Here is a 230,686-nt window from a genome sequence, read left to right as displayed (position 1 = left end):
AATCCTACTGAGCGGTCACTGGATCGATGTTCACTGGAAGCGCGTAGCCCTCGCTGACGGCAATCTCTCGCAAGGACTCCAATTGCTCGCAATAGTGGCCGACATCGCGTGCGTGAATGCTGGCACCCGCGACGGTCGCTCCGGTTTTCGCAACCTTGTCCAGGGCGCGCGCGGTTCCGGTTCGGTCGGCGATCGGATCGATCCGCGATTCGAGTGTCAGCGCGATTGCGAAGTCGCGGGGCAACACTACGGTTTCCAACATCGCGGCGACTTCCTGATGTGTGAGACCGAACGGCACCCAGCCGTCGCCGTGTTCGATTGCGCGTCTCAACGATCGACGTGTCCGCCCGCCGATCCACAGCGGTACTCGGTTCTGTAATGCATGTGGGCGTACTACCAACTCCGAGAACTCGTAGTGCGTACCCCGATATGTCGGGTGCGGGCCGGACAGCGATGCCCGCAGCGCGCCGAGGGCATCGTCGGCTCGGATGCCTCGGTCCTCGAACGGAACCCCCAGCAACTCGAACTCCTCGCGCAGAGAACCGACACCCAGCCCCAGAACCAACCGGCCTCGGCTGACCATGTCGAGAGTGCCGTACCGTTTCGCAATCTCGAGTGGATGGTGGTAACCGAGCACCAGAACCTGAGTGAGCAGTTTGACCCGGGTGGTGAGTGCGGCGAGATATCCGAACGTTGCCAGCGGGTCCCAGTACGTGCCCCCGCGTGACGCGGCGATCTCGGTAGGCACCGCGATGTGCTCGCTGCAGGTAAGGTGGTTGTAGCCCAAGCGATCTGCGACTACCGCAATCTGCGCGATATCGTCGATCCCGGCAGTTTCTTCCCACGCTGAGAACGCACCGGGAAACAGGGTGAGTGCGGGCGTATTGATTCCCAAGTGCATCCTGAAGTTGTAGCCCGTTTCGTCACCGGCCTACTTCGCCGGTCCCGTTCTGCGGGATTCGCGACGACCACATTTGCTGTACACCGGGGTCATATGACTGAATTCGGGTGCTTTTCACTCGATCTCACTCTGTCGTCAGGCACCTCGACGCGGCGTTCTTCCCGGCACGTCGACCGAAGAAGCTGCCGTCCCCCAGGCTCGCACCGCTGGCATATCCGCCGGCACACACACCGGACGTGCAGCGTCCCGCTGCGAACAATCCGGGGATCGGTTCTCCCGAGACGTGCAGAACCTCGGAGTCCACCGTCGTCTTGAGGCCTCCGAGCGTGAATCCGCCCGTCATCCCTCGCAGATCGTAAGCTGAGATAGGTGTCCCTAACGGGCGTACCCATTCGGGCTTCTTTCCAAGGAACGGGTCCGTCCCGGATGCTGCGTGACGGTTGTAGACCTCGACGGTCGATGTCAGTCCACCGGCAGGGATTCCCATTTCGGACTCCAGCTCGGTGACGCTCTCGCACACCCATTTCGGTGCCGTACGCATGATCGAACTGGTGGACACAGTTGTCGATGCCTCTTCGTAGGATGCTTCGTCGATGACGAGGAATGCATCGCCGCCCTGACGTAAAAGCACTTCTTGTCCGATGCGCCCGGGATACGTGTCCTCCGCGACGAAGCGTTGACCTCGACTGTTCACGAGGATTCCGCGTGCCATCACCTGTGGATCGCTGAAAATTGCGATTTCTGTTGCGTCCATGTGGGCGGTCGCTGCACCCAGTGCCTGCGCCATCCGAATCGAGCGCCCGTCATGACTTTCGATCGACGCAGCCGGCCGTCCCAGGATGTGGGGCGCGCTGTCGTTGAGCATGTCGTTGTCGTACGCAAAACTCCCGGTGGCCAGCACGACCCCGCGTTCGGCGTGAACGGCGAAGTCGGATCCGTATCGGCGAACCATTACCCCGGTGACCAGTCCGTCGTCATCGACGATCAGTGACTTCGCGCGGCAATCGTAGAGAATTTCTACTCCGAGCGACGTGGCCGTCTCGATTAGCGGTTGCATGAGCATGTGACCACCGGGCAGTTGTTGTCCCTCCGCCGCTTCCGACTTTCTGGGCAGGTGCCCACGTGGGGCCGGCGGAATCGTTGCATTGAACGGGGCGGCATTTTCGCCCCCCGAGTACATGAGACCTTCGCCGTGTGGAGGTTCCCAACCCGGCTCGCCCCAGAAGGATTCCTCGAACTCGACGCCGGCATCGACGAGCCAGTCGAAGTGGTCCACGCTGCCTTCGCAGTACTCGTCGATCTTGGCGTCATCGACGCCAGGCCCGAGCGCGGCCTTCATGAAAGCCTTCATGTTCTCGACAGAGTCTTCGAAACCGAGGGACTTCTGCATCGCAGTGCCCCCGCCCAGATATATGAAACCCCCGGACATCGCGGCAGCGCCGCCACCCCCACCGAGCATCTCGAGAACCAGTACGCGTGCGCCCGCGCGGGCCGCCTCGATTGCCGCTGTGACACCGGCGATGCCGAAGCCTGCGATGACCACGTCGGACCGATAGGACCAATCAGCGACGGTCGTGTCGCGGACAGGCTTGATGGTCGGGTCGCTCATGGGTTGCCCTCCGTAGTGTTCTGGAACCTTCGGCCGTTGTCCTCTGCGGGCGGTACAGCGCATTCCCGGGTCGCTGGTCGACAGCACCACTCCGTGTCGGATGGCCCAACGATCACAGTGGGCGTTGAGACAATCAAGGAAATATCCCGGCACATGGACATGCGAAATTTCGTCGTAGCGAGACGAACCGGACGATGCCCCGTGCGAAATGAACTGCTACGTAACGCTGATTTCAGGTGTCCGTCAGCTGTCGCGGCACGTCAGGCGGTGGGCACCGTCGAGGACGGTGTCACCGGCACGGTCGACTCCCGAACGACCAATTCAGGCGAGTGCATGGGGACCGGTTCCGCTATGTCGATGGTGGCGTCCCCGATCTCGCGCAGTGCGAGTGCCGCCATGTAGCGGCCGACCCCGCCGGTATCGACCCGAATCGTCGACAACGCCGGTACCGTGAGCCGCGCCACCGGAGCGTCGTCGTGGCCGATCACGGCGAGCCGCTCGGGCACCTTAAGCCCTTGTCTGACTGCGGCACTGATGATGAGTGCCGCGACGTCGTCGTTGTATGCGGCGACTGCGGTGACCCCCTCGTTGCGCCACGTGCGTAGAACGGTCCCGACGTTGTGGTGGTCGACCTTGTCAGTGTCGAAATCCGTGCCGAACATGGTCGATGCTTCACGTGCCGTTCGCTCTCGGTCGGCGGTGAGGTCAGCCAACCGCGCATCCGTGGTAGATGCGAATCGAATTGTGGTATGACCCAATTCGATGAGATGAGCGACCTGCAGAGCGGGACCTTGCGTGAATTCTGCGAGCATGCCCAGGGTTGCCTCGTCGGCCGACTCCGGATTCAACAGGCGCGCTCCGGCGCGGCGGATCTGGGCCTCGAGTTCTGCCGAGAGTGGGGCGAGGCTCATCACCAGGTCTGGCTGCAGTGTGTCCCACAGCGGTCTCGCATGGTCGTTCGGATGGGGTGTTGTCGTAACCAACGAGTATCCCGCTTCGTCCAGGACTTGAGTTGCTTCGTCGAGGTTGGTGCGCACATTGTGTTCTATCGGCCAGTCCGGCAGGACCATCAACACGATGTTCGTTCGTCCGCTCGCGAGCGCGCGGGCAGCACGGTGCGGGCGATACCCCAATCTGGCTGCCTCGGCTTGAACTCGCTCCCTGGTGGCGGTCGATATTGTCTGACCTGGGGTGTTGTTGAGAACAAATCCGACGGTGGCCCGCGAAATTCCCAACGAGTGCGCTATGTCCGTCGCTGTCACCCGTCGGGCTATCGGCCGAGTCGTCATGATCCTCCTCGCTGTTCTTCCGAAGATTCTCCTTGACTTGCGCGCGCTAGTGGCCAACAATACCAGTTATCTTGATCACTAGCACGCGCTAGCTTCTCCCGCCCGTGGGCGGCCGCTCAGATATATGGAGTCGACATGACTGTTCCAGGAAGCGTCCCGGACTCGCTGTCCGTGGATGCAACCCTTGCGTCCTCACCCCTCGAGGGGGAGCGCGCGCTGCCCGAGGTCGATTCGCGATATATCTGGTTACAGGTATTGGGACAGTTCGGCGTCTTTCTCGCGTTCATCACCCCTCTGGCGATCTCGTTGTCCATTCGCGTACAAGAGTTGGCACCGGGTCGAGAGGAATATTTGGGCTACATCACCGGTAGCGGAGCCCTGACGGTCATGCTCGCGGCGCCTCTGCTGGGAACACTGAGCGATCGCACTCGTACTCGGATCGGCAAACGGCGACCGTTCATGATCGGCGGGGTGATTGTCGGGATCGTGGCCCTGTTTCTCATGGCGCTCGCGCCATCCGTGTTGGCACTCGCGGCGGGTTGGATTCTGGCTCAACTGGGTTGGGGAACCACTCTGGCCAACTTGCAAATTTCGACGGCAGACCGTCTCCCGGAATCTCAGCGCGGGAAGGTGGCAGGGCTGACGGGATTTGCCACCCAGGTGGCGCCTGTTGTCGGCGTGATCCTCTCCGGAGGTCTGGTCGGCAACTCACTGCTGCTCTTCCTGGTGCCCGGTGCCGTCGGTGTCGTGCTCGTCGCTGCTTTCATAGTGTTCGTGCACGAGGATGACACCCGTGGCGCTGTGTTCCCAGAAAAACTGACCGTGCGCAATACGTTTGCGCGGTATATCTACAACCCGTTCCAATACCCGGATTATTCGCTGAATTGGCTGGCGCGATTCTTGTTCTACCTCGGTATCGCTTTCAACACCACGTTCACGGCCTTCTTTTATGCCGACCGGCTCGATATGTCGCTCGGGCAGGTTGCAGGTGTGATGGGAACGCTGGGTGTGGGCAGCATCATCGCGGTCACAGCGGGCGCGCTCTCGGGTGGCTTCATGTCGGACAAGTTCGGTCGACGTAGGATCTTCATCCTGATCGGAGCGTCGCTCTTCGCAGTCGGTGTTCTGACACAGGCGTTCTCGGACGGGTTACCTCCACTCGTCGTAGGTTCCTTGATCGCGTCCCTCGGCATCGGGATGTTCTCGGCCGTCGATCAGGCGTTGCTGCTCGACGTGCTTCCGGAACGAGAGTTGGAGGCCGGTCGTTTCATGGGTATCACCGGATTTGCCACATCGATCCCGCAGGCCGTCGGGCCCTTCGTCGCTCCGATGCTACTGGCCATCAGCAGCAGTGGCGATGCAAAAAATTACCCACTGCTGTTCGTCGTTGCTGCCGCCGTGACATTGCTCGGAGGGTTCGCAGTGATGCGGATACGTTCGGTTCGATGACCGCAGAGCCCGAACTGACGACACACGCACGGTCGTCGAACCCCCAGGAGATCGACATGATCGACCGCGCTGCGGTGTTCATCACCCCGACCGAGTCGACCGGTGAACCTGACGAACCTGCAAGCTACTTCCGCCGCGAATTCGATGTGCAGGTCGGATTGGTTCGAGGAACGTTGCGAGTCACTGCAATCGGCGTTGTGGAGCCACGGCTGAACGGCCGAGTGGTCGGCGACGAGGTGCTGGCACCTGGGTGGACGTCATACCGTCACCGACTGGCTGTCAGCAGTCACGAGGTGACACGACAGTTGACCGTAGGACGCAACGTCGTAGGTGCGATCGTGGGGGAGGGTTGGGCGCTCGGCCGGCTGGGTTGGGAGAATGCGCGCAATCACTATGCCGATCGACCGGCGCTGTATCTCGAGATGATCCTCGAATACGAGGACCGCACAGTTGTCGTCGTGAGTGATGACACCTTTCGTGCAGGCACGGGCGGGTTGCGCGCCAACAGCATCTACGACGGAGAGGTTTTCGACGCACGACTCGAACCCCAGGATTGGGACGTTGCAGGCTTCGACGATTCGTCGTGGGGCTCGGTCGACATCTTCGACTGGCCCATGGAATCGCTGATGGATTCCAGTGCGGAACCGATCCGTCGTACCGACGAGCTTGCTCCGGTATCGATCACCTCGCACAAGGGTGGTCGGTCCATCGTGGATTTCGGTCAGAACATTTCGGGTCGGGTGCGTTTCACCGTAGAAGCCCCTCACGGCACCACCATCACTCTGCGACACGCAGAAGTCTTGACCGCAGGCGAACTCGATGTCGAGACGGTCCGGACCGCCAAAGCCACCGATGTCTTCATTGCCCGAGGGACAGGCCGGGAGACATTCGAGCCCCGCTTCACGTTCCATGGGTTCCGCTACCTCGAAGTCGACGGTTGGTTCGGAAACATCTGCGCCGATGATCTCCGAGCAATCGTCGTCCACAGCGACATGATTCGGACAGGGTGGTTCGAGACATCGAACCCGCTGGTGAATCGGTTGCACGACAACGCCGTGTGGTCGATGCGTGACAACTTCGTCGGGGTACCGACCGACTGCCCGCAACGGGACGAACGACTCGGTTGGACCGGCGACATCAATGCTTTTGCTCCGACTGCGGCATACCTGTTCGACGTTCGCGGAGTTCTGGGCTCGTGGCTCGAGGATCTTGCTGCCGAACAGCGGGAGAAGGGATTCGTGCCATGGGTGGTGCCGGATGTGTTGTCCACGCCGTCGTCACCTACCGCACTATGGTCGGACGTCGCTGTCAGCCTGCCGTGGGTTCTCTACCAGGAGTATGGCGATATCAATATTCTTCGACGGGCATATCCGTCGATGACCGCATTCGTCGATAGCGTCGAAACGCTCTTGGATATGCACGGATTGTGGTCCAGCGGTTTCCAATTCGGTGATTGGCTGGACCCCGATGCTCCCATCGGCAATCCCGCAGGGGGCAAGACGGACCGTCATCTGGTGGCCAGTGCGTACCTGTGTAAGACCACACGCGAGTTGGCGCACACTGCCGAGCTGCTGGAGTACCACGAGGATGCAGTCCGGTACTCAGCACTCGCCGATCGGGTCCGTGCTGCATTTCGCCGCGAGTACGTAACCGAGGCCGGACGCATCGTCAACGAATCGGCGACCGGCTATGCCCTGGCTATTGCTTTCGGCATTCTCGAGCCGGACCAACAAAGCCATGCAGGCAATCGACTGGCATCGCTCGTAGCGGAAAACGGCTTCAAGATCTCGACCGGGTTTGCGGGTACGCCTCTGGTAGCCGATGCGTTGTCGAGCACCGGACACACAGTGGAGGCCTACGCGATGCTGATGGAGACAGGTTGTCCGTCGTTCCTCTATCCCGTGACAATGGGAGCGACGACGATCTGGGAGCGGTGGGATTCGATTCGTCCCGACGGAACCATCAATCCGTCCGGCATGACTTCTTTGAACCACTATGCGCTGGGCGCAATCGCATCGTGGTTGCACCGTGTCGTCGGTGGCATCCAACTCATCGAACCCGGATACCGTCGCGTACGAATCGCACCGCAACCCGGAGGGGGCTTGACGTCGGCGTCTACGAGACATCGGACGGGATACGGAGATATCGCCGTCAGTTGGACGATCGACGCATCGACCGTGTGCGTCGACGTCAGCGTGCCGATCGGCGTCGACGCCGAGGTCACGCTTCCGCTGCACCCCGGTGGAACGAGAATTGTGGTCGGATCGGGCGACCACTCTTGGCAATATGAAAGACCCGTCGAGGCTCCGGCCCACACCATGAGTACGAGCTTGAACGAACTTGCCGCTGATCCCATCGTCTGGCAGCGGATCACCGAAGTGTTCGGCAAGCATCTGCCAGGGATCCCCATCGACGGAAGCGACCCTCGAGCCGCATCGATGAGCCTGAACGTCCTGCTCGATCACATCCCCGGCGCGTCCGAGGAACTCCGGGCCGACCTCGAAAATGCGTGCAAGCAAACCGATTGGAAGAAGGAACAGAATGAGTGATCGCATGAGTCGAGAACCGGACGCGACTACCACCATGCAGGTTCGCGAACACGCCACCCTGCTGTCGGGCCGAGACTTCTGGTCGTCCCGTGAGGGGGCCGGAATACGTTCGATCGTCCTGGCCGACGGTCCGCACGGCGTCCGTATGCAAGGCGGCGAGGCTGACCACCTGGGGTTCAACGAAAGTCAGCCGGCGACCTGCTTCCCCCCTGGGGCCGGTTTGGCATCGAGTTGGGATCCGAGTTTGATGTGCGAGGTGGGCGAGGCGCTCGGGCGTGAGGCGCGCTCCCTCGGCGTCGATGTACTGCTCGGACCGGCGATCAACATCAAACGCTCGCCGCTCGGCGGACGAACGTTCGAATATTATTCCGAGGACCCTCGTCTCACCGGTGAGCTTGCGGTCGGATTTGTACGTGGCGTGCAAAGCACTGGCGTCGGAACCTCGGTGAAGCACTTCGCCGTCAACAGCCAAGAGACCGACCGAATGCGTGTAAATGCAGTAGTGGACGACCGCGCCCTGCGAGAGATCTACCTCTCTGCGTTCGAGCACGTCGTCAAGAACGCGTCGCCGACTTCGGTGATGAGCGCATACAACGCGATCAACGGCGAGTTCTGCTCGGAAAACCGGTGGCTACTGACCGAAATCCTCCGTGACGAATGGGGTTTCGACGGTCTCGTTGTTTCGGACTGGGGTGCGATCAAAGATCGCGTCGCGGCGCTCGTGGCGGGGCTGGATCTCGAGATGCCAGGTTCCGGTGACGAGGGAACAGATGCTCTGGTGGCAGCAGTCGTATCGGGTAGCTTGGACGAGGAGGCCATAACGACGAGTGTCGGACGGCTTCGCCGCCTTGCTGACCGAACTGCGCCCACGACAGACAACGATCGGCCATTGGATGTCGATGCACACCACCTGCTCGCCCGAAGGGCGGCCGGTGAGTCGATTGTTCTTCTTCGCAACGAGGCCGACACCTTGCCTCTACGTTGCGATCAAAGTATTGCAGTTATAGGCGAATTGGCAGTGGATCCCCAATTTCAAGGGGGCGGGAGCTCGCACGTCAATCCGACCAGAGTCGACATTCCACTCGACGAACTGCGAGACGCGTTGGGCACCGATCGCGTCGTCTACAGCGCCGGATATACGAGGTCCGGCGATGAAGCCACAGCGCAGAAACTGATCGAATCCGCCTGCAACGCTGCATCTTCAACGGATGTATCCGTGATATTCGTAGGCTTGTACGAGGAAGATCAATCCGAGGGATTCGATCGCGAGCATATGGACCTGCCCGCATCTCACCTCGCGTTGATCGACGCCGTTGCGAAAGTCGCAACCCGTACCGTCGTCGTACTGTCGAATGGTGGCGTCGTCTCGCTCGAACCCTGGCACGACCAAGTCGACGCGATCGTCGAGGGCTGGGCTCTGGGGCAGGCTGTCGGAAGCGCGCTTGCCGACGTACTCACCGGCAGGGTGAACCCTTCGGGACGGCTTGCCGAGACAATCCCGCTTGCACTGTCCGATACGCCGTCATTCCTCAATTTCCCGGGGGAGCAGGAAGTCGTGCGGTACGGCGAAAGTGTGTTCGTCGGCTACCGTTTCTACACAAGCACCGATCGGAAAGTGCGATATTCGTTCGGCCACGGATTGAGCTACACGAGCTTCGGCTACAGCGATCTCGACATCGTGGTGACTGCGAGCGACGCTGCCACAGTGAGCGTCACGGTGCGAAACGACGGAGAATTGCCTGGCTCCGACGTCGTCCAGTTGTACGTTGCGCCCGCATCATCCGACGTTCGGAGGCCGATACGCGAACTCGCTGCTTTCGGGAAGGTTGCGCTTCACCCGGGCGAGTCGCGGACGCTGTCGTTCGACCTCGACCGTCGGGTATTTGCACATTGGGATACGTCGGGCTCACGATGGTGGGTGGACCCCGGCACCTACGAACTGCAGCTTGCCCGTTCGGCATCCGACATAGCGCAGACAGTGCAGTTCGGGCTCGACGGCGACGTCGAAGGTCCGTCGGCCTTGACCCTCGACTCGACTGTCAAGCAGTGGTTCGAGCACCCGGTAGTAGGGCCGCTGCTCGTGGACGCGATGACGGCGAAGACGCCCGACGAGCAGCGAGGTGATTCGGGTGAGAACGCCAACATGCTCAAGATGGTCGAGTCGATGTCGATGGGTCAGTTCGCCCGCTTTCCCGGCGTCGACTTGCCGCACGGTGCACTCCTCGACCTCATCGACAGAAGCTAGTCGATTATTCGTGCCGCTGGGGTGCGGTCATCTCGCAGGTATGTGCCTGCGAGATGACCACCGAGTTCCGGACGTGCCGTCAGCCCGCGCGGTGAACCGTGACTTCGGGGGGGCGTATCACTACGAGTGATACGCCCCCCGAGAATGTCGCACGTTGCTGGTCACAGTCACCCCCTGATGGAGTGATTTCCTCCCTCCATCAGGGGTGCAGGTCCTTGCTGCCTCGACTACATCGACAACGGACGGCAGGGGTACGAGTTCGGTACACGCGAGTGCCGTCAGCGAATCTCGCGAACCGACAATCGCATAATTCCTGTCCTTACCGTACCGGTGTGTCGCCACCTCCCCGGCAAAGGACCGTTGCGGCAACCTAGTCAGGTCCACAGCGGAACCATGCGCCGGAATTGCGTTGTGTGGAGGGGTTTCGCGGGATCGTCAAACGTTGCGTGTTCGACGGTGGGGTGCAGGGGCGTGCCGCACTAGTGGAAATGCTTCGGACACTGCACGGCGCAATCTGTCCAGGTCTCCATTGATCAGTTCGTGACTTCGCGCCTGTACGAGCACATTCCCCACTGCGGTGGCTTCGATCGGTCCGGCCATAACCGGTAGCCCGAGTCGATCGGCAAGAGTGGTGCACAGCAGAGTGTTCTGTGCACCACCGCCGACGATGTGTACCTGCCGAAGCGTGATGCCGGCAATCGAGGCCGCAACGAGTGCAGCCCGCACGAACGCTGACGCGAGCGATTCGACGATCGCGCGAACCATCTCCGCGCGGGAGTTCGGTGCGAGCATGCCTCGCTCCTGATACCAGCGGCGAATTCGTTCCGGCATGTTGCCTGGGGGGAGGAAAACCGGGTCGTCGGCATCGAAGAGGTGCGGTGGAGCAGGGCAGTCCGCAGCGGCGGCCAACATCGCCGGCAGGTCGACCTGCGCGGCGTCCGCTCGGCTCCATTCCCGGACGGTCTCGGACAGCAACCACAACCCTATAACGTTGTGTATCAAACGGTTTCGTCCATCGACGCCTGCCTCGTTGGTGAATCCTGCGTCCCGCACCCGTGTGTTCGTCACAGGTGACCGTGTTTCCACGCCGACCAGTCCCCAGGTTCCGCACGAGATGTACACCGCCGAGTCGGGGTCCATCGGTACGGCGGCTACCGCCGACGCGGTGTCGTGCGAACCGACTGCGGTCACCGCGGCGCTCGTACCGAGATCGAGAACACCTGGAAGGACCCCACCCAGAATCGAACCCGGTCCGACGACCGGCGCGAACAGTGATGTGTCGATGCCGAGTCGGTCGAGCAGATCGGTATCGAGCATTCCGTCCGTACCGAAGACACCTGTCGTCGAAGCATTCGTGCGTTCGGTGCTCTCGCGACCGGTCAGCCAGTACGAGATCAGGTCCGGAATCAGCAATATCCGGTCGGCAGCGTCGAGAAGGCCGTCGGTTCGGTCGACCGCCAGCTGGTACACGGTGGTGAACGGAAGGAATTGCAGACCGTTCCGGTCGAAGAGTTCGTTACGGTCGACCACCGCCTCTACCAGTTCGACCCCACGATCGGATCGCTCGTCTCGGTAGTGGTGTGGAAGTCCGGTGAGGCGGCCGTGTCCGAGCAGGCCGTAATCGACTGCCCAGGAGTCGATGCCGATGCTGACGACATCGTCGAAATCTCGAACGGCGTCGGCCAGTCCACGCCTGACGTGTGCGAACAGTGCGGGTACATCGGTGTGCAATGCAGTACGAGTACCGTTCCACAGCCGCAGCGGTTCGTTACGAAAGCGAGCGACGACGTCCAATTCGAGAACGTCGCGCCCCGCGGTAGTGGTTCCGACCGTGCCGGCAACGACGCGACCGCTGCTCGCACCGAGGTCCACAGCCAGAACCCGGCCGGTACTCATCCGCGAGCACTCGTCGTCGACGTGACGCCGATCATCGCAGGAACGCCGCAGCGACCCCGGCATCGACCGGGACGTGGAGGCCGGTCGTATGGGAGAAGTCCGAAGTGCACAGCGCGAAGGCGGCATTGGCGATGTTCTCCGGCAACACCTCTCGCTTGAGGAGAGTTCTCTGCGCATAGAATCTGCCGAGATCCGCTTCGTCGACGCCGTAGACAGCAGCGCGTGACGCGCCCCAACCGGCAGCAAAGATGCCGGAGCCTCGAACGACTCCGTCGGGATTGATGCCGTTCACCTTGACCCCGTGCTCGCCGAGCTCGGCGGCGAGGAGACGCACCTGATGCGCCTGATCGGCCTTGCTAGCGGAGTATGCGATGTTGTTGGGCCCGGCGAACACCGAATTCTTGGACGAAATATACAAAATGTCGCCGCCCATTTTCTGCGCGATCAGCGCAGCGGCCGCCGCACGCGAGACGAGGAACGAACCGCGGGCCATGACGTCGTGTTGCAGATCCCAGTCGGCGACCGTGGTTTCGAGAAGTGGCTTGGACAGTGACAGGCCGGCGTTGTTCACGACGAGGTCGATCCCGCCGAAGGCCAGGACGGTGGCATCGACAGCGGCCTGCACCGCCGCCTCGTCGGTGACGTCGGCGCGGACACCGACAGCGACGTCCGTGCTGCCGATCTCGGCGGCCACGTCGGCCGCTTTCTGCGCGTCGAGGTCGGCTATGACGACACACGCGCCCTCCGCAGCGAGACGGTGAGCGATCGCCTTCCCGATACCCGAGGCTGCACCCGTCACCAGAGCGATGCGGGTGGCGAGAGGTTTCGGTTTCGGCATGCGAGCGAGCTTGGCTTCTTCGAGTGCCCAGTACTCGATTCGGAACTTCTCGGACTCGTCGATCGGGCTGTACGTCGACACCGATTCGGCACCGCGCATGACGTTGATCGCGTTCACGTAGAACTCGCCCGCGACGCGTGCGGTCTGTTTGTTGGCCCCGAAGCTGAACATGCCCACGCCGGGAACGAGCACGATGGCCGGATCCGCGCCGCGCATCGCAGGGGAGTCCTCGGTCGCGTACCGCTCGTAGTACTCCTGATAGTCCTTGCGGTAAAGCTCGTGAAGCGTCTGCAGCCGTTCGACACTCTCGTCGATCGACGCATCGGAGGGCAGATCGAGAACCAGTGGCTTGACCTTGGTCCGCAGGAAGTGATCCGGGCAGCTGGTGCCCAGCGCTGCCAGACGCGGATGCTCCGTGGCGGCCAGGAAGTCCAGCACCACATCCGAATCGGTGAAGTGACCGACCTTCGGCTCGTCCGTCGATGCCAGCCCGCGGATGTAGGGGGCGAGGGCGGCTGCTTTCGCGCGCCGCTCGCATTCCGGGAGTGCGGTGTATCCGTCCAGCACCGGACCGAACGGATCTGCCTTGCCGTGTTCGACGAGATACGTTTGTGCGGCCCGAATGATCTCCAGCGAGTTCGCCTCGGACTCGTCGGAGGTGTTTCCCCAGGCAGTGATACCGTGGCCGCCGAGAATGCAGCCGATGGCCTGTGGATTGACTGCCTTGATGGCCGAGATGTCCAGTCCGAGTTGAAATCCGGGGCGACGCCAGGGAATCCATACTACGGTGTCGCCGTAGATCGTTCGCGTCAGCTCGGGGCCGTCGGCCGCGGTTGCGATTGCGATGCCCGAATCCGGGTGCAGGTGGTCCACGTGTGGAGCGTCGACCAGTGCGTGCATGGCGGTGTCGATGGACGGAGCGGCACCGCCCCTGCCGTGCAACGTGTAGTCGAACGCTGCGACCATCTCGTCCTCACGGTCGATCCCAGGGTAGACATCTACCAGAGACCGCAGACGGTCGAGGCGCAGCACCGCCAGGCCGTTCTCGGTCAAGGTGCCGAGATCTCCGCCGGATCCCTTGACCCACATCAGTTCGACATCGGAGCCGGTCACCGGGTCGGTATCGGTGCCTTTGGCAGAGGTGTTTCCACCTGCGTAGTTGGTGTTGCTGGGGTCCGAGCCCAGGCGATTCGATCGAGTCAGCAATGCTTCGACGCTTGGGTTCATGGTATTGGGTTCCTGATTGTCGGTCATCGGTCATGCCCCCCAGGAGGTTTGAGTTCCGCCGACGCGGTCGGTCTCGATCTTCTGTTGATAGCCCGAGTCGGCGAACGCGCGCATCGGCTCTGCGGGTAGACCGCGACTTTCGCGCCACTCGGCCAGGACGGGCCGAACGTCGGTGTAGAAGGCATCCATGAAAATTTCGTTGGCACCGAGCACGTCTCCGGACTCCTGCGCCGCGGTCAGAGCTTCGGTGTCCACGAGAGCGGCACGTACCGTCATCTCCTGGACGTTGAGAACCGACCGGATCTGGCCGGGTATTTTTGCCTCCACGTTGTGGCATTGGTCGAGCATCAGGGCCAGCTCGGAGGACGGTGCGAGTCCCCCGCCGCGAATGACCTCGAACATGATGCGGAACAGTTGGAACGGATCAGCGGCCCCGACGATGAGATCGTCGTCGGCGTAGAAACGCGAGTTGAAGTCGAACGATCCGAGCTTTCCGAGGCGTAGCAGCTGGGCGACGATGAATTCGATATTGGTTCCGGGAGCGTGGTGGCCGGTGTCGAGGCAGACTGCAGCACGCTCGCCGAGAGCGACCGTGTGCGCGTACGACGTTCCCCAATCGGGGACGTCGGTGACGTAGAAGGCGGGCTCGAAGAACTTGTATTCCAGCACCAGTCGTTGTTCGGTACCCACGTGCTGGTAGATCTCCGAAAGTGACTCGGCAAGCCGGTCCTGTCGACCGCGGATATCGCCCTGCCCTGGGTAATTGGTGCCGTCGGCGAGCCAGACCTTCAAGTCCCGCGATCCGATTTCCGACATGATCTCGAGGCAGCGAACGTGGTGGTCGATCGCTTTGCGTCGTACAGTTCGATCGGTGTGGGTGAGGCTGCCGAACTTGTACTCGTCGTCCTGGAAGGTGTTGGAGTTGACCGTCCCCAACTGCACGCCGAGCGCGGCTGCATGCGTCTTCAGTGCACCGAAATCATCGACCAAGTCCCACGGAATATGAAGTGCCACAGACGGAGCCAGTCCGGTCATTCGGTGAACGGTAGCCGCGTCGGCGATCTTCTCTTCGATCGTGCGCGGCGTTCCGGGGGTGCCGAATACCTTGAACCGGGTCCCGGAATTACCGAATGCCCACGACGGCAGTTCGATCGCAAGCGCATCGAGAACGGCCGATGCGCCATCGGTCAGAGGTTGTGTCACGAAGTTTCGCTCCTCGGGGTGTGCCGGCCACTGCAACTGTGGCCGGATCTGATTGCGCTCCGAGCTCACCGCGAAGGAATGCCAGGATTGAATCGTTTCATTTTATGAGGTCGACTGTAAATGCAACGGTTCGTTCACGTCAATCCCTCCACGTTGCGCTGGGGTGCCGATGGGGTACCTTCAGCTATTGAACGGTTCAAAAGGGGGATGGGAAACATGACCATCGAGCGGCGCAGCGTCGAGAACCGTTCCGTGGGCGTCCGAGACGTCGCCGAGGTCGCCGGAGTGTCGATGGGGACAGTCTCCAATGTCCTCAACCGGCCGGATTCGGTCAGTCCCAAGACACGGGCGCGAGTCCACGTTGCCATCGAGCAGCTGGGGTTCGTCCGGAACGAATCTGCACGCCAACTGCGCGCCGGCCGGTCGCGGACCGTCGGGTACATCATGCTCGACGGCACGAATCCGTTCTTCGCGGACGTCGCACAGGGCATCGAGCACGAGGCCGAGCTGAACGGTCTGGCGTTGTTTCTCTGCAACAGTGACAGTCGTCCCGATCGAGAGCAGACGTATCTGGCCCACCTCGAACAGCAACGAGTGCAGGGCATCCTGATTACTCCGTCCGATCCCGAGGCCGAAATCCTCGACGAGTTGCCGCGCAGGGGAACTCCGGTGGTCATCGTCGACCGGACTCGACGTGCCGACACCCATTGCTCGGTGGCCGTGGACGACGTTCTGGGGGGCGACCTTGCAGTGGAACACCTTCTCGAGATGGGACACAGAAGAATTGCATTTCTCGGCGGTCCGTTGACCCTGGGCCAGGTCAACGACCGTTGGGTCGGGGCTCAGCGTGCCTTCGCCCGGTCCGGTCTACCCGAAGAAGGCATGACGGCGGTGGATACCGGGACACTCACCGTGGCAGGAGGCAAGTCGGCCGCCGAACGGTTGATCGGCCTCCCTTCGCAGACTCGTCCTTCAGCGGTGTTCTGCGCCAATGATCTTGTGGCGCTGGGACTTCTGCAGGAGTGTGTGAGTGCGGGAGTTCGTGTGCCGGACGACATGGCGATCGTCGGCTACGACGACATCGAGTTCGCCGCAGCTGCAGCCGTTCCGCTGAGCTCGGTTCGACAGCCGCGCAGGAAGATCGGCCGGACGGCTGCAATGCTGCTGTTGCGGGAAGAGCGGGAATCCGACCACGTGCACGAGCAGATTCTGTTCGCGCCCGAGTTGGTCGTTCGCCGTTCCTCGCGTGCCTCGATATGAACCGCTGATCGATAGTCGAATCAGGCGTTCATCCTCGGCTACTGAGCCCGACATGACGTAATTCGCTCCCATAGGTCCTCGGCTGGCCTGCCTTTACGAGTCGTCGCCCACCTCAGGCGTGGCATCGGAGTATCCGCCGAGGACAATTGCCATCACGTGGTTGATGTGATGGTGTGTGCGCCGGGCTGCCGTCTCACCGTCTCTCTCGTTCAGTGCGGCGCTGATCGCCAGATGCTCCTGTGCACACAGGATCGAATCACCGGTTGTTCGTACGTCGCGTGCTCTCAGGGCCCGTGTCAGGTTAGCGGCGTCCGAAACAGCTGACAGCAGCAATGGATTTTTGGTAGACCGCGCTATCAGGGTGTGAAATTGCAAATCGCACGACCGAAATCCGTCCGCATCGTGAGCTTCGGCGTGGGCCACCGAGCTCTTGGCCGCCGATTCGATCTCTTCGAGGTCATTCTCCGAAGCACGTTCACCGGACATCAATGCCAGAGGTACATGGTGGGCCTGTGCACATCGGATCCCCGGAAGCACTCGGAATCGCTGATCTCGACAAGCCGGATTGGGGGCAACGAGTGAAAATGGAGCCCAACGATGTGCCGGTCTTCTGGGCGTGCGGGGTCACACCCCAGCAAGTTGCGATGGAAGCGAAGACCGAGTTGATGATCACCCATGCCACGGGCCATATGTTCGTGACGAAACTGCGCGTCGAGTGATCGACGCGTAGAAGTATCGTGACCGATCACGAACTCCCGGGACGATGACGGACGACCTGGTGTCACAGGAAAGCGGTAAGGGCGTCAAGCGGTTCCACCCTCGGATTCGCCAGTTGGTCGTCCTGCTTCTGACACCGACTCCGCCGCTTTGGTGGCCGGACCACTTCGATACGGAGGAGTGCGACCACCCCGGCCCGGGAGCGTGTGAATTCTGCCGCTTCGCCGCCTCGGGTCGAGGCCCTTACTTCAGTGGGTGACAGCGGCCATGGGGTAGGGATGGTCGGTGTCGGATTCGTAGCAGATTGCGAACGGTTTGTTGGTCACGAACAAGAAGGTCACATCATTGTCGGCTGTCGCACCGTGTTCCATCCACCCGCCTTCTGGAAACCACACCCAGGTGCCAGGTCCGTACTCGCCGTCGTGGGTCTTCAGGATGCCGTCCAGAACGTACATTCCGTGGGCGCACGGATGCGTGTGCCAGGTATTTGTGAAACCTGCGGCGTAGCGCAGGAGCATTACTTGCATGCCCGTGTCGGGATCCGCGAACAGTGACTTGAAGGGAATCTGCGCGTCTATCTGTGCGACAGTCAGAACTTCCCAGGGCATCCGATTGGCATCGGCGATTTCGAGGGTGACCTTGTTGGTCGGTTGGGTCATGGCGAACGTCTCCCTGGGTTGGTGGTTGGGTCCGAGCTGTTCTGGCTGGGCGCTACGAAAAGTGCTCGACTGCAACAGGAGTCGACCAGTCAGCTCCCGAAAATTTAGACGAGGATTGTTGCTGAATGGTTTCGATCGGAATATGTCAAATCGCGCGATGTAACGTTTCTGTCAATCCCGGAGGGCGCTTACCGCTCCCTGTCGACCTGCCGGGTGGAGACAGCGCGCTCGGTCGTCTCGGTCGTGGAAGACCCTCCCCTGACTACACCGAGAGTTGTCCGCCGTTCTGCCAGAGAGTTGCGCGCCCTTGACCATTGACGCAGTTGCCGCTAGTGTCCTCGGTCACAGGCATTACAGGATTGTTACTCGGTCACGAGGCAAGACCTGAGCTACACGCTTCTGCAGCGTGCGGCTCAGGTCTTTTTTTGTGCCCTGGTACGGAAACAAGAACAGGAACAGCATGGCAATCGTCGACCACAGGTCGCTTGCGTCCGACATTCTCGAGGGGGTGGGTGGGCAGGGCAACATCGACTCGGTCGTGCATTGCGCCACGAGACTTCGCTTCAAACTGCGCGACAGCGCGAGAGCGAATACCGACGCGGTCAAGGCGCTGCCGGGGGTGCTGGCGGTGATGAAAGCCGGTGGCCAATACCAAGTGGTTATCGGTGATGACGTACCGAAGGTGCACGCCGAGATCATGAAGCTGACCGGTAGCGGCTCGATCACGGACCGGACCGAAGCCGCGGTCGACGGTCCCGCCTGGTCTCCCAGGCGCCTGCTCAATGGGTTCATCGAGGTGGTGTCCTCGATATTTCAGCCGATCGTGTGGCCGCTTGCCGGTGCGGGCCTGTTCAAAGCGTTGTTGAGCCTCGTTCTGCAGTTCGGTTGGCTCGACGCCACCAGTCAGACGTATGTGATCCTGGCGGCCGCGGCCGATTCGATCTTCTATTTCCTTCCCATCTTCTTGGGCTATACAGCGGCCAATCGTTTCGGTGCCAACAAGTTCACCTCGATGGTGATCGCCGGCGCGCTGGTTTATCCGTCGATCGTGGAGTTGAATGCGTCCGGTGAGCCGGTGCAGTTCCTCTCCATCCCGGTCACGATGTTCAACTACACGAGCTCGGTCATCCCCATCATCGTGGCAGTGTTGATTCAATCTTGGCTCGAAAAGCTGTGCATGCGTGTCGTTCCCAGGATGATGAGAAACTTCGTCACACCGATGGTGTCCATCATCGTGATGCTCCCCCTCATTTTGTTGACAGTGGGACCGATCACCTCCTTCCTGGCCAACGCTCTTTCCACGGGCATCGGCAACATCTTCGAGTTCGCGCCGTGGTTGGCAGGCGCTGTCATGGGTGGACTGTGGCAGGTCTTCGTACTGTTCGGGCTGCACTGGGGATTGGTCCCGACAATGCTCAACGATATTGCTGTGAACGGAAGTTCGGCTCTGCTCGCAACCTTGCTGAGTGCTGTCCTCGCGCAGGCCGCCGCCACTGCGGCTGTGTTCTTCCGTACCCGCAGTACAGTGCGCCGTGGCGTTGCCGGGCCCGCCGCGGTGTCCGGATTCATCGCAGGCGTCACCGAGCCGGCGATCTACGGTGTCAATCTGCCGTTGAAGAAGCCCTTCTTCTTCGGCATCATCGGAGGGGCCGTCGGCGGCGCGATCGCTGCATCCGGTGGCAGCGCCGCAACATCTTTCGTGTTTCCTTCACTTCTCGCCCTGTCTGCTCTGACCACTGTGGGTAGTTTCGTTCTGCAGATAGTGGGAATCGTGTTCGCCGTCAGCATTTCTTTCGCACTGACCTTCGTGTTCGTGGATCGAGAGAGTGCCGACGAGCCCGTAGAGTCCGCAGAACCGGCCACGACAACAGGAACTGTCGAGATACTGGCACCGGTCGACGGCACCATCGTCGCGCTCGCCGATGTTCCCGATCGAGTCTTCTCGTCCGGGGTTCTCGGGCAAGGATTCGGCGTGACCCCGACGGACGGTGTCGTGCGCGCACCGATTACGGGGACGGTAGTGACCGTGATGAAGACCGGACACGCATACGGGATCAGATCCGCCGAGGGGGTCGAGGTGCTGGTTCATATCGGTATCGACACCGTCCGAATGAACGGTGAGGGCTTTACCCCTGCCGTCGCCCAGGGAGACCGAGTGACGTTCGGCGACATCATCGCTGAATTCGACGTCGACGCAGTGCAGAAAGCCGGCTTCGATCCGATGACGGTGGTGGTGGTCACCAATTCCAAGCAGCTCGCCTCTATCGAACCCATGTCCTCGGGTGCCGTCTCGCACGGCACACCTTCCATCGCCATCACAGTCTGACAAGGAACGCAATGAACAACAACAACTTTCCCGAGGGATTCCTCTGGGGCGGTGCCACAGCAGCAAACCAGATCGAGGGCGCGTACGACGAGGCAGGAAAGGGCCTGTCGATCCAGGACGTGATGCCTCGTGGCATCACCGCGCCGCCATCGGACGCACCGACCCCGGACAATCTGAAGCTGCACGCCATCGACTTCTACAACCGATACGCCCAGGACATCGCGCTCTTCGCCGAGATGGGCTTCACGGTCTTCCGATTCTCCATCGCATGGAGTCGCATCTTCCCCATGGGCGACGAGGACAAGCCCAACGAGGAAGGCCTCGCGTTCTACGATCGGCTGCTCGACGAGCTGGAACGGTACGGGATCGAACCGCTCGTGACCATCAGCCACTACGAGACCCCACTCCACCTCGCCCGGACTTACGACGGGTGGAGCAGTCGTAAAATGATCGGGTTCTACGAGCAGTACTGCCAGACCCTGTTCACTCGATACGGCTCTCGCGTCAAATATTGGCTCACCTTCAACGAAATCAACTCCGTCCTGCACGAGCCGTTCTTGTCCGGCGGGATCGAGACGCCGAAAGGCGAACTGACGCAGCAGGATCTGTATCAGGCGATTCACCACGAGCTGGTGGCATCGGCGCGCGCGACGCGGCTGGCCCGCGAAATCATGCCCGACGCTCTGGTCGGCTGCATGATCTTGGCGCTACCGGCATACCCGTTGACGCCGGCTCCGGCGGACGTGGTCGCCGCGATGAAGACACAGCACGACAGCTATGCGTTCGGTGACATCCATTGCCGTGGTGAATATCCGGGCTATCTGCTTCGTTACTTCCGAGACAACGGCATCGAGCTCGACATCACCGAGCAGGACCGTCACGACCTTCGCAACACCGTCGACTTCGTCTCGTTCAGCTACTACATGAGCATGTGCGAAACAGCTGATACCTCGGCACGAGTGACCGGTGCAGGCAACATCTTCGGAGGCGTCGCCAATCCGACACTCGAAGCATCGGAATGGGGATGGCAGATCGATCCCCAGGGGCTACGCGTGGTCATGAACGACTACTGGGAGCGATGGCAGAAGCCGCTTTTCGTCGTCGAGAACGGGCTCGGAGCCAAGGACGAACTCGTCGAGGTCGACGGTGTACCCACTGTGCAGGACGACTACCGCATCGACTACCTGAACCAGCACCTTCTTCAAGTCGGTGAAGCGTTGGCCGACGGCGTCGACGTTCTCGGATATACCTCCTGGGGCTGCATCGACTTGGTCAGCGCGTCGACAGCTCAGATGAGCAAACGGTACGGATTCGTCTACGTCGACCGTCGAGACGATGGGACCGGATCGCTCGATCGGTATCGGAAGAAGTCCTTCCTCTGGTATCGAGATGTGATCAGTAGCAACGGCGCGTCACTCGGCTGAAGGGAAGCCTCATGGAGATCCTGCGGATCTTCAACAACAACGTCGTCTTGGCGCGAGCCGATCACGGCGGAGAGGTGATCGTGACCGGGCGGGGTTTGGGATTCCAGGCCAAGCCCGGTCATCGGGTCGATCAGGAGCGGGTGGCCAAAGTATTCGTTCCCGAAGACGGCCGCGACCCCGACAACTTCGGTGCCCTGGTCGCCGCTGTCCCGCCGGAACATCTCGTGTTGGCCGACCGCGCGCTCGACGAAGCGCGCGCAGAGTTGGGCATCACGCTGGGGTCGACGACCGTGATCGCCCTCGCCGACCACCTCAGTTTCGCAGTCGTCCGCCACCAGAAGAACATGCCCACGAGCTACCCGCTGCGAGGCGAGGTCGTTCATATGTATCCACGCGAGTACGCCGCGGCCGCAAAGGTTCTCGAGTTCGTCAACACGCAGCTCGAGCAGCCTCTGGTAGTCGATGAAGCCGTGGCCATTGCGCTGCATCTGGTGAACGCCGGGTTCACCACCGGCGACTTGTCCTTCACCTACCGGATGACGGGAGTGTTCACTCAGCTCTTCGACATCATGGGTGTCGAATACGGCCGAGTGTTCGACCGAGATTCGGTCAACGCAGCGCGGTTCATCACCCATCTGCGCTACTTTTTCGTCCGAGCCACGACGGGTCGGCAGCTCGAGGAGCGGTCGGGAAAACTACGGGTCGCTATCCGGGACGCGTATCCGCATGCGCATGCGACTGCGATGAAACTTCAGGCGGTGCTCGAACTACGTCTCGGTGTTCCGCTGACGGACGACGAGGTCACTTACCTCACCCTGCACGTTGCTCGTATGGTCGACGAGGTTCGTCCCCCCGACATCTCCGCGGGTTGACCAAGCCGACGGTTGCTCGTTACTGCGTAAATGTAGCTTCACATTCGTGATTGCATCGCCCGGCCGCGCCCACTGCTCAGCACCGTGTCGATGGTTACCTGCAGGAGTGGGTGTCGGCAAGCCGTGGAGCGAACGTGGCCAAGTTCATCTAGCCAACGCCGGAAGTACGAGCTCATCGACGATCCTTTCGATGTCGTTCTCGGATATTTCGTGTTGTCGGACGATCTGCCATTGCAGGATCAGGGCGATGGCGGCCTCGATGGGCATGGGGGGACTACCGTCTCGTGGCAACGACGCTCCGAGGTCGCCACGTTCTTGCGCACGGCGAAGGACAGTCATTGCAGAGTCGAAAAGATTCGACAGGTATCGCTGTTGGATTGCCGCAGTAACTTCGGGGTGTAGGCGTGTCGTTTCCAGCATGGTGGCAACGAGTCCATGACGAGGACGGGGCGAACTACAAGTAGCGGTGGCAACGAGGGTTCCGATCAACTCGTCGCGAAGTCTGCCGGGGCCGATTGTGACTATTGCTTGTTCGTTGATGATACCGGAGTGCTCGAACGCTTCGGCTGCCAGTTCCGCGGGTGACGCCCAGCGTCTGTATACGGTGGCTTTTCCTACTCCCGCTCGCAGTGCGGCGCGATCCATCGTCAAATGTGCGAAGCCGCCCTCGGCGAGCAACTCGACCGCTGCGTCGAGCAGGCGGGTGTCACGCTGGGGGTCCTGCCGGGGGCCGGAGCGACCGGGCGGCCGTCGCCGAGTGGAACCGGGCTTCGCAGGGGTTGCAGGTGTCACTTCGACAGATTAACCAGGACCGTGCCGTCTCTGGTAGCAACTCACGATGCCCGCCTCTGCGTCTACTAGGACTAAATGGTATCGTGTTGCAAACCGGGACCAAGATGCGTCGAGCGGTCCGCAGGGTGGGTCGACATGATCGAGAGGCAGATCAAGTGAGCAACATCGGGATTCTCGGAGCCGGCTACGTCGGAGAGACGTTAGCTCGGAGGTTGGGTGCCTTGGGGCACACGGTCCGAGTGGCGAACTCGCGGGGGCCGGAAACGCTGAGTCGTCTGACCTCCGTGGAGGGCGTCGCACCGGTGTGGGCTTCGGAGGTAGTGCAGTGTGCTGACATCGTCGTTTTGGCAGTGAACGAGACGTCGGTAGCCAGGATGGACTCGAAATTTACAGGTGCACTGGCTCGGGTGCCGATTGTCATCGACGCCGGGAACTACAACAGCGGTCGTGACGGAGACGAACCTGAAATTCTTGCGGGAAAGCCTGTAGGAGTGTGGCTTTCGGAACAGATCGGGCGGCCTGTGTTCAGGGCGTTCAACAACATCCAAGCTCATGTACTCGCAGCAGGTGGGCGAGCTGCAAGCGATCCCGATCGCATTGCGTTACCCGTCTCGGGTCCCAACGGCGCTGATCTTGCACGGGTGCAGACCCTGGTGGAGGAGCTGGGGTTCGACCCGATCTACAACGGTGAGCTGTCCGAGTCATGGCGTCATCAGCTGGGAACCAGAAGTTACTGCACCGATCTGCCGGCGCAGCGTTTACGAATCGAGCTTGCCGAGGCACGGCTGGAGCAGACGCTCGAAGCGAACCAGATCGCGTATTTCATCGGCGACGACGTCCGTACCACCCAATCGATCGGGATCGACATAATGCGCAATCAGACACTGCGGCTGAAGGAATACTTCGGACCGGATTTCGGGGATCCGCGGGTCAATGCCGAAAGGCTCGGTACCGACTGACCGAACCGGGATGTACCCGACGTGTCGAGCTCTACGCCGCGATGCGTCCATGGACGAAGCTCCGGCGTCGACATGATGCGAACGCTCACTCCTGACCTGTCGGGGGAGTGGTCACGGACGCACAGCGAGATGCAGCCTCTCCGCAGGGCGTTCAGCTGATCGAGATCCTCGTCGGTCAAGGTTGTTGTCAGATATTCCGTGGCACGCAGGACCGTGGGCAACACAGCATTCACTCGTTCGATGCCTGCTGGGGTCAGCGCGACCAGTACTCAGCGTCGGCTGGAGGCAGTAACGTCGGCCGTCAAGGAACTTTACAAAACCGGTGGCTTGCCCGTTTTTCGTTAGCCGGAGACGATCTGGTGCCGGCCGACCTGTCGTCCGCTCTCCGTGCTGCAGCCCCCTGGAGCGAAGCTACTCATCGGCGCTACCAGGGACGACGCCCTTCCCTTCGTCGTGGACCTGCGAGGTGCCCGACTCCGCGGGTGGGGCCGCTGGGACGACTGTTGTTCTCGTGCATCGTCTCACGGGTCACAAAAAGTCTTTGGGCATCGAAGCGGTCGTCGAGATCTTGCGTGACGCCGGCGGCAGGTGTCGATGTGCCGATTCGATTGCACTTCAACGTAATTCAGACCCGCTGCCAGCCACTGTTCGACTTCCTTCTGTTCGGCGGGGATTAATCGGACGCGCTGATGCTGAACGGCAGGACGCCACCCGCCCGGTCGGCCCTTGAGATGCAACACACGTGGCCGGCGTTCGCCACCCACGGTGTCGCGGAGTGGCCGAGGAGCACAATTAACTTCGGTTGATTCTGTCGCCGCTGTTGTGGTCACTGAAGACTGCAAACCGAGACCTGGTAGGAAGGTCATTGATCAATGACGTCATTTCTGGACGGGCGTCACTGAACGGCTAGGCACCGGCTATTGGGCGGGTCCGGTTCCAGTACGACGTCGACGCCATAGCCAGCCTGATCAAACCACCCTCCCAGCTCCACGTGGTGCCTCAGGGCTTGCTGGACGGAGGCTGAGTCCGACGGATCAGTGGGCTTACCTAGAGGGACTGTGAACGGGTCGACGACACGAAGACTGTTATGAAATGCAAGTGCTGTAACGCAATTGCGCGAAAACGGCTGGTTGGGTGTCGTCTGAGCTAGTGAGGGCGCTGCTCAATGATTGACATTTCGGAGCACCCGGGCAGGGTTTCCGGCGGCCACGACGTTAGATGCCACATCGCGAGTGACCACGGAACCAGCACCGATGACTGAATTGTCGCCGATGCTTACTCCCGGACATACAATGACGCCGCCACCCAGCCATACGTTGTCACCGATTGCAATAGGCAACGCAGACTCGAACTTGTTCCGTCGCGGTTCTGGATCGATTGGGTGCGTAGGCGTCAAGAGTTGGACGTTGGGACCGATCTGACAGTCCTGGCCAATCGTAATTCGGGCAACATCGAGTGCCGTCAAGTTGTAGTTGATGAACGTTCTGGCACCGATGTGAATATTCTCGCCGTAATCGACATAGATTGGAGGCTTGACCATCGCGCCTTCCCCTAGGCTGCCCACGAGCTCGTCAAGAATCTTCCTCGCTGCTACTCGATCGTGCCCCTCAACGCGGTGATAGGCAACGGCAAGGCGTGCGGCATGCTGTGCTAGAGCAGCGTTCTCGGCGTCATCGGCGATGTAGAAGTCGCCGGCGACCATGCGCTCGCGATTGCTTCGTCCATCTTCGGCGTAGGGGTCCTTTGCCATGTGTATGACCGTACACAGTGGCGTGTATCGGGACGTAGGCTGAGGGTCGAACCCGCCACCCGGCCAAACCGCAAACGGTAGGGCTTCATACCCGAAGCTTTGGCTTCCGTGCCAGAACTTTCCGAAAGGACTTCATGCCTCACACGATTCCCTGGACCGAAGGGACATGGACGAACCAACCAGTGCGGGTCGCGGTCGACAATGATGGGATGCGTGTCACTGCCAGCGAGGGCAGCGACGCATGGCGCACAACTTCCTACGACTTCATTCACGCCTCAGAACACGCCCTGTTGGTCCCCTTGCCGCTCGAAACCTCACTGGAAGTGCAGTTTCGACTCGACTTCGTCGAACAATTCGACCAGGCGGGTATCTTCGTCAAGATCGACGACAGATCGTGGATCAAAGCAGGCATCGAGGTCAGCGATGGCCAGAGCAGTCTCGGCGCTGTCGTGACCCAGGGCACGTCAGACTGGTCGTTACGGCCAGTAGATGACTGGGCTGGGCACCTTGTGACGGTCCGTGGCAGCCGGTCCGGCAACGCGCTCACGATACGCGCCCGTGTCGAGGACGACCCCTGGCAGCTGGTTCGAGTAGCACCACTGAATCCGGATGCTCGAGTGATGGCGGGTCCCTACTGCTGTGCCCCCACACACGGGGACCTCACCGTGCACTTCACGGCGTGGCGCAGCGGACCGGCCGACGTAAGTTTGCATCCAGTCCCTTAATCCGGAGAGCGGTCCGGACAGATGGCAACGCCCCCTCCTCGACGAGCACGTCAACCCAACCCAGTGGCCCTGAGATGGCACTGCATCCGCTTAAGCGGATGCAGACAGTCGAGTTTGGAGAGTATGCCGCTGTGAGGAGGCTCAACGAAGTTCCGCAACCGCGCTCATCGGATCTCCCTCCGCTCGGGGATTTCACCGCAGTGTTTGGCGGGTTCCGGTGGTGGCTTTTCGGAGCTTCTCATGCTGGTGTTGTGGTCTCGCAGTCGGTAGTAATCGATGTCGAGATGGATTGCAAAGCCGCCGGACGGAACGAGCATTGGCCGCGCCCGTTGCTGATTGCAACGTTCAAGGATCTAACACAGTCGTGGTGAAATCGCGGCAACACAACACATTTGAACGTCTACTGGTAAACCTGGATTTTAGATCTCGTCGCATTGCTGGCGGCTCGTAGCTACCCATGCTGCACCTGGCACATCGCCTCGCACACTCAAAGATTTTATTGCGGTTCATGGCCGCTGACCGCGTGTCAGTCGAGCGCGCTGTCGCGTCCGCGGGGAGAGGCGGGCCTACTCCGGCTCCCTCCTTACGACGGTCACGTGCTTTTTCGTCGTGACGGCCGACATGATGGGCGCGGCCTCGGCCGGACTGGCTCGGCTGTATGGGTCTCGAACGAAGCCAGGAAGGTACTTGGGGACGGCCTTTCGCTCACCCCCCACAGAGTCGTGAGGTCGGCTCGCTTTTTCGCGTTCGGGTAGCGCCTCCGCTGGCCTGCGCAGCAGTAGTCTGGGTTGGAGTTTAGGAGGTGTCGATTGTCGATAGGACGACCGTCAGTGGATCGTGTGCGGGCTATCGATGCTGCTCGTATCAACAGTGCTCTCGGGGGTGCTCGCAGTACCGAGGCGACCCGCGCGGACCAGGATGCGTTTGTTCGCGGCGAGATTGATATCGCCGCGCTCGGGCGTCGGGTGCGTAGCCGGTACGGCGTCTCCTGATTCGGGTCGCGTTCTAGCACGAGGGAGCTCATCACTTTGACACAAGGTGGGGTCGTATGTCCACGGCGGTCCGTTTAGACGTTGACGGACCATACGGGACCCCGGTGGACCGGGAGTAGGTCGACGGAGGTCATCTCTTACTCATCACTTTGCGGCGGATTCGGATGGATTCACGCGGACGCCGATGGCCACTCGATTCGCCGAACACCCAGCTCAACGGGCCGATGATGGACGCGAGTGCATCCATTTGAATTGTTATCTCTCGTACAGCGGGTCCGGGGTTCGAATCCCTGGTGGCGCACAACGAAATGCCCGTTCACCAGAAGTTGGTGAACGGGCATTTTTGTTCGGTAGCCCGCGTCGTCAACCCACTCGACTGTCTCCGCCGCTGAGTGCTCGGTTCCAGTCGAGCGGCAGGGAGAAACCGTCAGCAACTCGGCCGGCCACCACACCCCTTCGGGTCGCGCTCAGCCCTCGACATCTGGCAACAGCCGGCTGTACTCGGCTGAGCCTTCCGCTATTCGAGGGAGTCGCCGACCTGAAACTGTCCGCTGCGCAACAGCTCTTGCGTCAGATCGATTCCAGTGTGGTTGACGATCATTGCTATGTAGACCTCCAGCGTGTGAAACAGGCCGTCGGGCATCGGACCCTCGCCGTCGGGGTCATCGCCAACTTCACGCATGCGATCTCGCCAGGGGCTGTCAGGTTCGTCGAAACCCGGCCCGTCCTTCAGGAGCGCATCGAACATTGCGGTTCGAGCACCGTCGACCCAATGGGCGAAATTACTGTGGCCGACCTGAGTGGCGAACGTGAGGGCCTCGCCACCGATCGACAGCGGTGCCATCAGCTCATCGGCCAACCCTGCCACCGACCTGCAAAGCTGTGCCCGTGGCGTTCACCATCAGGCTCACGACTTCGATCGCGGCGAACCCCGCTGACGTGTTCGATCTGGAGTCGGATGCAATCGTTCACGCCGAGTCTCAGGGAGCGTACGGAGAGAGTGTGCGAGTCGGTTCGAAGCGGAGTGCTCTTCGTTTGGGCGATGAAATCCATATTCGCTCCAGGCATCTCGGTGTGTGGTTCACCTTGACCAGCCGCATCACCGAGTACGAGCCCGCGAGATATTTCGTGGACGAGCAGGTCACCGGACCCTTTGCCTCGATGCGCCACGAGCATTTCTTTCTCGCACGCCGGGGTCAGACGCAGATGGTCGACATCATGTCGGTCGAATTCGGTGGCGGACGACTCGGCGCTGCGATCCTGGATATTCCAGGCAAGCTGTATCTCCGGCGCGTCCTGTGCGTTCGGAACGCATACATCAAGAAGCGCGCCGAAGCGAAGCGTTGAGCGACGGCCGGTAGGGATCTGCAAAATTACACGGACACAACGGTTCTCGACCCTGTTTCTCGCCCCGTTCGGCTGCATTCGGTTCGAAAGATGCTGATCGGTATTTTTTGATGCAGACTGGCAACTCGGACATAGTTCACGCGAGCCAGGAGGATTGCCATGCGATCGACCAGTCGGATTCTGATCGGAGCGCTACTTTGTGCGCCAGCACTAGCGGCGTTTCCAGCGACGGCATCAGCGGCGCAATCGACAGACGTGACGTATGCGTTCGAGGTCGACGGATCGACGGTGACCAACACGATCACCAACAACTCCGGTAGCGACTTGGCCTGCGGCACATCGTTGGCTCCCGCACCGGGCGGAGTGCTGCCGCCGGTGTGGGAGGTCGTCGGTAACGGCCAGTCGCTGTATTCGACCGACGACGGGGGCCAGATCGGAATCAGCACCCAACACGTCACCGATATCCCGGCCGGCACCTATGTCGCGCTCGCATCGTGCGTAACCGAAGGCGTCGACCCGACCACAGCGTGGGTCTCCGACTATCCCGGGCTGTCCGACGTCCTCGCGACTTTGCCGTGGAACTCGTTCACCGTGCAGCAGGCTTCTCCGATTGTGACGATCGAAGACTGAGCGTCTGCACTGGATTTGGGCCTCGGTAGCCGCAACTTGCCGAGGTATCGCTGCCGCCGGTTTCTGTGGGCGGTCAGCGGCCCTTGGATCGGAGGAAGTCCGCCACCGTGGTGACGGCGGCGGGGTTGCGTGGTCCTTCGACGAGCGCTGCGTAGGGGAGGGCAATGATGTTGTTCTCACGTACGGCGGTGGTGCCGGACATCAGTGGCTGTGCAGGTAGTTGCGCGATCTTGGCGTCCACCGAATTCGACGGTCCGGCACCGTAATCGACGATGACGATGAACTCGGGGTTCCGTTGGGCTGCGGCTTCCCAGGACGCGGTGGTCCAGGAATCGTCGAGGTCGTCGAAGATGTTGCTGCCACCGGCTTCTCGGATGATCTGCGACGGAGCTGCGGTGCGGCCGGAGGTGAAGGGCTCGGGATCGGCGCTGTCGAACAGGAACACCCGCGCCGGGTCTCGGCCGTCCGGAGCCCCGGCGTTCGCGGCACCGATCTGGTTCTCGTAGTCGGTGACGAGTCGGTCGGCCCGGTCACGAACTCCGAAGAGGTCGCCGAGGTTTCGTAGGTCGGTGTAGAGCGCGTCGAGGGGCTCCATGACTCCGCGTGCAGTACTGCCGGGTTGCCGGCATGCTTCGGTGAGTTGGTAGGGAACTGCGCCTATGCTGCGAATCCAATCGGGAGTCACACCGGTCGACTCCTTGTAGCCATAATTCCAGCCGGCGAAAACGAAGTCCGGGTTCGCCGACTGAATCACCTCACGGGTGAAGGCGTCGGCCAGTTCCGGTGCCGCGTCGAAGTCGCTCTTCCACGGCGAGGAGTCGATGTCTCGCTCCTTGCCCGGGTAGCTGGTGTATCCGACGAGGCGGTCGGCGAGGCCGAGGGCGAACATCATCTCGGTGATGCCGGTGTCGTTGGTCAGTACCCGCTGTGGGGTACCGGTCACGGTCAGCGGCTCGCCGCAGTTGGTGACCGTCACCTGATCGCCACCCTGCTCGGTGGCTGTGTCGACCTGGGCTCCGCACGAACTGACCAGTGCCGCAACGGCGGTCGCGGCAATGGCGATCGTGCGAGGCCGGCGAAAGAGGTGGGTCATCGAGTGTCCTTGTCGTCGAAGAGAACCTGGGGAATTCCCAGGCGTGGGTGGGTGACGATGTGTCCGCCGATCCCGAACCAGGTCGAGAGCACATTCTCGGTCACGACTTCGTCGGGTGAACCCGCACAGACGATGCGGCCGGCGTGAAGTACGACCAAGCGGTCGCAGAATTGGGCGGCGATGTTCAGATCGTGAAGCGCGGCGATCACGGTGATCTGCAGGCTCGCAGCGCCGCTCAGCACTGCGTATTGGTGTCGTATATCGAGGTGATTGGTGGGTTCGTCGAGCACGAGTACGTTCGGTTGCTGGGCGAAAGCCCGTGCGATCAGAACGCGTTGGCGTTCGCCTCCGGACAGGGACAGGAACGATCGGTCCAACAGATGTTCCACGTCGGCGACGGTCGAGGCACGAGCGCACGCGTCGTCGTCGCGGGTGCGGTTGCGTCCGAAAGCGCCGTTGTGTGGAAGACGTCCGGTGGCGACGACCTCGCGTGCGGTGAAGTCGAAAAGCATCGAGGAGTCCTGGGTGAGTGCTGCGACCTGACGTGCGTTCTCTCGCATGGTGATTGCGGTGATGTCACGGCCACCTACCTCGATGCGTCCGGTCGAGGGCTCGGTCGCTCGATACAGACACCGCAGCAGTGTCGACTTGCCGCTCCCGTTCGCGCCGACGATGCCGACGATGCTGCCGGCGTCCAGGCTCATGGTGATGTCGTCGATGATGCGGGTGCCGCCGATATCGACTGCGACGTCGTCGTAGTCGACGCGCATCAACGGTCGCCGATCATCGCGCCGCGGCGACGCATCAGCAGCACGAACGCCGGAACTCCGACTGCCGCGGTGATCGCCCCCAAAGGCAGCTCTTGCGGCGGTAGAACCGTTCGGGACACCAGATCTGCGGTGACGAGGAAAGCCGCACCCAGGACCGGGGTGATCACGACAAGCCTGCTGTGGTCGGCACCGACCAGTAAGCGTGCCACGTGAGGGACGACCAGACCCACGAATCCCACGGCGCCACAGATCGACACGTAGCACCCCGTCATCGCCGCTGATGTCACGAAGAGAGTCAGCCTTAGCCGTGCCGCCTTCAAGCCCAGTGCCGCGCTGACTTCGTCTCCCATCGACAGCGCGTTGAGTCTGCGTGCCGTCAGAGCGGTCGCGGCGACTCCGGCCACGGTGACTGCGGCGGCCAGCGGGACGCTGGCCCAGGTGGCACCGGCGAGGCTGCCGAGCAACCAGAACATCACACTCCGAGCGCCGTCGCCCTGAGGTGCCAGGAAGATCAGCACGGTGGTCATTGCAGAGAATCCGTAACCCAACGCGGTACCCGTCAGGACCAGGCGCAGTGGCACCAGCCCTACCGGGGAGCGTGCCATCAGATACACGAGGGCGGTAGCGGCGAGTGCGCCGAGGAACGCTGCGCTCGAGAGCGCGTAGATGCCCAGGGCACCGAAGGTGCCGAACAGGACCACCGACGTCGCGCCTACCGATGCACCCGACGAGATTCCGAGAACGTAGGGATCTGCGAGTGCGTTGCGCACCATCGCCTGCACCACCAGTCCGACCACAGCCAGACCTGCTCCGATGACCGTCGCCAGCAACACCCGAGGCAGCCGAGAATCGACGACGATGCGGTAGTCGGGGACATCGCTGACGGCGATCGTGCCGCCCGACAGCTGTGCCCACAGGTAGCCCATCGCGTCGGTTGCCGGGATGTGCGCGGCCCCGAACATCAGTGCCGAGAGTGCAGACACCGCCCAGATCGCGGCGGCGAGCACAGTGAGGGGCAGGACCGATCTGGACTGCATGCGCAACTTTCTCCGCTGATCCCTGACCTGGCGACCTGCGAAAAGCACGGCTTCCGAGGCGAATCCGCGCAGCGCGAACGACGACCTCGTCGACCGTGTCCCTCGGGATCGACAGGCGACCACGCCGGCGGCGCAGCCGCGGTGGCAGGTCTTCGGACTCGCGGACACGCCATCCGACCACCTTCTCGGACGACTCCTACTGGCGGTCGCTTCCCGGGACGAATCCCAGTGCTCGATGACCGCGGTCGTTTCCACTCACCGCTGCGGGGCAGTTCCGGGTTTTCACCGGATTCCCTCTTACGATCCGATGACCAGCACGGCCATCGAAAACCAACGCCCACGCACGATAACAGCTCATGCGTGACGCGTTGTGTCGGTCGGCTTCGGTGCAAGTCAGCGGATGTACTTCGCGGCGGATGAGGCGAAGCGTCGGGGAGAGTAGTAGTTTTCTGCCCACCGTCCACTGGAATAATTGAACCTTCATCGACGCTGATGGGTTCGTCCATCCCGAATCGAGAGGTACCCAATGCACCTGGGCGTAGACAGCTTCGTCTCTTCCGTGACCGATCCGACCGACGGCCGCGTCATCGCGCCGGAGGAGAGGATGGGGCACCTACTCGAGGAGATCGCCCTCGCGGATCAGGTCGGTCTCTACTCGTTCGGCATCGGTGAGCACCATCGCAGCGAGTACTACGACTCCGCTCCGTCGATCATTCTGGCCGCAGCAGCCGCGCGCACCGAGAACATCCGGCTCGGCAGCGCGGTCAAGGTACTCAGTGCCGACGATCCGGTGCGAGTGTTCCAGGAGTTCGCCACTCTCGACCTGATCTCGAAGGGCCGGATCGATTTGGTGGTCGGCCGAGGCTCGTTCACCGAGTCTTTCCCACTGTTCGGACTCGACTTGGCCGATTACGACTCCTTGTTCGCCGAGAAGCTGGATCTCCTGCTGCAGATTCGCGACAACGAGGAGATCACGTGGTCCGGCAAGCACCGGCCGGCGCTGAACCGTCAGGGGATCTATCCTCGTCCGCTGCAGGATCCGCTACCCATCTGGGTCGGTGTCGGCGGAACCCCCGAATCGTTCGCTCGTGCAGGGCTTCTGGGCCTACCCCTGATGATCGCCATCATCGGTGGAGAACCGCGCCAGTTCGCGCCGCTCGTCGACCTGTATCGACGCGCGGGCGCGCAAGCGGGTCACCCGCCGGAGAAGCTGAAAGTCGGATTGCACGTGTTCGGATTCGTCGCCGACACCACCGAGGCGGCAGCCGACACCATCTACCCGGGCTGGAACGAGATGTTCACCAAGATCTCTCGCGAGCGCGGGTTCGCTCGGCCGAGTCGACAGCAGTTCGACGCCACGTCGGGACCCAACGGTGCGTTCTTCATGGGAGACCCGAAAACCGTCGCCGACAAGATCGTTCGGGTAAGCGAGCAACTCGGCGGTGTGGATCGACTGTCGCTGCAGATGACCAATCCGCGTCTCGCCCACGGTGATCTGTTGCGCGGCATCGAGCTACTCGGTACCGAGGTCGCTCCGCTGGTCGCCGACGCGTAAGCGGCAGCGAGCGAGAATCAGGTCGCGGCCCATTCCATTTCGTCCACACCGGCGACCGGGGTGGACAGCGAACGTATCTCGCTCGCGTACATCGTGCGCTTGATTTCGCCGAGTACGGGGCCGCGGGTTCCGATCAAATCCGTTGCCCGCGAGAGTGCGTCGTCACGCAGCCGATCCTCGGTGGACACTGCGTCCACCAAGCCGAGGGCGGCTGCGTCCACTCCGCCGTAGCGTCGGCCCGAGGTCAGTGCTTCGTGGAACGTGTGCGGTGCGAGCTTGGCTCGGACCATGTCGACTGTTCCCGGGCTGTAGGTGGCACCGATGTTGACGCCAGGAAAGCACAGGAAGCCGCGATCGGAGCGCATGACGCGGTAGTCGTGTGCCATGACGAAAAATGCGGCACCCCCGTAGGTGTGCCCCTGCATAGCCGCCACCGTCTGCATCGGGAGGGTCAAGAACCGCACCAGCAGTTCCTGCACCGTTCCGATGAACCGGTTGATCTGGTCCAGGTTCTCGGCACCCCAGGACAAGTCGACTCCGGTGGAGAAGTACTTGCCGGTGGCCGTCGTGACCAGTGCAGTCGGGCCACTACTGGCTTCTACCTCGTCGAGCAGAGCGTTGACCTCGGCCACCCAATCCGGCCCCATCCGGTTCTCGGTGTCCTCGACGTCGCGAGTGCCGAGATTCAATACGAACACGTCCGCGACACGATCCAGGTATGGCATGTCCCGAAGGTACCCAGCTTTCGTTGTTCTACCCCACAGCGACAGAAGGCACGTGTGTTTGCCGGCGGGAGCACCGGGTAGTTGTATCAGTACAAACGATCGAACGGAGGACCAGCATGCCCACCAACGATGACCAGCCCCAGCTCAAGGATCAGGATCTGTACGAGAAGCTCCGTGACGAAGGAAACTCGAAGGAGAAGTCGGCGCGCATCTCGAATGCCGCGGCCAACGAGGGCAGGAAGAACGTAGGCAAGAAGGGCGGCGAGTCCGGATCGTACGAGGACTGGACCGTCGACGAACTGACCGATCGAGCGAAGGAGATCGGCCTGGAGGGCTACTCCAAGCTGAACAAGAAAGAGCTGATCGAGGCGCTACGCAATCACTGACGTCATTCCGGCCGCAGAGACGAGTAGTACTCCTGCTGTGCGGGGTAGTAGTCGTCGAAGCTCGGCAGCGGTGCGGCGTCCCTGGATGCGATCAGCATGTCCAGGTAGTACTCCCAGCCCGGACCTATGTCGCCGATGCCGTCCGTGCTGTCGAGGCCGTGGGTCAACACGACGAGTGTGTCGCGGCCCTTCTCGGTGAGCCTGACCTCGAGCGGCCAGCCGCCCTCGTCTGACATACGGACGGCCAGTCGTTGGGGCGGCTCGCAGGCGTCGATTGCCATGTCGGCGACGGGTTCGCCGTCCTCGAAGATCATGGTGACGCGGATGCTGTCGTCCGTCACTCGTTCCCAGGGCCCGAACCACAACGCGGTCCGAGAGGATTCGGTGAGGCTGGCCCACACGTCCTCTCGTGACGCGGCGACGGTTCTGCTCAGCTCGAGGGCGTAGCCGGTCTCGGTCTCGCGCAGCGTGCCCGTGGGTATCGGTGCCATCAGGTCATTATGCGTCGTGCGACGATCCACCGTCGAGCACTCATCCTGTCAATCGGTGAAATCGATCCGCACAGATATCGGGTCGGTCTGGAGGGCGCGAAAACCTGCGCCGATGAGCCGCCTGAACAGTGGGTTCGCGGAAAAGGTACGCGCTCGCGCACTGACGTCATCCTCGGGTACGAACGTAGCTGTGCCCGCTCGCCACCGATCGCCGACGCGAATCCTGATACGCGGCTCGTCGCCGATGTTGGCTCCCCAACCGGACCTGGTTCCGTGCTGGGAGATCACCCACGCTCCTGCCCGGTCGAACGACGCAGAGACCGGTACCTGTCGGCGCAGACCGGACCGACGGCCCACGGTCTCGATGTCGGTGACCAACGATGTTCTGAATCCGACCGACGTCAGCCCGTTCACGAGCGGGTTGGCGACGTGCTTTCCGATCCACCGCTCCCGGCGGAACTTCGCGGCTGCGGCGGACGCTGTCGTGGTGCCCCCGGCGCGCCGACTGCGAAACGCGTCCCAGCCGTTGCGCTGCACCATTGCTATCGCTGTTCGCCAGGCGGGGCGTCCCGAATCGGGTTGCTTTCCATCGCCGATGAGCTGCAGTTGGTCGGTGTGCCACTGCAAGTCCAGAGCGCCGTTGATCTGTTTGAAAGCACCAGCTTTCGACGGAACTCGCAACGCGACGAGCGGAGTCTCGACCCGATCCAGTGAGCCGTCGACCAGTGAACGGGCTACTGCCGGGGCGAGAGCAGTCGGGCGACCGAGACCGACGACGTCGCACTCTCCCGATCGTACGGCCGCACTCATCACCGAGCGGGTGCGGAAACCACCGGTCACTGCAAGTGGAACGCTCCCGGCTGCCTCGCGCACCGTGTGGGCGTATTCCAGGAAGTAGGCTTCGCGATCGCGAGTGCTGGAGGTGCCCATCATCGCGGGTGATTCGTAACTGCCGCCACTGATTTCGATCAGATCGATCGCTTCCTCGACGAGATGCTCGACGGTGATGCGAGATTCCTCTTCGCTGAATCCGCCGCGCTGGAAGTCTGCGGAGTTCAGTTTGATTCCCACTGCAAAGCCGGGGGACACGGCCGCTCTGATGGCGCGCACGACGTGAAGAACGAATCGCATCCTGCCGTCGAGGTCTCCGCCCCACGCGTCCTCGCGTCGGTTCGACAGTGGTGAGAGAAACTGGGACACCAGGTATCCGTGGGCACCGTGGAGCTGCACACCATCGAAGCCGGCCGCCTCCGCTACCGACGCGGCCAGGGCGAACCTGTCGATGATGTCTCGAATCTCGTTCTCGCTCAACGCACGCGGTGTCGGTAGGCCGGGTACGCCGGACGCGATGGCAGACGGGGCGACGGGCGTGGCACGGGTGACGATCGGATTGGCCTGTCTTCCAGGGTGATTGAGCTGCACCCAGATGGGGACGCCACCGTCGGAGGTCGATTTCGCCCAGCGCGCCAGCGCATCGTGGTCGCGGTCGTCTTCGATGACGACGTTGCCGGGTTCGCCCAGGTGAGATCGGTCGACCATCACGTTGCCGGTCACCACCAATCCGTAGCCACCCGCGCCCCAACGGCGGTACAGCGTTTCGAGCCGGGTATCGGGCGCGTGCTCGGCAGTCCCAAGGCCCTCGCTCAAGGCCGCTTTCATCACGCGGTTCGGAAGGGTCTGCCCGCAGGGAAGTGGGAGCGGGGTGCTCAGTTCGACGACGTCGGTCTCGGTGGGCATGGCGTGACTCCGGTTCAGCGATAGCGTGACGGGATATGATTGCCGTCATAGTCACACGCGACTGTAGATGTAACTCGGTGTCACGTCAATGATCGTGTTCGGAAAGGTGATGGATGGCGAATCGAAGCAGTGCTCGTGAGGACATGCTGCGCAGTGCGGCGCAGTTGTTTCGGCAGCGCGGAGTCGAAGCGACTTCGTTGGCCGACGTCATCGAGCACGCAGGTGCGCCGAGAGGCTCGATCTATCACCACTTTCCACGGGGCAAGCCTCAACTGGTCGAGGAGGCCACGCGAACGGCCGGCGCGGCGATGGGGGCAATGATCTCCGAGGGGTTGGCCCAGGTCGGGCCGGCGGCGACGGTGCGCGCGATCATCGAGGGCTTTCGCAGTGAACTGTCGAGCACCGATTTCGTGTCCGGTTGCCCCATTGCTCCTGCCGCACTCGAGGGGGCGAACGCCCCCGGTGCCGTCACCGCGGCCGGGGAGTCGTTCTCGTCGTGGGAAGACACGATCGCCGCATCGCTCTGGCAGCACGGGTTGACGAGAGAGCGGGCCCAGGCGCTCGCGACGTTCTCCATATCGGCGATCGAGGGTGCGCTGATCGTGGCGAAAGCGCAGCGATCGACCACCGCGCTGGATCGGACCGAGGGGGAGTTGTTGGCTCTGCTCGACGCGGTCCTGGACGCAGCGGGCGGGCAGAGTTACCGATAGCGACTATTGCTATAACGCCGAGTTACAGTTACTTTCCCTTCAGGAACTATGTCATCCGTCATAGCCGGAGGGAATCTCATGCCGTCACTCACCACTTCTCGACACCGCGTAGAGGGTACGAAGCTTCGCGGCCGATATCTGGCTCTACTCGTGATCTGCGCAGCGGAGCTGCTCGTCGTACTGGACAACACCGTCGTCAACGTCGCCCTGCCGTCGATGGGGCTAAAGCTACGCGCCGACATCAGCGGCTTGCAGTGGGTGGTCGACGCCTACACGCTGACGTTCGCGGGATTGCTTCTCGCTTTCGGCCACCTCGGAGACCGATACGGGCGCAAGAAGGTGATGATCATCGGCCTGGCGGGCATTGCGCTGATGTCGGTGGGCGGCGCGGTCGCCGCCGACCTCGGGCAGGTCGTCGCCGCCCGCGCCGCGATGGGAGTCTGTGCGGCGGCAGTCTTTCCGGCCACGTTGGCTCTCATCATCAATATCTTCACCGACGCCAAAGAGCGAGCGCTGGCCATCGCAGCGTGGACGGCGATGGCAGGTTTCGCCATCGCCATCGGTCCGACAGCGGGCGGCTTTCTGCTCGAGCACTTCTCGTGGCATTCGGTGTTCTGGATCAATGTTCCGGTTGCCCTGCTCGTTCTGGTGGCCGCACTGGCCTGCGTTCCGGAGTCGAGGGCCGAACATGTGGGCAAGTACGACCCTGTCGGAATCGTGCTGTCCTTGACGGGCATCACGGTCGTGGTGTGGGCGATCATCGAAGCGCCGCACAACGGTTGGTTGTCACCGGCGAGCATCGGAGCCTACACCGCGGGATGCGTCGCGCTTGCCGCGTTCGTGTGGTGGGAGTTGCGAACACCGTCTCCGGTACTGGACCTGAATCTGTTCCGAATCAGACGATTCTCGCTGCCCGCCTTGGCCATTGCTGTGGGGTACTTCAGTATGTTCGGCTTCCTGTTCATGATCACCCAGTATTTTCAGGGTGTCATGGAGTTGACGCCGTTGCAGTTCGGCGTTCATTCACTGCCGTTCGCGGTATCCATCGCGGTCGGGGCACCACTCGCCACACTGATCGCGCAGCGAATAGGAACGACAGCCGTCATCGTCTTCGGACTCGTCGTGATGAGCATCGGCATGTTCATTGCCGGCCAGGTCGAGGTCGAAACCCCGTACCTGGGACCGGTCGTCGTCTCGATGATCTTGATGGGCCTCGGGTTGGCGATCGTGCAAGGCCCGGCCACCGAATCCATCATGTCGTCGGTGACGCTCGACGAAGCAGGTGCGGGCTCGGCGGTGAACGACACCACCCGTGAGGTGGGTGGAACTCTCGGCGTCGCGGTGCTGGGCTCGATCGTCGCGTCGATCTACACCACGAAAGTGGGCCCCCGAATCGACGCCATTCCCGACTCAATCATGGAGCCCTACCAGAAGGCCTTTGCCCGTGAGACCGTCGTCAGCGTCATCGAAATCGTCAAAGCGCCGACCAACCCGATCTTCGCGACGCAGAAGGCGGAGCTCGTGTATGCGATGAAAGCCGCGTCTCTGGAGGGATTTCAGCTGGCGTCGTTCGTCACCGTCGGGGCCGCCATGGCATGCGCGATCGCTGTGGCGCTCTTCCTGCCATGGCGGCGACCCGAAGGAGACGGGGTGCTGTTGGCGTGGCGGGTGTCGAAGTCCGAAGACCCCGAGATCAGTTGAACGGGGTGCCCCCGGTGACCGCAATGGTCTCGCCTGTGATGTAGCTGGACTCGTTCGAGGCCAGGAAGACGTAGGCCGGAGCCAACTCCGCGGGCTGGCCCGGGCGGCCCAACGGAACCGTCTCGCCGAACTCGCCGTACTTCTCGGCAGGCATGGTCGCAGGAATAAGGGGAGTCCAAATAGGTCCGGGCGCAACGGCATTGACTCGAATGCCACGGCCGGCGAGGTCGCCGGCCAGGCCCTTGGTAAAAGCGACGATGCCTGCCTTGGTGGTGGCGTAGTCCAGCAACTCCGGCGACGGATTCGATGCCTGAATCGAGGTGGTGTTGATGATGGTGGAGCCCGCACCCATGACGGCGGCGGCGTGCTTCGAAATCCAGAACAAGGCGTACAAGTTGGTCTTGAGCACACGGTCGAACTGGTCGGTGGTGATATCGGCGATGCCGCCCATCTGGGCCATCTGGAACGCGGCGTTGTTGACGACGATGTCGAGGCCTCCGAGAACCTCGACGGCAGTGTCGACCAACTTGGTGCACTGCGTTTCGTCGGTGAGGTCGCAGGCGATCGCTCGGCCCGACCGTCCAGCGGCTTCGATCAGGTCGACGGTCGCTTGGGCATCGGGGCCCTCGGATTCGAGATGAGCAATGACGACATCGGCACCTTCTCGCGCGAATGCCAGCGCCACCGCTCGTCCGATCCCGGAATCACCACCGGTGATCAACGCTTTTCCGCCGTGCAACCGATCCGAACCCCGGTACGACTTCTCGCCGTGATCCGGTGCGGTGACCATGTCGCGAGTCAATCCCGGATGCTCGAGCTCGGGCTGGTCGTCCCGATCGGGCATGGAGAAAGCAGTGGTGGGGTCGCTCTTGGTGAACTGGTCGGACATTGTCGATCCTTGCCTCGTGTGAAGAGGACCCATTGCGGCAAAACCAAAGCCGCCCCAGTTCTCGAGACGATTCACGGTCGTTACCGACTGGAGTCGCTGTCCACACGAGGTTTGCCGGTTGTACCGGCACGCAAACCTTGCGAATCAGCGCGCGGAGGGATCTTCCCCGATGAAGCTCGCACCCACCGCATCGAGCACCCGGCGGGCCGGCCGGGTAGGAGCGAAGACCTCGACGCGTCCGTCGGAACGTTCGACAGCATCGACGATCACGCTCGCGGCACCCGAGTACATGAAGTCCACCGCCGACAAGTCCAGCAGCACAACTGCATTGCCCCGTAGGGCACCGTCGAGGGCGTTCACCAAATCTGCTCGTGCACTCATGTCCAGCTCGCCGACGGCGCGAACAACGGTCAGATCGGGGGAGTAGGACTCGATACCGATCGAGTGGCGTCGGGCGGGGGCGGTGGAGCGAACATCGGTGAAATCGGAAACAGTCACGGTGCGAACCTCTCAGTTCGGGTGGCCTATCGAACCGGCGTGCTCGGTGTGGAACCCGAGGGCTGCAGGTTCCGGTGCACGCTGTCCCGTAATCCTGACAGCGCAACATCACCGAACCGAGCCTGCAACATCACGGATTCATCGCTACTTGGTAACGGCAAGGTAACGCAGTTCGATGCCCGGCATCAGGGGAGTGTGTGACCCGCTGCGCGGAACAGGCCGTACCATTCCGCCCTGGTCAGGCGGATGTCCGACCCCGTAGCGGCCTCTACTATCCGATCCGGCGTGGTGGTCCCCAGGACCACCTGAATGTCGGCCGGGTGGCGTGTTATCCACGCGACCGCTATCGCAGCCGGTGTCGTGTCGTATCGGGTGGCAATGTCGTCGAGCGCATCGTTGAGGGCCGGGTAGTTTTCGCGATCTCCGACGAACACACCCGACGAGGCCCCGCTCTGGAGTGGCGACCACGCTTGCACGGTGATGCCCCGTGCCCTCGCGTAGTCGAGCAACCCGTTGTCACGATCCACCGACTGGTCCAGCGCGCCGATGTTGGCGGTCAGGCCCGCAGCGATCAGCGGTGAATGGACGACGCTCAACTGCACTTGGTCGAACAGAAGTGGTTGTGTGACTGCTGTTTCGAGCAATTCGATCTGACCGGGAGTGTGATTGGAGACGCCGAAACCGAGCACTTTGCCCGACGTGTGCAGTGTGTCGAATGCCGCCGCGACCTCGTCGGGCTCGACCAGGCTGTCCGGTCGATGCAGCAGCAGGGTGTCGAGATGATCGACGCCGAGAGCCGAGAGCGAACCCTCGACGGTCGACACGATGTGGTCTTCCGAGAAGTCGAAATAGCCGTCGCGAATGCCGACCTTGCTCTGAATGCTGACGCGCTCACGCTGCGACGGAGTGAGTGTCACCGCTTGTCCGAAGCGCTCCTCGCACCCGTGGGGTCTGCCGCCGTAGATGTCGGCGTGATCGAAGACGGTCACTCCCACGTCCAGGGCGGTGTCGACCAACCTGCGAATCCTGTCGTCGTCCAGGTCGAGGATGCGCATGAACCCGAGGACGATGCTCGACACGGTTGTGCCGGTCTGGGGGTGCGTAAAGGTGCGCAAGGTGAGTCTCCCTCTGTGCGGACGTGGTCGCAGTCGAGTGTGTCAAACCGCGGACCCGGTACGCCCGGGCCTCTATTGGCAAACCGTTGACAATATTGCGCAACTTCTGTCATCGTTGTGCTCGGCATCACAAAGAACTCAGGAGGTGAACCGTGGCACCCACGCTCACGCAGGTCGCACAACGAGCAGGTGTGTCGCTGTCGACGGCATCGCGCGCCTTCAGCAACCCGGATCGAATCGGGGCGGACACGTTGGCTCGGATCATCGCCGTCGCCGACCAGATCGGCTATGTCGCGGCCTCGGGGCGCTCCTCCGACACCCGCGTCTCGGCGACGACGGTCGCAGTCGTGGTACCCGACATCGGCCACACCGTCTTCGCCAGCTTCGTCAAGTCCGCGCAAGCACAGGGCTGGCATCGCAGACAGACCATCGTCCTCACCGACACCGACGGAAGCGCAGACCGTGAGCGTGAAGTGATCGGTGACCTGCAGGGCCGAGTCGACGCTCTGATCGTCTGTGCTCCACGACTACCGGCCGAGGACATCGTGCAGCTGGCGGGCGACACACCGCTGGTGCTGGTCAACCGATCCTCCAGCGAATGCGATTGTGTCGTGGCCGATTCCGAGGACGGTATCCGGCAGGCCGTCGATTACCTGGCAGCTCTCGGTCACACGCATCTCGCGTACGTCCAGGGATCACCGCAATCGTGGTCCAACGAGCGACGCGTCGACGCCGTCGAACAGTTCTGCGCAGCACGAGGAATCGTGCTCGATGTACTGGGGTGGCAGCAGGAGACCTTGGCCGGCGGCCATGCTGCGGCTGCCAGCGTCGTCGCCACGGGTGCGACCGCGGTCATGACCCACAACGACCCCATGGCCATCGGCGTCATGAACGGGGTCCGGTCGATGGGCCTGGCAGTACCGGAAGACCTCAGCGTCATCGGCATCGACGATTCGCCCCTGGCCGAACTCGCGCATCCCGCTCTGACGAGTATCAACGTTCCGATGGGCCGTGCAGGTCTGGTGTCCTCCGATCTGGTGTTCCAGCGGGCAGCCGAACCGGAGTCGTCGCCCAGAACCATCCACCTCCCTACCCAACTCGTGGTCCGCGGCTCATCGGGGCCCGCTCGGATTCGCACTCTCGCACCAGGAAAGGACGACTCGAAATGAAGGTCGTCATCGCAGATTCCAACCTCCTACCGCATCGTGGCCGCTTCGAGAGCCGAGTCGCCTCCGATATCGAGCTGTCGTGGCACGAGAAGTTCGACGTCGATGCACTCGTCGCGGACATCGCCGATGCGACCGTGTATGTCGGCGGAAAGTTCCCGGCCGTTCTGGCGGAGGCGGCACCCGATCTGCAGCTGGTGCACGTTGCGGGGGCAGGCACGGACGGCGTTTCCTTCGACGACCTGAGCGCTCGGACATTGGTGGCCAACACTTTTCACCACGAACGCTCGATTGCCGAATACGTCGTAGCCACCGCCGTCGTGCTTCGGCGCGGGTTTCTCGGCCAGGACCGCCTCATGCGTGAGGATCGGTGGGCGTCGCCGGTGTACGACCGGACGCTTCGGCAGTCGACTTCGCTGGGTTCGGCAACGGTGGGATTCGTGGGCTTCGGTCATATCGGCGCGCAGTCGTGGCAGTTGCTGCGGGCCTTCGGTTGCCGGGGCATCGCGGTCACAGGAAGCGGATCGGTGAACGCTGCCGAGAACGGATTGGCCTGGGCCGCAGCGACCGATCGTCTGTCCGACCTGATGACCGAAGCAGATGTCGTCGTGGTGTCCGCACCACTGAACGAGCGCACGACCGGCATGATCGGCGACACCGAACTTGCAGCTCTCGGACCGGACGGCGTGCTGATCAACGTCGGCCGCGGCCCCCTCGTGCAGCAGGATGCACTGTTCGACGCCCTGTCCGCCGGATCGCTCGGCAGCGCCGCCATCGACGTCTGGTACGACTACCCGTCGGCCGACGGCATCGGTGCTCCCTCGCGGCATCCGTTCCACACGCTGCCCAACATCCTGATGACACCTCATTCTTCCGGGATCACACGCGAAACCTTCGAGGGTCGGGTCGACGACATCACCGCCAACATCGGTCGACTCGCCGCGCGTGAACCGTTGACCGATGTCGTTGCCGGAGAGAACTTCACGGAGAAGGCAGAGCACTCGTGACCGACACGATCGTTGCTGCCGACGTCATCGTCTGCAGCCCTACTCGCAATTACGTCACGCTGAAAGTGACCACCGCAGACGGCGTCGTCGGCTACGGCGACGCGACCTTGAACGGCAGAGAACTCGCGGTGGCGTCGTACCTGCGAGATCATGTCGCGCCGCTTCTCATCGGCCGAGATCCCGCACGCATCGAGGACACCTGGCAGTACCTCTATCGCGGTGTCTACTGGCGCCGTGGGCCGGTGACGATGGCCGCGATCGGCGCCGTCGATCTCGCCTTGTGGGACATCAAGGGCAAATCCCTCGGGCAACCGGTCTACCAGCTGCTCGGTGGAGCCGTCCGCGACCGCATTCTCTCGTACACCCACGCCACCGGCTGGGGCACGTCGGAATTGATCGATTCCGTCGATCGTCGTCGAGCACAGGGTTTTCGCGCCGTGCGGGCCCAATCGGGTGTTCCCGGCCTGGAGTCCGTGTACGGAGTGCACCGAGGCGCGCAGGGATACGAACCCGCAGGCCGTGGTGCCTTTCCGGTCGAAGAGGTCTGGGATACCGATGCGTATCTCAATCACGTTCCCGGGGTGCTCGCAGCGGTGCGTGACCACGTGGGATCCGAGCTCAAGCTGTTGCACGATGCGCACCACCGACTGACACCGCAACAGGCAGCGCGACTGGGCAAGTCGCTCGAGGACGTCGATCTGTTCTGGCTCGAGGACGTCACCACCGCCGAGGATCAGACCGCCCTGCGGCTGGTGCGTCACCACACCACGACCCCGCTCGCGATCGGTGAAGTGTTCAACACCATCTGGGACTGCCAGCAATTGATCTCCGAGAAGCTGATCGATTTCATTCGGGTGGCCATCGCGCATGCCGGCGGTATCAGTCATGTCCGAAAGATCTTCTCGCTGGCCGAGGTACACCAGGTTCGTTGCGGACCGCACGGGCCCTCCGACGTCTCGCCGATCACCCTCGCCGCGAGCGTGCACCTCGGAATGGCCACTCCGAACTTCGGCATTCAGGAATTCATGGGCTACGACCCACTGGTGGACGAGGTGTTCCCACACGCATGGTCGTTCGCCGACGGCTACCTGACCCCCGGTGACGCCCCCGGCCTGGGCGTCGACATGGACGAGTCGTTGGCGGCGCGGTACCCGTACGAGCCCGCGTATCTCCCGGTCGCTCGCCGCCTCGACGGCTCGATGACGGACTGGTGACGAGATGAGCGAATCCAGACTGACTCGTTCGGCACTCGCTCGCTCGGGCGTCGTCCCGGCACGACCGGACGGCACCGGGATCGTCCATCTGGGGCTGGGCAACTTCCATCGCGCGCATCAGGCCGTTTACACCGCTGCGGCACTGGCGCAGGACGGCGGTTCGTGGGGGATTCTGGGCGTAGCGAACAGATCTCGCACGATTGTCGACGCCATGCTCGCTCAGGAACTGCTCTACGGCGTCGTCGAGATATCGCCGTCGGGTTCGAGGGTGAGCGTGCCCGGAGCGCACACGGGAGCCATGGTCGCCGCCGACGACCCCGCCGCCGTCGTACGGGCCATTGCGGACGAGGACGTCCGAATCGTGACGATCACCGTCACCGAGTTGGGCTACACGCTGTCGTCCCGGACGGGCTCCCTCGACCTCGAATCGACTGCAGTGCAACAGGACCTGCAGCGGCCGGAAACGCCGACGACCACGGTGGGGCAGCTCGCGAGGGCTCTGGCGATGCGGGCACGAACGCACGGGGCTCCCATCACCGTGGCCAGCTGTGACAACCTGTTGGGGAACGGTGATCGCACCGCTGCACTCGTGCGTCGGTTCTTGGACCGTTGCGGTGCGGACGACGTGCTCGAGTGGCTGGCGGCGGCGGTGACGTTCCCCAACTCCATGGTCGATCGCATCGTTCCGTCCAGCAGTGCGTTGTACGACGCCGAGTCCACCGCCGAGCTGGGCGCTGTGGACACCATTGCCGTGCCGGCGGAGCCGTTCACGATGTGGGTGATGGAGGACGAGTTCGCCGCAGGACGTCCCCGCTGGGAAGCCGGTGGTGCCGTGTTCACCGAGGATGTCGAACCGTACGAACTGATGAAGGTTCGACTGCTCAACGGAACCCACTCTCTCATTGCCTATCTCGGCGCACTCGACGGTCGCGCGACAATTCCGGACTCGATCGGTCGCCCGTTCGTGGAGGCCGCAGCTCGAGCGGTGTTGGTCGACGAATACCTCCCGACCGTGCCCGTTCCGGACGGGGTGGATATCGACGACTACATCGCCCAGCTGTTCGTGCGGTGGTCCAACTCCGCTCTGGGGCACAAGACCGCGCAGGTCGGTTCGGACGGCTCGGCGAAGCTCGCGCAGAGGATCCCGGACCCAGCGCTCCACCACCTACGAAACGGTGTTGTACCGCAACACCTTTCCTTGACCATCGCCGCCTATCTCTGCTGCGTGTGCCCGCCCGACGGTTTCGACCCGGGCCCGCATGCGCATGCGATGGCCGACCCTGCACGTGCGCGTTTGGCAGGACTTGCCGCTTCGGCAGCGTCCAGTGAGGATTTCGTCCGCTCGGTTCTCGAACGCGGCGACATACTCCCCATCGAGTTGGCGCAGTTTCCCGAATTCATCACACGCACAGCAGAATTGATGGATACTGTTGTTCGTCACGGTCCGATGGCCGCAGCCGTCGAAGCGGCGAGTTCTTCGCACCGCCCCGTCGTCACGGCATCCCGGACCACACTCGACTGACTCATTCTCCTTCCTTCGTTCGGCCGAGGCCGAAACTCACCCGAGGACAACCATGGACACGACCACAGAACCGTCAGATTCTCCCAGAATCGCTCCGGCCCAACATGATCCTTCCGCCGTACGACGCGCAGCGTGGGCCGGCCTCATCGGAACCACACTCGAACAGTACGACTTCGTCATCTACGGCACGGCGTCCGCGCTGATCTTCAACAAGTTGTTCTTTCCCAACATCTCTCCGGCGGCCGGCATCATCGCCAGCTTCAGCGCGTACGCCGTCGGATTCCTCGCCCGGCCACTGGGTGGACTGTTCTTCTCACGCTACGGTGACCGGCTCGGTCGCAAGTGGGTTCTGGTCGCCACGCTGATGCTGATGGGCGGCGCGACCATGGCCATCGGTCTGCTGCCGACGTTCGAGCAGGTGGGACTACTGGCCCCGGTGTTGCTGGTCCTGTGCCGATTCTTCCAGGGCTTTGGCGCTGGTGCCGAACAATCAGGTGGCGCAACGCTTCTGACGGAAACGGCCGCGATCGGAAAGCGTGGCAGATTGGCCGCTCTTGTCATGACCGGCGCGGCGCTCGGCACCGCTCTCGGAGCAATCGCCTGGATCCTCGCCCAGTTGCTTCCCGACGACCAGCTCATGTCCTGGGGCTGGCGGATGGTGTTTCTGAGCAGCATCCTGGTCACCGTGGCCGCGTTCATCATCAGACGCAAGCTCAACGAGTCACCGGTGTTCCAGGAACTGAAGGCGGCACAGGAGCGACCCAAGGCGCCGGTGAAAGAGGTGTTCACCAACGGCAAGCGACCGCTGTTCATCGTCATGTTCATGACCGTCGGCATCAGCGCTCAGTCCTACACGTACCAGGTGTTCATGGCCTCCTACATGAAGAACGACATCGGCGTCGATCCCACGTTCATACCCAAGGTTCTGCTCATCGGCGCAATCTGCGGCGGCATCGCGGCCTGGGGCTTCGGATGGTTGTCGGACAAGGTGGGTCGTAAGCCCGTGTACATCGGTATCGTCGGCCTGCTCGTCGTTCTTCCGGTTCCCACGTTCATGGCTCTCAGCACCGGTTCGCACGTACTGATCACCCTGGTGATGATCATCGGATTCATCCTGGCGTGCCAGGGGGCCGTGGGTGTCACGATGAGCTACTTCCCCGAGATCTTCGGGGCTCGATACCGGTACGCCGGAGTCACTCTCGGCCGGGAGTTCGCGTCCGTCTTCGGCGGCGGAATCGCTCCTCTGCTGTGCGCCGCACTGATCACCGCGTTCTCCGGATCCTGGGTCCCGGTCGCGGTCTACATGATGATCATGGCCGTCTCGGTGCTCGTCGCCGCAACCTTCGCACCGGAAACTCGGGATCGCGATCTGACCGATCCGGCCAACGCAACCGATCCGGTGCTCGACCGGGTCTGACCTGCCCACCTCGACCGGAACGGACGACACGATGACCACCGAACCGAATCCGGTGCCCGACAGAACGATTGCCTTGATCGCTTACGGCACCGATGACATCCGCGTCGAAACAGTGGCGGTGGCCGACCCCTCGCCGGACGAGGCGATCGTCGCAATTGCCTACGGCGGAATCTGCGGATCCGATCTGCACTACTGGAAGCACGGGGCGGCAGGACAATCGGTACTGAAGGCACCTATGCGGTTGGGACACGAGGCGTCGGGCACCGTGGTTCGGCGCGCAGGAGACGGAAGTGGCCCCGGTGAAGGCACCCCGGTCACCGTCCATCCGGCGACTCCCGCCGCCACCGGAGCGAAGTATCCGGTCGATCGTCCGAACCTGTCTCCCGGATGCCGCTACATGGGAAGCGCCGCGCAGGTACCGCACGACGACGGTCTGTTCATCGGTCACATCGCCGTCCCGACACGAATGCTCAGAGTGTTGCCGGACGGTCTGGATCTGAGAATTGCTGCGTTGGCCGAGCCGGCGAGTGTCGCGTGGCATGCCGTCGAGCGTGCCGGGGCGGTGTCCGGCAAGACGGTTCTCGTCGTCGGGACCGGTCCGATCGGTGCCCTGATCGTGGCGGTCGCTCGCCGAGCCGGAGCAGCTCGAATCGTCGCGGTCGACCTCGAGGACTTTGCGCTCGACGTGACGCGTCGACTCGGAGCGCATCGAACAGTCGACGCCCGAGACGGGACGGCAGTCGCCGCGGTCGAGGCCGATGTGACGTTCGAGTGCTCGGGCAATCACCGCGGTCTGGCGTCGGCAATCGACGGCACGGCTCGCGGCGGTCGTGTCGTCATGGTGGGGTTGCCTGCGGCCGGGCCTCAGCCGGTGCCGCTGTCATTGGCCATCACCCGGGAGATCGACCTGATCGGCTCGTTCCGGTTCAACACCGAGATGGACGACGTGATCCAAGCTCTGGCCGACGGTTCACTCGATGTGGCACCCGTCGTCACCGCGGAGTACCCGGTGGCAGACGCCCTCGACGCGTTCGCGCTCGCCGCCGATGCATCCCGATCGAGCAAAGTCCTGTTGACGTTCTGACGGCTACTACTCGAATTCGGTTCGTATCGACTGTGTCGTGAGCTGCAGCATCAGCACGAAGCCGGTCAGCGTCACCACGATCGGGGCCCACAGCACCACCGCCACGAAGGTGTCCACATCGCGTTCCAGCACTATGTACACCGCGACGATCGATGTTCCCAACAGGCACAGGGCGATGTGCGCAGCGAGGCGCCATTTGTCGAAGAAGAACCCGGCCAACATTCCCATCGGGATGAGGAAGGTGCATTTGCCGAGGGTGACTTCCGGCGCGAAATTCGCGGTGATGGTGGCTCCGAAGATCGACAGATCGGCTATGACGACGAAGGCGAAGGCTTGCCCGAGCGTCGGCCACGGACCGAACCACCAGAACGCGCCCATGATGTACGCGGCGATCATGCACGTCCATTGCACGATCGAGGGGATGGGGGTGGTCGCGCCGTACCCGAACGCCAGCTCGAGGGTGACCACGACGGCCATGGCCAGGGCGGCGGCGGACACGATCCGCTTGACGAGGGTCGTGACAGCGAGCGACGTCATCACGCCCATGCCCCATTGGTAGTGCTCGTTGGACCTCGTCAGTGCGCGAGTCACAGTGCCCCCTCGTTCCAATCAAGAGTCGATTGAAACACAGTCCCACCGCTCGACGTTCGGCTTTCACCGAGTTCCGGCCGACGGTGCGGCACGATCAGCTGGTCAATTGGTGTAACAGCTCCGGCAGTGTCTCGCTGATGTCGTGCCGGCTGGCCACCCGATAGCGGGCGGCCTCACCGAGCAGCCGCCGTCGATCGGCGTCGTCGACCACCGCCGAGACGGCGGCAGCGAGAGCATCGGAGTTGCCGGGCTCGACCAGAATTCCAGCACCGTCGGCGAGGAATTCGTGCGTGCCACCGTGATCGGTTCCGATCACCGGCAATCCGTGCGACATCGCTTCCAAGACCGACAACGGACCTGCCTCGGGAGAAGTGCTGGCCGACACGACGACATCCCACCTGCGAAGAGCGGACTCGGCATCGGTGTGCCCGAGGAACTCGACACGTCCGGCAAGATCCGGTTCCGCGGCGCGCGCGCGGAGTTCGTCGACGTATTCGCGATCACCGGGGAAGCTTCCCCCGGCCAATTCGACTCGGACGTCAGGGAGCATGGCGACGGCGTCGAGCAGCACGCGGTGCCCCTTCCATGGCGTCAACAACGCCAGCATCCCGACGACCGGCGGAGAGTGCAGCGCACCGCCGAACCGCGGAACCGGCCACGGCACGCCGTTGTGTGACACCACCACGGGGAGGCCGGCCTTTCGGAGCGGTTCTGCGGTGGCCTCGGACACCGATACCGCAACGCGAACGGCCGGCCGGGCGAACCGGACCACCACACGCTGCTTGAGAGAGGTCATCGTGTCGTGGACGAGCCACGACGCCCCGCGAGCGGGCCGCGCAAACCGCGCCACCGGAAGCGCGAACAGCGAGTTGACGACCGTGGCGGTGCCCGGTGCGCGGGCGATCGTGCGCACGGCGCGCGCCGCCCCGACCCATCGTGCGACCATCCTGATCGCCGCGATACCGCGCGCGGCACCACGTTGCCCACCCAGTCCGAGCTCGTCGATGCGGACGTGTCGCGTCGTGTCGGGCAGGCGATCTGCCAATGGGCCTGCGGGGCAGGCGATCACGGTGGCATGGCCGCGACGCGTGGCCTCGTCGATCAAATCCAGCAGCACCTTCTCGGCACCGGACACCTGGCCGGTGTGCGCGAGGAAGAGAACTGTCGATTCGTCGGTCATGTATCGGCCCGTCTGTGCGGCAAAGGTGGTTCTGGCGGATCAGTACGCATCGCGGAGCAGTGCCACTGGGTCTTCACACATTCTGCGTAGCGCTGCATCCATGACGGCCACATCGACCATCTTGCTGCAGAACGAGGCCGTATAGGTTCGCCCACCGGCGATTTCGGCGATGAGCATCGTGCAGCCGTCCGGACCGTCCGGTTCGAGCGACGCGGCCATCTGCGGGGGCCTGCCGTCGTCGGCCCAGTCGAGGTGGTCTAACACCCGCACTTTCCCGAGGTCGCTCACGGCCAGCCGCAAGGTCTCGGGTACCTCGACGACCGAATTCTTGTCCTGCGACGGTGCAGACGGCCGAATGCGTGACGCCACATCGCGAAGATGTGACATGCCCAGTACCGCGATGGGCCAGCCGGATTCGATCACCTCACGCATCGATGCGGTGATTCGGACGGGTGTCGTGTCGGCAGGAAGATGCAGTGGGATGCCGACGGCAAAGTTCCCGTGCGCGCCCTGCTGGGCCGGATCGAGATAGCGGCGGCTGTTGAACAACACCATGATGTGCTCGTCGATGTCGACGGATTCCGCTCGTAGCGCCGCGCTCCACAGGGCAATCGAGATCGACGCAGCGGTCGCTCCGGGCAGGTTCTCCGCAGTCCAGTTCTTCAGCTCGTCCACGTCGGCTTTGCTCATGTACCCGGCCCGGCTGACCTTTCCGGCTTCCCAGTTCTCGATCCGACGACGGGGACCGGACCCGCCGTCCGCTGCGCGCCGGTGTCGAGCACGCAGGGACCAGAAGTCCGCCAGCGTCTTCGGATGCCGAGAGTAGTGCCGCCACAGAGCTTTCCAGGTCGTGCTCGGTGGCAAGCCTGCGGCGAGGCCGGGAACCAGTGATCCGTCGGCATCGTCGCAGAATGCCGCCAACATCAGGACGCCGATCTGGCCGTCCCCGATTCCGTGCGAATAGTCGATGGCGAGGTGATCGTCGAACACGACCACCTCGAGTGGACCGCGAGCACCTTGTCGCGACCGAATGTCGGTGAGCATCTGCCCCAGGTCTTCGGTGCCGCCACTGCTCGTGGTGACATTGTCGCCGGCGATGTTGCTGCGGTATCGCCACCGTCGAGCATCGGAGCGTGGTTCCAGCGCGATGTGCGGCTCCGCGTCGACGTGTTCGGCGGCGGTGAGCGTTCGACGCGTCCGCTCGATGTCGAGACCGCGGACGGGCCCGACCGCGGTGACTATCCGGGTGTCGGCGAAGACGCGATCCAGTGCAGTCGAGCGATAACTACGCTCAGCGGACGGCATCGACGACCTCCTGCATTCGACTGCGGAAGTTGGCCCGTGAGAAGCCTTCCGCCCATCTACGAATGGCGGCGCGATCATAGTCGGCTGGGTCGAACGAGCGCATGGCCTCGGCGAACCCGGCGATGACGGCCTCGTCGGAGCCCGGCTGTACATGCAAGCCGGTCTCACCGGGAATCACCGAGTCCACGGCACCGCCGTCTCCCAGTGCGATGACCGGTGTTCCGGTGGCCATGGACTCGACCGGGACTATGCCGAAATCCTCCACTCCGGGCATCAGCAGGGCGCGCGTCGTGCGGTGCAGTTCGAGAAGCTTCTCGTGCGAAACCCGTCCCAGGAAGGTCGTTTTGGGTCCGGCCAGTTCCCGGCAGGCGTTCATTGCACGGCCGTCTCCTGCCACCACGAGGGGAACGTCGGCCTCGGCGGCGGCGCGCACCGCGATGTCGGGACGCTTGTAGGGGACCAGTCGGCCGGCAAGCAGGAAGAAGTCCTCACGCTCGATCGACGGATCCGGCGTGAAACCCTCGGTGTCGACCGGAGGATGGACCACCACGGCGTCGTCTCGGCCCCACCAGTCATCGATGCGCCGAGCGACCGCTGTCGAATTGGCCACCACGGTCGTCAGTTTCGGTGCGGCGGCGATCTCGCATCGACGGGCAACGGCCGACAGTGCCGTCAGTATCGCAGCTCCGGCTCTGCCGCCGCCTTCACCTGCGCGAAGTTCGGGATCCCAGGCCCATCGTGCGGGACTGTGCACGTAGGCGATCACGGGGGAGTCGGTGGCGAACACGGCCTGAGTCGCGAAGGCATGATGGCTCACCACGACGGCGTCGTAACCGCGCAATGGCATCCGACGAAAGGCCAACGGCATCATCGGAAGAACGGGTGCGTACGACCGTTGGCCCAATGCGTTGTACACCCGATTGAGGGCGGACGTGTGCGGCGCGCGGCTGATTCCGGACGGAACCCCGGACGGGCGGGAGATCGGTGCGAACACTTCGGCAGCGGGCCAGTGCAAGGCCAGCTGTTCGATGACGTGCTCGGATCCTGCGATCTCCGTGAATCTTTCGTGTACGACGGCAATTCTGTCAGCTGGCATGGCGTTGGCCTTCCGGCGCGATCGTCTGCGCGGTCTGTTCTGCTCGTCGGGTCGAGTTCTTGTTCTGCAATACCAGGTGTACGGGAATGTCGAAGTCGTCGAGCCGTCGCAGCGCCGCAGTTGCTGCCTTCTTGTCCCGTCCACGCTTCGACACCAGCACGACGACGGTCTCGACATCACCCACGTCGGTGTACTGCCACCACTGCTCCGACAGGCCGAATTCGGCGGTGGCTCGATGGTGGCCGGTGGTCGGTCCGTCGCCGTGCGTCGACTCGAAGACTGCACCTTCGCCGACCAGGACGAGAATCACGCTGTCGCCCTTCGGAGCTGCGTGTCGCGCACTTCTCGATGCCGGCCGGTCGCCACGCTCGAGAGCAGCGATCCGGGAAGCCACGACGGGCGGTACCGTGTCGCCGGTTGCCGGGTCGAAGTGTGCACCGTATTTTCGGGACACCCGACGAGCCCAGGAGCGAGAGGGCTTGCGGCCGAGTCTTCCTCGAAGCAACACGATCAGTTCGGCCGCGACGATGAGTGCAGCCAGAGCTGCGACGAGTGCCTCCGAGACCGGTTTCGGTGAGACCGGAGTTGTGCTCTGCTCTGGTTTCGACAACACGACCAGTCGATCTCCGCTGGCAGCTGCTTCGAGTTCGCTCTGCTGGGTGCGTAGTTGGGCCAGTTCGGACAGTGCCGCAGGTCGACTCGGATCGTCGGCAGGCAGGGCGTCCACCCGAGCCTGTTGCGCGTCGACGGTGGACTGTCCCTCGGCCGTTCGTTCCTGCGAGTCGCGGATCGCGTTGGCCGAGGACGTACTTGCCATCGTCGACACCATCGCCTCGGCCAGTTCCGCGGCGAGTTCGGGAGATCGGGTCGTCACGGTCACTGTCAGCAGCGCGGGTGAGGTGCCAGGAGACAGTTCGACGCTCGAGGCCAGTTGCGATGCGTCCATATCGGCGTCGACCTGTTCCAGGACCTGATCGAGAACGCCGCGGTCGGTGGCCAATTCGATGAACGGTGCGCGCATCTGCTCGATGAACGCGTCACCGGGAACGAGCGTTTGGGCAGGTTCGATCTCCGCGACGATCGACGCGGCGTACTGCTTGTCGGTGAGTTCGCTCCTGAGGTAGAACATGCCTGCGCCGACCAACACTGCAATGATCACGGCGGGCAGCAATGCCCGGCCTAGCTCACGCATGTGTCCTGCGAGGTCGATCGGTGGGGGCACGTCGCCCCGGTGTACGGCATCGTGGACGGACATCAACCGCGTACCCTTCCGTCGTCGATGCGAGCGGATGGACCGCTTCGGTGGTTCGTGGAGCCGACAGACTCGATGATAGCTGGGTGTGGACACAGTCCGCGTAGCCGTGCCGACTGCGAATGAAACTGCATCTCAACAACATTGGAATAGCGGGGGTGGTGGTCGGAAAAGATTGCGAAACCGAACTTCGACTCCGGATGCTGCCGCCGGAATCGGGAGATTCGTCTGTTGTGTGTCCGCTTCTCACTGCACGTGCGCACGGTGTCGTCCTTTCTCGGCTGATCCCGGCATCGGTGACTCGACGAGTCCGATGGCAACGAACGCTGCGAGCGAGGTCGCGACCAGTAATGCCGCGCCGACGGACACGAGCAGCCACAGGCCGGGGTAGTGCTGTACCAGGAACCAGCCGCCGACGGTGGCGGCCGCGGTGATCACGACGACAACTGAAAGGGACTGCACCGGAAGTAGTCTGGAGATGGGCATGCTTCGCGCTATCACGATCCACAGCAGGACGAGGGTGGTTCCGATCGTCGCGACCGTGGAGATGGCAGCTCCGTCGTACGACATCCGTGGGATCAGCACGACGTTCAATCCGATGTTCAGGGCCAGGCCGACCAACGCAACCACGGGGTAGTGACGCTGCATCCCGGCCGAGGCCAGCAGAAAGATGCCCAGCATCACCAACGACATCAGTGCCGCGCCGATGACGAGCAGCCGGGCCGCGTGCGCTCCGTCCACGAATCTGTCGCCGTACAGGAGGCCGATCAACGGCTCGGCCGACGGTACGAATGCCGCCACGGCCATTGCACCGAAGACTGCGAACAGCAGTGCGGCCGAACGGGTGCGCGCTCGAAATGCAGTGGTGTCGTGAGGCCACGACGCCACGAGCAGGGTGCTGATCGGTGCCACTGCCGCCAACACGAAGGTGTCGATCATGTCGGAGAATTTGTAGCCGATCGAGTACAGACCGACGGCCTCGAACGTGTCGAGGAGGCTGAGCATCAGCATGTCGATCTTGAGCATGGCAATGGTGAGGGCGAAGCCGATGGCGAGGGGCACGGCCTCCCTCAGGTACGGACCCCAGCGGCGCACCTCGATGTGCCTCGACGGTCGCAACCCCATGGAACGGTTGCCGATGCCGAACCCCTTGGTGATCAGTTTGAACACTTCGTTGACCACAGCCGGCAGCACGAAGATCAGCAGGGTGGGAGCGAGCACGGCCGCCAACACGGTCAAAGCCAACTGGATTGCCTGACCGGCACTTTCGGCCACCGCCACCAGGATCAGCCGGTGACGACTCTGGAAGAGGACGCTCAAGGCGTGGCCCGGTGTGGCGAACACGACCACCAGTCCACCCAGCACCGTCGCGAGGACCACCTCGCTCGGATACTGCAGCAGGAGAACGTATGCCACGGCCAGTACGTAACCCACCAGTCCGAGGGCAGTACGCAGGGCCAGAAACGACGACGCGGTTCGACCGATTTCCTCGGGATCGTCGTCCATCAATTTCGCCAGCACGACGCGTCCGACTCCCAGGTCGGTGACGACGGACATCAGGCCCAGCAGTGCGAAGACGAAACTGAACTGACCCCAGTCGTCCGCTCCGAGGGACCTCGCGACGACGACACTGCCGACCCAGCCCAGCGCCGCGATGATCACTCTGCTGATCAGAACGGCAATCGTCGCCTTGGCTGCGGCCTTCGGATCCGCTGCGATCGCGCGGTAGTCCGGGGGCTGCTCTGTGCCGTCGAGCGCGAGCTCGTCCGACATCAGACCACGCCCGCGGCTCGATACGCGTCGGCAGTGAGCTCAGCCGTTCGACGCCAACTGATCTCGCGAGAGGCGTCGGCTGCTGCGCCGACGAGGGCTGCGCGTGCGTCCGCGTCGAAAGCGATGGGTTTCATCGCGTGCACCCAGTCGTCCACGTTCTCCGATGCGACGAGTACGGCACCGTCACCGACGACGTCGGGGAGGGCTCCGACTGCACTGGCGACGACCGCGCCGCCCGAGGCCATGGCCTCGACGGGCGGGAGCCCGTAGCCCTCGTAGCGAGAGGCATACGCGGTGACGGTCGCCGCAGCATAGAGGGCAGGCAGGTCCTCGACATCGACGTACCCGAGCCCGCGGGAATTGCGGGGAGCGTGGGGACCGGTCGAGCCGGCCCCGGCCAGCAGGCACGGGATACCCAGACGCTCCGCTGCGTCGGCCACCAGCTGAACGTTCTTGCGAGGCTCCACCGTTCCGACCTGCATCACGAAACGGTCCGGCAGGTCGTATTTGGACCGAACAGCGTCCACGCGGCTGTCGGTGGGGACTTCGGCCCACGCTGCGGGTGCCAGGCCGACGACGGTGGCGTCTCGGCCGCTGACGGCCTTGATGCGGTCGGCGGTGAACTGCGAGACCGCGATGAGCAGATCGGCACGGCGCAGAGCTCGCCGCACCAGTCTCTGCTCACCGAGCGCGCGGAATCTACTGGAGGCCGACGGCATGTCGATGACCGAGAGATCGTGCACCGTGGCGACTGTGAAGGCCTTGGTGAGAAACGGAAGGTCGACGTCCAGGCCGTGTACGACATCGCACCGGCCGATGGGGAGTGCTCCGAGCACCGCCCGAGCCGCACCGCTGGTGACAGGCCGTTCCATCGCCCGAACCGAGGGCGGGAGCTCGCCGACGGCGTCGCGCTGCACCACCGCGGCGAGATCCGCGTCGGGTAGACGATCCGGTAGCTCGTTCAGGAGCTCGCGAATGTAGGTCTGTACTCCACTTCCGCCCGGCCTGAGGGCGAGCGCCCCGAAGACGATTCGTGTTGCGCTGCTGCGCATCCCACCACTCCTAACAAGAGCCAGAAATAAACATCGATCGGAAAGATCTCGAAATATGTGGACACGAGGCTGGCGAACATGGCGGCCACGATCGAAGCTCCGACGCCGAGGGCCAGCGCACCGTCGTTGCCCGGTAGTGCCCGGGACAGGCGTGTGCACCACAGCAACGACGTCACCAACAGCGCCACCACCGCCCAGAGGCCGATCGGCCCGAGCTCGAGCAGGGCCTTCACGTAGTAGTTGTCGGGTTGGTAATTCGTCGAGAGCCCCGATCGCGTGAACGCGGCACCCTCGGCGGTGGAAATGCGGTCTGCTGCAGACCCACTCGATCCCAGACCCGTGCCGAACGGATGAATCAGGATGCTGGCGATGATGTTGGCCCAACCGTCACCGCGTTGACCCAGACTGCTGGACGAGAAGAAGACCGACGTGATCTTGGGTACGAAGGGGACCGTGACGGCGACGGCCAGTGCTGCCAGAGCAAACGGCGCGGCAAGGTATCGAAAACGCACGGCGATCAAGTAGATGACCCCGACCGCGAGTCCGAGAATCGCTCCACGCACGATCGAACTGGACATCGCGACCACCATCATCGGAGACGCGCACAGAAACAACAGGTTTCGCCGGCGGCGCGGATCGGTCAAAGCGACCGCACCACCGACGAGCAGCGCCAACATCACGTACAGCCCGAATGGGAACGGCAGGTTGAACGTGCTGAACGTGCGCAGTAGCCCGCCCGATGTTCGGACCTGCGTGCCGTATTCGTAACCCAGCGATACCAGTGCGGCGGGCCCGGCCACCAGTTGAGCGATGCCAACGACAGACGTGAACACACCCATGCCCATCAGAACCGAGACGAGGTGGTCACGGTCCCTGGCGTCGAACGGCGCGAGCCACATGACCACAACCAGCAGAACGTAGAAGAAGGTGACCTTGATACCGAACAGACCGACTATTCCGAACGTGGCGAATGCAGACAGGCTGCCGAACACGACGAACACCGCAGCGGCCGGCCACCACGGCACGAACACCCGAGCAGGCGAGCCGGGAACTTGTCGTGGTCGGCGTAGCCACGCACACAGAACGGTGAAGACGACAAGGCCTTCCTTCCAGCCCGACACGACCCCGGGAAGGGGAACGAGAACCAGAAGTCCGTGCAGTGGAACCAATCCCGCCAACAGCAACACTCCACGTTGTGGGCGGCGGTAGATCGCCGATGCCACCGCGCAGCCGAGCGCGAGGACCAGCGCTGCGCCGAAAGCAAGCGCAACGTACGTGATCACGGGGTCACCCGAACGTGGCGGTGTTCGGCGTAGACCACGATCAGTCCTCGGCGCGTTTCAGAACGGCGAGCACGGTGAGAAACAGGATCTTGACATCGAGCCAGATGGACCAGTTCTCGATGTAGTAGTTGTCCCACTCCGCGCGGTCGGCAATGGACGTCTGGCCCCGAAGGCCGTGCACCTGAGCCCATCCCGTCACACCGGCCTTGACCCGGTGCCGTTCACCGTACCGACGGATCTGCATCTCGAACAGGTCCACGTACTCGGGCCGCTCCGGCCGGGGGCCGACCAAGCTCATGTCGCCACGAAGGACATTGAGCAGCTGTGGCAGCTCGTCCAACGAGGTCTGTCGCATGATTTTGCCGATACGCGTTCTCCGGTCGACACCCTCGACGCCACCTGGTGCGTCCCCGGCCTTCCGCTCGAACGCCGCGTCGGATGCCCGTGGAGGCCGCATGGACCGAAACTTCAGGCAGTCGAACGGCAGCCCATCGCGGCCGATTCGTTCCTGCGCGAAAAAGATCGGGCCGGGGGAGCTCAGGCGCACGAGCAGCATCAGCGTCAGGAAGACGGGGGAGAGCAGCAGGAGTCCGATTGCCGTCAGAACTCGATCGAGTACACCCTTCAGGGCGAACTGCCAACCCTTGGGGTTCACGTGCGGCAGCACCATCAGCGGCAGGCCGCCGATGTGCTCGACACGAGTGTTGACGCCGACGGCGTCGTACAGCCTGGGTACCACCCACACTCGCATTCCGAGCCGGTGCGCAGTCCTGATCGCACCGACCAACACTTGGTCTTCGGTCGGAGCGAATGCCACTATCAGCTCCTCCGCACCGGTCCTGCGCGCAACTGCCTCCAAATCGCTGGGCAGTCCCAGGTGCGGCAGATCGGGCAGCTCGCCTCCCGATGAGACGTCGGCGACGGGGATTTCTCCTACGTAACCGACCGGAACAAGACCGTACTCAGGAAATTGTCTTGTGCGAGAGACGAGTTGATGCGCGATCGGGTCGTTGCCGAGCACGATGGTCGGTGCTGCCGATCCGAATTTGGTGCGAATCACGCGCTGGACGACGATGCGTACGAGCCGGACGATCGCAATCGTGAATGCGCTGAGCAGCCACAGTCGCAACACGACCGCGCTGGGCCGGTACTCGGTGTCGGCCAGGAACATCACGACCATCAACGCGAGCGCAGCGAATGCAACAGCCGTTTCGGCAGGCCCGATCTCGTCGAGAAAGTTGCGACGAAGGCTGCGCCTGTACATCGACTTGCCCGCCATGATTCCGATGAGCAGCGGGAGGAAGAGCCATGGCAGCCAGCCGGTGTCGACGAGACTGCCCGAATACCACAGCAGCGCTCCGGTAACTGCGACCGCGGCACCGAACACGTCGACCGCAACATTGACGGCGGTGTTCAGCGGATCGACCCGTAGTCGGTCCGCGAGTGTGCGACGGGCTACGACGACGTCGGGCTCGGCAGCCCGCGGGCGAGCGTGGGGTGATTCCAGTGTTTCGGGCACGGCTTCTTCCGGTGGTTAGTTTCGAATGAGGTCGGTCCTGAATATCCCAATTAATGTATACCGCCACGAAAGTGGACACCCGGTCGACTTCACGAAAAAAACTCGAAGTCGGTTGTAGGTCGAAAATGCTAATACTTGTCGGGGAAAGCGCCCCTTATTCGAAAACTCGCTCGCGAATAATCCAGGCCAAGTCCTGCAGTATCTGAAGGTGGCCGGTGGTCCACTGCCGCGGCTGTCGATCCCACACGCACAGGGTTCCGACGGAATGGCCGTCATCGTCGGTGAGCGGAACTCCGAGGTAGGAAACAAACAGGTTGCTCTGGACCGACGGATGATCCTTGAGGGCGTCGTTGAGTCTCGCGTCTTCCACCACCAGCGGCTGGCCTAGATCGATCGCATAACGGCAGATGGACGCTTCGAGAGGAACCTCTTGCGCGCCACCGAGTTCCGACGGCAGTCCGAGTGCACTCTTGAAGTACTGACGCTTGTCGTCGAGAAGCGAGAATGCGGCAGACGGAGCGCTCAATGCATCGGCGACCATCGCGACGATCCGGTCGTAGCCGGAGTCGGATCCGGTGTCCATCAACCCTGTCCGAGTCACTGCTGCCAGCCTCTCGGGGTCGTCGATCGGCGTACCGAATGCCCGCGTCACCTCGGCCGGTTCGACGCCCTTCTCCGCGCCGGCCTGGAGAGCCCGCAGCAACGCACCCACGTCGGAATCCTGATCGTCGGACAGTTCGCGAACGAGGCGATCGACGACAGCTCGTCGAATGAATTCATCGGTCCCGAGGCCGGATTTCTCCGCCTGCCGGGCGAGTAACTCGTTGAGACGCTCGTCGAAACCGGGAAATCCTGTTGTCATTGGGCATATGGTAGTACAGGCAATGTCTTCCTACCGATGACTGCGGGGTCGAATTCTGCTCGATCGCGAATCGCTGCCGTAATTGCCACAAAGCGTATGACAATCCGTTTCGGCGAAGATCGCCTACCGGTGTTGCTATCATCCCGCAGATGAAAGCAAATGCTCCTCTGCGGGTGATGGCCGTTCTTGCGGCTCTGGTGTTGCCGTTCGCTGCGACGCCGGCAGTGGGTGCAGCTCCCGTCGTGCGGGCTCAGGCCGGTCCGGTGAACTGTGGCGGGCAGTCCGACGCCATCCGGATCGGAGTCTCGCCGGGCGCGTCGATAGGTAGCCTCTCCCCAGCAGATCTGGATCGCGAACTGACGCTTGCCAAAGCCGCGGGAGCCTTCGCGGTTCGTCTCGACATCGATTGGTCCGCAATCGAATCGACACGGGGCGCTTTCGATTGGAGTCGAACGGACCGAGTGATCGATGCCGTCGTGGCCCACGGGATGTGCCCGCACGGGATCATCGCCTACACCCCCAGATGGGCGCGAGTAGCTGCCGCGGTCAACGATTCTCACTCCCGTCCTGCAAACCCGTCCACTTACGCGGCTTTCGCCAAGACGGTGGTTCAGCGGTACCAGAACCGCATCAAGATCTGGGAAGTATGGAACGAGCCGAACATCGTGACGTTCTTCAAGCCCGTTCCCGACGTCACGGCGTACTCGGCGCTGCTTCGAGCGGCCTACACGGCGATCAAACAGGTGCAGCCCGGTTCGACCGTGCTCGTCGGGGGGATGGCACCGTCCGAGGACACGAACGGCAACATCGCGGGCACGTCGTTCCTGTCGAAGATGTACGCGCAAGGATCCAACAAGTACTTCGACGCCTTCAACGTGCATCCCTACACGTGGCCGTACCTACCCAACGACCCCAGCACAGCGTCATGGAACACCGCCATGAAGATGTGGTCGATGCGAGACACCATGGTTGCCGGCGGTGACAGTGGCAAACAGATCTGGATCACCGAATTCGGCGCACCGACCGGGACCAACCCCAACAGCGTCAGCGAGCAGGTGCAATCGGACAGCATCGGGATCGTTCTCGACGCCGTCCTCGGCAACGATTGGCTCGGACCGGCTTACGTCTACAGTCTCCGAGACGCCGGGTCCGACACGGCCGACACCGAACAGAACTTCGGCTTGGTTCGCAGAGACTGGACCCCCAAGATCGCCTACGGTCGCGTCGATGGCTACGCCGCGGAACATTCGGCACCGTAGAACGATCGATTCCGCTGCCGGTGTTCGTGGGCTATGGTTCGCCCATGAATTCGCAGCCGGGGGGCGCGGTCCCTGATCGTAAGGACATCACGTTCGACTCGAACGGCGTCGACTGTGCGGCGTGGCTGTACCTGCCCGACAGCACCGAGCCGGCCCCGGTGATCGTCGTGGCGCACGGTCTCGGCGGAACCCGGGGAATGCGACTCGACGCCTACGCAGAACGATTTCGCGCCGAGGGCTACGCGTGCCTGGTGTTCGACTATCGGTACTTCGGAGACAGTGGCGGGCGACCGCGACAATTGCTCGATATCGAGTCCCAGTTGCAGGACTGGGCGGCAGCGATCGCGTGCGCCCGGGGTCGGCAGGACGTGGACGGTTCGCGAATCGTGTTGTGGGGCTCGTCGTTCGGCGGTGGCCACGTCATCGTCGCGGCAGCACGGGATCAGCGTGTCGCCGCGGTGGTCGCGCAGTGTCCGTTCACCGACGGCATTGCCTCCGGGCTCGCTTCGAACACATGGACCTCGGTCAAACTGTCCGTGCGGGCTGTGTGCGATCTGCTGGGATCGGTGATCGGGCGGCCGCCGGTGATGGTGGCGACCGCCGGACGACCGGGGACTACCGCATTGATGACGTCACCCGACAGTTACGACGGGTACCTCGCGCTCGCTCCGGACTCCGACGAGTCGTTCCACAATCGGGTTGCCGCCCGCTTCGCGCTGCAGATCGTGCGCCATCGGCCCGGACGTCGAGCGAAGGACGTCCGCTGCCCGATACTCTTCGTGGTCTGCAACACCGATTCGGTGGCACCGGCGAAGGCCACCCTGCGATACGCCCGGACAGCCCCGCTCGGGGAGATAGAAACCTACGACGCAGGCCATTTCGACATCTATCTCGGTGCTGACTTCGAGCAGGTGGTCGCAGACCAAATTGCCTTCCTCCTGCGCAATGTCCCGCCGCTGGTGGCTGCGGATCAGTAGACGTCGCGCACGTACCGCTTCTCCGCAGCGAGAGCCTTGACGTACGCCTCGGCACTGCTCGGGGCCAGTTTCCCGTGCTGTGCGACTACGCCTTTCAGGGCCGCATCCACGTCTTTGGCCATTCTCGACGCGTCGCCACAGACATAGAAGTGGGCACCTCGGTGTATCCAGTTCCAGAGCTCGCTGCCGTGTTCGCGCATGCGATCCTGCACGTAGACCTTGTCCTTCTGATCCCGGGAAAAGGCGACGTCGAGACGGTCGAGCGACCCGTCGCTCAGCATCGCGGTGAGTTCGTCGCGGTAGTAGAAGTCGGTGTCCGCGTGCTGTTCACCGAAGAAGAGCCAGTTCGGGCCGGTGTGCCCGAGCGCGCGCCGCTCGTGCAGGAACGCCCGGAACGGTGCAATGCCGGTGCCGGGACCGACCATGATCATCGGCGTGGCGGGATCCTCGGGCGGTTTGAAATAGGTCGATTTCTGTACGAATATCCCGATATCATGGTTGGCGGCATGGTCGGCCAGATACGTCGAGCACACCCCGCGTCGAGCGACGCCGTGCACGTTGTATCGCACAGCCGAGACGGTCACCTGCACCTCCTCGGGATTCTCCTTCGGGCTCGACGAGATGGAATACAGACGCGGCTGCAACGGCTTGAGAACGCCGAGCCAATCGTCCACCGACGCGCGAACCGGATGTGCGGCAAGTACATCGATCGATTGCCGTCCCCACATCCAGTCGGTGAGCGTGTGTCTGTTGTCCGGATGCAACATGGCCTCGAGGTCGTCGTCCGCGGTACGCCGGTGCACGAACTTCAACAGATCCGGTGTGGCACGGGCGATCTCGAGGTGCTGACCCAACGCCGTACGGAGCGGCATTTCACCGTGCTCGGCCAAGTCGACGACGGCGTCACCGTCGAGTCCGGTGGCACCGAGCCACTCCTGCACGTACTGGTCACTGTTGCGAGGCCAGACCCCGAGTGCGTCACCCACCTCGTATTCGAGGGTGCCCGCAGGAAGGTGGAATCCGAGTTGACGGACGTCCTTGAGCGATCCGCGTGCGGTGAGCGCTCGATTCCGAACGAGAGTGGTCACGAAGGGCGACTTCTTGCTGTACCGCGGTCCTACGTCAGCGGCCGCAGGCCGACGTGCGGGTGCCCCAGGCTCGGCCGGCGCGTTGGCGGGGTCGGACGTTGGCGAGTCACCTGCCAGCAGCGCGCTCACCGAGTCGAGCCACTCGGCGGCCTCGTTCTCGTAGTCGGGCTCGAGGTCGACCCTGCCGAGTAGTCGCCGCGCACCGAGTTGCTCGAGGCGTTCGTCGATCTTGCGGCCGTGCCCGCAGAAGTCTGCGTAACTCGAGTCGCCGAACGCCAGCACGGCGTAACGGATTCCGTCCAGTGCGGGTACCGAATCGGTTGTCAGGCTCTCCCAGAAGGTTGCGCCGTTGTCGGGTGCTTCGCCGTCCCCGGTGGTACTGCTGACGATCAACACGTCGGCCTCGGCCGGTAGTCGGTCTGCGGTGAACGAGTCCATGGAGTGTTCGGTGACGGCAGACCCAGCAGCTCGCAGATGAGAAACACTGGACTGGGCGAACTCCTCGGCAGTTCCCGTCTGCGAGGCCCACAGCAGGAGCAGTGGTCTGCCCGCTGCCGACGAGGTGTCCCCGGCGGTTGCTTCGGTGCCCGGCGAGGGAGTGCGCGAGAACAGGCCTGCGAGAACACCGTCGAGCCACGCGTGCGTCTCGGGAGTCAGCGGGGTCCGTTCGGGCAACGTGGGGATTCCCGGCGCGGAGCGACCTGCGTCGGTCCGAAGTCCCTCCAGCAGGCCGGCCATGTAACTTTGCTCGATGACGGTGAAAGGTTTTGCGGGTCGGCTCGGGCGGCCGACCAACACGGCGAGAGCGTCGACCGGATCGTGCACGTCCTCGGACGTATCGGGCGAATCCGATTGAGCAGCAGATACTTTCGTCAGCGACACGGCGCAGGCCTTGAATTCGGGTTGCTGCGAGTAGGGATCGACGGCGTCATTGGTCACCGCGTTGATCGCCAGGGATTCGCCGAACTCGTCGCTCCAGTGGAACGGCGCGAAGCAGCCTCCGGGTAACACTCGGTCGGTAACGACAACGGGCAGTGCTGCACGGCCTCGACGCGACGACAGTTCGACGGTATCGCCGTCGGACAGATCGAGCCGGCCCGCATCGGTCGGGTGTATTTCCACGAACGGGCCGGGGTTCAGTTTGTTCAGCTTCGCGACTTTGCCGGTCTTGGTCATGGTGTGCCACTGATGGGGGAGTCGCCCTGTGTTGAGCAGGAACGGATAGTCGTCGTCCGGCATTTCGGCCGGTGCCATGGCGGGTCGGGCGAGAAACTGCGCTCGACCGCTCGCGGTGGGGAACGACAGGGCAGGAATCGAGCCGTCCTCCGACACCCGCAGGGTTTGGCTGACGCCGTCGTTGAGGTACCGGATGGGGTGTCTGGTGGTAGTCGACTCGGGCGGGCACGGCCACTGAATCGAACCCTCACGGAGCCCGTCGTAGGTGACGCCGCGAATGTCGTAACCGGTGGCGGGGTTCGAGAACTGCTTGATCTCCTCGAAGATCTCTTCGGCACTGGAGTACGTGAACGACTCGGAATAGCCTAGAGCGCAGGCCATGTCGGCGATGATCTTCCAGTCGGGGAGTGCTCCGCCGGGTGCTTCGACAGCCGGCTGGAACAGCGTGAGGTTCCGCTCGGAGTTGACCATGACACCATGGGCCTCGGTCCACAGCGCAGCGGGCAGCATGACATCGGCGTATCGGTTGGTCTCGGTGTCGGCGAAGGCGTCTTGAGTGATCACCAGTTCGGCACGTTCGAGACCGTCGATCACGGTTGTTCGATTGGCGACGGACGCAACAGGATTGGTGCAGATGATCCAGCAAGCTTTGATGTCGCCCGCAGCCAACTTCGAGAACATCTCGATGGTTCCACCACCGACGTCGGTGCGCAGTGTTCCGGGCGGGATTTTCCAGGCCTGCTCGACGAACGCGCGGTCGGTGTCGTTGGTGACCGCCCGTTGGCCCGGCAGTCCGGGGCCCATGTATCCCATTTCCCGGCCACCCATCGCGTTCGGCTGACCGGTCAACGAGAAGGGGCCGCTTCCGGTCCGGCAGATAGCACCCGTGGCCAGGTGGAGATTGCACAGTGCGTTGGTGTTCCAGGTGCCGTGGGTGGACTGATTGAGTCCCATCGTCCAACAGCTCATCCAGTTCTCTGCAGTCCCGATCATCTCCGCTGCGGCACGCAGATCTTCCTCGGCGAGACCGGTTGCAGCGCAGACCTTCTCGGGGGTGTAATCGCGAAGAAACTCCGGCATCGCGTCCCAGCCGTCGGTGAACTGGGCGATGAAGTCAGGGTCTGTGTTTCCGCCGTCGACGATCAGAGCCAGCAGGCCGTTGAGCAGCGCCAGATCGGATCCCGGTTCGAGCATGAGGTGCAGGTGCGCCTTGTCGGCGGTGGCGGTGCGCCGCGGATCGACCACGATCAGTTTCGCACCGGCCTTGACCCGGTCCATCATTCGCAGAAACAGGATGGGGTGGCAGTCGGCCATATTGGAGCCGATGACGAGGAACACGTCGGCGTTGTCGAAGTCTTCGTACGACCCCGGCGGACCGTCGGCTCCGAGTGACTGCTTGTAGCCGGTCCCCGCGCTGGCCATGCACAATCGTGAGTTGGATTCGATCTGATTGGTACCGATGAACCCTTTGGCCAGTTTGTTCGACAGGTACTGAGCCTCGATCGACATCTGCCCCGATACGTACAGCGCAACGGAATCGGGTCCGTGTTCGTCGAGGATCGTGCGGAGCCTGCGGGCAGTATCGGTGATGGCCACCGAGGTGTCCGTACTCTCCGGCCGGTCACCGCGCCGGTGGCGAATTCGAGCCTTGTCGAGGCGGCCCGGCGCGGCAAGCATGTCTGCGGTGGTGCTTCCCTTGGTGCACAGTCGGCCGAAGTTCGCCGGGTGGGTCTTGTCGCCGACCGACTTGGTGACCGTGGGCCCGATCGGCAGCGTCGACCGGGAGCTCGACTGGGACTTCGCCGCCGACGGCCCACCGACCTCGAGCACCATGCCGCATCCCACGCCGCAGTATGCGCAGAGTGTCTTCACCGTGGTGACCATGGCTTCCACAGTGCCCGGTGCAGTGTGCGCGGCCATTACACATCGGTTAGCCGGATATGACGTTGTCCTCACCGGGCGTCGGACGAGGCGGTGATGTGCGTTCGCGGCACCGCTCTGTGTGGCAGGGAGGTAACACCAACTTTCTGCAGTGCGATTGGTACTCGAACGTTATTCGTCGAACGGGCTGTCGAGTGGAATGTGTGGATTCTGCGCTGGCAGAATCGTCCGGGTCGGGCTCGAAGTGGGAAGTGGTGTGTTCATGAGGGTGTCTCGAGGATTCGTTCTCGCCGCGGTGGGAGTTGTCGCTTCGGTGGCGGTGCTGTCCGGGTGCAGCTCGCAGACGGACATCTCCGAACCCTCCGTTCCGATCGATTCCAATCCGATGACCGAACTGATGAAACCGAAGCTGACCGCGAGCGTGCTCGACGGAGCAGTCGGATTCTCACCGGCGGACCCGGTGACCGTCTCGGTTGCCGACGGCAAGTTGTCCTCGGTCACCATGCTCAACCCCGATGGCGAGCCGGTATCGGGAGCCATTGCTCCGGACGGGCTGTCGTGGACCAACACCGAACCCCTCGGCTACAACCGCGAGTATCGAGTGCAGGCCGATGCGTACGGACTCGGAGGATCATCGAGCACGGTGTCGAGCTTCACCACCAGCCAGCCGGGCAATTTCACCAAGCCCTACGTTCTGCCGAACCCGGGCGACGTGGTGGGTATCGGGCAGCCCGTCGCGGTCCAGTTCGACGAGGCGATCACCGACAAGCTTGCTGCCCAGAATGCGATCACGGTCACCACGACGCCGGCCGTGGAAGGTGCGTTCTACTGGGTGAACAACAAAGAGGTTCGCTGGCGACCGCAGAACTACTGGGCACCGGGCACCAAGGTCGACGTGGCCGTCAACGTGTACGGGCGTGATCTCGGTGACGACATCTACGGCCAGGAGAATGCGACGACGTCGTTCACGATCGGCGACGCGGTCATTGCCACTGCGGACGACAACACCAAGCAGGTGACGTTCAACGTCAACGGCCAGGATGTCATCACGATGCCGACATCGATGGGCAAGGACTCCACCCCGACGGACAACGGCGTCTACATCATCGGTGATCGATTCGAGCATCTCGTCATGGATTCGTCGACCTACGGTGTGCCGGTCAACTCGTCCACCGGGTACCGCACTCCGGTCGACTGGGCGACGCGGATGTCGTACAGCGGCATCTTCTTCCACTCCGCACCGTGGTCGGTGGGACAGCAGGGGTACTCGAACGCCTCGCACGGTTGCCTGAATCTGAGCCCCACCAATGCCAAGTGGGTCTACGACAACACCAAGCGGGGCGACATCGTCGTCGTCAAGAACACCGTCGGTGGAACGTTGTCGGGGACCGATGGTCTCGGCGACTGGAACATCCCCTGGGACGAGTGGAAAGCGGGCAACGCCACCACTGTCTGATCGGTGTCGATCAGCTTCGATCGCGGGTCTGGTAGAGCGAAGGATCGATCCCGAGTGTCTTCAGGTACGCGACCGGTTCGATGCTCGAGCCGTTGTTGCGGACCTCGAAGTGCAGATGCGGTCCCGTCGAATTGCCGGTGCTGCCGACCGCCCCGAGGACATCTCCCGGTGCCACCTCGTCACCGACGGACACAGCGAGGCTGGACTGATGGCCGTAGTAGGTCTCGGTGTTTCCGCTCTTGACCCGAACGAGCTTGCCGTAGCCGTCGCCCGCGTCTCCGGCCTGAACGACGGTTCCGCCGGTCACCGCATGGATCGGGGTTCCGCTGTCGGCAGCCAGGTCCACACCCTGGTGGTACTGCGCGCCGTTGCCGGTCGGGTTGTTGCGTCCGCCGTAACCCGAAGTGATGCGATATTTGCCTGCGTCGATCGGGAGCACGGCACCGCCGAGCCCCACCGTGGGCGGCGCACTCGGAAGTTCGATCTCGGGTACATCCGCGGGAGTTGCGGTATCCGGCACCGACAGCACGTCGCCGTCGAGAACGATCGCCGCGACCTGGTTGATGAGCACACCGGTGGCGTCGAGCACCGCGGCGAGTATTGCGGCCCGCTGCTGCGCATCGGGCTGGGGGATCGGGATCTGAGGTAATTCGATCGTGGGTTGAGCGGTGGCCACCGCTGGGCTGAGCAAGCCGGTTGTGCCGATGCACAGTGCTGCCGACAAGATCGAACCCGCTATGACTCTGTGCATTCTGCGACCCACGAAAAGCCTCCTCGTCTCTGCCCGCCGTGCACCCGTCGGATGGGTGCGAGCTGGGCGTCGAGCATGTTCGGTGACGCTTCGGGGCACGCTGAACTCACGTAGCAGAAAACACATGAATCACGTTGGTACTTTTCTTCCCCAAAAGTGCCATTGGTAACCGTACGTCACAGAAACCCCATAAGAAACTCGAAAACTGAATTACAACAACGTAATTCGAGGTCAGGGTGGGTACGCACCGTCCGCTCGAACACCCTTACGAAGGGTGGAGTGAATGCACGAAAAAGGCCGGTCTCGCGAGGAGACCGGCCTTCTTCGTGTGGGGTGAGCGACGGGACTCGAACCCGCGACATCCAGGATCACAACCTGGTGCTCTACCAGCTGAACTACGCCCACCATTGCACGCGTCCGCAGAACCTTTTCGGGCTCTGCATCAGCAGCGTCGACAATACTAGCGGGTTGAATCCGAGGTTGCTAATCCGCCCCCGATTGCGTGTCGAGTTCGGCAACAACTGCTGCGATGTCGCTGGTAGAGGGCCCCGGCGGAGCCACGAAGGCCGTCCGGCGGTAGTACTGCAACTCTTTGATCGACTCCTTGATGTCCGCGAGGGCGCGGTGCGCAAGGCCCTTGGCCGGCTGCCCGTAGTAGATCCGTGGGTACCACCGTCGAGAAAGTTCCTTGATCGAGCTGACGTCGATCATTCGGTAGTGGAGGTAGGTGTCGAGCGCGGTCATGTCGCGAGAGATGAATCCACGATCGGTCCCGATCGAGTTTCCCGCGAGCGGAACCGTTCCGGCCACCGGGACGTGCTCCTTGATGTACGCGAGCACGCGCTGCTCGGCTTCCTCCAGGCTCACCGTCGACGCGCGCACCTCGTCGGTCAAGCCCGACTTGGCATGCATGTCGGTGACGACGGCCGGCATGTTCGCCAACGCATCGTCGTCGGCGTGGATGACGATGTCGACACCCTCTCCGAGGATGTTGAGCTCACTGTCGGTCACCAACGCCGCGATTTCGATCAGCTTGTCCTTGCTCAGGTCCAAGCCGGTCATTTCACAGTCGATCCACACGAGTTTGTCCTGCACTCGCTCCACAGTAGTGCGCCCACCACAGCCACTAGGGTTTGCGGTGGCGATCGACCCCGTTCACTTCAGCGCACGTTCACGAAAGGATGCGGACATGACAGGCGACCCGACGCAGCCGGCACCCACGCTCAGCCCTGCCGAGAAGGCGAAGGCGGCCAAAGCGGCGGCCGTGGAAGCCGCACGGGTGGCTGCCGAAGCTCTGGCTGCGGCCGACGCCGCCGAGGCCGAGGCGCGTGCCGCAGAGCAAGGGTCGGCACCGGCGGTGCACGGTAAAGCAAGCGAGATCGCCGCCGGATACACATCGGCAGGTGCGGCATTGGAACTGGGAACCGTCGTTCTGGACGGTGTCACCGACCCCGCTGCCCGCATTCGTATTCCGTTGGCCACGTTGAACAGGCACGGTCTCGTTGCCGGGGCCACCGGAACCGGCAAGACCAAGACGCTCCAGGGGATAGCCGAACAGCTTTCTGCCGCAGGGGTTCCCGTCGTCATGGCCGATGTCAAAGGAGATCTCTCGGGCTTGTCCGCGCCGGGCGAAGACACCGACAAGATCCGCAGCCGCGCTGCGGACACCGGCCTGACGGACTGGGCTCCAGCCGGACACCCGGTGGAATTTCTCTCGCTCGGCACTGAGGGAATCGGGGTGCCGGTGCGGGCCTCGATCACCGCGTTCGGACCGATTTTGCTCAGCAAAGTGTTGGGGCTCAACAACACTCAAGAGTCGACCCTGGGGCTGATCTTCCACTGGGCCGATTCCCAGGGACTTGCCTTGCTCGATCTCAAGGACCTGCGGTCGGTGATCATGCATCTGACGAGTGACGAAGGCAAAGCCGACCTGAAAGGCATCGGCGGTGTCTCGTCGGCGACCGCCGGAGTCATCCTGCGCGCCTTGGCCAATCTCGAGGCCGACGGCGGCGACACCTTCTTCGGCGAACCGGAACTCGAGACCGAGGACCTGCTCCGCGTCGGACCCGACGGACGAGGCGTCATCACCTTGTTCGAGCTCGGTGCTCAGGCGTCACGCCCGGTGATGTTCTCCACCTTCCTGATGTGGGTACTGGCCGATTTGTTCCAGACGTTGCCCGAGGTCGGTGACGTCGACAAGCCCAAGCTCGTGTTCATCTTCGACGAGGCGCATCTGCTCTTCGCCGACGCGTCGAAAGCCTTTTTGCAGCAGGTGGAACAGACCGTCAAGCTCATTCGCTCGAAGGGCGTCGGGGTCTTCTTCTGCACGCAGCTGCCCACCGACGTCCCCAACGACGTTCTCTCCCAATTGGGCGCGCGAATCCAGCATGCTCTGCGCGCCTTCACTCCCGACGACCAGAAAGCACTGAACAAGACGGTGCGCACCTACCCCAAGACCGACGCGTACGACCTCGAGAAGGCACTGACGTCGTTGGGAACCGGAGAAGCGATCGTGACGGTGCTCTCTGAGAAAGGCGCTCCGACACCGGTCGCGTGGACGAAGATTCGCCCGCCCCGGTCCCTGATGGACACCATCGGCAACGACGCCATCGCGGCCGCCGCGTCGTCGAGCACCCTCTCCGCCAAGTACCGCGAGACAATCGATCGCGAGTCCGCCTACGAGCGGATGAACGCTCGCGTGGCCGACGTGCCCGCTCCGGCAGAGAAGTTCGATATCCCACCGCTGCCCGCCGATCTGCCGGAACTACCCCCGAGCGAGCCGGACGGGCCGTCGGCCGCGGAGCGCATCATGGGCAACCCAGCGGTCAAGAGCTTCCTTCGATCGGCTGCCTCGGCCGCCGGGCGGGAAATCTCGCGCAGCATCTTCGGAACCGGTCGGCGTCGGCGGCGCTGAGCTTGCTCAGTCGGGAGTGGAGCCCGCGGAACGACCAGGATTCGGGTACTAGCTGCCGAGCTTCTTGTAGAAGCTGCCGATGATCGGCGCCGAAATGCTGCGCGGGCTGTACTGCCCGGCTACCGACATGCCCTTGCTGAGCAGGCCGGGAACGACGCGCATCTTGTTCTTCGCCAGGCCGTCCAGTGACAGCTTCGCGGTGTAGGCGCTGTCGATCCACAGGAAGTCGGGAACCATCTTGTCGACGATCGACGCATCGGCCGGGTCGGGTGTCTCGGTGCGGACCGGGCCTGGAGCGAGCAGGGTGACGTTGACGCCGGTGCCCGCGAGCTCACCGCGCAGTGACTCCGAGAACGTGTTGACGAAGGCCTTCGTCGCGGCGTAGGTCGCGTTGTTGGGGATGGCCATGTTGCCCGCCGCAGAACCGGTGATGAGGATGCCGCCTGCTCCGCGACCGATCATGCCGGGCATGACCGCCAACGTGAGGTCGTGTACGGCAACGGCATTGAGCTCCACCTGATCACGCTCGTACGCGGGATCGAGCCCGGCCACCGGTCCGAACGTCGCGATGCCTGCGTTGTTGCACAGGATCGAGATCTCACGCTCGGAGAGCTCGGTGACCAGCTCCTGGCGCTGCTCGCGGTTGGACAGATCCGACGCCCGCACCTCGACGGTGACGCCGTGCTCGGCGGTGAGCTTCGCGGCCAGCGCCTCGAGCAGTTCGCCGCGTCGGGCCACGACGATCAGCGAGTGACCACGGGTGGCGAGTTCGGTGGCCAGGGCTTCACCGATACCGGAGGAGGCTCCGGTGACGACGGCGCGGGCATCGGGGCTGGGCTTGGGCAGGCTCACGGTGAGACAGGCTAGCGGACAGATCAGATCGTGGCCGCGAGCCGGGTGCCCTGCTCTATCGCCCGTTTCGCGTCCAACTCTGCCGCCACGTCCGCACCGCCGATGATGTGTGTGGTGGTGCCCGCGGCCTTCAGCTCGTCGACCAGATCCCGGACCGACTCCTGGCCCGCGCAGATCACGATGGTGTCGACCTCGAGCAAGCGTGGGCGTTCGTGCTTCTCGCCGAACGAGATGTGCAGGCCCGCATCGTCGATCTTCTCGTAGTTCACCCCCGAAAGCTGATGCACGCCTTTGGCTTTCAACGCTGCGCGGTGAACCCACCCGGTGGTCTTCGCGAGACCGGCCCCGATACGTCCCGGCTTGCGTTGCAGGAGGTAGACCTCCCGAGGAGATGCGGCAGGCACCGGGGTGGTCAACGCGCCCGGCGCGGCCTCGGGCTCGGTGACTCCCCACTCCTGCTTCCATTCCTTCAGGTCCAGCGTGGGGGAGGCGTCGGTGGTGAGGAACTCGGAGATGTCGATGCCGATACCGCCGGCACCGATGACCGCGACCCGGTCGCCGACGGCCCTACCGTCGCGTACCAGTTCCGCGTACGAGAGCACGGACGGGTGATCGATACCTGGGATCTGCGGCATCCGGGGAGTGACACCGGTGGCCAGGACCACCTCGTCGAATTCGCCCGCGGCGAGTTCTGCGGCGGTGACCCGAGTATCGAGGTGTACCGCAACATCCGCGTCGCGCAGAGCGGTGGAGAAGTAGCGAATGGTCTCGGCGAACTCTTCCTTGCCGGGAATCAGACGGGCGATACCGAATTGGCCGCCGATCTCGCTCCTGGCCTCGAACAGGCTGACAGCGTGTCCGCGTTGCGCAAGGGTGAGCGCCGCAGACAGTCCGGCGGGCCCGGCCCCGACGACCGCCACCTTCTTGGTCTTCTTCGTCGGCAACAACTGCAGGTCGATCTCGCGACCGGCGCGAGGGTTGACCAGGCACGAGACCTTCTTGTGTACGAAGGCATGGTCGAGGCAGGCCTGATTGCAGGCGATGCAGGTGTTGATTCGATCCGCGGAATCGGAAGCAGCCTTCTCGACCCAGAACGGATCGGCGAGCATCGGCCTGGCCATCGCGATCAGCTGCGCGTCGCCGCGGGCGAGGATGTTCTCGGCGATCTCGGGCATGTTGATGCGGTTGGACGCGGCGACGGGGATGCTCACGTATTTTTCGAGCTTGCCGGTGATGTCGGCGAACGCCGCCCTGGGGACGGAGGTGACGATGGTCGGCACCCGCGATTCGTGCCAGCCGATGTCGGTGTTGATGATGTTCGCGCCTGCGGCCTCGACGTCCTCGGCGAGGGCAACGATGTCGTTCCAGCTCTGGCCCTCCTCGACGAGGTCGGCCATCGACAGCCGGAACACGATGAGAAAGTCCGGGCCAACCGCAGCCCGCGTCTGTCGCACGATCTCGACTGCCATTCGGCGACGGTTCTCCGCAGAACCGCCCCATTCGTCGCGTCGCTTGTTGGTGCGCTCGGAGAGGAACTGGTTGATGAAGTAGCCTTCGCCGCCCATGATTTCGACGCCGTCGTAGCCGGCGCTCTGTGCGAGTCGGGCGCACCGCACGAAGTTTCTGATCTGCCAGCGAACGCCCCTCGAGGTCAATCGCCTGGGCCGAAAAGGATTGATGGGAGCCTTGATCGACGATGCCGACACACTCAGCGGCTGGTAGGAATAGCGTCCGGCATGGAGGATCTGGAGCGCGATCTTGCCGCCTTCGCGGTGCACGGCAGTGGTGATCCTGCGGTGCCGACGGGCCTCGATGCGGTTGGTCAGCTTGGCCCCGAACGGCAACAGCCACCCGGTGCGATTGGGGGCGTAACCTCCGGTGATGATGAGTGCGACTCCGCCGCGGGCACGCTCGGCGAAGTAGGCCGCCAGGCGGCCGGTGTCGCGGGCGCGATCTTCGAGGCCGGTGTGAATCGATCCCATGATCACGCGGTTCTTCAGCGTGGTTGCGCCGACGTCCAACGGCGACAACAGAATCGGGTACGGACCAGTGGTCTGCTCGGTCTTCACAGTTTCTCCAATACCTCGGTGCACCATTCGGTGAATCCTTCTTCGACACGAATCCCGCCGCGGAGCACCAGGTATTGATGCAGCGCGGTACCGGTCAGGGCAGCGGGGGCCGGAAAGTCCTGCTTCTCGATCAGTCGATACACGTCGAGACGGGTGGCATGTACGTCGCGGTGGCGGGCGACTTCGACTTTCAACGCTTCGATGTCACCGTTGGCCGCTCCGCGAATCTTCACGGCGAGTTCTTCGCGAAGCTGCGAAGGATCGGTCGGTGCGGCGATCCACCGATCGAGCTCGGCTCGGCCCGCAGCGCTGACCGAATAGACCTTCTTGTCGGGTCGGCCGTCCTGCGCGACTGCCTCACCGGTGATCCAGCCCGCTCCATCCATCCGCGTCAGAGTGCGGTAGATCTGCTGGTGAGTTGCACTCCAGAAGAAGCCGATGGACTTGTCGAACCGTCGGGCGAGCTCGTACCCCGAGCCGCTCAGCTCGGTGAGGGAGACCAGAATCGCGTGTTCCAAAGCCACACCCGAGAGTATGTATGCAACGTGGTGACTATGCAACTAGGTGCACACAAATGTGGGCCCGTCGCGGGCTAGTGTTGGCAACCATGGGAACCCAGCCGGAGGCCGCTGTCGTCGGAGTCGCCACAACGCGCAAGCAGGTCACCGCCTGGGGGTTCTGGGACTGGGGATCGGCCGCGTTCAATGCCGTCATTCTCACGTTCGTGTTCTCGGTGTATCTCACCGATGCCGTCGGTGACGACCTACCCGGATCCATCTCGGCGACCACGTGGTTCAGCTGGTCGATCGCCGCGTCCAGCGTCGTCATCGCACTGCTGGCACCGGTGTGCGGGCAGTACTTCGACGCCCGAGGCAAGAGAAAATGGCTGCTGGGGCTATTGACCGCATTGACGGTCGTGGCCATGGCCGGCTTGTTCTTCGTACAGGACGACTACCACTATCTGTGGCTCGGGCTGCTGCTGCTCGGTCTCGGATCCATCATGTTCGAGCTGGCCAGTATTCCGTACAACTCGATGCTGCGGCAGGTCTCCACCCCGGCCAATATCGGACGCGTGTCCGGATTCGGTTGGGCGATGGGCTATTTCGGTGGAATCGTCCTACTGCTTCTGTGCTACCTCGGTTTCATCGTCGGGGACGGCGACACTCGGGGCCTGCTGGGGCTGAGCACCGACGGAGGGCTCAACATCAGGCTCGTCGCCGTGCTGGCGGCCGTCTGGTTCGCGGTCTCGGCCATCCCGGTGATGTTCGCAGTTCCCGAGGTGCCCAGGGCCATCGCCGATCCCGAGGCGGCACAGGCCGGCTTCGCGGAGTCCTATCGCGTTCTCTTTCGTGATGTGCGCGAGTTGTGGAGCGCAGACCGGCGTGCCGTCTACTACCTGATCGCCAGCGCACTGTTCCGAGACGGACTGGCGGGCGTGTTCACTTTCGGAGCCGTTCTCGCCGTCAGCGTCTACGGCATCGGCGCGGCGGACGTACTGCTGTTCGGCGTCGCCGCCAATGTCATCGCAGGCCTCGGTGCCATCGTCGCCGGGCGGTTCGACGACAGAATCGGACCCAAGAAGGTCATCGTCTTCTCGCTCACGTCCATGATCGGTGCCGGAACCATTCTGCTGTTCGTGTCGGGACCGACGATGTTCTGGATCTTCGGGCTGATCCTGTGCCTGTTCGTGGGGCCCGCGCAATCGTCTGCGCGTACCTTCCTGGCCCGACTGGCACCGCCCGGGCGCGAGGGGCAGTTCTTCGGACTGTTCGCGACGACGGGTCGGGCCGCGTCGTTTCTCGCGCCCTCGCTGTTCGGGCTGTTCGTGTGGATGTTCGACGCCGACCGCGCAGGTATCGCTGGGCTGATCATCGTCCTCGCCGCCGGGCTGCTGGCACTGCTCAAAGTTCGCGCCCCGGAACAGGTTTAGACCGACCCGATGCGATCCAAGATCTCGGCTGCGAGTCTGTCGGGGGCTTCCTCGGGGATCCAATGGGAGATGCCGTCGAGTTCGACGAATCGGTACGGCGCATCGACGAACTCGCCACAGCGCTCCGCGCCGGCCCGGCCGATGGCGGTGTCGCCGTTGCTCCACACGTAGGTGGTCGGCACCGTCACCGCAGGTAGGTTCGCGAACTCCCGCGTCATCGCGGCATACCAACTCGACGCAGCCGTCAGTGCTCCCGGCACCGTCAGATGGCGAACGTATTCGTCGTCGAGGCTCTCGGCCCCGAACATCGCGCGGAGCCGTTGCGCGTCGTTGTCGGTCAGTACTCGCTCGGCCTTCTCGGGTTCGCGAAGCAAACCGAAGTACTGCGACCGCTGTTGCTGGTCCGGGTCCTCGCGAATGGCCCAGTTGAACGCCGCGGAATGCGGAACGGATGCGGCAGTGAGGCTTCGGACTCGGTCGGGATACTCGGCAGCGACATGCCAGGCGACCACAGCACCCCAGTCGTGGCCCACCAGGTGCGCCGAGTTCAGGTCGAAGGCGTCGAGCAGACCGAGGACGTCCTCAGTGAGACGCTCGATGCGGTAGTGCTCGACGCCGATCGGGCGGGCACCGGGGGAGTAGCCCCGCTGGTTGGGGGCCAGGACGCGGCAGCCCGCGGCCGTCAATTCGGGGGTCACCCGCGACCACGACGCGTTGGTCTGTGGAAAGCCGTGCAGCGCAACGACGGGTACGCCGTCGACGGGACCTGCCTGTGCCAGCTCGAACGTGTACTCGCCGATGTGTAGCTCGGTGGTCATGATGCTCCTTCGCGGCTCGCGCTCGTGCCCGACGGTCAGGCCCGTCGCGGTTCCCATTTGCTCATCCCCAGCATGATCATCCGGATCTGCTTCTCGGTGCGTTCGATGAGGTCTTTCTCGTTCTGACTACCCGGCCGGTCGATCTCCAACAGACCGACCACCGCCGTCAGCATCGTCGAGACCAGGAGGTCGGCCGTCATCTCGAGATCGGAGACGTCCCATCGTTCGAGACCGGGCATGCGAGAGAGGTCGATGGTCAGCTCGCTGACGAACAGCCGGAGCTCGGTGGCGAACGCGCGACGTACCTCGGTGACTCCGCCGTAGCGCTCGCGACTGAGGAAGCGGAACTGATCCTCGTGGCTGCGGACCTGACGAACCAGGATGCCGAAGGATTCGGTGGCCGTCTTGGTACTCGGGTTGCGTCTGGCGTCGCGCAGCATCTGGCGCAGCATGCGCATGCTGTCCTCGACCAACGCGACCCCGAGGTCTTCCATGGACGCGAAGTGTCGATAGAACGCGGTGGGGACGATGCCGGCGGACCGCGCGACCTCACGCAGGCTCACGCTCGCGAACGACCGTTCGCGAAGCAGATCGAGTGTGCCGTCGATCAAGGCCTGCCGCGTGCGCTCCTTGCGCTCCGCGCGGGTACCCGGTTCTGTCACGGCGTCCAGTTTATGGGCGGGCACTCTGTGATCTCCCCTCCGGTTGCTTCCGCGGTCCCCGTGAACTTCACATGAGGTCTGTAATGGCGGTCACATAAACGTTGACAGGTACCGGTGTCGCTCTGTCACACTCATGTTAGTGCACAATCGTTCACTGAATGGGTCGTAGGGTTCGATCCGGTTAGGGAGGATGGAATGACGCTTCAAGAACGTCCGACGCGACCCACGGGTTCGCGCAAGTTCTCGCTTCTTTCCCTGTTCGAGGCCATGGCCACGCCCCACGCGCTCGATCGGTACCTGGAGCTGGTCGACCCCATGACGACCGTTCGTGATCTGCGCGGTGAAGTGACCGAGATACACCGGTCCACCGAAGATTCGCTCACGCTCACCATCCGCCCCACCCGACAGTGGAAGGGCTTTCAGGCCGGCCAGTTCGTTCAGGTCGGGGTGGTCATCGACGGCGTACGTCAGACTCGCTGCTACTCGCCGGCCTGTTCGCAGTACCGCAAGGACGGCCGAATCGAGCTGACGATCAAGGCGCACCCCGAGGGGCTGGTCTCGCAGTATCTGCACAAGAACGCGCACGTCGGCCTCGTCGTCAGCCTGTCGCAGGCGGACGGCACCTTCAAGCTTCCCCAGCCACGCCCGGCGCGCACGCTGCTGATCAGCGGCGGCAGCGGCATCACGCCCGTGCTGTCCATGCTCAGGTCGCTGCTGGACGAGGGGTACAGCAGCGACCTGACCTTCCTGCACTACGCGTACACGGAGAACGACGTCGCGTACAAGCAGGAGCTCGAGAAGATCGCCGCCGAGCACGACAACGTGAACCTCGTCTTCGCGTACACCGAGCAGACGACCGGCGGGGACCTGCACGGGTTCTTCGGCAAAGAGCATCTCGACGCCGTGGCACCGTGGTTCGCAGACGCGGACACCTTCCTGTGCGGTCCGCCCGGGCTGATGGAGGGCGTGACGTCGTTCTTCGACGACGCAGGGCTCGGCGACCGACTGCACCTCGAGGAATTCACACCGTCCTTCGCCACCGTGAGCGACGACGTCACCGGAACCACCACGTTCTCCGGAAGTGACGTCGCCGCCGAGAACGACGGTGCAACGTTGCTCGAACAAGCCGAGGGAGCCGGTCTGTCGCCGGCCAACGGGTGCCGAATGGGTATCTGCTTCACCTGCACCTCGGTGAAGAAGTCCGGCTGCACCAAGAACATCAAGACCGGTGAGACCGACACCGAATCCGACAAGAAGATCCAGCTCTGTGTGTCCGTTGCCGTCGGCGACGTCGACATCGACATTTAGTCCCGGAGCTCCCGCCCACCACCCGATCGAATTGGAGATCAGCAGATGCTCGGAACGATTCTCTCGATCCTGCCCACCGCCGTCATTCCCTTCCGACGCAACGAAACGCTGCCCGACGAGCCGACCGTACTGACGTACGAACAGGTCGAAGAGCTCGGCCGCGAACTCGACGACCTGCGGGCCCGCACCGTCGCCAAACTGGGCGACGAGGACCGCGAATACATCTACAAGATCATCAAGGCGCAGCGCGGGCTCGAGATCACCGGACGCGCACTCATGTACCTGCCTTTCGTCCCGCCGGCGTGGCTCGCCGGTGTCGGCGCACTCGGCGTCGCGAAGATCCTCGACAACATGGAGATCGGCCACAACGTCATGCACGGCCAGTACGACTGGATGCGTGAGCCGGGTCTGAACTCCGAGGTGTTCGAGTGGGACACCGTCTGCCCGGCAGACCAGTGGAAGCACTCGCACAACTACATGCACCACACATTCACCAACATCGTCGGCATGGACCGCGACATCGGGTACGGCATCCTGCGCATGGATCAGGACCAGAAGTGGAACCCGTACTACCTGGGCAACCCCGTCTACGCATTCCTGCTCATGACGTTCTTCGAGTGGGGCGTCATGCTGCACGACCTCGAGACCGAGAACATCGTCGCCGGTAAGAGGAAGTGGCACGACGTCAAGCCGCTGCTGCAGGGAATGTGGCGCAAGGCGGGCAAGCAGGCTCTCAAGGATTACGTCATCTTCCCCGCTCTGACCGGGCCGTTCTTCGCCTCGACCGTGGTCGGCAACGTTGCTGCGAACCTGATCCGGAACGTGTGGACGTACTCGATCATCTTCTGCGGCCACTTCCCGACGGGGGTGCAGACCTTCAGTCAGGAAGAGACCGCCGACGAGAGCCGGGGCGAATGGTACGTCCGTCAGATGCTCGGATCGGCCAACATCGAGGGTTCGCCACTGTTCCACATCATGTCCGGCAACCTCTCGCACCAGATCGAGCACCACCTCTTCCCGGATCTTCCCGCGCACCGCTACCCGCAGATCGCACCCGAGGTCAAGGCTCTGTGCCAGAAGTACGACCTGCCGTACAACACCGGCGGCTTCTTCCACCAGATCGGTACCGTGTGGGGCAAGATCTTCAAGCTCGCTCTGCCCAACTCGCTCACCGGATCGGCGGCTCCGGCCAGTGTTATCGTCGAGCGTAAGAAGACCGACGCAGCGTGACGACTTCGAAGGGGGCGGTCCTGGTGGTGGGAAGGTTCGAGCGCAACAAGGACACCGTGCAGGATTTCACCGAGTCTGCGGCGACACACGTCGGCAGAATCGTGGTGATCATCGCCGGAGCGGTCCGTGACGTCACTCGCGAGATCGGTGATCTGATCACCGATGGAATCGAAATGCGCGAGGCCGCGAAGAAGGCCGAGCGTGACGCGCCGCTGGGCACCGTGATCAACGGAGAGTTCGAGACCCGCGACCGGCACTGACTCACCGCACGATCGACGAAGCCGCCCGAGCATTGCTCGGGCGGCTTTCTCGTGTCTCGGGCGCGGATGGCTAGCGGCGGCGCAGTCTCCACAGCGACGTGGTCTCGCGCGACCGGGCTTCGTGCAGAACATCGGAGGCGTCGGTCGCTCGAGAATGCGATGGCACTGTGTCCATCCGGTCGACGACGGTCAGGCCGGCTTTGTCGATCGACGTGAGAAGGTCTGTGCGCGTAGCCAATCCGAGCAACTCGGCGAGGTCGGACAACACCAACCAGGCCTCGCCGTCGGGCGTCAGATGCCCGCCGAGGCGGCTGAGGAACGATTTCAGCATGCGAGAACCGGGATCGTAGACGGCATGCTCGATCCCCGACGTCGGCTTGGTGGGGATCCACGGCGGGTTGCAGACGATCAATCCCGCGCGGCCGCTCGGGAAGATGTCGGTCTGCACCACCTCGACCCGATCGCTGTACCCGAGTGCGTCGAGATTGGCGCGGGCGCACGCGACCGATCGGGGGTCCTTGTCGGTCGCCACCACCGCAGGTACGCCCCGGCGCGCGAGTACCGCAGCCAGCACACCCGAGCCCGTCCCGATGTCGAAAGCCCGGTCCGTGGCAGGTAGCGGTGCGTCGGCGACGAGCTGGATGTACTCACCGCGGACAGGCGAGAACACTCCGTAGTGGGGATGAACGGACGCGTCCAGCGCCGGCACGAACACTCCCTTGCGGCGCCACTCGTGTGCGCCGATGATCCCGAGCAGTTCCCGTAGTGACAGGACGCAGGCCGAGGCATCGGGACCCAGTGCTTCCGCTACGGCCGATCGCACCTCCGGCGCTCGGCCGAGATCGAGCCGTAGATCCGAATCGAGTTGCACCAGAAGCATTCCCAATACCCGTGCGCGCCGCGCCTGGTACTGACGATGCAGGTGGAACCGCTCGGCGGGCGACGCGTTCTCGGGCTGTGTGGCCGGTGGTACCCGCCGCGTCATGGCCGACAGGAGCTGGCGAGCGTTGTTGTAATCGCCACGCCACAGCAGGGACTCGCCGATCGTCGCCAGCTTGTAGGCCACGTCCGCCGTCGTCGCGTCGTCGACGATCCGCACCACCCGTGGTGGCGGCGCACCGTTCTCCGACTGCCATCGCGCGGACCGTTCGACGCCGTCCTCGACCCACGTGACGCTCATGCTGCAGTGTGCGGGTACTCCGCACTGCGATGTTGGAAGGCAAGGATATTGGGGTTCACGATGACACCCTCCCTGATTTCGATGGAACGCTCGATGGTGGCGTCCTCGCTCCACGCTGCGGGCCCGTCGAGAACCACGCGAAGGTAGGGCAGCAACGATTCGCTGATCTCCCACGTCGCCGAATTCCACAGATAGGACGGGCTGTGGTCGACGGCGTAGTAGTGCACGTTGTCACCGACGGTGAACATCGGGTCGGCGAACGACGTGGGCCGAGCCCATTCGAATCCCATTCCCTCGTCACACGAGACATCCACGACCAGGGTGCCCGGCGTCAATGTGGGCAGGTCCTCGTTCGTCAGGAACGTCAGTGGTGAGTTCGTATCCTGCAGTACGCAATTGACGATCACGTCGTGGTCGGACAGAAACTGCGAGAGTGGAATTCGACCGTCGGGAGTCAGCGCTCGGCTCTGGCGGGGATCGGCGTCGTCGAGATCGAAATTGACGATGTTGGCCGAGTGAATCGGCGAACCCACCGCCGTGACCCCACGCTGAGTGAGGACGTCGACGTCGTGAATTCCGTGTGCACTGAGCGCGGTGACCGCGCCGCGAGCCGTGGCTCCGAAACCGATGACAGCGGCCCGCAACCTGCGGCCGTAGTCGCCGGTCGAACCGATCAACTGCAATGCGTGCAGCACCGAGCAGTACCCGGCCAATTCGTTGTTCTTGTGGAACACATGAAGATTGAACCAGCCGTCCTGCGTCCAGTGGTTCATGGCCTCGAAGGCGATCAGCGTGAGTTTGCGATCGACAGCGATCTGGGTGAGCCTTTCGTCCTGCACACAGTGCGGCCAACCCCAGAGCGTCTGGCCGGGTCGAAGAGACTCGAGATCTTCGGCCTGAGGCTTCGGCAGCAGAATCACGTCGCATCGAGCAATGAGTTCGGCGCGGGTGCCGATACCCGCGACCTGCGTGGCCAGGTGCTCGTCGGAGATTCCGAACGGTTCGCCGTAGCCGGATTCGAGGAACATTCGGCTTCGAATGTCGGCGTCGATGCGATCGAAGTGAAGAGGATGAATCGGTAGTCGACGCTCATCGGGCTTGCGCGAACGTGAGAGGACTCCGAGAGTGAGCTGATGCACGTGTAACCCTTCGTTACGCGAAGTCAACCACAGTAACGCGAGTCGGCCGGCGTCAGCGCTGGTCAGAGGGTGCGCCTCCGCGAATCGCTTTCACGCAAGGATACCCCGTTAGCGGCGCTGGCTCGGGAGGTTGAGCTGCCTTCTTCGCCGGCCACGGACGGCGAAGAAGCGCAGGTCAGACCGGAGAAACATAGCTATCGACCCCAGCGTCGGCTCAGTGAATCGGAGGTGGATCTGCTGGTTTCGGAGTACGAAGCAGGCAAGACCGCTCCGGAGGTAGCTGAGTTGTTCGGGATCCATCGGCAGACCGTTGCGCGGTTGTTGGCGAGCAGGGGAGTGGCGACTCGTTCGCGGGGTCGGATAGATGCCAAGCTCCTTGCGGAGTTGACCTGGCACTACGAGCGCGGCAGGTCTACCGTCGAGCTGGGGCGGCAGTACGGCCTCGCTGCGAGCAGTGTCGGTAAGGCGTTGAAGAAGTCTGGCGTGAAGCTTCGGCAGCCGAAGTTCAATCGGTGGGCGGCCCGAGATGAGTAGTTACGTTCAGGCAGCCTGGCCGTCGGTGTCGTCCCGATTCTCGTGTTCAGGTGGCTTGCTTTCCTCCATTGCGAGTGCGACGAGTACCTTCGCAATCTGGCGTAGGTCGGGCTGCGGTTCGAGGACTGAGCGGACGTACACGACTCTGCCATCGGCAGTGACGGAGGGCGGGGGAGTGTAAAACTCGCCGCGCGCATACCGTGCGTAGATCTTGCCTGCGCGGTTCGCCAGTGACTTGTTCGTGCGCAGAACATCTCGCCGGTGCTGCGTGAGTTCCTGATCAGTCAGTGCTTCTGCTGGACGATAGAAATCGTGGATGATGCGCTGATGGGCAGGATCCATCAAAGAACCCGAATCTTGGTGCTCCAACCAGATTTTCCTGAGCTGGTGGTGTTGGGTGATGAATACCATGGGAGTAAGACGTGGCATGCAGTAAGTTATGGCAAACAGTGTTTAGAGAATGCTGTGCGCCTACGTCCAACATTTTCTTGCGTTCAACTAACGGCACCACCAAGCTATTTACTGTCTGCAAATCTGAGCATGTTCTGTACCACCGGCGGTAGTAGAGCTGTCACGCCAAGCACGCTGACATGACGCGAAAGAGTCTTCCAGAAAATTTCGCGAATCATCGGTAATTCTACACCGTAAGCAACGGCAATTGAGCGTTCAACATCGAGTGTATGGCCAGGTTGCCTTGGTGCGTCCCCTCGACGATTACCGCTTGGATGATCGGTTTCGGGAAGTAGTGAAGTAATAGGGACACCGGCTTTCAAAAGCCCCGTGGGGTTCATGTGTTGATTGACCGAGAATAGGCAGCCAAGACCAATGGCCCTCTGCGTCTCGGGCTCTGAGCCACGCCACCAGTGTAGAACTACGCCGTGTACATTTGCTTGCTCAATAGTATCCAAAACTTGGCTGGTGGCTCTTGAGCTGTGAACTGAAACTAGTCGTGGTGATGTGGCTACAGCAGTGAGGATAGAAAGAAGAACTTCAATTTGCCGACTCAACGCGACCGATGAAGAGCCGTCGAGCCCAATCTCGCCGATGTAGGCTGTATTTTGCATTAGCTTCGAAAACTTAGATATATTGAATTCCTGCTGAGCTTCGGCTACACCGGGATGGCAACCGAGTCCCCAAATGGTCACGGCATCTTGCCGATACAGGACACTCTCGAACTCTTTGAGTGAACGTGTTACTGCGAATACAACTGCGCCAAGGTTCTCCAGTGTGCGAGAGGGGATGTCGATCTCAATGTGGGCGTGCAGGTCAAGCGGTGGGAGTGATCGGCTCATGCTAGGAATGTCCTCAATTCGTCTACGCCGGCTCGACAGAGTGCCAGTGCATCTTCCGGAGGGTAATTTCTAGGGAGTGACATTTTCATGACCATCCGTGGTTTCGGTTCATTTAAGGTGAAGTCGTACATAGCCTCGATGATCGACTTGCCCTCAACGAATTCTGCGTAGCGATTGGCTGAGTCAATCGAGAGGTACGGCGTCGGATCAGAGAGACCAGCGGCATTGAAGGAGGCTCGGCGCACTATACATCCGAAACAGACGCCGCAGGACGAGCCCGGAGCTACGCCGCTGTACCGCGCATCTGTGTGTGAGCAGGAGTTGGTTGCGCCCAAGTACTCAGATGCCGCATCTCTTCCGATCGCTGCAGCCACCCGGCTGAACATCTGCCCTTTCGTGAGGTGTTGAAACGGATTCTGTATGAGCCCATGGGCACCTACCTTCGTAAGCACATTTTGTAAATCCGTAAGAAAGCGTGGGTGAGTCGTGTGGGTCGACAGAGAGCCGCGCCGTTCGGGACCAAGCGGAGGGTTTAGTGAAGCAAATCCGTTTTCAGGAATTTGGAGAGGCTGGCCAGAGCGCTCAGCTGAGGCCAGTCCGAGGCTGAGGAATAGTAGCGACCGAGAGCGGCTTGATGGCTCACTTTTGAAATTTGTTCCGTTCAGTCGCTTGGTAGTCCTATTTAGATTAGTTTGTCGTGGTATGACTATGATGTCTGGCGCGGCAGCTTTTATCCGCTTCGCCAAATCTTTCTGAAAAGGGGAGATGCACGTAGCGCTAAAGTGTGAGACAAGCTGGAGGGTTGTTCCTTTATCAAGGCTTAGGGCCGTGAGCAACGCACCCGCTGCGGAATCTGCTCCCCCGCTCAGCAGAACTGTTGCGGAGGGCGTCACCTCATTAAGTTGGAGTTCGACTGCCTCGGCTTCGGCCCCCTGAAAGAAGGTGAAGTTCCAATGGTCGCCGGTGAGGAATCCAATGGTTTCGGCGAGTTCATCTGCGTACTTCTGCCACGCTTCCGGCTTGTTAACTTCTACTGTCACGCTGAAATTACGATCGTTCCAGTCTGCACCCCGAGCCTCGCGACGCACGGATCGATCTGCGGAAAATACAGCAAGTGCTATTCGAACAAAATCGATGTTTTCTTGACGGACAGGACCAAAAGAAGTCAGGTGCGGATCTAGTGCACCTGTAAACGTCGACTTTGTAGATCGCGTCCACAAAAATGCCTCGTCGAACTCAGACGCGCTATTCGCTGTATTCAGATCGATGGTCAGTAAAAAATTATTCATTTACCGCCACCGAAAATCTGACCTAGTTCCGCAATACCCGACTCGATAGCCGTCGAGATCTCCTTGTCGGACGCGCCAGTATTAGTCAGGCTCACCTGGCTAGCGTAGACCTCAGCGGCGTCACGAACCTCTTGCTCGGCTGCTCGTCGTTTCTCGCGGGAAGTCTCAGCACGAATGGAGTCACCGACTTCTGTCAGTGTCACATTGGTGATAATGATCTCTATGGATCGTCGGACGATATCGTCGGGAGTCGGGGTGTGGTCGGTAGGTGCCTCAAGGATCCATTCGACGATTTCGGCAACAGTTTCGCGAGACTCGTCATCCGCAAGTGTGTTGTCTGCTTGGTTGTCGAAAGCTGCTTCCACAATCCGAGTGCCGACTGCTACCACGTCACCAAGCGCGAGTAGCTCGTCATAATTTAGACCTGCATCTTCGAGCGCGGCTCGGTCACCGGTAGTGTAGGCCCGCGCCAAGGATCCACCCCGGCCTGCGGCTCGGGATGTTGAGCTTGTCGACCGCTGGGCCCCGCCACCGGAACGGCCACTGCTTCCTTCGCTACCGCCCGAAGCACCACCACCACCGCCGCCAGCTCCACCGCCACTACCTCGCTGTGAATTGAGAATTCTGAGGGCTGGACGAAGGTCCACATTGGGCATGGGCGCAGCTACCAGATTCCCTTCTGGTTGCGGAGAGTTGTCTGTCAGCCAGTCCGCAATGTTGTCACGGAGATCGGCTGCATCTTTACCTCCGCTTCCACCAAAGGCTCCACTAGTTCCCATTGGACTGCCCCCATGCTCGGCGCACACTTGCTATGGTTTGCCTGGCCTGGTCTGTCGCAGATGAGACGTCCCATACTGTGAATACTGGTTCGTATGCGCTTTCGGTTCGCGACTTCAGCAGCATGATCGTTGCTACCTGGACGTCGGGTGGTGGGATAAGCTTTAGTGCGCTGACCACTGCGTCGTCAATACCGTGGTGAGTGTCCGCTAGCCGGAGCATTCCGTTGACCGAGTACTTTTGAATGCTCGGGTGGTCACGAGTCTGACGCCCCAAGTACGTCACAAGAGTGCGCGCATCTTGCGCGTTGAGCGCACTTAGCGCGGCGTTATCGACGGCTGACCGGTCGGTACGAAGAGTTGCAGTGAGGGCACTCGCAATGTCGCGCAGTCGTTCCGGTAGCTCTTCATCAATAAGTTCGATTCCGGAGAATGACGCTGCGAGATACAGGTAGCCGCCGACTTCTGAAGCATCTAGGGCGGGAGGGAGCTTGGCCCATCGAATCAACGTATCGCTGAAGCCGCCAGAAGCTTCCGGCATGTCGCTAGATGAGCTAGGGGCGTCGGCTCCATCTGGAGTGCTCTGGTCAGTTCCATCCTCAGGTGGCGAGGCGGGGGTGTTAGCGACTTGGTCAAGCGCTTCAAGTTTGTCGCGAAGTTTGTTCTGAGCTAACCAATCGAGGACGGTTTGGAAATCTGCAAAGAGCAGCCGTTCGAGGACCATAAGCTTGGCGACGGCATCCGACGACAGGGTGATTCCTCGACGATTCGCAATGCTCTGTCGTACATTGAGGTCATTGAGGAATCGTTTAATACGACGAGGGTTGCCGCGGAATTTCTCATACAAGATCGGTGTAAGACGGGCTGCGACAGCGAGCTCGTCCGTAAGGTCTATACCTCCTGGGACCGAGACGTCGTCCAGAGACCCACTCGACCGACGGAGATCACCGCACGATTCAACGAGTGCAGCGTGAACCTCTGGTGAAACACGGTCCTGCGAAAGCAGCAGGAACAGGTAGGCGTGAGTGTCAAATCGACTCAAAGCTGGAAGTGGAATGGTCGTCTGAACAATCTTGTGCAGATACAGCTTTGCTGGCGACTCGACGTTTACATCGGTCGATGGCGGCGACTTGAATCGCTGTTGGATGGCTTCGGCAACTCGGTCTTCGTCTGCTGCAATAACGAATGACATGCCCTTAGCCGATAAGAACAGGCGAATAGCCTCAAGAGATTCAACTACCGTATCGGGGAGACAGCGGTCGAGGTCATCAACCAACACCACAATGCGAGACACATGCGCGAGAGCTGGATCTCGCAGTAACTTCTCGAACTCATCCCGGAATGCCGCCATGCCCCTCTCGGATTCGAGGGATTCCGGATCGTCACTGACTAGACCGAAGATATCGTCAAGTTTGGGCAACTGCATCGTTATCGCCGTTGTCGCAGTCATCTTGACAGCCTTAGACCAATTAACCTTCTTGACAAGCTTCTTGAATGCATCTAGACCTGCTTTGCCAACAGGGTCTTCCTCTTTGAACTCTGCACCGAGAGTCTCAAGTACTTCCGCGATCAAACTCTCCTTCGGTCCGACAGTAGGGTCGTAGCGCCAAGGCTGCGTTGACACCACGAGAACTTTGCCACCCGATGAGCCGGAGCGCGTCTCGATCTCGGCCTTGATCAGCTCAAGTACACTCGTTTTACCGCTACCCCATGCGCCCGACAGTCCAATCGCCACAGGATCAAGCGCATCGTTAAAAATGGCGTCCGCAGCAGTCTCTGCGACGGCGTTGAACGCCAATAGGTCTGTGGTGGCAGGCTCGTCGGACCAAAGCGGGAAAGATGATGATGTCATCGACGGCTCCGATTCCGGGCAGTATCCCAGTCGCTGGTCCTTGCGGAACCTGCTAGTTGACTATCGGATACTCTCATTTCTAACTGGATCTCCTCCACACCCTTTGGTGCTCAATATAATGCCTGATATTCGTTATCTACGCCGAGGGTGGCAGCCGCACGTAGTAGCTATTGGATAGCTGCCCATGACATTTAAGAATTCGGACGGCTCAATTCTGACGGCATATCGCGTCTAAAATCATTTTCTCATACGCGCACAGAATAGTGAATAGGCCGTACTTGCATGATATCTCGTATTATAGAACGCGTGGCCTGCATTGACATCCTCATCCATGATGTTTCCTTCACCGGTACACCAGACCAGAGGTGGGCTTCGGTTCTGAAGTCGTGCAGAAGCTGTACCGGTGGCACCAACCCTCCCTCTACTTCAAACACTGTTTACAGTGGTCAGTCCGCTAAAACAGACCGTACAGTAGGGGTCCGACATGTACCGGTGATAGCAAAAAAGTCAGCACATTGCTGTACTGACCTCTGTAATCGTCCGAATATTCGAACATAGGTTCTATGCGTGGTGCCCCCGGCAGGATTCGAACCTGCGACCAAGGGATTAGAAGGCCCTTGCTCTATCCCCTGAGCTACGGAGGCTGGCACGCGCGGACAGGCCCGCTCGAGCACGGTTGACGAGTGTACCTTTCCGCCTACGGCGATCACACCGGCATGGGTTGAGGGAGCAGTGAAGGGGGAAGCCTGTGATGTCGTAGACGTTCCGGCCGGCACCCGAAGGAGGTTCGATGCACGACATTCTGGACGAGCTGCTGCACGCCTGGCAGACCGGCGACGCGGCCGCGGTGGCAACGGTCGTGCAGACATTCGACTCCGCGCCGCGTCCTGTGGGTGCGTCGATGATGGTCGGCCAGGACGGTGCGGTCGCCGGTTCGGTGTCCGGCGGCTGCGTCGAGGGTGCCGTGTACGAGTCGGCGCAGGACGTGATGCAGTCCGGCACCCCGATACTCACTCGATACGGGGTGTCGGACGACGACGCATTCGCAGTCGGGCTCACGTGTGGGGGAACGCTGGATGTGTTCGTGCAGGCGGTGTCGAAGCACACCTTTCCCGAGTTCGGTGACGTCGTGGCGAACGTGCGCCGCAACGTCCCGGTTGCAGTGGCCACCGTGATCGCTCATGCCGACGCAACACGGGTCGGTCGGAGAGCAGTTCTGACGGAGTCGGGTATTCGCGGTTCCCTCGGCAGCTCGCGGGCGGACGCCGCCATTGCCGACGACGCGAAAGGGCTACTTGCAGCGGGACGTTCGACTGTTCTGACGTACGGAACCGACGGCCAGCGCCGCGGTCGGGGAATGCAGGTGTTCGTGTCCAGTCATGCGCCGTCGCCGAGAATGCTCGTGTTCGGTGCCATCGACTTCGCTGCGGCGGTTGCGCAGCAGGGTGCCTTTCTGGGCTACCGCGTCACCGTCTGCGACGCCCGATCCGTGTTTGCGACCCCGCAGCGCTTTCCCGCTGCCGAGCAGGTGGTGGTCGCGTGGCCGCACGACTACCTGAACCAACAGTGGGCGGCGGGGGAGTTGGACGAGAGGACCGTGGTCTGTGTGTTGACTCACGACCCGAAGTTCGATGTGCCACTGCTCGAAGTGGCGTTGCGGATTTCGGCCCTGGCGTTCGTCGGAGCGATGGGGTCGCGGCGAACCCATGACGACCGCATCGCCCGGTTACGGGCGGCAGGAGTGACCGAGACCGAACTCGCGCGATTGTCGAGCCCGATCGGACTCGACCTGGGTGCACGCACGCCGCAGGAGACCGCGGTGTCCATTGCGGCGGAGATCATCGCCCAGAGATGGGGCGGGAGCGGCACGCCTCTCCGGCAGCAGCACGGACGCATCCACCACGACTCGCTGGACGCCGAGGACGGGGCAAAGTACGACGCTGTGTAGGACTCGCGTTTCGAGTACTGCCGAAAACCTCTTACTCTGGTGGTATGGCCACACCGGATCTCGACAAGACCGACCCGTCGCACGCCGGGGACTCCACCGGCGATGTGCGGTCGGACGAGGGTGCGGGCAGTGCAGATCCCCGCTCGACAACCACGTCGGTGTTCGTCACTGCCGGCGTCATCGCCGGTGTCGTCGCTGCCCTGATCGTCATGCTGTCCGCGTCGGACGCGTTGGTCCTGCTCGGTATCCCTGATCCCGGCCCGGCCACCACCTACGGACTGCCCGCCCTGCGTGCGATCGGTGAGATCGCAGCGGTCATCGCGGTCGGCTCATTCCTGCTGGCGGCGTTCCTGGTTCCGCCGCAGAAGAACGGCGTGCTCGACGTGGACGGCTACCGGGCGGTTCGCACCGGCTCGGTCGCATCCATCGTCTGGGCCGTATGTGCGCTTCTCCTCGTGCCGTTGACGCTGTCCGACACCTCCGGCCAGCCGTTCGCCGAGGCCGTGAAGCCGGCGAATCTGTGGATCGCGCTGGATCAGGTGGAGATCGCCAGTGCATGGCGGTGGACGGCCATCATGGCCGTCGTGGTCGCCATTGCCTCGCGGACGGTACTGCGGTGGTCCTGGACGCCTGCGCTGCTCGGATTCTCGCTGGCCACCCTGCTGCCCATTGCGCTCAGTGGTCATTCCTCGGCGGGCGGATCGCACGACATCGCGACCAACTCGCTGATCCTGCACCTCGGTGCCGCGTCGTTGTGGGCGGGCGGGCTGTTCGCACTGCTTGCACATGTTCGCAGACGCGGCGCGCACACCGACGTCGCTGCTCGGCGGTTCTCCACGATCGCCGGCGTCTGCTTCGTCGTCATGGGCATCAGCGGAATCATCAACGCCCTGGTTCGGGTGTCCCTCGCCGACCTGTTCACCACCACCTACGGCCTGCTGATCGTGGGCAAGATTCTCGCGTTGATCGTGCTCGGCGGATTCGGCTGGATGCAGCGGCGTCGTGCTCTGCCCGCACTGATCGCCGATCCCACCGCCCGTGGACCGCTGCTCCGGTTCGCCGGGGCCGAGGTGCTCGTTCTCGCCGCGACGGTCGGCCTGGCCGTCGGCCTCGGGCGAACACCTCCGCCCGCCGAGATCGACCCCAACCTGACGCCGACCGAGGCCGCGCTCGGGTACGACCTCAGTGGCCCGCCGACGTTCGCCCGTATGGCTTTCGATTGGCGCTTCGACCTGATCTTCGGCACCGCCGCGATCGTGATGGCCGTGGTGTACCTGATCGGGGTCCGTCGGCTGCGACTGCGCGGCGACGCGTGGCCCGTCGGTCGCACCGTCGCCTGGGTCCTGGGCTGCCTCACACTGCTGATCAGTACGTCGTCGGGCATAGGACGGTATTCCACGGCAGTGTTCAGCGTGCACATGACCGGACACATGATGCTGTCGATGCTCGCGCCGGTTCTGCTCGCGCTCGGTGGTGCACTGACGTTGGCGTTGCGTGTCCTGCCCGCGGCAGGCAAGGACGGCGTCCCGGGGATGCGCGAGTGGTTGCTGATGGGCCTGCACAGTCGACTGTCGCAGTTCGTCACCCACCCGCTCGTCGCGGCGCTGATCTTCGTGGGCGGCTTCTACGTGCTCTATCTCGGCGGAATCTTCGGGGCCGTACTGGACAGTCACGGAGCTCATCTGTTGATGAACCTGCACTTCGTGCTCAGCGGATACCTGTTCTACTGGACGGTCATCGGCGTCGATCCGTCTCCGCGCAAGATTGCTCCGGTCACCAAACTCGCCGTGGTGTTCGGCTCACTGCCGTTCCATGCGTTCTTCGGTGTGGCGCTGATGAGCATGAACACCGTCATGGGTGCCTGGTTCTACCGCACGCTCGGCCTCGACTGGAACTCCGACCTACTGGGGGACCAGAAGCTCGGTGGCGGCATCGCGTGGGCGACCGGCGAGGTGCCTCTGGTGCTGGTCATGCTCGCACTGCTGATCCAGTGGTCCCGCAGCGACGATCGCGACGCCAGGCGCGGTGACAGAGCCGCTGAGCGTGACCACGACGCCGACCTGGCCGCGCACAACGCGATGTTCGCCGAGCTGGCCCGTCGTGATCGGGACGGCAGGCAGTAGCTTCTCGTCAGTCGCTGCCGGCGATCTTGTGCAGAAGCCGGTCGAGTTCGGTGCGTTCGGCCGGCTCGAGGCCGTCGAACAGGTCCGCGGACACCTGACGTCGTGCCTTGTCGACGCGGTCGAGCAGGGCGCGGCCGGCGTCGGTCAGCTCGACCAGGACAGCGCGGCGATCACTCGGGTCCGGCGCTCGCGTCACCAGTTCTGCCGCTTCGAGCGAGTCGACGATGTCGGTGGCCGATCGCGCGACGATGCGGAGGTGCTCGGCCAGATCACGCAATCGGACCGATTCTCGTTCGCGCGCCAAGACGTGCATGGCCCTGCTCTGCGACGGGTTGAGTCCGAACGGTTCCAGCGCAGTCATGTGGCTTCGCCGAATTCTTCGGGCAACGGCCATGAACGAATCGCTCAGGTTGGGCGAGTGTCCGGTGTCCATACGACGGATCATAGCGAGGCTTGCTCACAACCTCATAGTGAGGTAACCTCTGCATATTACTTCAGCTACCACGGAGGTCTACTTGGAAAGCCGTCCCGAACGCGTACCACTCGCTTCCGATCCAGCGCCCGTCCGACGAGTCCTGGCTCTGTTCACGCCGTACCGGCGCAAGATCGCTGTCGTCAGCGCGATCATCGTGGCCAGCGCCATCATTGCGCTCGCATCTCCTCTACTTCTTCGCGAACTCCTCGATCATGCAATTCCCGACCGCGACGTCACGCTCGTCAGCCTCATCGCGGTCGGCATGATCGCTGTTGCAGTCGCCACCAACACTCTCGGCGTGGTGCAGACCTGGATGTCCAACGGCGTCGGTCAGCAACTCATGCACGATCTGCGTGTGCAGGTCTATTCGCACCTGCAGAGACAGTCCCTCGGATTCTTCGCGCGAACGCGCACCGGTGAGGTGCAATCGCGTATCGCGAACGACATCGGCGGCATGCAATCCGTCGTCACCAACACCGCGACGTCCATCGCGCAGAACGCCACGACGGTCGCTGCGACCGTGGTCGCGCTCTTCCTGCTCGATTGGAAGCTCGCCACGTTCTCACTGATCATCCTGCCGATCTTCGTGCGAGTGGCTCGCCGTATCGGCGACGAGCGTCGCAAGATCTCGACCAAGCGGCAGAAATTGCTCAGCGATCTGTCCGTCCAGATCGAGGAATCACTGTCCGTCAGTGGAATTCTTCTGGGCAAGACCACCGGTTCCGCCCAGGCGTTGACCGACAAATTCGCCGACCGATCGCACGAGGTGGCCGGTGTCGAACTGGCCGCAATGATGGCGGGCAAGTGGCGGATGGCGACAATTCAGATCAGCTTCGCCGTGATGCCCGCTCTGGTGTACTGGTTCGCCGGCATCACCATCGGTCAGGGGAGTGCATTGACGATCGGCACCCTGGTCGCGTTCACCGCATTGCAGACCCAATTGTTCCGGCCCACCATGCAATTGCTCAACACCGGCGTCGAAGTACAGGCATCCTTGGCGTTGTTCGGCAGAGTCTTCGAGTATCTCGATCTGCCCATCGATGTCGCCGAACCCGAGCACCCGATCACACTCTCGCGAGAGAGCGTGCGCGGCGATGTCGCTTTCCGCGGCGTCGACTTCACCTATGCCGCCGCGACTGTCCCGACACTGTGCAACATCGATCTCGACGTACCGGCCGGGAGCACGCTCGCGCTCGTGGGCGCAACCGGATCGGGCAAGACCACGCTGGGATACCTCGTTGCCCGCCTGCATGATCCGACAGCCGGCTCCGTGACCATCGACGGTGTCGACTTGCGGCACATGGCGTCGGAGAACATTGCCGACCTGGTGGGCGTCGTCTCTCAGGAGACCTACCTGTTCCACGCCACCATCAGGGAGAACCTGCGGTTCGCCAAGCCCGACGCCACCGACGACGAAATCGTGGCTGCCGCTTGGACGGCCCAGATTCACGACTTCATCGACGGCCTCGACGACGGTTACGACACGATGGTCGGCGAGCGCGGCTACCGATTCTCCGGTGGTGAGAAGCAGCGCATCGCAATCGCCCGGACTGTCCTGCGCAACCCGCCGATTCTGGTGCTCGACGAGGCGACGAGCGCCCTGGACAATCGCACCGAACGTGCAGTGCAGACAGCGCTCGACGGTTTGATGCACGGCCGTACCACCATTCTGATCGCCCATCGCCTGTCCACCGTGCGAGCAGCAGACGCCATCGCGGTACTCGATCACGGCATCGTGCGCGAGGTCGGAAGCCACGAGGCGCTGCTCGCCGAAGACGGTATGTACGCCCAATTGGTCCGTGCCGCAGACGATGTCGTGGACAGCGTTGCTGCATGATCAGGGTTGCTGCATGAGCAGGGTTGTTGCATGAGCTGGGCTGCCGCGTGATGGAGCTTCGAACGATCGCCGGCCGGGTTGTGTGCGAGACCGAGGTCAAGAGATCGCGGTTCGTCACCGTGGTGGACAGGGCGAGCACCGAGGCCGACGCTCGCGCGGTCATCGCAGCGGCGCGGAAAGCGGATCCGACTGCCGGACATCACTGTTCGGCATTCATCGTCGAATCCTCGGCTGCAGGCATCGTTGTCGTCCACGAAGACTTGACCCACCGCATCGAGCGATCCAACGACGACGGCGAACCCAGCGGCACGGCAGGAACGCCGATGCTCGAGGTGTTGCGCGGTCATGGGCTGACCAACGTGGTCGCGGTGGTCGGCAGATATTTCGGTGGCACCAAGCTCGGTACCGGCGGATTGGCCCGCGCCTACGGCGGTGCGGTCACCGAGGCACTTGCCCGGGCTCGGTTTCTCACCCGAGAGCGACGCGACGTGCTGACCCTCGAACTCGACCATGCCGAGGTGGGACGGGTCGAATCGGAGCTACGCGGACACGGGGCCTTGGTGCTCGATACCGCCTACGACACTCGAGCCGTGCTCACCGTCGCCGTCGCAGACGCCGATTCGACTGCAGCGCTGGTGGCGTCGCTCACCGCCGGACGGGTGGTGCCGGCTCTCGGTGGGCATGTCTACGTAGAGACAGCCGAGTAGCACACCGGTCCGACACGAGTGGCGTCATGACCAGCCGATCCTGGACGTTCATCCACAGGCTCAGCGGTTGTCCACATTTCGCGAACACGTCCGTCACGGGTGGCTCCGGCGTAGCAGTGTCGATCTCGATCGCAATTACGCGACATCCATCGAGAGGAAGACACCATGTACGAAGCTCAGTGCGCTGTTGTGGGCACCGTCATCACCAATCCCGTCAAGCGCTCCACGCCCACCGGCGACGAGGTCCTCAGCTTTCGGATGGCGAGCAATGCCCGACGGCAGGACCGCAACACCGGTGAATGGACCGACGGCGGCACCCTCTATCTCACGGTCACGTGCTGGCGTCGACTCGTGCGCGGCGTCGGCGCATCGTTGATGAAGGGCGATCCGATCATCGCCTACGGACAGCTGCGCACCAACGAATACACCAATCGCGACGGCGTCGAACGATCCGACCTCGAGATGCGGGCCAGCGCCGTCGGGCCGGACCTTGCGCGCTGCAACGTGGCAATCCAGCGGACCAGGACGGTCGCGCCCGAAGTACCTGCAGACGAGGCACTCACCGACGACGATCGGGGTGCCGCCGAACCACCGGAGGACGAGCCGGATCACGATCGAATCGGTGACGACGTCCGCGAGGCGGTACCCGCCTGACGGCCCGCCGACATCCGTCGTCCCCGGTGGATGCAACCCGCGCACGACCGCGGACGACGGATGTGGGCTCGGCGCGGACTCGGTCGATGGTGTTCCGACGCGGCCGCACCGATAAGCTGGGCGGCATGGCTGAATTCATTTACACCATGAAGAAGGTGCGCAAGGCGCACGGCGACAAAGTCATCCTCGACGACGTGACGATGAGCTTCTACCCGGGAGCGAAGATCGGCGTCGTCGGCCCGAACGGCGCCGGTAAGTCGAGCATCCTCAAGATCATGGCGGGAATCGATCAGCCCGGAAACGGTGAGGCGTTCCTCGCTCCCGGTGCCTCGGTCGGCATTCTCATGCAGGAGCCGATTCTCGACGACACCAAGACCGTTCGCGAGAACGTCGAGGACGGCCTCGGCGAGACGATGGTCCAGCTCAAGCGCTACAACGAGATCGCCGAGCTGATGGCAACCGATTACTCCGACGAGCTCATGGAAGAGATGGGCGAGTTGCAGGAAAAGCTCGACCACGCCGACGCCTGGGAGATCGACTCGCAGCTCGAACAGGCGATGGACGCGCTGCGCTGCCCGCCGCCCGAGTCCCCGGTCACCAACCTCTCCGGTGGTGAGAAGCGTCGCGTCGCCCTGTGCAAGCTGCTGCTCAGCAAGCCCGACCTGTTGCTGCTCGACGAGCCGACCAACCACCTCGACGCCGAGAGTGTGCTGTGGCTCGAGCAGCACTTGGCCGCCTACGCCGGTGCCATTCTCGCCGTGACTCACGACCGGTACTTCCTCGACCACGTCGCGCAGTGGATCGCCGAGGTCGACCGCGGACATCTGTACCCGTACGAGGGCAACTACTCGACGTACCTGGAGAAGAAGGCCGAGCGCCTCGAGGTCTCGGGAAAGAAGGACCAGAAGCTGCAGAAGCGGCTCAAGGACGAACTCGCCTGGGTTCGCTCCGGTGCCAAGGCTCGCCAGGCCAAGAGCAAGTCTCGTCTGGCTCGCTATGACGAGATGGTGGCCGAGGCCGAGAAGACCAGGAAGCTCGACTTCGACGAGATCCAGATCCCCAACCCGCCGCGCCTCGGCGACGTCGTGGTCGAGGTCAAGAGCCTGGACAAGGGCTTCGACGGCCGCGTGTTGATCAAGGATCTGTCGTTCACGTTGCCGCGCAACGGAATCGTCGGCGTCATCGGACCCAACGGTGTCGGCAAGACGACACTGTTCAAGACCATCGTCGGGCTCGAGGAGCCGGACGGCGGCGAGGTGAAGATCGGGCAGACCGTCAAGCTCAGCTACGTCGACCAGAACCGCTCGGGCATCGACTCGAAGAAGACGGTCTGGGAAACGGTCTCCGACGGCCTGGACTTCATCACCGTGGGCAACTCGGAATTCCCGTCGCGCGCGTACATCAGCTCGTTCGGATTCAAGGGCCACGATCAGCAGAAGCCCGCCGGAGTTCTCTCCGGCGGTGAGCGCAACCGTCTGAACCTGGCGATGACGCTCAAACAGGGTGGCAACCTGATCCTGCTCGACGAGCCGACCAACGACCTCGACGTCGAGACACTTGGATCGCTCGAGAACGCGCTCGAGGAATTCCCCGGTTGCGCCGTGGTCATCTCGCACGACCGGTGGTTCCTGGACCGCACCTGCACCCACATCCTGGCGTGGGAAGGCGGCTTCGGAGACAACGAGGCTGCCTGGTACTGGTACGAGGGCAACTTCGAGGGCTACGAGGCCAACAAGGTCGAGCGGCTCGGTCCCGACGCGGCGCGTCCCCACCGCGTCACGCACCGGAAGCTGACCCGAGACTGACATGTCGGCACCGACCTTCACCTGCACACTTCAGGTGCGGTGGGGTGATTCCGACCGCCTCGGGCACGTCAACAACACCCGGTTCGTCGAGTACCTCCAGGAAGGCCGCGTTCAGTTTCTGAACGCGGTCCTGGGGGGCTCGAAAGGTCGCGGCGCGGTGGTGGTTCGTACGTTGACCACCAACTTCTTGCACCCGATCCTGGACGACTCCGGCCCGCTGGTGATCGAGCTGTGGATCACTCGTATCGGAACCACCTCGTATGGCGTCCGGCACGTCGTCACCGATCGAAACGGAACGGTGTGTGCAGACGCGGAGGCACTGATGGTGGCCTTCGATCTCGACACCTCCTCGTCCAGGCCGCTGCGCGAACACGAACGAACTGCACTGAGCGAGTACCTCCACAGCGATTCGTCGTGACTGCCGGATCGGCCTGACGCGCTGGTTCCCGAGATCTCTGCGGTTGCGGGGTCACCCGCACTAGGGTCGAGGGGTCATCGACGACCGGCGATCGGCGGGCGTCGGGAAATCCTCACGAGGGAGTACTCGAAAACAATGTCACGCTCGCTTGACCTGACCGACGACGACTGGGCCGACGGGCTCGACGACAGGCTTGTGGCCGAGTTGGCGACATTGCGTACGGAGTATTTCGAGCACACCGACGCCACTGCGGTCGCAGTGTCCGCGCATACCCCCGACATCACCTCTTTTCGGCGGCACGTTCGGCTCGCCGCAGAGCGGCTGCCGGGGACGGCGAATGTGGCGGTCCATCGACCGAACGAGTCTGCAGCACAGCAGGTAGCGGGAAGCTACCTACAAATCGTCACCGACGATATGCCGTTGCTGGTCGAATCGATCATGTCGCTGCTCTCGCGTCTCGGCATCGAATACACCGACGTGGTTCATCCCATTCTCTCCGTCGATCGGAACGCAGAGGGAGTGCTCGTCGGGCTGAGCTCGGCCGGCATCGCCGAATCCTGGATACACGTCCAGCTGCACCCGTCCACCTCAGACGATGCCGTCGCGCAGTTGGAAGAGGAGACGAGTCGAGTACTCGCCGATGTGCGTCAGGTCGTCGGCGACACCGACGAGATGCGTCGCGTGCAGGCTGCCGTGGCCGATCGGTTGGACGGTGTCGCCGCGGCGTCCGGCGACACCGACTCCGAACCAGCCGTCGCACACCGGGATGCGGCTGCCTTGCTGCGTTGGCTGGGCGACGGCCATTACACCTTGCTGGGTTACCGCAGATACACGATCGACGGTAGCGACGGCGACCGAACCGCAACGGGTGTGGAATCGAGCAGCCTGGGTGTGCTGCGCGATGCCGGTCAACATGGAGACGGACCCGAACCGGTCGGTGAGCGCGACCTGGTTGCTCTGACGCAGGGGCCGAACCCCGCCACGGTTCATCGTGCTGTCTACCCCTATTTCGTCAGTGTGATCGATGCCGACGACTCCGCCGAGCATCGATTCGTCGGTGTCTTCACCGTCACCGCGCTGCACGAGAACGTCCTCGACATTCCGGTGATCGAGCGTCGAGTGCGGTCGGTGATCGCCAAGGCCGGCCATGATCTCGGGTCCTTCTCCGGCCAGGCCATGCTCGAGGTGCTGCAGTCGATGCCGCGGTCGGAACTGTTCGCGACCTCTGCCTCGTGGCTGTTCGAAACGGCGAGTGCTGTTCTGGCGCTGGGTCGCCGGCGCAAGGTCAAGCTGTTCGTGCGACCCGATGCGAGTGGGTCCTTCGTCAGTGCTCTGGTGTACCTGCCGCGAGATCGCTACACCACTCGCGTCCGACTCGCGATCCAGGACCGACTGCTCCGAGAGCTCGGTGGTACCTCGCTCGACTACACCGCACGCGTCACCGAATCGGATCTCGCGCTGCTGCACGTGACGGTGCGCCGCGCACCGGGCACTGTCTCTCCCCACCTGTCCGCCGACGACATCACCCGGATCGAAGCGGCGCTGACCGAGACCACTCGAACGTGGGAGGACTCGTTGGGTGACGCCGTGTCCCTCGACCGAGCCGTCGACCCGGCGCGCATTCAGCGCTACACCGAGGCTTTTCCCGAGGCGTACAAGCAGGACTTCAGTCCGGCCAGGGCCGTCACGGACATTGCCCGCCTCGAAGCGCTCGGCGACGAAGCGATCGACATGCAGCTCTACCGAAACGAGCGTTCGGCCGTGGGGAGTTGGCGCTTCTCGCTGTACATCGGCGGTGCGGGCGTATCACTGTCCCAGGTGTTGCCCATTCTGCAGAGTCTCGGTGTTGAGGTCGACGACGAGCGGCCGTACCCGGTGGTGCGTCCGGACGGAATGTCTTGCTGGATATACGATTTCGGTCTCTCTGCCTCGCGTGAGATGTTGCGCTCGGCCATCGACGGGGACCTCGACGCCGAGCTGTCCGAGGCAGGCACGGCCGATCGCGAGAGCCGGGTCCAGCATCGATTCACCGACGCATTCGCGGCCGTGTGGAGCGGCGCGGCAGAAGCGGATCGTTTCAACGAACTGGTGATGCGCGCAGGTCTGCACTGGCGGCAGGCCGTGGTATTGCGTGCCTACGCCAAGTACCTGAGGCAGGCGGGTTTTCCCTACAGTCAGTTCAACATCGAGGGCGTCCTCCTGGCGCATCCGCGTACCGCTCGGCTGCTCGTCGGACTGTTCGAGGCGCAGTTCGATCCCGAGACCAGTGCCGAGGCGGACGCGCAGGCCATCGGGACCCAGCTCGGCGAGCTCATCGACGAGGTCGTCAGCCTCGATGCCGACCGCATTCTGCGCAGCATGTTCGAGCTCATCCGAGCGACGTTGCGCACCAACCACTTCGTGGTGGGATCCGACGGTGCACATCGCCCGTACCTCTCGCTCAAGTTCGACCCGCAATCCATCGCGGAGCTACCCAAACCGAAGCCCACGTTCGAGATCTTCGTGTACTCCCCGCGCGTCGAGGGGGTCCATCTTAGGTTCGGTGCGGTGGCCCGAGGCGGGTTGCGCTGGTCCGATCGACGGGAGGACTTCCGGACGGAGATTCTCGGGCTCGCCAAGGCTCAGATGGTCAAGAACGCAGTCATCGTGCCCGTCGGGGCCAAGGGTGGATTCGTCGTCAAGCGTCCTCCGGTGACCACAGGTGAAGCCGACCGAGATCGACAGGCATACGCCGAGGAAGGCAAAGCCTGCTACCGACTGTTCATCGCCGGGTTGCTCGACATCACCGACAATCTCGACCGCGCTACCGGGTCGGTATCGGTACCTACCGGGGTGGTGCGCCGCGACGGAGACGACACCTACCTCGTCGTCGCGGCGGACAAGGGCACCGCGACCTTCTCCGACATGGCCAACGGCATCGCTGCCGAGTACGGATTCTGGCTCGGTGACGCGTTCGCGTCCGGTGGATCCGCCGGATACGACCACAAAGCCATGGGAATCACCGCCAAGGGTGCGTGGGAGAGCGTCAAGCGGCACTTCCGTGAGCTCGGGATCGACACGCAGAGTCAGGATTTCACGGTCGTCGGCGTCGGCGACATGAGCGGAGACGTATTCGGTAACGGCATGCTGCTGAGCCGACACATTCGCTTGCTCGCGGCGTTCGACCACCGGCACATCTTTCTCGACCCCGACCCCGATCGGGAGTCGTCGTTCGCCGAGCGGGAGCGCTTGTTCGCCCTGCCGCGGTCGTCGTGGGCGGACTACGACACCTCGCTCATCAGTGCCGGCGGAGGGGTGTGGGAGCGGACCCGCAAATCTGTACCCATCAGCGCCGCAGCACGTTCGGCCCTCGGGTTGGACGAATCGGTTGCTGCACTGTCACCACCAGAGTTGGTGAACGCGATCCTGAAGGCTCCCGCCGATCTGCTGTGGAACGGCGGAATCGGCACCTACATCAAGGCTTCCAGTGAGAGCAACGCCGAAGTCGGCGACAAGGCCAACGATGCAGTGCGGGTCGACGGCGTGGATGTGCGGGCGGCCGTGGTGGGGGAGGGCGGAAACCTCGGTGCCACCGCACTGGGCAGGATCGAGTACGCCGCAGCCGGCGGCAAGATCAACACCGACGCCGTCGACAACTCGGCGGGCGTCGACTGTTCCGATCACGAAGTCAACATCAAGATCCTGCTCGAGACTGCCATCACCAACGGAAACCTGGCGCGCGAAGACCGCGATGAGCTGCTTGCGTCCATGACCGACGAGGTCGGGCGATTGGTGTTGTGGGACAACATCATGCAGAACGAGTTGCTCGGTACGTCCAGATTCGACGCACCCCATCTGGTGACGGTGCACAGCCGAGTGATCGAGGATCTGGAGACGCGTCGAGGGCTCGATCGGGAGCTCGAGGCTCTGCCCACCGAGGCCGATCTCCGTCGTCGCAAGCAAGACGGGCGTGGACTGACGTCGCCGGAACTCGCGACGTTGATGGCGCACGTGAAATTGGCACTGGAAGCGGAACTGCTCGACAGCGAGCTTCCCGACAGCGACGTCTTCGCCCCCCGGCTACCCAAGTATTTCCCCGAGCCACTGCGGGATCCGTACGCAGATGCCATCAAGGCGCATCCGCTACGGCGTCAACTGGTGGCGACGACGCTCGCCAACGAGGCCATCGACTGTGGCGGAATCACCTACCCGTATCGGTTGACCGAGGACTCCGGTGCCGCAGGCACCGACGCCATCCGCGCATTCGCCGCGGCCACCGAAATCTTCGGCCTCGACGAGGTGTGGGATTCGATTCGCGCTGCCGACGTACCCACCGCAGTGTCCGCCGAGCTGCTGCTCGAATCGCGTCGCATGCTCGATCGAGTATCCCGGTGGCTGTTGGCCAATCGGCCGCAGCCGTTGGCGGTCGGGGCCGAGATCAGTCGCTATGCCGGGCAGGTTCGCGCTCTGCAGCCGCGGGTCGCGTCGTGGATCTCCGGTCACCAGGCGGTCGATTTGGACCGGCGTTCGGGGGCCGCGATGGAACGAGGTGCTCCGGCCGAGCTGGCACGTCGGATCTACGGCTTGCTCGACGTGTACTGCCTGCTCGACATCATCGATATCGCCGACATCGTCGACCGGGACGGGGCGGAGGTGGCCGAGCTCTACTTCGCGCTCGACGCGCACATCGGCATCGACTGGTTGCTCACCGCGGTCTCGAAGCTTGCCCGCGGCGATCGATGGCATTCGTTGGCGCGCTTGGCTCTTCGTGACGATCTGTACGCCTCCCTTCGCGGAATCACCAAGGCCGTGTTGGCCGCGGGCGAACCGGACGAGTCGGTCACGGAGAAGATCGCCGAATGGGAATCGACCAATTCGTCGCGGTTGGCCCGCTCGCGTGCAGCGCTCACCGAGATCGCCGAGACGGGGACGCTGGACCTGGCGACACTCTCGGTTGCCGCCCGACAGGTGAGAAACATGGTTCCCTGACAGCATGGAACTTTCGTTCGATCGAGAAGAGGTAGTAAGCGCGTGAGTGTGCCCGACGACCATCTGTCCGACAAGCGACCCGCCACCGAGCGGGTGGGCTTTCACGCCGCTGTGGATGTGCGGTGGTCGGATATGGATGTGTATCAACACATCAACCACGCGCGAATGGTGACGTTGCTCGAAGAGGCGCGGATCCCGTGGCTGCTGGTGGACGGCAGGCCGACTGCGAATCTGCGTCACGGTGCCGTCATTGCCGATCTGCACGTGAAGTATCGCGGGCAGCTGCGACACGAGGACGGACCCCTCGACGTCTTCATGTGGATCGATGCGGTCCGCGCGGTGGACTTCGTCGTGGGGTACGAGGTGCGGGCACGCGGGGCGTCGCTGGATACGCCGGCAGCGGTGGTGGCGTCGACGCAGATCGCGGCGTTCGACATCGATGCGCAGCGACTGCGCCGGCTCACTCCCGCCGAGCGCGAGTTCCTGGTGAGTTGGCAGCGTGTATGAGCGCGTTCTGACCGTTCCCGATGCGGTCGAGCGGGAGAACCTCCAGACGTTCTGCAGCAGGGCATTGCGCTTGGACGAGGCTGCTGTCGTTCGGTTGCGCACTCGGGCCGGCGGGGGCGTGTCGTGTTGGGCGGCAACCGGTTTCGATGCGCTCGCCGCGCGGGTGATTGCGGGAACCATCGTGCCCGACGACACCAGTGCGGGTGCCGATGTGTTGGTGTCCGCTCTGCAGAACGCGGACGACGGCGTGATCGACCCGGGTTTCTCGATGGACTCCGCCTGGCGTGGCACCCTTCCTCCCGACGGCGGATTCGAGCATCTCGACGACGTCCCCGCGCGGGTGCTCATCGGACTCGCACAGCGCGGTGCCGCACTGGCGAAGGAACACGGCAGCAGTCACGGGCCGCCGAGCTCGTTGCTCGAACAGCAGGTGTTGCACGTGACCGGTGACGGCGACGACGTCTCGGTCACCATGCGCACCGTATTCGGGTTGACCGCAATGGGTTTCGTGCCGCACGACGGTAACGATCCGTTGACGATCGACGTCGACCCGGAGAGGATCGCCGCCGCAGAGGTGGTACGAGTACGCGCCACCAAGGTGTGGTTGCGCCTCGATGCCAGGTTCGGGTCGGTGTTCGTTCGCCGCCCGGGCCAACAGTTGTCGCTCACCGTCGAACGCTGAGCGTGGCCGGTCGGCCGGTTCGGACGAGCCGGCCGGCCGGCTCAGACGAGCCAGGCGGCCGCGTTCGCGGGAAGCATCCCGTCGACCAGCGGAGTGCTGGTCAGCAACACTTCGCCGGGTGGGAGTGGGATCGACTCGTCGGAGGCGTTGAGGGCGCAGATCAAGCCCCCGCGGCGCCGGAAGGCCAGGCACCCGGGAGGGGCACCGTACCAATCGATTCCGCCGCCGGTGAACTCCGGCCGCAGGGTGCGCAATTCGAACGCCGTGCGGTACAGGCTGAGCATCGAATCGACCTCTTCGAGCTGCGCCTCGGCGGTCAGCCCCTTCCACTCCGGCGGCATCGGCAACCAGGTGGGATCGGTGGTGGAGAACCCGAACGGAGGGGCATCGCCCTCCCACGGCATGGGGACTCGGCAGCCGTCGCGTCCGCGCTCGGTGTGCCCGGACCGCTCCCACACCGGGTCCTGCAGGACACTGTCGGGCAGCTGCACGTTCGGTAGCCCGAGCTCGGCACCGTTGTAGACGAAAATTGTTCCAGGAAGGGCCAATTCGACGAGAATCATGGCCCGGGCCCGGTGGTAGCCCAGGTCTCCGTCGCCGTATCTGGTGACCTCGCGTTCGACGTCGTGGTTCGACAGTGTCCACGTCGGGGTGCCCCCGACCAGTTCGACGGCCGCGAGCGAGTTGGAGATCGCATCGCGGATGGTCTCGGCGTCGAAATCGACACTGGCCAAGCGGAAGTTGAAGCCCAGGTGCAGCTCGTCGGGGCGGATGTATTCGGAGAACCGAACGTTGTCCTGGACCCAGATCTCGCCGACCGTCACCGCGTGGGGGTATTCGTTCATGACGGCTCTGATGCGGCGGTGCAGTTCGTGGACTCGGGGGTTGTTGAACCGGGGATCGTCGTCGTCGTTCTTCATCAGTGCGTTGAACTCGAGGCTCATGTCGGCCAGCTCGGCAGGTTTTGCCATGCCGTGGGCGACGTCGAGTCGAAATCCGTCGACGCCTCGGTTCAGCCAGAACCGAAGGGTGCGTGCGAAGTCGTCGAAGACCTCGGGGTTGTCCCAGTTCAGGTCCGGTTGTTCGGGCGCGAAGATGTGCAGGTACCACTGACCGGGGGAGCCGTCCCTCTCGTCGACTCGCGTCCAGGCGGGACCCCCGAAGATGCTCGGCCAGTTGTTCGGCGGCTGCGAACCGTCGTCGCCGAGCCCGTCGCGAAAGATGTAGCGCGCTCGCTCGGCGCTGCCACGAGGGGCGTTCAGAGCCGCCTGGAACCACCGGTGTTGGTCACTGGTGTGATTGGGCACCAGATCCATCGTGACCTTGATGTCGCGGGCGTGCGCCTCGTCGAGCAACGCGTCGAAGATCTCGAGACTGCCGAACATGGGGTCGATGTCTCGGGGGTCGGAAACGTCGTAGCCGTGATCGGCCATGGGCGACCGCGTGATCGGTCCGATCCAGATGGCGTCGATACCGAGCAATTCGAGGTATCCGAGCTTGTCTCTGATGCCGTCCAGATCACCGATTCCGTCACCGTTCGCATCTGCGAACGACCGGGGATAGATCTGGTAGAAGACGGCGTCCTGCCACCACGACAACTCGGTGCTTTCGATCGGATCGGTCACAACTGGCAATAGTGCCAAACGAATGGGCTGCGAACGATTCGAGGGCGCTGAGGTGCTACCTGCACCCGGTCGAGGCGGACCATCCGAAAGTAAAGGATTGTGCTCATTCACATGACCGACACGTATCCCCACGTTTGGAAAGTGTTGTATGTTCTGCAACGTGAAACGTGTCGCGGCCGGCGCCGCGCCCGACGGTGAGGACGCGACGACACCATGAGAACCTCGACCATTGCTGTGCGGCTGGAAGATATTTCGCTCTCCGACAGTCCCATCGAACCCACGTGGATCCTCGAGGGAAACCCGCGGGCGCGCGTCGCGGAGTGGTCCAGAAGCACCGACGGCACCACGACCACCAATGTGTGGGATTGCACGGCCGGACGCTTTCGGTGGTACTTCGCGGTCGACGAGATCGTCCACATCATGGACGGGTCGGTCGTGGTGTCCAGCGAAGATCACGCGCCCCGGACTCTGGTCGCCGGCGACGCGGCGTTGTTCCGCGCCGGCACATGGTCGGAATGGCGCGTCGACAACTACGTTCGTAAGCACGCCATCTTGCGGCAGCACCTGCCCGCGCCGCTGAGCTTCGTGCTCGGGGTAGCCGGCTCGCTCCGCCGCCGGCTCGGCCGCCTCAGAGGTGGCGCTGCGGGCCCGCGGCGAGGCGCATCGCTGTAGTTCGTGACGCCGTAGTTCGTGACGCTGTAGAACATGACGCCGTAGCTCTCAGATTGCCGAGTTCATCATCGAATTGGCGGCCATCTCCATGTAGTCGACGAGTTGCGTTCGGTGCGCAGAATCCAGGACCGCCGGGTCGATCGAGGCGATCGCGATGTGCATGCATCGAAGCCAGGCGTCACGTTCGAGCGGCCCGATCCGAAACGGGTTGTGACGCATCCGCAATCGTGGATGCCCACGTTCGTCGGAGTACGTACGAGGCCCGCCCCAGTACTGCTCGAGGAACATTCGCATCCGCCGTTCGGCCGGTGCCAGGTCCTCCTCTGGATACAGGGGCCGCACGATCTCGTCCTTGGCCACTTCCTCGTAGAACTTCGCCGTGAGCAACCGGAACGTCTCCGCACCGCCGACCGCGTCGTAGAACGTCTGCTGCGGTTCGGTCATCACACTCTCTCTGTTCGTTCCTCGTCGGCGTCGGTCACGCTCATTGTTCCTCAGCTGCTGCTCTCGACTGCAACCCCACCCGGACGGCCCATCGCATACGGGGCTTTGATACCGGCATCGTCGAACGACTGCAGGATGTCGCGGTGGAGGCGACGCTGCACCGCCCATTGGCGGCCGGGTCGGGTCTTGATCGTGATCCGGATGGTCACGGTATCGGCGCTGACGGCATTGACGCCGAGCATCTCCGGGGGTTCGAGGATGTCGCTGTCGAAGTCGCCGGAGTCCACGACCTCGTTGGTGGTTCTCTCGGCCACCGCGCAGGCCTCGTCGATGTTGGCCGTGTGGGAGACGGGGAGGTCGAGGACAGCTACCGCGAACCCTTGGCTCATGTTGCCCACCCGCAGAACTTCACCGTTTCGGCAGTACCACACGGTGCCGTTGACATCTCTGATCGTGGTGACGCGCAATCCCACGCTTTCGACCGTGCCGATCGCCTCACCGAGATCGACGACGTCGCCGACCCCGTACTGATCCTCGAGAAGCATGAAGATTCCGGACAGGAAGTCGCGGACGAGGTTCTGCGCACCGAAACCGAGGGCGACACCGACGATCCCCGCCGACGCGATGAACGGGGCGACGTTCACACCCACGACGTCGAGCACCGACAGCACGAACCAGGTCAGGATCATGACCGACACCGCAGATCGGAGTACCGAACCGATCGTGTTGGCCCGCTGTCTGCGACGTTCGTTGAGTATCTCGCCCTTCACCGTTCCCGAGGACCGGTCGCGTAACGGCCGGAGTAGTGCAGGTGATCGGCCGGCGTCGTGTCGAGTGAAGCGGTCGATCATTCGGTGTAACACGAGCCTGAGCACGATCGCCAGAACCAGATAGCCGAGGATCTGCAACGGACGGTCGACCAGCCAGTCGCGTCCGGTGTCGGTCAGTTCGAATGCTCGGGTGTCGAGCTCTCGCAGCAGCGAAGGTTCGGGTAACGGCGATACGGACAGAAGGGTTGATACAGCCACCCGAAAAGTCTACGGAGACACAGAAATCTTGCCAGTCGCGCAGCGCATAGCGGTATCGATCCTCGAACTCGCTGATCGGAAACCGGAATGTTCACCGATCGGCAACAGAAAATGCGCAGAAAAAGGCTGTGCGCGGGCGGTGTATTCGTGTTCCACTGTGAACCGTGTTCCACGCAAGCCATGCGCGGGCGCCGACACTCCCTGGAGTAATGCATGAAGAACTCTCAACACCGCCACCGACAACTCCCGCCCACTGAGGGCCGCACCACGCACGACCAGCGTGAGACGGCCTCGGGGGCTTCTCCGCTGCGCGTGGTGCCGACGGCCCACAACGCCACGGGCGACGACGCCGTGCCGGCGTGGGTCAAGCGCCGTGTGCTGCTGCTCAACGCAACTTTCGAACCACTGACCGCGCTTCCGATGCGCCGGGCGGTGGTTCTTCTCGTTTGCGGCAAGGCCGACGTGATCCACGACGATCCGGAGGGGCCGTTCATCCGGTCGGCCGATTACTCCGTCCAGGTGCCGTCGGTGATTCGGTTGCGGACGTTCGTCCGAGTTCCCTATCGAGCGCGGGTGCCGATGACGCGCGCGGCACTGATGCATCGCGACAGATTCCGCTGCGCCTATTGCGGCAGCAAGGCCGAGACCGTCGATCACGTCGTGCCTCGCAGCCGCGGCGGCGGCCACTCGTGGGAGAACTGCGTGGCGTGCTGCGCCTCCTGCAATCACCGCAAGGCGGACAAGCTGCTCAGTGAGATCGGGTGGACGTTGCGAGCCCAGCTCGTGCCACCGAAGGGCCCGCATTGGCGTCTGCTGGCGACCACCAAGGAGTTGGACCCGAGCTGGTTGGCTTACCTCGGCGAAGGTGCTGCCTGACTGTCGGCCGTTGGCTCTTTTCGGTCACAACACCAGCCCCGACGTGGTCCGACGGGCAATTGTCGACTAACGTCACACCCCGTGAGCATTTTGGAGACCACGCTGATATTCGGGGTGATTCCGGTTGCGGTGATCGGAATCGTCGGCGCGCTGTCCTACTTGACCGACAAGCAGCCGGGGATGGACGTCGCTCCGTACCGGCTGACGGACGAGTGGACGCGCGAGCCATTGCTGTGGAGCGCTACGGACGAGGTGACTCCGTTCGGAGGCCACGGATCGCACGACGCGGACACAGCCGATTCGATCGGAGGTGCTGCAAGTGGCAAGTGGTGAACTGGTACGTGGCGGTGACATCCGAGAAGAGGACCTGCCGTTCGGGGCTGCGCTGACGGCGAGTGGTCGCGTATCGGTGGCACACGAGTTCGGCACGCCGAGCCCGGAGCACCTGCCTTTCGCGACGCAGGATCTGGTCGCGCTCGACGACGCACTGAGCGAGGCGACCCGGAAGACGAAGATTCGGTTCAACATCTACGTCGGTGACCTGGGAGTCGATCCGGCTGCGGGAGCGGATTCGGTATTCCCCGGCACCCCCGATGCGATTCGTTCGGTTCTGATCGCTGTCGACCCCAACCGGCACGCGCTCGAGATCCGCACCGGAAAGCGGGTCTCGAACCGTGCTACCGATCGGGTTGCTCAGCTCGGCGTCACCGCTGCGCTCGGCCCGTTCCGCGACGGCAACCTCATCGACGGTCTCGTGACCTCGGTCCGCGTGATGGCGGCATCCATCCTCGCGCCGTAGCTCGTCGCGCTCCATCCCCGTAGTTCTCGGCCGGCGGTCCCGGCGACGACGAGGGCCGGCTGCATCTCACCTTCGCGGGTGAGACGCAACCGGCCCTCGTCGTATGTGTACCTGCGATCAGCCGGCGTCGTATGCCCGGGCCGCGAGTGCCCGAACGACTCCGGCGCGGCCTTCGATCACCAGTCGGCGCAGAGCGGGTGGAAGATCGCCATCGAGGAACCTGTCGGCTGCGGCCAACGACTGCTCGCTGATCGACCACGAGGGGTAGAGGCCCACCACGACGGTCTGTGCGACTTCACTCGATCGACGAGCCCACACGCCGTCGATCGCCTCGAAGTAGCGGTCGACGTACGGCTCGAGCAGTTCGCCCTGGCCGGGGCCCGCGAAACCACCGATGATCGACCGCGCCGTGATGTTCGGAACCGCGTCGTCGTCGACAACGGTCGTCCATGCCCGCTCCTTCACCTCGGCACTGGGACGCGCAGCTCGTGCAGCGGCAGCCGACCGCGCTCCGGCGGCGGTGTTGTCCTTCTCGGCTTCGGCGTCGATGACCGGCGAATCGAGCCCGTCGGCATCGATGGCTCCGGCCGCCGCAAGGGCGGTGACGATGCGCCACCGCAGATCCGTATCGATGTCGAGTCCGGCCAAGGACTGCCCCTGGGCGTCACCGTCCAGGAGAGCGCGCAATACCTCGACATGGCGCTCGCTGAGTTCGGTACCGGTGAGGGCGTTGACGAACGCCAACTGGTGATCCGAGCCCGACTCGGCACCGCGGGCCAGCTCGAGCACTGCGTCGGCGAACTCCGGGACTCCGTGTTTTGCCGCCCACACCGGATCGGCGTAGCTGGTGACAGCCGTCTGCGCCTGGAGCAGAAGGCGTTGCACCACACCCACTTCGGTCTCGCTACCGATTCCGCGCTGGACCAGAGCCACGAAGTCGCGTGCCTTCATCTCGGCGGACCGAGTCATTTCCCATGCGGCCGACCAGGCGAGAGTGCGGGGGAGCGACTCGGCGATGTCGCCGATCCGATCGACGAGAACACCGAGCGAATCCGGATCGAGCCGCACTGCGCAATACGTCAGGTCGTCGTCGTTGACCAGCACGAGCTTGCCGCGCGATACACCTACGAGCGCTTCGACATTCGTCGATTCGGCAGCATCGAGGTCCAGCTCGACGCGGTCGGTACGCACCAACTTGCCGTCGACGTCGTCGTAGATGCCGATTGCGATGCGGTGTACGCGATGCTCGCCCGCGCCCGGTGCTGCGCCGGTCTGCGACACTGCGAACCGGGTGAACCTGCCCTCCGAGTCGACGTCGAAATCGGGGCTCAGAGTATTCAGGCCGGTGGTCCGCAGCCACTGCGCACCCCAATCGGAGAGATCGCGACCCGATGACTTCTCCAGTGCCGCAAGCAGATCCGAGAACGTTGCGTTGGCGAAGGCGTGATCGACGAAGTAGGCCCGCAACCCGGCCAGGAAGTCTTCCTTACCGACGTACGCAACCAGCTGCTTGAGCACGCTGGCACCCTTGGCGTACGTGATGCCGTCGAAGTTGACCTCCACGGCGGCCAGATCGGGGATGTCCGCGGCGATGGGGTGCGTCGAGGGCAGCTGGTCCTGTCGGTATGCCCAGGCCTTCTCGACGTTGGCGAACGTCGTCCACGCGTTGGTGTACTCGGTCGCCTCGGACTGGCACAACACGGAGGCGAACGTCGCGAACGACTCGTTGAGCCACAGGTCGTCCCACCACGTCATCGTCACCAGATCGCCGAACCACATGTGCGCCATCTCGTGCAGCACGGTCTCGGCGCGTCGCTCGTAGGAGTACCGCGTCACCTTGGACCGGAAGACGTAATCCTCGAGGAACGTGACGGCCCCGGCGTTCTCCATGGCTCCGGCGTTGAATTCGGGCACGAACAGCTGGTCGTACTTGCCGAACGCATACGGGGTGCCGAAGTTCTCGTGGTAGAAACCGAAACCCTGCTTCGTCTCGGTGAACAGTCGCTCGGCATCCATGTGTTCGGCAAGGGATGCGCGGCAGTAGATTCCGAGAGGGATGGTGCCGTGATCGTCGGTGTAGGAATCGGTCCACTCGGCGTAGGGACCGGCGATCAGAGCAACCAGGTATGTGCTCATCAGCGGCGTCGTGTCGAACACGTGCTCACCTGCGGCCGGCTCGGCACCGTGCGCTGCGTTGGAGATGACGGTCCAGCTCTCGGGAGCGGTGACCTTCAGGTCGAACGTGGCCTTGAGATCGGGTTGATCGAAGCACGCGAACATGCGCTTGGCGTCCGCAGTCTCGAACTGCGAGTACAGGTACACCGAACCGTCCGACGGATCGACGAAACGGTGCAGGCCTTCGCCGGTGTGCGAGTAGACGCAGTCGGCATCGACCACGAGTTCGTTGTGTTCGGCGAGATCGACCAGAGCCAGCCCCGTCGACTCGTCGTAGTTCGTCGTGTCGAGCGCTGTGCCGTTGAGCGTCGCCGACCGGATGGTGCCTGCGACGATGTCCACGAAAGTCGACGCTCCGGCGGTCGCGGCGAACGTGATGGTGGTGAGCGAGCGGAACGTCTTCTCGCCGGGATTGCCCTCGCCGTCGGTGAGATCGAGAACGATCGCGTACTTCGTTTCCCCGATGATCGCCGAGCGCTCGGAGGCTTGGTCACGCGTCAGGTTGGGAGCAACCACTTCAGTCGACACCTCTTCGTGTAGTTATGGGTAGTGCCGTCCATCCCATCACGTCCGCCGTGTCGCGCGCTGGCTGACGGGTCGCGTGGAATGTCCGCGCGGTGGCCGGGTGTTACGACATGAAGAGACAGCGACATCGACTTTCGAGGAGCAGACAGTGGCCGGTTCAGGACAGAAAGACACCGCTGATTTTTGGTTCGACCCGCTGTGCCCATGGTGCTGGATCACCTCACGTTGGATTCTCGAGGTCCAGCAGGTGCGCGACATCGACGTCAACTTCCACGTCATGAGCTTGGCCGTCCTCAACGAGGGCCGCGACCTGCCCGAGGAGTACGCCGCGATGATGAAGAAGGCGTGGGGTCCGGTGCGGGTGGCGATCGCCGCGGCGAAGAGCAACGGCGACGAGATCCTCGCGCCGCTGTACGCGGCCATGGGCACGCGAATTCACAACGAGGGCAACAAGGATTTCGACGTCGTCATCCGAGAGTCCTTGGCCGAACTCGACTTGCCCGCCGATCTCGCCTCGGCAGCCGAGAGCACCGATTACGACGAGGACCTACGCACCAGCCACCACGCAGGAATGGACAAGGTCGGCCCCGATGTGGGCACTCCCACCATTCACGTCAACGGCGTGGCGTTCTTCGGCCCTGTGCTCTCGCGGATTCCACGCGGTGAAGAGGCAGGCAAGTTGTGGGACGCGTCGGTGATCTTCGCGGCGTACCCGCACTTCTTCGAGCTCAAGCGCACCCGCAACGAGGACCCGCAGTTCGACTGATCGCGTGACCCTCGTGCGTGGAAACTCGTAGCAGGAGCCGAGCTTTCACGCACGAGGGGCCAGTTCACGCACGGGGGATCAGGCGACGATTCGATCTGAGCCGCTGTCGGTGCCGAACGTCAGATGCTCGCCGAGATGGAAGCGCCTGGCCGACCACGCCGCTACTGCGGCATCGAGGACGTCGTCGACGAGCGGCCCGTTCGGCAGGTCGTCCAGGTCGAGAGCCCCGGTCCATCGTGTCAGTGCGGCCAACCGTTGCCCGACGCCGCGGCCGGTCTTCTTCGATGCGTAGACCGTGGTCGGCGACATCGCCCTGAACGAGCATTCGGGATGCACTTCGACGTACCGTTCCGGATCGAAGTCCGAATCTCGCCACGCCCGGACCGCGGGCAAGATGTGCCACGTTTGTTTACTGATTGCCTTGCCGGTCTTCGACCGCGAGATCGAGCACGCCTGTTCGTACGACACCGCGCCCAGAACATCCGCGACCGGGGTGTGAAAGATCGAACTGCGCGCCGTCCCCAGGAACTTCTTCGCCTCCAGTTCGCTGACGCGATAACCGTCCACGGGTAGCGACAGCGGCATGTCGACGCCCACTCGCGCGCAGTCTCGGGTGTGCTCCAACACGTCGGAGACGGAGGAGCAGGCCGTCCACGTCACTCTCGTGCCGTCGAACAATGCGACCACCCACGCACCCTTCGCGCCGTCGACACCGGCGAATTTCTCGGCTCGTGACATCACCTGTCAGACTCTAGGCATGCGCGTATACCTGGGTGCCGACCACGCCGGCCTCGAGTTCAAGAATCAGATCATCGAACACCTGACGGCAACCGGGCACGAGCCCGTCGACTGCGGTGCGTTCGACTACGACCCGGTCGACGACTACCCGGCCTTCTGCATCGACGCAGCACGTCGCGTCGTCGCCGATCCGGGCAGTCGCGGCCTCGTGCTCGGCGGATCCGGAAACGGCGAGCAGATCGCCGCGAACAAGGTGCCGGGCGCACGCTGTGCCCTCGCGTGGAGCGTCGAGACGGCAAAGTTGGCTCGCGAACACAACGATGCGCAGCTCATCGGCATCGGCGGCCGCATGCACACGTTGCCCGAAGCACTTGCCATCGTCGACGCGTTCCTCGGCACCCCGTTCTCGGGCGAGGAGCGCCACCAGCGTCGCATCGACATCCTGTCCGAGTACGAGCGCAGCGGCGAAGCACCCGAGGTTCCGGGAAAGCCCGAGTAAGTGCCCGAAGGGCATACCCTGCACCGACTCGCTCGGTTGCATCAACGTCGGTTCGGCGGGGCACCGGTGGAGGCGAGCAGTCCCCAGGGACGGTTCGTTTCCGGTGCCGCGCTGATCGACGGCCTCGTCCTCGAGAAGGCCGAGGCGTGGGGCAAGCATCTGCTGCACCGCTACGAATCCGACCTGATCGTGCACATTCACCTCGGCCTGTACGGAAAGTTCACCGAACACGCTGTGCCACTGGACGATCCGGTGGGTGCGGTGCGTCTGCGCATCGTGGGGGAGAAGTACGGTGCCGACCTCCGCGGCCCCACGGCCTGCGAGATCTACACCGAGCAGCAGGTCGACGCCCTCCTGGCGCGTCTGGGGCCGGACCCGCTCCGCAAGGACGCCGACCCGGATGCGGCCTGGGCACGAATATCCAAGTCACGCACGGCCATCGGCACGTTGCTGATGGATCAGAAGGTGCTCGCCGGCGTCGGCAACGTCTACCGCGCCGAGATCCTCTTCCGGCACGAGATCAACCCGATGCGGCCCGGAAAGGACCTCGACCGAGCCGAGTGGGACGCCATCTGGCTCGATCTCGTGGACCTCATGGCCATCGGTGTCCGACGCGGTCGCATCATCACCATCCGGCCCGAGGACGATCACGGCGACACCTACGGTGCCCGCCGACCGCGTTCGTACGTCTACCGCAGGGAAGGCCTCCCGTGCCGCGTGTGCGGAGCCGAGATCCTGCACTCGACGATGCAGGCGCGAAACCTGTTCTGGTGCCCCGTCTGTCAGGCGACGTAAGGGCGGGCGAGCTAGAACCCGCCGAAATCCCCTCCGCCTCCGCCGCCGTCGAAGAAGCCACCGCCGTCTCCGCTGTCGAAGAAGCCGCCGCCGTCACCGCCGTCGTTACCTGCTCCGGCGTCGCCACCGTCGTAATTGTCACCAGCACCCCCGTCGGAACCGTCCGCACCCAGGTCGCCACCCGCTGCGGTCTCGTCCGGAACCCCGGCCATGCCGGAGAACATCGCCGAGAACAGGAACATCGAGCCCATTCCCCATGCGCCGGCGACCAAGGCCGGACGCCACCACGGCTCGGAGTACCAGCCTGCGGGGACGGGTCGGCCCGCCACCCGTCCGCCCGGGTAGTAGTTCGGGGTCCGGTCCGACGGGTCCGGTGAGGCCGCGATCTCTCGTCCCTCGAAGTCGACCTTGCGTTCCTCGGTGACACGGCCTGCCTGCTGTTGGCCGTCGATGCCCTGCACCTCGGGGCCCGGGTCCATGCCCATCGCCAGGCGCGCTGCGCGAATGTAATAGAGCCCTTCCAACGCGGTCTGCTTGGCCAGCCTCGCCTGTTCGACGGTTGTCGCCTGGTCGATCTGCGAGCCTGCTGCGATATTGCGCTCGGATGCGTCGGCCAGGGCCTGCTTGGATGCGGTGTCGGAGCCGACGAGGTTGTAGACCTGGCCGCCGAGCCGCTCGATCGACTGGCGGGCGTCGGCCTTCGCATCGGCCAGTGCGGTGGCCGCGGCTGCGGCGGAGTTCTTCTTGCTGCGCAGCACCAGCAGTGCCACTACGGCCACGATGATGACGATCAGGACGATTTCCACTTCTGAGCCTTCAATCGGCGATACATGTCCAGTTCGTCCGATTCACTCGAACACTGTCGACGATACGCGGACACGAAAAAGCCCCGCACTCGTGAAGTGCGGGGCTTTCGATGGAGCCGATGACGAGAATCGAACTCGCGTAGCCTGTTTGGAAGACAGGGGCTCTACCATTGAGCTACATCGGCGTGCAAACAACAGTCGTGGGATCGCCAGTTCCGTCGCCTGCGTTTCAAGACTGTACCCAAAGCGGTTGCCGGATTCCAAACCGGCCCGTCGAGCCCGGTCTCACGGAACGTCATGGGTGGGGCGCCCATGAGGGGCTACTATCGGTTGCTGTTCAATGGTGTCCGTACGACGGGGTGTGGCGCAGCTTGGTAGCGCATCCGCTTTGGGAGCGGAGGGTCGCAGGTTCAATTCCTGTCACCCCGACAAATGAGAGCCGCGGGCACGGCTCACCGTGCTCGTGGCGAGCGGAAGACAGCAAGCCAGAACTGCCAGCAAGCAAGAATCACCACAAAGGAGCATGTCCCGTGAAGAGCACCGTCGAGCAGCTGAGCCCGACGCGAGTCCGTATCAACGTTGAGGTGCCCTTCGAGGAGCTCAAGCCTGATTTCGACCGCGCGTACAAGGCTTTGGCTCAGCAGATCCGCCTCCCCGGATTCCGTCCCGGCAAGGCTCCGGCCAAGTTGCTCGAGGCGCGAGTCGGCCGTGGTGCAGTACTCGAGCAGGTCGTCAACGACGCTCTTCCCTCTCGCTACTCCGAGGCCGTGACCAACGAGAAGGTCAAGGTCATCGGCCAGCCCGAGATCGAGATCACCAAGATCGAAGACGGCACCGAGCTCACGTTCACCGCCGAGGTCGACGTGCGTCCCGAGATCGAGCTGCCGGATTACTCGACCATCAGCGTCGTCGTCGATCCGCTCGAGATCAAGGACGAAGCCGTCGACGAGCAGCTGCAGTCGCTCCGTCAGCGTTTCGGAACCCTCACCGGTGTCGATCGCCCGGTTCAGTCCGGCGACTTCGTGTCCATCGATCTCTCGGCCACGGTCGACGGCGAGAACGTCGAAGAGGCCACCGCCAGCGGACTGTCCCACGAGGTCGGCTCCGGTCAGCTCATCGAGGGCCTCGACGACGCGATCATCGGCGTCTCGGCCGGCGAGTCGAAGGAGTTCACCTCCACGCTCGTTGCCGGTGAGTATGCGGGCAAGGAAGCCGTCGTCACGGTCAAGGTCGTCTCCGTCAAGGAGCGCGAGCTGCCCGAGGCCGACGACGAGTTCGCCCAGCTGGCCAGTGAGTTCGACACGTTCGATGAGCTACTCGCCGACCTGAAGACGCGCGTCGAGCGAGTCGCGAAGGTCGAGCAGGCCGGTCAGATCCGCGACAAGGTGCTCGAGACGCTGCTCGAGACCCTCGAGATTCCGGCTCCCGAGGCCGTCGTCAAGGCCGAGGTCGATTCCCAGGTGCACGAGGCCATCCACGGCCTCGATCACAACGAGGAAGCGCTCGCCGAGTTGCTCGAGTCGCAGGGTTCGAGCCGCGAGGAGTTCGACAAGGACGTCAAGGAGGGTGCCGAGAAGTCGGTGCGCACCCAGCTCCTCCTCGACGCCATCGCCGAGGCCGAGAACACTCAGGTCGGCCAGGACGAGCTGACCGAGCGGATCATCTTCCAGGCCCAGCGCTACGGCATGCCGCCCGAGCAGTTCATCCAGCAGGTCCAGCAGGCCAACCAGCTCGGTGCCGTGTTCGCCGACGTCAAGCGCGGCAAGGCGCTTGCCTCGGTCGTCGAGCGCGTCACCGTGACCGACACCAACGGAGCCAGCGTCGACACCGCCGAGCTGTTCGGCAGCCCTGCCGATGCTCCCGACGAGGTCGAAGCAGCTGATTCTTCCGAGGGCGAACAAGAGAAGTAACGCTCACAGCGAACGACGGCGGTTCCGGGACTCCGGAGCCGCCGTCTTTCGTTAGTGTCTGTGTCAGGAACCAACGATTTGTTATGGAAAAGGCAGGTACCGTGACTGTTCAGAATCCGGCGGCTTCGCACGAGCAGAGTCCCGTCATGACTTCGGCCGCAGCAGGGCTGAATCTCAGCGACTCCGTGTACGAGCGTCTGCTTCAAAACCGCATCATTTTCCTCGGTACCCAGGTCGACGACGACATCGCCAACAAGTTGTGCGCGCAGATCCTGCTCCTGTCGGCCGAGGACCCCACCCGCGACATCTCGCTGTACATCAACTCGCCCGGTGGCTCGGTCACCGCAGGTATGGCGATCTTCGACACCATGGAATTCGCCGAGTGCGATATCGCCACCTACGGGATGGGCCTGGCTGCCTCGATGGGCCAGTTCCTGCTCTCGGCCGGTGCGAAGGGCAAGCGGTACGCCCTTCCGCACGCGCGCATCATGATGCATCAGCCTTCGGCCGGTATCGGCGGCAGCGCTTCGGACATCGCGATCATGGCCGAGCAGTTCGCGCACACCAAACGTGAGATGGCCGAGCTCATCGCTCAGCACACCGGCCAGACCGTCGAGCAGATCACCGAGGATTCCGACCGTGACCGGTGGTTCACGGCACAGGCGGCCAAGGAATACGGGTTCGTGGATCACGTCGTCAGCCGCGCGCGGCAGGCCGGCGGAGTCGGCGAGTAATTCGGCCGCTACCGGCGACCCTCGATCACTCACATCTTGGAGAAACGATGACAAACCTGTTCGATCCCAACCAGTTGCCGTCCTCGCGGTACATCCTTCCGTCCTTCGTCGAGCACTCGAGCTACGGCGTCAAGGAGTCGAACCCGTACAACAAGCTGTTCGAGGAGCGCATCATCTTCCTCGGCGTTCAGGTCGACGATGCGTCTGCCAACGACGTCATGGCACAGCTGCTGGTGCTCGAGGGCCTCGACCCCGACCGTGACATCACGATGTACATCAACTCGCCCGGTGGCTCGTTCACCTCGTTGATGGCCATCTACGACACGATGCAGTACGTCCGCGCCGACGTGGCGACAGTGTGCCTAGGCCAGGCGGCTTCGGCTGCCGCGGTACTGCTCGCAGCCGGTACCCCCGGCAAGCGCGCGGCTCTGCCGAACGCACGAGTGCTGATTCACCAGCCCTCGAGCGGCGGAATCCAGGGCCAGGTCTCGGACCTCGAGATCCAGGCCGCCGAGATCGAACGTATGCGTCGACTCATGGAGACCACCCTCGGCCGCCACACCGGCAAGGATCCCGACGTGATCCGCAAGGACACCGATCGCGACAAGATCCTCACCGCCGAGCAGGCCAAGGACTACGGCATCATCGACACCGTGTTCGAGTACCGCAAGCTCTCGGCTCAGAAGTAGCACGCAAGTACCACCGGTCGGATCGCCTCGCGGTCCGGCAGACGATCGGACGCCGGGCACGAGTGGACAACTCGGCCCGGCTGTCTCGATTCACGCCCCGAATGCCGTGATTGGTGAAAACGGGCGGCGAATCACCGGAAACAACCCGCCCATGTTCGGCGAACACGGGTAGCGTCGCATCCAAGAACTCGGTCGGAGCATCTCGAACTCGGCATGCCATCGATCGAGAAGTAGCCCGTCCTTCCGCGTATGCGGTCGGCCGGGTCGTACGCGGACAAGGAAGTAGGAACCTCCGAATGGCACGCATCGGTGACGGTGGCGATCTGCTGAAGTGCTCGTTCTGCGGCAAGAGCCAAAAGCAGGTCAAGAAGCTCATTGCAGGACCAGGGGTGTACATCTGCGACGAGTGCATCGACCTGTGCAACGAGATCATCGAGGAGGAGTTGGCCGAATCGAGCGAAGTCAAGCTCGACGACCTGCCCAAGCCTTCCGAGATCAAGGACTTTCTCGAGAACTACGTGATCGGCCAGGACGCTGCGAAGCGCACGTTGGCCGTCGCTGTCTACAACCACTACAAGCGCATTCAGGCCGGCGACAAGGCGCGCGATGTGCGCGGCGAATCCGTCGAGCTGGCCAAATCGAACATCTTGATGCTCGGTCCCACCGGGTGCGGCAAGACGTATCTGGCCCAGACCCTCGCCAAGATGCTCAACGTGCCGTTCGCGATCGCCGACGCCACCGCACTGACCGAAGCCGGGTATGTGGGTGAGGATGTCGAGAACATCCTGCTCAAGCTCATCCAGGCCGCGGACTACGACGTCAAGCGGGCCGAGACCGGCATCATCTACATCGACGAGGTCGACAAGATCGCTCGCAAGAGCGAGAACCCGTCGATCACGCGCGATGTCTCCGGTGAAGGCGTGCAGCAGGCACTGCTGAAGATCCTGGAAGGTACCCAGGCCAGCGTCCCGCCGCAGGGCGGACGTAAGCATCCGCACCAGGAGTTCATCCAGATCGACACCACCAACGTGCTCTTCATCGTCGCCGGTGCTTTCGCCGGTCTGGAGAAGATCGTGTCCGATCGCGTCGGCAAGCGCGGTCTCGGCTTCGGAGCCGAGGTGCGTTCCAAGGCAGAGATCGACACGCAGGATCACTTCGCCGAGGTGATGCCCGAGGATCTGATCAAGTTCGGTTTGATCCCCGAATTCATCGGTCGTCTCCCGATGATCGCGTCGGTGACCAACCTGGACAAGGAATCACTGGTCACCATCCTGTCCGAACCGAAGAACGCGTTGGTCAAGCAGTACCGTCGACTCTTCGACATGGACGGCGTCGAGCTCGAGTTCACGTCGGAGGCACTCGAGGCAATTGCCGATCAGGCGATCCTGCGTGGCACCGGTGCTCGTGGGTTGCGCGCGATCATGGAAGAAGTGCTGCTTCCGGTGATGTACGACATCCCGAGCCGGGACGACGTGGAGAAGGTCGTGGTTACGGCAGAGACGGTCAACGACAACGTCCTGCCGACCATCGTTCCGCGCAAGCCCGAACGCCCGGAGCGTCGCGACAAATCGGCCTGACCAGCTCCGGCACGGCACCGAACGAGCCCCGATCATCGAACGCGATGATCGGGGCTCGTTCTGTTTCAGGGAGGTGTCAGCCGAGCACGGAGATGTGTGGGTGCAGGTCCGGGTCGACCGCGGCACACCGCTGCGCCACCAACGGGTCGTGGCCCGGCACGACATGCTCGGGGCTGTCGGCGAGTTCCTTGATCCGGTCGAACGCGCCGAACATGTCCGGCAGGCAGTGCAGAATCGCGAAGGGACTGTCGGATTCGATGTTCTCGTAGAAGTGACTCGCATCCGACGCCAGCACCAGGGTCCCGCGCTCGGTGTGCACGCTGACTACCTGCATGCCCGCGGTATGTCCGCCCACCGCATGCACCGAAAGTCCCGGTGCCAGTTCGCGGTCGCCGTCGACGATGTCGAGACGCGGACTTCCCGTGACGTGGTCGATGTCGGACCGCGAGTGCAACCAGCGTTCCTGCCCGACGCGGGTCGCCCACGGACCGTTCCAGTAGTCGAGCTCTTTCTGCTGGACGACGTAGCGGGCCGACGGCAGATCTGCGACTACTCCGGTGTGGTCGTAGTGCAGATGGGTCAGCACACATACGTCGATGTCACCGGGGGAGATTCCCAGCTCTCCGATGAGGTCCACGGGGGAGCCGACGTAGTCCAGTCCCTTCATCCGTGACGCCGTCGCCGGTGCGAGACCGGCGTCGACGAGGACGGTCTCGGTGTCCGACAGCGCGAGCCACACGTAGTACGCGGTGGGGTGCGGCTCGTGACCGCGCTCGTCCGCATAGTGGAAGTGCGTGCTGCGCAGGGAAGTTCGGCTCGCATAGCGCACGGCGTACACACGCCATTCACCGCTGCGATCCGGTCGCAGTCCGTCGATCATCGCGGGTCAGTTCGACGTCGTACGAGCGACCGACTCGCGTCGAGTCGTTCGAGTGGATCGTCCGAGCTCGTCGGTGGGCGTGCGATAGGTCTCCTTGGACGTGGACACGATCGCAACGTTGACGGCGCAGAACACGGCGGTGACGATGGCGACCGGCAACCACGCACCGATCTCGGCCCCGGCGATGGCACCGGCAATGGTGGGCGCGAATCCTGCTATGGCGAAACCGATCTGGGTACCCAGCGCAGTTCCGGTCAGACGTACCCGAGCCGGGAACATCTCGCCGTAGAACGAGGGCCAGACACCGCCCGTCGCGCTGTGGACGAAACCGAACATGACGATGCCGAAGACGAAGATGAGCGCGTAGTTTCCAACCGAGATGGACCAGAGGTATCCGAACATGAGAATTGCGCAACCGATCGATCCGAACAGGAACACCGGCTTGCGACCGACGCGATCGGACAGCGACCCGAAGAACGGGAGTGCGAACAGCGCGACGACGTTGGCGAGTACGCCGACCCACAGCATCGGAGTTCGTTCCAAGCCGACTGTGTTGACTGCGTACGACAGCGCATAGACGGTGAATATCGTACTGACCGAGGCGATCACGGCGGCAAACATGACTCGAAGAACGGCGGGCCAGTGCTCGGACAGCAGTTCGGTCAGCGGGAGACGCTGCGGCTCGGCGGACGCCACCTCTTCCTCGAAGACGGGGGTCTCGTCGAGCGAGCGCCGGATCAGGAATGCGGCGACAACGACGAAGGCGCTGAGGAAGAACGGGATTCGCCAGCCCCAGCTGAGCAACTGGTCCTCGGGGAGCATGGCGACCGGGAGAAAGACTGCGGTGGCAAGGATCTGACCGCCCTGGGTGCCGCTGAGGGTGAAGCTGGTGAAGAAGGCCCGTCGGTGGTCGGGTGCGTGCTCGAGGGTCATGGAGTTGGCACCCGCCTGCTCACCGCCCGCAGAGAAGCCCTGGGCCAGGCGCAGCAGGACCAGGATTATCGGGGCCGCGAGGCCGATGGATTCGTACGAGGGAAGGACGCCGACTCCGAGAGTGGCGACTCCCATCAGCAGGACGGTGGCAACCATGACCTTCTTGCGGCCGTAACGGTCACCGATGTGACCGAGCACCAATGCGCCCAGTGGGCGGGCCAGGTATCCGACCCCGAAAGTCGCCAGGGCCAACAACGTTCCGGTGGCGGGGTTGGAACCGGGAAAGAACACGCGGCCGAAGACCAGCGCAGCGGCGGTGCCGTAGATGAAGAAGTCGTAGTACTCGAGGGCGCTGCCCACCCAGGCCGCGGTTGCGGCTTTGCGCGGGTTGGCTCCGGGGCGCAGGGGCGGGTGACCGGACGTGAGGGGATCCATCGGTGTCGTCTCTTTTCGTGTGACGGGAAGCCGGGCGCACAGTTCGACATCCACGACCCGATCGGCCGCTAATGTACGAAATAGTTAACTCCGGGCGCTCTTAGATATTGAACGTGACCCATGCCACGTGTCAACCCCCGATGCGATGCGGGTCGCTCGATCTCGGTGTCAGGCGTCGGTGGAGGTGAGGAACGCGATGATCATGTCGCCGAGCATGGCCCGCAGTCGTGTGCGGTGCGCCGGGTCGGTGAGGTCGCGCCCGAACAGTGCCTCGAACGTGTATCGGTTGGACAGCCGGAACACGCAGAAGCTGCTGATCGCCATGTGGATGTCCAACGCGTCGACATCGGTTCGAAAAAGCCCGTCGGCCTGCCCGCGCGCAAGAATGTCGGCCAACAGCTCGGCGGCCGGATTGCCGAGATTGCTCAGCGCCTCGGAGGTGCCGATATGTTCGCCGCGCAGAATGTTCTCGGTCGATACCAGCCGGATGAAGTCCGGGTTCTGCTCGTGATGGTCGAAGGTGACCGATGCGATGGCGCGGATCGCCTCGACCGGACCGAGTCCTTCGACGTCCACGGCTCGTTCGCGCTCGCGGATGCGGAGGTAGGACCGCTCCAGAACGGCCTTGTACAGGCCTTCCTTGTCGGTGAAGTAGTAGTACAGCATCCGCTTGGTCGTGTGTGTTCGCTCGGCGATCTCGTCGATGCGTGCGCCGGCGAAGCCCTTGTCCGCAAACTCCTCCGTGGCTACCTCGAGGATGTTGTGTCGGGTCAGATCGCTGTTGCGCCGACGTTTGACGGCCGGTCCGCTGTCGTCGGAGGTGTCGGTTGTACGCGGAGCCATGGGTCGACTCTATCGCCGCGAATTGCGGAGAAAGGGTGTGTGCGTGCCGTCACCGTAGTACCGTCGAGCTAACTCACCAATTAGTACATTAAAGCTCGAGGAGATCGACATGCCGGAATCCCTGCTCTGCGGGCTGATCGGGACGGGTATCGGCAAATCGCTCACGCCCGCGATGCACGAGCGAGAGGGTGCCGAGCACGGTCTGACCTACCTCTATCGGATCATCGATCTCGATCGGCGCGGGCTGTCCGTGGACGACCTACCGCGGCTGGTGGCCACGGCAGCCGACCTCGGATTTCGCGGCCTCAACATCACCCACCCGTGCAAGCAACGGGTTCTTCACTGCCTCGACGATCTCTCGGAGGATGCCGCGCGTCTGGGTGCCGTCAACACCGTTGTGTTCTCCGACGGGCGCGCGATCGGTCACAACACCGACTGGTCCGGGTTCGACCGAAATTTCGGACGTGGCTTACCGGGAGCCGATCTGAGTGATGTGGTGCAACTCGGAGCCGGGGGAGCAGGTGCGGCCGTGGCATACGCGATGGCACGCCGGGGAGCCGCCAAGCTGACACTCGTCGATGCCGATCGTTCTCGGGCGCAGCAACTCCGAGACTCGCTGGCCTCGATGTTCCCCGAGTCCGAGATCTTCTCGACCGGACTCGATCGGCTCGGCGACGTGCTGAGCGCAGCGTCGGGGCTGGTGCACGCAACGCCGGTCGGAATGCTCGAGCACCCGGGATCTGCTGTGCCGCAGGAATTTCTGCGTCCGCAGATGTGGGTTTCGGAAGTCGTGTACAGGCCGGCCGAGACCGAATTGCTCATGCAGGCAGCGCGAGCGGGGTGCCGAACCCTGAGTGGCACCGGCATGGCCGTGTTCCAGGCAGCGGACGCCTTCGAGATATTCACCGGCCGAATTGCGAACGCAGATCGGATGATCGCGCACATGGGCACCCTCATCGACAGCGAAGATCGCGTCGCTGCCGCCGGGGCCTCCGCATGACGGCCATTGCCACGTCGGTGGCCACTGTCTCGCTCAGTGGGTCTCTCGACGAGAAGATGCGCGCCATCGCCGAAGCCGGGTTCGACGGCTTCGAGGTGTTCGAGCCGGATCTGATCAGCTCACCGGACCTGCCTGCAGACATTGCGAAGAAGGCTGCAGACCTGGGTCTGACCGTCGATCTCTACCAACCCTTCCGTGACGCCGACTCCGACGACCCGGACCAGTTCGCGCGCAACCTCGTTCGCGCCGAACGCAAATTCGACGTGATGGAACAGCTGGGATGCGACCTGCTGCTGGTCTGCTCGTCACCGTTGGCCGGTGCAGTGCGCGAGGACGACAAGTTGATCGAACAGATGGCAACTCTCGCCGAGCGTGCACATCGCCGCGGACTGCGGCTGGCCTACGAAGCGCTCGCCTGGGGTAGCCACGTCGACACCTACCGTCATGCCTGGGACATCGTCCGGCAGGTCGACCATCCAGCGCTCGGGACCTGTCTCGACAGCTTTCACATCCTCTCCCGCGGCGACGACCCATCCGGCATCCGCGAGATAACCGGCGAAAAGATCTTCTTCTTGCAGCTGGCCGACGCCCCGCACCTGGTGATGGACGTCCTGCAGTGGAGTCGCCATCACCGATGCTTCCCCGGTCAGGGGAACTTCGATCTGGCAACCTTCGGAGCCGACGTCGTGGCCTCGGGCTACACGGGCCCGTGGTCGCTCGAGATCTTCAACGACGTCTTCCGGCATTCGGACACCGGCCGAACGGCGTCGGACGCACACCGTTCGCTGCTCCACCTGCAGGAGCAGGTCCGCGGCGTCGACACCGTCGTGCCGAATCCCGATCTGTTCTCCCCGCCTCCGCCCGGCCCGATCGAGAACATCGTGTCCCTACGTATCGCCGCGGGCCCTGCCAAGGCCGCCCAGTTGGGTACCACCTTGCGTCACCTCGGCTTCGACCTCACCGCCGCGCACAGCGAACACGGACTGTCGCTGTTCACCCAGGGCCCACTCGCCGTCGCGGTCGACACGACCGTCGACACCCTGTGGACGGCACCGGGCGTCCCCGCCCACCTGCCCGCACTGGCCCAGATCGGGGTCCGCAGCGAGCGGCCCGATCTGTGGTTGACCAGAGCCCGCGCTCTGGGGGTCCCCGCCGCGACGGTCACCATGCCGGGCGTGGCCGACGCGACCGACGCGGTGGTGCGGCTCGCCGTCACCGGTGCAACCTCGCTCGACCTACGCACCCGAGACAGCGCCGGTGCCTGGCAGTCCGCATTCGACCTCGCTCCCAGAGTGCCTGTGCCGCAGGACAAGCCCCTGGTCTCGCACGTGGACCACATCGCCCTCGCGGTCCCGGCGGAAAGCTGGGACGGCGTGATGCTGTTGCTCCGCTCGGTGTTCGGCATGGTGCCCCGGGACGGTCAGGACGTCGTGGACGCGATCGGACTGGTGCGAAGCCAGGCCCTCACCCTGACGACCACGAACGGCACCATTCGCCTGTCGCTCAACATGGTTCCCGGTCGCCCGTCCGATGCCGACCCCCTGCCCGCCGCCCGCCGCGGAGGCGTCGGACATGTGGCGTTCGGATGCGAGGACATCTACGCCGCGGCCGAGGCAATGACCGAACGCGGTCTCACGCCGTTGCGCATCTCGCCCAACTACTATCGCGACCTGAACGCACGGTTCGGCCTCGGTCAGGACACCCTCGACGCGATGCAGCGGCTCGGCATCCTGTACGACGCCGACTCCGCAGGCGGCGAGTTCTTCCACTTCTTCACCGGCACCGTGGGCGACGACCTCTTCTTCGAGGTGGTGCAGCGGGTAGGCGGGTATGAAGGCTACGGGGAGACCAACTCGGCTGTGCGCCTGGCTGCGCAACTACAGCAGTGAGTAGCGATCAGGACAGTCGCTCGAACACCGCGGCCAGGCCCTGTCCGCCGCCGATGCACATCGTCTCGAGTCCGTAGCGGACTTCTCGGCGGTCCATTTCACGGAGCAGGGTGGCAAGGATTCGGGCACCGGTGGCCCCGACCGGGTGGCCGAGCGAGATGCCGGAACCGTGCGGATTCAACCGCGGGTCGTCCGACTCGATACCCCAGGACCGAGTCACGGCGAGCGCCTGGGCGGCGAAGGCTTCGTTGAGTTCGATGACGCCCATGTCGTCGAGAGTGAGCCCGAGGCGTCCGAGCGCTTTCTCGCTGGCGGGCACCGGGCCGATTCCCATCGTGCGCGGAGCGACTCCGGCAACGCCCCAGCTCGCGAGCCGCGCCAGTGGTCGAAGTCCCAGCGCCGCAGCCTTTTCGGGGGTGGTGACGATGGCGATCGCGGCGCCGTCGTTCTGCCCGCTGGCATTGCCCGCGGTGACCGTCGACTCGGGATCGATCGATGCACGGATTGCCTTCAGCTTCGCCAACGACTCCACGGTCGTGTCGGCCCGTGGATGCTCGTCGGTCGAGACCAGAACCGGTTCCGACTTACGCTGGGGGACGGACACACCCACGATCTCCTCGGCGAACACGCCGCTGTTCTGCGCGGCGACCGCCCGCCGATGCGACTGCACGGCCAGCGCGTCCTGATCGGCGCGGCTGATGGAGAACTCCTGGCGAAGATTCTCGGCGGTCTCGATCATGCCGCCGGGCACCGGAAAGTTCGTGCCACCCGCCGTCACTCGGGCCCGCGCAAGTCGGTCGGAGAGGGCGACCGCCTCGGCCTTGACGCCCCACCGCATGCCGGTCGCGTAGAACTCGGTCTGGCTCATACTTTCGACGCCGCCTGCCAGAACCAGGTCGTTGCCGCCGGACTGCACCTGCATGCACGCCTGCAGTACTGCTTGTAGGCCGGAGCCGCAGCGTCGGTCGATCTGCATGCCGGGCACATCGATGCCGAGATCGGCGTCGAGGGCGGCGATTCGACCGATGGCCGGTGCATCACCGTTAGGTGACGCCTGGCCCAGGATCACGTCGTCGATGTCCGCTCCGGAGATGCCCGTTCGCGCAACGAGTTCGGTGATGACCGTGGCAGCCAGGGCCTGGGCGGAAATGTCACGGAACTGGCCACCGAAACGGCCGACGGGGGTACGCAGGGGTTCGCAGATCACGGCTTCAGGCATGGGTGTTTCCTCGCTTGTCGTTGGCTCCGGTACTCACCCGGAGCAGATCGGTCTCGATGGCGCGGGTGGCGTCGAGCAAGGCCGGGAGTAGTTCGGCGCGCACGGCGTCCGCAGAATGACGTGCAGCTTGGGTCGAGACGTTGGCTGCGGCGACAACCACGCCGGCGCTGTCGCGGATGGGTGCGGCGATCGAACGCAGTCCCTCTTCGAGTTCTTGGTCCACCAGGCAGAAGCCGTCGACCCGCACTCGTTCGAGTTCCCGCGCGAGCGAGGCCGCGGTCGTGATGGTCTTGCCCGTCAACGGCGTCAACCGCACTCGCTCCAGGTACGCATCCAGCTCGTCCTCGGGAAGACCGGCCAACAGCACCCGGCCCATCGAGGTCGCGAACGCCGGAAATCTGGTGCCGATGTTGATGCCGACGGTCATGATGCGGCTGACCGGAACCCGGGCGACGTACACCACATCGTCACCGTCGAGTATCGACACCGAGGACGATTCACGCACTCGTTCGGCGAGCGCCTCGAGATGGGGGCCCGAGACCTCGGGGAGCGAGAGACTCGACAGATAGCTGTACCCCAATTCGAGTACGCGCGGGGTGAGCCAGAACATCGAGCCGTCGGTACGCACGTATCCGAGTTCGACGAGCGTGAGCAGAAACCGTCGGGCGGTGGCGCGGGTCAGGTCGGTCGCTCGGGCCACGTCGGCCAGCGTTCGACGCGGATGCTCACCGTCGAAGGCTCTGATCACTGCCAAGCCGCGTCCGAGAGACTGGACGTAATCCGAGGACGGCGGTGTGTCCGCGGCACTCACGAGGTTTCGCTCTCGGTGATGGCGGCCTGAGCCAATGCGAAAGCGTTGTTGCTGTTCGGTACTCCCGCGTAGACCGCGGTGTGCAAGAACACCTCGGCGAGTTCGTCGGGTGCGATACCGGCACGCAACGCCGCTCGGATGTGCATGTCGAGTTCGTGGTGGTTACCCAGGGCCGTCAGAACGGCCAGAGTCAGCAGTCGGCGGGTGTGGTGGTCGAGTCCGGGACGAGCCCAGACGTCGCCCCATGCGGTTCGGGTGATGAAATCCTGGAACGGGGCCGTGAATTCGGTTCTCGATGCGATGCTGCGGTCGACGTGGGCGTCACCGAGCACACTGCGCCGTACTGCCATTCCGGTGTCGTGCGCCGCGGACCGTCCGGCGGAGTACGCATTCGCTCCGACGTGAGCGGCAATGGCCGCCGTGACGCGGCCTGCCTGTTCGACGTTCGCCAGATGTGCGGCCGGGTCGAGTGTCAGGAGCGTCGATCCTGCAACGCCGTCGGCGATGAAGCGCAGATCGTCCGGAGTGGTCGACGGATCCTGTCGGCCCGCGATCACGAGGGTGGGAGCGGCGATCCTGGCGAGGTCCGCGCGAGAATCCCACTCGGACAACGCCTCACAGCATGCCGCGTACCCCTCGTCGGAGGTCTCGGCGATCATGCGTCGACACCGTGCGACGAGATCGGTGTCGCGGGCGGCGAGTTCGGGCGTGAACCACCGTGCGAGTACAGCGTCCGCGAGTGCTGCTGTCCCCGAGGCGCGGACGGTCGCGGCACGGTCGATCCACTGAGCGGCTTCACCGAACTTGGCGGACGTGCACAGCAGAGACAGAGTGCGCACCCGCTCGGGGCGATGAATCGCAATCCATTGAGCGACGGCACCGCCGAGGGAGAGTCCGACCACGTGGACGCGTTCCAGAGCGAGTGAATCCAGCAGTGCAAGAACGTCACCGGCGAGATCGGCCACGGAATAGGGGCCGGGCGGTACCGGTGATCGACCATGTCCCCGTAGATCGACCGTCAACACGTGGACAGAAGCCGACAGTGCGCCCACCTGCGGGTCCCACATCGATCGGTCCGAGCCGAGCGAGCCGATCAGCACGACGGTATCCGCATCGGGGTGCGGCCCCTCGGTGCGGTGGTGAGCCAGAGTGACTGTCATCAGATGTCCTTCGAGTCCGTGGGGCGTTCGGTGTCCGGTGCACACGCAGCGAGGATGACGTCGACCAAGTCGGGTGCGTGACCCACATAGCCTGCTGGATTCAACATCTCGCGCACCGCCGCCGGCGTCAGGAAGGCGGTGATGGCGGGATCCGTGTCCAGTGGCGCACCTGCTGCGCATCGGTCGGTGACGATGTCGCGGGCGCGCTCGGTGTGCGGTGCCAGCGCGGCCGTGACCCGTTCGGCGAGTAGTGCACCACCCGTCGCTTCGAGGTTGCGCGCCATGGCATCTGGATGCACATGCAGACCCGTGAGGCTCGTCGCAATACGATGCGCACCGCCGCCGGTGAGTCGTAGCAGATCGGTGACGGTCTCCCATTCGGCGTGCCACGGGCCAGCGGCGCGCTGCTGCTCGTGGTCCATATTCGCCAGCACTGTCGCAACGGCTCCCGGCACCCGGCGGGCCGCAGCCCGCGCGGTGATGGCGGCGATAGGGTTGCGCTTGTGTGGCATCGCCGACGAACCCCCCGGCGCGTTCTCGGACACCTCGGCCAGTTCGGTGGCGGACATCGACACGATGTCCCCGGCGATCTTCGCAGTGGAGCCCGCGGCAATACCCAACGCGCACGCCAGATCTGCGACGGTGACGCGGTCGGTGTGCCAGGGCGCAGTCTGTGGTGCCAGACCGAGGGCGTCCGCCAGCGCGGCGGCAATGGCCGGACCGTGCGGATGTACGGCGGCCATCGTTCCGGCGGCACCTCCGTATTGCACACAGCACGACCGCCGAACCGCCGCGAGACGGTGACGCGAACGATGCAGCGCCCCAGCCCAATTGGCGGCCACCAGCCCGAAAGTAGTAGGTAGCGCCTGCTGGCCGAGGGTGCGCGCGACCATAGGAGTGGTTCGGTGCGCCAGCGCCAGGCCTCGCGCCGCGGTATGTGCATCACCGACCGACGCCTCGACGACCGTGAGTGCGTCACGTGCGACGAGCATGGACGCGGTGTCCATGATGTCCTGGCTGGTCGCCCCGGGGTGCACTGCAGCAGCAGGAACTCCGCTCGCGGACACCGCGTTTCGCAGTACTTTCACCAGTGGTATCACCGGATTCCCACCGGCCGCTGCAGCCGCTCCGAGTGCTGTGATGTCCAGAGATTCACCCAGCTCTGCCGCGACCGCGGTGATGATGTCCGCATGCTTCGCGTCGACCACGCCGACAGAGGCAGCGGCCCGGGAGAGGGCTGCCTCGACGTCGAACATCGCCCGAACCCAGCCTCGGTCGCCGACGATCGGTGCGATGATCTCGCTGCCGAATGTCGGATCGAACAGTGCCCCTCTATCGGAAGCCATGGTCCTCTTTCGCCGCATCGTCGATCAGTTCGGGAGCGTGCATCACAGCGCGAAGAACGGGGTCTCGTCTCCGTCCGGATCGGTGTTCTGTAACACGATATCGAGGTGGTAGCCGCCGTCCACTGTGGTGGCGACGAGTCGGGCCCGCTTGTCGGCGGGCAAGGCGGACAGCACCGGATCGATTTCGTTGGCCTCGGCCTCGTCCGGGAAGTACATCCGCGTGACGACCCGCTCGAGCATTCCGCGGGCGAAGATTCCGACGTCGATGTGGGGCGCTTCGACGAGGTCGTTCTCGGCGGGCAACGGCCCCGGCTTGATGGTCGTGATCGTCATCGTTCCCCGTGCATCGGCAAATGCTCGACCGAAGCCGCGGAAACCCGCGACACGTGGTGCCACCGCACCCCGTGGATCGTCCGGATGGTCGAAGCGTCCGTCGGAGTCGGCCTGCCAGGTCTCGATCATGGCGTCGGACACCGGTTGACGTGCCCCGTCCACGAGGGTGAACGTCAGGGTGATCGCCTCGGCGGTGCCGGGAGGTACCACGTCCTGTCCGTCCGGCCACAGCAGACCGATGTGGACGTAGGGCCCGACCGTCTGAGAGGGCGTCTGACCGAACGGTGCGGTGGTGAAATCGGCACCGGTCACCACCGGGTACCGGGGAGCGAACTCGGGGTCAGTCATCGTGGTCGTCCTCCTCGAACGGGGTGGCGTTGCGTCCGCGCAGAACGATGTCGAACCTGAACCCGAGAGCCCAGTTCGGTTGTGTTGCTTCGTAATCGAAGGTGCTGATCATGCGAGCACGCGTGTCTTCGGGGGCTGCGTTGTAGATGGGATCCTGGAAGAACATGGGGTCGTCGGGGAAGTACATCTGCGTCACCAACCGCTGGGTGAATGCGTGACCGAACAGGGAGAAGTGAATGTGGGCAGGCCGCCATGCGTTGTGGTGGTTGCCCCAGGGGTACGCGCCCGGTTTGATCGTGGTGAACCGGTATCGGCCGTCGGCATCGGTGAGTACTCGGCCCACGCCGTCGAAATGCGGGTCGAGAGGTGCTGGCCAGCGATCACCCGAGTGTCGGTAACGCCCGCCCGCGTTGGCCTGCCAGACCTCGACGAGGGTGTTCGGGATCGCTCTGCCGTCGCTGTCGAGCACTCGTCCGTGCACGATGATGCGTTGCCCCTGCGCTTCACCACCCCGCGCGAGAGTCAGGTCGGCGTCGGAGTCGGTGACCCGTCCCTCGCCCAGAACCGGACCGGTGATCTCGGTCAATCGTTGGGGGAGAAGCGTCAACGGCTGCGCCGGATGCCGCAGGGCAGTGGTCCGGTACTCGGCGAAGTCGCGTGGTGCATGGACACCCGTCTGGTCCCGGTACTCGGGCGGGAGATGAAGCATCGACAGCTCCTGACGATCGTGGTGATCAAGCGCACTCGCCACCGTATACATGTGTTCGCATGGTGGCAACCTGTTCACATAACGCACATTGTCGGGTACCGTCGCTGCCATGTTGGACAAAGTCGTGGCCAGTGCCACAGAAGCGGTAGCGGACATCCCCGACGGGTCGTCGATCGCCGTGGGCGGGTTCGGGTTGGTGGGAGTGCCGGAGATCCTGATCGCCGCGGTGCTCGAGCAGGGAGCCACCGACCTCGAAACCATCAGCAACAACTGCGGGACCGACGGCTTCGGTCTGGGAGTGCTGCTGGCGCAGCACCGCATTCGGCGCACGATCAGCTCGTACGTGGGATCCAACAAGGAATTCGCACGGCAGTACCTCGGCGGCGAACTGGAGGTGGAGCTGACCCCGCAGGGCACCCTTGCCGAGCGGCTGCGAGCCGGTGGTGCCGGAATTCCGGCGTTCTTCACCCCCGCGGGTGTCGGGACGCAGGTGGCCGACGGCGGTTTGCCGCTGCGCTACGACGGCAGCGGCGGCATCGCCGTGGCGAGTCCGCCGAAGGAGACCCGGGAGTTCGACGGGGTCACCTATGTGATGGAGCGCGGCATCGTCGCGGACTACGCCTTGGTCCACGCCTGGAAGGGCGACAGGCACGGAAACCTGGTGTTCCATGCCAGCGCACGGAACTTCAATCCACCCGCCGCCGCGTCGGGTCGGATCACCGTGGCGCAGGTCGAGCACCTGGTCGAGCCGGGGGAGATCGGTCCGGACGAGGTGCACACCCCGGGCATCCATGTGCAGCGGGTCGTGCATGTCGGCCCGGTCGAGGTCGGCATCGAGCAGAGGACGGTACGAGCATGAGCGAGAAGATGTCCCGCGAACAGATGGCCGCCCGGGTGGCGCAGGAGCTCGGCGACGGGCAGTACGTCAACCTCGGAATCGGCATGCCGACCCTGGTGCCCAACTACATTCCGACCGACGTCTCGGTGATTCTGCATTCCGAGAACGGCGTGCTCGGCGTCGGCCCCTATCCCACCGAGGACGAACTCGATCCCGAGATCATCAACGCGGGCAAGGAAACCATCACGGTGCTTCCCGGCTCGTCCTACTTCGACTCGTCGCAGTCGTTCGGAATGATCCGCGGCGGCCAGGTCGACGTCGCCGTGCTGGGTGCGATGCAGGTCAGCGCCACCGGCGACCTCGCGAACTGGATGATCCCCGGGCACATGGTCAAGGGGATGGGTGGTGCCATGGATCTGGTGCACGGTGCCCGTCGCGTGATCGTCATGATGGAGCACGTCTCCCGGAAGGGTGAACCGAAGATTCTGCAGTCCTGCACTCTGCCGCTGACCGGAAAGGCCTGCGTGCACAGGATCATCTCGGACATGGCGGTTCTGGACGTCACCGACGACGGACTGCGCCTCGTCGAGACCGCGCCGGGAATCTCGGTGGACGAGGTCAGGAACGCCACCGCAGCCGAGCTACTCGTCGATGTTGCCAGGGAGTGGAGCCTGCGGAACGACTCAGGAGATACCGTCTGACACAAGGACGCGGTCGGCGCGGGAGTAGATGTTCATCGACCGGCCGCGGAGAAAGCCGATCACCGTCAGTCCCGATTCGGTCGCGAGATCGACCGCGAGAGACGACGGTGCGGACACCGCAGCAAGTATGGGGATCCCGGCCATCACCGCCTTCTGTGCCAGCTCGAACGAGGCACGGCCACTGACCATCAATATCGTGCCGCGCAGCGGAACTCGATCGTGCTCTGTGGCCCAGCCGACGACCTTGTCCACCGCGTTGTGGCGTCCGACGTCCTCGCGGAGGACGAGCATGTCGCCGTCCGCAGTGAACAGCGCCGCAGCGTGCAAGCCGCCCGTGGTGTCGAAGACCTTCTGCGCTGCGCGCAGGGTGTCCGGTAGCCCGGCGAGGGTATCGGACGTCACCACGACGTCGTCTTCGGCAGGAGAATGCTTGGTGCGCAACCGGATTGCGTCGAGTGATCCCTTGCCGCAGACCCCGCACGACGAGGTCGTGTAGAAATTGCGTTCCACCCCGGTCTCGGGGGCTGCTACGCCCGGTGCCAGCGTGACGTCCAGGACGTTGTAGGTGTTCGCGCCCTCGTCGTCGACGCCGTCGCAGTACCGCGCCGCAGCGATATCGACACGCGATGCAATGACGCCCTCGGTCAGCAGAAAACCGTGGGCCAGTTCGACGTCGTGGCCCGGCGTACGCATCGTGACGGCAAGGGCTCTGCCGTCGACGCGCAGTTCCATCGGTTCCTCCACCACCAAGGTGTCGGGACGGTCGACTCGGTGTTCGCCGCGTATTCGGACGACGGGTCTGCGAGCGGTGATCCGGCCCATCAGTGCCGACTCGATACGCGGCGACGTCGAAAGCTCATACCTCGATTGTGGACCCTCGCGTCATCGGTCCGACGACTCGGTTGCCATTGCCTGCACGAGCGACACCAATCGCGGGTGTTCGGCGAGGTCGTCGACCAGCACTGCCGAGCCGTCGGAGTCGGCGAGCGGGACCTTCCAGTTGCCGTACTGGGTCTCGTCCGTACCCGGTTGGTTCTGAATGCGATGTTCACCGACCGCGTCGACGAGAGCGACGCCGATCAGCAGCGACGGGCTGCGCTGGACCAACCGGTGCAACGCCTCGACGGTCTCGTGGTTGTCGGCATCGGCGGCGAGTAATCCACGGGTGCGGGCCAGGTCCAGGACCGCCTCTCGCGCACGGGAATCCACTTCCTTTTCCGCATCGATGTCGCGCTCGAGCAGGCCGAGTCGGGACCGCAGTTCGATGTGCTCGCCTTCGAGGTATCCAGCGGTGGGAGGCAGGTCGTGCGTCGTCACCGACGTCAGGCACAGAGTCCGGTAGTCCTCGGGCGGGATGGGTCCGGAATCACCGGCCTCGAACCACAGGATCGAGGTGCCGAAGATTCCGCGCTCGGTGAGGTATTCCTGCACCATCGGCTCGAACACCCCGAGGTCCTCGCCGACCACTACCGCACCCGCGCGCTCGGCTTCGAGGGCGAGGATGCCGATCAGCGCCTCGTGGTCGTATTCGACATACGTTCCGCCGCCGGCGTTCTCGGCCTCCTGCGGAATCCACCACAACCGGAACAGGCCCAGGATGTGGTCGACGCGGATGCCCCCGGCGTGACGCAGAATCGTGCGCAGCATGTCTCGGTACGGGACGTAGGCCATCTCGCGCAGTCGATCCGGATCCCATGGCGGCTGATTCCAGTTCTGGCCCTGTTGGTTGAAGTTGTCCGGCGGCGCTCCCACGGTGACTCCGGACACCAGCACGTCGCCGAGCGTCCACGCATCGGCCCCGCCGCGGGCGACTCCCACCGCGAGGTCGTGCATGACGCCGATCTCCATCCCGGCGTCGAGCGCGGCCCGCTGGGCAGCGGCCAGTTGCTCGTCGCAAATCCACTGCAGCCACATGTGAAAGTCGATGCGCCCGGCCAGCTTTGCGCGTTGTTCGAGGACGAAATCGGTGCGGGGGTGCGCTGCGCGATCGGTCCATGCGGGATCGTTCGGGCCGAACTTCTCCGCCAGCGCGCTCCACACCGCAAAATCCCGGAGCCCGGTGCCCTCGCGTTCGACGAACGCCCGGAACGCGGACTCGCGGGCCGGACTGCGCTCGACCTTGTGGACGCGTTCGAGGGCGCGGAGCTTGGCCTTGAACGTCGCGTCCCGGTTCAGCTTCTTGGTGCGAACGTTCGCCTTGTCGAATCGAGCCGCGGCATCCTGGATCTTGCCGAACTGCTTGGGCGAGAGCAGCGCCGTCTCCCGAATGTTCTCGACACGGATGTACAGCGGATTGAAGAAGCGTCGCGTGGTCGGTAGATACGGAGAGGCCTCCACGGGCGTCGTCGGCCGGTCGGCGTGCAGCGGATTGACCAGCAGATAATCGAATCCATGCACGCGGCCGGCGATGTCGACCATGTCCTCCAGGTCGGCGAGATCACCGATGCCCCACGAACGCGTCGAGCGCACCGAATACAGCTGTGCCAGCAGACCGGTACGTTGCCTGTCGGCAAGTTCGGCATTGGGCGACAACGACTTCGGTGTGACCACGACGACCGTGTCCGAGGTTCGGACGGTGTTGTCCTCACCGATCGTCGTCGCTGTGAGGCTGTGCCATCCCAGCGGGGCATCGCCGGGCACCACGAACGTGGCACGTCCGATCAGCCGTCCGTCCACCTCGCGCGGATCGACCCAGACGTCGGCCTGCGGTACCTCGATGGCGTCGCCGTCCTCGGACACCATCGACACTTCCACCGGATTGCCGTGTGGCACATGCACCCACACCGTCGCCTCGGTGCCCTGGGTCGTGACGACCACAGGAGGAAGCAGGCGACGCCACGGTGCGTTCTCGATGTCCTCCAGTGCCCGATCGACATCCTCGGTGGTCTCGGTTGCGTAACCGCGTGCAGCCAATACCTGCCGCAGGGTCGCGTCGCTCACGTCGTGCTCGGTGTCGTCCCAGCCTCGGTACGACGTCGACGTACCGAGCCGCTGGGCGAGAGTCCGTAGGGCCTGCGAGTAATCCTCATCCGAATGTGCCACGGTGTCGATCGTGCCAGTTCGACGGGCGCACGTCACCCGCACCGGTCGGCCGTTCACCGCAGGTTCGTTCCGCGGTGTGTTCGGGGGGCGACACTCGTGTACTGCGAGGGTTGAAAGCTTCCTCGCTGGGTAGTCTTGCTCGGCACACGAGAAACGAACTGCTTGGCGACGATGGGAAGTGCGGATGGCTGGGGTCAGCAAGATCGAAGAACTGGAGCGAGATTCCGGTGCACCGGTCGAGCTGAGGGTGCGCGCCGAAGCCGACCAATTGCCGGTTGTGCGGGCCGTCGCGGAGACTCTCGTGGTGCTCAGTGACTTCACTCTCGACGACATCGCCGACGTGAAACTCGTCGTAGACGAGGTGTGCTCCCAGCTCATCAAAGGTTCGGTCGCCGACGCGGAACTCTCGTGCAGGTTCTCCGTCAACGATGCCGGGATCCGAATCGTCGTGACGTCCACGCTGACTCCGACGTCGGTCCCGAAGCAGGACAGCTTCGGTTGGCACGTATTGCAAACTCTCGCAGACTCCATCGAACTCCGCGCCGACGACGCGATCGACGACGTTGCCGGCCGCACCGTCGCGATCGACGTGGTCAAGCGGAGGAGCAAGGTCTAGTGCCGGTGCCGCAGGAACGAAGCACACGGCGAGAGTCCGACGATTACAGCGACGTGGTCGCGCTGATCCAGCAGATGCAGGCGCTGGACGAGAATTCACCGCAGCGTTCCGTGCTGCGTGACCGCATCATCACGCGCTGCCTTCCTCTTGCCGAACACATCGCGCGCCGATTCGGTGGGCGCGGTGAAGCGCACGAGGACCTCTTGCAGGTGTCCAGGCTGGGTCTGGTCAATGCAGTCGACCGGTTCGACATCGAGCGTGGGTCGGATTTCGTCTCGTTCGCCGTCCCCACCATCATGGGCGAAGCACGTCGCTACTTCCGCGACGCCGGCTGGTCGGTACGGGTACCGCGACGCATGAAAGAGCTGAACTCGATGATCTCGCAGGCGGTGGGATCGTTGTCGCAGAAGCTCGGTCGCGCCCCGACCGCGAGCGAAATCGCCGCTGAGCTCGGGATCGACGTCAAGGAAGCATCGCAGGCACTGCTTGCCCGCAGCGCGTATCAGACCGTGTCGGTCGATTCGGTGGTGAGCGAGGATCGCCTCCCGCTGATGGACACGCTCGGTGCCGACGACCCGGAACTCGAGAAGATGGAAAGCTACCTCGCTGTGCGGCCCGCACTGGAGAAGCTGCCCGAGCGCGAGCGTCGCATCGTGGTGCTCCGGTTCTTCGGGTCCATGACTCAGACGCAGATCGCCGAAAAGGTCGGAATTTCGCAGATGCACGTGTCGCGCATTCTGGCGCGCACGCTCGCTCAGTTGCGTGAGGATCTCGGCGAGGACTGAACCGGACACAGCCGACGCGGAACGATCTGTTGCCACTACTGTCGTTCGCATGAGTGTCTACGACAACATCGACGAGTACATCGCGGCCCGACGTGTCACGGGGTTGGCGGTGGATCGCAGTGGTTCTCGTGCGGTCGTTGTCGTTGCTGCTCTGAGTGATTCGCGCACCGAGTACCGAACGTCGCTGTGGGAGATCGACGTGGACGGACGGTCTCCGGCGCGGCGAATCACCCACGGCGAGCTGGGCGAGAGCGCGCCGGTGTTCACCGCGTCCGGGAATCTGATGTTCTCGCGCCGCTCCAGCGAGGATGATCCGGCACAGTTGTGGATACTGCCCGCCGCCGGCGGGGAGGCCCACGTGGTCGAGACCCGGTCGGCGGGAATCGGTGACGTGCGAGCGGCTCGGTCCGTCGATCGGTTCGCCGGCTTCTCGCCGGTGTTCGGCTCGTCCACGACAGACGAGGACGACGACGGCCTGCGTACCGAGCGCAAGACGAACAAGGTGGATGCAATTCTGCACACCGGTGTGCCGGTGCGTTTCTGGGATCACGATCTCGGTCCCGCAACCCCGCATCTGTTCGCAGGCGAGACGGAAACCGACCTCGAGTCGGCACCACTGCGTGATCTGACGCGTGACGCGGCAGGCGCTCTGCAGGAAGCGGCCTTCGACATCAGCGCCGACGGCACTTTCCTCGTCTCCACGTGGTCGGTGCCCGGCCCGCTGGCAACCGTCCGCACGATACTGGTGCGCATCGACACCGGGACCGGAGAACGGACCACGATCGTCGACGACGCGGATGCCGATCTGGGTGCACCGGCCATCTCGCCCGACGGCCGTGCCGTCGCGTTCGTCCGTGAATCGATCTCGACTCCCGAACAAGCGCCACGAATGACGTTGCAGCAGTACGAGTTCGGTACGGACTCCGTCACCGATCTCGCTCCGGGCTGGGATCGATGGCCGATCGGTCCGGTCTGGCTGCCGGACGGGTCCGGCGTGTTGGTCACCGCGGACGACGACGGCCGGTCGCCGATCTTCGTGATCGAGGCGGGTGCGGAGCCGCGTCGTCTGACGCATACCGACGACGCGTACACCCACATCCATGTGTCGTCGGACGGAAAGCGCGTAGTCGCTGTGGCCGCCTCGTATCTGGCCGCCCCGCACCCGGTCTCGATCGACCTGTCCGACGGCACCGTGGTCGACCTCGACGCCGGAATCGACAACGGCCCGCTGCCCGGCACGTTGACCGAGATCGAGACCGCCGTCGAGGACGGCAGTCGAGTCCGAGGATGGCTGGCGTTGCCGCACGGTGTGTCGGACGATTCGCCCGCGCCGCTGCTGCTGTGGGTGCACGGCGGCCCACTGGGTTCGTGGAACACGTGGTCCTGGCGGTGGAATCCATGGCTGATGGTGGCGCGAGGGTACGCGGTGCTGCTCCCGGATCCGGCGTTGTCCACGGGCTACGGCCAGAATTTCGTGCAGCGTGGTTGGGGCGCGTGGGGCAGTGCCCCGTTCACCGATCTGATGGCGTTGACCGATGTGGCGGTTGCCCGAACCGATATCGACGACACGCGCACCGCCGCAATGGGTGGCTCGTTCGGCGGGTACATGGCCAACTGGATCGCCGGGCACACCGACCGATTCGACGCCATCGTCACCCACGCCAGTCTGTGGGCACTCGATCAGTTCGGACCGACGACCGACGCCCCGTGGTACTGGGCGCGGGAGATGTCCCCCGAGATGGCGGTGGAGAACTCTCCGCACCTGTTCGTCGCGGACATCTCGACGCCGATGCTGGTCATCCACGGTGACAAGGACTATCGCGTGCCGATCGGCGAGGGCCTACGGTTGTGGTACGAACTGCTCAGCGAATCGGGACTGCCCGCCGACGACGACGGTCAGACCGAGCACCGATTCCTGTACTTCCCCGGCGAGAACCACTGGATTCTGACGCCTCAACACGCCAAGGTCTGGTACGAGGTGGTACTGGCATTTCTGGCGGGGCATGTCCTGGGCGAGCGCGCGTCGATGCCGCGAATACTGGGCCACTAGAATCGACCGGTGACCAGTTCAGCGCCAGAGACCCCAGACAACCCAGCCGACCGTTTGCCCAAGAGCTGGGACCCCAGCGAGGTAGAGGCCGAGCTGTACCGGGGTTGGGTGGATGCCGGTTATTTCGAGGCCGATGCCACCAGCGACAAGCCGCCGTACTCCATCGTGCTGCCGCCGCCCAACGTCACGGGCAGCCTGCATATGGGCCACGCCCTCGACCACACGTTGATGGACGCGCTGAGTCGGCGCAAGCGCATGCTCGGGTACGAGGTGCTGTGGCTCCCGGGAATGGACCACGCGGGCATCGCCACGCAGTCGGTGGTGGAGAAGCAGCTCGCCGCCGACGGAAAGACCAAGGAAGAGTTCGGTCGCGAACTGTTCATCGACAAGGTGTGGGACTGGAAGCGCGAGTCGGGCGGCACGATCGGCGGCCAGATGCGTCGTATCGGCGACGGTGTCGACTGGAGCCGTGAGCGATTCACCATGGACGACGGCCTGTCCGAGGCCGTGCAGACCATGTTCAAGCGCATGTTCGACGACGGTCTGATCTACCGCGCCGAGCGGCTGGTCAACTGGTCGCCGGTGTTGCAGACGGCAATCTCCGACATCGAGGTGAAGTTCGAGGACGTCGAGGGCGAACTCGTCTCGCTTCGATACGGGTCGCTGGACGACTCCGAACCGCACGTCATCGTCGCCACCACTCGAGTGGAGACGATGCTCGGCGACACTGCTGTGGCGGTGCACCCCGACGACGAGCGCTACCGGGCTCTGGTGGGCACCACCCTCGAGCATCCGTTCACCGGACGACGAATACCGATCATCGCCGACGACTACGTCGATCCCGAATTCGGTACCGGCGCAGTGAAAATCACTCCGGCGCACGACCCCAACGACTTCGAGATGGGCGTTCGGCACTCACTGCCGATGCCGTCGATCATGGACAAGGCCGGCCGCATCGCCGATACCGGAACGCAGTTCGACGGGATGGACCGATTCGAGGCGCGTGTCAAGGTCCGTGAGGCCCTGGCCGAGCAAGGCCGAGTGGTCGCCGAGAAGCGCCCGTACCTGCACAGCGTCGGACACTCCGAGCGCAGCGGTGAGCCGATCGAGCCGCGTCTGTCGCTGCAGTGGTGGGTCAAGGTCGACACCCTGGCCAAGGCGGCTGGTGACGCAGTTCGTAACGGCGACACCGTCATTCATCCCAAGAGTCAAGAGCCGCGCTGGTTCGCCTGGGTCGACAACATGCACGATTGGTGCATCTCGCGTCAGCTGTGGTGGGGCCACCGAATTCCGATCTGGTACGGCCCCGACGGCGAGACGGTGTGCCTGGGACCGGGGGAGACCCCACCCGAGGGGTGGGAGCAGGACCCCGACGTCCTCGACACCTGGTTCTCTTCCGGCCTGTGGCCCTTCTCGACGATGGGCTGGCCGGAGGCCACTCCCGAACTGGAGAAGTTCTATCCGACCGGCGTACTCGTCACCGGCTACGACATTCTGTTCTTCTGGGTCGCCCGGATGATGATGTTCGGCACCTACGTCGGAGCCGACGACGCCATCACCGCAGGAAAGCAGGGCCCACAGGTTCCGTTCCGAGATGTCTTCCTGCACGGACTGATTCGCGATCAGTTCGGTAAGAAGATGTCCAAGTCTCGGGGCAACGGTATCGATCCGCTCGACTGGGTCGACCGCTTCGGTGCGGATGCACTGCGGTTCACGCTGGCCCGCGGTGCCAACCCGGGTGCCGACATGTCCGTCGGCGAGGATCATGCGCAATCCTCGCGCAACTTCGCCAACAAACTGTTCAACGCCACCAAGTTCGCCCTGATGAACGGCGCAGCGCCGGCCGAGCTGCCGTCGCGCGCCGCACTCACCGACGCCGACCGTTGGATCCTCGACCGACTCGATCAGGTTCGAGCAGAGGTGGATTCAGCATTCGATCGCTACGAGTTCAGCAAGGCGTGCGAGGCGCTCTACCACTTCACGTGGGACGAGGTCTGCGACTGGTACCTCGAAATTGCGAAGGTGCAGTTCGCCGACGAGAGCATCGCCGAATCCACCCGTGGAGTCCTGGGCAACGTGCTCGACGCGGTGCTACGCCTGCTGCACCCGGTCGTCCCGTTCGTGACCGAGACCCTGTGGAAGGTGCTGACAGGGGGCGAGTCCCTGGTGGTCGCCACGTGGCCGACCCCTGCCGCCGATCCGGTCGATCCTGTTGCCGCGCAACGCATCGAGGACATGCAGCGCCTCATCACCGAAATTCGTCGGTTCCGCAGCGATCAGGGGCTCAAGCCCTCGCAGAAGGTCGCCGCTCGCATCGTGGGAGTGGGCGACGCCGACCTGGAGGGCCAGATCTCGGCAGTGACCTCGCTGGCCCGGTTGACCGAGCCGGGTGCGGACTTCGCGGCGACGGCATCGGTGGAGGTGCGTACGAGCAAGGCCACCGTCGTCGTCGAGCTCGACACCTCGGGCACGGTCGATCTGGTCGCCGAACGCGCGCGACTGGTGAAGGATCTCGCCGCTGCGGAGAAGGAGTTGGCCCAGACGACCGGCAAACTGGGCAACGAGGCATTTCTGGCCAAAGCCCCGGATGCGGTGGTGGACAAGATCAGAACTCGTCAGACGATCGCTCGCGAAGAGATCGCGCGCATCGGCGCGCGCCTCGAATCGATGGGAACTAAGTGACCGAGCCGGACGACGCCCTGCCGTCACCACCACCGACCCCGGTCGACCTGGCCGAGCTCGCACTCGTCGAGGCCGAGCTCGACAAGCGTTGGCCCGAAACGAAGATCGAGCCGTCTACCGCCCGAATCTCGGCGCTGATGGACCTGCTCGGTTCTCCGCAGAAGGCGTATCCGTCGATCCACGTGGCCGGAACCAACGGCAAGACGTCCGTCACCCGCATGATCGATGCGTTGCTGACCGCTTTCCATCGGCGTACCGGCCGCACCACCAGCCCCCATCTGCAGATGGCTACCGAGCGGATCAGTATCGACGGCCGTCCGGTGTCCCCGCGCACCTACGTGGACACCTACAACGAGATCGCACCGTTCGTCGAGATGATCGATGCACAGTCCGAGGCCGCCGGTGGACCGCGGATGAGCAAGTTCGAGGTCGTCACCGCCATGGCATTCGCGGCCTTCGCCGAGGCACCCGTCGAGGTCGCCGTCATCGAAACCGGGCTGGGCGGCCGCTGGGATGCCACCAACGTGGTCGACGGTGAGATCGCCGTCATCACCCCGATCGGTCTCGACCACGTCGAATTCCTCGGGGACGATCTGTCCACGATCGCGGGGGAGAAGGCCGGCATCATCAAGAAGGCACCGGAACTACTCGTGCCACGGGACACGGTGGCCATCCTCGCCAAGCAGGAACCCGAGGTGTCCGAGGTCCTGCTTCGTGCGGCGGTGCAGGCAGACGCTGCCGTGGCACGGGCCGGATCGGAGTTCACCGTTCTCGGTCGGCAGATAGCCGTGGGCGGACAACAGCTGGAGTTGCAGGGGCTGGGCGGTGTCTACACCGACATCTTCCTGCCGTTGCACGGAGAGCACCAGGCGCACAACGCCTCTCTCGCTCTCGCAGCAGTCGAGGCATTCTTCGGGGCGGGCCCGGACCGTCAACTCGACCAGGACACCGTGCGCGAAGCCTTTGCGACCGTGGTCAATCCCGGTCGTCTCGAGCGAGTACGCAACGCGCCCACGGTGTTTCTCGATGCCGCGCACAACCCGCACGGGGCCGCTGCACTGGCGGCCGCCCTGACCGACGAATTCGACTTCCGCAAACTCGTCGGAGTCGTCAGTGTCATGGCGGACAAGGATGTCGGCGCGATCCTCGAAGCATTGGAACCGGTGTTCGACGACATCGTCGTCACCCACAACGGGTCCGGTCGAGCGATGGATGTCGACGCGTTGGCCGACATAGCCGTGGCCAAGTTCGGCGACGAGCGGGTCGTGGTGGCGTCGACGCTGCCCGATGCGCTCGAAACGGCGATCGGGTTGGCCGAAGAAGTGGCCGAGCCCGGCGAAGCCGTGTCCGGTGCCGGGGTCGTCGTCACCGGCTCGGTGGTGACCGTGGGTGCAGCGCGCACGTTGTTCGGAAAGGATCCCGCGTGAGCGAAGCAGAGTTTCGACCACCGACAAACGACCCGTGGAAGGGATTTCGCGGTGTGTCGGCGGGCACACTGGTACTGGAAGCGATCGTGACTCTGCTCGCTCTTCCGGTCGTGGCGACTCTCGGCGGCGGCGCAACGTGGTTCTCGACCACCTATATCGTGGCGCTCGCCGTGGTGATGATTCTGGCCGCGGGGAAACAGGGCGAACCCTGGGCGATGAAGCTCAACCTCGCGTTGCAGTTCTTCGTGATGGCCGGGGCCGTGTTCCATCTGTCCATCGGTGCCGTGGGTCTGATCTTCCTTGCCGTGTGGCTGTATCTGCTCTATCTGCGCCGGGACATCACCGAACGCATTCGACGCGGCATGCTGCCCGGGCAACGCGACTGACACCGGACCGGTCGGTTGGGGCCATGCGCCGCGCGACCGGGTGCCGGTGTCCATTACTGTCGTCGACGTGACCGATCGCACCCTAGTACTGATCAAGCCAGACGGAGTTGCCCGGCGTTACGTAGGAGAGATCCTCGGCCGCGTGGAGAAGAAGGGTCTGAGCATCGTCGCCCTCGAGCTCAAGACCGTCTCTCGCGACGTGGCCTCGGCTCACTACGCGGAGCACGAGAGCAAGCCGTTCTTCCCCGACCTTCTCGAGTTCATCACCTCCGGGCCCGTGGTGGCCGCGGTTCTCGAAGGCCCCCGTGCCATCGAAGCCTTCCGTCAGATCGCCGGCGGCACGGATCCGGTTGCCAAAGCAGTTCCCGGCACCATCCGAGGTGACCTGGCCCTCGACGGTCAGCAGAACCTGGTACACGGATCCGATTCGGTGGAATCCGCAGAGCGCGAGATCGCCCTGTGGTTCCCCGACCTGACCGCCTCCTAGAAGCCCGTCGCAGAGCACTTCCGCAGTCACGCCGCACCCGCTCGAAGTCCGATCGGTGCGGCGTGGCTCGTACGGATCATCGCGTGTGGGATACTCGACGGAGATCGACCCCACAGCACTTGTACGTTCACACGCTCCACCTCTGTTCAGCTCCACCGAAGTTCGCTAGAGAAAAAGTGCTCGTGGGATCGATCGGATGACTGTCGTCGACCCGCTGCCCGTCATCGCAGAGTCGCGAACGAGAGACAGGCTCGTTCGCGTTCATGCTTGATGATCAGGCGCTCGGATCGCCGAGACACCACCATCCAGCCAGGCACTGCACACGCCGTCGTCGGCCACCGAGATTCACGAGGTGGCTCACACGATTTGTGGAGAGCGAGACCGAACAGCTGACGTCCAACCCGACGTGAGTACACAAGGATTGCCCTCGCGTGGCCGCGTCACACCCGATTTCGGATGAACGCGCCCGGGGGCCCGAGGAGACTACGTGGCCGATCAAAGCCCGCCCGAAGATGTACAGAGCACGAACGCAGGAAATCCGGAGGACACCGACGCGGTGTCGTCCGCGAAATCCGACGCGGTTTCCGTGCAACCCGACACCATCGAATTGCCGACCAGGCTGCGTGTGCATGCACTGGCGAAGATTCTGGGTGTGACCAGCAAGCAGTTGCTCGTCACTCTCGGTGAGCTAGGCATCGAAGCCCGCAGCGCGCAGTCGAGTCTGAGCCGAGACGTTGCCGAGTCGGTGCGCGATTCGGTGAACGGGCCGACCGCACCCGCCCCCGATGCCTCCGCAGCGGAGTCGCCGGCACCGGATGCGTCGACAGACCAGCAGCCCGAGCCCGCATCGGTCGAGGTCCCGGCCGAGACGGCTCCCTCGGTAGAGGTCCCCGCTGCCGAGGCAACGCTGTTCACCAGCGCGCCCACGGCCGAGCCCGAGGCGGCCCAACCCACGGCCACGACCTTCGCGACGCCGGTGTTCTTGCAGCCGGCAGCGGCAGAGCCCGCAGCAGAATCGGCGGATGCGCCGTCCGAGGCCCCCGCACGGCGTCGACGTAGCCGCAAGGCCGCACCCAAGGACGAGGCACCGTCCGACAACAACGCTGCGTCCGACAAGGCCACGGACGAGCCCGCCACCGGCGAGTCGCCCGTCGCGGAGAACGTCTCGACGGTCACCTCCGACACCGCCGCGCAGGACACCGCTGTGTCCGGTGCTCCCGTGTCCGAGTCCGGTGCATCGGATGCGTCGTCCGACGAGTCCGGGGCTTCCTCGGCAGCGGACGGCTCGGGAGACGACGACGACCAGTCTCAGCCCCGTCGCCGTCGCCGCGGTCGCCGCGGTCGTGGGCGGGGACGCGGAGAGCAGTCGTCCGACGACAACTCGTCCGACGACAACTCGACCGACGAGGATTCGGACGACACCGACTCCGAGACGGACAGCAGCACGTCTGCCTCTTCGTCAGACGGCGAGTCCACCGGAGTGGACGAGTCCGACGATTCCGATGCCGACGAGACCTCCGGCGACGACCAGCCCTCGAGTTCGGGACGGCGTTCGCGTCGCTCGCGGTCACGCGGCCGCGGGTCCGATCGACAGAACGCCACGACCGACGCCACCACCGACGGGTCGGACAAGCAGGGTGAGGACAGTGACGACGAGTCCGAGTCCGGCGCTCAGGACAACTTCGGCGACTCCGACAACGGTGATTCCGACAACGGCGATTCGGACGGAGACGGCTCGAGCCGTCGTCGTCGGCGTCGCCGCCGTCGTAAGACCGGAGCCGAGGCCGCGGCAGAAGCAGCTGCGTCGTCCGAGGACGACCCGCCCAACACCGTCGTGCACGAACGCGAGCCGCGCAACAAGAGCCGCGCACCGCGCGACGAGGTGCAGGGCATCTCCGGTTCGACTCGGCTCGAGGCCAAGCGGCAGCGTCGCCGTGACGGCCGCGATGCCGGGCGACGTCGTCCGCCGATTCTGACCGAATCGGAATTCCTCGCTCGTCGCGAGTCGGTGGACCGCGTGATGGTCGTTCGCGAGAAGGCCACCCCGGACCATCCGTTGACCACGCAGGTCGCCGTGCTCGAAGACGGCGTTCTGGTGGAGCACTTCGTGACCAGTAGCGCCACCGCCTCGATGGTCGGCAACGTCTATCTCGGCCGCGTGCAGAACGTCCTGCCCAGTATGGAAGCAGCGTTCATCGACATCGGACGTGGTCGTAACGGTGTGCTGTACGCAGGCGAGGTCAATTGGGACGCTGCCGGTCTCGGCGGAAGCGCGCGCAAGATCGAGCAGGCCCTCAAGCCGGGCGATCAGGTTCTGGTGCAGGTCAGCAAGGACCCGGTGGGCCACAAGGGCGCTCGCTTGACGACGCAGCTGTCGTTGGCCGGACGCTTCCTCGTCTACGTTCCCGGTGGCAGTTCCACCGGCATCAGCCGCAAGCTGCCCGACACCGAGCGCAAGCGACTCAAGGAAATTCTGCGCGACATCGTTCCCCCCGAGGCCGGCGTCATCATCAGGACCGCAGCCGAGGGCGTCAGCGAGGAAGAACTCGCGCGTGACGTGACGCGGCTGCAGGCCCAGTGGGCCAGCATCGAAGAGCGGTCCGCGGACGCAGAAACGGGCAAGGGCGTGCAGCCGCAGACGCTGTACGAAGAGCCCGACATGCTGGTGAAGGTCATTCGCGACCTCTTCAACGAGGACTTCTCGAAGCTCGTCATCGAGGGTGACAAGGCGTGGACGACCACGTCGAACTACGTGGAGACCGTGGCTCCGGACATGATGGAGCGCCTGCAGCGCTACGAGGCCAACGGCAGCTCCGTGGACGTGTTCGCAGCTCACCGCATCGACGAACAGCTGGCCAAGGCCCTCGATCGCAAGGTGTGGTTGCCCTCGGGCGGCACGCTGGTGATCGATCGCACCGAGGCGATGACGGTCGTCGACGTCAACACCGGAAAGTTCACCGGCTCCGGCGGCAACCTGGAAGAGACCGTCACCCGCAACAACATCGAGGCGGCCGAGGAAGTCGTTCGGCAGATGCGTCTGCGCGACATCGGCGGCATGATCGTCGTCGACTTCATCGACATGGTGCTGGAATCGAACCGCGATCTGGTGCTACGCCGCCTGACCGAGGCGTTGGGCCGTGATCGGACCCGTCATCAGGTGTCGGAGGTGACCTCGCTCGGTCTGGTGCAGATGACGCGCAAGAAGCTCGGCACGGGGTTGGTCGAGGCCTTCTCCACCACGTGCGAGCACTGCCAGGGTCGCGGAATCATCGTGCATCCGTTCCCGATCGACGCCAAGCCGGACTCCGACGGTGGACGCCCGAGCTCGTCACGTTCGGACTCGAACGGTTCGGGCAACGGCAGCAGGCGTCGACGCGGCAAGGACGCCAAGTCCGATGGAAACGATCGGTCCGACAACACCGAGCGGTCGACGCCGAACGGACAGTCGGGCACGACGGACGGGACCGACCACCCGGTGGTCGACCCGTCGATCAAGCGGGCACACCCCGTGGCCCTGGCGATGGCAGCGCACCACGACGACGTGGTCGCCGATGTCAGCCCCGCAGAGGTCTCGCAGGCACCGTCCGGCACCGCCGGCGACAAGGACGAGTCGGTCACCGTGGTCTCGGCGGAGGACGTGGCTGTCGCGGCAGCGGCGAACGAGGACGCGGACGTCGCGCAAGCAACCGTGGACAGCGCGCAGGCTCACGAGCCGGTGCCGGCTGCAGAATCCGTCGGCGACGGCGGTTCCGCGGATACCGGGGCGACGCAGTCCTCCGACGACACCCCCGCCCAGCCGGAGCCGGTGGTGGCCACCCCACGACGGGGCCGACGGGTGGCTCGGAAGGCCGCCGCGCCGACCAGTGCTGCGCCGGATGCCGGTTTGCTGATGGTGGTTTCGGCCACGGCAGACGCCGACGATGGTGCCGACGCAGGTTCGGGTAGCGGTGACACGGTGGCCGATTCAGCGCCGCTGACAGCGGCGGCGGAGCAGCCTGTCGAGCAGGTGGACGTGCCGACCGCACGTCCGCGCAGGAGACGGGCAGCGGCACGTCCGGCAGGCCCGCCGGTGGACATCGATGTGTAGGGGTCGAGGCGGTTTGACCCTGGCCGTCTCTCTGCCGTAACCTTGATAAGTCGCTCCCGGTGACACTGTCTTGTTGTGCCTAGCGGTCCTGCAAGTGGAAACAGTTCTCGAGTGGTTCGGATGCAGTTCGGTCCGGATCGGCCGAATGGGAGCAAGCAAACACGTTTTACCAGACCAGTCGCGGTGCCATGCGCAACGCGAGCAAGTTCGAAGAAGCAAGGGGTAGCCCTCCGATGGCAACGTACGCGATCGTCAAGACCGGCGGAAAGCAGTACAAGGTCGCTGTTGGTGACCTCGTCAAGGTCGAGAAGATCGAGGGAGCGCCCGGCACTGCTGTCTCGCTTGCTCCGGTCCTCGTCGTAGACGGATCCGACCTGACCACAGATGCAGACAAGCTGGCAAAGATCTCGGTCGCCAGTGAGATCGTCGAGCACACCAAGGGCCCGAAGATCCGCATCCACAAGTTCAAGAACAAGACCGGATACCACAAGCGTCAGGGACACAGGCAGAAGCTGACTGTCCTCAAGGTCACCGGCATCAAGTAACCAGGTCTTACCGGACCCGAGTTCTTTTCAGCTGATTCACCCCGAGGAGGGTATGCAACATGGCACATAAGAAGGGTGCATCAAGCTCCCGTAACGGTCGCGACTCGAACGCACAGCGCCTCGGCGTCAAGCGTTTCGGCGGCCAGACCGTCGGCGCAGGCGAGATCCTGGTCCGCCAGCGCGGCACGCACTTCCACCCCGGCGTCAACGTCGGCCGTGGCGGCGACGACACCTTGTTCGCACTCGCTCCCGGCGCAGTCGAATTCGGTGCCAAGCGCGGACGCAAGACCGTGAACATCGTTCCGGTCACTGTAGAGGCCTAGTCCTTCTGCAGCTCGCGCTCACGATGACCGGCACGGCAGGCAACTGCCCGGGTCGGACGTCCACCGCGCACGTTCACAGCTCCCGATAGGGGCGGACCAGGGTCACGAGACCGGTCCGCCCCTATCGCTTTTTTCACCCCGTTTTTCTTCCAGAAAGGATCGAAGACAGCTATGTCACGATTCATCGACCGCGTGGTGCTGCACGTCAGCGCCGGCAAAGGTGGCAACGGCTGCTCTTCGGTTCACCGCGAGAAGTTCAAGCCTCTCGGCGGCCCGGACGGCGGCAACGGCGGTCAGGGTGGCGGAGTCATCTTCGTCGTCGACAGCAACGTCCACACATTGCTCGACTTCCACTTCTCCAGTCATGCGAAGGCCGGCAACGGAACTCAGGGCATGGGCGGAAACCGCGAAGGGGCCAACGGAGAGGACCTGATTCTCAAGGTCCCCGACGGCACCGTCGTGCTCGACAAGAAGGGCAACGTCCTCGCCGACATGATCGGTGAGGGAACGCGTTTCGACGCCGCTCCCGGCGGGCGCGGCGGGCTCGGCAACGCAGCACTGGCGTCCAAGGCTCGTCGAGCGCCCGGTTTCGCTCTGCTCGGCGAAGAGGGCATCGAACGCGAACTCGTCCTCGAACTCAAGTCCGTCGCCGACGTCGGCCTCGTCGGATTCCCGTCGGCCGGTAAGTCCTCGCTGGTTTCGGTTCTTTCCGCAGCGAAGCCGAAGATCGCCGACTACCCGTTCACCACACTGGTGCCCAACCTCGGTGTCGTCTCCAGTGGAGACACCACGTTCACCGTCGCCGACGTCCCCGGACTGATCCCCGGCGCGAGTCAGGGCCGCGGTCTAGGACTGGACTTTCTGCGTCACCTCGAGCGATGCGCTGTGCTTGCACACGTAGTCGATTGCGCGACACTGGATCCGGGCCGTGACCCGATCTCCGACGTCGACGCTCTCGAAGCGGAGCTGGCGGCCTACAAGCCGGCCCTGTCCGGTGATGCCAGCCTCGGTGATCTCGCCGACCGGCCCCGCATCGTCGTACTGAACAAGGCAGACATTCCCGAGGGTGCCGAGCTCGCCGAAATGGTCACCGCGGAATTCGAGTCTCGCGGCTGGCCGGTGTTCACCATCTCCGCAGTGACGCGCGCCGGTCTCAAGCCTCTGACGTTCGCGTTGGCGAAGCTCGTCGAGGATTACCGCACAGCTCACCCGGCACCGGAGCCGCGGCGTCAGGTGCTGCGTCCCGTCGCACGAAACGACGACAGCTTCAAGGTCGTCAAGGATCCGGACATCCCGGACGGCTTCATCGTGCGCGGTACCCGTCCGGAACGGTGGGTGCGCCAGACGCAGTTCACCAATGACGAGGCCGTCGGCTACCTCGCGGACCGCCTCGCTCGGCTCGGCGTCGAGGATGCACTGATCAAGGCGGGCGCTCAGCCGGGCGCGTCGGTCACCATCGGCGACGTGTCCTTCGATTGGGAACCGCAGACCCCGGCCGGTGTCGAGATCACGATGACCGGTCGCGGCACCGATGCTCGACTCGATCAGGTCGAGCGCATCGGTGCCTCCGAGCGCAAGCACGCCCGTCAGGTTCGCCGCGGGCTCGATACCGAACAGGAGTAGACGAGGTGTCGGTGCGTGAATCCGATTCGCCCGCAGAGGCTCTCACCGATACCCGTCGTACGATCGCCGACGCCAAGCGCATCGTGGTCAAGATCGGATCCTCGGCGCTCACCAGCCTCGATGCCGGTCTCGATCTGGCTCGACTGGACCTGTTGGCCGACGCCATCGAGTCGCGGATGCGTAGCGGCACCGACGTGGTCGTCGTCTCGTCGGGCGCGATCGGTGCAGGCATGGCACCACTCGGCCTCACCAGACGCCCACGTGACCTCGCAACGAAGCAGGCTGCGGCGAGCGTAGGGCAGCTTGCTCTGGTCAACGCCTGGAGTTCGTCGTTCCACCGGTACGGCCGCACGGTCGGGCAGGTGTTGCTGACCGCCGAGGACATCGCGCGGCGAACCAATCACCGTAATGCCCAGCGCACCTTGGATCGGCTACGGTCGCTCGGCGCAGTAGCGATCGTCAACGAGAACGACACCGTGGCCACCGCCGAGATTCGGTTCGGTGACAACGATCGGTTGGCGGCACTCGTGGCACACCTCGTCGGTGCCGACGCGCTGTTCCTGCTCTCGGATGTGGACGGGCTCTACGACGGTGACCCGCGTAAGGGTTCGGCCACGTTGATCCCCGAGGTGACCAGCCCGGAGGATCTGGACGGCGTCGTCGCCGGGTCCGGGGGAGCGCTCGGTACCGGCGGTATGGCCTCCAAACTCTCTGCTGCGCGCCTGGCGGCCGACGCCGGGGTTCCGGTGCTGCTGGCCGCGGCATCCGATGCTGCTCACGCTCTGACGACGTCCGCAGTGGGCACCGCCTTCGCGGCGCGCCCGACGCGGTTGTCGGCACGAAAGTTCTGGGTGCGGCATGCGGCCGACGCGGCAGGTGAGCTACACCTCGATGCCGGCGCCGTGCGAGCAGTCGTCGAGCGGCGCAGGTCGTTGTTGTCTGCGGGGATCACGGCCGTGTCCGGTTCTTTTCACGGCGGAGACGTCGTCTCTCTCGTCGATACCGACGGTGTACTGGTGGCCCGTGGGGTCGTCGCCTACGACTCCGGGGAGTTGTCCGGAATGCTCGGGCGGTCCACGGGGGAGTTGGCCGCGGAGCTACAGCGTCCGGTGGTTCACGCGGACGATCTCGTCCGCGCCTGATCGGACGCGTCGGCCAGCGCTGTCGCTGTTTCCGAACAGCCGGTATGCAGTGTGAGAGAGGCGAATTCGTCGCCACGGGTAGAACCCCGATTGACGATGACAACGGGCGTGCCGGTCTTGAACGCGTGTCTGACGAATCGCAGGCCCGACATCACGGTCAGCGAGGACCCCAGCACCAGCAGCGCGTCGCTGCGATCGACGAGGTCGAAGGCCTCGGCGACGCGCGGTTTGGGGACACTCTCGCCGAAATAGACGATGTCGGGTTTGAGTATGCCGGAACAGGATTCGCAATCGACCATCCGAAAATGCGCGGTGGACGAGATGATCGCGTCGGCGTCGGGTGCGATCTCGACGCCCTCGGCCGGAGCAACGGATTCGACGAAGCCGGGGTTGGCTCGATCCAAGCGTCTGGCCAACTCGAACCTCGACACCAACCGCTCGCAGTTCAGGCAGCGCACGCGGGCGTAGACACCGTGGAGATCGATGACGTTGCGGCTGCCGGCCTTGGTGTGCAGCATATCGACGTTCTGGGTGATGATGCCGGTGACGACTCCTGCGCGTTCGAGACGGGTCAGGGCTCGGTGGCCGTCGTTGGGCACTGCCGCGTCCATGTGTCGCCAACCCACGTGATTACGCGCCCAGTAGTGCCTTCTGAACTCGGCATCACCGATGAACTGCTGAAAAGTCATCGGATTGCGCGGTGGTGACTTCGGACCCCGATAGTCCGGAATTCCGGAGTCGGTCGACATGCCGGCACCGGTGAGCACTGCAACAGTTCTTCCGTCCAGCATCGAGAGCAATTGCCGATACGTTTCCGCGGGCGCGGTCGGAGCTTTCACCTCGTCCAGGATAGCGAAGAGTCGTGTCACGCATCGACCGACAACGACGACACCGGGCCCGCACCGACGATGCGTCGGTGCGGGCCCGGTGTTGTGACGAAATGCGTTACGCAGGTACCTCGACGAGGGGGTACACGCCGTTTTCGTCGTGCGTCTCGTTGCCGACGACCGGCGGGTTGAACACACACAGCATGCGCATTGTCGTGCGCGGCTCCACGGTGTGACGCTCGTGCCCGTTGAGCAGGTACATCGACCCCGGTCCGAGCTCGTACGTCTGTCCGGTCTCGCGATCGGTCAGCGTTCCTTCACCCTCGATGAGCCACACCGCTTCGACGTGGTTCGCGTAGTGGAAGTTGTTCACCGTTCCGGGCTGGATGGTGGTCTCGTGGAACGAGAAGCCGACCTTGTCACCGCCCAGAATGATTCTCTTGCTGCGCCAGTTGCCGTCCTCGCTCGAGATGTCGCGGTCGGTTCCGGTGATTTCTTCGGTGGTGCGAACGATCATGCGATGTCTCCTTCGATGTTGGTGTGTGCTGGACGCTGCTAGGACAGAACTTTCGCCACTGCACTTTCGATGATGTCCAGGCCGCGGTCGAGCTCGTCGATCGTCGTGGTCAACGGGGGAAGAAGCTTGACGACCTCGTCCTTGGGGCCCGCGGTCTCGACGAGCAGACGCTCGTCGTAGCACAGCTGAGACACCTTGCCGGCCAACTCCGCGTCGTCGAACACCAGAGCCTGGACCATGCCGCGACCGCGAGTCGAGATGCCGTCGAACTTGGCGCACAACTTCATGAACCGATCCTGGATGTGCTCGCCCTTGGCGAGGGTTTCCTTCTCGAACTTGTCGTCGGACCAGTAGTGGTCGATGGCTGCCTTTGCCGTGACGAACGACGGGTTGAAGCCGCGGAAGGTGCCGTTGTGCTCACCCGGTGCCCAGACGTCCAGCTCGGGCTTGAACAGTGTCAGCGCCAGCGGCATGCCGTAGCCGCCGATGGACTTCGACAGGGTGACGATGTCCGGGGTGATGCCGGCTTCCTCGAACGAGAAGAACTGGCCGGTGCGGCCGCAGCCCATCTGCACGTCGTCGACGATCAGCAGAATTTCGCGTCGCGAGCACAGTTCGGCCAACGCGCGCAACCACTCCGGTCGTGCGACGTTGATCCCGCCCTCGCCCTGAATGGTCTCTACGATCACCGCGGCCGGTCGGTTGAATCCACTGCCCGAGTCGTCGAGAACGCGCTCGAACCACTGGAAGTCCTCGGTGACGCCGCCGAAGTAGTTGTCGTACGGCATCGGAGTTGTGTGCACCAATGGAATTCCGGCGCCAGCTCGCTTCATCGAGTTGCCGGTGACCGACAACGCGCCGAGTGTCATGCCGTGGAATGCGTTGGTGAAGTTGATGATTGCCTCGCGCCCGGTGACCTTGCGAGCGAGCTTGAGCGCTGCCTCGACGGTGTTGGTGCCCGTCGGACCGGGGAACTGAACCTTGTAGTCCAAGCCGCGGGGGTCGAGGATGTTCTTCTTGAACGACTCGAGGAACTCACGCTTGGCGACGGTGGACATGTCGAGTCCGTGCGTGATGCCATCGCTGGTGATGTAGTCCACCAACGCGCTCTTGATCATGTCGTTGTTGTGGCCGTAATTGAGTGCGCCTGCGCCACCGAAGAAATCGAGGTAGTCGTTGCCGTTCTCGTCGGTGATGACCGAGTTCTTCGCTGTGGTGAACACGGCGGGCCACTGGCGACTGTAGCTACGCACGCCGGACTCGACGGTCTCGAATACGTCGGGCTTCTCTGTTGTCACTGTGTTCTTTTCGGTCATGTTCTGCTTGTTCCTTTCGTAATTCCGCGATGCGTCCGGGCCTACGGTGTAGAGCTCTTCTGCTTCGTGGCTATCAGGGAAATCGTTGGGCGCGAACAAATCCGACTTGACGATGTCGGTACCTCGCTTGCGTGCGAGGCTGGTGAAGGTTGCGATGGACGCTTCGTTGTCCGGGCTGATCGTGGTTTCGAGGTGCGTGATGCCCTGTGGCTCGAGGCGGTCGAGCAGCTCCATGAGCATGCGACCGGCAAGTCCCTTGCCGCGCTGGTCCGCATCCACGGCGACCTGCCACACGAACAGCGTTCGAGGGGCGTCCTGGCGGATGTATCCGGTGACGAAACCGACTGCGCGGCCGTCGATATCGGATACGACGGTGGTGGCCGCAAAATCTCGGCACCACAACACGTACGAGTAACTGGAGTTCAGGTCCAGAACTCGTGAATCTCTTGCGATCTCCCAGAGCCGGACTCCGTCGGAGATCTGTGGCTTACGAAACTTCACTGCGTCCGGCGCAGTGAGCGGGGTACCTCTCAGCAATGCAGGCTTCATAGGAAATACGACCGTAACAAGGAGGCGGGAGCATATCGAGTGCGTCGGAGAATCGACGCCCGAATCGGACATGCTTTGCCTGGTTAACCGCCGATTGTGATGGTGCTCACATATTTCGGGATCGGCTGGCGGTACCCAGCTGGCGCGTTTTCAAACCCGCACGTTGTGCCGGAGCCCTACTTGGGCGTTGCCAATGCGAAGGGGAGGATCGCATCCGCTCCCGCAGCCTGCAGTGCAGCGGTCGCACACGTGAACGTCCAACCGGTGTCGGTGAGCAGATCGACGAGCAGAATCGGCCCGTCTACGGACGATACGTCCGGAACGTCCCACGAGTCCACCAGGCCGGCAACTCGGAAGGCCGAATTCGCGGCCGATACTGGAGGATGTCCCGGTCTGACCTGCATCACTCCCAGGTTCTCCAGCTTCCCGACGGTTGCCAGGCGCTCCGCTACCGAGCGCACCAGCAGCGGGTGGGTGGGGGAGTCGAGGGCCAGCACGGCGGTCGGACGGTCGGCCCAGTCCCAGTTGGCCAGCACTGAGATGCAGGCCTTCTCCAGCGCGTCGGTGACGGGAGCGTCGGGTGCATCCAGCAGGGCTCGCAAGCGTCCACCCCACCCGAGGTCGGTGAGGCGGCCGAGAACGCGACCCGGTCGGTGCGGGGTGCCGATCTTGCCCGAGAGCGATACACCGAGCTTTTTCATCCCACTGGGCCACTGCTTTCTGGGCTGGAGATCGAGTCCGGGGCGATCGAGCCGGGCCCTCGCAGAGTCGACCGACGTGGCATCGACCGCGGACGAGAGATGCTCGCCCGTGCAGTTGTCGCATCGGCCGCAACGGTCGGACTCGGTGCCGGGTGCGCCGAGATCGGGGTCGTCGAGCTGCCGACGAAGAAATTCCATCCGGCACCCATCGGTGCTCTGGTAGTCGAGCATCGCCTGCTGCTCACGGTCCCTGGCTTGCTCGAGGCGTTCGTAGCGGCTCGCGTCATACGTCCACGACTCACCGGTGGCCATCCAACCGCCACGGACGCGTCTGACGGCCCCGTCGACGTCCAGGACCTTGAGCACCATCTCGAGCCTGCTGCGATTGAGCTCGACCAGTGGCTCGAGAGCTTGGGTCGACTGAGCCTTGTCGGTATCGAGTGCCTCGATGACCTGTCGCACGAGATGTTCCCGCGGGAATGCGACGGAGGCGAAATAGCTCCAGATCTGCCGGTCCTCGTGGCCGGGGAGTAGTACGACGTCGGCGCGTTCGGTGGCGCGGCCGGCGCGACCGACCTGCTGGTAGTAGGAGATCGGCGAGGACGGTGCCCCCATGTGCACGACGAAGCCGAGGTCGGGTTTGTCGAACCCCATGCCGAGTGCGGAGGTCGCGACGAGCGCCTTGACCCGGTTTGCGAGTAGGTCGGCTTCGAGTGATTCGCGTTCGGTGGGGTCGGTCTGACCGGTGTACGACGCCACGACGTGGCCCTGGTCGGTGAGCAGCGCGGCGAGATCCTTGGCGGCCGAGACCGTCAGCGTGTAGATGATTCCGGAGCCCGGCAGGGTCTTCAGGTGATCGCCGAGCCACGCTGCGCGCTCGGTGGCGTTCTCGATCCGCACCACCGACATCCGTAGTGAGTCTCGTGCGAGTCCGCCGCGTAGGACCAGGGTGTCTCCGCCGCCGACCCCGAGTTGGGCGGCGACGTCGTCGACCACCCGGTCGTTCGCGGTCGCGGTGGTGGCCAGCACGGGTATGCCGTCGCGCAGTTCGGCGATGAGGGTTCGGATCCGCCGGTAGTCGGGCCGGAAATCATGTCCCCAATCGGAGACACAGTGGGCCTCGTCGACCACGACCAGGCCGGCGTCACCGGCCAACGACGGCAGCACCTGGTCGCGGAAGTCGGGATTGTTCAGGCGCTCCGGGCTGACCAACAGCACGTCGAGCTCACCCGAGTTCACCTGTTGATGGATCTCGTCCCACTCGGTCATGTTGCCCGAGTTGATGGTCGCCGCCCGCACCCCGGCGCGCTGCGCAGAGGCGACCTGGTTTCGCATCAACGCCAGCAGCGGCGACACGATGACCGTCGGTCCCAGACCCTGGGCGCGCAGTAGTTTCGCGGCGATGAAGTAGACAGCCGACTTACCCCAACCGGTCCGCTGGACCACCAACGCCCGCCGACGGTGCACGACCAGCGCCTCTATTGCCGTCCACTGGTCCTCGCGCAACACCGCATCGGGGCCGGCAAGCTCACGCAGCAGCCTTTCGGCGTCTTCGCGCAAGTTGCCTACGGTCGCGTGCGTCGCTGTCGTCATACTGTTCATCGTGCAGCATCGGTACGACAGAGAGCAGAGCCGGCGGTGAGCGACCCGGCATCGCATCGCAACCTCGCGGCCTTGGCAACGGTATTCGTCGGCGGCGCGGCAGGCACTGCTGCTCGCTATGCGATCGAGGAACGTCTCCCGCACACGACGTCGCAGTGGCCTCTCGCCACCTTCGGAATCAACGTCGTCGGTGCGTTCGTGCTGGGGTTGCTGCTCGAGTCGCTGCTGCGCAGTGGTCCCGATACGGGTGGACGGCGTCGGCTCCGGTTGCTCGGCGGTTCGGGGTTCTGTGGCGCGTTCACCACGTACAGCACCTTCGCCCTCGAAACGGTCGAGGGTGTCCGGGGCGGATTCACCGGACTGGCGTCGGCATATGCCGTCGTCAGTGTGGTGTTGGGAGTTGTGGCGGCCGGAGCCGGAATCATGTTCGCCAACAGAGTTATCCGATGATCGCGGCCCTGGTGATCCTGGCCGGCGCGCTCGGGTCGGTCGCGCGATTCGTCGTCGATGCGGAGGTGAAGTCACGGCTGAGCTCGCGCACGAGCTTCCCGTGGGCAACCGTCGGTATCAACATCTCGGGCTCGTTCCTGCTCGGGTTGCTGGCCGGCTGGGTGATGCTGCGCGCCGGCTCCACCGATGCGCAGGCAGTTCTCGGAACCGGGTTCTGTGGGGGCTACACCACCTTCAGTACCTCGACCGTGGACACCGTGCGGTTACTGCAGCAGGGCCGTCGGGTCGACGCCGCCGTCAACGCGATCGGCACACTGGTGGCGTCCGTACTCGCGTGCGGTGGCGGTCTGGCGCTCGCCTCGGCTCTGTAGTCGAGGCGGGCACCACACTTCAAGCTTGGCTGACGCGCACCATGTTTCCGGCCGGGTCACGGAACGCGGCATCGCGGGCACCCCAGGGCTGACTCGTCGGCTCCTGCAGTATCTCGCCCGTACCCGCCGCGCGGATCCGCTCGAACGCGGCGTCGAGGTCGTCGGCGCGGAACAGTAGTCCCGGCAACTCGCCCTTGGCCAGCAGCGCGGCGAGCTGATCGCCCAGTTCCCGAGAACGGCCCGCGTGCGGCTGCGACAACACGACCTCGATCTCGGGTTGTTCGCTGGTGGACAGCGTGATCCAGCGGTAGCCGTCGTTGGCCACCTCGCTCTTGACCTCGAGTCCGAGAGCGTCCCGGTAGAACGCTACCGAGGCATCGGGGTCGTCGGTGTAGACGTGAACGTGGCTCAGTGAAAGTGTCATGGATGAAGGCTAGGACGCCCCGGCCGCAGATGCTTCTTCGATTCTGCTCGGCTCGGTCACCGCCGCCGTCGGGGATGTGGGCCCTCGCATCGGGCGTCCGAGAACCATCGCGGTGCAGCTGGGTACGGCGTGGCTGCCACGATGATCGCGGGCGCGGTAGGCGCTCGGTGTCTCGCCCACGATCTCGGTGAATCTCGAGCTGAACGACCCGAGACTGGTACAGCCGACGGCGAAGCACGCCTCGGTGACCGTGACGTCTCCGCGTCGCAGCAGCGCTTTGGCGCGCTCGATCCGTCGTGTCATCAGATGCGCGTACGGCGTCTCGCCGTAGGCCTCCCGAAACCGGCGACTGAAATGTGCAGTGGACATCAGCGCGGTTCTGGCGAGTGACGAGACGTCGAGCGGTTTCGCGAAATCGCGATCCATTCGATCGCGTGCGCGGCGCAGCAGGCGGAGCTCGGTCGGGTCGTACGCACTCATCGCGCGTCCGCACCGCGGAGGGATTCGATCTGGGCCCTCGTTCCCGAGGACGCGCTCGCGCCGGCTCCCGTCGCAGCGAAAGCACCTGCGGCGACGGCCCATTGGATGGCAGCGCGGGGTCCGCTCGACCAGGATGCCGCGAGTGCTCCGGCGAATGCGTCACCCGCTCCGGTGGTGTCGACCGCCTCGACCTTCGGCGCGGGTACCTCGAACGATTCCGAGCCGCGATATCTCGCGCCTCGTGCGCCCAGCGTGGTGACCACATGTTCTATGTTCTTCACTCGACTCCCGATGCGCGCTTCCTCGGCCTCGTTGACCACCAGGACGTCGGTGGCCGCAACGAGAGCGTCGGGCAGATCCTGGACGGGGGACGGGTTGAGCATCGTCACGACGGCGCGGGAGTGTGCGTACTCGAACGCGGCGAGTACGGTCTCGAGGGGAATCTCCAACTGACACAGCAGGATATCGGCCTCGTCGATGATTGCCAGGTCGTCGTCGGTGAGCTCGTGTACACCGCCGTTGGCTCCGGCCACGACCACGATGCTGTTCTCGGCTCGGTCGTCGACGGTGATGGCGGCGATACCGGACGCTCCTGCTGCGGTTCGCAGAGCATGGTCGTCGACGCCTGCGCTGGTGAGGGTGTGCCGCAGTGTCGGCCCGAATTCGTCGTCCCCGACCGCCCCGACGAAGCTCACGCGAGCTCCCGACTTCGACGCCGCGATCGCCTGGTTGGCACCTTTGCCGCCGGGTGCGGTGTCGAACGAGGTCCCCAACACGGTTTCGCCCGGTTCGGGCAGGGCGGGGGTCCGAGTGATCAGGTCCATGTTGATGCTGCCCAGTACGACGATGCGCGGGCTGCTCGAGCGGGGGTTCGATGCGGACACGACCGAACCCTATCGCTCTCGGCTCGACAGAACGGGTCGATCCCGCCCGGAATTCACAATTGCAGATTGTTGACAATCCGGAATCGGTGGGTGACGATGGCGTCCATGACAGCGTCGACTCGCACCCACCTCAGCCCCGCACTCAAGCAGGCGACCCCGATCGTCGTCGACCACGGAAAGGGCAGCTGGATCATCGGGACCGACGGGCGCAAGTACCTCGACTTCACCACCGGCATCGGCGTCACCAGCACCGGTCACTGCCATCCCCGCGTGGTCGAGGCAGCTCGCGAACAGGTGGGCAAGATCATCCACGCCCAGTACACGACCGTCATGCATCAGCCTCTGCTCGCGCTGACCGACAAGCTCGGAGAAGTGTTGCCTGCCGGGTTGGACAGTGTGTTCTACGCGAACTCGGGATCCGAGGCAGTCGAGGCGTCGATCCGATTGGCGCGCATGGCAACCGGTCGACCGAACATCGTTGCATTCCACGGCGGCTTCCACGGGCGAACGGTTGCGGCTGCATCGCTCACCACGGCGGGAACCAAGTTCCGATCGGGATTCTCGCCGATCATGGGTGGGGTGCACATCGCACCGTTTCCGTATGCATTTCGGTACGGATGGGACATCGACACCGCAGTCGCCTTCGCGCTGAAGGAACTCGACTACCTGTTGATGACGATGTCCAGCCCCGCCGACACGGCTGCGTTCATCATCGAGCCGGTGCTGGGCGACGGCGGGTACCTGCCCGCGCCCCCTGCATTCCTCGAGGGCTTGCGCGAACGCGCCGACACCCACGGCATCGTCCTGATCGTCGACGAGGTGCAGGCCGGAGTCGGACGCACCGGAACGTTCTGGGGCCATCAGCACTCGTCGATCACTCCCGACATCCTCATTACCGCAAAAGGACTCGCCAGCGGGTTCCCGATCTCGGCGATCGCCGCATCGGCAGAGCTGATGGGCAAGGCATGGCCGGGGTCGCAAGGCGGAACCTACGGCGGCAACGCCGTCGCTGCTGCGGCGGGGGTCGCTACCCTCGACGTCGTGCGCGAGGAAGGGCTGGTCGACAACGCGGCAGCGCAGGGCCGAGTTCTCCTCGACGGCCTTCTCGCGCTGAAGGAACAGCACCCGGCCATCGGTGATGCTCGGGGACTCGGATTGATGCAGGCGCTCGAATTCGTCGACAGCTCGGGCAATCCCGACGCCGCCGCTGCTCTGCGGGTGCAACAGGGTGCCATCGACGAAGGGCTGCTGTTGCTCACCTGCGGTGCGCTCGGCAACGTGGTTCGTATCATTCCAGCACTGATCGTGAGCGACGACGAGATGACGTTCGGACTCGACGCGTTGTCGCGGACATTGAAGAACGTGCTGTGACAGCAGCCCCTGTTCGTTCCGAGGTGCCCGCACTCGTACAGCGAGTGCGAAGACTGGGCATCGATGTCGACGATTCGTCCCGACGATTGGCCGAATACTCCTACGACGCGTCGAACTACCGAGTCCCGCCGGCCGCTGTCGTCTTTCCGCGCAGCGCCGACGAAGTGGCTACGGTCGTGTCGCTGTGTGCCGCCGCCGACGTTGTCGTCATCGGGCGTGGCGGCGGTACCTCCATGGCGGGCAACGCAATCGGCCGTGGGATCGTCCTCGACTTCTCGCGCCACATGAACCGAGTGCTCTCGGTCGACACCGAGTCCAGGACTGCCGTCGTCGAGCCCGGAATCGTCATCTCGGAGTTGCAACGTCAGCTGGTGACGCGGACCGACGGTGCCTTCACCTTTGCGCCCGATCCGTCCAGCAAGACCCGCGCGACGGTGGGCGGAGCCGTCGGCAACGACGCGTGCGGTAACCACTCCGTGCGGTACGGACGCACCGCCGACCACACGGTGGCCATGGACGTGGTGACCGCCGACGGATACCTGCTGCGAGTCACCCGCAGTGGTGTGCAGGCGCTGAGAACCCAGGACTCGGCGGCTGCCGCTGCAGCCGAACGTATCTCGAACGAGCTGCGCTCGCTGGTGTCCGACAACCTGGCCCTCCTGCGGGTCGAGTTGGGTCGCATCCCGCGTCAGGTATCGGGATTCCACCTCTCGCATCTGTTGCCGGAGAACGGTTTCGACGTTGCCCGAGCACTCGTCGGAAGCGAAGGTGCCTGCGCGGTGATCGTGTCGGTGACCGTCGCCGTCGTGCCCGTACCCCCAGCCGCACTGCTGCTGTGTCTCGGATACGACGACGTGGTGGCCGCCGCGGCGGACGTGACGACCATTCTCGAGTTCTCACCCGCGGCCGTCGAAGGAATCGACGACAACATCGCCGGCACGATGGAGTATCGCCGCGGACCGGACTCGGTACGGGGGCTCCCTGCAGGAAATGCCTGGTTGTACGTCGACCTCGACGGGGCCGATGCGACAGAAGTGCAGGACAAGGCATCTCGGTTGCTCGAGGCGCTCGGTCGGCTCGGGCGCGTCAAAGAGGGTCGTATCGTGACCGATGCGGCCGATCGCGCAGCGTTGTGGCGGGTGCGCGAGGACGGTGCCGGTTTGGCGACGCGCCTGGCGAGTGGAGTCGAGTCCTGGGGCGGTTGGGAAGACGCCGCCGTGGCACCGGAAAATCTGTCGGCGTATCTCGCGGACCTGAATTCGCTACTGGCCGAACACGACTTGACCGGAGTGATGTACGGCCACTTCGGTGCCGGCTGCATGCACGTAAGGATCACCTTCGACCAACGCACCGACGCCGGACGACGAGTGATGTACGACTTCCTGCGCGCTGCCGCACGCGTCGTCGTCAAGCACGGCGGCAGTCTTTCGGGCGAGCACGGTGACGGCCGCGCGCGCTCGGAGTTGTTGCCGGTCATGTATTCCCCTCGCATGCTCGACGCCTTCTCCCGGTTCAAGCGCATCTGGGACCCCGCGGGAATCCTGAACCCCGGATCCATCACCGACCCCGAACCCCTGATGGACAACCTGATGCTTCAAGGCATCCCGGCCCGGGAGTGGAAGACCAGCTTCGATCTCCACCAAATAGGGTCGCGACCCGATCTGGACCCGTTCGTCCATGCGACCCAATCCTGTGTGGGCGTGGGTAAATGTAGAACGGCAACCGGTGGCGTCATGTGCCCGAGCTACCGTGCGACGGGTGACGAGAAGGATTCGACGCGGGGCCGGGCGCGGGTGCTGCAGGAGATGGTGCGCAGTTCTCCGACGGTGGCCGACGGATGGGCATCGAAGGACGTTGCGGAGTCGCTCGATCTCTGCCTGTCGTGCAAGGCCTGCTCCTCGGACTGTCCCGTCGGCGTCGACATGGCCACGTACAAATCGGAGTTCCTCGACCATCACTACGCGAGGCGGCTGCGGCCGCTGTCGCACTACTCGCTCGGGTGGTTGCCTCGATCGCTCGCGGTGACGAAGCGAACGGCACCGCTGCTCAATCGTCTGCTGACACCCCGGGTGTCGGCAGTGGCGGCACGTCTGGGTGGGCTGACCACCGAACGCGCATTGCCTCGGTTCGCGTCGTCGAAGGAACTGGCCGATGCCGTCCGAGTCGGCGGTGGCCGCGACGCCGATGTGGTGCTCGTCGTCGACACGTTCACACAAGGTTTTCGCCCCGAGGTCGCGGGTGCGGCACAACGCGTTCTCGAAGACTCCGGACGCACCACCGAATGCCGAACGGATGTGTGTTGCGGTTTGACGTGGATTTCGACGGGTCAGCTGAAGTCCGCTCGCAAGCAGCTGACGAAAGCCGTTGCGGCGCTGGACGACGGTACCGACAGGCCGATCGTCGTGACCGAACCGAGCTGTGCGGCCGCGTTCCGTAAGGACATGCCCGAACTGGTCCCCACGGACGCGGCGAGGAGGGTCGCGGCACGCGTCCAGAGCTTCGCGGGAGCGGTGATCGATCAGGCAAGCGCGGGCTGGCAGCCCTCGGGCGACATGCCGGCTGCGGTCACGGTGCAGACTCACTGCCACGAGTACGCCGTCTTCGGCGATGCAACGCAGCGCCGAGCCCTCGCCGCCGTGGGCATCGAGTCGGTACGTGAGGCCACCGGATGTTGCGGTGTAGCAGGTAATTTCGGTTTCGAGAGTCGGCATTACGAGCTCAGCATGGATGTCGCCGAGCAGGCTCTCGCGCCCGCGTTGCGGGCCACCGAACCCGACACTCCTGTTCTGACCGACGGATTCAGCTGTCACATGCAGGTGCGCCAACTGACCGGTGACTCGGGCGACGATGCATCCGTACACCTGGCACAGATACTCGATCCACGTTCGACGAAAGGACCGCGGCCATGACCGCCAGCTCGACCACCAGCCTCACGCGTCCGCGCATCACCTCTCCCACAGACTGTTTCATCGGTGGTGAGTGGGTGCCGTCGGTATCGGACGCCCGATTCGATGTCGTGGACCCGGCCACGGGCGAGGTCATCGCCACGGTTGCGGACGGCGGTATCGCGGACGCAGAGAAAGCGCTCGCTGCAGCCGTCGACTCCGCGGCGGAGTGGGCGGCCACCGCACCGCGAGTGCGAAGCGACATACTGCGGACGGCATACGAGATGATCATGGCCCGCTCGGAGGAGCTCGCTGCGATCATCACCGCCGAGATGGGTAAACCGCTCGCCGACGCGCGCGGCGAGGTGGCGTACGGAGCCGAGTTCTTTCGCTGGTTCTCCGAGGAAGCGGTACGCATTTCGGGTGATCACACCCTGACCGGAGACGGGAAGAACCGCATCGTGGTCACCCGCGCGCCGGTCGGGCCCTGCATTCTCGTCACGCCGTGGAACTTCCCGCTGGCCATGGGAACTCGCAAGATCGGGCCTGCCCTTGCGGCAGGCTGCACCGTCGTGTTCAAGCCCGCCGAGCAGACGCCGCTGACGGCACTTGCGCTGGTGCAGATTCTCCACGAGGCGGGGGTGCCTGCGGGCGTCGTCAACATCGTGCCGACCACCGATGCGTCGGGTGTCGTGGGGTCGTGGATGAGCAGCGGCGCTGCCCGCAAGATCAGCTTCACAGGATCCACGGCAGTGGGCAAGATTCTGCTCGAACAAGCGGCGGCGACGGTGATGCGGACGTCGATGGAGCTGGGCGGGAATGCACCCTTCGTGGTCATGGACGATGCAGATCTCGACCGCGCCGTCGACGGAGCCATGGTTGCCAAGATGCGCAACATGGGCGAAGCATGTACCGCAGCGAACCGGTTCTTCGTTCACCGCAGTGTGGCACAACGCTTTTCGGATGCTTTGGCCGACCGAATGGGCGCGCTGAGGGTGGGCGCGGGCGCTTCTCACGGGACCGAGGTGGGGCCGCTGATCGACGACGCAGGCCGGGGCAAGGTCCAGGCGCTGGTCGACGATGCTCTCGCGCGCGGTGCCCGCGCCGTCGTCGGTGGTGCGGCCCCGGACGGGCCGGGCTACTTCTACCCTCCGACCGTCCTGACCGATGTCGATACCGAATCGGATCTGATGTCCCAGGAAATATTCGGACCGGTGGCCGCCATCGTTCCCTTCGACACCGAGGACGAGGTCGTCGCGCTGGCCAACGACACCGAATGGGGACTGGTCGGATACGTGTTCACCCAGGACATCGATCGGGCTCTGCGAATGGGGGAGCGCCTAGAGGTGGGCATGGTGGGGCTCAACACCGGGCTGGTGTCGAATCCGGCAGCCCCGTTCGGTGGTGTCAAACAATCGGGACTCGGCCGCGAGGGCGGGAAAGTCGGAATAGACGAGTTTCTGGAGTACAAATACTTCGCGATTCCCCGCAGCTGAGGAAGGTTCTGATCATGCCCGGTTCGAGACGCCTGACACCGATCGACGCACGCAACACGTCGATGGTGATCGCGGATCAGATTCGCGATCGCATCATCGACGGGTCCTACGCGCCCGGAGAACAGATCAACGAGGCGAATGTCGCGGCGGAGCTGGAGATTTCACGTGGCCCCGTGCGAGAGGCGTTGCAGCGTCTGAATCAGGAGGGACTGCTCGTCAGCTACCGCAACCGCGGTGTGTTCGTCGTCGAGCTCAGCAGCGGCGACGTCGCCGAGATCTACCAGTCGCGTGCAGCGATCGAGGTCGGTGCGGCATGGACTCTGGTACATGGAGATCGTGCCCAGCTGATCAAGACCGCAGACGAACTCTCGGCCATCGTGATGCAGATGCAGCCTTTCATCGATCGGGCGGATTGGCGTGGCCTCGCCGAACGCGACCTTGCCTTTCACACTGCCCTGGTAGCGGCCACGAGAAACAGTCGGATGTCTCGTATGTACGCCACGCTGGCGGCCGAGGCACGCATTTGCATGGCAAATCTCGAAACTGCTTACTACCGTCCCGAAGCCCTGGTCGAGGAACATCAGCTGATCGTCGATCTGCTGCTGGGATCGGATTGGGATGCGCTCGAGAAGGGCGTCCACGAACACATGGACACCGCCGTGCACGATCTGACGCGAGCCATGGTCGACGAGCAGGCCGAGCAATCCGTACTCGCCACACCCGGGTAGAGCCTTCGGGCGCAACACAGCTTTAACACGGCAGCCCTTGCTCCCCACCGGCACCTGCGGATAGCCTGATTGTCAACAATCTACTAAAAGACCTCCCGAAGGGGGTGCCCGTGAACGCCTCATCCGACGATGCCTACGTCACCGCAATCGGACCCGCGCAGACTCCAGGACGGGCTGCTCCCGGCCTGGCTCGCTACCCGGACGTACCGAACAGCACGCCCATCACGTTCACCGACGAGGAATACGCCGACCGGCTCGCAGCCGTCCGTCAGCGCATGGCGTCGCAGAACCTGACTGCGCTGATCGTCACCGACCCCGCGAATCTCTACTATCTGCTGGGCTACAACGCACTCTCGTTCTATACCCCGCAGATGCTGTACGTGCCGCTGGACGGCGAGCTGTACTTCTTCGCTCGCGAGATGGATGCCAACGGTGCGTTCCGTACGTCGTGGTTGCCGCAGGACCACACCTTCGGATACCCGGAGACGTTCGTTCAGCGCAGAGACACCCACCCGTTCGTCTGGGTAGCCGCCAAGCTACGAGAGTTGGGGTTGGTCAACAACTTCGAGCACGGTCAAGTGGGACTGGAGATGGACTCGTACTACTTCAGCCCCAAAGCCTTCGAAGCGCTGGTCAAATCGCTACCCGAGTACCGATTCACCGACTCGTACGAGTTGGTCAATTGGATCCGCGTGGTCAAGTCGCCGGCCGAGATCGCGTTGATGCGCGGTGCGGCGACGGTGTGCGAGGCCGCGATGTCTGTTGCGCACCAAGCAATTTCGGTAGGGGAACGGCAGTGCGATGCCGCTGCCGCCATCATGAACGCACAGGTACGCGGCACTGCCGACTTCGGCGGCGATCACCCTGCCATCGTGCCGATGCTGCCGACCGGGGCAGGAGCGGACACTCCGCACCTGACGTGGTCGGATCAACGGTTCGTACGCGGCGAGACCACCGTCGTCGAACTGGCCGGCGTGTTCCGGCGGTACCACGTTCCGATGGCTCGGACGATCGTGCTCGGCAAGCCGAGTCCGCGTCTGAAATACCTCGCGGAATCCACCGGTGAAGCGCTGAACGAGGTACTGGCAACGGTCCGCCCCGGGGCCACCGCAACCGAGCTGGCTCAGGTATGGAACGCCAGCCTGGCCAAGCACGGCCTCCACAAGCCGTCGCGCATCGGCTACTCGATCGGCGTCGCGTACGCCCCCGACTGGGGCGAGCGCACGGTGAGCCTCCGCACCGACGACGAGACCGTCCTGGCCGAGAACATGACCTTTCACATCATCGGCGGCATGTGGATGGACGACTACGGATACGAGGTGTCCGAAGCAGTCCGAGTCACCGACATCGGCGTCGAAACCTTCACCGCATACCCCCGAGAACTACTGACGAAGGAGTGAGACATGACCACCTCCACCGCAGGCTCCACTCCTGCCACCCCGAGTCGTTCCGCAGGCTCCACTCCTGCCACCCCGAGTCGTTCCGCAGGCTCCACTCCTGCCACCCCGAGTCGTTCCGCAGGCTCCACTCCTGCCATTCCCTGGGCCCTGCGCACCGACCAACTGGTGGGATCGGTGATCGACTCGTCGACATCGCTTCTCGCTGCCCAGAAACACGACATCGTCAGGTTCGCGATGGGATCTCCTGCAGCCGAGACGGTTCCGGCTGCCGCGTTCACCGAGATCGCCGGCAGTGTCCTCACAGCGGACGCCTTCGATTACGGTGCCACCGAGGGTGATCCGGGTCTGCTCGACGCGTTGTTGGCGTATCTCGAGTCCGTCGGCGAACCCACGTCCGAGGATCGGGTCGTCATCACCTCGGGCGGCATGCAGGGTCTCGACATCGCCTGCAAGCTGTTCGTCGATCCCGGTGATCTGGTCATCGTCGAAAGTCCCACGTACACCAACGGAACTGCCACCGTGTTGAGCTACGGCGGCGACATTCTCGAGGCACCGATGGACAGTGACGGTCTGATCGTCGAGGCGTTACCCGAACTCGTCGAGCGAGCCGGGCGTCTACCGAAGATGATCTACGTGATTCCCAACTTTCAGAATCCGTCCGGGGTCACGCTCTCGCTCGAGCGTCGACTGTTGTTGATCGAGTTGGCACACCGATGGGGTTCGGTGATTCTCGACGACGATCCTTATGGCCTGCTGCGTTTCTCGGGGGACCCGATTCCGAGTTTCGGGGCGCTGAGTCCGAACGATCCGCTGATCTTCTCGGTGCGGACCTTCTCGAAGATGATCGCTCCCGGTCTGCGCGTGGGGTGGGTGGACGCGGCCCCCGAAGCGCGTCGGTTGATCGTCAACGCCAAGCAGGCGATGGACACCTGTACGAATCTTCCGGCCCAGAGGATGGTGGCCGAGTACATCCGGCGCGGGCTGCTCGAGGAGCACCTGCGGTCGCTGGCTGCGGTGTACCTACCGCGAAAGATGGCGATGCAGAACAGCATTGCGACACACTTCGGTGACGCGATGTCCACCACGGATCCCGACGGGGGCTTCTTCCTGTGGGCGACATTGCGTGGAAACGACCACGATTTCTCGACGCAGGATCTGTTCGAAACCGCACTGGCCGAGGGTGTTGCCTACATTCCAGGACCGGCGTTGTCGGTGGGCGGCAAGTTTCACGATTCGCTACGGCTGTGCTTCGCCTCGTCGACACCCGAGCGCATCGAGGAAGGCATCAGGCGGTTGGCCGTCGCGGTGGAAAAATCGAAGCATCTGCTCGCCTCCGACCCCACGCGATGACCGTTCCGAGTGCCCAGCAGTCTCTGCTCGACGCCGTCGATGAGAACGAGATCGTTTCTCTCACAGCCGCGTTGATCGAGGCGGGCGGTGAAAATCCGGGCGACACCGAAGAAAAGTGCGCGAAAATACTCGCGGAGCGATGTCGCGCACTGGGATTCGACGTTCGCACGATCGAGGTCGCTCCCGGCAGACCGAACGTGATCGCCTCGATCGGACCCGATGACACCCCCGGGGTCCTGTTCGTCGGCCACTCCGACGTCGTTCCGGCGGGCACGGGCTGGACGACGGATCCGTTCACCGCGGTCGTGCGAGAGGGGCGCATGGTCGGACGGGGAGCATGCGACATGAAGGGGGGAGTGGCCGCAGTGGTGGCCGCTATGGATGCGGTGAACCATGCCGGTCTTGCAGATCGCTTCCCGATGACGTTGGCGTGTCTGGTGGACGAGGAAGACACGGGCTTGGGTATTCGAGCATTCGTCGCCGACCCGGGGCCCCGTCGTTTCCAGTGTTGCGTGGTGGCCGAGCCGACGGACCTGGTGACCATCGTCGGTTGCCGAGGAGCCGCGAATATCGAGATCGACGTGCGCGGGCGTTCGGCTCATGCAGGTCGGCCGCGTAACGGTGCCAATGCGATATCCGCTGCCGCCCGCATCGTCGCCGTCATCGAGGACTGGCAGATCGAATTGGACGAGGATCCACACGCCGAACTCGGTCCCGCTACCTGGAACGTGGGCACCGTGACGGGAGGCACCGGTACGTCGATGGTTGCCGACCGGTGCGTACTCACGGTCGACCGTCGGCTGCTACCCGGCGAGAGCGCTGCGGAGGTGGTGGACGACCTGCGTTCGCGCATCGACGCGGCAGGTATCACCGGTTCGGGAATCGAGGTACATCTCGAGGTGTCGATGGAAATGCCGGGCTTTCTGACCGCTGCGGACGATGGATTGGTCACCACTGCAATGCAATCGGTTCGCGACATCGGATCTGCCGGTTTCACTGACATCTGGACTGCTTCGTGCGATGGTGGTTTCGTGGCACAGCAGATGGGTATCCGCACCGTCGTGCTCGGTCCCGGGGAGATCGAAAACCAGGCGCACCGGCCGGACGAGTCCGTCGCCGTGCAGCAATTGACCGACAGCGCAAAGGCGTACGCGTTGATCGCCACCAGAATCGCTGCGCCACCTGGTCTTTAGTTTTCCAAGAGGGGGTTGTTCGAGACGTGCGCCCGGCGTCGACGTAAAGTCGGACGCTGCGAAGTACCAAACCGACGCTCCACGTTGTCATAAAGCGAGAGGTATTGGACCGTGACCGAAACTTCAGGGTCGGCAGCTTCGCCGACCGGATATCCGCCGAGTACCGACACACTCAGCGCGAACGAAACGAAAATTCTGCATCGCGCGATCGGCGGGTCCGCACTGGGCAACGCCGTGGAGTGGTTCGACTACGCGGTGTACGGCTACCTCGCCGTCTACATCGCCGCCAACTTCTTTCCGTCGGACGACGGGGGAGCGAGCCTGCTCTCCACGTTCGCCGTGCTGGCCGCGTCGTTCATCATTCGCCCCATCGGCGGCATCGTGCTCGGCCCGCTCGGCGACCGCATCGGTCGTCAGAAGGTCCTCGTCCTGACCGTCTCGATGATGACGTTGGCCACGGCGGCGATCGGTGTGCTGCCGACGTTCGACACCATCGGTATCGCAGCACCGTTGCTGTTGCTCGTCTGCCGACTGGTGCAGGGCTTCTCCACCGGCGGTGAGTACGGCGGCGCAGCAGTGTTCATGGCCGAGTACGCGCCCGACAAGCGCCGCGGATTCTTCGGGTCGTTCCTCGAATTCGGCACCCTCGCAGGCACGGTGGGCGGGGCCACCCTGTGCACTCTGCTCAACGTCGGGCTCGGAGACGAGACCATGGAGGCCTGGGGCTGGCGAATCCCGTTCCTGGTGACGCTCCCGCTGGGCATCGTCGCGTTGTGGCTGCGGACCCGGCTCGAGGACTCTCCGGTGTTCGCCGAGGCCAAGGAAGAGGGCGGCACGGTCGAAGAAGGTGCAGGTGGAGCAGTCACCTCCCTCAAGGCCACCCTGACGTACTGGCAGCGGATCCTGATTCTGATGGGATTCGTGCTGCTGCTCAACATCGCGTACTACACGGTGCTCACGTTCTTGCCCTCGTACCTCAGCGACACGTTGGGGCACAGCACGACTCAGTCGAACTTCACTCTCGTGGCCATCATGATCATCATGATGTTGATCATCAACCCCATCGGCGCTCTGTCCGACCGGGTGGGCCGAAAGCCGTTGCTGCTGGTCGCCTGTGTGGGGTACTTCGTCTTCAGCGTCCCGCTGTTTCTGTTGATCATCAACACCGGCCTGATCGGCCAGAGCATCGGCCTGCTCGGTCTCGGCGTGTTGCTGGTCATCATGTGCTCTTGCGTGTCGTCGACGCTGCCCGCACTGTTTCCCACCCAGGTGCGCTACGGAGCGTTCGCCATCGGATACAACGTTTCGACGGCGCTCTTCGGCGGTACGGCACCGCTGATTCTGACGTTCCTGATCGACCGAACGGGTTCCAATCTGATCCCGGGCTGGTACATGATGATCGCAGCTGCCATCGCGTTCGTTCCGATCCTGCTGATGCCCGAAACCGCCGGCCGGTCGTTGCGCGGCACCCAGTGCCCCGGTGACAACGACGACGAGGTCGCTGCGTCCGGCGTCGAGCTCGTCGGATACAAGTCGAAGTAGTGCGTCCGGTTCTGGCCGTTCTGCATGCCGGCGACCTTCCTGACGGACTCGATTCCGTCGCGAAGGTCGCCGACATCAGATATGCCACCGCCGACACGCTCGCCGAGGCCGTCGACGGTGCCGAAGCCCTGCTGCTGTGGGATTTCTTCTCGCCCGCAGTCGAATCCGCATGGCCGCAGTGCGGTTCGCTGAAGTGGATCCATATCGCCGCTGCCGGAGTGGACTCGTTGATGTTCGACGAACTGGTGGAATCCGATGTGGTCGTGACCAATTCGCGTGGAGTGTTCGACCGACCGATCGCGGAGTTCGTGCTGGCTCAGATCCTCGCGTTCGCCAAGGACTCCGAACGTTCGCGCACACTGCAGCATTCGAAGACCTGGCAGCATCGCGAGACCGAACGCATCGACGGTGCACACGTGATGATCGTGGGCACCGGAGCAATCGGTCGTGCCATCGCGACTCTGCTGAGTGCTGTGGGAATGTCGGTCTCCGGCGTGGGTCGAACAGCGCGAGGCGGCGACGGAGACTTCGGCACCGTGTACGCCAGTGATGATCTGGTGGACGAAGTAGGGCGGGCCGACTACCTGGTTCTGGTTGCCCCGCTGACCGAACAGACGAGGGGCCTGGTCGACGATTCCGTGTTGGCCGCGATGAAGCCCGGATCGAGGGTGATCAACGTCGGTCGCGGCGAGCTACTCGACACCGATCCACTGCTCACGCATCTCGCTTCCGGACACCTCGCCGGGGCTGCGCTCGACGTCTTCGAGACCGAGCCGCTCCCGGCCGACCACCCGCTGTGGGCGGCCGAGAACGTGGTCGTCACTCCGCACATGAGCGGCGACGCGTCGGGGTGGAAGAGTCGTCTCGCCGACGTCTTCGTCGACAACGCGCAGCGATACTTCCGCGGCGAACAGCTGCGCAACGTCGTCGACAAGAAGCTCGGTTTCGTGGTGTGACCGGTCTTGTGATGTGACTGTCAGTAGGCCCGCTCGTACTGCGGTGCAACTGCCGGTGTCATCTCCACTCCGAGTTCGCGGGCCGCGCGCCGTGGCCAGTACGGATCGCGCAGCAGCTCACGGGCGAGGAGCACTGCAGTCGCCTCGCCGAGCGAAACGATGTCCTCGGCCTGTTTCGGTTCGGTGATCATCCCCACCGCTGCGGCCGGCATCGTGGTCTCGTTCTGGATACGCCGTGCGAACGGCACCTGGTAGCCGGGTTCGACCGGAATCTCGGCGCGTACGTTCCCGCCGGTCGACGTATCGACGAGATCCACGCCGTGCTCGGTGAGTATCTGCGCCAGCGCGACAGTCTGATCAGAGGTCCAACTCGGAGCTTCCAAGTCGGCTGCAGCATCGGACTTCTCGGGTTCGTCGAGCCAGTCCGTTGCCGACAGACGGACGAACACCGGAAGCTCGGCCGGCCACACCTCACGGACCGCGTCGACAACCTCGATCAGCAGGCGAGTCCGCCCCGCGAAGTCGCCGCCGTAGGCGTCGGTGCGGGTGTTGCTGGCAGGCGAGAGGAATTGGTGCAGGAGGTATCCGTGTGCGCCGTGTATCTCGGCCACCTGGAACCCGGCCTTCAGTGCGCGCCGCGCAGCGTTACGAAAATCGTCGACGATCTTCGCGATGTCGTCGGCTGTCGCCTCCCGTGGTGTCGCGTAACGACCGAACGGTACGGCGCTCGGGCCCACGGTCTCCCAGCTCCGGGGATCCTCGGCGGGCAGTGATGTGCCACCGAGCCAGGGAGCCGCCGTCGAGCCCTTCCGGCCCGCATGCGCCAGCTGGATGCCCGGGACGGTACCGAAGGACGAGATCTCGGTGACGATCTCGGCCAGTGCGTCGGCCTGTGTGTCGTTCCAGATGCCCAGGTCCGACGGGCTGATTCGGCCCTCGGGGCTGACCGCTGTGGCCTCGGTGATGATCAGGCCGGCTCCGCCGATCGCGCGGCTCACCAGGTGGGTGCGATGCCAGTCGCCCGCGACGCCGACGTTCTCGCCCGTCTCGTCGGCCGAGTACTGGCACATCGGTGCCATCCATACCCGGTTGGGAAAGGTGAGCTCGCGCAATGTCAGGGGCTCGAACAGGGCACTCACAGGTGGTTCCTCCGGTCTGTCGGTCTCGACGTCGGTGACGTCGGCGATGTCCACGCTGTGCTGCAACGACGTGGAGATGCAGCTTCATTCCCCGGCCCTATTAGTGTGTAGTGCATGACTGCTTCCGTCTCGGCCGCTTCGGTGCCGTCCTCTGCCGACGAGCGCGAGAACGTGCACTCGGCTGCTCGCCGAGCCCGCGTCGCTTCACGTGCACTGGCGTTGCTGACCACTGCGGAAAAGGATTCGCTGCTGCATGCCGCGGCCGACGCCGTGCTGGCCGCAGCGGAGCCGGTACTCGCAGCCAACGCCGCCGACATCGAGATCGCCCGCGCTGCGGGAACGGACGAGGGTCTGCTCGATCGGCTGCGGCTGACGGCACCGCGCATCGACGGTATTGCCGCCGGGCTGCGGCAGGTGGCGGGCCTACCCGATCCGATCGGCGAGGTCATCCGCGGATCGACGCTCCCCAACGGGCTCGAGATCAGGCAGATGCGGGTACCGCTGGGCGTCGTGGGCATGGTCTACGAGGCGCGCCCCAACGTGACCGTCGACGCGTTCGGTCTGGCGTTCAAATCCGGGAACGCAGTGCTGCTGCGGGGATCCTCGTCCGCGGCGCAGTCGAACGCAGCCCTGGTCGAGGCGCTGCAGGGTGCGCTCACGAGCCACGGGCTGCCGGAATCGGCAGTACAACTGCTCGGTAGTGCTGATCGGTCGACGGTCACCCACCTCATTCAGGCCCGCGGGCTGGTGGATGTCGTGATCCCGCGTGGGGGAGCGGGTCTGATCGCCGCGGTCGTGCGTGATGCCACGGTTCCCACCATCGAGACCGGGGTGGGTAACTGCCACGTCTATCTGCATTCCTCCGCCGACGCGGAGACGGCCGAGAAGATCGTGCTCAACGCCAAGACCCGCCGGGTGAGCGTGTGCAACGCCGCCGAAACGGTGCTGGTCGATGCCGCGATCGCCGAGACCATGGTGCCGAGGTTGTTGCAGGCGTTCCAGATGCACAGTGTCACGGTGCACGGTGATCTGCCGGGGTTGGTTCCTGCAGGCGACGACGATTGGTCGCAGGAATACCTCTCGCTCGACATCGCGCTGAAGGTGGTCGACGGCATCGACGAGGCAATCGACCACATCGACCGATACGGCACCGGCCATACCGAGGCGATCGTCGCGTCGGACATCGGTGCTGCGCGCGAATTCACCCGACGAGTCGACGCGGCTGCCGTGATGGTCAACGCCTCCACTGCGTTCACCGACGGCGAGCAGTTCGGCTTCGGTGCCGAGATCGGCATCTCCACCCAGAAGCTGCACGCCCGCGGCCCCATGGGCCTGCCCGAGCTGACCTCGACCAAGTGGACGGTGTGGGGCGACGGGCACGTCAGACCCGTCTGACCGGCCTGCAGCCACTCGACCCGCCAGACCCGATCTTCCAGGAGTTGTGACGTGGACCGTGCCCTACCGACGACACCACCGTTGTTCGCGAGCGTGAACGATGTTCAGGCCCGTCTGGCCGAGACGGGGTATCTGGCCGACAAGGCCACGGCCACATCGGTTTTTCTCGCCGATCGCCTCGGCAAGCCGCTGTTGATCGAGGGTCCCGCCGGAGTCGGCAAGACCGAATTGGCGCGCGCGGTCGCGCAGTCGACCGGAGCCGAACTGGTGCGACTGCAGTGCTACGAGGGCGTCGACGAGGCGAGGGCTCTGTACGAGTGGAACCACGCCAAACAGATCCTGCGTATCCAATCCGGCTCGAGTGCCGACTGGGACTCGACGAAGCTCGACGTGTTCTCCGAGGAGTTTCTGCTGGCTCGGCCACTGCTGCAGGCCATTCGCCGAACCGAGCCGACCGTGCTCCTGATCGACGAGACCGACAAAGCAGATGTCGAGATCGAGGGCTTGCTGCTCGAGGTGCTCAGCGACTTCGCGATCACCATTCCCGAGCTGGGCACGATCACGGCGGAGCGCACCCCGTTCGTCGTGTTGACCTCCAATGCCACGCGCGAACTGTCGGAAGCTCTCAAGCGCCGCTGCCTGTTCCTGCACCTCGACTTCCCCGACGCGGACCTCGAGCGTCGAATCCTGGCCAGCCGCGTTCCCGAACTGCCCGAGGCGATCGCGGAGCAGATGATCAAGACCGTCCGCGTGCTCCGAGGGATGCAGCTCAAGAAGTTGCCGTCGGTGGCCGAGACGATCGACTGGGGTCGCACACTCCTGGCCCTCGGTATGGACACCCTCGACGACGACGCGGTCCGGTCGACGCTCGGAGTCGTGCTCAAGCATCAGTCGGATCAGGTGCGCGCCGCCGCCGAACTGCGGCTGAACTGACATGCTCGCCCCACACGGAATTCCCGGGCATCTCGTCGGTTTCGTCGAGGCGTTGCGTAAGCGTGGGATCTCGGTGGGGCCGTCGGAGACCGTGGATGCCGGACGCGTGCTGGCGGTGTTGGATCTGTTGGACCGAGAAGCGGTCCGCGAGGGGCTGGCCTGCGCGCTGCTGCGACGTCCGACGCACCGCGGGGTGTTCGACGCGTTGTTCGACCTGTGGTTTCCGGTGGCATCGGGTACCAGAGATTCGGGGCAGATCGACACCGCGCTGCCTCGCACCGAGACAGGCGAGGTCGATATCGATGCGTTGCGTGAACTGATCGTCGAACTGCTCTCGGACGACTCGGCGGAGGCGGCCGAACTGACCCAGATGCTGGCGGCCCAGATGGTCGAGGAGCTCGGTCAGTACAAGTCCTCGAACGGGCCGTCGTTCTCGGCCTATCAGGCGTTGCGTGATGTTGCTCCCGACACGCTGCTTCGCAAGATCCTCGACGGCCTGCTGGGCCGGAGTGACGACGCGCCGGATCGGCCCACCGACGACTACGAGTCGGAGGTGGCCAAACGTACTGCAGCGCAACGCATTGCCGACCTACGTAAGATGGTCGAAAGCGAGACGAGGCGACGGTCGGCCGAGAAACTGGGCCGCGACCGGGTAGCGAGCTACGGTGTGCCGAAACTGGCGGAGGAAGTCGATTTCCTGCGTGCCTCGGACGCGGAGATGGCTGCGTTGCGACGTAACGTCGCACCGCTGGCGCGGTTGCTGGCCTCGCGACTTGCGGTGCGCCGCAGTCGAAGCAGTCACGGCTCTATCGATCTGCGACGCACGCTGCGCAAATCCATGTCGACCGGCGGTATTCCCATCGACCTGGTGGAGCGCAAGCCGCGTCGGGCGCGGCCGGAACTGGTTGTGCTGTGCGATGTCTCGGGCTCGGTGGCCGGATTCAGCAACTTCACTCTGCTGCTGGTGCATGCTCTTCGTGAACAGTTCTCCCGGGTACGAATCTTTGCGTTCGTCGACTCCACCGACGAGGTGACGCGGTTCTTCGATTCCGGGGCAGACCTCGGGGCAGCCATGAGCCGGATCGTGCGGGAAGCGGACCTCGTGTCCTACGACGGTCATTCGGATTACGGGCATGCCCTGACGACGTTCGACGAGAAGTACGCGCAGGTCATCACCAGCCGTAGTTCGGTTCTCGTTCTGGGCGATGCCCGGACGAACTATCGCGAACCGAAGCTGCCGGCGTTGGCCCGAATCGTCTCGGTGGCCAAGCACGCCTACTGGCTCAACCCCGAGCCCAAATCTCAGTGGGGATCCGGTGATTCGGCGGCCAAGGTGTATGCGGACGTGATTGCGATGCACGAGTGTCGGTCGGCCCAACAGCTCGCGACGGTGGTCTCACGACTGTTGCCGGTATGAGGCGTGTAACCGGCGTCGCTGCCACGGACGTAGAATCGTCGGTTGTGCAGCACGAATCCGGCCCCGGTGAGGACACGAACACCACGCCGACTCTCCGGTTGGGGGTCATGGGCGGCACTTTCGACCCCATTCACCACGGTCACCTCGTGGCTGCGAGCGAGGTGGCGGCCACGTTCGGTCTGGACGAGGTCATCTTCGTTCCCACCGGGACCCCGTGGCAGAAGGAGGGCCGGTCGGTCAGCCCGGCCGAGGATCGCTACTTGATGACGGTCATCGCCACCGCGTCGAATCCTCGGTTCTCGGTGAGCCGGGTCGACGTCGACCGGGAGAAGTCGACCTACACCGTCGACACCCTGAGGGATCTTCGAGCGCAGCACCCCGATGCCGAGTTGTACTTCATCACCGGTGCCGATGCGCTCGAGTCCATCCTGACGTGGCAGAACTGGGAGGAGCTCTTCGAGCTCGCGAAGTTCGTCGGAGTGACGCGGCCGGGGTTCGAGCTCGGCGTCGATCATCTGGCCAACCATCTACGATCGTTGCCCGCCGACACTCTCACATTGATGGAAATCCCGGCACTCGCGATATCGTCGACGGACTGCCGACGTCGTGCCGGTGAAAATCGGCCGGTCTGGTACCTCGTCCCGGACGGCGTCGTGCAATACATCTCGAAGAGGAACCTCTATCGACCACGGGGCGCGCAGCGCCTCGACGGATCCGTCACCATGTCGGAACCGGCGCCACAGAAGAAGCAACCGGCCGGGTCGGTCACCAGCGCAGTGACCGCGAACCCGAGCCATACGAGTGGGAGTACACCGAAGTGACTGCAACAGCCGAAGCCGCCGAGATGGCGCGTATCGCCGCGCTCGCAGCCGACGACAAACTGGCCAGCGACGTGGTGATCCTCGACGTCTCCGACCAGCTCTACATCACCGATTGCTTCGTGATCGCCTCCGCGCCCAACGAGCGTCAGGTCAACTCGATCGTGGAGAACATCGAGGACCAGCTTCGTGAGGCCGGACACAAGCCGGTGCGTCGCGAGGGCACCAGAGAGGGCCGCTGGGCGCTGCTGGACTACTCCGACATCGTGGTGCACGTCCAGCACAACGAGGAGCGCAACTTCTACGCGCTCGAGCGGCTGTGGAAGGACTGCCCGACGATCGAGGTTCCGGGCCTCGGTCAGCATCCGGCACCGGAACCGGAGCAATGATCCGGCGGCTCATCCTGCTTCGCCACGGTCAGACTGACTACAACGCCACCGACCGTATGCAGGGCCAGCTCGATACCGATCTGTCCGAGCTGGGCCGCAGTCAGGCGAAGACGGCTGCGGCCGAATTGGCTGTCCGCGCGCCCATCCGCATCGTCTCGTCCGATCTCAAGCGCGCTCTCGACACTGCGGAAGCTCTCGGGGACGCGGCTGGAGTCCCGGTGTCCACGGACGAGCGGCTGCGGGAGACGCATCTCGGCGACTGGCAGGGACTCACCCACACCGAGGTGGACGACATCGCCCCCGGTGCGCGTCCGGCCTGGCGTGCCGACGCAACCGTCGCCCCGCCCGGTGGGGAAAGTCGCATCGACGTTGCGAACCGCAGCGTGCCGCTGGTGCGTGAGCTCCTCGGCGGCGTTCCCGAGTGGGGTGCCGACGGCGACCAGCGACCACTGGTGCTCGTGGCGCACGGAGGGTTGATCGCTGCCCTGACCGCAGCGTTGCTCGCACTGCCGACCGATCGCTGGCCGGTGCTCGGCGGCCTCGCCAACACCAGCTGGGTACAGCTCGGTGCGCACGGACCCGGTGACAACCCGTCCTGGCGGCTCGACGTCTGGAACGCCTCGGCGCGGGTGGCCAGTGACGTCCTCTGAGGAGGCCGCCGCGCGCCCCGTGCTGCTCGTGCTGGCGGACTCGCTGAGCTATTACGGACCAGAGGGCGGGCTGCCGGTCGACGATCCTCGACTGTGGCCCAATATCGTTGCCGCAGAGCTGGATTGGGATGTCGAGCTGGTAGCCCGCATCGGCTGGACGAGCCGCGATGCGTGGTGGGCTCTGACCCAGGATCCGCGAGTGTGGGCGGTGATACCGCGGGCCGGTGCCGTCGTACTCGGAATCGGCGGCATGGACTCGTTGCCGTCGCCGCTACCGACCGCGTTGCGTGAGCAGATCCGCTACATCCGTCCGCCCGCACTTCGGCGGGTCGTTCGCGCGGGTTATCAAGCGGTGCAGCCGGTTCTGTCGCATCTCGGTTGGCCGGTGGCGCTTCCGCCGCGACTGAGTGTCGACTACCTCGAACAGACCCGCGCCGCATTGGCCTACGTGCGGCCGGAATTGCCCGTCGTCGGTACCTACCCGTCGGTGCATCGGTGCGACGCCTACGGGCGGGTGCATTCGGGGCGCGAGCCCGCGGTACGAGCGCTGCGTGCCTGGAGCGACGAAAATAGTGTTCCCATGGTCGATCTCGCGGAGGCAGTTCGTCCGAACATCGAGTCCGAGAACGCCAACCCCGACGGAATCCACTGGGGTTGGGACGCACACGTGGCTGTGGCCGACGCAATGCTGACGGTGTTGCGACCGGTGGCAGCGGCGGCAGCGATCCGGCACCCATGACCGTCGCCGTCGTCACCGACTCGTCGTCCTGCCTGCCCGCGTCCGTAGCCGCCGAGTGCGGTATCACGGTGGCACCGCTGCATGTGTTGGTGGACGGCGTCGACCATCGTGAGGGTATCGACGAGATTCCCGAACGATCGACCGACGGAAAGCCGGTGACGACCGCGGGGGCGTCTCCGGGCGAGCTGACCGAGGTCTATGCCGCAGCTCTCGAACGCAGTCGCGGGGCGGGCGTCGTCGCACTGCACATCTCCCGGGGCCTGTCGAGCACCTGGGAGGCTGCGCGGCAGGCCGCCGAGCAGATCGGATCGTTGGTGAAGGTGGTCGATTCCGGTTCTGCCGGAATGGGATTGGGCTATCCGGCGCTGGCAGCAGCGTATGTTGCAGCGGGTGGAGCCGGACTCGACGAGGTCTACGACGATGCTGTTCGCAGGTCTGCGTCGTCGAGATGTTTCATCGTCGTCGATCGATTGGATCACCTGCGCCGCGGCGGTCGTATCGGCACTGCCGCAGCCCTGCTCGGTACGGCCCTGGCGATGAAGCCGGTGCTGCACATCAGCGATGGTGCCCTGGTGTTGCGCGAGAAGACGCGAACCTCCTCGAAAGCACTGAGCAAGCTGGTGGACGCGGCAGCTGCCGCGGCAGCCGACATCGGTACGGATTCCGGGGTTGTCGTGGCGGTGCATCATATGCAGTGCGCCGAGCGAGCCGAGGACGTCTCAGCCATGCTGATGGCGCGTATCCCGAACCTGACCAGCGTCGACGTGCTGCCGTTCGGTGCGGTGCTCGGTGCACACGTCGGTCCCGGTGCCGTCGGCGTAGTCGTCGCTCCTGATCATCGGTAGGGCGTATCGAGCCGCATCATCCACAGAATCTCGGTTGTGCACAGGGTAGTTCGCGACCATTGTTCGCCCCGGTCAGGTCCGTCCGGAGGGCGCTAGCGTCCTGAGACATGGGCGGCGACGACGATCGGGCACACACGGTGGCACGATTGAATTCCGTGCGGAGGCAGAGTGATTCCGCGCGCGCCGAGCCGCGCCGAGTCGACGAATTCGATGACCACCAGGGCGAGCCGCCGATCGGGCAACCACAGGCCGGCGTCGTGCATCCCGATCCGGAGTGGCTGCTTCCTGCCGTGCAGCGTCCCGAATCACCATGGTCGTCGTTGCTACCGCAGCGGTGGCGATTCGCGCGGGTGGATCCCGGCCGACCCGGTGTGAAGGCGTTGGCGGCGGCGGGTGTGTTCGTGGTCCTCGTCGCCGGCTTCGCGGTGTTTCGAGATGCGCCGACGCCTGCGCCCGCACCACCACTGGCGGTGGTCTCCACCGACGCCGCCGATGCCCGCGCGCCGGACTCGGCGTTGTCCGAATCCGGATCGTCGAGCCGGCCGCCGGACAGAACGGCCGGCACGGCACCTGTTGCCGAAACAGAACTTGTCGTCAGTGTCGTCGGACTCGTCGCGCATCCCGGTCTCGTTCGGCTGCAACCGGGCTCGCGCATCGCCGACGCCCTGGCCGCAGCGGGAGGGGCTGTGGAGGGTGCCGATCTGTTGGCGCTGAACATGGCAGCTCGGGTGTCGGACGGCGATCAGATCGTCGTGGGGTTGGTCCCGGCTCCGGCGGCCCCTCCGGTCAGCGGCACCACGTCGGGTCAGGGCGCAGGGCCCGACAGTGGTGCCGGTTCGACGACGGACCAGGCGGGCCCTGCCGCCGGCGGGGCAGTGGACCTCAATACGGCCACGGTCGCAGAATTGGATGCGCTGCCCGGTGTGGGACCGGTGACGGCAACGTCGATCGTGAGCTGGCGAGACACGAACGGCCGCTTCGTATCGGTCGATCAGCTCGCCGAGGTCGACGGTATCGGCCCGGGCCGGCTCACCAAGATTCGCGACCTGGTCCGAGTCTCGTGACCGGGGTGCCGTCGTCGACGGACTCCGAGGAACCAGTTCCTTTCGACATCCGCCTGATTCCGGCGGCGGCGGCATCCTGGTCTATCACTGCGACCGGTATTCTCGCCGGTCCGAGCGCGGCGGTGACGGCCACGGTGGTGACGTGCGCGATCGTGGTGCTGGGAGCCGTTGTGCTGCAAAGGATCTCGACGGGTCGAGCGGACACTGCGAGACACGTGTGGTCCGGGGCGGCCGCGGTGATCGTCGTGGCGTTGTGTTTCGGCGGTGCGATCTGGCTTCAGATGCGCTCAGTGGCGGAGCATCCAGTGGCTGCGGCCGCGCAGAATCGGGCATGGATCACGGCAGTGGTCGATCTCGAAGAAGACCCGCGACGCCTACCCGCGCCCGGGCCGCGGATGGTGATGTTGCAGGCGGAGATGACCCGCGTCGATGTCGGCGGCGAGGCGCTCTACGTCGGCGGCCGGGTATCGATCGTGGCGCCGGAGTCGACATGGTCGGCACTACTTCCGGGCCAGCAGATCACGGTCCGAGGCCGGCTCGGGGTGCCCACCAGGTCCGATATGACCGTGGCCGTCATCCGAACGACCGGTCCGCCGGTGGCAGTAGGTGAGCCCGGACCGGTCTCGTCGGCGGCGGGCTCGTTTCGCTCGAATCTGGCAGACGTGGCGCAGAATTCGCTCCCGTCGGACCGGGCAGGTCTACTGCCGGGCCTCGTCGTGGGCGATGTCTCACGATTGGACGAGCAGGTAGTCGAGAACTTCCGAGCCGCGGGCTTGACGCATCTGACGGCGGTGTCGGGTGCGAACTTCTCGATCCTGATCGGTGCCGTGCTGTTGGTGTTGCGCGGCATAGGGATAGGGCCTCGCGCCACCGTCACGATTGCCTTCGTCGTTCTGATCGCCTTCGTCGTCGTGGCCCGACCGTCCCCCAGCGTGTTGCGCGCCGCGGTGATGGGGTCGATCGGTTTGCTGGCCTTGGTGACCGGCAGACGGAAGCAAGCGGTCCCGGCCTTGTGCGGCGCGGTGTTGGCACTACTCGGGTGGTGGCCGCGGCTCGCCGTGGACGTCGGATTCGTGTTGTCTGTGTTCGCCACCGCGGGGCTGGTGCTGGTGGCACCGATCTGGGTGGACTGGCTGCGGGCCCGAGGATGGCCCCGGGCAGCTGCGGAGGTGGTGGCGGTCGCCGCGGCGGCCCACGTGGTGACGGCACCCGTCGTCGCGGCAATGGCGGGAACGTTCAGCGTGGTGGGTGTGGTTGCGAACGTACTGGTCTCGCCGGTGGTCGCTCCCATCACCGTGGTGGGCATCGTGACTGCGGTGTTGGCTGTGGTCAGCACCTCGTTGGCCGACGTGACGGCGCAGCTGGCGTCGGCACCGTTGTGGTGGTTGATCACGGTGGCCGAGCGTGCCGCGTCGGTGCCGGCAGCATCGGTCGTCGTTCCGGAGGGTGTCCGTGGAATCGCGGCGGCGATCGTCGGCACTGTCGTGCTCCTGGGCGCGCTGCGATGGGCGTTGTTCCGCTGGGTGTCGGCCACGTTCGCGATTGCACTTCTGGCGCTGTGGACGGCCCATGTCGTGTGGTGAGTGACGGTCCGAAGCGGATGTCCGTGGTGTCGGCGGCGCATGGCACGATCATGGTCGTGACTTTGAGTGTGGCTCCTCTGCATCTGGTACTCGGCGACGAGGAACTACTGATGGATCGTGCGGTGGCCGCGATCGTGACGCAGGTGCGTGCGAATGCGGCGATCCCGGGGGAGGACCTCCCGGTGACCCGGCTGCGGACCGGTGACGCAAGTGCTCCCGAGCTTGCCGAACTGCTGAGTCCGTCTCTGTTCGCCGAAGACCGTGTCGTCGTACTCGAGGCGGCGGCCGAGGCCGGTAAGGATGCAGTCGCTCTGGTGCTCGACGCGGCTACCGATCCACCCGAGGGTGCCGTCGTGGTGGTCATGCATTCCGGCGGCGGCCGCGCCAAAGCGATGGTCGGTGCCCTCCAGAAATGCGGGGCTCAGGTCCACGAATGCGTCAAGCTCACCAAACCGGCCGAGCGGATCGATTTTGTCCGGGGCGAGTTTCGCGCGGCGGACGTCCGCGTCAGCGGCGAGGTGATCGAGGCTGTCGTCGAGTCCGTCGGTAACGAACTCCGCGAATTGGCCTCGGCGTGTTCACAGTTGGTCTCCGACACCGGAGGCAAAGTCGATCTGGCCGCCGTGCGTCGGTACTACTCGGGCAAGGCGGAGGTATCGGGATTCGACGTCGCGGACAAGGCCGTCATCGGTGATCGAGCCGGCGCTCTCGAAGCCTTGCGGTGGGCGATGCACCGGGGAGTGGCCCACGTTCTTCTCGCGGATGCGCTCGCCGATGCCGTGCGCACAATCGCGCTCGTCGGCTCGGCCGGTCGCGGTGACCCGTTCCGGATGGCAGGCGAACTGGGAATGCCGCCCTGGAAGATCAAGAAGGCGCAGGGCCAAGCGCGCGGCTGGAACGGCCGCTCGATAGCGCAGGCCCTGCGCGTGGTGGCGCAGCTGAACGCCGACGTCAAAGGCCAAGCAGCGGACGCGGACTACGCGGTGGAGCGAGCTGTCGCCGAGGTCGCCTCGTTGGGTGACCGCTAGCGGGGTGCCCGGCGCACGACAAAGCCCGCTGCGTCCTCATCGGATGCAGCGGGCTCGATCGAGCTCAGTACGAGATCAGAGCTTGTTGACTGCGAGAGCCAGTGCCGACTTCTTGTTGGCGGCCTGGTTCTTGTGGATGACGCCCTTGCTGGCGGCCTTGTCGAGCTTGCGGCCGGCATCGAGGAGAATCTCGGAAGCCTTGTCCTTGTCGCCCGCAGCCTGTGCCTCGCGGAACGAGCGGATGACGGTGCGAAGGGAGGACTTCACCGACTGGTTGCGCAGGCGTGCACGCTCGTTGGTGAGAATCCGCTTCTTCTGGGACTTGATATTGGCCACGCGTAAAATCCTTGTCGTCTTCGTCGGTATTCCGGTCAGGGCGATCCATGCTGGAATGCCCGAAGTCTGCTGCTGAGCGTTGAGCCCTGCGCCGAAGATCGAGAATACCAGCACAGGACGGCAGAACCCAATCCGGCGTCGCCCTCCACAGCCGTTTCAAGAATTTAACGCTTCTACCGCGCCTAACTCCTGTCTCTGTAGCAACATTGCCAGGATGAGTCCGCGATCGGCAACGCATGCCGCCTCCAAGGCCAAAGCGACCAGAACGAAGTCAGCGGATCGTGTCGAACCCGATGCAGACGGGGTGTTCGGGGGGTACTCCGACGTCGGAAAGTACAGCCTCGCCTTCGACGAGATGTTCGACTCGGACGGTCGTACTCGAACGCCGTACAAAGGAATCCACACGGCGCTCGCCCCGGCGAACGCCGTGGACCTGGACGCCAGATCGGATGCGCTCGGACGCGCGTTCGTCGACCAGGGCATCACGTTCTCGCTGTCCGGCCAAGAACGCCCGTTCCCGCTCGATCAGGTGCCCCGCGTCATCGCAGCAGGGGAGTGGTCGCGTCTCGAACGCGGCATCAAGCAGCGCGTCAAGGCTCTCGAGATGTTCCTCGCCGACATCTACGGAGACCAGGAAATCCTGCGGGACGGCGTCGTTCCGAAACGCCTGATCACGTCGTGCGAGCACTTCCACCGTGAGGCCGTCGGCATCACCCCGCCCAACGGCGTACGTATCCACGTTGCCGGAATCGACCTCGTGCGCGACGCGCAGGGCACGTTCCGTGTCCTCGAAGACAACCTGCGCTCACCCTCGGGCGTCTCCTACGTCATGGAGAACCGCCGGACCATGGCCCGGGTGTTCCCGGACCTGTTCGCCAGTCACCGCGTGCGTGCCGTCGGCGACTACGCCTCGCACCTGCTGCGGGCACTGCGCGCATCGGCCGCCCTCAACGAGGCCGACCCGACCGTGGTGGTTCTCACTCCGGGCGTGGCGAACTCGGCGTACTTCGAGCACTCGCTGCTCGCTCGGCTGATGGGCGTCGAGCTCGTCGAAGGTCGAGACCTGTTCTGCCGAGACAACATCGTCTACATGCGCACCACCGAGGGTGAGCGTCAGGTCGATGTCATCTACCGACGAATCGACGACGACTATCTCGACCCCATGCAGTTCCGTCCCGACTCGGTGCTGGGAGTGGCAGGTCTGGTCAACGCCGCCCGCGCAGGCAACGTCGTCATCTCGAGTGCCGTCGGAAACGGCGTCGGCGACGACAAGCTCGTCTACACGTACGTACCGACGATCATCGACTACTACATGGGCGAGAAGCCGCTGTTGGCCAACGTCGACACGTTCCGGTGCTGGCTCGACGACGAGTGCGAGGAAGTCCTCGACCGCATCGACGAACTGGTGATCAAGCCGGTGGAAGGTTCTGGCGGCTACGGCATCGTCTTCGGACCCGACGCCTCGCCGAAGGAACTCGCCACCATCAGCAAGAAGGTCCGCGCGGATCCGCGCGGCTGGATCGCCCAGCCCGTCGTACAGCTCTCGACGGTGCCGACGAAGATCGGCGATCGCTTGGTACCCCGCCACGTCGACCTGCGGCCGTTCGCGGTCAACGACGGCGACGACGTCTGGGTGTTGCCCGGCGGTCTGACCCGGGTGGCATTGCCGGAGGGGTCCCTGGTGGTGAACTCCAGCCAGGGCGGTGGCAGCAAGGACACCTGGGTGCTCGCCACTCGGACCTCTCAGGAGGAGCAGGAACTTGCCGGCGACGAGATCGTCAGCGTTCCGCCGGAGTCACCGATGGCCGAACAAGGCCCGGAGCTGACGATGGACCAACAAATGAATCAGCAGCAGCAACAGCAACAGCAGCAGGCAACGAACCCGGACTCGAACGGCGGTGGACAGTAAATGCTCGCGCGCAACGCAGAGTCGCTCTACTGGATCGGGCGGTATGTGGAGAGAGCGGACGACACGGCCCGCATTCTCGATGTCACCGTCCACCAGCTTCTCGAAGACGCCACAGTCGATCCCGACCACACTTCGCGAGTGTTGTTGCGAGTGCTCGGTTTCCAGCACGAGCCGGACGTCTCGCTCGACGTGTGGTCGCTTACCGAGGTCGTCGCCTTCAGCCGCGACGGATTGGGTTCGATCGTGGACTCACTGTCGAGTGCGCGCGAGAACGCCCGAGGTGCGCGTGAAGTCACGTCCAGTGAGATGTGGGAGTGCTTGAACACCACGTACAACGGATTGAACGAGCGCATCAGGGCGTCCAAGCGCACCGGCCCGGCCGAGTTCTTCAGCTACATCGAGGAGCGCGCCGCGATGTTCGCCGGTCTCGCGGACTCCACCCTCAGCCACGACGACGGCTATCGCTTTCTCCTGCTCGGTCGCTCGGTCGAGCGCATCGACATGATCGTTCGGTTGTTGCTCTCGCGAGCCGGTGACCGGCCGTCGTCGCCGGCGTGGGTCACTGTGCTTCGCTCGGCCGGTGCCCACGACACCTACCTGCGCACCTACCGCGGCGCGCTCGATGCCCAGCGAGTACTGGAATTCATGTTGTTGGACAGACTCTTTCCGCGTTCGGTGTTCTACGCACTGACCGAGGCGGAACGGTCTCTCGACCAGCTCGATCATCAGCCGAACAGTCGCGTCGGTGCCCGCGCCGAGGCGCAGCGCCTACTCGGTCGCGCTCGAAGTGAGCTCGAATTCCTGCGTCCCGGTGCAATTCTCGAGGACCTGCAGGATCGGCTACTGGCATTGCAGGAAACCTGCCGCGAACTCGGCGAGGCGATCTCGAAGCAGTACTTCCATGCCGCGCCGTGGGTGGCGTGGACCGATGCCGGGTCCGGCACATACGAAGATCAATTGGAAGGTGAACTGTGAGCTGGCGTATGCGTGTCGTGCACACCACGGGCTATCAGTACGACGCACCGGTGACGTCGTCGTACAACGAGGCTCGACTGACGCCGCGAAGTGACAACCGGCAGAACGTCATTCTGAACCGAGTCGAGACCAACCCGGTGACCCGCTCCTACCGGTACACCGACTACTGGGGAACGGCGGTGACGGCATTCGACCTGCACGCGCCGCACACCGAGCTCGAGGTGACCGGTTCGTCGGTGGTCGAGACCGACCCCTTCGTCTACCCCGACGAGAACGCCTCATGGGAGGAGCTGGCCAGCGACCCGATCACCGACCGCTTCAACGAGGTGCTCGACAACACCGAGTACGTGCCGAAGAACAGGCAACTCGCGTCGGTCGCGAAAAAGCTGTCGAAGGGTCTGCCGCCGCAGGAATCGGTCGTCGAGATCTCCAACTGGGTCAACCAGGAGATGTCGTACGTTCCCGGTACCACCGGTGTGCACACCTCGGCCGTGGAGGCATGGTCGGAAAAGAAGGGTGTCTGTCAGGACTACGCCCACCTGACGCTGTTGATGCTGCGCAGCGTCGGCATCCCCAGCCGGTACGTCTCGGGCTACCTGCACCCGAAGAAACAGGCCGCGATCGGTGCGACGGTGGAAGGCCAGAGCCACGCCTGGATCGAGGCCTGGACCGGGGCGTGGTGGGGCTACGACCCGACCAACGCCATCGCCGTCAACGAGCAGCACGTGTCGGTCGGACTCGGCCGTGATTACGCCGACGTCCCGCCGCTCAAGGGCATCTTCTCCGGCGGCGGTTCGACGGCTCTCGACGTGGTCGTGGAGATCACGCGACTGGCCTAGCGTCGTGCGCGTTTTGCGTACCCAGGGATACGCAAAACGCGCACGAGGTCAGTTCCAGCCGTAGTCCCGACGCAACCGATCTGCCACGGACTCGAACTGAGCTCTACCGAGGATTGCGCCTTCGCGACGAATACCGTCCTCGGGCACGTCGAGAACTCGGTCCAGACGAATCCAGCTCGGTCGCCCCTCGGCGTCCCACGCACCGGATCCGATCGACTGCCAGTCGCGGTCGCCGTCGCGGCTGCTCTGGCTCGACAGCATCAGGCCGAGCAGATCGTTGCCCTCACGCCCGATGACCAGCACCGGGCGGTCCTTGCCCTGAGTGGCGTCTTCCTCGTAGGTAACCCAGGTCCAGACGATCTCACCCGGATCGGCCTTGCCGTCCAGATCGGGGGAGTACTCGATGGTCCGCGCCCGTTGGGCGGTCGGCCTGGTCTGCGATGCCACCGGACGGCCGGGGCGAGGTGCCGGAGCCGGTGTGCGCGACGCGCTTCCGGAGATCGCGTCCTTGCCTTTCTGCAGCGCACCGGAGTTCTGTAGTTGACGCAGTAGCCTCGGGCCCTCGCGCAGTGCGATCTTGCCCAGTTCCTTGCCGAATCTGCTCCAGTTGCCAGCCATGCGGCGAGTGTAGCCACGGCGGCAGCGCTACAAACCGCCCTGACTCACCGGGCGACCAGCCACGACGGACAGCCGGGGACGGCGCACCGTTCCGCTCGTGGGACGATAGGGAAACCCGTTCGCTCATTTCGAACACGCCAGCCGAAGGATACGAGTGCCCAGCTTCGCCGACACGACGTTCACCGATCCGTCCAGGATCAGGAACTTCTGCATCATCGCCCACATCGACCACGGAAAGTCGACGCTGGCAGACCGGATGTTGCAGCTCACCGGCGTCGTCGACGACCGGTCGATGCGTGCGCAGTATCTGGACCGGATGGACATCGAGCGCGAACGCGGCATCACCATCAAGGCGCAGAACGTGCGTCTGCCCTGGGTCGTCGACGGCAAAGAATTCGTTCTGCACCTCATCGACACCCCCGGCCACGTCGACTTCACGTACGAGGTGTCCCGCGCGCTCGAAGCGTGTGAAGGTGCTGTCTTGCTCGTCGACGCTGCTCAGGGCATCGAGGCGCAGACGCTGGCGAACCTGTACCTGGCTCTCGACAAAGAGCTCACCATCATCCCTGTGCTCAACAAGATCGACCTGCCCGCTGCCGACCCGGATCGCTACGCCGCCGAAATCGCGCACATCATCGGATGCGAGGCCGACGACGTGCTGCGGGTGTCCGGCAAGACCGGAGTGGGCGTCGAGGAACTGCTCAACGAGGTCGTCAAGCTGGTGCCGGCTCCGGTCGGCAACCCGGACGGGCCTGCCCGCGCGATGATCTTCGACTCGGTCTACGACACCTACCGAGGCGTCGTCACCTACGTCCGAGTGGTCGACGGCGCACTCAACCCTCGTGAGAAGGTCACGATGATGTCGACCGGCTCGACGCACGAGTTGCTCGAAGTCGGCATCGTGTCGCCGGACCCGAAGGCCACGAAGGGCCTGGGCGTCGGCGAGGTGGGGTACCTGATCACCGGCGTCAAGGACGTCCGTCAGTCCAAGGTCGGCGATACCGTCACCACGTTCCGCAAGGGTGCTACCGAGCCGCTGACCGGTTACCGCGAGCCACGGCCGATGGTCTACTCGGGCCTTTACCCACTCGACGGCTCCGACTACCCGGATCTGCGCGACGCCCTCGAAAAGCTTCAGCTCAACGACGCGGCCCTGACCTACGAGCCGGAGACCTCCGTGGCTCTCGGATTCGGCTTCCGCTGCGGCTTCCTGGGGTTGCTGCACATGGAGATCACCCGCGAGCGGCTCGAGCGTGAATTCAACCTCGACTTGATCTCGACCTCGCCGAACGTCGTTTACCGCGTCGAGATGGAAGACGGTGCCGAGCACATCGTCACCAACCCGTCGTACTGGCCCGAGGGCAAGGCGCGGGAAGTGTTCGAGCCCATGGTCAAGTGCACCATCATTTCGCCGAGCGAGTTCATTGGCTCGATCATGGAGCTGTGTCAGGGGCGACGAGGCGAGCTCGGCGGTATGGACTACCTGTCGGAGACTCGTGTCGAACTGCGGTACACGATTCCGATGGCCGAGATCATCTTCGACTTCTTCGACATCCTGAAGTCTCGTACTCGTGGATACGCCAGCCTCGACTACGAGGAGATCGGCGAGCAGAGCGGAGCGCTGGTGAAGGTCGACATCCTGCTGCAGGGCGAGGCCGTCGACGCCTTCAGCGCGATCGTCCACAAGGACGCCGCTGCGGCCTACGGCAACAAGATGACGACCAAGCTGAAGGAACTGATTCCGCGGCAGCAGTTCGAGGTGCCGATTCAGGCTGCTATCGGATCTCGCATCATCGCCCGCGAGAACATCCGCGCCATCCGTAAGGATGTGCTTGCCAAGTGCTACGGCGGCGACATCAGCCGTAAGCGCAAGCTGCTCGAGAAGCAGAAGGAAGGCAAGAAGCGAATGAAGACCATCGGACGGGTCGAAGTTCCGCAGGAAGCCTTCGTGGCGGCACTGTCCTCGGAGTCCTCGTCGGACAAGCCGAAGAAGTAGCCGGACGTAACCTCACACCCTTTTTGCCGACTGCGCGCCCCCGCTCGCTTCAGAACAGGGGCGCGCAGTCGGCAACAGGGGCGCGCGGCCCCCGCCCAACCCTCTCGCGAATGTCGGGCGAGTACATTTCGAATCTGTGACGACACCGATCCTGAAGAAATTGCGTGTTCCCGTTGTCGGTGCGCCCATGGCGGGCGGTCCGAGTACTCCCGAGCTCGCCCGGGCTGTGTCCGAGGCCGGCGGACTCGGAATGATCGCCGGCGCGTTGTTGACGCCGGATGCCTTTGCCGCGCAGGTGGATTCGATGCGGGGTCTGGTGTTCGGGGTCAATCTTTTCCTACCCGAGGAGCCGTCGGGCGCGGATGTCGACTCCTACGCCCAGCATCTGGCATCGTGGTTCGAGCGATTCGACGCCGAACCCGGCGTGCTCAAACGCCGCGATGATTACTACCCGGAGAAATTCGCCTGGCTGCTTGCCCATCCGGTGCCGGTGGTGTCGAGTACTTTCGCCACCTTCGATGCCGACGAGGTTGCCCAGCTGCATTCGGTGGGAACCGAAGTGTGGGCAACGGTGGCAACCGCCTCCGACGCGTCCATCGCCACCGCGAACGGTGTGGACGCGCTGGTGGTGCAGGGTCCCGAGGCGGGCGGACACCGAGGCACGTTCGACGGGTCGGCTCCGGAAGAGCCGTTGACGGAGTTGCTGGTCGCAGTGCGCGAGATATCGGATCTGCCCCGAATCGCGGCCGGCGGGCTCATGGACGGCAACGACATTGCGCCGCTGCTGGATTCGGGTGCTGCGCATGCAGCCCAGCTGGGTACCGCGTTTCTGAACACTCCCGAGGCAGGAACGAAGCCCGTGCACCGCGAGCAGCTGGCCAGTGCGTCGGGTACCGCCGTGACGAAGGCGTTTTCGGGCCGTCCTGCGCGGGGCTTGGTGAACGAGTTCATGCGCGAGAACTCCGAAGCCGCCCCGCTGGCGTATCCCGATCTGCACTATCTGACCGCGCCGATGCGCGCGAAGGCCGCAGCTGCGGGTGACCCGTCGGGACTGTCGATGTGGGCCGGGACCGGCTATCGCCGCGCTCAGGCGAAACCGGCGGCCGAGCTGTTCGCCGAATGGGCGAGGCAACTCGGCCGCTGAACCAGACAGTTCAGGGGTTGGCGTGGGCGGGCTGGAAGTGTCCCGATGCCTGCGCTTCCTCTGCTCGGATGACGTGCACCACGGCGTTGATCAACGCCAAGTGCGTGAATGCTTGCGGAAAGTTGCCGAGGTGACGGCCGGTGCGATGGTCGATCTCTTCGGCGTAGAGTTTGAGCGGGCTCGCGTAGGCAAGCAGGCGTTCGCACAGGTGCTTGGCGCGCGGGAGTTCGTCGATCTCCACCAGAGCGGACACGAGCCAGAACGAGCAGATCGTGAACGTGCCTTCCTCGCCGGACAAACCGTCGTCGGTGGTGTCGGTTCGATAGCGCAGAACCAAGCCGTCCTCGGTCAACTCGTCGGCGATGGCGAGCACTGTTGCACGAATGCGTTCGTCGTCGGCCGGCAGAAATCGCAGGAGGGGTGCGAGTAGCAACGACGCGTCCAGAGAGGGATCTCCGTACCGCTGCGTCAGCACGCCGCGCGAGTCCACGCCGTTGTCGAGGATGTCGGCCTTGATCTCGTCGGCGATTTCGTTCCACTTGGTCGAGTAGTCCTTCTCGCCGTGGATATCGGCAAGCTTCGCACCGCGATCGAGCGCAACCCAACACATCAGCTTCGAGGACGTGAAGTGCTGGGGCTCACCGCGTACCTCCCAGATGCCACGGTCGGGTTTGCGCCAGTTCGCGATCGCTTCCTCGACCTGCCGTTTGAGCAGAGGCCACAGGAACTCCGGGACGTGTTCACGCGACTTGACGTGCAGGTACACCGAGTCGAGCATGGTGCCCCAGATGTCGTGCTGCTCTTGGTCGTAGGCACCGTTGCCGATACGTACCGGTCGGGCGCCGTCGTACCCGGACAAGTGCGGTAGCTCGGCCTCGTCGAGGGTCTTCTCACCGCCGATGCCGTACATCACCTGGAGCGGGTTGACCTCCCCGTCTGCACTGGTGGCTACATCGGACATGAAGGCGAAGAAGTCGTTGGCCTCACGGTCGAGCCCGAGCGTGTACAGACCCCACAGAGCGAATGTGGAGTCGCGGACCCAGGTGTAGCGATAGTCCCAATTGCGTTCCCCACCAGGTGTTTCGGGTAGCGACGTGGTCGACGCGGCGAGCAGTGCTCCCGTGGGTGCGTAGGTCAGTCCTTTGAGGGTCAGAGCGCTGCGCTGGAGGTAGCCGCGCCACGGATGATCGGGGAATCGGCCGATCGTGATCCACTGCCGCCAGCATTCGGAGGTCTGCCACATCTTACTGGCCGCTTCCTCGAACGTTTGCGGTGCGGGAAGATCGGACCACGACAGCGCGACGAAGATGTTGTCGCCTTCCGTCATTCGGGTTCGCGCGCGTGCTTCGCGGCCCTCGATGCCGATCCGAAGATTGGTGGTCAATTTGAGGGTGGGCTGGTCGCCGTCGGCGCTCGCCTCGCAGGTCGCGGTGGTCTCCTCGTACACCTTGCCGGTGTACTCCCATGTCGCGGGTGCCCGATGGTAGTCGAAGGCGGGCTCGCAGCTCATCTCCAATTCGACTGTGCCGCTGACACATTTGATGGTCCGAAGCAAGATGTGCTCGGCATCCCAGTCGCTCGGTGCGCGCTTGTGAGTTCGAGAACGCTGGTCGGTGTTGTGCCAGGGGCCCATCACCAACGCGTCACGCACGATGAGCCACCCGGTCTCGGTCTGCCAGGTCGTCTCCACGATGAGGCCGCCGGGCAGGTATCGACGAGCGGCGGGTACCGACTGTCCGTACGGCCCGACGCGGAAGTGGCCCGCGCTTCGATCGAGGACGGCACCGAAAATACTGGGGGAGTCCGGCCGCGGTACACACATCCATTCGACGGAGCCGTTTCGGGCGATGAGGCACGTCGTCTCGCAGTCCGAGAGAAATGCGTAGTCGTCGATGGGCGGAAACGCGCTGCGGTAGGAGACCAACGTGGACACCGGCGCATCGGTGCTGCCCAACGCACCTTGGACTTCCGTTCCGCCCAGGCCTGGATGTCCTGAGCCCATGGCCGGCTCCTCGGCGACCGGGGGCACGGGCGAAACCTCATCGAATGCCGTCATGGCGTAATCATCGACCGATCCGTGGCAGCCGTCCACTGAGAGGCCGTACTCGGCGTGGCGCGGCTCAGGTGGAGCCCTGGTTTAAGCTGCGAGGATGGAATCGTTCGCGCGGTGGTGGGACGGCGTCGAGCTGTGGGTGACGGGCCTTCCGTTCGTTCCGCAGTCGGTGGTCGTCCTCGCAGTGCTCGTTCCGGTTGCGTTCGTCTCGGCTCGGGTGTTCGATCGCGTGCTGGCAGTGATCCTGCGCGTGTCGGGCCGTGACGCCAGCGCAGCACGCGAGGCCGAGCTCTCGGCCTCGACGTCTACGACGAAGGATGGACTGTAATGCCGCGGTCTCGGGTGACATGGGCTCTGATCGCGCTGCTGGCGTTGGTCGTCATCGCATGGTTGATCACTCGCTGACACGCGCCCGTCGTGCACATGCACGACTCCTCTGATTAGAGTCGGTCCGGAACCTCTGCTAGATTCCTGACCGTGTCTTCTGCCGCCGAGTACCGCGTCCGCCACCAGTTGGCGTTGATTGCTGTCGGCATGCTGGCAGTCGCCGATATCGACTGTTGTTGATTCTTTCCTTCGCGAATCGGTTTCGTCGATCCACTGTCGCCGCGTAGCGCAGTGTGTCCGCACGACGGACCGGAGTCCGTGCCGCCAGTTCGCTGCTTCGCCGGCCGGGTCCTGACTGCTACGGCGCTCAGCGCGAATCTCCTTGCGTGTCTTGTGTTCTTTCCTCATCGTCACACCACCATGAAAGGCCTTTCGCAATGAGGCATCGTTCTCGTTATCTGCTCACCACGTTCGCAGCTGTGGGAACTCTTCTGCTCACCGCCTGCGGCGGCGGTTCCAGCGATGTCGTCGGGGGCGGGTCGGACACTGCCAGTGGCCCGGCTCTGACACTCGTCGGCTACGCAGTGCCGAAGAACGGCTGGGACGCAATCGGTCCGGCGTTCGCAGCCACCGAGGATGGAGAGGGTACGGCGATCAACGCCGACTACGGCGCATCCGGAAACCAGTCGCGCAAGGTCGCCGACGGCGCGCCTGCGGACATCGTCAACTTCTCCGTCGAGCCGGATGTCACTCGACTTGTAAAGGCGGGCAAGGTCGACGAGGACTGGAACCAGAACGCGTACGGCGGGGTGCCGTTCGGCTCGGTGGTGACCATCGTCGTCCGCGAGGGCAATCCGAAGAACATCCAGACGTGGGACGACCTGATCAAGCCCGACGTTCAGGTCATCAGCCCGAGCCCCCTCAGCTCCGGATCGGCGAAGTGGAACCTGCTCGCGCCGTACGCCGCCAAGAGCAACGGTGGCCAGGACAAGCAGGCCGGTCTCGACTTCGTCCGTACGCTCGTCGCCGATCACTTCCCTGTGCAGCCCGAATCCGGCCGCGCCGCAACCGAAGCGTTCCTGCAGGGGCAGGGCGACGCGTTACTGAGCTACGAGAACGAGGCACTGCTCATCGAAGAGCAGGGACAGAAGGTGGAGCACGTGGATGTTCCCGTCACCTTCCGCATCGACAACCCGGTGGCAGTGATCAACAGCAGTGCGAACCTCGAGCGTGCCAACGCACTGAACGATTTCGTCTACTCCGACGAAGGTCAGAAGATCTGGGCCGAGGCGGGTTTCCGGCCGACCAATCCGGAGATCGCCTCCGAATACTCGGACAAGTTCTTCACGCCCGAAAAGCTGTACACCATCGATGATCTCGGCGGCTGGACTCAGGTCGACGCCGACCTGTTCGGAGACAACGGCGCAATTGCGACGATCTACCAGGAAAGTACTCGGTAGATGTCGTCGTCGACCGGTGAACCCGCGGCCCCGGGTTCGATCGCCCCGCTCAGTGCGACACCTCGGTTTCGTGCTGGGCGGGAAGGTCGCAAGTTCCGGGGCCCCGGTTCGGTGGGTCCGCTGGGCCTCGGTGTCGCTGTTCTGTGGCTCAGTGTCATCGTGCTGCTGCCGTTGGCGGCGTTGACGGTTCAGTCGTTCGACGGCGGCCTCGGTGGTTTCTGGGATGCGGTCACCGAGACACGTGCCATCGCCACGTTCAAGGTGACTCTGCTGGTGTCCGTGGCTGCCGCCGTGATCAACCTCTTTCTCGGCACTCTGATCGCGTGGGTTCTGGTACGCGACGAGTTTCCCGGCAAGCGTTTCGTCAATGCCCTGATCGACCTGCCGTTCGCACTACCGACCATCGTGGCGAGCTTGGTGTTGCTGTCGCTGTACGGACCGTCGAGTCCGATCGGCATCGTCTTCAACGCCACCAAGCCTGCGGTCATCGTGGCGCTGCTGTTCGTCACGCTCCCGTTCGTGGTGCGTGCGGTGCAGCCGGTGCTGATAGAACTCGACAAGGACGTCGAAGAGGCGGCCGCATCGCTGGGTGCGAACAACTGGACCATCTTTCGGCGCATCGTGTTGCCGGTACTGCTTCCGGCTGTGCTCTCGGGCGGTGGGCTCGCGTTCGCCCGTGCCATCGGCGAATTCGGGTCGGTGGTGTTGATCGGCGGCAACATCCCCAACGACACGCAGGTCGCTTCGCAGTACATCCGTGAACTCATCGAGTACGACCGGCCGGTCGACGCAGCCGCAATCTCTGTGGTGCTGTTGGCAATCGCCTTCGCTGTGCTGTTCGTGCTCCGCATCATCGGCAACAGGTTGGCCAGACGGGAAGAGCAGATCTCGTGAAAATCGGTCTCCCGATCAAACTGTCCCTGCGTGCCGTCGCACTGATCTATCTCGCTGTGCTCGTGCTGTTCCCCCTCGGTGCCATCCTGTTTCGCACGTTCGAGGACGGGGTGGTGGCGTTCTGGGAGCAGATCACCACTCCCGCCGCGCAATCCGCTCTCCAACTCTCCCTGTTGATCGTGGCGATCGTCGTTCCCATCAACGTCGTGTTCGGAATCGTCACAGCGTTGGCATTGGTACGCGGACGGTTCCGCGGCAAGGGGATACTCGAAGCGATCGTGGACCTGCCGTTCGCGGTGTCGCCGATCATCACCGGCGTCGCGCTCATCCTGCTGTGGGGTGCCAACGGATGGTTCGGTGGCATCGAAAGCCTCGGTTTCAAGGTCATCTTCGCGCTACCCGGCATGGTCATCGCGACGATATTCGTCACCTTGCCGTTCGTCGTTCGCGAAGTGGAACCGGTCCTGTACGAGATCGGTGAAGAGCAGGAAGAGGCTGCCTCGACTCTGGGTGCGAGTACCTGGCAGACGTTCTGGCGAATCACGTTGCCTGCCATCCGATGGGGACTGACCTACGGCGTGGTGCTCACCGTCGCACGTTCGCTCGGAGAATTCGGCGCCGTCATCATGGTCTCCACCAACCTGCCCGGCATTTCCCAGACGCTCACACTGCTGGTCAATTCACGGTACGAGGACTTCAATCAGCAGGGCGCATACGCGGCGTCCACCTTGCTCATGGCGATCGCCGTCATCGTGCTGCTGCTGATGACGGTTCTCGACAAGAAGAGGACGAAGTAATGACCGAGACATCTTCCGAGATCGAGATCTCCGTGGTCGGCGCGAACAAGCGCTACGGCGATTTCGCCGCCCTCGATGACGTCAGCATCGACATCCCGAAGGGCTCGTTGACGGCGCTGCTCGGACCCAGTGGCTCGGGCAAGTCCACGCTGCTTCGATCCATCGCAGGCCTCGAGCAGCTCGATACGGGCCGAGTGGTGCTGGCAGGCCAGGACGTCACCTGGGTGAGCCCGCAGCGTCGCGAGATCGGGTTCGTGTTTCAGCACTACGCCGCGTTCAAACACCTGACGGTGCGCGACAACGTGGCGTTCGGCTTGCAGATCCGCAAGCGGCCCAAGGCCGAAATTGCCAAGAAGGTCGACGAACTGCTTGAGATCGTCGGTCTGGCGGGTTTCCAAGGCCGCTACCCGGCGCAGCTGTCCGGAGGACAGCGTCAACGCATGGCGCTGGCACGTGCACTCGCGGTCGACCCGCAGGTTCTCCTCCTCGACGAGCCCTTCGGTGCCCTCGATGCCAAGGTGCGCGCAGATCTACGGACGTGGCTGCGCCGATTGCACGACGAGGTGCACGTCACCACTGTGTTGGTGACTCACGACCAGGAAGAAGCGCTCGACGTCGCCGACCGAATCGCGGTGCTGAACAAGGGCAGAATCGAACAGGTCGGCACCCCGGAGGATCTCTACGATCGCCCTGCAAACAACTTCGTGATGTCGTTCCTCGGTCAGGTGGCCAGGCTGAACGGACTTCTGGTGCGCCCGCACGACATTCGTGTCGGACGCGACCCGTCGTTGGCACAGGCGCAGGCGAGTGGCACGGCAGAATCTGCCGGGGTGACGCGGGCCGTCGTCGAACGGGTCGTACGCCTCGGCTTCGAGGTGAAGGTCGAGCTGAAGAACGCGGCCACCGGCGAGTTGTTCGCGGCGCAGATCACGCGCGGCGACAGCGAGGCGCTGGGGCTGCACGAGGGCGAAACCGTCTACGTCCGCGCGACTCGGGTTCCGACGATCACGGATACGACCGAATCGGCTCCGGTGCACTGATCGGACGAGCAGTACCTTTCGTGCTATGCGATCGAGCGATCGTGCGCGAGAGCTGCGTCGTACCGCCTGGAGGCGAGCTCGGCCACTGCCGGATGAGGGCCCAGAACATCGGCGTACGTCACGTTCGGGACGCCGTCCAGCACCTGTGAGATGCGGTCGGTGAGTCTCCCGGGTGCCAGGAACCAGGGAGCCACCACGATCCGGGTGGCTCCCAGCGCGCGCAGCTGTGCGACCGCGTCGAGTGGAGACGGATCGACGGACGTGGCGAAACAGGTGACAACTCCCGCCCAGCCGGTGCCGGACACCACTTCGTTCGCAACTCGACGGCTACGGTCGTTCGCCGAGGAATCGCTCGATCCGACGGCAGCCAAGGCGACTCCGACGGTCGAATCGCCGAGCACCGCACCGGCATCGAGAACACGATCACGAACGGCGTCGACGAGAAGTGGGTCGTCGCCCAGCACCTCGGATTGACCGATCGATACGTGCGGCTGCCGCACCCGCGCTGCAGCCAACAAAGCAGGCAGGTCCACTCGGGCGTGGAAAGCACTGCCCAACAACAGCGGAACCGCGACGATGCGAACATGCCCGGCATCGGCCAGCTCGTCGAGTGCCTGCTCGACACTGGGCTCACTGAGGTCGAGAAACGCCACGCGGACATCGAGATCCGGACGCCGTCGACGCAGGACGTCGACGGCGCGGTGGATCGTCTCGCTCGAGCGGGGATCGCGGCTGCCGTGCGCCACCGCGAGCAGAGCCGTCACGCCGGAACTGCCGACCCCAGCTCGACGGCGGCCAGTGCGTTGCCCACCAGACCGGCTGCCAGTGTGTTGCCACCGGCCGGATCGATCAGCAAGAAGCTGCCAGTGTGCCTGTTGACGGCGTAGTCGTCGGCCACGATCGGCTCGGCAACGCGAACAGAGATGCGTCCGATTTCGTTGAGCTCCAACGATTCCGGGCCCTCGTGTGCAGTGAGGTCCTGTTCGTCGAAACGCTCGACGAGAGCCCCGACGATGGCCTGGGTGGTACGAGTGCCGTGCTTGAGCAGCAGACGAGCGCCCGGGCGAAGCGGCTTCTCGGCGAGCCAGCACACCGTGGCCTCGAAGTCGCCGATCGGTTCCGGTGCGTCCTGCGGGGAGGCGATGGTGTCGCCGCGCGAGACGTCGACATCGTCGGCGAGGACGAGGGTGACGCTACGTCCGGCATGCGCCGTGCGCAGCTCGCCGTCCGCGGTGTCGATGCGCTCGACGGTCGTTCGGGTGCCCGACGGCAGAATGACGACCTCGTCGCCGACGTCGACGGAGCCTGCTGCGACCTGGCCGGCATATCCGCGATAGTCCGGGAACTCCGCTGTGCGCGGCCGGATCACGTACTGCACGGGGAAGCGCAGACCGACCCGGTGCGGTTCGGCGTCCACCGGGACCGACTCGAGGTGCTCGATGAGGGTGGGCCCGTCGTAGTACGGGGTCTTGTCGGACTTGACCGCGACGTTGTCGCCGTGCAGCGCGGACACCGGAATTTCGATGACGTCCTCGGTGGACCAGCCGAGCGAGGAAGTCAGCGAATTGAACTCTGCCGAGATCTCGGCGAAGACGGTCGCAGGGTCCTCGACCAGATCGATCTTGTTGACGGCGAGCACCAGGCGGGGAACGCCGAGGAGGGCCAGAACCGCTGCATGCCTTCGGGTCTGAGTGATCACGCCTTTGCGGGCGTCGACGAGCAGGATGACCAACTGCGCCGTCGACGCGCCCGAGACGGTGTTGCGGGTGTACTGCACGTGGCCGGGGGTGTCGGCCAAAACGAAGGAGCGATTGGGCGTCGCGAAGTACCGGTAGGCGACATCGATCGTGATGCCCTGTTCGCGCTCGGCACGCAGGCCGTCGACGAGCAGCGACAGATCGGGAGTGGACAATCCTTTGTCCACCGAGGCCCGAGTGACGGCGTCGATCTGGTCTGCCAGAACGGATTTGGTGTCGTACAACAGGCGTCCGACAAGAGTGGACTTGCCGTCGTCGACGCTGCCTGCGGTAGCGAGGCGAAGGAGTTGCGTACCCGTGCTGGTGCTGCTCATCAGAAGTATCCTTCTCGTTTGCGATCTTCCATGGCAGCCTCGGACACGCGGTCGTCGCCGCGAGTGGCTCCGCGTTCGGTCAGCCTGGACGCCGCGACCTCGGCGAGGATCGCTTGATTGTCGGCAGCCTCGGACAGGACGGCACCGGTGGTGGATCCGTCGCCGACAGTGCGGTAGCGCACCGACAGTGTCTGCAACTCTTCACCTTCGGCCGGTCCGCCCCAGACGCCCGGCGTCATCCACATGCCGTCGCGCTGATACACCGGGCGCTGGTGGGCGTAGTAGATGCTGGCCAACTCCACGTCGTCGCGAGCGATGTAGCGCCAGATGTCGAGTTCGGTGAAGTTGCTGAGCGGGAACACGCGCACCTGCTCGCCGGGGGAGTGCTTGCCGTTGTACAGGTTCCACAGTTCCGGACGCTGCTTCTTCGGCTCCCACTGCCCGAATGCGTTGCGCAGCGAGAAGATTCGCTCTTTGGCTCGGGCGCGTTCCTCGTCGCGTCGGGCACCACCGAACACCGCGTCGAACCGGTTCTCGGAGATCGCGTCGAGGAGAGGCACGGTCTGCAGCGGGTTGCGGATGCCGTCGGGGCGCTCGGTGAGACGTCCGTCGGCGAGGTACTCCTCGACGCTGGCCACGTGCAGGCGCAGGTTGTACTTCGCAACCACGTGGTCGCGGAAGTCCAGCACCTCCTGCAGGTTGTGCCCGGTGTCGACGTGCAGCAGTGCGAACGGCAGGGGAGCGGGCCAGAACGCCTTGATGGCCAGATGCAGCAGAACCGTCGAGTCCTTGCCACCCGAGAACAGGATGACGGGGCGCTCGAATTCGCCGGCCACCTCTCGGAAGATGTGGATGGCTTCGGATTCGAGTGCGTCGAGGGTGTCGAACCGATCTGCATCGAGATGGGTGCGTCCGACGGTCGCCGTCGTGAGGTCGAGTGTCATGAGGCGTGCAACCCACATTCGGTCTTGGCCTTGCCGGCCCAACGACCGCTGCGCGGGTCGGCTCCGGGGGCAGGTTTGACGGTGCACGGTGCGCACCCGATGGACGGATATCCCTCGTCGACGAGAGGGTTGACCAGGATCGAATGTTCGTCGATGTAGGCCTGCATCTCCTCGTCCGACCACGGTGCGATCGGGTTGATCTTCACCAGGCCGAAGGCGTCGTCGAACGAGATCAACGGAGCGTTGGCGCGCGTCGGGGCCTCGACTCGCCGGATGCCGGTGACCCACGCGCTGTAGTTCGCCAGTTCCTTCTTCAGCGGCGCCACTTTGCGCATCGCGCAGCAGCGGTTCGGTTCGCGGGCGAACAGGTCCTTGCCGTCGATCGCATCCTGTTCTGCGACAGTCTTCTCGGCGCGGGCGTTGACGACGTGCACGCCGTATACGGCCTCGACGGCATCGCGCGTTCCGATGGTCTCGGCAAAGTGGTAGCCGGTGTCGAGGAACAGGACGTCCACTCCGGGGTGAACCTGTGCGGCGAGGTGAACGAGAACCCCGTCCTGCATGTTGGAGGCGACGATGAAGTCGCTACCGAAGGTGTCCTCGGTCCATTGCAACAACTCGAGCGGGCTTGCGCCGTCGAGTTCGCGGGCACCGCGCTCGGCGATGTCCTTCAGTTGGTCGACCGTCAAATTCAGTCTGGTACTCATCGCAAATCCGCCTCGTCTGCTCGCACGGCCCATTGAGCGAACCGTTCGCCGTCTTCGCGGTGCTTGTCGAAATTGCGCACCACTCTGTCGATGTAATCTCCCAGCTCGGAGCTGTTGACCTTGTGCTGACGCAACTTTCGGCCGAACGCACTGTCCAGGCCGAGGCTGCCTCCGAGGTGAACCTGGAAACCCTCGATCTGATTCCCGTCCCCGTCGTCGACCAACTGTCCCTTGAACCCGATGTCGGCGATCTGCGACCGCGCGCACGAGTTGGGGCAACCGTTGATGTTGATCGTGATCGGAACGTCGAGTCGACTGTTGATGTCGGACAAGCGCTCTTCGAGCTCGGGGACGAGAACCTGTGAGCGCTTGCGGGTTTCGGCGAACGAGAGCTTGCAGAACTCGATGCCACTGCACGCCATCAGATTCTTGCGCCAATGCGAGGGGCGAGCCGGTAGGCCCAGCGCATCGAGGTCCGAGATCAGCTGCTCGAGCGTCTCGTCCGGAACATCCAGCACGATCAGCTTCTGATACGGCGTGAATCGGACGCGATCCGACCCGGCCTTCTCGGCGGCGTCGGCGACGGCCGCGAGGATGGTGCCGGACACGCGACCCGCGATGGGCGCGACACCGACGGCGTTGAGCCCGTTCTTGAGCTTCTGGATCCCGACATGATCACGGGGCCGAGCGGGCTTCTCGGGAGCCGGGCCGTCGATGAGCTTGCGGTGCAGGTACTCGTCCTCGAGGACCTGGCGGAACTTTTCGATGCCCCAGTCCTTGATGAGGAACTTCAGGCGCGCCTTGGTGCGAAGCCGGCGGTAGCCGTAGTCACGGAAGATCGAGACGACGCCTTCCCATACATCGGGAACGTCCGCGAGCGGAACCCAGACACCGACGCGCTGCGCGAGCATCGGGTTGGTGGACAGGCCGCCGCCGACCCACAGGTCCAGGCCGGGCCCGTGCTCGGGGTGGTTGACACCGATGAAGGCGACGTCGTTGATCTCGTGCACTACGTCCTGCAGACCCGAGATCGCGGTCTTGAACTTGCGTGGCAGGTTCGAGTACTCGGGCTTGCCGATGTACCGCTCGACGATCTCGTCGATGGCCGACGTCGGGTCGAGAATCTCGTCGACCGCTTCACCTGCCAGCGGGGAACCGAGCACCACACGGGGGCAGTCTCCGCACGCCTCGGTCGTCTTCAGGCCGACTGCCTCGATCCGACGCCAGATCTCGGGGACGTTCTCGACCTCGATCCAGTGGAACTGGACGTTCTCGCGATCGGAGAGGTCCGCGGTGTCGCGGCCGAACTCCTTCGAGATCTGAGCCAGAGTGCGCAGCTGCTCCAGATTCAATGCACCGGCATCGCACCGGATGCGCATCATGAAGTACTTCGCCTCGAGCAGGTCGATGTTGTCGTCACCGGTGAAGGTGCCGTCGTAGCCCTGTTCACGCTGGGTGTAGAGACCCCACCAGCGGAACCGGCCGCGCAGATCGCCCTTGTCGATGCTGTCGAAACCCTGCTTCGAGTAGATGTTCTCGATGCGGGCGCGCACGTTGAGCGGGTTGTCGTCCTTCTTGGACTGCTCGTTGGCGTTGAGCGGCTCTCGATAGCCCAGAGCCCACTGGCCTTCGGCGCGACGCTTGGTCGGCCGCGGCGCTCGCTCTCGCGGTGTGGCGGAGGCAGCGTCGGTGGTCGCGTCGCTGGTCGACGACATGCAATGCTCCTGCATCTTCGGTGCGGGCCGGCTCCGATCGTTGCGCAGAAGAGCGCTCACGAGATGGTGCGGAACCGGTGGATCGAATGGACGTGCTCCAAGGAGGGCTGGGTCAGCAGCCGGTCGTGTGTCGACACGACGCGCTGCAGACACGGCCGAGATCGACGTGGCGGCGCGCCACGAGTCGAATTCCTGAGTCGGTCACGGGTGCCATTGTGCCACGTCATCGACCGGGTGCCGACCGCGGCGGCCTATTTACCCCAAAATTCCGGTAAATAGGCTGGCAGGGTGCGAGTCGTGCGTGCACAGCGCCCTGGGCGGCGCGTGGATCGGGCCGCCGGTGAACTCTGGGACACTGGAGTCCGTGAATACCGTCGTCGATACCTCCTCAGTCTTCGAGCTGCCGTCCGGCGCATTCGCCGGAGTGGGGGAACGTGCGTTCGGGATCTACGTTCATGTGCCCTTCTGCGCCACGCGATGCGGGTACTGCGACTTCAATACGTATACGGCCGGGGAGCTGGGCACATCGGCGTCGCCGCAGTCCTGGTTGGAGGGCCTGCGCAGAGAACTCGACGCTGCGGCGAACCTGATCGGAACGGGCACGGGTCGAGTACCGACGGCCGACACAGTCTTCGTCGGAGGTGGGACGCCGTCGTTGCTCGGGGGCGACGGCCTCGCGGACGTATTGGGCGCGGTCCGGTCGAGCTTCGGGCTGTCCGACGGGGCGGAAGTGACCACGGAATCGAACCCGGAATCGACGTCGCCTGCATTCTTCGAGCGGCTGCGCGACGCCGGGTTCACGCGGGTGTCGTTGGGCATGCAATCCGCGGCACCGCACGTTCTGGCGGTTCTGGATCGCACCCACACTCCGGGGCGAGCGGTGGCCGCGGCGAAGGAAGCGTCCGCAGCCGGCTTCGAGCACGTGAACCTCGACCTCATCTACGGAACGCCGGGCGAGCGAGACAGCGATCTCGACCAGTCCCTCGCTGCGGTGCTCGACGCGGGTGTCGACCATGTCTCCGCGTACGCACTGATCGTCGAGGACGGCACCGCCATGGCGCGAAAGGTGCGCCGAGGTGAGTTGCCGGCACCCGACGACGACGTGTTGGCGAGCCGATACGAGCGCATCGACACGGCCATGAACGCAGCAGGCCTGTCCTGGTACGAGGTATCGAACTGGGCCGCCGATGCCGATGCGCGGTGCCGGCACAACATCGGCTACTGGGACGGCGGCGATTGGTGGGGTGCCGGGCCTGGAGCGCACAGCCACATCGGCGGCACGCGATTCTGGAACGTCAAACACCCGGCCACCTACGCCGATCGGCTCGCCGCGGGCGAGCTGCCGGTGCAGGGCAGTGAGCTGCTCACCGCGCAGGATCGTCATCTCGAAGAACTGATGCTGACCGTGCGTCTGCGCTCAGGAGTGCCGATGAGTCTGCTGGGGCCGACCGAGCTCGCAGCCGCCGAGCAGACCGTGGCGGACGGGTTGATGGTGCAGCGAGGCGATCACCTCGTGCTGACCGACCGCGGCCGGTTGCTCGCCGACGCCGTGGTGCGCACCATCGCCGCGGCCTGAACGATCTGTTTCAGGCTGCAGTGTTCTCAGGGCCTTCGAACCCTCAGGCTCCCAGGGCGTCGTAGTCGAACACTCTGGCGTGCAACACCGTTCGACTGCGCAGCGCCGCCCGGACAGCGCGGTGCAGGCCGTCCTCGAGGTAGATGACGCCTCGGAACTGCACAGCATGGGGGAACAGGTCGCCGTAGAAGGTGGAGTCCTCGGACAACAACCGGTCGAGTTCGAGCACCTTGGTGGTGGTGACGATCTCGTCCAAACGCAGTTGGCGTGGAGGAATTCTCGACCAGTCCCTGATGGACAGGCCGTGCTCCGGGTAGGGCTTTCCGTCTCGTACACCCTTGAAGATCATCGCGAGCCTCGAACCGCTGGACCGAATCGAAAGACAGTTTCCACTTGGACCACAGTAAGGCCTTGCACGAGCATGCGTTCCTCGGCTACTAGACTCGAGCGACGATTGGCAACGAGAACGGAGGTGGGCACCGATGTCGAGCACCGACGACAGGCGGTTCGAGGTTCTGCGAGCGATCGTGGCGGACTACGTGTCCACTCAGGAGCCCGTCGGATCGCGTGCTCTTGTCGAGCGTCACAACTTGGGTGTGTCGAGTGCGACCGTGCGCAACGACATGGCTGTCCTCGAGGCAGAGGGCTACATCGCCCAACCGCACACCAGCTCCGGGCGGGTGCCGACCGACAAGGGCTACCGCCAGTTCGTGGACCGGATCGCCGACGTCAAACCGTTGTCAGCGGCCGAGCGTCGCGCCATCCTGGAGTTTCTCGAGAACGGCGTCGACCTGGACGATGTGCTGCGCCGCGGTGTTCGACTGCTCGCTCAGCTGACCCGGCAGGTAGCCGTGGTTCAGTACCCGACGCTGTCGGCGTCCTCGGTTCGACATCTGGAGGTCGTCGCCCTCACACCGGCTCGACTGCTGTTGGTGCTCATCACCGACTCCGGCCGGGTCGATCAACGCATCGTCGAACTCGGCGACGTCATCGACGACGAGAACTTGGCCCAGTTGCGGCGGTTGCTCGGCGGCGCACTGGAAGGCAAGCGGCTGGCGGCGGCGTCCGCAGCCGTGGCCGAGCTGGCCGAAAATTCACCTCCCGCCCTGCGTGACGCGATGATTCGTTCGGCCACGGTGCTGGTGGAATCGCTCGTCGAACATCCCGAGGAGCGGCTGGTTCTCGGCGGAACGGCCAATCTGACGCGCAACGCTGCGGACTTCGCGGGCGACGCAGGGTTTCCGGGATCGCTCCGAGCGGTACTCGAAGCGCTGGAAGAGCAAGTGGTGGTACTCAAGCTGCTCGCCGTGACGCAGGACACCCGCACCGTCACCGTGCGTATCGGCGAGGAGACGCAGGTTGAGGAGATGCGCGGAACATCGGTGATTTCCACTGGATACGGCTCTGCTGGCATGGTCCTGGGAGGGATGGGCGTTCTCGGCCCCACCCGAATGGACTATCCAGGAACAATCGCGTCGGTCGCGGCGGTTGCCAGGTACATCGGCGAGGTCCTGGCCGAGCGCTGACACGAGCCGACGACCCATCGTCGGCCGCGGGGGCACAGCGGCCGCGACACAGCATCAACGAACGAGATTCATCTTCTAGGACGAAAGAGACGACGTGGCACGGGATTATTACGGGACTTTGGGCGTCGGCCAGCAGGCGACGGACCAGGAGATCAAACGCGCTTACCGCAAATTGGCGCGAGAGTTGCACCCGGACGTGAACCCGGACGAGGCCGCACAGGCCCGGTTCAAGGACATTTCCACCGCATACGAGGTGCTCTCCGATCCGGAGAAGCGTCGAATCGTCGACCTCGGCGGCGATCCTCTGCAGCAAGGCGGCGGCGGTGGTGGCGGCGGATTCGGCGGTGCCGGATTCGGGGGCGGCCTCGGCGACGTCTTCGAAGCGTTCTTCGGCGGTGGCGCAGGCGGTGGTCAGCGCGGACCCAAGGGACGCGTACAACCCGGAGCCGATTCGCTGCTGCGAACCAAACTCACCCTCGACGAATGCGCCACCGGCGTCACCAAGCACATCACCGTCGACACGGCGATCCTGTGCGATCTGTGCACCGGCTCGGGCACCAACGGCGATTCCAAGCCCGTTCGGTGCGAGACCTGTGGCGGTGCCGGCGAAGTGCAGTCGGTGCAGCGCTCGTTCCTCGGCCAGGTCATGACCAGCCGTCCGTGCCCCACCTGCCGCGGTGCAGGCGAGACCATCCCGGACCCCTGCCGCAAGTGCGGCGGCGACGGCCGGGTGCGTTCACGTCGGGACATCTCGGTGAAGGTCCCGGTCGGCGTCAGCAACGGCATGCGCATCAGGTTGGCCTCGCAGGGCGAGGTCGGGCCGGGTGGCGGCCCCGCAGGCGATCTCTACGTGGAAATCGTCGAGCAGCAGCACGAGGTGTTCGTCCGTGACGGCGACGATCTGCACTGCACCGTTCGCGTCCCGATGGTCGACGCGGCACTTGGTACGTCGGTGACGGTCGACGCCATCATCGACGGCCCGACCGAGATCTCGATCGAGCAAGGGACACAACCGAACTCGACGACGGTGCTGCGCGGGCACGGGATGCCCAAGCTCCGTTCCGGTATCCGCGGTGACCTGCACGCCCACCTCGAGGTCATCGTGCCGACCAAGCTGGACAGCAAGCAGACCCACCTGCTCGAACAGCTCAAGACCATGCGCGACCGCGATTCGGCGGAGGTCGTCACCACCGGTTCGGCGCACAGCGGTGGCCTGTTCTCGCGGTTGCGGGAAGCCTTCAGCGGGCGCTGATTCATGGCCCCCACGGTCTTCTATCTCACGCCGCTGCCGGCCGTGGGAGAGCTCGCCGTGCTCGACGGCAAAGAAGGTCATCACGCCGCGACCGTGCGGCGGATCCGAGTCGGCGAGCGACTGCTGCTCAGTGACGGTGCCGGCGGTCTGGCCGATACGGTCGTCGTCGGTGCCGAGAAGAACCGACTCGAACTGACGGTGCAGTCGCGCACGGACATGCCGCGAGCCACTCCCACGGTGACGCTGATTCAGGCGCTGCCGAAGGCGGACCGCTCCGAACTGGCGATCGAGCTGGCCACCGAGGCCGGGATCGACGCCGTGGTGCCATGGCAGTCGGCGCGATGCGTCGCTCGCTGGGAAGGGCCCAAGGCGACCAAGGGGGTCGCGCGCTGGCGCAGCACCGCCGCCGAGGCGGCCAAGCAATCGCGTCGCGCATACATCCCCGAGGTCTCCGAGTTGCACGATTCACGCTCGGTGTACGCCCTCGTGCACCGGATCGTGGCGGGCGGCGGCATCGTTGCCGTGTTGCACGAAGCGGCCACCTCGGCATTTCGCGACCTGCCGTTCGATTCGGTGCCCGAGGTCGCGATCGTCGTCGGACCCGAGGGTGGCCTCGACGACAGAGAGATCGCGGCTCTGACCGAGGCAGGCGCGACCCCGGTGGTGCTGGGGCCGACGGTGCTGCGAACCTCGACGGCCGGAGCTGTTGCGTTGGGAGCTCTCGGCGTTCTGACGACGCGGTGGGCGCAACTTCCGCCCGACTTTCCGAACGCATGAGCGTTCGCATCAAGATCGCGTACGGCGAGCATCCGGAACAGTTCGGACACCTCTATCTGCCGTCAGCGCCGGTCACGCCCGCGACACCGGTGGTCGTGATCGTGCACGGTGGATTCTGGAGTGGGCAGTACGCGTCGAATCTGGGCACCCAGTTCGCCCGAGCTGTCGCCGGAGCCGGTGCGGTGGCCTGGAACATCGAGTACCGACGCGTCGGTGCGGGCGGGCACTGGCCAGAGATGCAGGCCGACGTGCGCGCCGCACTCGACGCCGTGGCCGGAGTGGTACAGCACCACGCCCCGGTCGGTGTCGACGATGTCCGCGTCATCGGGCACTCGGCGGGCGGCCACCTGGCAGTGTGGCTCGGCGGCGAAACCGACACGACGGTCCGGCCGACGCGCATCGTCTCGCAGGCGGGTGTCCTCGATCTGGAGCCGCGCGGGGCGTCGGGACGTACCAATCCGGCGGTCGAGGCCCTGCTGCAGGCCCGCTACGAAGACGAGCCCGAGCTGTACCGGTCGGCCTCACCCCTGGCCCGACTACCCATCGGCATTCCGACGATCTGTCTGCACGGATCCGATGACCTTCAGGTCCCGGCTTCGCAGAGCTCGAGGTACGTCGAGGCCGCACGAGCCGCGGGCGACGACGCGGAGCCGGCGATCGTGCCGGGCGAGGACCACTTCGCCTTCCTGAACCCGGATTCGCGGTGCTGGGCGCTCTCGCTCGAGGCCGTCCTGGGCGAGCGCCGTGGGTAATAGGAATGCGCATCGATCCTGCGGCGTTAAACTTGGTCCGAGCGCGACCTGACGGACGCGTTCGAATACATCAGCGTCACCGGTCGAAACAAGAGAGCAGGCCATAGCCACCACGTGAGTGAACACAGCGAATTTCCCGCCGAGCGCGACGTTCGGTCCACCTTGGAGCTCGCCCCCGAAGCAGTGATGCCGCTGCTGGGACAGTCCGACGAGAACCTCCGGGCGCTCGAGCAGATGCTGACGGCCGACATCCACGTACGAGGGAACGCCGTGACGCTCACCGGGAAGGTGCCCGATGTGGCGTTGGCCGAGCGGGTGATCACCGAATTGGCGGCATTGGCCAAACGTGCTCAGCCACTGACTCCCGATGCGGTGCGCCGGTCGATCGCCATGCTCACCGAGGGGGTGTCGGATTCTCCCGCCGAGGTGCTGAGCCTGGACATTCTGTCGCGTCGAGGCAAGACCATTCGGCCCAAGACGTTGAACCAGAAGCGCTACGTCGACGCGATCGATGCCAACACGATCGTGTTCGGAATCGGTCCTGCCGGAACGGGCAAGACCTACCTGGCCATGGCCAAGGCAGTGCAGGCATTGCAGACCAAGCAGGTCAGCCGCATCATCCTGACGCGGCCTGCGGTGGAAGCAGGTGAGCGTCTGGGCTTTCTGCCCGGAACCTTGCACGAGAAGATCGACCCGTATCTGCGTCCACTGCACGACGCCTTGCACGACATGATGGACGACGAGGCCATCCCCAAGCTGATGCAGGCCGGAGTCATCGAGGTCGCGCCGCTCGCCTACATGCGTGGCCGTACGCTCAACGACGCGTTCATCATTCTCGACGAGGCGCAGAACACCACGGCCGAACAGATGAAGATGTTCCTCACGCGTCTCGGATTCGGATCGAAGATCGTCGTCACCGGAGACGTGACGCAGGTCGACCTACCCGGAGGTGCCCGGTCGGGCCTTCGTGCGGCGTCGGAGATTCTCACCGACGTGGACGACATCCACTTCGCGCAACTGACCAGTAGTGACGTGGTGCGTCACCGGCTCGTCTCGGAAATCGTCGACGCCTACGAGCGCTTCGAGTCCGCATCGGAAGGCGTCATCGCGAACCGCGCGCAACGCCGTGCCGGTGGGCCGCGTTCGGCGAGAAGATGATTCAGGCGTACGGAAACGGTAATGCAGGCAACGAGAGCGTGGGTAGTGGCTAGATGAGTATCGAAGTGTCCAACGAGTCGGGGATGGACATCTCCGAGCCCGAACTGGTCTCGGTCGCACGGTTCGCGATCGCAGGCATGGACGTGCACCCCGCTGCGGAACTGTCCATGGTGCTGGTGGATTCGGCAACCATGGCAGATCTGCACATGCGCTGGATGGATCTGCCCGGCCCCACCGACGTGATGTCGTTTCCGATGGACGAGCTCGAACCGGGCGGTCGGCCCGATGCTCCCGAGCCCGGACCGGCGATGCTCGGAGACATCGTGCTGTGCCCGTCCTTCGCGGCGGATCAGGCCGCGGCAGCAGGACATTCGCTCGAACACGAGCTCGCGCTGCTCACCGTGCACGGCGTGCTGCACCTGCTCGGCTACGACCACGCCGAGCCGGACGAAGAGAAGGAAATGTTCGAGCTGCAGAACCGTCTGCTGGCCGAATGGTACGAAGACGCCAGGCGGGCGGAGCAGGCAGCCGAACAGGCCGTTCGAGACGCTCGGCTGCTCGGCAAGGCCGGCTTCGTCGACGGTCTCGACCGATGATGTGCGTGTTCGGACCAGCGGGAGTGCGGGGTCCTAGCGCGTGAGCAGTGCTGCCGCACTCATCGTCTTCGCCGTTCTGCTGGTTCCTCTCGGCGGCTTGTTCGCCGCAGTCGATTCGGCCCTGAACACCGTCTCGCGGGCGCGAATCGAAGACATGGTCAAGGACGAGAGACCGGGTGCCACCGGCCTCGTCGTCGTGGTTGCCGACCGCCCGCGGTACGTCAATCTCATGGTGCTGCTTCGTATTCTGTGCGAAATCGGCGGCACGGTGCTGCTCGCAGGCGGCCTGACCCAATTGATCGACTCGACCACCGCGCTCGTGATCACCGCTGTGGCAATGGTTTTGGTCAGTTACGTCGTGATCGGCGTCGGTCCGAGAACGCTGGGTAGGCAGAACGCGTACTCGATCGCGCTCGCCGCAGCGTTGCCGTTGCGCGCCCTCGGCTGGCTCCTCGGGCCGATCAGCAGGCTGCTCATCCTCATCGGTAACGCGATCACCCCGGGCAAGGGATTTCGCAACGGCCCGTTCGCATCCGAGATCGAGCTACGTGAGCTCGTCGACATGGCTCGCGAGCGCGGAGTCGTGGCCGACGACGAACGCCGAATGATTCAATCGGTGTTCGAGCTGGGCGATACCTCGGCCCGCGAGGTCATGGTGCCGCGGCCCGAGATGGTGTGGATCGAATCCGACAAGTCGGCGGGGCAGGCGACGTCGCTGGCCGTGCGCAGTGGGCACTCTCGCATCCCGGTGATCGGCGAGAACGTGGACGATATCGTCGGCGTGGTGTACCTCAAAGACCTTGTGCAGCAGACGTATTACTCCACCGACGGTGGGCGAGGCGTACAGGTCTCCGAACTGATGCGTCCGGCGGTGTTCGTGCCGGACTCCAAGCCGCTCGACAGTCTTCTCGCCGAGATGCAGCGAGACCGAAACCATATGGCGTTGTTGGTCGACGAGTACGGCGGCATCGCGGGCCTGGTGACCATCGAGGACGTCATCGAGGAGATCGTCGGCGAAATCGCCGACGAATACGACTCGGACGAGGTAGCACCCATCGAGCAACTCGAAGACGGACGGTTCCGGGTGTCCTCGCGGGTACCGCTCGAGGATCTGGGCGAAATCTTCGGTATCGACATCGAATCCGAGGAGGTCGATACCGTCGGCGGACTCCTCGGCTACGAGCTCGGCCGCGTGCCGCTGCCCGGTTCCGAAGTAACCACTCACGGGCTGTTGCTGCGCGGCGAGGGCGGAGCCGACCCGAAGGGCCGCGTCCGCATCACCACCGTGCTGGTCGAAAAGCTCGAACCCGACGAAGAATCCACCGAGGACGACGACTCGTCGGACGTCACTCACCAACACTGAAATCTGGAGGTGCTCGATGTCCGAGCAACACACCGAAGAGTTCCGATCCGGATTCGTCTGTTTCGTAGGCCGGCCCAACACCGGCAAGTCCACCCTGACCAATGCACTGGTGGGGTCGAAGATCGCCATCACGTCCTCGCGACCCCAAACCACGCGCCACACGATCCGCGGCATCGTGCACCGCGACCACGCGCAACTGATCCTCGTCGACACCCCGGGGCTCCACCGACCGAGAACGCTTCTGGGACAACGCCTCAACGACCTGGTGCAGGACACCTACTCCGAGGTCGACGTCATCGGACTGTGCATCCCCGCCGACGAGAAGATCGGACCGGGCGACCGGTGGATCCTCGAACAAGTGCGGCACATCGCGCCGAAGACCACCCTGATCGGCATCGTGACCAAGATCGACAAGGTCAAGAAGGAACGCGTCGTACAGCAGTTGATGTCGTTGTCGAAGTTGCTGGGCGAGAATTCGCACGTGATCCCGGTATCGGCCGAATCCGGTGAGCAGATCGAGAAGCTCGTCGACCTCCTGGCCTCCGAATTGCCGCCGGGTCCCGCCTTCTATCCCGACGGGGAACTGACGGACGAGCCGGAGGAAATCCTCATGGCCGAGCTGATCCGCGAGGCAGCGCTCGAAGGTGTCCGCGACGAGCTCCCGCACTCGCTGGCAGTGGTCATCGAGGAGGTCGTGCCGCGCGAGGGCCACGACAACATGCTCGATGTGCACGCGATCCTGTACGTCGAACGGTCCAGCCAGAAGGCCATCATCATCGGCAAGGGCGGCTCGCGACTCAAAGAGGTCGGCACCGCGTCGCGACTGCAGATCGAAAAATTGCTCGGTACCCGCATCTACCTGGATCTGCACGTCAAGATCGCCAAGGACTGGCAGACCGACCCCAAGCAGATGGGCAAGCTCGGCTTCTGACGTGTCCAGGTGAGTTGGCTACGAGGTGTCGCGCACCTGGGTCCACCACGGCTCGGGGCGTCGGCGATGCCACTGCAGAACGTTCTCGAGTTGAGCGGCCACCGACACCAGCAGAGGCTCTGTGGATTCGTGGCCCATCAGCTGCAGACCGATCGGTAGACCGGCTTTCGTCAGTCCCGCGGGGACGTTGACGCTCGGCCAACCGAGGACGTTCCACGGCCACGTGTACGGGCAGTGCTCGGTGATCACGCGGTCGGTGTCGGCGTTGGAGATGCCGTCGATGGCGTCGACCCGCGGAGGCGGCGTGGCTGTCGTCGGGGCGAGCACGATGTCGTAGTCGTCGAAGAACTGGCCGATGCGGCGGGCTATCCTTGGCTCTGCCGCGCGGGCCGCCCGCAGTGGTGCGCCGGCGAGGGCTCGTCCGCTCCGGGCGTTGGCTCGGGTGCGGGGGTCGGCCAGAGACGGGTCGGGCAGGCGGTCGAGCCAGGCCGCGACTCCGGCCAACGACCGCGGTAAGAAGTTGAGCCCCAACAACATTCCGTACGCAGGATCGTCGACGACCACGCGGTGACCGAGCAACCGCAGCACGGCAGCCATCTCGTACGCCGCAGCCGTGATCTCGGGATCCAGTGCCGCGGGTGTCGGAATGAACGGCTTGCGCAGACTCAACGCGATGCGCAGGGAACCGGGGTCGCGGCCGACAGCGTCCGAGACGGTCAGCGGAGTGGGCCGGTGCAGATCGCCGTCGTGCCCACCGGAGACCACGTCGAGAAGCAGGGCTGCGTCGGCCACCGTTCGGGCGAGCGGACCGATGACGGTGATGCCGTTGAACGCCTCGGCATCGGGCCAGGTGGAAATTCGGCCGCGCTGCGGCTTGATGCCGACGAGGTTGGTCCACGACGCCGGGATGCGCACCGAGCCGGCGCCGTCGGAACCCAGAGCGGCGGAGACCAATTCGGCTGCGACCGCGGCAGAACTGCCACCGGAGGAACCGCCCGGAGTTCGGTCTCGGTGCCACGGATTCCTCGTGTGGCCGAACGATCCGCCCGTGAACGGCCATTGCCCGAGTTCGGGACTGTTCGTCTTTCCCACGATGATCGCCCCTGCCGCACGCAGTCGGCGGACCACCTCGGAGTCCTCGGTGGCAGGAGGAAACCGGCCCGCGCAGCCGAAGGCGGTCGGTTCGCCGACGATGTCGACGTCGTCCTTGACTGCGATAGGAACGCCGAGCAGGGGAGCGGACGAGCCCGCAGCGATCAGCCGATCGGCCTCGGCGGCTTCGGCGAGGGCGGCATCTCGTCGCACGATCCGGAACGCGTTGAGGGTGGGTTGACTGCGTTCTATGCGATCCAGCGCAGCGGTGACCACCTCGACCGAGGTGACGCGTCTCGACGCGAGTTCGGCAGCCTGAGCAACGAGTGTCGACCGATGGAAATCCACGTGTGCACAGTATCGACCCACCGTCAGCGCGGGAACGATCTTCGTCGACGCCCACGTGGGACACTGGAGAGCGTGAGGCCATACCGTGACAACGCAGTCGTCCTGCGCCAGCACAAGCTGGGTGAGGCCGATCGCATCGTCACGTTGCTGACCAGGGAGAACGGTATCGTTCGTGCGGTGGCCAAGGGGGTGCGCCGCACCAAGTCCAAGTTCGGCGCACGGCTGGAGCCGTTTGCGCACATCGACGTCCTGCTCTATCCGGGACGCAACCTCGACATCGTCACTCAGGTGCACACGGTGGACGCGTTCGGCGGAGACATCGTTGCCGATTACGGCCGGTACACGACCGGCTGCGCTGTCCTCGAAACCGCCGAGCGTCTGGCCGGCGAAGAACACGCCCCCGCGCAGCGCCTGCACCAGCTGACCGTCGGCGCGCTGCGTGCCCTTGCGCAGCACGTGCGGCCGCCCGAGTTGGTACTCGACGCGTATCTGCTGCGTGCGATGGGTTTCGCCGGATGGGCTCCCGCACTGACGGACTGCGCTCGATGCGCTGCGGTGGGGCCGCATCGTGCGTTCCACGTCGCCGCAGGTGGCGCTGTGTGCGTGCATTGCCGACCGCCGGGATCTGCGACGCCATCGAGCGGTGTTCTGGATTTGATGGTGGCCCTCGAACGAGGGGAGTGGGACTACACCGTCACCACCTCCGATGCGGTCCGAAAGCAGGCCAGTGGCCTGGTGGCGGCTCATCTGCAGTGGCATCTCGAACGCCAGCTCCGCACACTTCCGCTCATCGAGCGCTCGCATCCACACCAGGTGCCGCTGGCCCAACCTGACTCCGTGTTCGCCGACACCGTCGGGCAGGATGGGGACCGTGATTCGACGACGCGAGCCGCAACACCGGCCTGACGAACGGCCGGCGGTTCGCCCGCCGGACCCGCACCCCTCGGGTGCGCGGCCGCCGATCTTGCAGCCGGAGCTGATTCCTCGTCACGTCGCTCTGGTCATGGACGGTAACGGCCGGTGGGCTCAGGATCGTGGGTTGCCGCGAACCGCAGGGCACGAGCAGGGCGAAGCAGTACTGATGGATGCTGTCTGTGGCTGCATCGAAATCGGCGTGCAGTGGTTGTCTGCGTACGCTTTCTCCACGGAGAACTGGAAGCGCAGTCCCGACGAGGTCAAGTTCTTGATGGGCTTCAATCGCGACGTGATCCGGCGTCGACGAGACGAGATGAACGAGATGGGTGTGCGGGTGCGCTGGGCCGGTCGGCGACCGCGACTGTGGGGCAGCGTCATCAAGGAACTCGAAGTGGCCGAGGAGCTGACGAAGCACAACACGGTGATGACGCTGACGATGTGCGTCAATTACGGCGGGCGAGCCGAAATTGCCGATGCCACAAGGGAAATAGCGCGTCAGGTTGCCGCCGGAAAGATCAACCCGGAAAAGATCACCGAGGCGACCGTCGCGAAGTACCTCGACGAGGCGGACATGCCCGACGTCGACCTGTTCCTGCGTCCCTCGGGGGAGCAGAGAACCTCCAATTTCCTGCTGTGGCAGTCGGCCTACGCGGAGTTCGTGTTCCAGAAGAAACTGTTCCCCGATTTCGATCGTCGAGATCTGTGGGAGGCCTGCATCGAATTCGCGTCGCGGGACCGACGATTCGGTGGAGTGAAATATGAGTGACGATGTATCTGGCCTCACCTTGCAGACGCGGGCTCAGTTGGCGTTGGCGCAGTTCGCCACTGTCACTGTGGGGGAGGAAGGCTCTCTGGGGTTCGACTATGCAGGTGCGCTGTGCTCGCTACGCGCGGTGCAGCTCTCGCCGGAGCTCGAGGTGCTTTCGCTCACCGCGGTGCTGGCGTGGGATCGACCGCTCAAGCCCGCACTACACAAGAAGGTAGCCGACCGCAACGCCGATTCGCAGTTCGGCGCGATTTCGGTCAACACCCACGACAAGCTGGCAGATGTGTTGTTGCGCTACACCTTTCCGGCCAACGGGTTGGACGACGAAGCGATGTTGACGATGTTGATTCTGGTGCTCGCCGGGGTCGAGAAGGCCCGCGAGGGTTTGCTGCCCTGAACGGTCGTCTAAGGTAAGCCTTTACTTACTCACGTGAAGGCGGTTGCAATGGCGGTTCGAGTGTCCAGAATGCTGACGGCAGTGGTGGCGGTGATGGCCATCGGCGCGTCCGCAACTGCCTGCTCCACAGCAGAACCCGACGACAGCGCGGCCCAGTCTTCGGACGGTGTTTTCCCGGTGGTCATCGACCACATCTACGGCAGCACGACCGTTCCGGAGAAGCCCACCCGCATAGTCACGCTCGGGGTGTCCGACGCCGATGCCGTCATCGCGCTCGGAACCGTCCCGGTCGGAAACACCGGATACACCTTCTACGAGACCGGACTCGGTCCGTGGACCGACGAGTTGGTGGGCGACGCACCACTGACGCTGCTGGGCTCGGAGTCCGAACCGAACTTCGAGCTGATCGCTTCTCTGCAACCGGATCTGATCACCGGGCTGAACGCCGGCTTCGACGAGGCCACCTACGCGCAACTCAGTGACATCGCCCCGACCGTCGCTCGACCGGCCGGATCGGCGGCATACGCCGTCGATCGCGAGGTGGCAACCGACACCATCGCCCGCGCGATGGGCGAATCCGATCGTGGCAAGGAGCTGAACGCCCAGACCACGGCTGCACTCGAACAGGTTCGAGCCGCACATCCGGAGTTCGCGGGTAAGACTGCCGCCGTGGTACTTCCGTACGACGGTCAGTTCGGCGCATATCTGCCGGGGGACGCGCGGGGGACGTTCGTCACGTCATTGGGCTTCGGGATTCCGGACCCGATCCTGGCCGAGGACAACGGAACCAACTTCTTCGTTCCGGTCTCGGCCGAGAACATCTCGAAGCTCGACGCCGATGTGGTGCTCTATCTCGGCACCGGCGACGACATCGACGTCGTGGCGGAGAATCCGATCTTCGGAACACTGACAGCCGCCCGCAACGACGCCATCGTTCCGTTATCCATCGATCAGCGTGGGGCGATCACGTACAACTCGGTGCTGTCCATTCCGTTCGCCATCGATTCGGTGGTGCCTCGCCTGGTGGGTGCGGTGGGGTGAGAGCTGTTCAGTGACCGGCCGTGCTGCACTGACTGCAGGTGCCGAATATCTCGATGGTGTGGCTCACGTCGCTGAAGCCGTTGGACTCGGCGACACTCTGCGACCACTTCTCGACGGTGGGACCCTCGACCTCGACGGTGAATCCGCATGCTCGGCACACCAGGTGGTGATGATGGCCCGAGGAGCAACGCCGGTAGACCGACTCGCCGTTGTCGGTACGCAGAACGTCGACCGTTCCTGCGTCGGCAAGGGTCTGCAGTGTGCGGTACACGGTCGTCAGGCCGATCCCCTCACCGCGCTTGCGCAGCTCGTCGTGCAGATCCTGCGCGGACTTGAACTCCTCGATGGTGTCGAGCAGATCCGAGATCGCACTGCGTTGCTTCGTGGCTCGTACTCCGACTACGACGGGTCGTCTCGGAGTGGCGGTATCGGTCGTCTTCTCGGTCACAGGTTTCGGCCTTCCTCGGCGTGAGCCACGGCGTCGACGACGATGTGGGAGAGATGGTCGTCGACCAGTCGGTACAGGACCTCGCGGCCGTTACGTTCTCCGCGGACCACACCGGCCGCCTTGAGAACCCGCAGATGCTGGCTGATCAACGGCTGTGTCACACCGAGGGCGACGACGAGTTCGTGAACGCAGCGCTCGGATTCTCGGAGCTGCAGGACGATCGCAATCCGAACCGGTGCGGCCAGTGCACGCAGGATGTCGCCGGCCGCGGCCAAGGTCTCCTTCGGCGGAAGTAACGCCGGGGGAGTGGTGGCGAACGGGTCGTCGTGCACCGGGCGTTCCGGATCCTGCAGATGCGCCGCCGTCTCCATGGACGAGTCGGTTCTGTGGGTGTGCACCGTGGACATGGCTGCGGCTCCTTCGGTCACCGGTCGGTTGTCGAATTCTCCCTGCACGGTCGACGTCATGAACTCAGGCTAGTGCAGTCATCGTTATTGCAAATCATATTCATTGTGATATGCACAGGTGCGCATGTCAATTTCGGTGCCCGACCGCTGTTCGGAATCGACGACCGAGCCAGATAGTCTGATCAGGGCGAAAACCGCCCACGTCACCTCTTACACGATGTAACCGAAGATGGAGAGCTCCGCCAGTGGCACCCAAGTCCAAGGTCGAAACCGTCGCCAACCTCGCCAAGCGCAGAGGTCTCGTCTACCCGTGCGGCGAAATCTACGGCGGTACGAAGTCGGCCTGGGACTACGGTCCGCTCGGCGTCGAGCTCAAGGAGAACATCAAGAAGCAGTGGTGGCGCAACATGGTCACCAGCCGCGACGACACCGTCGGGCTCGACTCGTCGGTGATTTTGCCGCGCCAGGTGTGGGAGGCCTCCGGCCACGTCGAGACGTTTTCCGATCCGCTCGTCGAGTCGCTGCACACCCACAAGCGCTACCGTGCCGATCACCTCATCGAGGCCTACGAGGAGAAGCACGGCCACCCGCCCGAGAACGGACTCGCCGATATCCGCGACCCGGAGACCGGTGAGCCCGGTTCGTGGACCGAGCCGCGCGCATTCTCCGGCCTGCTCAAGACCTTCCTCGGCCCGGTCGACAACGAAGAGGGGCTGCATTACCTTCGCCCCGAGACCGCCCAAGGCATCTTCGTCAACTTCGCCAACGTGCTGACGACCTCACGCAAGAAGCCGCCGTTCGGCATCGGCCAGATCGGCAAGAGCTTCCGCAACGAGATCACGCCGGGAAACTTCATCTTCCGCACTCGCGAGTTCGAGCAGATGGAGATGGAGTTCTTCGTCAAGCCCGGCGAGGACGACGAGTGGCATCAGTACTGGATCGACTACCGCATGAAGTGGTACACCGATCTCGGCATCGATCCGGAGAACCTGCGGCTGTACGAGCACGCCAAGGAAAAGCTGTCGCACTACTCCAAGCGCACCGTCGACATCGAGTACCGCTTCGGCTTCCAGGGCAGCGCCTGGGGTGAGCTCGAGGGCGTCGCGAACCGCACCGATTACGACCTGACGGTGCACTCGAAGGCGTCGGGCCAGGACCTGAGCTACTACGAGCAGGCCACCGACACCCGGTACACCCCGTACGTCATCGAGCCGGCCGCCGGCTTGACTCGGTCGCTGATGGCGTTCCTCGTCGACGCGTACACCGAGGACGAGGCACCCAACGCCAAGGGCGGCGTCGACAAGCGTGTCGTGCTCAAGCTCGATCGTCGTCTTGCCCCGGTGAAGGTCGCTGTGCTCCCGCTCTCGCGTAACGCAGACCTGACGCCGAAGGCGAAAGATCTTGCGCAGCAACTGCGTCAGTACTGGAACGTGGAATTCGACGATGCCGGAGCCATCGGCCGTCGCTACCGTCGTCAGGACGAGATCGGTACCCCGTTCTGCATCACCGTCGACTTCGACACCCTCGACGACCACGCCGTCACCATTCGTGAGCGCGACACGATGGCACAGGAGCGCGTGGCTCTCGATCAGGTCGAGGGTTACATCGCGTCCCGACTGATCGGCGCGTAGAGCTGTAGGCAATCGACAGGGCCCGATCTCTCGATGAGAGAGCGGGCCCTGTCGCATGTCTCGGTCGGATTCAGAAGCGGCCGCCGCCTCCGCCGAAGCCGCCGCCTCCGCCTCCACCGCCGACGAAGCCCCCGCCACCACCGAAGCCGCCGCCGAATCCGCCTCCGCCACCGCGCAGCACGCTGTTGATCAGGATCCCGCCGAGTACGGCGCCTGCTACGTTGCCGCCGCTGCTACCGCCGCGTGGGCCGTGCCGATTTTCCCAGTTCTGTACATCGGATTGGGCGATCTGCGATGCGCGCGAAGCCAATTGACTGGCGGCATGCGCGTGCTTGAGAGCCTCGTCGGGATTTTCCGGTTCGAGCTGCCGAGCTGCACCGAGATGCCGTTCGGCTTCGGACAAACGCGTTCGAGCATCGGCACCCACTCCGCCGCGTCGGGTCGAGATGTAGTCCGCTGCAGCAGTGATCTGCGCCTGGGCAGCGGCAATATCGCGTTCCAGACGCGCCCGCAGCTGATCCTCGGCGGCCTTCTCCGCAGACGCTTCGTCGACGATCTTCTCGAGTTCGGAATCTGCTGCGGCAAGGGCGGTGTAACTACCGAGCGGATCGCTCGACTGTGCCGTCTCGGCGTTCTTCAATGCCGTCTGTGCCGCGGCCATCGCCGCCTGCAGTTCGGTACCGCCGTGTTCGGTCAGTCCGCGAGCCTGCTCGATGTCCCGGCGGACGTCCGCGATGGCGTCGGGCAGGGTGGCTATTGCGTGCCGTATGTCGTCGCGGGCGTGGTCGACTCCGTCGAGCAACGACTTCGCCTGATCGACGGCTCGTTCCGCGGTCCGAATCGCTGTGACGGCCGGGCCCTGCTTACCGGGCGGCAGTGCTGCGGCCTTGCGGCCGGCTTCGATGTTCTCCTCGGCCAGCGCAACTCGATCCTTGGCCATCGTGACGTTGTCGGCAATCGATTTCAATGCGGTCTCGGAGAATTCCGAATGCAGTTGAGCGAGTACGGCTTCGGACTGCGGAATGCGCACCGTCAAGCCGATGATGGCTTGGGTGAGCTCGTCGAGATGCGAACCGGCGTTCATGACGAGGTCGCGGAATCCGTCGAATTCCTCGACCCGAGAGTCGAGTTCGCGATCTGCCTGGCCGCACGAGGAGATGATTTCGACGAGCATCGCCCGTCGCTGATCGGGGGTTTCAGGAATGGCGTCGTCGAGCCGCTGACGGATCTCGAAGGCAGAGGCCAGAGCTTTCTTTGCGTTGTCGTACGCCGTGATGAAGGGAGCGGCTGCCGAATCGCCGAATTCGCCTCGGGCCAAGGTCAATTCCTCCTCGCTGGCTCGCACGGCGTTGTCGGTCTCGATCAGAATTTCCTTGGCGCGGGTGTCGAGAACGTCGATCGGGAATTGGGCCAATGCTGCCGGGTCGCTCGGGTCGATCTTCGCCACCGCTTCCACCTCGGCGGCCACTCGAGCCTTCTTGCGCCGTGAGGAGTAGACAACAGCTCCGCCGCCTGCGACGGCCAACACCCCGACACCGATCAGCAGCGGTGCCGACGACCCACCTCCACCGCTCGATGCATAGGCCTCGCCGAGTGCGCCGGCGGCCGCGATGGCCGCTCCCGACCAATCCTCTTCGCCCAGTGCAGGTTCGACGTCGTTGACACGAATGTCGTCCTGCTCTGCCGTGGTGATCTGTGAGAGCCCAGTATTGACGCCGAGGTAGTACGACCGATCGACGGTGGCTACTGCGAGCAGTACGTCACGCTGGCCGAGATCGCTCCGTTGGTATGTCTGCTCGGCCCAGTCGGCCGCCGACATGTTGTCGAAATCCGCAACGTAGGTGACCCACAGCCTGAGCTGACTGCCGCCGTACAGGTCGTCGATGGACGTCTGCACCTCGGCCAGCGAGTCCGGATCGAGTGCCTGCACGTTGTCGGTGATCTGGGTGGCCAGGCGCGACGGTGCCTCGGCGGACGCAACCCCCGGCGCGAGGAGAACCGCAGCGAACAAGGTCAGAGCACCTGTTGCGGCGAGGCGACGGAATCGATGAACCGACCTACGGACTGTGGCGCTGGAGTGCCGCCGGTGCTGGACTGCCATGCGCTGAAATCTACCGGCTGGGTCGTGTCCGAATCGAGCAGGTCGATCCATGACAGTTGTCATCGTGCAATCGTGACGCTCGGTCGAGGTGGTCGGGCTCGGATCGCAGCAGAGTAGCTGTCATGACCACAACGAAGGCAGTCGAACTGCGAGGCGTCACGAAGACATACGGATCGGTCCGTGCGGTGGACGGAATCGACCTGTCCATCGAGCCGGGCGAGGTAGTCGCTTTTCTCGGACCGAACGGTGCCGGCAAGACCACGACCATCGACATGATGCTCGGCCTGGCCATACCCACCACCGGGACGGTATCGGTGTTCGGCGGAACTCCGGCCGACGCCATCGCTCAGGGGCGCATCTCGGCGGTGATGCAGACCGGCGGACTTCTTCGCGACCTGACCGTCCGCGAAACCGTCGAACTGACCGCGGCGCTGTTCGCCCGAACTCGGTCGGTGAAGGAAGTCCTGACTCGGGCCGGCATCGCCGACATCGGCGACCGGCGAGTGGCCAAGTGCTCCGGCGGCCAGCAACAGCGACTGCGATTCGCACTTGCACTGTTGCCCGACCCGGATCTGCTGGTGTTGGACGAGCCGACCACCGGCATGGACGTCGAGGGTCGACGTGACTTCTGGAACGCCATTCGCCAGGACGCGAGTACCGGCCGAACAGTGCTGTTCGCAACGCACTACCTCGACGAGGCCGATGCCTACGCCGACAGAATTGTCCTGGTGCGGCACGGCAAGATCGTCGCCGACGGCAGCGCCGCCGAGGTCAAGAACCTCGCGGCGGGACGCACGGTCACCGCCACTCTGCCCGGTGTCGACCGGTCAATGTTGCTCGCTCTTCCCGGAGTCGACCGGGTCGAGACGCGCGGCGACCGGGTGATCGTGCACGGACGCGACTCCGACTGCGTTGCCCGCTACCTGCTCAACGACGCGCACGCGACCGATCTCGAAATTGTCTCGCGGAACCTCGAGGACGCGTTCCTCGCTCTGACCACCGATGCCGACACCGAACTCGCCGGGAGTATCCGATGACCACGACCTCGCCCCGCCCCACCGCTGCCAGAGCCGTTGCGTACGGCGGATTTTCGCCCACGTTCCTCGGACTCGAAATCCGTCGCCTGTTCCGGAACAAGCGCACGTTGGTCTTCACGTTGGTCATGCCGCCGGTGTTCTTCGTCATCTTCGGTACGCAGTCGGACTACCGGACCAACTACCCTTTCGCGCACGGCAATGTCACGGGCTACATCGCCATCAGCATGGCCGTCTACGGAGCGATGCTGGCCACCACGAGTGGGGGAGCGATGGTCTGCGTCGAACGCGCTCAGGGCTGGAGCAGGCAGTTGCGACTGACTCCGCTCAAACCTGTCGCTTACATCGTCACCAAGATGCTCGTCGCCATGACGATGGGTGCTGCAGCGATCGTCGTGGTGTTCGTCGTCGCGGCATTCTTCGGAGCCGACATGCCGATCTGGGTGTGGCTCGCGTGCGGAGTGATCGCGTGGCTCGGATCTGCGGTGTTCGCCGCATTCGGGTTGTTCATGGGGTACCTGCTGCCCTCGGAGAACGTCATGCAGATCCTCGGACCGGTACTGGCCTTCCTCGCTCTGGCCGGCGGATTGTTCGTCCCGCTCGGTGACAGCGGCTGGTTCCCGATGCTGGCGAAGTTCACCCCGCTGTACGGTCTGGCGACTGTGGCCCGGGCTCCGTTCACCTCGGCCGACGCAGGCATCCTCGCCGTCGCAGTGGTCAACCTGGTGGTGTGGGCGGTGGTGTTCATCGCAGGAGCGGCGCTGCTGTTCCGGAAAGACACCAAGCGTGCCTGACGCGGAAACCACCGATCGTGTCGCCCACGGAGATACCGTGGGCGACATGACCACGTTCACCGCCGACCTCCCCGAGGGCAGGGTCTGGCGGTACGGCTGGATGTTCGGAGCCATCTGGCTGATCTACCTGATCTATCCGTTGAACGAGATTCTGTCGTTGGAGTCTGTGGCGGCACGGGTCCTCGGTATCGCCGCGATCGTCGGGTTCGGAGTCGTGTTCACGGCCACCTTCTGGCGCTTTCGCAACGGTCACCGCCGCGGACACCCGCTGCCGGTACGGCAGGCCTGGATCGCGCTCGCGGCAATGCTGGCCCTGACCGCGGCGATGAGCGCGCTGATCGGAACCACCGGATTCGGTGCAACGATCTACATCGCGGTGCTGGCGATGATGACGCTGCCGGTTCGGCAGGCATGGACGTTGGTCGCGGTGATGGTGGTGGCCATCGAAGTGGCACCGCGGGTCATCCCGTCCTGGGAGCCCGACAACTTTTTCGCGTTTCAGTTGCTGATCAGCTCGGCCGCCGCGTGGGGTATCACCCAGGTCTTCCAGCGCAACCACGAATTGGCCGTGGCGCGGCAGCAATTGGCGGATCTGGCCATCGTCGCCGAACGTGAGCGGATGAGCCGAGACGTGCACGACATTCTCGGGCATTCCCTGACCGTCATCACTGTCAAGAGTGAACTGGCCGGCAGATTGCTCGAGATCGATGCTGCCCGAGCAGCTGTCGAGATCGCCGAGGTGGAAACCCTTGCAAGGCAAGCACTGGCCGACGTTCGCAGCACCGTCGGCGGCATGCGGCAAATCGACATCGGCACCGAACTGGCAAGCGCACGAACAGCTCTGCTGGCTGCAGCCATCGACGTCGAGCTGCCCGCGGATGCCGACGTCGTTCCACTGCGACACCGCGAACTGTTCGGCTGGGTCCTGCGCGAAGCGGTGACCAACGTGGTGCGACACTCCCACGCACGGCACTGCCGAGTGATGCTGACGCCGTCGAGCATTTCCATCGTTGACGACGGATGCGGGCCGGCCGAGGAACACTGTGGAGGAAACGGGCTCCGCGGGTTGGGTGAACGCGTGAGCGCTGCCGGTGGTTCACTGACGGTCGC

The 230,686-nt window shown here is 64.1% G+C and carries 202 protein-coding genes, 4 tRNA genes, 2 pseudogenes and 1 riboswitch (1 of these 209 cut by a window edge); of the genes and pseudogenes, 120 read left to right on the top strand and 88 right to left on the bottom strand.

Annotated elements, in window-relative coordinates:
• Positions 1-4 precede the first annotated feature (4 nt).
• The 3 genes from J2X62_RS13260 to J2X62_RS13250 all read right to left on the bottom strand — a co-directional run bounded on the left by J2X62_RS13260 (position 5) and on the right by J2X62_RS13250 (position 3,799).
• Positions 5-901: an LLM class F420-dependent oxidoreductase gene (locus J2X62_RS13260; protein ID WP_310181132.1), complete on the bottom strand. Its 897-nt coding sequence runs from the start codon at positions 899-901 to the stop codon at positions 5-7.
• A gap of 124 nt (positions 902-1,025) precedes the next feature.
• Positions 1,026-2,510 carry an FAD-dependent oxidoreductase gene (locus J2X62_RS13255; RefSeq protein ID WP_310181131.1) on the bottom strand — a complete coding sequence of 495 codons (1,485 nt, stop codon included), beginning with the start codon at positions 2,508-2,510 and terminating at the stop codon, positions 1,026-1,028.
• A gap of 260 nt (positions 2,511-2,770) precedes the next feature.
• Positions 2,771-3,799, bottom strand: coding sequence for a LacI family DNA-binding transcriptional regulator (locus J2X62_RS13250; protein ID WP_310181129.1), 1,029 nt, complete (start codon positions 3,797-3,799; stop codon positions 2,771-2,773).
• Positions 3,800-3,934: 135 nt separating this feature from the next.
• Between J2X62_RS13250 and J2X62_RS13245 the strand changes: the two genes are divergently transcribed.
• Genes J2X62_RS13245 through J2X62_RS13235 form a run of 3 tightly spaced genes read left to right on the top strand, consistent with a single transcriptional unit; the run spans position 3,935 to position 10,042 of the window.
• Positions 3,935-5,248, top strand: a complete 1,314-nt coding sequence (locus J2X62_RS13245) for an MFS transporter (protein WP_310181127.1) — start codon at positions 3,935-3,937, stop codon at positions 5,246-5,248.
• Positions 5,245-7,797 (top strand): family 78 glycoside hydrolase catalytic domain, encoded by a 2,553-nt coding sequence (locus J2X62_RS13240; protein WP_310181125.1) that lies wholly within the window; start codon positions 5,245-5,247, stop codon positions 7,795-7,797. Before J2X62_RS13245 ends, J2X62_RS13240 begins: the two co-directional genes overlap by 4 nt.
• A gap of 4 nt (positions 7,798-7,801) precedes the next feature.
• Entirely contained in the window at positions 7,802-10,042 is a 2,241-nt protein-coding gene (locus tag J2X62_RS13235) for a glycoside hydrolase family 3 C-terminal domain-containing protein (protein WP_310181124.1), read from the top strand.
• 435 nt (positions 10,043-10,477) lie between these two features.
• On the opposite strand, the gene J2X62_RS13230 is transcribed toward J2X62_RS13235, so the two are convergent.
• From J2X62_RS13230 to rhaI, 3 genes are read right to left on the bottom strand one after another with little or no spacing between them, the layout of a single operon-like run.
• Positions 10,478-11,938 (bottom strand): rhamnulokinase family protein, encoded by a 1,461-nt coding sequence (locus J2X62_RS13230; RefSeq protein WP_310181122.1) that lies wholly within the window; start codon positions 11,936-11,938, stop codon positions 10,478-10,480.
• Positions 11,939-11,969: 31 nt separating this feature from the next.
• Positions 11,970-14,030 (bottom strand): bifunctional aldolase/short-chain dehydrogenase, encoded by a 2,061-nt coding sequence (locus J2X62_RS13225; protein WP_310181120.1) that lies wholly within the window; start codon positions 14,028-14,030, stop codon positions 11,970-11,972.
• A gap of 3 nt (positions 14,031-14,033) precedes the next feature.
• A complete protein-coding gene (gene rhaI, locus J2X62_RS13220) occupies positions 14,034-15,206 on the bottom strand; it encodes an L-rhamnose isomerase (RefSeq protein WP_310181118.1) in 1,173 nt (390 codons plus the stop codon).
• 216 nt (positions 15,207-15,422) lie between these two features.
• Between rhaI and J2X62_RS13215 the strand changes: the two genes are divergently transcribed.
• Entirely contained in the window at positions 15,423-16,466 is a 1,044-nt protein-coding gene (locus J2X62_RS13215; protein ID WP_310181117.1) for a LacI family DNA-binding transcriptional regulator, read from the top strand.
• Positions 16,467-16,559: 93 nt separating this feature from the next.
• Here J2X62_RS13215 and J2X62_RS25450 read toward each other — a convergent pair whose 3' ends face one another.
• Positions 16,560-16,952: an FCD domain-containing protein gene (locus tag J2X62_RS25450; protein ID WP_371832723.1), complete on the bottom strand. Its 393-nt coding sequence runs from the start codon at positions 16,950-16,952 to the stop codon at positions 16,560-16,562.
• Positions 16,953-16,957: 5 nt separating this feature from the next.
• On the opposite strand from J2X62_RS25450, the pseudogene J2X62_RS13210 reads away from it, so the two are divergent.
• Positions 16,958-17,185, top strand: a pseudogene (locus tag J2X62_RS13210) (D-glutamate cyclase family protein); the annotation flags it as partial.
• Positions 17,186-17,431: 246 nt separating this feature from the next.
• Here the strand turns inward: J2X62_RS13210 and J2X62_RS13205 are convergent.
• Entirely contained in the window at positions 17,432-17,842 is a 411-nt protein-coding gene (locus tag J2X62_RS13205; RefSeq protein ID WP_032379312.1) for a cupin domain-containing protein, read from the bottom strand.
• A gap of 460 nt (positions 17,843-18,302) precedes the next feature.
• Here J2X62_RS13205 and J2X62_RS13200 point away from each other — a divergent pair, with 460 nt between their 5' ends.
• From J2X62_RS13200 to J2X62_RS13190, 3 genes are read left to right on the top strand one after another with little or no spacing between them, the layout of a single operon-like run.
• Entirely contained in the window at positions 18,303-20,168 is a 1,866-nt protein-coding gene (locus tag J2X62_RS13200; RefSeq protein ID WP_310181114.1) for a beta-glucoside-specific PTS transporter subunit IIABC, read from the top strand.
• A gap of 11 nt (positions 20,169-20,179) precedes the next feature.
• Positions 20,180-21,592, top strand: a complete 1,413-nt coding sequence (locus J2X62_RS13195) for a glycoside hydrolase family 1 protein (protein ID WP_310181113.1) — start codon at positions 20,180-20,182, stop codon at positions 21,590-21,592.
• Between the two features lie 11 nt (positions 21,593-21,603).
• Positions 21,604-22,464 carry a PRD domain-containing protein gene (locus J2X62_RS13190; protein ID WP_310181111.1) on the top strand — a complete coding sequence of 287 codons (861 nt, stop codon included), beginning with the start codon at positions 21,604-21,606 and terminating at the stop codon, positions 22,462-22,464.
• A 144-nt stretch (positions 22,465-22,608) separates the two neighbouring features.
• On the opposite strand, the gene J2X62_RS13185 is transcribed toward J2X62_RS13190, so the two are convergent.
• Complete coding sequence (locus tag J2X62_RS13185; RefSeq protein WP_371832724.1) at positions 22,609-23,256, bottom strand: TetR/AcrR family transcriptional regulator; 648 nt, start codon at positions 23,254-23,256, stop codon at positions 22,609-22,611.
• Between the two features lie 104 nt (positions 23,257-23,360).
• On the opposite strand from J2X62_RS13185, the gene J2X62_RS13180 reads away from it, so the two are divergent.
• Positions 23,361-24,215: an NAD(P)-binding domain-containing protein gene (locus J2X62_RS13180; RefSeq protein ID WP_310181271.1), complete on the top strand. Its 855-nt coding sequence runs from the start codon at positions 23,361-23,363 to the stop codon at positions 24,213-24,215.
• A gap of 1,162 nt (positions 24,216-25,377) precedes the next feature.
• Here J2X62_RS13180 and J2X62_RS13175 read toward each other — a convergent pair.
• Positions 25,378-25,965, bottom strand: coding sequence for a sugar O-acetyltransferase (locus J2X62_RS13175; RefSeq protein WP_310181109.1), 588 nt, complete (start codon positions 25,963-25,965; stop codon positions 25,378-25,380).
• 134 nt (positions 25,966-26,099) lie between these two features.
• Between J2X62_RS13175 and J2X62_RS13170 the strand changes: the two genes are divergently transcribed.
• Both J2X62_RS13170 and J2X62_RS13165 read left to right on the top strand, forming a co-directional pair.
• Positions 26,100-26,690: a DUF1349 domain-containing protein gene (locus tag J2X62_RS13170; RefSeq protein WP_310181107.1), complete on the top strand. Its 591-nt coding sequence runs from the start codon at positions 26,100-26,102 to the stop codon at positions 26,688-26,690.
• Between the two features lie 830 nt (positions 26,691-27,520).
• Entirely contained in the window at positions 27,521-27,682 is a 162-nt protein-coding gene (locus J2X62_RS13165) for a hypothetical protein (protein ID WP_397517586.1), read from the top strand.
• A gap of 517 nt (positions 27,683-28,199) precedes the next feature.
• On the opposite strand, the gene J2X62_RS13160 is transcribed toward J2X62_RS13165, so the two are convergent.
• Positions 28,200-28,541: a DUF6461 domain-containing protein gene (locus tag J2X62_RS13160; protein WP_310181103.1), complete on the bottom strand. Its 342-nt coding sequence runs from the start codon at positions 28,539-28,541 to the stop codon at positions 28,200-28,202.
• Positions 28,542-28,717: 176 nt separating this feature from the next.
• Here J2X62_RS13160 and J2X62_RS13155 point away from each other — a divergent pair, with 176 nt between their 5' ends.
• Together J2X62_RS13155 and J2X62_RS13150 are read left to right on the top strand one after the other, a co-directional pair.
• Positions 28,718-29,029, top strand: a complete 312-nt coding sequence (locus tag J2X62_RS13155) for a hypothetical protein (RefSeq protein WP_310181101.1) — start codon at positions 28,718-28,720, stop codon at positions 29,027-29,029.
• A gap of 255 nt (positions 29,030-29,284) precedes the next feature.
• On the top strand, positions 29,285-29,659 hold the full coding sequence (locus J2X62_RS13150) for a hypothetical protein (protein ID WP_310181100.1): 375 nt from the start codon (positions 29,285-29,287) through the stop codon (positions 29,657-29,659).
• A 73-nt stretch (positions 29,660-29,732) separates the two neighbouring features.
• Here the strand turns inward: J2X62_RS13150 and J2X62_RS13145 are convergent, their stop codons facing one another.
• Genes J2X62_RS13145 through J2X62_RS13135 form a run of 3 tightly spaced genes read right to left on the bottom strand, consistent with a single transcriptional unit; the run spans position 29,733 to position 32,559 of the window.
• Positions 29,733-30,752, bottom strand: a complete 1,020-nt coding sequence (locus J2X62_RS13145; protein WP_310181099.1) for an ABC transporter substrate-binding protein — start codon at positions 30,750-30,752, stop codon at positions 29,733-29,735.
• Positions 30,749-31,522 carry an ABC transporter ATP-binding protein gene (locus J2X62_RS13140; RefSeq protein WP_310181098.1) on the bottom strand — a complete coding sequence of 258 codons (774 nt, stop codon included), beginning with the start codon at positions 31,520-31,522 and terminating at the stop codon, positions 30,749-30,751. Before J2X62_RS13140 ends, J2X62_RS13145 begins: the two co-directional genes overlap by 4 nt.
• A complete protein-coding gene (locus J2X62_RS13135; protein ID WP_310181096.1) occupies positions 31,522-32,559 on the bottom strand; it encodes an iron ABC transporter permease in 1,038 nt (345 codons plus the stop codon). The genes J2X62_RS13140 and J2X62_RS13135 overlap by 1 nt, the downstream gene beginning before the upstream one ends.
• Before the next feature lie 125 nt (positions 32,560-32,684).
• Positions 32,685-32,909, bottom strand: a riboswitch (cobalamin riboswitch).
• 176 nt (positions 32,910-33,085) lie between these two features.
• On the opposite strand from J2X62_RS13135, the gene J2X62_RS13130 reads away from it, so the two are divergent.
• Positions 33,086-34,114, top strand: coding sequence for an LLM class flavin-dependent oxidoreductase (locus J2X62_RS13130; RefSeq protein ID WP_032368247.1), 1,029 nt, complete (start codon positions 33,086-33,088; stop codon positions 34,112-34,114).
• Between the two features lie 17 nt (positions 34,115-34,131).
• Here J2X62_RS13130 and J2X62_RS13125 read toward each other — a convergent pair whose 3' ends face one another.
• Complete coding sequence (locus tag J2X62_RS13125) at positions 34,132-34,839, bottom strand: enoyl-CoA hydratase-related protein (RefSeq protein ID WP_310181094.1); 708 nt, start codon at positions 34,837-34,839, stop codon at positions 34,132-34,134.
• Between the two features lie 116 nt (positions 34,840-34,955).
• Between J2X62_RS13125 and J2X62_RS13120 the strand changes: the two genes are divergently transcribed.
• Positions 34,956-35,225 (top strand): Rho termination factor N-terminal domain-containing protein, encoded by a 270-nt coding sequence (locus J2X62_RS13120; RefSeq protein WP_027497643.1) that lies wholly within the window; start codon positions 34,956-34,958, stop codon positions 35,223-35,225.
• A gap of 2 nt (positions 35,226-35,227) precedes the next feature.
• Here J2X62_RS13120 and J2X62_RS13115 read toward each other — a convergent pair whose 3' ends face one another.
• Positions 35,228-35,716 (bottom strand): SRPBCC family protein, encoded by a 489-nt coding sequence (locus J2X62_RS13115; protein ID WP_037146609.1) that lies wholly within the window; start codon positions 35,714-35,716, stop codon positions 35,228-35,230.
• A 48-nt stretch (positions 35,717-35,764) separates the two neighbouring features.
• Complete coding sequence (locus tag J2X62_RS13110) at positions 35,765-37,453, bottom strand: nitroreductase family deazaflavin-dependent oxidoreductase (RefSeq protein ID WP_045841311.1); 1,689 nt, start codon at positions 37,451-37,453, stop codon at positions 35,765-35,767.
• A 113-nt stretch (positions 37,454-37,566) separates the two neighbouring features.
• On the opposite strand from J2X62_RS13110, the gene J2X62_RS13105 reads away from it, so the two are divergent.
• Positions 37,567-38,163: a TetR/AcrR family transcriptional regulator gene (locus J2X62_RS13105; RefSeq protein ID WP_230073914.1), complete on the top strand. Its 597-nt coding sequence runs from the start codon at positions 37,567-37,569 to the stop codon at positions 38,161-38,163.
• A 78-nt stretch (positions 38,164-38,241) separates the two neighbouring features.
• The gene (locus J2X62_RS13100) at positions 38,242-39,864 is read left to right on the top strand and encodes an MFS transporter (RefSeq protein ID WP_310181089.1); all 1,623 of its coding nucleotides are present in this window, start codon (positions 38,242-38,244) and stop codon (positions 39,862-39,864) included.
• On the opposite strand, the gene J2X62_RS13095 is transcribed toward J2X62_RS13100, so the two are convergent.
• The 3 genes from J2X62_RS13095 to J2X62_RS13085 form a co-directional block, all read right to left on the bottom strand.
• Positions 39,857-40,753: an SDR family oxidoreductase gene (locus tag J2X62_RS13095; protein WP_310181087.1), complete on the bottom strand. Its 897-nt coding sequence runs from the start codon at positions 40,751-40,753 to the stop codon at positions 39,857-39,859. The two genes, J2X62_RS13100 and J2X62_RS13095, sit on opposite strands and share 8 nt — an antisense overlap.
• A gap of 144 nt (positions 40,754-40,897) precedes the next feature.
• Complete coding sequence (locus tag J2X62_RS13090; RefSeq protein WP_027497637.1) at positions 40,898-41,251, bottom strand: STAS domain-containing protein; 354 nt, start codon at positions 41,249-41,251, stop codon at positions 40,898-40,900.
• Between the two features lie 185 nt (positions 41,252-41,436).
• Positions 41,437-42,366, bottom strand: coding sequence for an aldo/keto reductase (locus J2X62_RS13085; protein WP_310181085.1), 930 nt, complete (start codon positions 42,364-42,366; stop codon positions 41,437-41,439).
• 152 nt (positions 42,367-42,518) lie between these two features.
• On the opposite strand from J2X62_RS13085, the gene J2X62_RS13080 reads away from it, so the two are divergent.
• From J2X62_RS13080 to J2X62_RS13055, 6 genes are read left to right on the top strand one after another with little or no spacing between them, the layout of a single operon-like run.
• Positions 42,519-43,535, top strand: a complete 1,017-nt coding sequence (locus J2X62_RS13080) for a LacI family DNA-binding transcriptional regulator (RefSeq protein ID WP_027497635.1) — start codon at positions 42,519-42,521, stop codon at positions 43,533-43,535.
• Positions 43,532-44,539 carry a 2-hydroxyacid dehydrogenase gene (locus J2X62_RS13075; protein WP_283549295.1) on the top strand — a complete coding sequence of 336 codons (1,008 nt, stop codon included), beginning with the start codon at positions 43,532-43,534 and terminating at the stop codon, positions 44,537-44,539. Before J2X62_RS13080 ends, J2X62_RS13075 begins: the two co-directional genes overlap by 4 nt.
• On the top strand, positions 44,536-45,753 hold the full coding sequence (manD, locus tag J2X62_RS13070; RefSeq protein WP_310181081.1) for a D-mannonate dehydratase ManD: 1,218 nt from the start codon (positions 44,536-44,538) through the stop codon (positions 45,751-45,753). Before J2X62_RS13075 ends, manD begins: the two co-directional genes overlap by 4 nt.
• 4 nt (positions 45,754-45,757) lie before the next feature.
• The gene (locus J2X62_RS13065; protein WP_310181079.1) at positions 45,758-47,275 is read left to right on the top strand and encodes a mannitol dehydrogenase family protein; all 1,518 of its coding nucleotides are present in this window, start codon (positions 45,758-45,760) and stop codon (positions 47,273-47,275) included.
• Positions 47,276-47,327: 52 nt separating this feature from the next.
• Positions 47,328-48,692 carry an MFS transporter gene (locus J2X62_RS13060; RefSeq protein ID WP_204857314.1) on the top strand — a complete coding sequence of 455 codons (1,365 nt, stop codon included), beginning with the start codon at positions 47,328-47,330 and terminating at the stop codon, positions 48,690-48,692.
• A 31-nt stretch (positions 48,693-48,723) separates the two neighbouring features.
• A complete protein-coding gene (locus J2X62_RS13055; protein ID WP_204857313.1) occupies positions 48,724-49,776 on the top strand; it encodes a zinc-binding dehydrogenase in 1,053 nt (350 codons plus the stop codon).
• A 6-nt stretch (positions 49,777-49,782) separates the two neighbouring features.
• Here the strand turns inward: J2X62_RS13055 and J2X62_RS13050 are convergent, their stop codons facing one another.
• From J2X62_RS13050 to J2X62_RS13005, 10 genes are all read right to left on the bottom strand, one after another.
• A complete protein-coding gene (locus J2X62_RS13050) occupies positions 49,783-50,367 on the bottom strand; it encodes a hypothetical protein (RefSeq protein WP_032390917.1) in 585 nt (194 codons plus the stop codon).
• A gap of 94 nt (positions 50,368-50,461) precedes the next feature.
• The gene (locus J2X62_RS13045) at positions 50,462-51,547 is read right to left on the bottom strand and encodes a glycosyltransferase family 4 protein (RefSeq protein WP_032368234.1); all 1,086 of its coding nucleotides are present in this window, start codon (positions 51,545-51,547) and stop codon (positions 50,462-50,464) included.
• Between the two features lie 39 nt (positions 51,548-51,586).
• Positions 51,587-52,852, bottom strand: a complete 1,266-nt coding sequence (locus J2X62_RS13040; RefSeq protein WP_310181074.1) for a hypothetical protein — start codon at positions 52,850-52,852, stop codon at positions 51,587-51,589.
• On the bottom strand, positions 52,839-53,948 hold the full coding sequence (locus tag J2X62_RS13035; protein WP_032374485.1) for a glycosyltransferase: 1,110 nt from the start codon (positions 53,946-53,948) through the stop codon (positions 52,839-52,841). Before J2X62_RS13035 ends, J2X62_RS13040 begins: the two co-directional genes overlap by 14 nt.
• A complete protein-coding gene (locus J2X62_RS13030; protein WP_230595332.1) occupies positions 53,938-55,203 on the bottom strand; it encodes a hypothetical protein in 1,266 nt (421 codons plus the stop codon). Before J2X62_RS13030 ends, J2X62_RS13035 begins: the two co-directional genes overlap by 11 nt.
• A 243-nt stretch (positions 55,204-55,446) precedes the next feature.
• Entirely contained in the window at positions 55,447-56,973 is a 1,527-nt protein-coding gene (locus J2X62_RS13025; RefSeq protein ID WP_032374484.1) for a flippase, read from the bottom strand.
• On the bottom strand, positions 56,973-58,025 hold the full coding sequence (locus J2X62_RS13020) for a glycosyltransferase family 1 protein (protein WP_032374483.1): 1,053 nt from the start codon (positions 58,023-58,025) through the stop codon (positions 56,973-56,975). The genes J2X62_RS13025 and J2X62_RS13020 overlap by 1 nt, the downstream gene beginning before the upstream one ends.
• Positions 57,935-59,308 (bottom strand): O-antigen ligase family protein, encoded by a 1,374-nt coding sequence (locus tag J2X62_RS13015; RefSeq protein WP_310181068.1) that lies wholly within the window; start codon positions 59,306-59,308, stop codon positions 57,935-57,937. The genes J2X62_RS13020 and J2X62_RS13015 overlap by 91 nt, the downstream gene beginning before the upstream one ends.
• A 40-nt stretch (positions 59,309-59,348) precedes the next feature.
• Positions 59,349-60,827, bottom strand: coding sequence for a sugar transferase (locus tag J2X62_RS13010; protein ID WP_230592101.1), 1,479 nt, complete (start codon positions 60,825-60,827; stop codon positions 59,349-59,351).
• Positions 60,828-60,981: 154 nt separating this feature from the next.
• Positions 60,982-61,689 carry a GAF domain-containing protein gene (locus J2X62_RS13005; RefSeq protein ID WP_310181066.1) on the bottom strand — a complete coding sequence of 236 codons (708 nt, stop codon included), beginning with the start codon at positions 61,687-61,689 and terminating at the stop codon, positions 60,982-60,984.
• Between the two features lie 149 nt (positions 61,690-61,838).
• Between J2X62_RS13005 and J2X62_RS13000 the strand changes: the two genes are divergently transcribed.
• Complete coding sequence (locus J2X62_RS13000; RefSeq protein WP_310181064.1) at positions 61,839-62,948, top strand: cellulase family glycosylhydrolase; 1,110 nt, start codon at positions 61,839-61,841, stop codon at positions 62,946-62,948.
• Between the two features lie 44 nt (positions 62,949-62,992).
• Complete coding sequence (locus tag J2X62_RS12995; protein WP_310181062.1) at positions 62,993-63,925, top strand: alpha/beta fold hydrolase; 933 nt, start codon at positions 62,993-62,995, stop codon at positions 63,923-63,925.
• Here J2X62_RS12995 and J2X62_RS12990 read toward each other — a convergent pair.
• On the bottom strand, positions 63,919-68,109 hold the full coding sequence (locus J2X62_RS12990; RefSeq protein WP_310181060.1) for a bifunctional nitrate reductase/sulfite reductase flavoprotein subunit alpha: 4,191 nt from the start codon (positions 68,107-68,109) through the stop codon (positions 63,919-63,921). The two genes, J2X62_RS12995 and J2X62_RS12990, sit on opposite strands and share 7 nt — an antisense overlap.
• A gap of 223 nt (positions 68,110-68,332) precedes the next feature.
• Between J2X62_RS12990 and J2X62_RS12985 the strand changes: the two genes are divergently transcribed.
• Positions 68,333-69,526 (top strand): Ig-like domain-containing protein, encoded by a 1,194-nt coding sequence (locus J2X62_RS12985; RefSeq protein ID WP_032370364.1) that lies wholly within the window; start codon positions 68,333-68,335, stop codon positions 69,524-69,526.
• Between the two features lie 10 nt (positions 69,527-69,536).
• Here J2X62_RS12985 and J2X62_RS12980 read toward each other — a convergent pair whose 3' ends face one another.
• The 3 genes from J2X62_RS12980 to orn all read right to left on the bottom strand — a co-directional run bounded on the left by J2X62_RS12980 (position 69,537) and on the right by orn (position 71,372).
• Positions 69,537-70,277 carry a M23 family metallopeptidase gene (locus J2X62_RS12980; RefSeq protein ID WP_205912818.1) on the bottom strand — a complete coding sequence of 247 codons (741 nt, stop codon included), beginning with the start codon at positions 70,275-70,277 and terminating at the stop codon, positions 69,537-69,539.
• Positions 70,278-70,606: 329 nt separating this feature from the next.
• Positions 70,607-70,682, bottom strand: a tRNA-His gene (locus J2X62_RS12975).
• 78 nt (positions 70,683-70,760) lie between these two features.
• The gene (gene orn / locus J2X62_RS12970; protein ID WP_027497616.1) at positions 70,761-71,372 is read right to left on the bottom strand and encodes an oligoribonuclease; all 612 of its coding nucleotides are present in this window, start codon (positions 71,370-71,372) and stop codon (positions 70,761-70,763) included.
• Between the two features lie 94 nt (positions 71,373-71,466).
• On the opposite strand from orn, the gene J2X62_RS12965 reads away from it, so the two are divergent.
• Positions 71,467-73,191: a helicase HerA-like domain-containing protein gene (locus J2X62_RS12965; protein WP_045841294.1), complete on the top strand. Its 1,725-nt coding sequence runs from the start codon at positions 71,467-71,469 to the stop codon at positions 73,189-73,191.
• Positions 73,192-73,239: 48 nt separating this feature from the next.
• On the opposite strand, the gene cmrA is transcribed toward J2X62_RS12965, so the two are convergent.
• The 3 genes from cmrA to J2X62_RS12950 are packed head-to-tail and all read right to left on the bottom strand — an operon-like array spanning position 73,240 to position 76,636.
• Positions 73,240-74,043, bottom strand: a complete 804-nt coding sequence (cmrA, locus tag J2X62_RS12960) for a mycolate reductase (protein WP_032370197.1) — start codon at positions 74,041-74,043, stop codon at positions 73,240-73,242.
• Positions 74,044-74,066: 23 nt separating this feature from the next.
• Positions 74,067-76,139, bottom strand: coding sequence for an NADPH-dependent 2,4-dienoyl-CoA reductase (locus J2X62_RS12955; RefSeq protein ID WP_310181053.1), 2,073 nt, complete (start codon positions 76,137-76,139; stop codon positions 74,067-74,069).
• Positions 76,109-76,636, bottom strand: a complete 528-nt coding sequence (locus J2X62_RS12950) for a PadR family transcriptional regulator (RefSeq protein WP_027497612.1) — start codon at positions 76,634-76,636, stop codon at positions 76,109-76,111. The genes J2X62_RS12955 and J2X62_RS12950 overlap by 31 nt, the downstream gene beginning before the upstream one ends.
• Before the next feature lie 83 nt (positions 76,637-76,719).
• Between J2X62_RS12950 and J2X62_RS12945 the strand changes: the two genes are divergently transcribed.
• Positions 76,720-78,042: an MFS transporter gene (locus tag J2X62_RS12945; protein WP_167326143.1), complete on the top strand. Its 1,323-nt coding sequence runs from the start codon at positions 76,720-76,722 to the stop codon at positions 78,040-78,042.
• Here the strand turns inward: J2X62_RS12945 and J2X62_RS12940 are convergent.
• Both J2X62_RS12940 and J2X62_RS12935 read right to left on the bottom strand, forming a co-directional pair.
• Positions 78,039-78,860: an alpha/beta hydrolase gene (locus J2X62_RS12940; RefSeq protein WP_310181051.1), complete on the bottom strand. Its 822-nt coding sequence runs from the start codon at positions 78,858-78,860 to the stop codon at positions 78,039-78,041. The genes J2X62_RS12945 and J2X62_RS12940 overlap by 4 nt on opposite strands.
• Positions 78,861-78,895: 35 nt before the next feature.
• Positions 78,896-79,522, bottom strand: a complete 627-nt coding sequence (locus tag J2X62_RS12935) for a TetR family transcriptional regulator (RefSeq protein WP_027497609.1) — start codon at positions 79,520-79,522, stop codon at positions 78,896-78,898.
• Positions 79,523-79,717: 195 nt separating this feature from the next.
• On the opposite strand from J2X62_RS12935, the gene J2X62_RS12930 reads away from it, so the two are divergent.
• Genes J2X62_RS12930 through J2X62_RS12920 form a run of 3 tightly spaced genes read left to right on the top strand, consistent with a single transcriptional unit; the run spans position 79,718 to position 82,320 of the window.
• On the top strand, positions 79,718-80,830 hold the full coding sequence (locus tag J2X62_RS12930; protein ID WP_310181048.1) for an FAD-binding oxidoreductase: 1,113 nt from the start codon (positions 79,718-79,720) through the stop codon (positions 80,828-80,830).
• Positions 80,831-80,875: 45 nt separating this feature from the next.
• Positions 80,876-82,060, top strand: coding sequence for an acyl-CoA desaturase (locus tag J2X62_RS12925; RefSeq protein ID WP_032368223.1), 1,185 nt, complete (start codon positions 80,876-80,878; stop codon positions 82,058-82,060).
• A gap of 23 nt (positions 82,061-82,083) precedes the next feature.
• A complete protein-coding gene (locus tag J2X62_RS12920) occupies positions 82,084-82,320 on the top strand; it encodes a hypothetical protein (RefSeq protein WP_027497606.1) in 237 nt (78 codons plus the stop codon).
• A 70-nt stretch (positions 82,321-82,390) separates the two neighbouring features.
• On the opposite strand, the gene J2X62_RS12915 is transcribed toward J2X62_RS12920, so the two are convergent.
• A complete protein-coding gene (locus J2X62_RS12915) occupies positions 82,391-83,500 on the bottom strand; it encodes a class I SAM-dependent methyltransferase (protein WP_283550715.1) in 1,110 nt (369 codons plus the stop codon).
• On the bottom strand, positions 83,497-84,639 hold the full coding sequence (locus tag J2X62_RS12910) for a N(5)-(carboxyethyl)ornithine synthase (RefSeq protein WP_032368221.1): 1,143 nt from the start codon (positions 84,637-84,639) through the stop codon (positions 83,497-83,499). The genes J2X62_RS12915 and J2X62_RS12910 overlap by 4 nt, the downstream gene beginning before the upstream one ends.
• A gap of 228 nt (positions 84,640-84,867) precedes the next feature.
• On the opposite strand from J2X62_RS12910, the gene J2X62_RS12905 reads away from it, so the two are divergent.
• The gene (locus J2X62_RS12905) at positions 84,868-85,173 is read left to right on the top strand and encodes a hypothetical protein (RefSeq protein WP_310181043.1); all 306 of its coding nucleotides are present in this window, start codon (positions 84,868-84,870) and stop codon (positions 85,171-85,173) included.
• Positions 85,174-85,179: 6 nt separating this feature from the next.
• On the opposite strand, the gene J2X62_RS12900 is transcribed toward J2X62_RS12905, so the two are convergent.
• The 6 genes from J2X62_RS12900 to J2X62_RS12875 form a co-directional block, all read right to left on the bottom strand.
• On the bottom strand, positions 85,180-85,584 hold the full coding sequence (locus J2X62_RS12900) for a hypothetical protein (RefSeq protein ID WP_310181041.1): 405 nt from the start codon (positions 85,582-85,584) through the stop codon (positions 85,180-85,182).
• A gap of 104 nt (positions 85,585-85,688) precedes the next feature.
• Complete coding sequence (locus J2X62_RS12895; protein WP_310181039.1) at positions 85,689-86,465, bottom strand: TatD family hydrolase; 777 nt, start codon at positions 86,463-86,465, stop codon at positions 85,689-85,691.
• Positions 86,462-87,754, bottom strand: coding sequence for a hypothetical protein (locus J2X62_RS12890; protein ID WP_310181037.1), 1,293 nt, complete (start codon positions 87,752-87,754; stop codon positions 86,462-86,464). Before J2X62_RS12890 ends, J2X62_RS12895 begins: the two co-directional genes overlap by 4 nt.
• Positions 87,751-88,227: a hypothetical protein gene (locus J2X62_RS12885; protein WP_310181035.1), complete on the bottom strand. Its 477-nt coding sequence runs from the start codon at positions 88,225-88,227 to the stop codon at positions 87,751-87,753. Before J2X62_RS12885 ends, J2X62_RS12890 begins: the two co-directional genes overlap by 4 nt.
• Before the next feature lie 295 nt (positions 88,228-88,522).
• Entirely contained in the window at positions 88,523-90,382 is a 1,860-nt protein-coding gene (locus J2X62_RS12880; RefSeq protein ID WP_310181032.1) for a P-loop NTPase fold protein, read from the bottom strand.
• Between the two features lie 568 nt (positions 90,383-90,950).
• Positions 90,951-91,026 (bottom strand) — tRNA-Arg (locus tag J2X62_RS12875).
• A gap of 146 nt (positions 91,027-91,172) precedes the next feature.
• On the opposite strand from J2X62_RS12875, the gene J2X62_RS12870 reads away from it, so the two are divergent.
• Positions 91,173-92,330 (top strand): XdhC family protein, encoded by a 1,158-nt coding sequence (locus J2X62_RS12870; protein WP_310181029.1) that lies wholly within the window; start codon positions 91,173-91,175, stop codon positions 92,328-92,330.
• Between the two features lie 44 nt (positions 92,331-92,374).
• Entirely contained in the window at positions 92,375-94,453 is a 2,079-nt protein-coding gene (locus J2X62_RS12865) for a cytochrome c oxidase assembly protein (protein ID WP_310181025.1), read from the top strand.
• Between the two features lie 7 nt (positions 94,454-94,460).
• On the opposite strand, the gene J2X62_RS12860 is transcribed toward J2X62_RS12865, so the two are convergent.
• Positions 94,461-94,886, bottom strand: a complete 426-nt coding sequence (locus tag J2X62_RS12860) for a MarR family transcriptional regulator (protein WP_310181023.1) — start codon at positions 94,884-94,886, stop codon at positions 94,461-94,463.
• A gap of 82 nt (positions 94,887-94,968) precedes the next feature.
• Here J2X62_RS12860 and J2X62_RS12855 point away from each other — a divergent pair, with 82 nt between their 5' ends.
• The 8 genes from J2X62_RS12855 (at position 94,969) to J2X62_RS12820 (ending at position 106,506) form a co-directional block, all read left to right on the top strand.
• Positions 94,969-96,765 (top strand): ABC transporter ATP-binding protein, encoded by a 1,797-nt coding sequence (locus tag J2X62_RS12855; RefSeq protein ID WP_310181020.1) that lies wholly within the window; start codon positions 94,969-94,971, stop codon positions 96,763-96,765.
• 50 nt (positions 96,766-96,815) lie between these two features.
• Entirely contained in the window at positions 96,816-97,472 is a 657-nt protein-coding gene (locus J2X62_RS12850) for a YigZ family protein (RefSeq protein ID WP_032370204.1), read from the top strand.
• Between the two features lie 165 nt (positions 97,473-97,637).
• Positions 97,638-98,126, top strand: a complete 489-nt coding sequence (ssb, locus tag J2X62_RS12845) for a single-stranded DNA-binding protein (RefSeq protein ID WP_027497598.1) — start codon at positions 97,638-97,640, stop codon at positions 98,124-98,126.
• 125 nt (positions 98,127-98,251) lie between these two features.
• The gene (ettA, locus tag J2X62_RS12840; protein ID WP_027497597.1) at positions 98,252-99,931 is read left to right on the top strand and encodes an energy-dependent translational throttle protein EttA; all 1,680 of its coding nucleotides are present in this window, start codon (positions 98,252-98,254) and stop codon (positions 99,929-99,931) included.
• Between the two features lies 1 nt (position 99,932).
• Entirely contained in the window at positions 99,933-100,349 is a 417-nt protein-coding gene (locus J2X62_RS12835; RefSeq protein ID WP_310181017.1) for a thioesterase family protein, read from the top strand.
• A 135-nt stretch (positions 100,350-100,484) separates the two neighbouring features.
• Positions 100,485-105,317, top strand: a complete 4,833-nt coding sequence (locus tag J2X62_RS12830; protein ID WP_310181016.1) for an NAD-glutamate dehydrogenase — start codon at positions 100,485-100,487, stop codon at positions 105,315-105,317.
• Between the two features lie 42 nt (positions 105,318-105,359).
• Positions 105,360-105,824 (top strand): thioesterase family protein, encoded by a 465-nt coding sequence (locus J2X62_RS12825; protein ID WP_045841282.1) that lies wholly within the window; start codon positions 105,360-105,362, stop codon positions 105,822-105,824.
• Positions 105,817-106,506: a hypothetical protein gene (locus J2X62_RS12820; RefSeq protein ID WP_032368215.1), complete on the top strand. Its 690-nt coding sequence runs from the start codon at positions 105,817-105,819 to the stop codon at positions 106,504-106,506. The genes J2X62_RS12825 and J2X62_RS12820 overlap by 8 nt, the downstream gene beginning before the upstream one ends.
• Before the next feature lie 41 nt (positions 106,507-106,547).
• On the opposite strand, the gene J2X62_RS12815 is transcribed toward J2X62_RS12820, so the two are convergent.
• On the bottom strand, positions 106,548-108,149 hold the full coding sequence (locus J2X62_RS12815; RefSeq protein ID WP_371832725.1) for a glycoside hydrolase family 13 protein: 1,602 nt from the start codon (positions 108,147-108,149) through the stop codon (positions 106,548-106,550).
• Positions 108,150-108,344: 195 nt separating this feature from the next.
• Between J2X62_RS12815 and J2X62_RS12810 the strand changes: the two genes are divergently transcribed.
• Complete coding sequence (locus J2X62_RS12810; protein ID WP_204857301.1) at positions 108,345-108,803, top strand: cupin domain-containing protein; 459 nt, start codon at positions 108,345-108,347, stop codon at positions 108,801-108,803.
• 48 nt (positions 108,804-108,851) lie between these two features.
• On the opposite strand, the gene J2X62_RS12805 is transcribed toward J2X62_RS12810, so the two are convergent.
• Together J2X62_RS12805 and J2X62_RS12800 are read right to left on the bottom strand one after the other, a co-directional pair.
• On the bottom strand, positions 108,852-109,247 hold the full coding sequence (locus J2X62_RS12805; RefSeq protein WP_027497590.1) for a globin: 396 nt from the start codon (positions 109,245-109,247) through the stop codon (positions 108,852-108,854).
• 50 nt (positions 109,248-109,297) lie between these two features.
• Positions 109,298-110,257 carry a mechanosensitive ion channel family protein gene (locus J2X62_RS12800; RefSeq protein WP_052056319.1) on the bottom strand — a complete coding sequence of 320 codons (960 nt, stop codon included), beginning with the start codon at positions 110,255-110,257 and terminating at the stop codon, positions 109,298-109,300.
• Between the two features lie 231 nt (positions 110,258-110,488).
• Here J2X62_RS12800 and J2X62_RS12795 point away from each other — a divergent pair, with 231 nt between their 5' ends.
• The 3 genes from J2X62_RS12795 to J2X62_RS12785 all read left to right on the top strand — a co-directional run bounded on the left by J2X62_RS12795 (position 110,489) and on the right by J2X62_RS12785 (position 111,950).
• Entirely contained in the window at positions 110,489-111,151 is a 663-nt protein-coding gene (locus tag J2X62_RS12795) for an HNH endonuclease (RefSeq protein WP_174557300.1), read from the top strand.
• An 81-nt stretch (positions 111,152-111,232) separates the two neighbouring features.
• Positions 111,233-111,484, top strand: a complete 252-nt coding sequence (locus J2X62_RS12790; RefSeq protein WP_027497587.1) for a hypothetical protein — start codon at positions 111,233-111,235, stop codon at positions 111,482-111,484.
• On the top strand, positions 111,471-111,950 hold the full coding sequence (locus J2X62_RS12785; protein ID WP_032368213.1) for a DUF5130 family protein: 480 nt from the start codon (positions 111,471-111,473) through the stop codon (positions 111,948-111,950). Before J2X62_RS12790 ends, J2X62_RS12785 begins: the two co-directional genes overlap by 14 nt.
• A gap of 117 nt (positions 111,951-112,067) precedes the next feature.
• Here the strand turns inward: J2X62_RS12785 and pepN are convergent, their stop codons facing one another.
• A complete protein-coding gene (gene pepN / locus J2X62_RS12780; RefSeq protein ID WP_310181004.1) occupies positions 112,068-114,641 on the bottom strand; it encodes an aminopeptidase N in 2,574 nt (857 codons plus the stop codon).
• Between the two features lie 157 nt (positions 114,642-114,798).
• Here pepN and J2X62_RS12775 point away from each other — a divergent pair, with 157 nt between their 5' ends.
• Positions 114,799-115,416, top strand: a complete 618-nt coding sequence (locus J2X62_RS12775) for a DsbA family protein (RefSeq protein ID WP_032370209.1) — start codon at positions 114,799-114,801, stop codon at positions 115,414-115,416.
• A 78-nt stretch (positions 115,417-115,494) separates the two neighbouring features.
• Here the strand turns inward: J2X62_RS12775 and J2X62_RS12770 are convergent, their stop codons facing one another.
• Complete coding sequence (locus J2X62_RS12770; RefSeq protein ID WP_052053215.1) at positions 115,495-116,154, bottom strand: DUF429 domain-containing protein; 660 nt, start codon at positions 116,152-116,154, stop codon at positions 115,495-115,497.
• A 19-nt stretch (positions 116,155-116,173) separates the two neighbouring features.
• On the opposite strand from J2X62_RS12770, the gene J2X62_RS12765 reads away from it, so the two are divergent.
• Both J2X62_RS12765 and J2X62_RS12760 read left to right on the top strand, forming a co-directional pair.
• Positions 116,174-116,653 (top strand): ribose-5-phosphate isomerase, encoded by a 480-nt coding sequence (locus J2X62_RS12765; protein WP_032374451.1) that lies wholly within the window; start codon positions 116,174-116,176, stop codon positions 116,651-116,653.
• On the top strand, positions 116,654-117,448 hold the full coding sequence (locus tag J2X62_RS12760) for an Fpg/Nei family DNA glycosylase (RefSeq protein ID WP_032368209.1): 795 nt from the start codon (positions 116,654-116,656) through the stop codon (positions 117,446-117,448). It begins immediately after the preceding gene.
• Positions 117,449-117,459: 11 nt separating this feature from the next.
• Here the strand turns inward: J2X62_RS12760 and J2X62_RS12755 are convergent, their stop codons facing one another.
• Positions 117,460-118,254 (bottom strand): hypothetical protein, encoded by a 795-nt coding sequence (locus tag J2X62_RS12755; protein WP_027497580.1) that lies wholly within the window; start codon positions 118,252-118,254, stop codon positions 117,460-117,462.
• Positions 118,255-118,365: 111 nt separating this feature from the next.
• A tRNA-Gly gene (locus J2X62_RS12750) sits at positions 118,366-118,439 on the bottom strand.
• A gap of 170 nt (positions 118,440-118,609) precedes the next feature.
• Between J2X62_RS12750 and J2X62_RS12745 the strand changes: the two genes are divergently transcribed.
• The 5 genes from J2X62_RS12745 (at position 118,610) to clpX (ending at position 123,164) form a co-directional block, all read left to right on the top strand.
• A tRNA-Pro gene (locus J2X62_RS12745) sits at positions 118,610-118,683 on the top strand.
• 101 nt (positions 118,684-118,784) lie between these two features.
• Positions 118,785-120,164 (top strand): trigger factor, encoded by a 1,380-nt coding sequence (gene tig, locus J2X62_RS12740; RefSeq protein ID WP_032368208.1) that lies wholly within the window; start codon positions 118,785-118,787, stop codon positions 120,162-120,164.
• Positions 120,165-120,247: 83 nt separating this feature from the next.
• Positions 120,248-120,898, top strand: coding sequence for an ATP-dependent Clp protease proteolytic subunit (locus tag J2X62_RS12735; protein ID WP_072692168.1), 651 nt, complete (start codon positions 120,248-120,250; stop codon positions 120,896-120,898).
• Between the two features lie 47 nt (positions 120,899-120,945).
• The gene (locus J2X62_RS12730) at positions 120,946-121,587 is read left to right on the top strand and encodes an ATP-dependent Clp protease proteolytic subunit (RefSeq protein ID WP_008715342.1); all 642 of its coding nucleotides are present in this window, start codon (positions 120,946-120,948) and stop codon (positions 121,585-121,587) included.
• A 296-nt stretch (positions 121,588-121,883) separates the two neighbouring features.
• A complete protein-coding gene (gene clpX, locus J2X62_RS12725) occupies positions 121,884-123,164 on the top strand; it encodes an ATP-dependent Clp protease ATP-binding subunit ClpX (protein WP_027497577.1) in 1,281 nt (426 codons plus the stop codon).
• 76 nt (positions 123,165-123,240) lie between these two features.
• Here clpX and J2X62_RS12720 read toward each other — a convergent pair whose 3' ends face one another.
• The 3 genes from J2X62_RS12720 to J2X62_RS12710 all read right to left on the bottom strand — a co-directional run bounded on the left by J2X62_RS12720 (position 123,241) and on the right by J2X62_RS12710 (position 126,255).
• Entirely contained in the window at positions 123,241-124,044 is an 804-nt protein-coding gene (locus J2X62_RS12720; protein WP_032406767.1) for an N-acyl homoserine lactonase family protein, read from the bottom strand.
• A gap of 6 nt (positions 124,045-124,050) precedes the next feature.
• Entirely contained in the window at positions 124,051-125,412 is a 1,362-nt protein-coding gene (locus J2X62_RS12715) for an MFS transporter (protein ID WP_032368463.1), read from the bottom strand.
• Positions 125,413-125,580: 168 nt separating this feature from the next.
• Entirely contained in the window at positions 125,581-126,255 is a 675-nt protein-coding gene (locus J2X62_RS12710; protein WP_027497575.1) for a TetR/AcrR family transcriptional regulator, read from the bottom strand.
• A gap of 109 nt (positions 126,256-126,364) precedes the next feature.
• On the opposite strand from J2X62_RS12710, the gene J2X62_RS12705 reads away from it, so the two are divergent.
• Positions 126,365-127,255 carry a shikimate dehydrogenase gene (locus J2X62_RS12705; protein ID WP_057473286.1) on the top strand — a complete coding sequence of 297 codons (891 nt, stop codon included), beginning with the start codon at positions 126,365-126,367 and terminating at the stop codon, positions 127,253-127,255.
• Positions 127,252-129,144 carry a sugar phosphate isomerase/epimerase and 4-hydroxyphenylpyruvate domain-containing protein gene (locus tag J2X62_RS12700; protein ID WP_032368207.1) on the top strand — a complete coding sequence of 631 codons (1,893 nt, stop codon included), beginning with the start codon at positions 127,252-127,254 and terminating at the stop codon, positions 129,142-129,144. The genes J2X62_RS12705 and J2X62_RS12700 overlap by 4 nt, the downstream gene beginning before the upstream one ends.
• A 7-nt stretch (positions 129,145-129,151) precedes the next feature.
• On the opposite strand, the gene J2X62_RS12695 is transcribed toward J2X62_RS12700, so the two are convergent.
• From J2X62_RS12695 to pcaH, 6 genes are read right to left on the bottom strand one after another with little or no spacing between them, the layout of a single operon-like run.
• The gene (locus J2X62_RS12695) at positions 129,152-130,363 is read right to left on the bottom strand and encodes an acetyl-CoA C-acetyltransferase (protein ID WP_310180981.1); all 1,212 of its coding nucleotides are present in this window, start codon (positions 130,361-130,363) and stop codon (positions 129,152-129,154) included.
• Positions 130,356-131,174 carry an IclR family transcriptional regulator C-terminal domain-containing protein gene (locus J2X62_RS12690; RefSeq protein ID WP_027497571.1) on the bottom strand — a complete coding sequence of 273 codons (819 nt, stop codon included), beginning with the start codon at positions 131,172-131,174 and terminating at the stop codon, positions 130,356-130,358. The genes J2X62_RS12695 and J2X62_RS12690 overlap by 8 nt, the downstream gene beginning before the upstream one ends.
• A complete protein-coding gene (gene pcaD / locus J2X62_RS12685) occupies positions 131,171-132,334 on the bottom strand; it encodes a 3-oxoadipate enol-lactonase (protein WP_032370216.1) in 1,164 nt (387 codons plus the stop codon). The genes J2X62_RS12690 and pcaD overlap by 4 nt, the downstream gene beginning before the upstream one ends.
• Positions 132,334-133,680: a 3-carboxy-cis,cis-muconate cycloisomerase gene (gene pcaB, locus J2X62_RS12680; RefSeq protein ID WP_032368203.1), complete on the bottom strand. Its 1,347-nt coding sequence runs from the start codon at positions 133,678-133,680 to the stop codon at positions 132,334-132,336. The genes pcaD and pcaB overlap by 1 nt, the downstream gene beginning before the upstream one ends.
• 42 nt (positions 133,681-133,722) lie before the next feature.
• Positions 133,723-134,361 carry a protocatechuate 3,4-dioxygenase subunit alpha gene (gene pcaG, locus J2X62_RS12675; protein WP_032384528.1) on the bottom strand — a complete coding sequence of 213 codons (639 nt, stop codon included), beginning with the start codon at positions 134,359-134,361 and terminating at the stop codon, positions 133,723-133,725.
• On the bottom strand, positions 134,354-135,070 hold the full coding sequence (gene pcaH, locus J2X62_RS12670) for a protocatechuate 3,4-dioxygenase subunit beta (RefSeq protein ID WP_310180974.1): 717 nt from the start codon (positions 135,068-135,070) through the stop codon (positions 134,354-134,356). The genes pcaG and pcaH overlap by 8 nt, the downstream gene beginning before the upstream one ends.
• 109 nt (positions 135,071-135,179) lie before the next feature.
• Here pcaH and J2X62_RS12665 point away from each other — a divergent pair, with 109 nt between their 5' ends.
• Both J2X62_RS12665 and J2X62_RS12660 read left to right on the top strand, forming a co-directional pair.
• Complete coding sequence (locus J2X62_RS12665) at positions 135,180-135,929, top strand: CoA transferase subunit A (RefSeq protein WP_179271310.1); 750 nt, start codon at positions 135,180-135,182, stop codon at positions 135,927-135,929.
• The gene (locus tag J2X62_RS12660; protein ID WP_052056307.1) at positions 135,926-136,609 is read left to right on the top strand and encodes a CoA transferase subunit B; all 684 of its coding nucleotides are present in this window, start codon (positions 135,926-135,928) and stop codon (positions 136,607-136,609) included. The genes J2X62_RS12665 and J2X62_RS12660 overlap by 4 nt, the downstream gene beginning before the upstream one ends.
• Here the strand turns inward: J2X62_RS12660 and fdhD are convergent.
• Both fdhD and malQ read right to left on the bottom strand, forming a co-directional pair.
• Entirely contained in the window at positions 136,592-137,431 is an 840-nt protein-coding gene (fdhD, locus tag J2X62_RS12655; RefSeq protein WP_222099692.1) for a formate dehydrogenase accessory sulfurtransferase FdhD, read from the bottom strand. The two genes, J2X62_RS12660 and fdhD, sit on opposite strands and share 18 nt — an antisense overlap.
• Before the next feature lie 60 nt (positions 137,432-137,491).
• Positions 137,492-139,651, bottom strand: a complete 2,160-nt coding sequence (malQ, locus tag J2X62_RS12650) for a 4-alpha-glucanotransferase (RefSeq protein ID WP_310180969.1) — start codon at positions 139,649-139,651, stop codon at positions 137,492-137,494.
• A 184-nt stretch (positions 139,652-139,835) separates the two neighbouring features.
• Between malQ and J2X62_RS12645 the strand changes: the two genes are divergently transcribed.
• The 12 genes from J2X62_RS12645 to proB all read left to right on the top strand — a co-directional run bounded on the left by J2X62_RS12645 (position 139,836) and on the right by proB (position 155,804).
• Positions 139,836-140,267, top strand: a complete 432-nt coding sequence (locus tag J2X62_RS12645) for an anti-sigma factor (RefSeq protein WP_027497563.1) — start codon at positions 139,836-139,838, stop codon at positions 140,265-140,267.
• On the top strand, positions 140,267-141,052 hold the full coding sequence (locus J2X62_RS12640; protein WP_032368200.1) for a SigB/SigF/SigG family RNA polymerase sigma factor: 786 nt from the start codon (positions 140,267-140,269) through the stop codon (positions 141,050-141,052). Before J2X62_RS12645 ends, J2X62_RS12640 begins: the two co-directional genes overlap by 1 nt.
• Positions 141,053-141,101: 49 nt before the next feature.
• Positions 141,102-143,102 (top strand): alpha/beta fold hydrolase, encoded by a 2,001-nt coding sequence (locus J2X62_RS12635; protein WP_310180963.1) that lies wholly within the window; start codon positions 141,102-141,104, stop codon positions 143,100-143,102.
• Between the two features lie 9 nt (positions 143,103-143,111).
• The gene (locus tag J2X62_RS12630) at positions 143,112-145,784 is read left to right on the top strand and encodes a valine--tRNA ligase (RefSeq protein WP_310180962.1); all 2,673 of its coding nucleotides are present in this window, start codon (positions 143,112-143,114) and stop codon (positions 145,782-145,784) included.
• Positions 145,781-147,211 (top strand): folylpolyglutamate synthase/dihydrofolate synthase family protein, encoded by a 1,431-nt coding sequence (locus tag J2X62_RS12625; protein WP_052053192.1) that lies wholly within the window; start codon positions 145,781-145,783, stop codon positions 147,209-147,211. The genes J2X62_RS12630 and J2X62_RS12625 overlap by 4 nt, the downstream gene beginning before the upstream one ends.
• Positions 147,208-147,597: a DUF4233 domain-containing protein gene (locus J2X62_RS12620; protein WP_032374440.1), complete on the top strand. Its 390-nt coding sequence runs from the start codon at positions 147,208-147,210 to the stop codon at positions 147,595-147,597. Before J2X62_RS12625 ends, J2X62_RS12620 begins: the two co-directional genes overlap by 4 nt.
• A gap of 67 nt (positions 147,598-147,664) precedes the next feature.
• Positions 147,665-148,084, top strand: a complete 420-nt coding sequence (gene ndk, locus J2X62_RS12615) for a nucleoside-diphosphate kinase (protein WP_027497557.1) — start codon at positions 147,665-147,667, stop codon at positions 148,082-148,084.
• Between the two features lie 487 nt (positions 148,085-148,571).
• The gene (locus J2X62_RS12610; RefSeq protein WP_310180955.1) at positions 148,572-152,171 is read left to right on the top strand and encodes a translation initiation factor IF-2 N-terminal domain-containing protein; all 3,600 of its coding nucleotides are present in this window, start codon (positions 148,572-148,574) and stop codon (positions 152,169-152,171) included.
• Between the two features lie 233 nt (positions 152,172-152,404).
• Positions 152,405-152,716, top strand: coding sequence for a 50S ribosomal protein L21 (rplU, locus tag J2X62_RS12605; RefSeq protein ID WP_027497555.1), 312 nt, complete (start codon positions 152,405-152,407; stop codon positions 152,714-152,716).
• A 59-nt stretch (positions 152,717-152,775) separates the two neighbouring features.
• The gene (gene rpmA / locus J2X62_RS12600) at positions 152,776-153,039 is read left to right on the top strand and encodes a 50S ribosomal protein L27 (protein ID WP_027497554.1); all 264 of its coding nucleotides are present in this window, start codon (positions 152,776-152,778) and stop codon (positions 153,037-153,039) included.
• Positions 153,040-153,210: 171 nt separating this feature from the next.
• Positions 153,211-154,662, top strand: a complete 1,452-nt coding sequence (gene obgE, locus J2X62_RS12595; RefSeq protein WP_032368196.1) for a GTPase ObgE — start codon at positions 153,211-153,213, stop codon at positions 154,660-154,662.
• Between the two features lie 62 nt (positions 154,663-154,724).
• On the top strand, positions 154,725-155,804 hold the full coding sequence (proB, locus tag J2X62_RS12590; protein ID WP_370878787.1) for a glutamate 5-kinase: 1,080 nt from the start codon (positions 154,725-154,727) through the stop codon (positions 155,802-155,804).
• On the opposite strand, the gene J2X62_RS12585 is transcribed toward proB, so the two are convergent.
• From J2X62_RS12585 to J2X62_RS12565, 5 genes and pseudogenes are all read right to left on the bottom strand, one after another.
• On the bottom strand, positions 155,777-156,595 hold the full coding sequence (locus J2X62_RS12585; RefSeq protein ID WP_032368456.1) for a Sir2 family NAD-dependent protein deacetylase: 819 nt from the start codon (positions 156,593-156,595) through the stop codon (positions 155,777-155,779). The genes proB and J2X62_RS12585 overlap by 28 nt on opposite strands.
• Positions 156,596-156,749: 154 nt before the next feature.
• Positions 156,750-157,148 (bottom strand): ectoine synthase, encoded by a 399-nt coding sequence (locus J2X62_RS12580; RefSeq protein WP_027497550.1) that lies wholly within the window; start codon positions 157,146-157,148, stop codon positions 156,750-156,752.
• A 38-nt stretch (positions 157,149-157,186) separates the two neighbouring features.
• Positions 157,187-158,464 carry a diaminobutyrate--2-oxoglutarate transaminase gene (gene ectB / locus J2X62_RS12575; protein ID WP_045841368.1) on the bottom strand — a complete coding sequence of 426 codons (1,278 nt, stop codon included), beginning with the start codon at positions 158,462-158,464 and terminating at the stop codon, positions 157,187-157,189.
• A gap of 48 nt (positions 158,465-158,512) precedes the next feature.
• Positions 158,513-159,013: pseudogene (gene ectA / locus J2X62_RS12570) on the bottom strand (diaminobutyrate acetyltransferase); the annotation flags it as partial.
• A 176-nt stretch (positions 159,014-159,189) separates the two neighbouring features.
• Complete coding sequence (locus tag J2X62_RS12565) at positions 159,190-161,307, bottom strand: ATP-dependent DNA helicase RecQ (RefSeq protein WP_048318602.1); 2,118 nt, start codon at positions 161,305-161,307, stop codon at positions 159,190-159,192.
• A 45-nt stretch (positions 161,308-161,352) separates the two neighbouring features.
• Here J2X62_RS12565 and J2X62_RS12560 point away from each other — a divergent pair, with 45 nt between their 5' ends.
• Entirely contained in the window at positions 161,353-161,766 is a 414-nt protein-coding gene (locus tag J2X62_RS12560; RefSeq protein ID WP_310180945.1) for a CrcB family protein, read from the top strand.
• On the top strand, positions 161,763-162,137 hold the full coding sequence (gene crcB / locus J2X62_RS12555) for a fluoride efflux transporter CrcB (protein WP_167329683.1): 375 nt from the start codon (positions 161,763-161,765) through the stop codon (positions 162,135-162,137). The genes J2X62_RS12560 and crcB overlap by 4 nt, the downstream gene beginning before the upstream one ends.
• 19 nt (positions 162,138-162,156) lie before the next feature.
• Here crcB and J2X62_RS12550 read toward each other — a convergent pair whose 3' ends face one another.
• Genes J2X62_RS12550 through J2X62_RS12540 form a run of 3 tightly spaced genes read right to left on the bottom strand, consistent with a single transcriptional unit; the run spans position 162,157 to position 163,925 of the window.
• A complete protein-coding gene (locus tag J2X62_RS12550; RefSeq protein ID WP_027497546.1) occupies positions 162,157-162,561 on the bottom strand; it encodes a VOC family protein in 405 nt (134 codons plus the stop codon).
• Positions 162,562-162,570: 9 nt separating this feature from the next.
• Complete coding sequence (locus J2X62_RS12545; protein WP_310180941.1) at positions 162,571-163,041, bottom strand: helix-turn-helix transcriptional regulator; 471 nt, start codon at positions 163,039-163,041, stop codon at positions 162,571-162,573.
• The gene (locus tag J2X62_RS12540; RefSeq protein ID WP_072692169.1) at positions 163,038-163,925 is read right to left on the bottom strand and encodes a ribokinase; all 888 of its coding nucleotides are present in this window, start codon (positions 163,923-163,925) and stop codon (positions 163,038-163,040) included. Before J2X62_RS12540 ends, J2X62_RS12545 begins: the two co-directional genes overlap by 4 nt.
• 105 nt (positions 163,926-164,030) lie before the next feature.
• Between J2X62_RS12540 and J2X62_RS12535 the strand changes: the two genes are divergently transcribed.
• From J2X62_RS12535 to J2X62_RS12495, 9 genes are all read left to right on the top strand, one after another.
• Positions 164,031-165,296, top strand: coding sequence for an aminotransferase class III-fold pyridoxal phosphate-dependent enzyme (locus J2X62_RS12535; protein ID WP_310180937.1), 1,266 nt, complete (start codon positions 164,031-164,033; stop codon positions 165,294-165,296).
• On the top strand, positions 165,293-168,205 hold the full coding sequence (locus tag J2X62_RS12530) for an FAD-binding and (Fe-S)-binding domain-containing protein (protein WP_371832726.1): 2,913 nt from the start codon (positions 165,293-165,295) through the stop codon (positions 168,203-168,205). Before J2X62_RS12535 ends, J2X62_RS12530 begins: the two co-directional genes overlap by 4 nt.
• Positions 168,202-169,677, top strand: coding sequence for an NAD-dependent succinate-semialdehyde dehydrogenase (locus J2X62_RS12525; protein WP_032368192.1), 1,476 nt, complete (start codon positions 168,202-168,204; stop codon positions 169,675-169,677). Before J2X62_RS12530 ends, J2X62_RS12525 begins: the two co-directional genes overlap by 4 nt.
• Before the next feature lie 14 nt (positions 169,678-169,691).
• Positions 169,692-170,405: a GntR family transcriptional regulator gene (locus J2X62_RS12520; protein ID WP_027497540.1), complete on the top strand. Its 714-nt coding sequence runs from the start codon at positions 169,692-169,694 to the stop codon at positions 170,403-170,405.
• Between the two features lie 221 nt (positions 170,406-170,626).
• Positions 170,627-171,805 carry a Xaa-Pro peptidase family protein gene (locus J2X62_RS12515; RefSeq protein WP_310181264.1) on the top strand — a complete coding sequence of 393 codons (1,179 nt, stop codon included), beginning with the start codon at positions 170,627-170,629 and terminating at the stop codon, positions 171,803-171,805.
• Positions 171,806-171,808: 3 nt separating this feature from the next.
• Positions 171,809-173,155 carry an aminotransferase class I/II-fold pyridoxal phosphate-dependent enzyme gene (locus J2X62_RS12510; protein ID WP_310180932.1) on the top strand — a complete coding sequence of 449 codons (1,347 nt, stop codon included), beginning with the start codon at positions 171,809-171,811 and terminating at the stop codon, positions 173,153-173,155.
• Positions 173,152-174,348, top strand: a complete 1,197-nt coding sequence (locus J2X62_RS12505; RefSeq protein ID WP_032374435.1) for a M20 family metallopeptidase — start codon at positions 173,152-173,154, stop codon at positions 174,346-174,348. The genes J2X62_RS12510 and J2X62_RS12505 overlap by 4 nt, the downstream gene beginning before the upstream one ends.
• 111 nt (positions 174,349-174,459) lie before the next feature.
• Positions 174,460-175,890, top strand: a complete 1,431-nt coding sequence (locus J2X62_RS12500) for an MFS transporter (RefSeq protein ID WP_052056308.1) — start codon at positions 174,460-174,462, stop codon at positions 175,888-175,890.
• On the top strand, positions 175,890-176,846 hold the full coding sequence (locus tag J2X62_RS12495; RefSeq protein WP_310180930.1) for a D-2-hydroxyacid dehydrogenase: 957 nt from the start codon (positions 175,890-175,892) through the stop codon (positions 176,844-176,846). The genes J2X62_RS12500 and J2X62_RS12495 overlap by 1 nt, the downstream gene beginning before the upstream one ends.
• A 20-nt stretch (positions 176,847-176,866) precedes the next feature.
• On the opposite strand, the gene J2X62_RS12490 is transcribed toward J2X62_RS12495, so the two are convergent.
• A complete protein-coding gene (locus J2X62_RS12490; protein WP_032370383.1) occupies positions 176,867-177,985 on the bottom strand; it encodes an NADH:flavin oxidoreductase/NADH oxidase in 1,119 nt (372 codons plus the stop codon).
• A gap of 114 nt (positions 177,986-178,099) precedes the next feature.
• On the opposite strand from J2X62_RS12490, the gene J2X62_RS12485 reads away from it, so the two are divergent.
• The 11 genes from J2X62_RS12485 (at position 178,100) to holA (ending at position 188,846) form a co-directional block, all read left to right on the top strand.
• Positions 178,100-179,380: a glutamate-5-semialdehyde dehydrogenase gene (locus tag J2X62_RS12485; RefSeq protein ID WP_027497533.1), complete on the top strand. Its 1,281-nt coding sequence runs from the start codon at positions 178,100-178,102 to the stop codon at positions 179,378-179,380.
• Between the two features lie 51 nt (positions 179,381-179,431).
• Entirely contained in the window at positions 179,432-180,313 is an 882-nt protein-coding gene (locus J2X62_RS12480; protein ID WP_027497532.1) for a MoxR family ATPase, read from the top strand.
• Position 180,314: 1 nt separating this feature from the next.
• Positions 180,315-181,730 (top strand): VWA domain-containing protein, encoded by a 1,416-nt coding sequence (locus J2X62_RS12475; protein ID WP_032368188.1) that lies wholly within the window; start codon positions 180,315-180,317, stop codon positions 181,728-181,730.
• 107 nt (positions 181,731-181,837) lie between these two features.
• Positions 181,838-182,551: a nicotinate-nucleotide adenylyltransferase gene (gene nadD / locus J2X62_RS12470; RefSeq protein ID WP_027497530.1), complete on the top strand. Its 714-nt coding sequence runs from the start codon at positions 181,838-181,840 to the stop codon at positions 182,549-182,551.
• Positions 182,548-182,937: a ribosome silencing factor gene (gene rsfS / locus J2X62_RS12465; RefSeq protein WP_027497529.1), complete on the top strand. Its 390-nt coding sequence runs from the start codon at positions 182,548-182,550 to the stop codon at positions 182,935-182,937. Before nadD ends, rsfS begins: the two co-directional genes overlap by 4 nt.
• Positions 182,934-183,587, top strand: a complete 654-nt coding sequence (locus J2X62_RS12460) for a histidine phosphatase family protein (protein WP_027497528.1) — start codon at positions 182,934-182,936, stop codon at positions 183,585-183,587. Before rsfS ends, J2X62_RS12460 begins: the two co-directional genes overlap by 4 nt.
• Positions 183,574-184,326 (top strand): diglucosylglycerate octanoyltransferase, encoded by a 753-nt coding sequence (gene octT, locus J2X62_RS12455; protein WP_048318610.1) that lies wholly within the window; start codon positions 183,574-183,576, stop codon positions 184,324-184,326. The genes J2X62_RS12460 and octT overlap by 14 nt, the downstream gene beginning before the upstream one ends.
• Positions 184,323-185,171, top strand: a complete 849-nt coding sequence (locus tag J2X62_RS12450; RefSeq protein WP_032382753.1) for a DegV family protein — start codon at positions 184,323-184,325, stop codon at positions 185,169-185,171. Before octT ends, J2X62_RS12450 begins: the two co-directional genes overlap by 4 nt.
• Before the next feature lie 107 nt (positions 185,172-185,278).
• Positions 185,279-186,235, top strand: a complete 957-nt coding sequence (locus tag J2X62_RS12445; RefSeq protein WP_310180920.1) for a ComEA family DNA-binding protein — start codon at positions 185,279-185,281, stop codon at positions 186,233-186,235.
• Positions 186,232-187,818: a ComEC/Rec2 family competence protein gene (locus tag J2X62_RS12440; RefSeq protein WP_094694966.1), complete on the top strand. Its 1,587-nt coding sequence runs from the start codon at positions 186,232-186,234 to the stop codon at positions 187,816-187,818. The genes J2X62_RS12445 and J2X62_RS12440 overlap by 4 nt, the downstream gene beginning before the upstream one ends.
• A 56-nt stretch (positions 187,819-187,874) precedes the next feature.
• On the top strand, positions 187,875-188,846 hold the full coding sequence (gene holA, locus J2X62_RS12435) for a DNA polymerase III subunit delta (RefSeq protein ID WP_397517585.1): 972 nt from the start codon (positions 187,875-187,877) through the stop codon (positions 188,844-188,846).
• A 75-nt stretch (positions 188,847-188,921) separates the two neighbouring features.
• On the opposite strand, the gene rpsT is transcribed toward holA, so the two are convergent.
• Entirely contained in the window at positions 188,922-189,182 is a 261-nt protein-coding gene (gene rpsT / locus J2X62_RS12430) for a 30S ribosomal protein S20 (protein ID WP_027497522.1), read from the bottom strand.
• A gap of 355 nt (positions 189,183-189,537) precedes the next feature.
• Here rpsT and J2X62_RS12425 point away from each other — a divergent pair, with 355 nt between their 5' ends.
• From J2X62_RS12425 to J2X62_RS12415, 3 genes are read left to right on the top strand one after another with little or no spacing between them, the layout of a single operon-like run.
• The gene (locus J2X62_RS12425) at positions 189,538-191,091 is read left to right on the top strand and encodes a circularly permuted type 2 ATP-grasp protein (RefSeq protein ID WP_205914372.1); all 1,554 of its coding nucleotides are present in this window, start codon (positions 189,538-189,540) and stop codon (positions 191,089-191,091) included.
• The gene (locus J2X62_RS12420) at positions 191,092-192,066 is read left to right on the top strand and encodes an alpha-E domain-containing protein (RefSeq protein ID WP_032368183.1); all 975 of its coding nucleotides are present in this window, start codon (positions 191,092-191,094) and stop codon (positions 192,064-192,066) included. It abuts the gene before it with no gap.
• On the top strand, positions 192,063-192,905 hold the full coding sequence (locus J2X62_RS12415; RefSeq protein ID WP_196248540.1) for a transglutaminase family protein: 843 nt from the start codon (positions 192,063-192,065) through the stop codon (positions 192,903-192,905). The genes J2X62_RS12420 and J2X62_RS12415 overlap by 4 nt, the downstream gene beginning before the upstream one ends.
• Before the next feature lie 48 nt (positions 192,906-192,953).
• Here J2X62_RS12415 and J2X62_RS12410 read toward each other — a convergent pair whose 3' ends face one another.
• Positions 192,954-193,523, bottom strand: a complete 570-nt coding sequence (locus J2X62_RS12410; RefSeq protein ID WP_027497518.1) for a type II toxin-antitoxin system PemK/MazF family toxin — start codon at positions 193,521-193,523, stop codon at positions 192,954-192,956.
• Between the two features lie 148 nt (positions 193,524-193,671).
• Here J2X62_RS12410 and lepA point away from each other — a divergent pair, with 148 nt between their 5' ends.
• Together lepA and J2X62_RS12400 are read left to right on the top strand one after the other, a co-directional pair.
• Positions 193,672-195,519 carry a translation elongation factor 4 gene (lepA, locus tag J2X62_RS12405; protein ID WP_371832732.1) on the top strand — a complete coding sequence of 616 codons (1,848 nt, stop codon included), beginning with the start codon at positions 193,672-193,674 and terminating at the stop codon, positions 195,517-195,519.
• Between the two features lie 136 nt (positions 195,520-195,655).
• Positions 195,656-196,663: a nitronate monooxygenase gene (locus tag J2X62_RS12400; protein WP_310180900.1), complete on the top strand. Its 1,008-nt coding sequence runs from the start codon at positions 195,656-195,658 to the stop codon at positions 196,661-196,663.
• A gap of 10 nt (positions 196,664-196,673) precedes the next feature.
• On the opposite strand, the gene J2X62_RS12395 is transcribed toward J2X62_RS12400, so the two are convergent.
• A complete protein-coding gene (locus J2X62_RS12395) occupies positions 196,674-198,719 on the bottom strand; it encodes a glycoside hydrolase family 15 protein (protein ID WP_027497515.1) in 2,046 nt (681 codons plus the stop codon).
• Between the two features lie 94 nt (positions 198,720-198,813).
• On the opposite strand from J2X62_RS12395, the gene J2X62_RS12390 reads away from it, so the two are divergent.
• From J2X62_RS12390 to J2X62_RS12365, 6 genes are all read left to right on the top strand, one after another.
• Complete coding sequence (locus J2X62_RS12390) at positions 198,814-199,044, top strand: hypothetical protein (RefSeq protein WP_310180899.1); 231 nt, start codon at positions 198,814-198,816, stop codon at positions 199,042-199,044.
• 149 nt (positions 199,045-199,193) lie between these two features.
• On the top strand, positions 199,194-199,283 hold the full coding sequence (locus J2X62_RS12385; protein WP_310180897.1) for an Ms4533A family Cys-rich leader peptide: 90 nt from the start codon (positions 199,194-199,196) through the stop codon (positions 199,281-199,283).
• Between the two features lie 197 nt (positions 199,284-199,480).
• Positions 199,481-200,503 carry a sulfate ABC transporter substrate-binding protein gene (locus tag J2X62_RS12380; protein WP_027497513.1) on the top strand — a complete coding sequence of 341 codons (1,023 nt, stop codon included), beginning with the start codon at positions 199,481-199,483 and terminating at the stop codon, positions 200,501-200,503.
• Positions 200,504-201,397 (top strand): sulfate ABC transporter permease subunit CysT, encoded by an 894-nt coding sequence (gene cysT / locus J2X62_RS12375; RefSeq protein ID WP_230593414.1) that lies wholly within the window; start codon positions 200,504-200,506, stop codon positions 201,395-201,397.
• Positions 201,394-202,194, top strand: coding sequence for a sulfate ABC transporter permease subunit CysW (gene cysW / locus J2X62_RS12370; protein ID WP_027497511.1), 801 nt, complete (start codon positions 201,394-201,396; stop codon positions 202,192-202,194). The genes cysT and cysW overlap by 4 nt, the downstream gene beginning before the upstream one ends.
• Entirely contained in the window at positions 202,194-203,234 is a 1,041-nt protein-coding gene (locus tag J2X62_RS12365) for a sulfate/molybdate ABC transporter ATP-binding protein (protein ID WP_032368179.1), read from the top strand. Before cysW ends, J2X62_RS12365 begins: the two co-directional genes overlap by 1 nt.
• A gap of 23 nt (positions 203,235-203,257) precedes the next feature.
• Here the strand turns inward: J2X62_RS12365 and J2X62_RS12360 are convergent, their stop codons facing one another.
• Genes J2X62_RS12360 through J2X62_RS12340 form a run of 5 tightly spaced genes read right to left on the bottom strand, consistent with a single transcriptional unit; the run spans position 203,258 to position 208,671 of the window.
• Complete coding sequence (locus tag J2X62_RS12360; protein ID WP_032368178.1) at positions 203,258-203,998, bottom strand: sirohydrochlorin chelatase; 741 nt, start codon at positions 203,996-203,998, stop codon at positions 203,258-203,260.
• Entirely contained in the window at positions 203,995-205,305 is a 1,311-nt protein-coding gene (locus J2X62_RS12355) for a sulfate adenylyltransferase subunit 1 (RefSeq protein ID WP_032368177.1), read from the bottom strand. The genes J2X62_RS12360 and J2X62_RS12355 overlap by 4 nt, the downstream gene beginning before the upstream one ends.
• Positions 205,305-206,249, bottom strand: coding sequence for a sulfate adenylyltransferase subunit CysD (gene cysD / locus J2X62_RS12350; protein WP_027497507.1), 945 nt, complete (start codon positions 206,247-206,249; stop codon positions 205,305-205,307). The genes J2X62_RS12355 and cysD overlap by 1 nt, the downstream gene beginning before the upstream one ends.
• Positions 206,246-206,956, bottom strand: coding sequence for a phosphoadenylyl-sulfate reductase (locus tag J2X62_RS12345; RefSeq protein WP_032368442.1), 711 nt, complete (start codon positions 206,954-206,956; stop codon positions 206,246-206,248). Before J2X62_RS12345 ends, cysD begins: the two co-directional genes overlap by 4 nt.
• Complete coding sequence (locus tag J2X62_RS12340; protein WP_032374560.1) at positions 206,953-208,671, bottom strand: nitrite/sulfite reductase; 1,719 nt, start codon at positions 208,669-208,671, stop codon at positions 206,953-206,955. The genes J2X62_RS12345 and J2X62_RS12340 overlap by 4 nt, the downstream gene beginning before the upstream one ends.
• A 364-nt stretch (positions 208,672-209,035) precedes the next feature.
• On the opposite strand from J2X62_RS12340, the gene hemW reads away from it, so the two are divergent.
• Positions 209,036-210,247 (top strand): radical SAM family heme chaperone HemW, encoded by a 1,212-nt coding sequence (hemW, locus tag J2X62_RS12335; RefSeq protein WP_310180882.1) that lies wholly within the window; start codon positions 209,036-209,038, stop codon positions 210,245-210,247.
• Between the two features lie 43 nt (positions 210,248-210,290).
• Here the strand turns inward: hemW and J2X62_RS12330 are convergent, their stop codons facing one another.
• Positions 210,291-210,596, bottom strand: coding sequence for a type II toxin-antitoxin system VapB family antitoxin (locus J2X62_RS12330; protein WP_027497503.1), 306 nt, complete (start codon positions 210,594-210,596; stop codon positions 210,291-210,293).
• 133 nt (positions 210,597-210,729) lie between these two features.
• Between J2X62_RS12330 and hrcA the strand changes: the two genes are divergently transcribed.
• The 8 genes from hrcA (at position 210,730) to era (ending at position 218,602) form a co-directional block, all read left to right on the top strand.
• Positions 210,730-211,773, top strand: coding sequence for a heat-inducible transcriptional repressor HrcA (gene hrcA, locus J2X62_RS12325; RefSeq protein ID WP_032382760.1), 1,044 nt, complete (start codon positions 210,730-210,732; stop codon positions 211,771-211,773).
• A 94-nt stretch (positions 211,774-211,867) separates the two neighbouring features.
• Positions 211,868-213,025, top strand: a complete 1,158-nt coding sequence (gene dnaJ, locus J2X62_RS12320; RefSeq protein ID WP_027497501.1) for a molecular chaperone DnaJ — start codon at positions 211,868-211,870, stop codon at positions 213,023-213,025.
• A 3-nt stretch (positions 213,026-213,028) separates the two neighbouring features.
• Positions 213,029-213,802, top strand: a complete 774-nt coding sequence (locus J2X62_RS12315) for a 16S rRNA (uracil(1498)-N(3))-methyltransferase (protein ID WP_032368175.1) — start codon at positions 213,029-213,031, stop codon at positions 213,800-213,802.
• Positions 213,799-214,554, top strand: coding sequence for an alpha/beta hydrolase (locus J2X62_RS12310; RefSeq protein ID WP_310180872.1), 756 nt, complete (start codon positions 213,799-213,801; stop codon positions 214,552-214,554). The genes J2X62_RS12315 and J2X62_RS12310 overlap by 4 nt, the downstream gene beginning before the upstream one ends.
• Positions 214,555-214,668: 114 nt before the next feature.
• A complete protein-coding gene (locus J2X62_RS12305; RefSeq protein WP_027497498.1) occupies positions 214,669-215,712 on the top strand; it encodes a PhoH family protein in 1,044 nt (347 codons plus the stop codon).
• A 53-nt stretch (positions 215,713-215,765) separates the two neighbouring features.
• Entirely contained in the window at positions 215,766-216,308 is a 543-nt protein-coding gene (ybeY, locus tag J2X62_RS12300) for an rRNA maturation RNase YbeY (RefSeq protein ID WP_032368173.1), read from the top strand.
• 40 nt (positions 216,309-216,348) lie between these two features.
• Complete coding sequence (locus J2X62_RS12295) at positions 216,349-217,671, top strand: hemolysin family protein (protein WP_027497496.1); 1,323 nt, start codon at positions 216,349-216,351, stop codon at positions 217,669-217,671.
• Between the two features lie 16 nt (positions 217,672-217,687).
• Positions 217,688-218,602 (top strand): GTPase Era, encoded by a 915-nt coding sequence (gene era / locus J2X62_RS12290; protein WP_027497495.1) that lies wholly within the window; start codon positions 217,688-217,690, stop codon positions 218,600-218,602.
• An 18-nt stretch (positions 218,603-218,620) separates the two neighbouring features.
• Here era and J2X62_RS12285 read toward each other — a convergent pair whose 3' ends face one another.
• On the bottom strand, positions 218,621-220,042 hold the full coding sequence (locus J2X62_RS12285) for an amidase (RefSeq protein ID WP_310180866.1): 1,422 nt from the start codon (positions 220,040-220,042) through the stop codon (positions 218,621-218,623).
• Between the two features lie 72 nt (positions 220,043-220,114).
• On the opposite strand from J2X62_RS12285, the gene recO reads away from it, so the two are divergent.
• From recO to J2X62_RS12265, 4 genes are read left to right on the top strand one after another with little or no spacing between them, the layout of a single operon-like run.
• Positions 220,115-220,948: a DNA repair protein RecO gene (gene recO / locus J2X62_RS12280; protein WP_032368171.1), complete on the top strand. Its 834-nt coding sequence runs from the start codon at positions 220,115-220,117 to the stop codon at positions 220,946-220,948.
• The gene (locus J2X62_RS12275; protein WP_027497493.1) at positions 220,914-221,723 is read left to right on the top strand and encodes an isoprenyl transferase; all 810 of its coding nucleotides are present in this window, start codon (positions 220,914-220,916) and stop codon (positions 221,721-221,723) included. Before recO ends, J2X62_RS12275 begins: the two co-directional genes overlap by 35 nt.
• Positions 221,716-222,120 carry a hypothetical protein gene (locus J2X62_RS12270; protein ID WP_027497492.1) on the top strand — a complete coding sequence of 135 codons (405 nt, stop codon included), beginning with the start codon at positions 221,716-221,718 and terminating at the stop codon, positions 222,118-222,120. The genes J2X62_RS12275 and J2X62_RS12270 overlap by 8 nt, the downstream gene beginning before the upstream one ends.
• Positions 222,121-222,153: 33 nt before the next feature.
• On the top strand, positions 222,154-223,161 hold the full coding sequence (locus J2X62_RS12265; RefSeq protein WP_310180863.1) for an iron-siderophore ABC transporter substrate-binding protein: 1,008 nt from the start codon (positions 222,154-222,156) through the stop codon (positions 223,159-223,161).
• A gap of 7 nt (positions 223,162-223,168) precedes the next feature.
• On the opposite strand, the gene J2X62_RS12260 is transcribed toward J2X62_RS12265, so the two are convergent.
• Positions 223,169-223,609 (bottom strand): Fur family transcriptional regulator, encoded by a 441-nt coding sequence (locus J2X62_RS12260; protein ID WP_027497490.1) that lies wholly within the window; start codon positions 223,607-223,609, stop codon positions 223,169-223,171.
• Positions 223,606-223,980 carry a metalloregulator ArsR/SmtB family transcription factor gene (locus J2X62_RS12255; protein WP_051365396.1) on the bottom strand — a complete coding sequence of 125 codons (375 nt, stop codon included), beginning with the start codon at positions 223,978-223,980 and terminating at the stop codon, positions 223,606-223,608. Before J2X62_RS12255 ends, J2X62_RS12260 begins: the two co-directional genes overlap by 4 nt.
• Positions 223,981-224,261: 281 nt before the next feature.
• On the opposite strand from J2X62_RS12255, the gene J2X62_RS12250 reads away from it, so the two are divergent.
• Positions 224,262-225,647 carry a glycine--tRNA ligase gene (locus J2X62_RS12250; RefSeq protein WP_027497488.1) on the top strand — a complete coding sequence of 462 codons (1,386 nt, stop codon included), beginning with the start codon at positions 224,262-224,264 and terminating at the stop codon, positions 225,645-225,647.
• A 70-nt stretch (positions 225,648-225,717) separates the two neighbouring features.
• On the opposite strand, the gene J2X62_RS12245 is transcribed toward J2X62_RS12250, so the two are convergent.
• Positions 225,718-227,748, bottom strand: coding sequence for a TPM domain-containing protein (locus J2X62_RS12245; RefSeq protein ID WP_310180860.1), 2,031 nt, complete (start codon positions 227,746-227,748; stop codon positions 225,718-225,720).
• A 122-nt stretch (positions 227,749-227,870) separates the two neighbouring features.
• Here J2X62_RS12245 and J2X62_RS12240 point away from each other — a divergent pair, with 122 nt between their 5' ends.
• The 3 genes in view from J2X62_RS12240 to J2X62_RS12230 are tightly spaced (at most 46 nt apart) and all read left to right on the top strand, a layout consistent with a single transcriptional unit that may run on beyond the window.
• Positions 227,871-228,785, top strand: a complete 915-nt coding sequence (locus J2X62_RS12240; protein WP_032399937.1) for an ABC transporter ATP-binding protein — start codon at positions 227,871-227,873, stop codon at positions 228,783-228,785.
• Complete coding sequence (locus J2X62_RS12235; protein ID WP_310180857.1) at positions 228,782-229,576, top strand: ABC transporter permease; 795 nt, start codon at positions 228,782-228,784, stop codon at positions 229,574-229,576. Before J2X62_RS12240 ends, J2X62_RS12235 begins: the two co-directional genes overlap by 4 nt.
• Before the next feature lie 46 nt (positions 229,577-229,622).
• On the top strand, positions 229,623-230,686 hold the 5' portion of the coding sequence (locus J2X62_RS12230) for a sensor histidine kinase (protein WP_310180855.1). The gene runs 46 nt beyond the window's last position; only the first 1,064 of its 1,110 coding nucleotides appear in the window; its start codon is at positions 229,623-229,625; the stop codon falls past the right edge of the window.

Source organism: Rhodococcus sp. 3258 (assembly GCF_031456475.1).
Lineage (GTDB): Bacteria > Actinomycetota > Actinomycetes > Mycobacteriales > Mycobacteriaceae > Rhodococcoides > Rhodococcoides fascians.
The sequence above is the reverse complement of the archived record's forward strand: the minus strand, read 5'-3'. Positions and strand labels throughout refer to the sequence as shown.

Excerpts from the sequence above, each read along its gene's own strand:
- J2X62_RS12635 (WP_310180963.1), top strand. The coding sequence starts at position 141,102 with ATGAGTGTCTACGACAACATCGACGAGTACATCGCGGCCCGACGTGTC.
- J2X62_RS13200 (WP_310181114.1), top strand. The coding sequence starts at position 18,303 with ATGGCAATCGTCGACCACAGGTCGCTTGCGTCCGACATTCTCGAGGGG.
- J2X62_RS12330 (WP_027497503.1), bottom strand. The coding sequence starts at position 210,596 with ATGATCTTCAAGGGTGTACGAGACGGAAAGCCCTACCCGGAGCACGGC.
- J2X62_RS12955 (WP_310181053.1), bottom strand. The coding sequence starts at position 76,139 with ATGGTGCACCGAGGTATTGGAGAAACTGTGAAGACCGAGCAGACCACT.
- J2X62_RS12965 (WP_045841294.1), top strand. The coding sequence starts at position 71,467 with ATGACAGGCGACCCGACGCAGCCGGCACCCACGCTCAGCCCTGCCGAG.
- J2X62_RS13125 (WP_310181094.1), bottom strand. The coding sequence starts at position 34,839 with ATGCCATACCTGGATCGTGTCGCGGACGTGTTCGTATTGAATCTCGGC.
- J2X62_RS13190 (WP_310181111.1), top strand. The coding sequence starts at position 21,604 with ATGGAGATCCTGCGGATCTTCAACAACAACGTCGTCTTGGCGCGAGCC.
- pcaG (WP_032384528.1), bottom strand. The coding sequence starts at position 134,361 with ATGACTGACCCCGAGTTCGCTCCCCGGTACCCGGTGGTGACCGGTGCC.
- J2X62_RS12565 (WP_048318602.1), bottom strand. The coding sequence starts at position 161,307 with ATGACGACAGCGACGCACGCGACCGTAGGCAACTTGCGCGAAGACGCC.
- J2X62_RS12445 (WP_310180920.1), top strand. The coding sequence starts at position 185,279 with ATGGGCGGCGACGACGATCGGGCACACACGGTGGCACGATTGAATTCC.
- J2X62_RS12700 (WP_032368207.1), top strand. The coding sequence starts at position 127,252 with ATGACGGCCATTGCCACGTCGGTGGCCACTGTCTCGCTCAGTGGGTCT.
- J2X62_RS13025 (WP_032374484.1), bottom strand. The coding sequence starts at position 56,973 with ATGTCGGACGAGCTCGCGCTCGACGGCACAGAGCAGCCCCCGGACTAC.
- J2X62_RS12535 (WP_310180937.1), top strand. The coding sequence starts at position 164,031 with ATGACAGCGTCGACTCGCACCCACCTCAGCCCCGCACTCAAGCAGGCG.
- J2X62_RS13060 (WP_204857314.1), top strand. The coding sequence starts at position 47,328 with ATGGACACGACCACAGAACCGTCAGATTCTCCCAGAATCGCTCCGGCC.
- J2X62_RS12390 (WP_310180899.1), top strand. The coding sequence starts at position 198,814 with ATGGAATCGTTCGCGCGGTGGTGGGACGGCGTCGAGCTGTGGGTGACG.
- J2X62_RS13115 (WP_037146609.1), bottom strand. The coding sequence starts at position 35,716 with ATGGCACCGATACCCACGGGCACGCTGCGCGAGACCGAGACCGGCTAC.
- pcaH (WP_310180974.1), bottom strand. The coding sequence starts at position 135,070 with ATGCTTCATCTCCCGCCCGAGTACCGGGACCAGACGGGTGTCCATGCA.
- J2X62_RS12720 (WP_032406767.1), bottom strand. The coding sequence starts at position 124,044 with ATGATCGACGGACTGCGACCGGATCGCAGCGGTGAATGGCGTGTGTAC.
- J2X62_RS12980 (WP_205912818.1), bottom strand. The coding sequence starts at position 70,277 with ATGCACAGAGTCATAGCGGGTTCGATCTTGTCGGCAGCACTGTGCATC.
- J2X62_RS13095 (WP_310181087.1), bottom strand. The coding sequence starts at position 40,753 with ATGTCCGACCAGTTCACCAAGAGCGACCCCACCACTGCTTTCTCCATG.
- J2X62_RS12580 (WP_027497550.1), bottom strand. The coding sequence starts at position 157,148 with ATGATCGTTCGCACCACCGAAGAAATCACCGGAACCGACCGCGACATC.
- J2X62_RS12550 (WP_027497546.1), bottom strand. The coding sequence starts at position 162,561 with ATGACACTTTCACTGAGCCACGTTCACGTCTACACCGACGACCCCGAT.
- J2X62_RS12995 (WP_310181062.1), top strand. The coding sequence starts at position 62,993 with ATGAATTCGCAGCCGGGGGGCGCGGTCCCTGATCGTAAGGACATCACG.
- clpX (WP_027497577.1), top strand. The coding sequence starts at position 121,884 with ATGGCACGCATCGGTGACGGTGGCGATCTGCTGAAGTGCTCGTTCTGC.
- J2X62_RS13075 (WP_283549295.1), top strand. The coding sequence starts at position 43,532 with ATGAAGGTCGTCATCGCAGATTCCAACCTCCTACCGCATCGTGGCCGC.
- era (WP_027497495.1), top strand. The coding sequence starts at position 217,688 with ATGTCCGAGCAACACACCGAAGAGTTCCGATCCGGATTCGTCTGTTTC.
- J2X62_RS12510 (WP_310180932.1), top strand. The coding sequence starts at position 171,809 with ATGACCACCTCCACCGCAGGCTCCACTCCTGCCACCCCGAGTCGTTCC.
- J2X62_RS12940 (WP_310181051.1), bottom strand. The coding sequence starts at position 78,860 with ATGACCACCGAGCTACACATCGGCGAGTACACGTTCGAGCTGGCACAG.
- J2X62_RS12660 (WP_052056307.1), top strand. The coding sequence starts at position 135,926 with ATGAGCGAGAAGATGTCCCGCGAACAGATGGCCGCCCGGGTGGCGCAG.
- J2X62_RS13215 (WP_310181117.1), top strand. The coding sequence starts at position 15,423 with ATGACCATCGAGCGGCGCAGCGTCGAGAACCGTTCCGTGGGCGTCCGA.
- J2X62_RS13235 (WP_310181124.1), top strand. The coding sequence starts at position 7,802 with ATGAGTCGAGAACCGGACGCGACTACCACCATGCAGGTTCGCGAACAC.
- ettA (WP_027497597.1), top strand. The coding sequence starts at position 98,252 with ATGGCTGAATTCATTTACACCATGAAGAAGGTGCGCAAGGCGCACGGC.
- J2X62_RS12865 (WP_310181025.1), top strand. The coding sequence starts at position 92,375 with ATGGCCACACCGGATCTCGACAAGACCGACCCGTCGCACGCCGGGGAC.
- J2X62_RS12715 (WP_032368463.1), bottom strand. The coding sequence starts at position 125,412 with ATGGATCCCCTCACGTCCGGTCACCCGCCCCTGCGCCCCGGAGCCAAC.
- J2X62_RS13055 (WP_204857313.1), top strand. The coding sequence starts at position 48,724 with ATGACCACCGAACCGAATCCGGTGCCCGACAGAACGATTGCCTTGATC.
- J2X62_RS12240 (WP_032399937.1), top strand. The coding sequence starts at position 227,871 with ATGACCACAACGAAGGCAGTCGAACTGCGAGGCGTCACGAAGACATAC.
- J2X62_RS13045 (WP_032368234.1), bottom strand. The coding sequence starts at position 51,547 with ATGACCGACGAATCGACAGTTCTCTTCCTCGCGCACACCGGCCAGGTG.
- J2X62_RS13255 (WP_310181131.1), bottom strand. The coding sequence starts at position 2,510 with ATGAGCGACCCGACCATCAAGCCTGTCCGCGACACGACCGTCGCTGAT.
- cysT (WP_230593414.1), top strand. The coding sequence starts at position 200,504 with ATGTCGTCGTCGACCGGTGAACCCGCGGCCCCGGGTTCGATCGCCCCG.
- J2X62_RS13005 (WP_310181066.1), bottom strand. The coding sequence starts at position 61,689 with ATGACAACAGGATTTCCCGGTTTCGACGAGCGTCTCAACGAGTTACTC.
- nadD (WP_027497530.1), top strand. The coding sequence starts at position 181,838 with ATGGGCGGCACTTTCGACCCCATTCACCACGGTCACCTCGTGGCTGCG.
- J2X62_RS12870 (WP_310181029.1), top strand. The coding sequence starts at position 91,173 with ATGCACGACATTCTGGACGAGCTGCTGCACGCCTGGCAGACCGGCGAC.
- J2X62_RS12645 (WP_027497563.1), top strand. The coding sequence starts at position 139,836 with ATGGCTGGGGTCAGCAAGATCGAAGAACTGGAGCGAGATTCCGGTGCA.
- fdhD (WP_222099692.1), bottom strand. The coding sequence starts at position 137,431 with ATGGGCCGGATCACCGCTCGCAGACCCGTCGTCCGAATACGCGGCGAA.
- J2X62_RS12795 (WP_174557300.1), top strand. The coding sequence starts at position 110,489 with ATGAAGAACTCTCAACACCGCCACCGACAACTCCCGCCCACTGAGGGC.
- J2X62_RS12505 (WP_032374435.1), top strand. The coding sequence starts at position 173,152 with ATGACCGTTCCGAGTGCCCAGCAGTCTCTGCTCGACGCCGTCGATGAG.
- J2X62_RS13020 (WP_032374483.1), bottom strand. The coding sequence starts at position 58,025 with ATGCGCAGCAGCGCAACACGAATCGTCTTCGGGGCGCTCGCCCTCAGG.
- J2X62_RS12900 (WP_310181041.1), bottom strand. The coding sequence starts at position 85,584 with ATGGTATTCATCACCCAACACCACCAGCTCAGGAAAATCTGGTTGGAG.
- J2X62_RS12710 (WP_027497575.1), bottom strand. The coding sequence starts at position 126,255 with ATGGCTCCGCGTACAACCGACACCTCCGACGACAGCGGACCGGCCGTC.
- J2X62_RS13245 (WP_310181127.1), top strand. The coding sequence starts at position 3,935 with ATGACTGTTCCAGGAAGCGTCCCGGACTCGCTGTCCGTGGATGCAACC.
- J2X62_RS12525 (WP_032368192.1), top strand. The coding sequence starts at position 168,202 with ATGACCGCCAGCTCGACCACCAGCCTCACGCGTCCGCGCATCACCTCT.
- J2X62_RS13105 (WP_230073914.1), top strand. The coding sequence starts at position 37,567 with ATGGCGAATCGAAGCAGTGCTCGTGAGGACATGCTGCGCAGTGCGGCG.
- J2X62_RS13130 (WP_032368247.1), top strand. The coding sequence starts at position 33,086 with ATGCACCTGGGCGTAGACAGCTTCGTCTCTTCCGTGACCGATCCGACC.
- J2X62_RS12810 (WP_204857301.1), top strand. The coding sequence starts at position 108,345 with ATGAGAACCTCGACCATTGCTGTGCGGCTGGAAGATATTTCGCTCTCC.
- J2X62_RS12255 (WP_051365396.1), bottom strand. The coding sequence starts at position 223,980 with ATGGAGACGGCGGCGCATCTGCAGGATCCGGAACGCCCGGTGCACGAC.
- ybeY (WP_032368173.1), top strand. The coding sequence starts at position 215,766 with ATGAGTATCGAAGTGTCCAACGAGTCGGGGATGGACATCTCCGAGCCC.
- J2X62_RS12345 (WP_032368442.1), bottom strand. The coding sequence starts at position 206,956 with ATGAGTACCAGACTGAATTTGACGGTCGACCAACTGAAGGACATCGCC.
- J2X62_RS13065 (WP_310181079.1), top strand. The coding sequence starts at position 45,758 with ATGAGCGAATCCAGACTGACTCGTTCGGCACTCGCTCGCTCGGGCGTC.
- J2X62_RS13000 (WP_310181064.1), top strand. The coding sequence starts at position 61,839 with ATGAAAGCAAATGCTCCTCTGCGGGTGATGGCCGTTCTTGCGGCTCTG.
- J2X62_RS12485 (WP_027497533.1), top strand. The coding sequence starts at position 178,100 with ATGACTGCTTCCGTCTCGGCCGCTTCGGTGCCGTCCTCTGCCGACGAG.
- J2X62_RS13135 (WP_310181096.1), bottom strand. The coding sequence starts at position 32,559 with ATGCAGTCCAGATCGGTCCTGCCCCTCACTGTGCTCGCCGCCGCGATC.
- crcB (WP_167329683.1), top strand. The coding sequence starts at position 161,763 with ATGATCGCGGCCCTGGTGATCCTGGCCGGCGCGCTCGGGTCGGTCGCG.
- obgE (WP_032368196.1), top strand. The coding sequence starts at position 153,211 with ATGTCACGATTCATCGACCGCGTGGTGCTGCACGTCAGCGCCGGCAAA.
- J2X62_RS13100 (WP_310181089.1), top strand. The coding sequence starts at position 38,242 with ATGCCGTCACTCACCACTTCTCGACACCGCGTAGAGGGTACGAAGCTT.
- J2X62_RS12235 (WP_310180857.1), top strand. The coding sequence starts at position 228,782 with ATGACCACGACCTCGCCCCGCCCCACCGCTGCCAGAGCCGTTGCGTAC.
- J2X62_RS12850 (WP_032370204.1), top strand. The coding sequence starts at position 96,816 with ATGGAGCTTCGAACGATCGCCGGCCGGGTTGTGTGCGAGACCGAGGTC.
- J2X62_RS13260 (WP_310181132.1), bottom strand. The coding sequence starts at position 901 with ATGCACTTGGGAATCAATACGCCCGCACTCACCCTGTTTCCCGGTGCG.
- J2X62_RS12945 (WP_167326143.1), top strand. The coding sequence starts at position 76,720 with ATGGGAACCCAGCCGGAGGCCGCTGTCGTCGGAGTCGCCACAACGCGC.
- J2X62_RS13250 (WP_310181129.1), bottom strand. The coding sequence starts at position 3,799 with ATGACGACTCGGCCGATAGCCCGACGGGTGACAGCGACGGACATAGCG.
- J2X62_RS13205 (WP_032379312.1), bottom strand. The coding sequence starts at position 17,842 with ATGACCCAACCGACCAACAAGGTCACCCTCGAAATCGCCGATGCCAAT.
- J2X62_RS12315 (WP_032368175.1), top strand. The coding sequence starts at position 213,029 with ATGGCCCCCACGGTCTTCTATCTCACGCCGCTGCCGGCCGTGGGAGAG.
- J2X62_RS12460 (WP_027497528.1), top strand. The coding sequence starts at position 182,934 with ATGATCCGGCGGCTCATCCTGCTTCGCCACGGTCAGACTGACTACAAC.
- J2X62_RS12380 (WP_027497513.1), top strand. The coding sequence starts at position 199,481 with ATGAGGCATCGTTCTCGTTATCTGCTCACCACGTTCGCAGCTGTGGGA.
- J2X62_RS12985 (WP_032370364.1), top strand. The coding sequence starts at position 68,333 with ATGAGGGTGTCTCGAGGATTCGTTCTCGCCGCGGTGGGAGTTGTCGCT.
- J2X62_RS13035 (WP_032374485.1), bottom strand. The coding sequence starts at position 53,948 with ATGCCAGCTGACAGAATTGCCGTCGTACACGAAAGATTCACGGAGATC.
- J2X62_RS13175 (WP_310181109.1), bottom strand. The coding sequence starts at position 25,965 with ATGGCAAAGGACCCCTACGCCGAAGATGGACGAAGCAATCGCGAGCGC.
- J2X62_RS12930 (WP_310181048.1), top strand. The coding sequence starts at position 79,718 with ATGACGCTTCAAGAACGTCCGACGCGACCCACGGGTTCGCGCAAGTTC.
- J2X62_RS13170 (WP_310181107.1), top strand. The coding sequence starts at position 26,100 with ATGCCTCACACGATTCCCTGGACCGAAGGGACATGGACGAACCAACCA.
- cysD (WP_027497507.1), bottom strand. The coding sequence starts at position 206,249 with ATGACACTCGACCTCACGACGGCGACCGTCGGACGCACCCATCTCGAT.
- J2X62_RS12765 (WP_032374451.1), top strand. The coding sequence starts at position 116,174 with ATGCGCGTATACCTGGGTGCCGACCACGCCGGCCTCGAGTTCAAGAAT.
- J2X62_RS12665 (WP_179271310.1), top strand. The coding sequence starts at position 135,180 with ATGTTGGACAAAGTCGTGGCCAGTGCCACAGAAGCGGTAGCGGACATC.
- J2X62_RS12520 (WP_027497540.1), top strand. The coding sequence starts at position 169,692 with ATGCCCGGTTCGAGACGCCTGACACCGATCGACGCACGCAACACGTCG.
- J2X62_RS12545 (WP_310180941.1), bottom strand. The coding sequence starts at position 163,041 with ATGAGTGCGTACGACCCGACCGAGCTCCGCCTGCTGCGCCGCGCACGC.
- J2X62_RS12355 (WP_032368177.1), bottom strand. The coding sequence starts at position 205,305 with ATGAGCAGCACCAGCACGGGTACGCAACTCCTTCGCCTCGCTACCGCA.
- J2X62_RS12805 (WP_027497590.1), bottom strand. The coding sequence starts at position 109,247 with ATGACCGAACCGCAGCAGACGTTCTACGACGCGGTCGGCGGTGCGGAG.
- J2X62_RS12365 (WP_032368179.1), top strand. The coding sequence starts at position 202,194 with ATGACCGAGACATCTTCCGAGATCGAGATCTCCGTGGTCGGCGCGAAC.
- rplU (WP_027497555.1), top strand. The coding sequence starts at position 152,405 with ATGGCAACGTACGCGATCGTCAAGACCGGCGGAAAGCAGTACAAGGTC.
- J2X62_RS12425 (WP_205914372.1), top strand. The coding sequence starts at position 189,538 with ATGTTCGACTCGGACGGTCGTACTCGAACGCCGTACAAAGGAATCCAC.
- J2X62_RS12310 (WP_310180872.1), top strand. The coding sequence starts at position 213,799 with ATGAGCGTTCGCATCAAGATCGCGTACGGCGAGCATCCGGAACAGTTC.
- J2X62_RS12450 (WP_032382753.1), top strand. The coding sequence starts at position 184,323 with ATGACCGTCGCCGTCGTCACCGACTCGTCGTCCTGCCTGCCCGCGTCC.
- J2X62_RS12770 (WP_052053215.1), bottom strand. The coding sequence starts at position 116,154 with ATGTCACGAGCCGAGAAATTCGCCGGTGTCGACGGCGCGAAGGGTGCG.
- J2X62_RS12990 (WP_310181060.1), bottom strand. The coding sequence starts at position 68,109 with ATGGCCGCGCACACTGCACCGGGCACTGTGGAAGCCATGGTCACCACG.
- hrcA (WP_032382760.1), top strand. The coding sequence starts at position 210,730 with ATGTCGAGCACCGACGACAGGCGGTTCGAGGTTCTGCGAGCGATCGTG.
- J2X62_RS13225 (WP_310181120.1), bottom strand. The coding sequence starts at position 14,030 with ATGACCGACAATCAGGAACCCAATACCATGAACCCAAGCGTCGAAGCA.
- J2X62_RS12420 (WP_032368183.1), top strand. The coding sequence starts at position 191,092 with ATGCTCGCGCGCAACGCAGAGTCGCTCTACTGGATCGGGCGGTATGTG.
- J2X62_RS12475 (WP_032368188.1), top strand. The coding sequence starts at position 180,315 with ATGCTCGCCCCACACGGAATTCCCGGGCATCTCGTCGGTTTCGTCGAG.
- pcaB (WP_032368203.1), bottom strand. The coding sequence starts at position 133,680 with ATGGCTTCCGATAGAGGGGCACTGTTCGATCCGACATTCGGCAGCGAG.
- J2X62_RS13040 (WP_310181074.1), bottom strand. The coding sequence starts at position 52,852 with ATGCCGTCCGCTGAGCGTAGTTATCGCTCGACTGCACTGGATCGCGTC.
- J2X62_RS13145 (WP_310181099.1), bottom strand. The coding sequence starts at position 30,752 with ATGACCCACCTCTTTCGCCGGCCTCGCACGATCGCCATTGCCGCGACC.
- ssb (WP_027497598.1), top strand. The coding sequence starts at position 97,638 with ATGTACGAAGCTCAGTGCGCTGTTGTGGGCACCGTCATCACCAATCCC.
- J2X62_RS12245 (WP_310180860.1), bottom strand. The coding sequence starts at position 227,748 with ATGGCAGTCCAGCACCGGCGGCACTCCAGCGCCACAGTCCGTAGGTCG.
- J2X62_RS13240 (WP_310181125.1), top strand. The coding sequence starts at position 5,245 with ATGACCGCAGAGCCCGAACTGACGACACACGCACGGTCGTCGAACCCC.
- J2X62_RS12705 (WP_057473286.1), top strand. The coding sequence starts at position 126,365 with ATGCCGGAATCCCTGCTCTGCGGGCTGATCGGGACGGGTATCGGCAAA.
- J2X62_RS12880 (WP_310181032.1), bottom strand. The coding sequence starts at position 90,382 with ATGACATCATCATCTTTCCCGCTTTGGTCCGACGAGCCTGCCACCACA.
- J2X62_RS12730 (WP_008715342.1), top strand. The coding sequence starts at position 120,946 with ATGACAAACCTGTTCGATCCCAACCAGTTGCCGTCCTCGCGGTACATC.
- J2X62_RS12395 (WP_027497515.1), bottom strand. The coding sequence starts at position 198,719 with ATGACGGCATTCGATGAGGTTTCGCCCGTGCCCCCGGTCGCCGAGGAG.
- J2X62_RS13180 (WP_310181271.1), top strand. The coding sequence starts at position 23,361 with ATGCGTCGAGCGGTCCGCAGGGTGGGTCGACATGATCGAGAGGCAGAT.
- J2X62_RS12860 (WP_310181023.1), bottom strand. The coding sequence starts at position 94,886 with ATGGACACCGGACACTCGCCCAACCTGAGCGATTCGTTCATGGCCGTT.
- J2X62_RS12835 (WP_310181017.1), top strand. The coding sequence starts at position 99,933 with ATGTCGGCACCGACCTTCACCTGCACACTTCAGGTGCGGTGGGGTGAT.
- rpmA (WP_027497554.1), top strand. The coding sequence starts at position 152,776 with ATGGCACATAAGAAGGGTGCATCAAGCTCCCGTAACGGTCGCGACTCG.
- J2X62_RS12915 (WP_283550715.1), bottom strand. The coding sequence starts at position 83,500 with ATGAGCGTCACGTGGGTCGAGGACGGCGTCGAACGGTCCGCGCGATGG.
- J2X62_RS13140 (WP_310181098.1), bottom strand. The coding sequence starts at position 31,522 with ATGCGCGTCGACTACGACGACGTCGCAGTCGATATCGGCGGCACCCGC.
- J2X62_RS13195 (WP_310181113.1), top strand. The coding sequence starts at position 20,180 with ATGAACAACAACAACTTTCCCGAGGGATTCCTCTGGGGCGGTGCCACA.
- J2X62_RS12890 (WP_310181037.1), bottom strand. The coding sequence starts at position 87,754 with ATGAATAATTTTTTACTGACCATCGATCTGAATACAGCGAATAGCGCG.
- J2X62_RS13110 (WP_045841311.1), bottom strand. The coding sequence starts at position 37,453 with ATGCCCACCGAGACCGACGTCGTCGAACTGAGCACCCCGCTCCCACTT.
- ectB (WP_045841368.1), bottom strand. The coding sequence starts at position 158,464 with ATGACCGAAAAGAACACAGTGACAACAGAGAAGCCCGACGTATTCGAG.
- J2X62_RS12830 (WP_310181016.1), top strand. The coding sequence starts at position 100,485 with ATGTCACGCTCGCTTGACCTGACCGACGACGACTGGGCCGACGGGCTC.
- J2X62_RS13030 (WP_230595332.1), bottom strand. The coding sequence starts at position 55,203 with ATGTCCGTCCACGATGCCGTACACCGGGGCGACGTGCCCCCACCGATC.
- pcaD (WP_032370216.1), bottom strand. The coding sequence starts at position 132,334 with ATGACAGTCACTCTGGCTCACCACCGCACCGAGGGGCCGCACCCCGAT.
- J2X62_RS13230 (WP_310181122.1), bottom strand. The coding sequence starts at position 11,938 with ATGAGTACCGGCCGGGTTCTGGCTGTGGACCTCGGTGCGAGCAGCGGT.
- J2X62_RS12695 (WP_310180981.1), bottom strand. The coding sequence starts at position 130,363 with ATGCCTGAAGCCGTGATCTGCGAACCCCTGCGTACCCCCGTCGGCCGT.
- J2X62_RS12340 (WP_032374560.1), bottom strand. The coding sequence starts at position 208,671 with ATGTCGTCGACCAGCGACGCGACCACCGACGCTGCCTCCGCCACACCG.
- J2X62_RS12925 (WP_032368223.1), top strand. The coding sequence starts at position 80,876 with ATGCTCGGAACGATTCTCTCGATCCTGCCCACCGCCGTCATTCCCTTC.
- J2X62_RS12585 (WP_032368456.1), bottom strand. The coding sequence starts at position 156,595 with ATGCTGGACGGAAGAACTGTTGCAGTGCTCACCGGTGCCGGCATGTCG.
- J2X62_RS12895 (WP_310181039.1), bottom strand. The coding sequence starts at position 86,465 with ATGAGCCGATCACTCCCACCGCTTGACCTGCACGCCCACATTGAGATC.
- J2X62_RS12735 (WP_072692168.1), top strand. The coding sequence starts at position 120,248 with ATGGAAAAGGCAGGTACCGTGACTGTTCAGAATCCGGCGGCTTCGCAC.
- J2X62_RS12410 (WP_027497518.1), bottom strand. The coding sequence starts at position 193,523 with ATGGCTGGCAACTGGAGCAGATTCGGCAAGGAACTGGGCAAGATCGCA.
- J2X62_RS25450 (WP_371832723.1), bottom strand. The coding sequence starts at position 16,952 with ATGTCCGGTGAACGTGCTTCGGAGAATGACCTCGAAGAGATCGAATCG.
- J2X62_RS12270 (WP_027497492.1), top strand. The coding sequence starts at position 221,716 with ATGAGTGACGATGTATCTGGCCTCACCTTGCAGACGCGGGCTCAGTTG.
- J2X62_RS13120 (WP_027497643.1), top strand. The coding sequence starts at position 34,956 with ATGCCCACCAACGATGACCAGCCCCAGCTCAAGGATCAGGATCTGTAC.